This is a genomic window from Amycolatopsis solani, from assembly GCF_033441515.1.
GTDB lineage: Bacteria > Actinomycetota > Actinomycetes > Mycobacteriales > Pseudonocardiaceae > Amycolatopsis > Amycolatopsis solani.
The window spans coordinates 1,874,726-2,097,054 of the sequence record NZ_JAWQJT010000002.1; the positions used below are offsets into that span (position 1 = coordinate 1,874,726).

223 protein-coding genes (1 of these 223 cut by a window edge) are annotated in these 222,329 nt (G+C 72.9%); 105 read left to right on the top strand and 118 right to left on the bottom strand.

Features of this window, described 5'->3' with window-relative positions; translation table 11 throughout:
- Positions 1-11: 11 nt before the first annotated feature.
- Positions 12-191, top strand: coding sequence for a hypothetical protein (locus SD460_RS29130; protein WP_290060874.1), 180 nt, complete (start codon positions 12-14; stop codon positions 189-191).
- A 3-nt stretch (positions 192-194) separates the two neighbouring features.
- Here the strand turns inward: SD460_RS29130 and SD460_RS29135 are convergent, their stop codons facing one another.
- Both SD460_RS29135 and SD460_RS29140 read right to left on the bottom strand, forming a co-directional pair.
- Positions 195-1,307: an FUSC family protein gene (locus tag SD460_RS29135; protein ID WP_290060879.1), complete on the bottom strand. Its 1,113-nt coding sequence runs from the start codon at positions 1,305-1,307 to the stop codon at positions 195-197.
- 272 nt (positions 1,308-1,579) lie between these two features.
- The gene (locus SD460_RS29140) at positions 1,580-2,917 is read right to left on the bottom strand and encodes an aldehyde dehydrogenase family protein (protein ID WP_290060876.1); all 1,338 of its coding nucleotides are present in this window, start codon (positions 2,915-2,917) and stop codon (positions 1,580-1,582) included.
- 89 nt (positions 2,918-3,006) lie between these two features.
- On the opposite strand from SD460_RS29140, the gene SD460_RS29145 reads away from it, so the two are divergent.
- The 8 genes from SD460_RS29145 to SD460_RS29180 all read left to right on the top strand — a co-directional run bounded on the left by SD460_RS29145 (position 3,007) and on the right by SD460_RS29180 (position 8,135).
- Entirely contained in the window at positions 3,007-4,479 is a 1,473-nt protein-coding gene (locus SD460_RS29145; RefSeq protein WP_290060878.1) for an HAD-IIIA family hydrolase, read from the top strand.
- The gene (locus SD460_RS29150; RefSeq protein ID WP_318307011.1) at positions 4,476-5,498 is read left to right on the top strand and encodes a glycosyltransferase family 9 protein; all 1,023 of its coding nucleotides are present in this window, start codon (positions 4,476-4,478) and stop codon (positions 5,496-5,498) included. Before SD460_RS29145 ends, SD460_RS29150 begins: the two co-directional genes overlap by 4 nt.
- Before the next feature lie 59 nt (positions 5,499-5,557).
- Entirely contained in the window at positions 5,558-5,713 is a 156-nt protein-coding gene (locus SD460_RS29155; RefSeq protein WP_290061827.1) for a hypothetical protein, read from the top strand.
- A 59-nt stretch (positions 5,714-5,772) separates the two neighbouring features.
- Entirely contained in the window at positions 5,773-6,603 is an 831-nt protein-coding gene (locus tag SD460_RS29160; protein WP_318307012.1) for an SDR family oxidoreductase, read from the top strand.
- A gap of 149 nt (positions 6,604-6,752) precedes the next feature.
- Positions 6,753-7,184 carry a DUF4383 domain-containing protein gene (locus tag SD460_RS29165; RefSeq protein ID WP_290061825.1) on the top strand — a complete coding sequence of 144 codons (432 nt, stop codon included), beginning with the start codon at positions 6,753-6,755 and terminating at the stop codon, positions 7,182-7,184.
- A gap of 11 nt (positions 7,185-7,195) precedes the next feature.
- Positions 7,196-7,363 (top strand): hypothetical protein, encoded by a 168-nt coding sequence (locus SD460_RS29170; RefSeq protein WP_290061824.1) that lies wholly within the window; start codon positions 7,196-7,198, stop codon positions 7,361-7,363.
- Positions 7,360-7,782 (top strand): hypothetical protein, encoded by a 423-nt coding sequence (locus SD460_RS29175; protein WP_290061823.1) that lies wholly within the window; start codon positions 7,360-7,362, stop codon positions 7,780-7,782. The genes SD460_RS29170 and SD460_RS29175 overlap by 4 nt, the downstream gene beginning before the upstream one ends.
- Entirely contained in the window at positions 7,779-8,135 is a 357-nt protein-coding gene (locus tag SD460_RS29180) for a VOC family protein (protein ID WP_438860699.1), read from the top strand. Before SD460_RS29175 ends, SD460_RS29180 begins: the two co-directional genes overlap by 4 nt.
- A 1-nt stretch (position 8,136) precedes the next feature.
- Here the strand turns inward: SD460_RS29180 and SD460_RS29185 are convergent, their stop codons facing one another.
- Positions 8,137-8,559, bottom strand: a complete 423-nt coding sequence (locus tag SD460_RS29185; RefSeq protein ID WP_290061822.1) for a DUF6292 family protein — start codon at positions 8,557-8,559, stop codon at positions 8,137-8,139.
- Between the two features lie 90 nt (positions 8,560-8,649).
- Positions 8,650-9,300: a phosphoribosyltransferase gene (locus SD460_RS29190; protein WP_290061821.1), complete on the bottom strand. Its 651-nt coding sequence runs from the start codon at positions 9,298-9,300 to the stop codon at positions 8,650-8,652.
- Between the two features lie 326 nt (positions 9,301-9,626).
- On the opposite strand from SD460_RS29190, the gene SD460_RS29195 reads away from it, so the two are divergent.
- Entirely contained in the window at positions 9,627-11,066 is a 1,440-nt protein-coding gene (locus SD460_RS29195; protein ID WP_290061820.1) for a glycoside hydrolase family 76 protein, read from the top strand.
- Positions 11,067-11,148: 82 nt separating this feature from the next.
- Here the strand turns inward: SD460_RS29195 and htpG are convergent, their stop codons facing one another.
- On the bottom strand, positions 11,149-13,053 hold the full coding sequence (gene htpG, locus SD460_RS29200; protein WP_290061819.1) for a molecular chaperone HtpG: 1,905 nt from the start codon (positions 13,051-13,053) through the stop codon (positions 11,149-11,151).
- Between the two features lie 140 nt (positions 13,054-13,193).
- On the opposite strand from htpG, the gene SD460_RS29205 reads away from it, so the two are divergent.
- The 5 genes from SD460_RS29205 (at position 13,194) to SD460_RS29225 (ending at position 19,884) form a co-directional block, all read left to right on the top strand.
- Positions 13,194-14,132, top strand: a complete 939-nt coding sequence (locus SD460_RS29205; protein ID WP_290061818.1) for a CE1 family esterase — start codon at positions 13,194-13,196, stop codon at positions 14,130-14,132.
- Positions 14,133-14,195: 63 nt separating this feature from the next.
- Entirely contained in the window at positions 14,196-14,657 is a 462-nt protein-coding gene (locus tag SD460_RS29210; protein ID WP_290061817.1) for an HNH endonuclease, read from the top strand.
- Positions 14,658-15,132: 475 nt separating this feature from the next.
- Positions 15,133-16,473, top strand: a complete 1,341-nt coding sequence (locus SD460_RS29215; protein WP_290057806.1) for a protein kinase domain-containing protein — start codon at positions 15,133-15,135, stop codon at positions 16,471-16,473.
- A 139-nt stretch (positions 16,474-16,612) separates the two neighbouring features.
- Entirely contained in the window at positions 16,613-18,727 is a 2,115-nt protein-coding gene (locus SD460_RS29220) for a hypothetical protein (protein WP_290057795.1), read from the top strand.
- Positions 18,728-18,741: 14 nt separating this feature from the next.
- Positions 18,742-19,884 carry a S53 family peptidase gene (locus tag SD460_RS29225; RefSeq protein ID WP_290057794.1) on the top strand — a complete coding sequence of 381 codons (1,143 nt, stop codon included), beginning with the start codon at positions 18,742-18,744 and terminating at the stop codon, positions 19,882-19,884.
- A gap of 143 nt (positions 19,885-20,027) precedes the next feature.
- Here the strand turns inward: SD460_RS29225 and SD460_RS29230 are convergent, their stop codons facing one another.
- The 5 genes from SD460_RS29230 to SD460_RS29250 all read right to left on the bottom strand — a co-directional run bounded on the left by SD460_RS29230 (position 20,028) and on the right by SD460_RS29250 (position 24,444).
- Entirely contained in the window at positions 20,028-20,666 is a 639-nt protein-coding gene (locus tag SD460_RS29230; RefSeq protein ID WP_318307013.1) for a response regulator transcription factor, read from the bottom strand.
- Between the two features lie 2 nt (positions 20,667-20,668).
- Positions 20,669-21,058, bottom strand: a complete 390-nt coding sequence (locus SD460_RS29235; RefSeq protein WP_290057790.1) for a hypothetical protein — start codon at positions 21,056-21,058, stop codon at positions 20,669-20,671.
- A gap of 29 nt (positions 21,059-21,087) precedes the next feature.
- Positions 21,088-22,296 (bottom strand): cytochrome P450, encoded by a 1,209-nt coding sequence (locus SD460_RS29240; protein WP_290057788.1) that lies wholly within the window; start codon positions 22,294-22,296, stop codon positions 21,088-21,090.
- Positions 22,297-22,440: 144 nt separating this feature from the next.
- A complete protein-coding gene (locus SD460_RS29245) occupies positions 22,441-23,832 on the bottom strand; it encodes an aspartate aminotransferase family protein (RefSeq protein ID WP_290057787.1) in 1,392 nt (463 codons plus the stop codon).
- Between the two features lie 111 nt (positions 23,833-23,943).
- A complete protein-coding gene (locus SD460_RS29250) occupies positions 23,944-24,444 on the bottom strand; it encodes an Lrp/AsnC family transcriptional regulator (RefSeq protein ID WP_290057785.1) in 501 nt (166 codons plus the stop codon).
- A 167-nt stretch (positions 24,445-24,611) separates the two neighbouring features.
- Between SD460_RS29250 and SD460_RS29255 the strand changes: the two genes are divergently transcribed.
- Positions 24,612-25,979, top strand: coding sequence for an APC family permease (locus SD460_RS29255; RefSeq protein WP_290057783.1), 1,368 nt, complete (start codon positions 24,612-24,614; stop codon positions 25,977-25,979).
- Here the strand turns inward: SD460_RS29255 and SD460_RS29260 are convergent.
- Positions 25,976-26,539 carry a copper resistance CopC family protein gene (locus SD460_RS29260; RefSeq protein ID WP_290057782.1) on the bottom strand — a complete coding sequence of 188 codons (564 nt, stop codon included), beginning with the start codon at positions 26,537-26,539 and terminating at the stop codon, positions 25,976-25,978. The two genes, SD460_RS29255 and SD460_RS29260, sit on opposite strands and share 4 nt — an antisense overlap.
- A gap of 125 nt (positions 26,540-26,664) precedes the next feature.
- Here SD460_RS29260 and SD460_RS29265 point away from each other — a divergent pair, with 125 nt between their 5' ends.
- The 5 genes from SD460_RS29265 to SD460_RS29285 are packed head-to-tail and all read left to right on the top strand — an operon-like array spanning position 26,665 to position 29,869.
- On the top strand, positions 26,665-27,129 hold the full coding sequence (locus tag SD460_RS29265; protein WP_290057781.1) for a hypothetical protein: 465 nt from the start codon (positions 26,665-26,667) through the stop codon (positions 27,127-27,129).
- On the top strand, positions 27,122-28,255 hold the full coding sequence (locus SD460_RS29270) for a PPE domain-containing protein (protein WP_318307014.1): 1,134 nt from the start codon (positions 27,122-27,124) through the stop codon (positions 28,253-28,255). Before SD460_RS29265 ends, SD460_RS29270 begins: the two co-directional genes overlap by 8 nt.
- Positions 28,252-28,536 carry a DUF6317 family protein gene (locus SD460_RS29275; RefSeq protein ID WP_318307015.1) on the top strand — a complete coding sequence of 95 codons (285 nt, stop codon included), beginning with the start codon at positions 28,252-28,254 and terminating at the stop codon, positions 28,534-28,536. Before SD460_RS29270 ends, SD460_RS29275 begins: the two co-directional genes overlap by 4 nt.
- A 47-nt stretch (positions 28,537-28,583) precedes the next feature.
- Entirely contained in the window at positions 28,584-29,276 is a 693-nt protein-coding gene (locus tag SD460_RS29280) for a hypothetical protein (protein ID WP_290061121.1), read from the top strand.
- On the top strand, positions 29,273-29,869 hold the full coding sequence (locus SD460_RS29285; protein ID WP_290061122.1) for a hypothetical protein: 597 nt from the start codon (positions 29,273-29,275) through the stop codon (positions 29,867-29,869). The genes SD460_RS29280 and SD460_RS29285 overlap by 4 nt, the downstream gene beginning before the upstream one ends.
- Here the strand turns inward: SD460_RS29285 and SD460_RS29290 are convergent.
- Positions 29,781-30,575 carry a helix-turn-helix transcriptional regulator gene (locus tag SD460_RS29290; RefSeq protein ID WP_290061124.1) on the bottom strand — a complete coding sequence of 265 codons (795 nt, stop codon included), beginning with the start codon at positions 30,573-30,575 and terminating at the stop codon, positions 29,781-29,783. The genes SD460_RS29285 and SD460_RS29290 overlap by 89 nt on opposite strands.
- 48 nt (positions 30,576-30,623) lie before the next feature.
- Here SD460_RS29290 and SD460_RS29295 point away from each other — a divergent pair, with 48 nt between their 5' ends.
- Positions 30,624-31,397 carry an ESX secretion-associated protein EspG gene (locus SD460_RS29295; protein WP_290061126.1) on the top strand — a complete coding sequence of 258 codons (774 nt, stop codon included), beginning with the start codon at positions 30,624-30,626 and terminating at the stop codon, positions 31,395-31,397.
- 108 nt (positions 31,398-31,505) lie between these two features.
- On the opposite strand, the gene SD460_RS29300 is transcribed toward SD460_RS29295, so the two are convergent.
- From SD460_RS29300 to SD460_RS29315, 4 genes are read right to left on the bottom strand one after another with little or no spacing between them, the layout of a single operon-like run.
- A complete protein-coding gene (locus SD460_RS29300; RefSeq protein ID WP_290061128.1) occupies positions 31,506-32,042 on the bottom strand; it encodes a hypothetical protein in 537 nt (178 codons plus the stop codon).
- Positions 32,039-32,293 (bottom strand): YbaB/EbfC family DNA-binding protein, encoded by a 255-nt coding sequence (locus tag SD460_RS29305; RefSeq protein ID WP_247024084.1) that lies wholly within the window; start codon positions 32,291-32,293, stop codon positions 32,039-32,041. The genes SD460_RS29300 and SD460_RS29305 overlap by 4 nt, the downstream gene beginning before the upstream one ends.
- Positions 32,290-33,288, bottom strand: coding sequence for a CHAP domain-containing protein (locus SD460_RS29310; protein WP_290061132.1), 999 nt, complete (start codon positions 33,286-33,288; stop codon positions 32,290-32,292). The genes SD460_RS29305 and SD460_RS29310 overlap by 4 nt, the downstream gene beginning before the upstream one ends.
- Before the next feature lies 1 nt (position 33,289).
- Positions 33,290-34,015 (bottom strand): transglycosylase SLT domain-containing protein, encoded by a 726-nt coding sequence (locus SD460_RS29315; protein ID WP_290061134.1) that lies wholly within the window; start codon positions 34,013-34,015, stop codon positions 33,290-33,292.
- Positions 34,016-34,154: 139 nt separating this feature from the next.
- Between SD460_RS29315 and SD460_RS29320 the strand changes: the two genes are divergently transcribed.
- The 7 genes from SD460_RS29320 to SD460_RS29350 all read left to right on the top strand — a co-directional run bounded on the left by SD460_RS29320 (position 34,155) and on the right by SD460_RS29350 (position 38,647).
- Positions 34,155-34,649 carry a L,D-transpeptidase gene (locus SD460_RS29320; protein ID WP_290061136.1) on the top strand — a complete coding sequence of 165 codons (495 nt, stop codon included), beginning with the start codon at positions 34,155-34,157 and terminating at the stop codon, positions 34,647-34,649.
- Between the two features lie 12 nt (positions 34,650-34,661).
- Positions 34,662-35,426 carry a putative protein N(5)-glutamine methyltransferase gene (locus SD460_RS29325; RefSeq protein WP_318307016.1) on the top strand — a complete coding sequence of 255 codons (765 nt, stop codon included), beginning with the start codon at positions 34,662-34,664 and terminating at the stop codon, positions 35,424-35,426.
- A gap of 35 nt (positions 35,427-35,461) precedes the next feature.
- A complete protein-coding gene (locus tag SD460_RS29330) occupies positions 35,462-35,938 on the top strand; it encodes an RNA polymerase sigma factor (protein ID WP_290061140.1) in 477 nt (158 codons plus the stop codon).
- Positions 35,935-36,528 (top strand): methylated-DNA--[protein]-cysteine S-methyltransferase, encoded by a 594-nt coding sequence (locus SD460_RS29335; protein ID WP_290061141.1) that lies wholly within the window; start codon positions 35,935-35,937, stop codon positions 36,526-36,528. Before SD460_RS29330 ends, SD460_RS29335 begins: the two co-directional genes overlap by 4 nt.
- Positions 36,529-36,571: 43 nt before the next feature.
- Positions 36,572-37,285 (top strand): 2OG-Fe(II) oxygenase, encoded by a 714-nt coding sequence (locus tag SD460_RS29340; protein WP_290061142.1) that lies wholly within the window; start codon positions 36,572-36,574, stop codon positions 37,283-37,285.
- A 496-nt stretch (positions 37,286-37,781) separates the two neighbouring features.
- Positions 37,782-38,162: a hypothetical protein gene (locus SD460_RS29345; RefSeq protein ID WP_290061143.1), complete on the top strand. Its 381-nt coding sequence runs from the start codon at positions 37,782-37,784 to the stop codon at positions 38,160-38,162.
- On the top strand, positions 38,159-38,647 hold the full coding sequence (locus tag SD460_RS29350) for a methylated-DNA--[protein]-cysteine S-methyltransferase (protein ID WP_290061144.1): 489 nt from the start codon (positions 38,159-38,161) through the stop codon (positions 38,645-38,647). The genes SD460_RS29345 and SD460_RS29350 overlap by 4 nt, the downstream gene beginning before the upstream one ends.
- Position 38,648: 1 nt before the next feature.
- Here SD460_RS29350 and SD460_RS29355 read toward each other — a convergent pair whose 3' ends face one another.
- Entirely contained in the window at positions 38,649-39,251 is a 603-nt protein-coding gene (locus SD460_RS29355; protein WP_290061145.1) for a LysE/ArgO family amino acid transporter, read from the bottom strand.
- Positions 39,252-39,320: 69 nt separating this feature from the next.
- On the opposite strand from SD460_RS29355, the gene SD460_RS29360 reads away from it, so the two are divergent.
- The 6 genes from SD460_RS29360 to SD460_RS29385 all read left to right on the top strand — a co-directional run bounded on the left by SD460_RS29360 (position 39,321) and on the right by SD460_RS29385 (position 48,570).
- Complete coding sequence (locus tag SD460_RS29360) at positions 39,321-40,196, top strand: LysR family transcriptional regulator ArgP (protein ID WP_438860692.1); 876 nt, start codon at positions 39,321-39,323, stop codon at positions 40,194-40,196.
- Positions 40,197-40,343: 147 nt separating this feature from the next.
- Positions 40,344-41,477 carry a hypothetical protein gene (locus SD460_RS29365; protein ID WP_318307017.1) on the top strand — a complete coding sequence of 378 codons (1,134 nt, stop codon included), beginning with the start codon at positions 40,344-40,346 and terminating at the stop codon, positions 41,475-41,477.
- 4 nt (positions 41,478-41,481) lie between these two features.
- On the top strand, positions 41,482-41,967 hold the full coding sequence (locus tag SD460_RS29370) for a hypothetical protein (RefSeq protein WP_290062045.1): 486 nt from the start codon (positions 41,482-41,484) through the stop codon (positions 41,965-41,967).
- 52 nt (positions 41,968-42,019) lie between these two features.
- On the top strand, positions 42,020-42,712 hold the full coding sequence (locus SD460_RS29375) for a hypothetical protein (RefSeq protein ID WP_290062046.1): 693 nt from the start codon (positions 42,020-42,022) through the stop codon (positions 42,710-42,712).
- A gap of 22 nt (positions 42,713-42,734) precedes the next feature.
- A complete protein-coding gene (locus SD460_RS29380; RefSeq protein WP_290062048.1) occupies positions 42,735-43,169 on the top strand; it encodes a hypothetical protein in 435 nt (144 codons plus the stop codon).
- 70 nt (positions 43,170-43,239) lie between these two features.
- Complete coding sequence (locus SD460_RS29385; protein ID WP_318307018.1) at positions 43,240-48,570, top strand: S8 family serine peptidase; 5,331 nt, start codon at positions 43,240-43,242, stop codon at positions 48,568-48,570.
- Between the two features lie 124 nt (positions 48,571-48,694).
- On the opposite strand, the gene SD460_RS29390 is transcribed toward SD460_RS29385, so the two are convergent.
- Both SD460_RS29390 and SD460_RS29395 read right to left on the bottom strand, forming a co-directional pair.
- Positions 48,695-51,229 carry a helix-turn-helix transcriptional regulator gene (locus tag SD460_RS29390; protein ID WP_318307019.1) on the bottom strand — a complete coding sequence of 845 codons (2,535 nt, stop codon included), beginning with the start codon at positions 51,227-51,229 and terminating at the stop codon, positions 48,695-48,697.
- Positions 51,230-51,436: 207 nt separating this feature from the next.
- Positions 51,437-52,066, bottom strand: coding sequence for a TetR/AcrR family transcriptional regulator (locus tag SD460_RS29395; protein ID WP_290054829.1), 630 nt, complete (start codon positions 52,064-52,066; stop codon positions 51,437-51,439).
- Positions 52,067-52,131: 65 nt separating this feature from the next.
- On the opposite strand from SD460_RS29395, the gene SD460_RS29400 reads away from it, so the two are divergent.
- Together SD460_RS29400 and pip are read left to right on the top strand one after the other, a co-directional pair.
- On the top strand, positions 52,132-53,646 hold the full coding sequence (locus SD460_RS29400; RefSeq protein WP_318307020.1) for an FAD-dependent monooxygenase: 1,515 nt from the start codon (positions 52,132-52,134) through the stop codon (positions 53,644-53,646).
- Positions 53,647-53,695: 49 nt separating this feature from the next.
- Positions 53,696-54,619 carry a prolyl aminopeptidase gene (gene pip / locus SD460_RS29405; protein WP_290054835.1) on the top strand — a complete coding sequence of 308 codons (924 nt, stop codon included), beginning with the start codon at positions 53,696-53,698 and terminating at the stop codon, positions 54,617-54,619.
- 4 nt (positions 54,620-54,623) lie between these two features.
- Here pip and SD460_RS29410 read toward each other — a convergent pair whose 3' ends face one another.
- From SD460_RS29410 to SD460_RS29420, 3 genes are read right to left on the bottom strand one after another with little or no spacing between them, the layout of a single operon-like run.
- Positions 54,624-54,995 carry an RDD family protein gene (locus tag SD460_RS29410; RefSeq protein ID WP_290054838.1) on the bottom strand — a complete coding sequence of 124 codons (372 nt, stop codon included), beginning with the start codon at positions 54,993-54,995 and terminating at the stop codon, positions 54,624-54,626.
- 34 nt (positions 54,996-55,029) lie between these two features.
- Positions 55,030-56,055, bottom strand: a complete 1,026-nt coding sequence (dmpG, locus tag SD460_RS29415; protein WP_290054841.1) for a 4-hydroxy-2-oxovalerate aldolase — start codon at positions 56,053-56,055, stop codon at positions 55,030-55,032.
- Positions 56,052-56,951 (bottom strand): acetaldehyde dehydrogenase (acetylating), encoded by a 900-nt coding sequence (locus SD460_RS29420; protein WP_290054844.1) that lies wholly within the window; start codon positions 56,949-56,951, stop codon positions 56,052-56,054. Before SD460_RS29420 ends, dmpG begins: the two co-directional genes overlap by 4 nt.
- Positions 56,952-57,078: 127 nt before the next feature.
- Between SD460_RS29420 and SD460_RS29425 the strand changes: the two genes are divergently transcribed.
- Positions 57,079-57,294 (top strand): hypothetical protein, encoded by a 216-nt coding sequence (locus tag SD460_RS29425; RefSeq protein WP_290054848.1) that lies wholly within the window; start codon positions 57,079-57,081, stop codon positions 57,292-57,294.
- A 1-nt stretch (position 57,295) separates the two neighbouring features.
- Here SD460_RS29425 and SD460_RS29430 read toward each other — a convergent pair whose 3' ends face one another.
- Together SD460_RS29430 and SD460_RS29435 are read right to left on the bottom strand one after the other, a co-directional pair.
- Positions 57,296-57,550, bottom strand: a complete 255-nt coding sequence (locus SD460_RS29430) for a hypothetical protein (protein ID WP_290054851.1) — start codon at positions 57,548-57,550, stop codon at positions 57,296-57,298.
- A 9-nt stretch (positions 57,551-57,559) separates the two neighbouring features.
- Positions 57,560-58,159: a helix-turn-helix domain-containing protein gene (locus SD460_RS29435; RefSeq protein WP_290054854.1), complete on the bottom strand. Its 600-nt coding sequence runs from the start codon at positions 58,157-58,159 to the stop codon at positions 57,560-57,562.
- An 18-nt stretch (positions 58,160-58,177) separates the two neighbouring features.
- Here SD460_RS29435 and SD460_RS29440 point away from each other — a divergent pair, with 18 nt between their 5' ends.
- Entirely contained in the window at positions 58,178-58,666 is a 489-nt protein-coding gene (locus SD460_RS29440) for a GNAT family N-acetyltransferase (protein ID WP_290054855.1), read from the top strand.
- On the opposite strand, the gene SD460_RS29445 is transcribed toward SD460_RS29440, so the two are convergent.
- Positions 58,663-59,247, bottom strand: coding sequence for a helix-turn-helix domain-containing protein (locus SD460_RS29445; RefSeq protein ID WP_290054857.1), 585 nt, complete (start codon positions 59,245-59,247; stop codon positions 58,663-58,665). The genes SD460_RS29440 and SD460_RS29445 overlap by 4 nt on opposite strands.
- A 77-nt stretch (positions 59,248-59,324) precedes the next feature.
- Between SD460_RS29445 and SD460_RS29450 the strand changes: the two genes are divergently transcribed.
- The 3 genes from SD460_RS29450 (at position 59,325) to SD460_RS29460 (ending at position 61,504) form a co-directional block, all read left to right on the top strand.
- Positions 59,325-60,263 (top strand): NAD(P)/FAD-dependent oxidoreductase, encoded by a 939-nt coding sequence (locus tag SD460_RS29450; protein ID WP_290054860.1) that lies wholly within the window; start codon positions 59,325-59,327, stop codon positions 60,261-60,263.
- 32 nt (positions 60,264-60,295) lie between these two features.
- Positions 60,296-60,751: a group II truncated hemoglobin gene (locus tag SD460_RS29455; protein WP_290054863.1), complete on the top strand. Its 456-nt coding sequence runs from the start codon at positions 60,296-60,298 to the stop codon at positions 60,749-60,751.
- A gap of 162 nt (positions 60,752-60,913) precedes the next feature.
- Entirely contained in the window at positions 60,914-61,504 is a 591-nt protein-coding gene (locus SD460_RS29460) for a TIGR03086 family metal-binding protein (protein ID WP_290054865.1), read from the top strand.
- Here the strand turns inward: SD460_RS29460 and SD460_RS29465 are convergent.
- Positions 61,452-62,351: an NAD-dependent protein deacetylase gene (locus SD460_RS29465; protein ID WP_318307021.1), complete on the bottom strand. Its 900-nt coding sequence runs from the start codon at positions 62,349-62,351 to the stop codon at positions 61,452-61,454. The two genes, SD460_RS29460 and SD460_RS29465, sit on opposite strands and share 53 nt — an antisense overlap.
- Complete coding sequence (locus SD460_RS29470) at positions 62,351-63,253, bottom strand: bifunctional helix-turn-helix transcriptional regulator/GNAT family N-acetyltransferase (RefSeq protein ID WP_318307022.1); 903 nt, start codon at positions 63,251-63,253, stop codon at positions 62,351-62,353. The genes SD460_RS29465 and SD460_RS29470 overlap by 1 nt, the downstream gene beginning before the upstream one ends.
- Before the next feature lie 83 nt (positions 63,254-63,336).
- Here SD460_RS29470 and SD460_RS29475 point away from each other — a divergent pair, with 83 nt between their 5' ends.
- Positions 63,337-64,791, top strand: coding sequence for a serine/threonine-protein kinase (locus SD460_RS29475; protein ID WP_318307023.1), 1,455 nt, complete (start codon positions 63,337-63,339; stop codon positions 64,789-64,791).
- Here the strand turns inward: SD460_RS29475 and SD460_RS29480 are convergent.
- The gene (locus SD460_RS29480; RefSeq protein WP_290054874.1) at positions 64,781-65,698 is read right to left on the bottom strand and encodes a DUF3800 domain-containing protein; all 918 of its coding nucleotides are present in this window, start codon (positions 65,696-65,698) and stop codon (positions 64,781-64,783) included. The genes SD460_RS29475 and SD460_RS29480 overlap by 11 nt on opposite strands.
- Positions 65,699-65,833: 135 nt before the next feature.
- On the opposite strand from SD460_RS29480, the gene SD460_RS29485 reads away from it, so the two are divergent.
- Positions 65,834-67,885 carry a hypothetical protein gene (locus tag SD460_RS29485; RefSeq protein ID WP_290054877.1) on the top strand — a complete coding sequence of 684 codons (2,052 nt, stop codon included), beginning with the start codon at positions 65,834-65,836 and terminating at the stop codon, positions 67,883-67,885.
- On the opposite strand, the gene SD460_RS29490 is transcribed toward SD460_RS29485, so the two are convergent.
- From SD460_RS29490 to SD460_RS29500, 3 genes are read right to left on the bottom strand one after another with little or no spacing between them, the layout of a single operon-like run.
- Positions 67,882-68,310: a Rieske (2Fe-2S) protein gene (locus SD460_RS29490; protein ID WP_290054880.1), complete on the bottom strand. Its 429-nt coding sequence runs from the start codon at positions 68,308-68,310 to the stop codon at positions 67,882-67,884. The two genes, SD460_RS29485 and SD460_RS29490, sit on opposite strands and share 4 nt — an antisense overlap.
- Positions 68,311-68,323: 13 nt before the next feature.
- On the bottom strand, positions 68,324-68,866 hold the full coding sequence (locus SD460_RS29495; protein ID WP_318307024.1) for a DUF6529 family protein: 543 nt from the start codon (positions 68,864-68,866) through the stop codon (positions 68,324-68,326).
- Complete coding sequence (locus tag SD460_RS29500; protein WP_318307025.1) at positions 68,866-69,555, bottom strand: hypothetical protein; 690 nt, start codon at positions 69,553-69,555, stop codon at positions 68,866-68,868. The genes SD460_RS29495 and SD460_RS29500 overlap by 1 nt, the downstream gene beginning before the upstream one ends.
- A 133-nt stretch (positions 69,556-69,688) precedes the next feature.
- Between SD460_RS29500 and SD460_RS29505 the strand changes: the two genes are divergently transcribed.
- Positions 69,689-70,711, top strand: coding sequence for an alpha/beta hydrolase (locus SD460_RS29505; protein ID WP_318307026.1), 1,023 nt, complete (start codon positions 69,689-69,691; stop codon positions 70,709-70,711).
- Positions 70,708-71,562, top strand: a complete 855-nt coding sequence (locus SD460_RS29510; RefSeq protein WP_318307027.1) for an alpha/beta fold hydrolase — start codon at positions 70,708-70,710, stop codon at positions 71,560-71,562. The genes SD460_RS29505 and SD460_RS29510 overlap by 4 nt, the downstream gene beginning before the upstream one ends.
- Here the strand turns inward: SD460_RS29510 and SD460_RS29515 are convergent.
- The 8 genes from SD460_RS29515 to SD460_RS29550 form a co-directional block, all read right to left on the bottom strand.
- Positions 71,520-71,861 carry a DoxX family protein gene (locus tag SD460_RS29515; RefSeq protein ID WP_318307028.1) on the bottom strand — a complete coding sequence of 114 codons (342 nt, stop codon included), beginning with the start codon at positions 71,859-71,861 and terminating at the stop codon, positions 71,520-71,522. The genes SD460_RS29510 and SD460_RS29515 overlap by 43 nt on opposite strands.
- Positions 71,862-72,279: 418 nt before the next feature.
- Positions 72,280-72,705: a GyrI-like domain-containing protein gene (locus SD460_RS29520; RefSeq protein ID WP_290059010.1), complete on the bottom strand. Its 426-nt coding sequence runs from the start codon at positions 72,703-72,705 to the stop codon at positions 72,280-72,282.
- 40 nt (positions 72,706-72,745) lie between these two features.
- Positions 72,746-73,720, bottom strand: a complete 975-nt coding sequence (gene ligD, locus SD460_RS29525) for a non-homologous end-joining DNA ligase (RefSeq protein WP_290059011.1) — start codon at positions 73,718-73,720, stop codon at positions 72,746-72,748.
- A 49-nt stretch (positions 73,721-73,769) separates the two neighbouring features.
- Positions 73,770-74,189, bottom strand: coding sequence for a DUF6292 family protein (locus SD460_RS29530; protein ID WP_290059017.1), 420 nt, complete (start codon positions 74,187-74,189; stop codon positions 73,770-73,772).
- Positions 74,190-74,253: 64 nt separating this feature from the next.
- The gene (locus SD460_RS29535; RefSeq protein WP_290059012.1) at positions 74,254-74,658 is read right to left on the bottom strand and encodes an STAS domain-containing protein; all 405 of its coding nucleotides are present in this window, start codon (positions 74,656-74,658) and stop codon (positions 74,254-74,256) included.
- Positions 74,659-74,899: 241 nt separating this feature from the next.
- Positions 74,900-75,820 carry a non-homologous end-joining DNA ligase gene (ligD, locus tag SD460_RS29540; RefSeq protein WP_290059013.1) on the bottom strand — a complete coding sequence of 307 codons (921 nt, stop codon included), beginning with the start codon at positions 75,818-75,820 and terminating at the stop codon, positions 74,900-74,902.
- Positions 75,821-75,851: 31 nt separating this feature from the next.
- On the bottom strand, positions 75,852-76,250 hold the full coding sequence (locus tag SD460_RS29545; RefSeq protein WP_290059014.1) for an STAS domain-containing protein: 399 nt from the start codon (positions 76,248-76,250) through the stop codon (positions 75,852-75,854).
- A 51-nt stretch (positions 76,251-76,301) separates the two neighbouring features.
- On the bottom strand, positions 76,302-77,114 hold the full coding sequence (locus tag SD460_RS29550; RefSeq protein ID WP_318307029.1) for an ANTAR domain-containing protein: 813 nt from the start codon (positions 77,112-77,114) through the stop codon (positions 76,302-76,304).
- A gap of 178 nt (positions 77,115-77,292) precedes the next feature.
- Between SD460_RS29550 and SD460_RS29555 the strand changes: the two genes are divergently transcribed.
- On the top strand, positions 77,293-78,135 hold the full coding sequence (locus tag SD460_RS29555) for a PfkB family carbohydrate kinase (protein ID WP_318307030.1): 843 nt from the start codon (positions 77,293-77,295) through the stop codon (positions 78,133-78,135).
- Positions 78,136-78,212: 77 nt separating this feature from the next.
- Here the strand turns inward: SD460_RS29555 and ligD (SD460_RS29560) are convergent, their stop codons facing one another.
- The 5 genes from ligD (SD460_RS29560) to SD460_RS29580 all read right to left on the bottom strand — a co-directional run bounded on the left by ligD (SD460_RS29560) (position 78,213) and on the right by SD460_RS29580 (position 82,450).
- Entirely contained in the window at positions 78,213-79,784 is a 1,572-nt protein-coding gene (gene ligD, locus SD460_RS29560; RefSeq protein ID WP_318307031.1) for a non-homologous end-joining DNA ligase, read from the bottom strand.
- A 28-nt stretch (positions 79,785-79,812) separates the two neighbouring features.
- On the bottom strand, positions 79,813-80,364 hold the full coding sequence (locus SD460_RS29565; RefSeq protein WP_290062863.1) for a hemerythrin domain-containing protein: 552 nt from the start codon (positions 80,362-80,364) through the stop codon (positions 79,813-79,815).
- Between the two features lie 50 nt (positions 80,365-80,414).
- Positions 80,415-80,600: a hypothetical protein gene (locus SD460_RS29570; RefSeq protein ID WP_290062864.1), complete on the bottom strand. Its 186-nt coding sequence runs from the start codon at positions 80,598-80,600 to the stop codon at positions 80,415-80,417.
- Positions 80,600-80,788, bottom strand: a complete 189-nt coding sequence (locus tag SD460_RS29575; protein ID WP_290062866.1) for a hypothetical protein — start codon at positions 80,786-80,788, stop codon at positions 80,600-80,602. The genes SD460_RS29570 and SD460_RS29575 overlap by 1 nt, the downstream gene beginning before the upstream one ends.
- Before the next feature lie 102 nt (positions 80,789-80,890).
- The gene (locus SD460_RS29580) at positions 80,891-82,450 is read right to left on the bottom strand and encodes a glycoside hydrolase family 13 protein (protein WP_318307032.1); all 1,560 of its coding nucleotides are present in this window, start codon (positions 82,448-82,450) and stop codon (positions 80,891-80,893) included.
- A gap of 40 nt (positions 82,451-82,490) precedes the next feature.
- On the opposite strand from SD460_RS29580, the gene SD460_RS29585 reads away from it, so the two are divergent.
- Positions 82,491-83,297: a class I SAM-dependent methyltransferase gene (locus SD460_RS29585; protein ID WP_290063135.1), complete on the top strand. Its 807-nt coding sequence runs from the start codon at positions 82,491-82,493 to the stop codon at positions 83,295-83,297.
- Here SD460_RS29585 and SD460_RS29590 read toward each other — a convergent pair.
- The 7 genes from SD460_RS29590 to SD460_RS29620 all read right to left on the bottom strand — a co-directional run bounded on the left by SD460_RS29590 (position 83,281) and on the right by SD460_RS29620 (position 90,867).
- Positions 83,281-83,658 carry a hypothetical protein gene (locus SD460_RS29590; RefSeq protein WP_290063137.1) on the bottom strand — a complete coding sequence of 126 codons (378 nt, stop codon included), beginning with the start codon at positions 83,656-83,658 and terminating at the stop codon, positions 83,281-83,283. The two genes, SD460_RS29585 and SD460_RS29590, sit on opposite strands and share 17 nt — an antisense overlap.
- Before the next feature lie 9 nt (positions 83,659-83,667).
- On the bottom strand, positions 83,668-86,757 hold the full coding sequence (locus tag SD460_RS29595) for a WXG100 family type VII secretion target (RefSeq protein ID WP_318307033.1): 3,090 nt from the start codon (positions 86,755-86,757) through the stop codon (positions 83,668-83,670).
- Entirely contained in the window at positions 86,757-87,074 is a 318-nt protein-coding gene (locus tag SD460_RS29600; protein ID WP_290061627.1) for a hypothetical protein, read from the bottom strand. Before SD460_RS29600 ends, SD460_RS29595 begins: the two co-directional genes overlap by 1 nt.
- Entirely contained in the window at positions 87,071-87,334 is a 264-nt protein-coding gene (locus tag SD460_RS29605) for an acyl carrier protein (protein WP_290061628.1), read from the bottom strand. Before SD460_RS29605 ends, SD460_RS29600 begins: the two co-directional genes overlap by 4 nt.
- On the bottom strand, positions 87,327-88,967 hold the full coding sequence (locus SD460_RS29610) for a fatty acyl-AMP ligase (RefSeq protein ID WP_318307034.1): 1,641 nt from the start codon (positions 88,965-88,967) through the stop codon (positions 87,327-87,329). Before SD460_RS29610 ends, SD460_RS29605 begins: the two co-directional genes overlap by 8 nt.
- 68 nt (positions 88,968-89,035) lie before the next feature.
- Positions 89,036-90,427 carry an MFS transporter gene (locus tag SD460_RS29615; RefSeq protein ID WP_290061630.1) on the bottom strand — a complete coding sequence of 464 codons (1,392 nt, stop codon included), beginning with the start codon at positions 90,425-90,427 and terminating at the stop codon, positions 89,036-89,038.
- Positions 90,424-90,867, bottom strand: a complete 444-nt coding sequence (locus SD460_RS29620; protein ID WP_290061631.1) for a MarR family winged helix-turn-helix transcriptional regulator — start codon at positions 90,865-90,867, stop codon at positions 90,424-90,426. The genes SD460_RS29615 and SD460_RS29620 overlap by 4 nt, the downstream gene beginning before the upstream one ends.
- Before the next feature lie 80 nt (positions 90,868-90,947).
- Between SD460_RS29620 and SD460_RS29625 the strand changes: the two genes are divergently transcribed.
- Positions 90,948-91,427 (top strand): DUF2087 domain-containing protein, encoded by a 480-nt coding sequence (locus SD460_RS29625; protein WP_318307035.1) that lies wholly within the window; start codon positions 90,948-90,950, stop codon positions 91,425-91,427.
- Here the strand turns inward: SD460_RS29625 and SD460_RS29630 are convergent.
- Together SD460_RS29630 and SD460_RS29635 are read right to left on the bottom strand one after the other, a co-directional pair.
- Entirely contained in the window at positions 91,391-92,344 is a 954-nt protein-coding gene (locus SD460_RS29630) for a sigma-70 family RNA polymerase sigma factor (protein WP_290061633.1), read from the bottom strand. The genes SD460_RS29625 and SD460_RS29630 overlap by 37 nt on opposite strands.
- Positions 92,345-92,391: 47 nt before the next feature.
- Positions 92,392-92,907, bottom strand: coding sequence for a bifunctional nuclease family protein (locus SD460_RS29635; RefSeq protein WP_318307036.1), 516 nt, complete (start codon positions 92,905-92,907; stop codon positions 92,392-92,394).
- 160 nt (positions 92,908-93,067) lie between these two features.
- On the opposite strand from SD460_RS29635, the gene SD460_RS29640 reads away from it, so the two are divergent.
- On the top strand, positions 93,068-93,541 hold the full coding sequence (locus tag SD460_RS29640; RefSeq protein WP_290061635.1) for an SRPBCC family protein: 474 nt from the start codon (positions 93,068-93,070) through the stop codon (positions 93,539-93,541).
- 81 nt (positions 93,542-93,622) lie between these two features.
- Positions 93,623-95,023 (top strand): MFS transporter, encoded by a 1,401-nt coding sequence (locus SD460_RS29645; RefSeq protein WP_318307037.1) that lies wholly within the window; start codon positions 93,623-93,625, stop codon positions 95,021-95,023.
- 15 nt (positions 95,024-95,038) lie between these two features.
- On the opposite strand, the gene pdxR is transcribed toward SD460_RS29645, so the two are convergent.
- The gene (pdxR, locus tag SD460_RS29650; RefSeq protein ID WP_290061754.1) at positions 95,039-96,439 is read right to left on the bottom strand and encodes a MocR-like pyridoxine biosynthesis transcription factor PdxR; all 1,401 of its coding nucleotides are present in this window, start codon (positions 96,437-96,439) and stop codon (positions 95,039-95,041) included.
- 80 nt (positions 96,440-96,519) lie between these two features.
- On the opposite strand from pdxR, the gene SD460_RS29655 reads away from it, so the two are divergent.
- Entirely contained in the window at positions 96,520-97,731 is a 1,212-nt protein-coding gene (locus SD460_RS29655; RefSeq protein WP_290061753.1) for an MFS transporter, read from the top strand.
- Here the strand turns inward: SD460_RS29655 and SD460_RS29660 are convergent.
- Positions 97,706-99,169, bottom strand: a complete 1,464-nt coding sequence (locus tag SD460_RS29660; RefSeq protein ID WP_290061752.1) for an AAA-type ATPase lid domain-containing protein — start codon at positions 99,167-99,169, stop codon at positions 97,706-97,708. The genes SD460_RS29655 and SD460_RS29660 overlap by 26 nt on opposite strands.
- Before the next feature lie 163 nt (positions 99,170-99,332).
- Between SD460_RS29660 and SD460_RS29665 the strand changes: the two genes are divergently transcribed.
- From SD460_RS29665 to SD460_RS29675, 3 genes are read left to right on the top strand one after another with little or no spacing between them, the layout of a single operon-like run.
- Entirely contained in the window at positions 99,333-100,346 is a 1,014-nt protein-coding gene (locus SD460_RS29665) for an amidohydrolase family protein (RefSeq protein WP_290061751.1), read from the top strand.
- Between the two features lies 1 nt (position 100,347).
- Positions 100,348-101,022 (top strand): iron-sulfur cluster assembly protein, encoded by a 675-nt coding sequence (locus SD460_RS29670; RefSeq protein ID WP_290061750.1) that lies wholly within the window; start codon positions 100,348-100,350, stop codon positions 101,020-101,022.
- Positions 101,019-102,044 carry an NAD(P)-dependent alcohol dehydrogenase gene (locus SD460_RS29675; protein ID WP_290061749.1) on the top strand — a complete coding sequence of 342 codons (1,026 nt, stop codon included), beginning with the start codon at positions 101,019-101,021 and terminating at the stop codon, positions 102,042-102,044. The genes SD460_RS29670 and SD460_RS29675 overlap by 4 nt, the downstream gene beginning before the upstream one ends.
- Positions 102,045-102,096: 52 nt before the next feature.
- Here the strand turns inward: SD460_RS29675 and SD460_RS29680 are convergent, their stop codons facing one another.
- From SD460_RS29680 to SD460_RS29690, 3 genes are all read right to left on the bottom strand, one after another.
- Positions 102,097-102,885 carry a hypothetical protein gene (locus tag SD460_RS29680; RefSeq protein ID WP_438860697.1) on the bottom strand — a complete coding sequence of 263 codons (789 nt, stop codon included), beginning with the start codon at positions 102,883-102,885 and terminating at the stop codon, positions 102,097-102,099.
- Positions 102,886-102,972: 87 nt separating this feature from the next.
- The gene (locus tag SD460_RS29685) at positions 102,973-104,490 is read right to left on the bottom strand and encodes a CehA/McbA family metallohydrolase (protein WP_318307038.1); all 1,518 of its coding nucleotides are present in this window, start codon (positions 104,488-104,490) and stop codon (positions 102,973-102,975) included.
- Between the two features lie 100 nt (positions 104,491-104,590).
- On the bottom strand, positions 104,591-104,917 hold the full coding sequence (locus SD460_RS29690; protein WP_290061747.1) for a hypothetical protein: 327 nt from the start codon (positions 104,915-104,917) through the stop codon (positions 104,591-104,593).
- A 488-nt stretch (positions 104,918-105,405) separates the two neighbouring features.
- Between SD460_RS29690 and SD460_RS29695 the strand changes: the two genes are divergently transcribed.
- Positions 105,406-105,645 (top strand): hypothetical protein, encoded by a 240-nt coding sequence (locus SD460_RS29695; protein WP_290057933.1) that lies wholly within the window; start codon positions 105,406-105,408, stop codon positions 105,643-105,645.
- A gap of 275 nt (positions 105,646-105,920) precedes the next feature.
- Complete coding sequence (locus SD460_RS29700; RefSeq protein ID WP_318307039.1) at positions 105,921-111,392, top strand: ATP-binding protein; 5,472 nt, start codon at positions 105,921-105,923, stop codon at positions 111,390-111,392.
- A gap of 74 nt (positions 111,393-111,466) precedes the next feature.
- Here SD460_RS29700 and SD460_RS29705 read toward each other — a convergent pair whose 3' ends face one another.
- Positions 111,467-112,207, bottom strand: coding sequence for a dihydrofolate reductase family protein (locus tag SD460_RS29705; RefSeq protein WP_290057936.1), 741 nt, complete (start codon positions 112,205-112,207; stop codon positions 111,467-111,469).
- Positions 112,204-113,073 carry a dihydropteroate synthase gene (folP, locus tag SD460_RS29710; protein WP_290057931.1) on the bottom strand — a complete coding sequence of 290 codons (870 nt, stop codon included), beginning with the start codon at positions 113,071-113,073 and terminating at the stop codon, positions 112,204-112,206. The genes SD460_RS29705 and folP overlap by 4 nt, the downstream gene beginning before the upstream one ends.
- 182 nt (positions 113,074-113,255) lie before the next feature.
- On the opposite strand from folP, the gene SD460_RS29715 reads away from it, so the two are divergent.
- Positions 113,256-114,575: a M14 family zinc carboxypeptidase gene (locus SD460_RS29715; protein WP_290057930.1), complete on the top strand. Its 1,320-nt coding sequence runs from the start codon at positions 113,256-113,258 to the stop codon at positions 114,573-114,575.
- A 1-nt stretch (position 114,576) separates the two neighbouring features.
- Here the strand turns inward: SD460_RS29715 and SD460_RS29720 are convergent, their stop codons facing one another.
- Complete coding sequence (locus tag SD460_RS29720) at positions 114,577-115,608, bottom strand: class I SAM-dependent methyltransferase (RefSeq protein ID WP_290057929.1); 1,032 nt, start codon at positions 115,606-115,608, stop codon at positions 114,577-114,579.
- A gap of 128 nt (positions 115,609-115,736) precedes the next feature.
- Positions 115,737-116,732, bottom strand: coding sequence for a PadR family transcriptional regulator (locus SD460_RS29725; RefSeq protein WP_290057928.1), 996 nt, complete (start codon positions 116,730-116,732; stop codon positions 115,737-115,739).
- Positions 116,733-116,945: 213 nt separating this feature from the next.
- Here SD460_RS29725 and SD460_RS29730 point away from each other — a divergent pair, with 213 nt between their 5' ends.
- The gene (locus tag SD460_RS29730) at positions 116,946-118,439 is read left to right on the top strand and encodes a sialidase family protein (protein ID WP_290057927.1); all 1,494 of its coding nucleotides are present in this window, start codon (positions 116,946-116,948) and stop codon (positions 118,437-118,439) included.
- A 50-nt stretch (positions 118,440-118,489) separates the two neighbouring features.
- On the opposite strand, the gene SD460_RS29735 is transcribed toward SD460_RS29730, so the two are convergent.
- Positions 118,490-119,095 (bottom strand): MmpS family transport accessory protein, encoded by a 606-nt coding sequence (locus SD460_RS29735; RefSeq protein WP_290057926.1) that lies wholly within the window; start codon positions 119,093-119,095, stop codon positions 118,490-118,492.
- Positions 119,096-119,267: 172 nt separating this feature from the next.
- Between SD460_RS29735 and SD460_RS29740 the strand changes: the two genes are divergently transcribed.
- From SD460_RS29740 to SD460_RS29750, 3 genes are read left to right on the top strand one after another with little or no spacing between them, the layout of a single operon-like run.
- Positions 119,268-120,473 (top strand): sensor histidine kinase, encoded by a 1,206-nt coding sequence (locus SD460_RS29740; RefSeq protein WP_290057925.1) that lies wholly within the window; start codon positions 119,268-119,270, stop codon positions 120,471-120,473.
- Positions 120,474-120,482: 9 nt separating this feature from the next.
- On the top strand, positions 120,483-121,142 hold the full coding sequence (locus SD460_RS29745; RefSeq protein WP_290057924.1) for a response regulator transcription factor: 660 nt from the start codon (positions 120,483-120,485) through the stop codon (positions 121,140-121,142).
- A gap of 43 nt (positions 121,143-121,185) precedes the next feature.
- A complete protein-coding gene (locus SD460_RS29750) occupies positions 121,186-121,758 on the top strand; it encodes an STAS domain-containing protein (protein WP_318307040.1) in 573 nt (190 codons plus the stop codon).
- Here the strand turns inward: SD460_RS29750 and SD460_RS29755 are convergent.
- The 3 genes from SD460_RS29755 to SD460_RS29765 form a co-directional block, all read right to left on the bottom strand.
- Complete coding sequence (locus SD460_RS29755; RefSeq protein ID WP_369077414.1) at positions 121,709-123,004, bottom strand: MFS transporter; 1,296 nt, start codon at positions 123,002-123,004, stop codon at positions 121,709-121,711. The genes SD460_RS29750 and SD460_RS29755 overlap by 50 nt on opposite strands.
- Before the next feature lie 77 nt (positions 123,005-123,081).
- Positions 123,082-123,588 carry a flavodoxin domain-containing protein gene (locus SD460_RS29760; protein ID WP_318307041.1) on the bottom strand — a complete coding sequence of 169 codons (507 nt, stop codon included), beginning with the start codon at positions 123,586-123,588 and terminating at the stop codon, positions 123,082-123,084.
- A 105-nt stretch (positions 123,589-123,693) separates the two neighbouring features.
- A complete protein-coding gene (locus tag SD460_RS29765; protein ID WP_290057934.1) occupies positions 123,694-124,839 on the bottom strand; it encodes a nitric oxide synthase oxygenase in 1,146 nt (381 codons plus the stop codon).
- Positions 124,840-125,277: 438 nt separating this feature from the next.
- On the opposite strand from SD460_RS29765, the gene SD460_RS29770 reads away from it, so the two are divergent.
- Together SD460_RS29770 and SD460_RS29775 are read left to right on the top strand one after the other, a co-directional pair.
- Complete coding sequence (locus tag SD460_RS29770) at positions 125,278-126,288, top strand: CobW family GTP-binding protein (protein WP_290057921.1); 1,011 nt, start codon at positions 125,278-125,280, stop codon at positions 126,286-126,288.
- 59 nt (positions 126,289-126,347) lie between these two features.
- Positions 126,348-126,608, top strand: coding sequence for a hypothetical protein (locus SD460_RS29775; RefSeq protein WP_290057920.1), 261 nt, complete (start codon positions 126,348-126,350; stop codon positions 126,606-126,608).
- On the opposite strand, the gene SD460_RS29780 is transcribed toward SD460_RS29775, so the two are convergent.
- Genes SD460_RS29780 through SD460_RS29790 form a run of 3 tightly spaced genes read right to left on the bottom strand, consistent with a single transcriptional unit; the run spans position 126,605 to position 129,134 of the window.
- Positions 126,605-127,051: a GNAT family N-acetyltransferase gene (locus SD460_RS29780; RefSeq protein ID WP_290057919.1), complete on the bottom strand. Its 447-nt coding sequence runs from the start codon at positions 127,049-127,051 to the stop codon at positions 126,605-126,607. The two genes, SD460_RS29775 and SD460_RS29780, sit on opposite strands and share 4 nt — an antisense overlap.
- 2 nt (positions 127,052-127,053) lie before the next feature.
- On the bottom strand, positions 127,054-128,058 hold the full coding sequence (ligD, locus tag SD460_RS29785) for a non-homologous end-joining DNA ligase (RefSeq protein ID WP_290057918.1): 1,005 nt from the start codon (positions 128,056-128,058) through the stop codon (positions 127,054-127,056).
- A complete protein-coding gene (locus SD460_RS29790) occupies positions 128,055-129,134 on the bottom strand; it encodes an ATP-dependent DNA ligase (RefSeq protein WP_290057917.1) in 1,080 nt (359 codons plus the stop codon). The genes ligD (SD460_RS29785) and SD460_RS29790 overlap by 4 nt, the downstream gene beginning before the upstream one ends.
- Positions 129,135-129,188: 54 nt before the next feature.
- Between SD460_RS29790 and SD460_RS29795 the strand changes: the two genes are divergently transcribed.
- Together SD460_RS29795 and SD460_RS29800 are read left to right on the top strand one after the other, a co-directional pair.
- Positions 129,189-129,695, top strand: a complete 507-nt coding sequence (locus SD460_RS29795) for a DinB family protein (RefSeq protein WP_290057916.1) — start codon at positions 129,189-129,191, stop codon at positions 129,693-129,695.
- Positions 129,695-130,618, top strand: a complete 924-nt coding sequence (locus SD460_RS29800; RefSeq protein WP_318307042.1) for a squalene cyclase — start codon at positions 129,695-129,697, stop codon at positions 130,616-130,618. Before SD460_RS29795 ends, SD460_RS29800 begins: the two co-directional genes overlap by 1 nt.
- Here SD460_RS29800 and SD460_RS29805 read toward each other — a convergent pair.
- Positions 130,615-131,781: a DUF1015 family protein gene (locus tag SD460_RS29805; protein WP_318307043.1), complete on the bottom strand. Its 1,167-nt coding sequence runs from the start codon at positions 131,779-131,781 to the stop codon at positions 130,615-130,617. The genes SD460_RS29800 and SD460_RS29805 overlap by 4 nt on opposite strands.
- Positions 131,782-131,906: 125 nt before the next feature.
- On the opposite strand from SD460_RS29805, the gene SD460_RS29810 reads away from it, so the two are divergent.
- The gene (locus SD460_RS29810) at positions 131,907-133,421 is read left to right on the top strand and encodes an MDR family MFS transporter (protein ID WP_318307219.1); all 1,515 of its coding nucleotides are present in this window, start codon (positions 131,907-131,909) and stop codon (positions 133,419-133,421) included.
- Here the strand turns inward: SD460_RS29810 and SD460_RS29815 are convergent.
- The 3 genes from SD460_RS29815 to SD460_RS29825 are packed head-to-tail and all read right to left on the bottom strand — an operon-like array spanning position 133,418 to position 135,358.
- The gene (locus SD460_RS29815; protein WP_290059883.1) at positions 133,418-133,957 is read right to left on the bottom strand and encodes a TetR/AcrR family transcriptional regulator; all 540 of its coding nucleotides are present in this window, start codon (positions 133,955-133,957) and stop codon (positions 133,418-133,420) included. The two genes, SD460_RS29810 and SD460_RS29815, sit on opposite strands and share 4 nt — an antisense overlap.
- 28 nt (positions 133,958-133,985) lie before the next feature.
- Positions 133,986-134,867, bottom strand: a complete 882-nt coding sequence (locus tag SD460_RS29820; RefSeq protein WP_290059884.1) for a TIGR03854 family LLM class F420-dependent oxidoreductase — start codon at positions 134,865-134,867, stop codon at positions 133,986-133,988.
- 53 nt (positions 134,868-134,920) lie between these two features.
- Positions 134,921-135,358 (bottom strand): MarR family winged helix-turn-helix transcriptional regulator, encoded by a 438-nt coding sequence (locus SD460_RS29825; RefSeq protein WP_290059885.1) that lies wholly within the window; start codon positions 135,356-135,358, stop codon positions 134,921-134,923.
- A gap of 85 nt (positions 135,359-135,443) precedes the next feature.
- Between SD460_RS29825 and SD460_RS29830 the strand changes: the two genes are divergently transcribed.
- Both SD460_RS29830 and SD460_RS29835 read left to right on the top strand, forming a co-directional pair.
- Complete coding sequence (locus SD460_RS29830; RefSeq protein WP_290059900.1) at positions 135,444-135,821, top strand: DUF5313 domain-containing protein; 378 nt, start codon at positions 135,444-135,446, stop codon at positions 135,819-135,821.
- 16 nt (positions 135,822-135,837) lie between these two features.
- The gene (locus tag SD460_RS29835) at positions 135,838-136,776 is read left to right on the top strand and encodes an RluA family pseudouridine synthase (protein ID WP_290059886.1); all 939 of its coding nucleotides are present in this window, start codon (positions 135,838-135,840) and stop codon (positions 136,774-136,776) included.
- A gap of 21 nt (positions 136,777-136,797) precedes the next feature.
- Here SD460_RS29835 and SD460_RS29840 read toward each other — a convergent pair whose 3' ends face one another.
- Positions 136,798-137,376, bottom strand: coding sequence for a hypothetical protein (locus SD460_RS29840; protein WP_290059901.1), 579 nt, complete (start codon positions 137,374-137,376; stop codon positions 136,798-136,800).
- Between the two features lie 173 nt (positions 137,377-137,549).
- Between SD460_RS29840 and SD460_RS29845 the strand changes: the two genes are divergently transcribed.
- Together SD460_RS29845 and SD460_RS29850 are read left to right on the top strand one after the other, a co-directional pair.
- Positions 137,550-138,125, top strand: coding sequence for a dihydrofolate reductase family protein (locus SD460_RS29845; protein WP_290059887.1), 576 nt, complete (start codon positions 137,550-137,552; stop codon positions 138,123-138,125).
- A gap of 66 nt (positions 138,126-138,191) precedes the next feature.
- Positions 138,192-138,818 (top strand): alpha-ketoglutarate-dependent dioxygenase AlkB, encoded by a 627-nt coding sequence (locus SD460_RS29850; RefSeq protein ID WP_290059888.1) that lies wholly within the window; start codon positions 138,192-138,194, stop codon positions 138,816-138,818.
- A gap of 1 nt (position 138,819) precedes the next feature.
- Here the strand turns inward: SD460_RS29850 and SD460_RS29855 are convergent, their stop codons facing one another.
- Together SD460_RS29855 and SD460_RS29860 are read right to left on the bottom strand one after the other, a co-directional pair.
- Positions 138,820-140,097, bottom strand: coding sequence for a cytochrome P450 (locus SD460_RS29855; RefSeq protein ID WP_290059889.1), 1,278 nt, complete (start codon positions 140,095-140,097; stop codon positions 138,820-138,822).
- Between the two features lie 53 nt (positions 140,098-140,150).
- On the bottom strand, positions 140,151-141,812 hold the full coding sequence (locus SD460_RS29860; RefSeq protein WP_290059890.1) for a peptide-N4-asparagine amidase: 1,662 nt from the start codon (positions 141,810-141,812) through the stop codon (positions 140,151-140,153).
- Between the two features lie 132 nt (positions 141,813-141,944).
- Between SD460_RS29860 and SD460_RS29865 the strand changes: the two genes are divergently transcribed.
- Positions 141,945-142,940: a LacI family DNA-binding transcriptional regulator gene (locus tag SD460_RS29865; RefSeq protein WP_290059891.1), complete on the top strand. Its 996-nt coding sequence runs from the start codon at positions 141,945-141,947 to the stop codon at positions 142,938-142,940.
- Positions 142,941-143,035: 95 nt separating this feature from the next.
- Here SD460_RS29865 and SD460_RS29870 read toward each other — a convergent pair whose 3' ends face one another.
- Positions 143,036-143,281, bottom strand: coding sequence for an ATP synthase subunit C-like protein (locus SD460_RS29870; RefSeq protein WP_290059892.1), 246 nt, complete (start codon positions 143,279-143,281; stop codon positions 143,036-143,038).
- 108 nt (positions 143,282-143,389) lie between these two features.
- Positions 143,390-144,454, bottom strand: a complete 1,065-nt coding sequence (locus SD460_RS29875) for a serine hydrolase domain-containing protein (protein ID WP_290059893.1) — start codon at positions 144,452-144,454, stop codon at positions 143,390-143,392.
- Between the two features lie 250 nt (positions 144,455-144,704).
- On the opposite strand from SD460_RS29875, the gene SD460_RS29880 reads away from it, so the two are divergent.
- Positions 144,705-145,766: a hypothetical protein gene (locus SD460_RS29880; protein WP_290059894.1), complete on the top strand. Its 1,062-nt coding sequence runs from the start codon at positions 144,705-144,707 to the stop codon at positions 145,764-145,766.
- A 39-nt stretch (positions 145,767-145,805) separates the two neighbouring features.
- Here the strand turns inward: SD460_RS29880 and SD460_RS29885 are convergent, their stop codons facing one another.
- Positions 145,806-146,387, bottom strand: coding sequence for a TetR/AcrR family transcriptional regulator (locus tag SD460_RS29885; RefSeq protein WP_290059896.1), 582 nt, complete (start codon positions 146,385-146,387; stop codon positions 145,806-145,808).
- Between the two features lie 87 nt (positions 146,388-146,474).
- Here SD460_RS29885 and SD460_RS29890 point away from each other — a divergent pair, with 87 nt between their 5' ends.
- The 5 genes from SD460_RS29890 to SD460_RS29910 all read left to right on the top strand — a co-directional run bounded on the left by SD460_RS29890 (position 146,475) and on the right by SD460_RS29910 (position 152,290).
- Entirely contained in the window at positions 146,475-148,043 is a 1,569-nt protein-coding gene (locus tag SD460_RS29890) for an MDR family MFS transporter (RefSeq protein ID WP_290059897.1), read from the top strand.
- 11 nt (positions 148,044-148,054) lie between these two features.
- Complete coding sequence (locus SD460_RS29895; RefSeq protein WP_318307044.1) at positions 148,055-148,540, top strand: universal stress protein; 486 nt, start codon at positions 148,055-148,057, stop codon at positions 148,538-148,540.
- Between the two features lie 84 nt (positions 148,541-148,624).
- On the top strand, positions 148,625-149,713 hold the full coding sequence (locus tag SD460_RS29900; protein ID WP_318307045.1) for an ANTAR domain-containing protein: 1,089 nt from the start codon (positions 148,625-148,627) through the stop codon (positions 149,711-149,713).
- Between the two features lie 67 nt (positions 149,714-149,780).
- Entirely contained in the window at positions 149,781-151,040 is a 1,260-nt protein-coding gene (locus tag SD460_RS29905; RefSeq protein ID WP_318307046.1) for a cation:proton antiporter domain-containing protein, read from the top strand.
- Positions 151,041-151,081: 41 nt separating this feature from the next.
- On the top strand, positions 151,082-152,290 hold the full coding sequence (locus tag SD460_RS29910; protein WP_290061727.1) for an MFS transporter: 1,209 nt from the start codon (positions 151,082-151,084) through the stop codon (positions 152,288-152,290).
- Here SD460_RS29910 and SD460_RS29915 read toward each other — a convergent pair.
- The 4 genes from SD460_RS29915 to SD460_RS29930 all read right to left on the bottom strand — a co-directional run bounded on the left by SD460_RS29915 (position 152,287) and on the right by SD460_RS29930 (position 158,253).
- A complete protein-coding gene (locus SD460_RS29915; protein ID WP_290061729.1) occupies positions 152,287-153,024 on the bottom strand; it encodes a hypothetical protein in 738 nt (245 codons plus the stop codon). The genes SD460_RS29910 and SD460_RS29915 overlap by 4 nt on opposite strands.
- A gap of 107 nt (positions 153,025-153,131) precedes the next feature.
- Positions 153,132-154,022 (bottom strand): ROK family protein, encoded by an 891-nt coding sequence (locus SD460_RS29920; RefSeq protein WP_290061731.1) that lies wholly within the window; start codon positions 154,020-154,022, stop codon positions 153,132-153,134.
- Positions 154,019-156,829 (bottom strand): glycosyl hydrolase 2 galactose-binding domain-containing protein, encoded by a 2,811-nt coding sequence (locus tag SD460_RS29925; protein WP_290061733.1) that lies wholly within the window; start codon positions 156,827-156,829, stop codon positions 154,019-154,021. Before SD460_RS29925 ends, SD460_RS29920 begins: the two co-directional genes overlap by 4 nt.
- Positions 156,826-158,253 carry an APC family permease gene (locus tag SD460_RS29930; RefSeq protein WP_290061735.1) on the bottom strand — a complete coding sequence of 476 codons (1,428 nt, stop codon included), beginning with the start codon at positions 158,251-158,253 and terminating at the stop codon, positions 156,826-156,828. Before SD460_RS29930 ends, SD460_RS29925 begins: the two co-directional genes overlap by 4 nt.
- Before the next feature lie 138 nt (positions 158,254-158,391).
- On the opposite strand from SD460_RS29930, the gene SD460_RS29935 reads away from it, so the two are divergent.
- Positions 158,392-159,579, top strand: a complete 1,188-nt coding sequence (locus tag SD460_RS29935) for an ROK family transcriptional regulator (protein ID WP_318307220.1) — start codon at positions 158,392-158,394, stop codon at positions 159,577-159,579.
- Between the two features lie 75 nt (positions 159,580-159,654).
- Here SD460_RS29935 and SD460_RS29940 read toward each other — a convergent pair whose 3' ends face one another.
- Positions 159,655-159,885, bottom strand: a complete 231-nt coding sequence (locus SD460_RS29940; RefSeq protein WP_290062640.1) for a hypothetical protein — start codon at positions 159,883-159,885, stop codon at positions 159,655-159,657.
- Between the two features lie 111 nt (positions 159,886-159,996).
- Here SD460_RS29940 and SD460_RS29945 point away from each other — a divergent pair, with 111 nt between their 5' ends.
- The 3 genes from SD460_RS29945 (at position 159,997) to SD460_RS29955 (ending at position 162,735) form a co-directional block, all read left to right on the top strand.
- Positions 159,997-161,472: an MFS transporter gene (locus SD460_RS29945; protein ID WP_290062638.1), complete on the top strand. Its 1,476-nt coding sequence runs from the start codon at positions 159,997-159,999 to the stop codon at positions 161,470-161,472.
- A gap of 2 nt (positions 161,473-161,474) precedes the next feature.
- The gene (locus tag SD460_RS29950; RefSeq protein ID WP_290062637.1) at positions 161,475-162,032 is read left to right on the top strand and encodes a TetR/AcrR family transcriptional regulator; all 558 of its coding nucleotides are present in this window, start codon (positions 161,475-161,477) and stop codon (positions 162,030-162,032) included.
- 148 nt (positions 162,033-162,180) lie between these two features.
- The gene (locus SD460_RS29955) at positions 162,181-162,735 is read left to right on the top strand and encodes a snapalysin family zinc-dependent metalloprotease (protein ID WP_290062635.1); all 555 of its coding nucleotides are present in this window, start codon (positions 162,181-162,183) and stop codon (positions 162,733-162,735) included.
- A gap of 22 nt (positions 162,736-162,757) precedes the next feature.
- Here SD460_RS29955 and mftD read toward each other — a convergent pair whose 3' ends face one another.
- The 7 genes from mftD to mftA all read right to left on the bottom strand — a co-directional run bounded on the left by mftD (position 162,758) and on the right by mftA (position 168,757).
- The gene (gene mftD, locus SD460_RS29960; RefSeq protein ID WP_318307047.1) at positions 162,758-163,951 is read right to left on the bottom strand and encodes a pre-mycofactocin synthase MftD; all 1,194 of its coding nucleotides are present in this window, start codon (positions 163,949-163,951) and stop codon (positions 162,758-162,760) included.
- Entirely contained in the window at positions 163,948-165,357 is a 1,410-nt protein-coding gene (mftF, locus tag SD460_RS29965) for a mycofactocin biosynthesis glycosyltransferase MftF (RefSeq protein WP_318307048.1), read from the bottom strand. Before mftF ends, mftD begins: the two co-directional genes overlap by 4 nt.
- Positions 165,354-166,139, bottom strand: coding sequence for a mycofactocin-coupled SDR family oxidoreductase (locus tag SD460_RS29970; RefSeq protein ID WP_290053686.1), 786 nt, complete (start codon positions 166,137-166,139; stop codon positions 165,354-165,356). The genes mftF and SD460_RS29970 overlap by 4 nt, the downstream gene beginning before the upstream one ends.
- Before the next feature lie 420 nt (positions 166,140-166,559).
- Positions 166,560-167,243, bottom strand: a complete 684-nt coding sequence (mftE, locus tag SD460_RS29975) for a mycofactocin biosynthesis peptidyl-dipeptidase MftE (RefSeq protein WP_290053688.1) — start codon at positions 167,241-167,243, stop codon at positions 166,560-166,562.
- Positions 167,243-168,385, bottom strand: coding sequence for a mycofactocin radical SAM maturase (gene mftC / locus SD460_RS29980; protein WP_290053691.1), 1,143 nt, complete (start codon positions 168,383-168,385; stop codon positions 167,243-167,245). The genes mftE and mftC overlap by 1 nt, the downstream gene beginning before the upstream one ends.
- Positions 168,385-168,666 carry a mycofactocin biosynthesis chaperone MftB gene (mftB, locus tag SD460_RS29985; RefSeq protein ID WP_290053695.1) on the bottom strand — a complete coding sequence of 94 codons (282 nt, stop codon included), beginning with the start codon at positions 168,664-168,666 and terminating at the stop codon, positions 168,385-168,387. Before mftB ends, mftC begins: the two co-directional genes overlap by 1 nt.
- Positions 168,656-168,757, bottom strand: coding sequence for a mycofactocin precursor MftA (mftA, locus tag SD460_RS29990; protein WP_125307730.1), 102 nt, complete (start codon positions 168,755-168,757; stop codon positions 168,656-168,658). Before mftA ends, mftB begins: the two co-directional genes overlap by 11 nt.
- 108 nt (positions 168,758-168,865) lie before the next feature.
- Between mftA and mftR the strand changes: the two genes are divergently transcribed.
- Positions 168,866-169,486, top strand: coding sequence for a mycofactocin system transcriptional regulator MftR (gene mftR / locus SD460_RS29995; protein WP_290053700.1), 621 nt, complete (start codon positions 168,866-168,868; stop codon positions 169,484-169,486).
- A gap of 180 nt (positions 169,487-169,666) precedes the next feature.
- A complete protein-coding gene (locus tag SD460_RS30000) occupies positions 169,667-169,825 on the top strand; it encodes a hypothetical protein (RefSeq protein WP_290053703.1) in 159 nt (52 codons plus the stop codon).
- A gap of 8 nt (positions 169,826-169,833) precedes the next feature.
- Here the strand turns inward: SD460_RS30000 and SD460_RS30005 are convergent, their stop codons facing one another.
- The gene (locus SD460_RS30005) at positions 169,834-171,495 is read right to left on the bottom strand and encodes an SIR2 family protein (protein WP_290053704.1); all 1,662 of its coding nucleotides are present in this window, start codon (positions 171,493-171,495) and stop codon (positions 169,834-169,836) included.
- 118 nt (positions 171,496-171,613) lie between these two features.
- The gene (locus tag SD460_RS30010) at positions 171,614-172,996 is read right to left on the bottom strand and encodes an APC family permease (RefSeq protein ID WP_318307049.1); all 1,383 of its coding nucleotides are present in this window, start codon (positions 172,994-172,996) and stop codon (positions 171,614-171,616) included.
- A gap of 119 nt (positions 172,997-173,115) precedes the next feature.
- Here SD460_RS30010 and SD460_RS30015 point away from each other — a divergent pair, with 119 nt between their 5' ends.
- The 3 genes from SD460_RS30015 to SD460_RS30025 all read left to right on the top strand — a co-directional run bounded on the left by SD460_RS30015 (position 173,116) and on the right by SD460_RS30025 (position 175,947).
- Positions 173,116-173,718, top strand: coding sequence for a TetR/AcrR family transcriptional regulator (locus SD460_RS30015; protein WP_290053708.1), 603 nt, complete (start codon positions 173,116-173,118; stop codon positions 173,716-173,718).
- On the top strand, positions 173,715-174,782 hold the full coding sequence (locus SD460_RS30020; protein ID WP_318307050.1) for a DmpA family aminopeptidase: 1,068 nt from the start codon (positions 173,715-173,717) through the stop codon (positions 174,780-174,782). Before SD460_RS30015 ends, SD460_RS30020 begins: the two co-directional genes overlap by 4 nt.
- Positions 174,783-174,843: 61 nt before the next feature.
- Positions 174,844-175,947, top strand: a complete 1,104-nt coding sequence (locus tag SD460_RS30025; protein ID WP_318307051.1) for an alpha/beta hydrolase family protein — start codon at positions 174,844-174,846, stop codon at positions 175,945-175,947.
- Here the strand turns inward: SD460_RS30025 and SD460_RS30030 are convergent, their stop codons facing one another.
- Genes SD460_RS30030 through SD460_RS30050 form a run of 5 tightly spaced genes read right to left on the bottom strand, consistent with a single transcriptional unit; the run spans position 175,948 to position 182,571 of the window.
- Positions 175,948-177,627, bottom strand: a complete 1,680-nt coding sequence (locus SD460_RS30030) for a carbohydrate-binding protein (protein ID WP_318307052.1) — start codon at positions 177,625-177,627, stop codon at positions 175,948-175,950.
- Positions 177,628-177,651: 24 nt separating this feature from the next.
- Positions 177,652-179,532, bottom strand: coding sequence for a glycoside hydrolase family 127 protein (locus tag SD460_RS30035; RefSeq protein ID WP_318307053.1), 1,881 nt, complete (start codon positions 179,530-179,532; stop codon positions 177,652-177,654).
- A 29-nt stretch (positions 179,533-179,561) separates the two neighbouring features.
- Positions 179,562-180,359 (bottom strand): carbohydrate ABC transporter permease, encoded by a 798-nt coding sequence (locus SD460_RS30040; protein WP_290053718.1) that lies wholly within the window; start codon positions 180,357-180,359, stop codon positions 179,562-179,564.
- Positions 180,356-181,282: a carbohydrate ABC transporter permease gene (locus tag SD460_RS30045; protein WP_318307054.1), complete on the bottom strand. Its 927-nt coding sequence runs from the start codon at positions 181,280-181,282 to the stop codon at positions 180,356-180,358. Before SD460_RS30045 ends, SD460_RS30040 begins: the two co-directional genes overlap by 4 nt.
- Positions 181,283-181,284: 2 nt before the next feature.
- A complete protein-coding gene (locus tag SD460_RS30050) occupies positions 181,285-182,571 on the bottom strand; it encodes an ABC transporter substrate-binding protein (protein ID WP_290053723.1) in 1,287 nt (428 codons plus the stop codon).
- 169 nt (positions 182,572-182,740) lie between these two features.
- On the opposite strand from SD460_RS30050, the gene SD460_RS30055 reads away from it, so the two are divergent.
- Positions 182,741-183,772 carry a LacI family DNA-binding transcriptional regulator gene (locus SD460_RS30055; protein WP_290053727.1) on the top strand — a complete coding sequence of 344 codons (1,032 nt, stop codon included), beginning with the start codon at positions 182,741-182,743 and terminating at the stop codon, positions 183,770-183,772.
- Positions 183,773-183,802: 30 nt separating this feature from the next.
- On the opposite strand, the gene SD460_RS30060 is transcribed toward SD460_RS30055, so the two are convergent.
- Positions 183,803-184,411 (bottom strand): TetR/AcrR family transcriptional regulator, encoded by a 609-nt coding sequence (locus SD460_RS30060; RefSeq protein WP_290053730.1) that lies wholly within the window; start codon positions 184,409-184,411, stop codon positions 183,803-183,805.
- A 54-nt stretch (positions 184,412-184,465) separates the two neighbouring features.
- Between SD460_RS30060 and SD460_RS30065 the strand changes: the two genes are divergently transcribed.
- The 8 genes from SD460_RS30065 (at position 184,466) to SD460_RS30100 (ending at position 192,190) form a co-directional block, all read left to right on the top strand.
- Positions 184,466-185,116: a class II aldolase/adducin family protein gene (locus SD460_RS30065; RefSeq protein WP_290053733.1), complete on the top strand. Its 651-nt coding sequence runs from the start codon at positions 184,466-184,468 to the stop codon at positions 185,114-185,116.
- Positions 185,113-186,048, top strand: coding sequence for a carbohydrate kinase family protein (locus tag SD460_RS30070; protein ID WP_290053734.1), 936 nt, complete (start codon positions 185,113-185,115; stop codon positions 186,046-186,048). The genes SD460_RS30065 and SD460_RS30070 overlap by 4 nt, the downstream gene beginning before the upstream one ends.
- Positions 186,049-186,121: 73 nt before the next feature.
- Entirely contained in the window at positions 186,122-187,129 is a 1,008-nt protein-coding gene (locus SD460_RS30075) for an Lrp/AsnC family transcriptional regulator (protein ID WP_438860578.1), read from the top strand.
- Positions 187,126-188,013 (top strand): polysaccharide deacetylase family protein, encoded by an 888-nt coding sequence (locus SD460_RS30080; RefSeq protein WP_290053739.1) that lies wholly within the window; start codon positions 187,126-187,128, stop codon positions 188,011-188,013. Before SD460_RS30075 ends, SD460_RS30080 begins: the two co-directional genes overlap by 4 nt.
- The gene (locus tag SD460_RS30085) at positions 188,010-189,293 is read left to right on the top strand and encodes an MFS transporter (protein WP_290053742.1); all 1,284 of its coding nucleotides are present in this window, start codon (positions 188,010-188,012) and stop codon (positions 189,291-189,293) included. The genes SD460_RS30080 and SD460_RS30085 overlap by 4 nt, the downstream gene beginning before the upstream one ends.
- The gene (locus SD460_RS30090; RefSeq protein WP_318307055.1) at positions 189,293-190,072 is read left to right on the top strand and encodes an SDR family NAD(P)-dependent oxidoreductase; all 780 of its coding nucleotides are present in this window, start codon (positions 189,293-189,295) and stop codon (positions 190,070-190,072) included. The genes SD460_RS30085 and SD460_RS30090 overlap by 1 nt, the downstream gene beginning before the upstream one ends.
- Positions 190,065-191,051 (top strand): ketopantoate reductase family protein, encoded by a 987-nt coding sequence (locus SD460_RS30095; RefSeq protein WP_290053748.1) that lies wholly within the window; start codon positions 190,065-190,067, stop codon positions 191,049-191,051. Before SD460_RS30090 ends, SD460_RS30095 begins: the two co-directional genes overlap by 8 nt.
- Positions 191,048-192,190, top strand: a complete 1,143-nt coding sequence (locus SD460_RS30100) for a M20 family metallopeptidase (RefSeq protein ID WP_318307056.1) — start codon at positions 191,048-191,050, stop codon at positions 192,188-192,190. Before SD460_RS30095 ends, SD460_RS30100 begins: the two co-directional genes overlap by 4 nt.
- Positions 192,191-192,299: 109 nt before the next feature.
- On the opposite strand, the gene SD460_RS30105 is transcribed toward SD460_RS30100, so the two are convergent.
- Both SD460_RS30105 and SD460_RS30110 read right to left on the bottom strand, forming a co-directional pair.
- Positions 192,300-193,757, bottom strand: a complete 1,458-nt coding sequence (locus SD460_RS30105) for an FAD-dependent oxidoreductase (RefSeq protein WP_290053752.1) — start codon at positions 193,755-193,757, stop codon at positions 192,300-192,302.
- A gap of 1 nt (position 193,758) precedes the next feature.
- Positions 193,759-194,661, bottom strand: a complete 903-nt coding sequence (locus SD460_RS30110) for an AurF N-oxygenase family protein (RefSeq protein ID WP_290053754.1) — start codon at positions 194,659-194,661, stop codon at positions 193,759-193,761.
- 106 nt (positions 194,662-194,767) lie between these two features.
- On the opposite strand from SD460_RS30110, the gene SD460_RS30115 reads away from it, so the two are divergent.
- A complete protein-coding gene (locus SD460_RS30115) occupies positions 194,768-196,297 on the top strand; it encodes an adenylate/guanylate cyclase domain-containing protein (protein WP_318307057.1) in 1,530 nt (509 codons plus the stop codon).
- On the opposite strand, the gene SD460_RS30120 is transcribed toward SD460_RS30115, so the two are convergent.
- Positions 196,294-197,307: a zinc-dependent alcohol dehydrogenase gene (locus tag SD460_RS30120; RefSeq protein WP_318307058.1), complete on the bottom strand. Its 1,014-nt coding sequence runs from the start codon at positions 197,305-197,307 to the stop codon at positions 196,294-196,296. The genes SD460_RS30115 and SD460_RS30120 overlap by 4 nt on opposite strands.
- Before the next feature lie 151 nt (positions 197,308-197,458).
- Between SD460_RS30120 and SD460_RS30125 the strand changes: the two genes are divergently transcribed.
- Positions 197,459-199,396: a DNA/RNA non-specific endonuclease gene (locus SD460_RS30125; RefSeq protein ID WP_318307059.1), complete on the top strand. Its 1,938-nt coding sequence runs from the start codon at positions 197,459-197,461 to the stop codon at positions 199,394-199,396.
- On the opposite strand, the gene SD460_RS30130 is transcribed toward SD460_RS30125, so the two are convergent.
- Positions 199,385-200,035, bottom strand: coding sequence for a GntR family transcriptional regulator (locus SD460_RS30130; RefSeq protein WP_290053778.1), 651 nt, complete (start codon positions 200,033-200,035; stop codon positions 199,385-199,387). The genes SD460_RS30125 and SD460_RS30130 overlap by 12 nt on opposite strands.
- Positions 200,036-200,057: 22 nt before the next feature.
- Between SD460_RS30130 and SD460_RS30135 the strand changes: the two genes are divergently transcribed.
- A complete protein-coding gene (locus SD460_RS30135) occupies positions 200,058-200,474 on the top strand; it encodes a VOC family protein (RefSeq protein WP_290053780.1) in 417 nt (138 codons plus the stop codon).
- On the opposite strand, the gene SD460_RS30140 is transcribed toward SD460_RS30135, so the two are convergent.
- Together SD460_RS30140 and SD460_RS30145 are read right to left on the bottom strand one after the other, a co-directional pair.
- Entirely contained in the window at positions 200,454-201,455 is a 1,002-nt protein-coding gene (locus SD460_RS30140) for a TerC/Alx family metal homeostasis membrane protein (protein WP_318307060.1), read from the bottom strand. The two genes, SD460_RS30135 and SD460_RS30140, sit on opposite strands and share 21 nt — an antisense overlap.
- 95 nt (positions 201,456-201,550) lie before the next feature.
- On the bottom strand, positions 201,551-202,237 hold the full coding sequence (locus SD460_RS30145) for a TetR/AcrR family transcriptional regulator (protein WP_290053782.1): 687 nt from the start codon (positions 202,235-202,237) through the stop codon (positions 201,551-201,553).
- An 84-nt stretch (positions 202,238-202,321) separates the two neighbouring features.
- Between SD460_RS30145 and SD460_RS30150 the strand changes: the two genes are divergently transcribed.
- The 3 genes from SD460_RS30150 to SD460_RS30160 all read left to right on the top strand — a co-directional run bounded on the left by SD460_RS30150 (position 202,322) and on the right by SD460_RS30160 (position 206,334).
- Positions 202,322-203,068 (top strand): sigma-70 family RNA polymerase sigma factor, encoded by a 747-nt coding sequence (locus tag SD460_RS30150; RefSeq protein WP_290053784.1) that lies wholly within the window; start codon positions 202,322-202,324, stop codon positions 203,066-203,068.
- Positions 203,069-203,253: 185 nt separating this feature from the next.
- Positions 203,254-204,429 (top strand): GAF domain-containing protein, encoded by a 1,176-nt coding sequence (locus tag SD460_RS30155; RefSeq protein ID WP_290053786.1) that lies wholly within the window; start codon positions 203,254-203,256, stop codon positions 204,427-204,429.
- Between the two features lie 90 nt (positions 204,430-204,519).
- A complete protein-coding gene (locus SD460_RS30160) occupies positions 204,520-206,334 on the top strand; it encodes a flavin-containing monooxygenase (protein ID WP_318307061.1) in 1,815 nt (604 codons plus the stop codon).
- A gap of 48 nt (positions 206,335-206,382) precedes the next feature.
- On the opposite strand, the gene SD460_RS30165 is transcribed toward SD460_RS30160, so the two are convergent.
- From SD460_RS30165 to SD460_RS30185, 5 genes are read right to left on the bottom strand one after another with little or no spacing between them, the layout of a single operon-like run.
- Positions 206,383-207,417 carry an acyl-CoA dehydrogenase family protein gene (locus tag SD460_RS30165; protein ID WP_290053789.1) on the bottom strand — a complete coding sequence of 345 codons (1,035 nt, stop codon included), beginning with the start codon at positions 207,415-207,417 and terminating at the stop codon, positions 206,383-206,385.
- On the bottom strand, positions 207,414-208,328 hold the full coding sequence (locus SD460_RS30170; RefSeq protein WP_290053791.1) for an acyl-CoA dehydrogenase family protein: 915 nt from the start codon (positions 208,326-208,328) through the stop codon (positions 207,414-207,416). The genes SD460_RS30165 and SD460_RS30170 overlap by 4 nt, the downstream gene beginning before the upstream one ends.
- Positions 208,325-209,455: an acyl-CoA dehydrogenase family protein gene (locus SD460_RS30175; RefSeq protein WP_290053793.1), complete on the bottom strand. Its 1,131-nt coding sequence runs from the start codon at positions 209,453-209,455 to the stop codon at positions 208,325-208,327. Before SD460_RS30175 ends, SD460_RS30170 begins: the two co-directional genes overlap by 4 nt.
- A complete protein-coding gene (locus tag SD460_RS30180) occupies positions 209,455-210,300 on the bottom strand; it encodes an enoyl-CoA hydratase (protein ID WP_290053795.1) in 846 nt (281 codons plus the stop codon). The genes SD460_RS30175 and SD460_RS30180 overlap by 1 nt, the downstream gene beginning before the upstream one ends.
- Positions 210,297-211,826, bottom strand: coding sequence for a FadD3 family acyl-CoA ligase (locus tag SD460_RS30185; protein ID WP_318307062.1), 1,530 nt, complete (start codon positions 211,824-211,826; stop codon positions 210,297-210,299). Before SD460_RS30185 ends, SD460_RS30180 begins: the two co-directional genes overlap by 4 nt.
- A gap of 82 nt (positions 211,827-211,908) precedes the next feature.
- On the opposite strand from SD460_RS30185, the gene SD460_RS30190 reads away from it, so the two are divergent.
- From SD460_RS30190 to SD460_RS30200, 3 genes are read left to right on the top strand one after another with little or no spacing between them, the layout of a single operon-like run.
- Positions 211,909-213,054, top strand: coding sequence for an acyl-CoA dehydrogenase family protein (locus SD460_RS30190; RefSeq protein WP_290053799.1), 1,146 nt, complete (start codon positions 211,909-211,911; stop codon positions 213,052-213,054).
- Positions 213,051-213,812 (top strand): SDR family oxidoreductase, encoded by a 762-nt coding sequence (locus SD460_RS30195; RefSeq protein ID WP_290053801.1) that lies wholly within the window; start codon positions 213,051-213,053, stop codon positions 213,810-213,812. Before SD460_RS30190 ends, SD460_RS30195 begins: the two co-directional genes overlap by 4 nt.
- An 8-nt stretch (positions 213,813-213,820) precedes the next feature.
- Positions 213,821-214,975 (top strand): acetyl-CoA C-acetyltransferase, encoded by a 1,155-nt coding sequence (locus SD460_RS30200; RefSeq protein ID WP_318307063.1) that lies wholly within the window; start codon positions 213,821-213,823, stop codon positions 214,973-214,975.
- A 43-nt stretch (positions 214,976-215,018) separates the two neighbouring features.
- Here the strand turns inward: SD460_RS30200 and fgd are convergent, their stop codons facing one another.
- The 8 genes from fgd to SD460_RS30240 all read right to left on the bottom strand — a co-directional run.
- Positions 215,019-216,023 (bottom strand): glucose-6-phosphate dehydrogenase (coenzyme-F420), encoded by a 1,005-nt coding sequence (gene fgd / locus SD460_RS30205; RefSeq protein WP_318307221.1) that lies wholly within the window; start codon positions 216,021-216,023, stop codon positions 215,019-215,021.
- Between the two features lie 2 nt (positions 216,024-216,025).
- Positions 216,026-217,081, bottom strand: coding sequence for an NAD(P)H-dependent flavin oxidoreductase (locus SD460_RS30210; protein WP_290053806.1), 1,056 nt, complete (start codon positions 217,079-217,081; stop codon positions 216,026-216,028).
- On the bottom strand, positions 217,078-217,809 hold the full coding sequence (locus SD460_RS30215) for a CoA-transferase subunit beta (RefSeq protein WP_290053807.1): 732 nt from the start codon (positions 217,807-217,809) through the stop codon (positions 217,078-217,080). The genes SD460_RS30210 and SD460_RS30215 overlap by 4 nt, the downstream gene beginning before the upstream one ends.
- Entirely contained in the window at positions 217,806-218,669 is an 864-nt protein-coding gene (locus SD460_RS30220; RefSeq protein ID WP_290053809.1) for a CoA transferase subunit A, read from the bottom strand. Before SD460_RS30220 ends, SD460_RS30215 begins: the two co-directional genes overlap by 4 nt.
- On the bottom strand, positions 218,659-219,399 hold the full coding sequence (locus SD460_RS30225) for an enoyl-CoA hydratase family protein (RefSeq protein WP_290053811.1): 741 nt from the start codon (positions 219,397-219,399) through the stop codon (positions 218,659-218,661). Before SD460_RS30225 ends, SD460_RS30220 begins: the two co-directional genes overlap by 11 nt.
- Positions 219,399-220,277 (bottom strand): SDR family oxidoreductase, encoded by an 879-nt coding sequence (locus SD460_RS30230; protein ID WP_290053813.1) that lies wholly within the window; start codon positions 220,275-220,277, stop codon positions 219,399-219,401. Before SD460_RS30230 ends, SD460_RS30225 begins: the two co-directional genes overlap by 1 nt.
- Positions 220,274-221,041 carry an SDR family oxidoreductase gene (locus SD460_RS30235; RefSeq protein ID WP_290053814.1) on the bottom strand — a complete coding sequence of 256 codons (768 nt, stop codon included), beginning with the start codon at positions 221,039-221,041 and terminating at the stop codon, positions 220,274-220,276. Before SD460_RS30235 ends, SD460_RS30230 begins: the two co-directional genes overlap by 4 nt.
- A 125-nt stretch (positions 221,042-221,166) precedes the next feature.
- Positions 221,167-222,329 carry the 3' portion of a PucR family transcriptional regulator gene (locus SD460_RS30240; RefSeq protein WP_318307064.1) on the bottom strand. It continues 31 nt past the right edge of the window, so only the last 1,163 of its 1,194 coding nucleotides appear in the window; the start codon falls outside the window, past its right edge; it ends in the stop codon at positions 221,167-221,169.

Sequence of the window (222,329 nt, forward strand, 5' to 3'; positions counted from 1 at the left end):
GGGGGCGTCCCATGCCGAACCGAGTGCTGATCAGCCGAGACAGCAAGCCCATCCCGTGCGAGGAGTGCGGTCTGCCCGCCTTGCACGTCGCCCGGCTGGTGTCGGGCGAGGGGGAGCTGCTCGGCCAGACGATGGTGTGCACCGCGTGCCGCCGTCACCGTTCGGAGGCCGACGCGATCGCGGTGCACTGAGGATCAGCGGTCTTCGAGCTTCTCCAGCAGCAGGCGCGCGGGGAGGGTCATCGCGCCGAGCCCCAGCCGGGCCGGCACCCCGTCGTCCTCGGCGGTGACCAGGCGCTGTTCGAGTTCGTGCAGCAGCGCCCGGCACCGGTCGAGTTCGACGGGCTCCCCGACCGCGGCGACGGCTTGGACGGCCCCGGCGAGGCAGTGCATGAGGTCCGCGAGCGCGTCCCGCGCATCCGGCCACGGGTAGGCGAACGGGTGCTCCTGGCGAGCCGACGTCGTCCGCACGGCGGCGACGAGCTGGGACAGCGGCGGCCAGACGGTGAGGAGCGTCTGCAGGGGACGCTCGTGCCGCGCCCCGGAGCTCGGGCGGTCCCGGCGCAGGTTGAGCCGCCGCCCCTCCCGCGTCAGCCCCGCGGCGGCTTCGGCGGCCAGCACCTGGCTGCGCGTGTCGTTCGCCTGGGCGAGCAGGGCGTCGCCGCCTTCGGGTTCGTCGTGGCGGACGAGGTCGGACGCCGACTCCAGCAGTTCCGCCAGCGCCGTCGCCAGCCGGCCGGCGGCGGTGACGAGCCGTTCGCCGTGCAGCGGCGGGAAGATCAGGGTGTTGACGGCGACCCCGATGGCGGCCCCGAGCGCGGTTTCGAGCAGGCGGTCGCCGAGCAACACCGGTTCGGTGGCGGTGCCGTAGGAGACCACGAGCATGCCGGTCACCCCGACCCACACCCCGGCATCCCCGAACCGCCGCCAGCTCCCGGCGAGCAACCCGGCGAACACGACCACGGCGAGCGCGACGGCCTGCCACGGGATGAAGTGCCCCGCGACGGCGGCGAGCAGCACGCCGGTGGCCACCGAGCCGACCTGCTGCACCCACCCCCGCAACGACCGGTAGACGGTCGCCTCGACGAGGAAGACGGCGGCGTAGGGCGCGAGAAACGGCTGCGGCAGGCGAAGCACGAGGGTGGCGAGCAGCCAGGCTCCGGTGGCGGCGAGGGTGGCTTTGGCGCTCTGGACCAGAACCCGCCGCTCGTGCCCGGGCACGCGAAAGGCCCGCGCGAGCCAGCCGAGCGGCGTGCGGTCGCAGTCGTCGTCGGGCGAGGGCCCGCTGTTCCCGAGCGCGACGGTGATCCGCCGCTTGAACGGGAACCGCCGCCCGTCGGCCGGGCTGGCTCCGGAGGCGGGGTCGCGGCTCGCGGATCGTCCGCGGCGCTGGGGGTCGGCCGCCGGACCGCAGGCGGCGCGCTGACCCGGGCGATTTGGATCCGCCGCGGACCGGGCGCCACCGCCCACCGCCGAACCCGCGCCATCCCGCGCAGCCGCCGCCGAGCCGCCGCTCGTGATCTCGCCTGATCGGTCCGCCCCCTCCTGGCCCGCCCGGGATTGCTTGCCCTGCCGGTCGGTCATCCCGGCGGCGCCACGTGCACCAGCTTCGTCTGGGTCAGCTCGTCGAGCAGCTCCGGCCCGTAGCCGTACCCGTTCCCACTCCGGCCGCGGGGTTGCGCCGCGCCGCCGGGGGCGCCGCCGAAGACGTTGTTGACCTTCACCGTTCCCGCCGGGAGCTCGCGCCACGCGCGCTGGGCGTTGGCCATCGACGCGGTCAGGACCGTCGCCGCCAGGCCGTAATCGCCCTTCGCCGCCTCGGTCAGGCCGTGCTCGAAGCTCGGCACCACCTGCACCGGCGCCACCGGGCCGAACGTCTCCTCCGTCATCACCCGCAGCTCCGAAGCACATTCGGCGAGCACCGTGGCCGGGTAGTGCGCGCCCGGTCCGTCCGGGACCGCTCCCCCGGTCAGCAGCCGGGCGCCCCGGGAAACCGCGTCGGACACGTGCGCATGGACGTGGTCACGGTGCCGCCGGTCCACCAGCGGCGCCAGCGTCCGGGACTCGGCTTCCTTCACCAGCGCGTCCAGGAACTCCGAAGCCACCGCCTCGTGCACGTAAATCCGTTCCACCGCAACGCAGATCTGCCCCGAGTTGGCGAACGCCCCCAGCGCCGCCTGCCCCGCCGCCCACACCGGGTCGACGTCCGAGTCGATCACCAGCGGGTCGTTGCCGCCGTTCTCCAGCAGCGTCTTCGCGCCCGTCGCCGCCGCGCTCGCCGCGATCGAGCGGCCGGTCGCCGTGCTGCCGACGTGGGCCAGGACGTCGACGTCGTCGCGCATCGCCAGGATCGCGCCCACTCCCCCGTCGCCGTGGACGGTCTGCAGCACGCCGCCCGGGAGCACGCCGGCGAGCAGCTCGCCGAGCAGCTGCCCGGTGTGCGGTGCGCGCTCGCTCGGCTTGTGCACCACCGTGTTCCCGGTGGCCAGCGCGGCGCCGAGCAGTCCGCACGCGACCGCGACCGGGTCGTTCCACGGCGTCAGCGCCACGACGACCCCGCGCGGCTCCGGCACCATCAGGTCCGTCGCGCCCGGGTCGCCCAGCAGGCTGCGGCCGCGGTGGACCGGCCCGAGCTCGGCGTACTGGTCCAGGGTGCCCGCCCCGGCGAGCACGCCTTCGCGGGCTTCCTCGCGCGGCCGCCCGGTTTCCGCTTCGTTCAGCTTCGCCAGCTCGTCCGCTTGGGCGCGCAAGCGCTCCGCGGCCGTGTGCAGCAACGCGCCGCGCTCGGCGGCCGGCGTCCGCGCCCAGGCGGGCAGGGTCTCGTTCGCCAGCCCCAGCGCGGCGTCGATCTCGTCTTCGCCCGCGGCCGGCACGCTGCCGACCACGCTGCCGTCGGCCGGGTTCCGGATCTCGATCATCCGCACCTCCTCCGTGTCCCCGGCCGGTTACCCGCGGGCGGGCGATCGACACGCCGTTTGACGCACCACCCGGCGGGTAGCCCGCAGCGGTGACACTCGACTACTCCGTGGTGATCCCCACGACGGGCCGGGAGACACTCCGGCCGTTGCTGGAAACCCTGCTCGGCGGCGAAGGACCGCGCCCGGCGGAGATCCTCGTCGTCGACGACCGCCCCGGCGGGTCCGAGCTCGACCTGCCCGGCGGCGTCCGCGTGCTCCGCTCCGGCGGGCGCGGCCCGGCGGCGGCCCGCAACCTGGGCTGGCGCACCGCGAAGAGCGAGTGGATCGCCTTCGTCGACGACGACGTCGTGCTCGCCCCGGACTGGCCCCGGCAGCTCGCCGCGGACCTGCTGCCGCTGCCGCCGGAAGTCGCCGCCTCCCAGGGCCGGATCACCGTGCCGCTGCCGGCGGACCGCCGTCCCGCCGACGACGAGCGCGGCACCGCGGGCCTCGAGCACGCCCGGTGGATCACCGCCGACATGGCGTACCGCCGCGCCGCGCTGGCCGAGGCCGGCGGCTTCGACGAACGCTTCCCGCGCGCCTTCCGCGAAGACTCCGACCTGGCTTTGCGCGTCTCCGAAGCCGGGCACCGGATCGGCCGGGGCGAACGGCTGACCACGCACCCGGCTCGCCGCGCCGGGTTCCTCTACAGCCTCAAGTCCCAGCGCGGCAACGCCGACAACGCGGTGATGCGCCACAAGCACGGCGCGCTGTGGCGCCAGCGCACCGGCGCCGGGCCCGGCCGGCTGGGACGGCACGCACTGTCCACTGTGGCCGGACTCGCCGCCATCGTGCTACCCCTGGTGCGGCAGCGGAGAAAGGCCGTCCTCGCCGCCGCGCTCTGGGCGGGACTGACCGCCGAGTTCGCCACCCGCCGGATCCTGCCGGGCCCGCGCACCCCCGGCGAAATCGCGCGCATGGTCGTCACCAGCGCGCTGATCCCGCCCGCCGCCTGCTACCACCGCCTACGCGGGGAGCTCGCGGCGCGGCGGCCCCGGCCGCCGGTCGCCGTCCTGTTCGACCGCGACGACACGCTGATCGTCGACGTCCCCTACCTCGACGACCCGGCGGGGGTCCGCCCGGTCCCCGGCGCCGTCGACCTGGTGCGGAGACTGCGGGAAAACGGGATCCCGGTGGGGATCGTGAGCAACCAGTCGGGAGTCGCGAAAGGACTGATCACCCCGGACCGGCTCGCGGCGGTGAATGCCCGCGTCGAAGAGCTGTTCGGCCCCTTCGGCACCTGGCAGGTCTGCGTCCACGACGACGGCGACGGCTGCGACTGCCGCAAGCCCCGCCCCGGGATGGTGCTGCGCGCCGCCGGCGAACTGGGCGTCGACCCCGCGTCCTGCGTGGTCATCGGCGACACCGGGGCCGACGTCGAGGCCGCGCTCGCCGCGGGTGCCCGCGCGGTGCTGGTGCCCACCGCCCGCACGCTCGGCCCCGAGATCGACCGGGCGCGCCGGGACGCCGCCGTGGCCCGCGACCTGGCCGAGGCGCTGCGGGTGGCCGGGGTCGCCGGATGACCCGGGTGCTCGTCGCCCGCCAGGACAACCTCGGGGACGTCCTGCTCGCCGGGCCCTGCGTCCGCGCGGTGGCCGCGCACGCGTCGCACGTGACGCTGCTGACCGGTCCGCACGGCCGCGCCGCCGGCGAGCTCCTGCCGGGCGTCGACGACGTGCTCACGTGGCGGGCGCCGTGGATCGACCCCGAGCCACCGCCGGTGACCGCGGCGGACACCGGCGCGTTCGTCGAGCTGGCTCGCGCCGGGCGCTTCGACCGGGCGCTGGTCCTGACGTCGTTCCACCAGTCGCCGCTGCCGCTGGCCCTGCTGCTGCGGCAGGCGGGCGTGCCGTGGATCGGCGCCGTTTCCGAGGACTACCCGGGCAGCCTCCTCGACCTGCGCCACCGCGTCGACGGCGACCCGCCGGAGCCGGAGCGCATGCTGTCGCTGGCCGAAGCGGCGGGTTTCCCGCTGCCCCCGGACGATCACGGCGCCCTGGCCTTGCGGCGCCCGCTGCCGGACACCACCCGGCTCACCGGCGGCGGCCCGTACGTCGTGGTGCACCCGGCCGCGTCCGTGCCCGCCCGCCAGCCGTCCGCGGCGTGGAGCAGGCGGCTGGTGCGCGCCTTGGTCGACGACGGCCACCGCGTGCTCGTGACGGGCGCGCCCGCCGAGCGCGAGCTGACCCGCGGCGTGGCCGGCACGTCGGCGGTGGACCTCGGCGGCCGGACGACGCTGCCGGAACTGGCCGCGGTGCTGTCCGGCGCGCGGGTCGTGGTCGCGCCCAACACCGGCCCCGCCCACCTCGCCGCGGCCGCGGGCACGCCGGTGGTGTCGTTGTTCGCGCCGGTGGTCCCGTCCGCGCGGTGGGCGCCCTACGGGGTGCCGACGGTGCTGCTCGGCGACCAGCACGCATCGTGCCGGGACACCCGGGCGCGGGTTTGCCCCGTGCCCGGCCACCCCTGTCTCGAGACGATCGATCCCGCCGACGTCTGCCGCGCGGTGACGGCACTGGTCCAGCCCGGCGCCCAGGTGGGATGACCGGGTTCCCATGTCCCCATCGGACGGCGACGGGCACCAGGAAGAACCGGGCTCGAGACGTGGTTCCACGTCCCGTCGGAAGCCACGGCGACGAGCAAACCGCCGCCCCGCTGGAAGATGTGGTTGGTGCGGCGCTCTTCCCGCTCGTCCTGCTGACGACGATGACCTACGTCGTAATGCCGGTGGTGACCCGCCTGCTGCGGCGCCGGCTGTGACGACGGGCGTTTACCTCCCGGACGAAGTGGTAGCCGCCCGGTAACACAGAGAAAAGGAGATGCCCGTGCCCACTCCGGCCCCCTTGCCCGCCGAAGCCGCTTCGCCGCGGAGTGCCGTCGTGTCCGGCGCCGACTCCGGTATCGGCCGCGCGGTGGCGGTGGCCCTCGCCGGCGGTGGCCTCGACGTCGGCATCACCTACCACTCCGACGCCGACGGCGCCGAAGAAACGGCCGCGGAGGTCCGTTCGCGCGGCGTGGCCGCCCACGTCCGGAAGCTCGACCTGACCGAGCTCCCCGGGGCCGCCGACGTCGTCGACGCCTTCGCGGACGACCTCGGCGGCATCGACGTCCTGGTCAACTGCGCCGGGACCGGCGGCAGCCAGCGTGCGGTGGACCTGGACTACCGGAAGTGGCGCCAAGTCCTCGACGTCGACCTGGACGGCGTGTTCCTCCTTTCGCAGCGCGCGGCGCGGCACATGATCGACGCCGGGCACGGCGGGCGGATCATCACCATCACCAGCGTCCACGAGCACGTGCCCCGCGTCGGCGCCGCGCCCTACTGCGCCGCCAAGGCCGGGGCGGGCGCGCTGACCCAGGTCCTCGCGCTGGAGCTGGCCGAGCACGGCATCACCGTGAACTCGGTGGCCCCCGGCGAGATCTCGACGCCGATGACCGGGCAGGCCGACGCCGACCCGCGGGAGCAGGACCGGCCCGGCATCCCGCTCGGCCGCCCCGGGCACGCCGCCGAGGTGGCCGCCGCGGTCGCGTTCCTGGCCACCCCGGCGGCCGGGTACATCACCGGCACCTCGCTGGTCGTCGACGGCGGCCTGCTCCTGATGGGTGCCCAGCTCGGCACCGCGTACCGCGAGCACGACTGGCGTTCCCCCTAGACCAGGGGCCCGCGTCCTGGCTGCAGGGACCGGCGCGGGTCCCGGCGCGGGCCGGACGGCCTCCCCACGATGGCCGTCCGGCCCCTTCCCTTCCGCCGTTTGCCACCCCCGCCGACGGGTATCCGCTCCCGGAGGGAAGGAGAAACCCCATGTCGTCCACCGAAACCCGCTCCCGGGCGGCCTGGCTCCGCCCGGTCGTGGCCGGGGTGGGACTGGTCTACCTGGTGCTGGGCGTCGCGGGGTTCCTGACCCCGGAGACCGCGGAGGTCGGGCACGAGACGACCCGGGCGGTGTGGATCTTCAGCGTGACCCCGCTGCTCAACCTCGTCCACACGGCGGTCGGCGTGCTCGGGCTGCTCGCCGCGACCCGGCGCACCGGTTCGCTCATCTACTGCTGGGTCCTGTTCGTGGGCTTCGCCGGCATGACGGCGTACGGCGTCCTGGCCACCGCGTTCAGCACCCCCGAAGACCCGATCAACCTGAACTGGGCGGACAACGTGCTGCACGGGCTCACCGCGCTCGCCGCGCTGGCGCTCGGCATCTTCGCCGCCCGCGCCGTCAACCGGAAGCACACCGCGTGAAGGAGGTTCCCATGCACCGCGAAAGCGACCAGCATTCGCCGCGCGAGGACGACGAGCTGAAGGCCGAGCTGCGCGGGACCCTGCAGGGCAACGGCCCGTCCCGCGCCGAGGAATGGCGCGACCCCGAAAACGCCCCCGACGACGACACCGACCTCCCGCCGGCCGGCGGCGGCTCATGACCGCCGGGGTGACGGCGGCGGAGACGCCCACCGTCGTGGTGCACCACCGGCTGCACGCGGACTTCGCCGTCCCGTTCCCGTTGCTGCACCGCCTGCTGGGCCCGCGCAGCGGCTTGGAACTCGACGCCGGCGGCCTGCGCGTCCGGTTCGGTCCGTGGCTGGTCGAAACCCCGCTGGCCAACCTCGCCGGCGCCGAGGCCACCGGCCCGTTCAGCCCCCTGCGCGCGCTCGGCGTCCGGCTGTCCCTCGCCGACCGCGGCCTGACGTTCGGCACCACCACCCGGGGCGGCGTCTGCCTCCGCTTCCGGGAACCGGTCCCCGGCATCGACCCGTGGGGCAAGCTCCGCCACCCGGGCCTGACGGTGACGGTCGCCGAGCCCGAGCTGGTGGCCGCGACGATCAACCGGATCGTGTCGTGACCCGCCTGCTCGCCGTCGCCGTCGACTGCCACAAGCCCGACCTGCTCGCCGAGTTCTGGGCGGCGGCCCTCGGGCACGGCGAAGTCCGCACGTGGACCGATTCCCACGGCCTGACCTACCGGCAGCTGGACCTCGGCGACGGGCCCGCGCTGCTCTTCCAGGAAGTACCGGAGGACAAGTCCGGCAAGAACCGGCTGCACCTCGACCTCGCGCCGGAGCAGCTGGACCAGCGGGCGGAGGTGGAACGCCTGGTGCTGCTGGGAGCGAAGGTCCTCGACGACCCGCCGGACGACCCGTGGATCGTGCTCGCCGACCCGGAGGGCAACGAGTTCTGCGTCCTCCCGCCCCGCTGACTCAGGCCTGGCCGACCGGATCGGCGGAGTAGGCGGCCAAGCGGTCCTCGAACCCGTCCGGGGCGCCCGGGGTCCGGAAGCCCGGCGGGTCGGGTTGTCCCGGGTAGTCCTCGCCGTACATGTCCCGCACGAACGCCACGACCTCGTCCGGCGACGGCAGGACGTCCACCCCCAGGTAGGCGAGGGCGATGACTTCGTCGCCCGACGGCGATTCGACCGCCGCCGACCAGCCGTCGCGCTCGTCCCACAGCAGCGCCGCCTCGTGGTCCGGGAAGCGGTCGAGGCGCTGGTCGAGGGCCAGGTAGCCCCCGGCGGGCACGGCGACGTCGCAGAACCAGGCGGGCACGTCCAGCTTGGCCGCCACGGCCAGCAGGTACTGCCGCAGCCCGCGCGCCGCCACGCCGAGCCCGTCCCGTTCGATCATCGCGCCTGCCCATCCCCGATCGGTGCCCCTGCCGGGTGTTACCCCGTCACCCACTCGGTCAACCCGACCTGCCCCGGGCGGAGCAGTGCGTCACCGGTCGAGCAGATCCAGCACGTCTTCGTCCCCGATCTGGTGGAAATCCGCGTACCACTGACCGACGGCGCGGAAGCTCGGCGGTTCGGCGACGCAGACGACGTCGTCGGCTTCGCCCAGCAACCGCGCGGCCGCTTCGGGGGCGGCCACCGGGGCGGCGAACACCACCGTCCGCGGCTCCGCCGCGCGTAGTTCGCGCAGGGCCGCTGTCGCGGTGACGCCGGTCGCCAGCCCGTCGTCGACCACGATGACGTCCCGGCCGGGGAGACGCACCGGCGGCCGGCCGGCGCGGTAGCGCTCGAGCCGGCGGCGCGCTTCCGCCCGCTCCCGGTCTTCCGCCCGCACCATCCGGGCGGCGGTCAGCTCGAGCGTGCGGAGGATGGCCTCGTCGTAGTACGCGGGGCCGTCCGGCGTCACCGCGCCGACCCCGTATTCACGCCGCCCCGGCGCGCCGATCTTGCGCGCCACCACGACGTCCAGTTCGGCGCCGAGCCGCCGGGCGACCACGGCGGCCACCGGGACGCCGCCGCGGGCGAGTCCCAGGACGAGCGGGTCCACCCAGCTCCGGCCGCGGAGCTCGGCGGCCAGCCGCCGGCCGCCGTCGTCGCGGTCGGCGAACACCCGCGCCGCGCCGTCCCGGGTGACCATGGGTGCTCCCTCCGCGTCCGCCGCCGCTCGGGGTAAGTCTGCGCCTCTTCACCGGCTTCCCGCGCGCCCGGGCTCAGGTGTTCGCGCGCGAAGCCGGGACCGAGCAGCTCGACAGTCCACAAAGGACGTCAGGGTGGACGGCCCGGGTGCGGCCCCGCCGGGACCGAGCACCACCTCCGCGGGCGGGCGCCGCCGGGTGCCTGCTCCCGCCGAGTTCCCGCCGCTCGTGAATTCTTGTCCGGAAGCCTGTCCGGCAAAGGACTGGACCAACGATCTTTCCCTGCTACAAAGGAAAAGGCATCGCCCTTCAGCGCGGAAGGTGACCGATGAACTTCCTGGTTCCCCTGCTCAGCATCGTCCTGACCACTACACCGGCACCCACCCCCTCGCCGTCGCCGGTCGCCCCGCTGGCGGCGATCTGCGACAAGTACTGCGACGCCCGGGATCCCGCCCTCTCCCCCGGCGATCGCGAAGGCGCTTCGGCGAGCATCGGCGGGCGCCGGCTCTCGCTGCACCTCGACGACGCCGACGACATGGGCTGGGCGGCGATCACCGGCGGTGCGGCCGGCGACCACGTCTGGCTGGACCGCTCGTTCGACGCCGGCCGCTCGTGGGCGTCGGGCAGCAAACTCGGCGACACCGCGACGCCGTCGGGCTCGACCGGCTGGCGGACCCTGATGTACAACGCCGACGACTGGGCGAACAAGGGTGTCGGCCTGCTGCGCGCCTGCGGTCAGCCCGCCGGCTCGGGCAGCGTCGCCTGCACCGGCTGGGCGCGCCCGACGTGGAATGCGTGGGACCGCCGCACCGCGGCCGCCACCGCGCTGATGGAGCGGTACAACCTCGGCACCGGCCTGTTCGACACGACCGGCTGGTGGAACTCGGCGAACGCGCTGACCGCGATCATCGACAACGCCCGGATCAGCGGCATGGGCAGCTACCGGTACGCGATCGACGCGACGTACACGAAGAACCTCGCGGCGCAGGGCGGCCAGTTCCGCAACGACTACCTGGACGACACCGGGTGGTGGGGCCTGGCGTGGGTGGACGCCTACGACCTGACCGGCGACGGCAAGTACCTGAACACCGCCCGAGCCGACGCGGACCACATGTACGCCTATTGGGACGGCGTCTGCGGCGGCGGGGTCTGGTGGAGCACCGACCGCACCTACAAGAACGCGATCCCGAATTCGCTGTACATCCAGCTGAACGCGGCGCTGCACAACCGGATCCCGGGCGACACGGTGTACCTGGCGCGCGCCCGCGCGGGGTGGGCGTGGTTCGCGGGCACCGGGATGATCAACGGCTCGAACCTGGTCAACGACGGCCTGAACTCGGCCTGCGCGAACAACGGCCAGCCGACCTGGACGTACAACCAGGGCGTGCCGCTGGCGGCGCTGACGGAGCTGTACCGCGCGACCGGGGACGCGGCCCTGATGACCAAGGCCCGGACGATGGCCAACGCGTCGACGTCGAGCGGTTCCCTCAACCCGGGCGGCATCCTGCGCGACCCGGGCGAGGCGGCGGGTGGCGGTGGCGCGGACGGCCCGACGTTCAAGGGCGTCTACGTCCGCGACCTGGCGGTGCTGAACGCGGCCCTCTCGGACCACCCGTACACGGGTTACCTGCAGCGCCAGGCGAATTCGGCGTACGCCAACGACCGAAACAGCGCGGAAGCGTACGGACTGCTGTGGGCGGGCCCGTTCGACCAGGCCGACGCCGCCCGCCAGCAGACCGCGCTGGACCTGATGAACGCGGCCCCCTGACCCGTGCCCCCGCCGGTCGTGAGTGGTAAGTCGGGTTAGAACCCGACTTATCACTCACGACCCGCGAGCACAGGTCCGGCGGTCAGAGCGTCTTCTCCAGGCGGCCGGCGAGCAGCTTGATGAAGCGCGACGGGTCGGCCAGCTCGCCGCCCTCCGCGAGCAGGGCCATGCCGTAGAGCAGCTCGGCCGTCTCGGCCAGCCCCTCGTCCTCCGGCCGCGCCGCGTGCGCTTCGCGCAGGCCGGTGACCAGGCCGTGCTCCGGGTTCAGCTCGAGGATGCGCTTGATCGGCGGCAGTTCCTGACCCATCGCGCGGTACATCTTCTCCAGCGTCGGCGTCAGGTCGTGGGTGTCCCCGACGATGCAGGCCGGCGACGTCGTCAGCCGCGACGAAAGCCGGACCTCCTTGACGTCCTCGCCCAGCGCCGTACCCATCCACGACAGCAGGCCCTCGAAGTCCTTGTTCTGCTGCTCGCGGGCGACCTCGGTGGCCTTCTTGTCCTCGTCCGACTCCAGGTCGACCTGCCCCTTGGCGATCGACTGGAACTGCTTGCCGTCGAAGCCCGGCACCGCGTCGACCCACATCTCGTCGATCGGGTCGGTCAGCACCAGCACCTCGAAGCCCTTGGCCCGGAAGGCCTCCATGTGCGGCGAGTTCTCGATGGCCGAGCGCGACTCGCCGGTCATGAAGTAGATGTGTTCCTGGCCGTCCTTCATCCGCTCGACGTACTCGCGCAGCGAGGTCGGCTTCTCGGCGTCGTGCGTCGAGGCGAACGACGAGATCTCGAGGATGGCTTCGCGGTTCTCGAAGTCGTCGAGCAGGCCTTCCTTGACCGCCCGGCCGAACTCGCGCCAGAACGTCGCGTACTTCTCGGCGTCGGCGGTCATCATCGTCTTGACCGTCGAGAGCACCTTCTTCACCAGGCGGCGGCGGATCAGCTGGATCTGCCGGTCCTGCTGGAGGATCTCGCGCGAGACGTTGAGCGAGAGGTCCTGCGCGTCGACGACCCCCTTGACGAACCGCAGGTACTCGGGGACGAGCGACTCGCAGTCGTCCATGATGAAGACGCGCTTCACGTACAGCTGCACGCCGCGCTTGCGCTCGCGCAGGAACAGGTCCATCGGCGCGTGCGAGGGCAGGAACAGCAGCGCCTGGTACTCGAAGGTGCCCTCGGCCTGCAGCCGGATGGTCTCCAGCGGGTCCTGCCAGTCGTGGCTGACGTGCTGGTAGAACTCGTGGTACTCGTCCTCGGTGACCTCGCTGGACGAGCGCGCCCACAGCGCCTTCATCGAGTTGACGGTCTCGGCCTTCGGCTCTTCACCCTCGGCGGCCTCGCCGGTCATCCGGATCGGCCAGGTGATGAAGTCCGAGTACTTCTTCACGATCTCCCGGATCTTCGCCGGGGACGTGTAGTCGTAGAGGTGGTCCTCGGCGTCCTCGGGCTTGAGGTGCAGCGTGACCGCGGTGCCCTGGGGCGCGTCCTCGACCTCCTGGATCGTGTACGTACCCTCGCCGGTCGACTCCCAGCGCACGCCCTCGGTGGTGCCCGCCTTGCGCGTCACCAGCGTGACCTGGTCCGCGACCATGAAGCTGGCGTAGAACCCGACGCCGAACTGGCCGATCAGGTCCTGCGACGCGGCCGCGTCCTTCGCTTCCTTCAGCTTGGTCAGGAAGTCGGCGGTGCCCGACTTGGCGATCGTGCCGATGAGGGCGACGACCTCCTCCCGGGTCATGCCGATGCCGTTGTCGCGCACCGTCAGCGTCCGCGCGGCCGGGTCCGTCTCGAGCGCGATGTGCAGGTCGGACGTGTCCGCTTCGAGGTCTTTGTCGCGGTAGGACTCCAGCCGCAGCTTGTCCAGTGCGTCGGAGGCGTTGGACACGAGCTCGCGGAGGAAGGTGTCCTTGTTCGAGTAGATCGAATGGATCATCAGCTGGAGCAGCTGACGCGCTTCCGACTGGAACTCGAGCGTCTCGATCGGGGTGCTCACTTCCGGTCCTTTCCGGTTTCTCGGCCGCAGGGTGGGTCGATCCTACCGATGCACGCCGCGCACTTTATGAACGCAATGTAGGAGGGCCCGCGACCTGGTGTGATGCTGGCCACGCCCCGCTGCCGATCAAGGAGGATCGAGTGCCCGGACGCCTTCCCCGGTGGACCGCCGCGTTCGCCGCGGCCTGTGCCCTGACCACCGCCTTCGCCGCCCCCGCCGCCGCGGCGGGCGTCGCCGACCACCCCGTCCACACCACCGGCTGCGGGCGCGCCCCGGACCTCCCGGCCGGCGCCACGACGACCCGGCACGTCGTCTCGGGCGGCTTGGACCGCGAGTACACCGTCCACCTGCCCGCCCGCTACAACCCGCACCGCGCGTACCCGCTCGTGCTGTCGTTCCACGGCCACAAGCGGACGTCGCAGTACCAGGAGGAGCTGTCCGGGTTCTCGGCGCTGGACGTGATCTCGGTGTACCCCCAGGGCCTGATCGGCACGGACGGCGAGTCGGCGTGGACCGGCGCGCCCTACTCGGCCGCCGCCGACGACGTCCTCTTCACCAGCGACCTGCTGAACTCGCTGCAGCGCACGCTGTGCGTCGACCCGGGCCGCATCTACGCGGCGGGCAAGTCCAACGGCGGCGGGTTCGTCGGGGTGCTGGCCTGCCGCCTGGCCGGCCGGATCGCGGCGTTCGCCCCGGTGTCGGGCGCGTTCTACCCGCAGGGCGGCGCGTGCGACCCGAGCCGCCCGGTGCCGGTGCTGGACTTCCACGGCACCGCCGACACGACCATCCCGTACGACGGCAACCCGGCGAAGGGCCTGCCGGCCATCCCGGACTGGCTGGCCGCGTGGTCCACAAGGGACGGTTGCCGGCCGGCGCCGGTGTCGTGGACGCCGGTTTCCGGGGTCGTGGCCCAGAAGTGGCTCGGCTGCGACCGCCGTGGCGCGCTCGAGCACTACCGTGTCGAAGGCGCCGGCCACGTCTGGCCGAGCACCCGGCCGAACAACGATTCGGCGACGCCGACGGTGATCGACGCGACCCCGGTCATCTGGCGGTTCTTCCGCGCGCATCCCCTGTGGTGAAACGCGATTGACGCACCTCTTTCCCCTCGGCGACGATTTCCGCCGAGGAGAAAGAGGTGCAAGGTGAAGGTGCTCGTCCTGAACGCCGGTTACGAACCGCTCCAGACGGTTTCGGTGCCGCACGCGATCCGCATGCTCGTGCGGCACGTCGCCGAGATCCACGAAGCCGAAGACGGTCTCGCGTACGGGTTGTTCCCGCGCCCGAAGATCGTGCGGTTGCTGAGGTACGTGGTGATGAAGTGGCGATATACGCAGCCGCCCCGGTGGAGCCGCCGCGGCGTGCTGACCCGCGACGGCCACCGCTGCGCGTACTGCGGCGCCCGCGCCACGACGATCGACCACGTGACCCCGCTCAGCCGCGGCGGCGAGCGCACGTCGTGGCTGAACACGGTCGCCGCGTGCGGCGGCACGGCCCGAAGCTGCAACGCGCGGAAGGCGGACAAGCTGCCGGCGGAGGCGGGCATGAAGCTGAGGTTCACGCCGTACGTCCCGGCGTGGGACCAGCTGCACCGCCTAGGCGCGTGACCCGCTCCCTGAAGGGGACTTTCACGGCATGTCATGCGGTGAAAGTCCCCTTCAGGGCGTCAGATGCCGGCAACGTCCCCTTCACGCGCGCCGGCTGGAGGGGTGCCGCGGCCCGCTGGGGCAGCTGCGGTGCGGCGGACCACCGGCACGCTGCAGACGGCCGCGGTGCGGCGGGCCGCTGGCGTGCAGCGGCCGCCGGAAAGCTGCGGGCCGCCGGGCTGTCGCGGGCCGCCCGGGGGCGCCGCGGCTGGATTGCGATGGCCGCGACGGAATCCGGCTGCCGCAGCAGGCCTCGGGTGGCCGGCAGGGGCGCCACGACCGGCTCCGCGCGACCCACTCCGCCGCGACCGGTCTGCCGGTGCCGTGGTGGCCGTGTGAGCCGGGCCTGCCCGTCGGCACTCCCGCCGCCAGGTCGTTAAGCTCGAACCGATCGTCCCCCGGATCCGTGTGTTCCGGGGAAGGCCGGGAGGTCGTCGTGACCGACGCAGGAGAGCTGATCGCCGGGCGCTACCGGCTGGCCGAACGGATCGGCCAGGGCGCCATGGGTGTCGTCTGGCGGGCGCGTGACGAGCGGCTCGACCGGGTCGTCGCGGTCAAGCAGCTGGACTACGACACCGCCATCGGGCAGGCCGCCGGGGAGCAGGCGGCCGAGCGCGCGCTGCGGGAAGCCCGGCTCACCGCGCGCCTGCGGCACCCGCACGCCGTCACCGTGCACGACGTCGTCGAGCAGGGCGGTGAGCCGTACCTCGTGATGGAGTACCTGCCGTCGCGGAGCCTGGCCGAAATCCTGCTCGACCGCGAGTCCCTGCCCGCCGGAGAAGTGGCGCGCATCGGCAGGCAAACCGCGTCCGCGCTCGCCGCCGCGCACGCCGAGGGGATCGTGCACCGGGACGTCACGCCCGGCAACGTCCTCATCGGCGAGGACGGCGTCGCCAAGATCGCCGACTTCGGCATCTCCCGGGCGACCGGCGAAGGCACCGTGACCGGCGGCGGGTTCATCGCGGGTACCCCGGCTTACTTGTCCCCCGAAGTCGCCAACGGCCGCGAAGCGGGTTTCCCGGCCGACGTCTTCTCGCTCGGCTCGACGCTTTACCGCGCGCTCGAAGGCACCCCGCCGTTCGGCACCGACGACAACCCGATCGCCCTGCTCCTGCGCGTCGCCCGCGAGGACGTCACGCCGCCCCGGCACGACGGCCCGCTCGCCGAGGTCCTCACCCGCCTGCTCCAGCGCGATCCGGACGCGCGCCCGTCGATGGCCGAAGTCCAGCAGCTCTTCGAGGCGGTCACCGAAAACCGGCCGCTGCCGCCCCCGCGTCCCCGGCCCCGCACGGGGACACGTCTGCTGCGCGTCCGCCGTCCCCGCCGCCGGCTCGTCCTGGCCGCCGCGGCCGGCGCCGTCCTGCTGGCCGCGGGCGTGCTCATCGGCACAGCATTGGTGCCCGACGCGACCCCGGTGGTCGCCGCCCCGGTCACGTCCGCGCCGCCGCCCACCCCGACGACCGCCGCCGACCTGGGCTGCGCGGCCCGCTACGAGGTGACGAACTCCTGGCCCGGCGGTTACCAGGTGCAGGTGACGGTGCGCAACGACCACGACGAGAACCTCTCCGGCTGGAGCGTCCGCTGGTCCCTGCCGGGCGGCCACCGCATCACGGGCCTGTGGAACGGCGACTACACCGTGGACGGCCCGACGGTCACGGTCGACAACGCGGCCTGGAACGCGAAGCTCGACGCCGGCGGCAGCACGACGTTCGGCTTCATCGCGCTGACCCCGAGCGGCAGCGCCGACCGCCCGGCCGTCACCTGCCGGACGCTCTGACGAGCCGGGCCGGCCGAGCTCAGCCTGACCGTGCGTTGTTGATCCGATCGGGGTAATTGGAGAAGTTCGGGAACCCGGCTCAACTCCCCCGGCGTCTGGCCCGTCGGTAGTGGTGATCAACCACCACAGGGAGGTGCCAGTGCGAAGAAATCTTTCGGTGCTCGCGGTTCTGCTCGCGGGCCTGGTGGGGCTCGCCCCGCCGGCCGTCGCGGCCACGCCGTCGGACACCGTCACGCTGATCACCGGTGACCGGGTCGCGGTCCGGACCACGCCGGACGGCCGGTCGCTGTTCGACGTGCGCCCGGCGGCGGCCAAGGGCATGGCGCGGGCGCTCGTGCACCTGCGGCTCGGCGACCGGGACTTCGAGGTCCCCGGCACCGCGCTCCCCTACCTGGGACGCGGCCTCGACCTGAGCCTGTTCGACCTGCAAGCGCTGCGTGCCGGTGCGCCGCTGCCGGCCGACCCGGCTACGTTCGGGACAGCGCTGGCCAAGCAGTTCAAGGAGGACAACGCACGCGGGCAGTTCGGCGGCGCCGGGCTCTTCGCCGCGGGCAGGACGTTCGCGCTCGCCGGGGCCCGGCCGGCCGCGCGGCCGCGGTCGGTGATGCGCACGGTTTCGGTCGACGCGAACGACATCGGCGGGAAGCCCGCCGACACCGGCGTCGCGTTCCTGTACAACACCGACGACGGCAACCTGCTCGACCCGAACGAAAGCCTCAACTACTTCGCCGGGGGAACGGCGAAGTTCAGCGTGCCGGACGGGAACTACAGCGCGCTCGGCGTGTTCTGGACCGCCGACGCCGACGGCAACCCGACCGAGGTGCGGTTCAGCGCGCAGCCGGATTTCGCGGTGAAGGCGGACACGGCCGTCCGCGTCGACGCCGCCCGCGCGACCAGCAAGCTGACCTGGGTGACCCCGCGGCCCGCGCTGCTCGACGACACCGGGTTCCTGTTCCGCCGGGCCGCGAAGACCGGGCCCGCGCTGGTCGTCGACTTCGACGCCGGGCCGGGCGTGCCGATTTCGGTGTCGCCGACGGCGATCCCGGTGCGCACCGGGGCGTTGCAGACGTACCCGTACAGCCGGCTCGTGTCGCCGCCCGGGCCGGGCACGCCGTACGAATACGTGCTACAGAAGGCCACCACCGGCCGGATTCCCCAGCAGCGGTACGTGATCACGGCGCAGGACATCGCCACCGTGGACTCGACCTACTTCAGCGAGTTCTCCTCGCTCGGGCTGCGGCAGCGCAGCGGGATGTTCTCCTTCGAGGACAGCGGCGGCCGGGTGTCGCACCCGATCCCGCTGCCGCGGAAGCAGACCGAGTACGTCTCGGCGGCGCCGGACCTGCGCTGGTTCGGCGGGTTCTCGAAGTACGTCCTGCCCGGCCCGTTCCCGGGGTGGGCCGGTGGCCAGTACGAGCCGTTCCACGCCTACCGCGGCGGCACGACGGTCACCGAGGACTGGAACCGGTTCCCGCTGCACCCGGCCGGCGGCGTCGCGTTGCTGCCGCTCGACGACGCGACCCTGCCGGAGCAACCGGCGGCGACGCGCGCCGGCGACCTGCTGCGGCTGGCGATCACGCCGTTCAGCGACAACCAGCCCGGCCACACCGGCTTCGGCTTCTACGGCGAGGCCCGGGACACCGTGACCGGGCACTACACCCTGACCCAGGACGGCGTGCCGCTCGCCGAGGGCAGCCCGGTGGGCGCGACCGAACTCGCGGTGGCGCAGGAGGTCGCGGCCGGGCCGTCGACGCTCGGGCTGACGATCGACGCGGGCCGCACCGGGCCGATGTACCACCAGAGCACCGCGACGCACACGGAATGGACGTGGCGCTCGCGGCACGTCGAGGGTGCGACGCTCCCGCCGGCGTTGTACTGCGCGCGCGGGCAATCCGGGCCCGACCGCGCGTGCGGCGTCGAACCGCTGCTGACGCTGGGGTACGCGGTCGGCGGGCTGCGGCCCGACGGGTCCGCAGTGGCCGGTCCGCAGCGCCTCGACCTGACGGTCGGGCACCTGCAGCAGAGCGCCGCGTCGCCGATCTCGGGCGCGACGGTGCAGTACTCGACCGACGGCACGACCTGGCACGACGCGGCGGTCACCGCCCGCGGCGGCGGGGTCTTCCACGCGGAGTTCCCGGCGGACACGGACTCCTACCGCGGCACCGACGTCTCGCTGCGCGTCACCGCGTCCGACACCGCGGGCGCGACGATCGCGGAGACGATCACCGCCGCCTACCACGCTTACCTGTCATGAGGAGACCGTCCACAGTGCACAGAAAATGGATCGGCGTGCTGGCCGCCGTGGTGGCGCTCGTTCCGGCCGCGCCGGCGGCCACCGCGGCACCGGTGTCCCGCGCGGCGTGCCCCGACCCGGGTCCAGGCCTGCTGCGCTGCCTGTCGACGTACACCCCGGGCGCGACAAGGGGTTTGACCGACGGCCCGATCGGCTGGGGTGCGGACGACCTGGCGTCGGCCTACCGCCTGCCGTCGACGGCGGGTCCGGAGACGGTCATCGGCATCTCGATCGCCTACGACGCCCCGAACCTGGAGGCGGACCTGGCCACCTACCGCGCGCAGTACGGCCTCCCGCCGTGCACGACGGCGAACGGCTGCTTCCGCAAGGTGAACCAGAAAGGCGCCCCGGCCCCGTTGCCCGCCACGAGCTTCGGCTGGGCCCTGGAGTCCACATTGGACGTCTCGATGGTCTCGGCGGCGTGCCCGTCGTGCCGCATCCTGGTCGTGGAGGGCGCGTCGCCCGGCTTCGCCGACCTGGCCGAGACGGAGGACACGGCGGTGCGCCTGGGCGCGAAGGTGGTGTCGAACAGCTACGGCGCCCGCGAAGGCGGCGCGCCCCTGGCGTACGCGAGCCACTACCAGCACCCGGGCGTGACGGTGGTGGCGTCTTCGGGCGACTCCGGCTTCACGGCGGCGAGCTACCCGGCGGTTCTGGCCTCGACGATCGCGGTCGGCGGCACGACGCTGGCCCGCGACCCGGAGTCCGCACGGGGCTGGGCGGAGTCGGCCTGGGAGTACGGCGGCAGCGGGTGTTCGGCGTACATCGCGAAGCCGTCGTGGCAGCGGGACACGCACTGCGGCAAGCGAACGGTCGCGGACCTCGCGGCGGTGGCGGACAGCGTGGCGGTGTACTACGCCGAGGTGGGCGGCTGGCTCCCGGTGAGCGGCACCAGCGCGTCGGCCCCGTTCGTGGCGGGCCTGATCGGCCGCTCGGGCCACCTCCCGGCACCGTCGGACTTGTACGCGCACGCGTCACAGTTCATCGACATCACGACGGGCCACAACGACCCGACGGGCGGCGGCAAGAAGTGCGGCGGCGACTACTTGTGCGTCGCGGGCCCGGGCTACGACGCCCCAACCGGCGTAGGCGTACCGAACGGCCTCAGCGGCTTCTGACCCGCCGCTCCCGGTCTCAAACGCCCCAATGTGGCGTTGGGTGCATCTGACGCACCGAACGCCACATTGGGTGCGTCCAACGCACCCAACGCCACATTGGGGCGCTGTCCGCTCAGCCCGTCCACCAGGTCGACCCGGCCGGCTCAGCCTGGACGGCACAGCCCTCGCTCGTAGGCCACCAGTCCGGCCTCCGTGCGGTGGGCGCAGCCCAGCTTCCGCACCACCCGCGCCACCGACTCGCGCACCGCCGGCTCCGTCAGGCCCAGCTTCTCCGCGATCTCCGCGTTCGTCAGCGCCGACCCGACCCCGATCAGGACCTCGCGCTCCCGCGTCGACAGCCGGTCCACCCTGGCCAGCCGCTCGTCTCGGGGGCCCGACAGCCGGGTCGCCGCCGAGATCCAGCGGCGGGAGGCGTCCGGGGAGAGGACCACGTGCCCGTCCGCCGCCAGGCGGACCACCTTCAGCAGCTCGTTCCGCCGCGCCGACCGCAGGACGAACCCCGCCGCTCCGTCGCGCAGGGCTCGCAGGATGCCCGCGTCGGAATCGAACGTCGCCAGCACCAGCACCGCCGGGCGGCGGGGTACCGGGCCGAGCGGGGCCAGGCGCAGGTCGAGCAGCACCAGGTCCGGCAGGCGACGGCGGAGAACCGCACGGGCGGCCGTCGCGTCGCCGACCGCGGCGAGCAGCTCGACGCCGTCCGCATCGGCGAGGATCGCGCCCAGCCGGTTCCGGACCGTCTCGTCCCGCTCGGCCACCAGGACCCGGACCGGCGGCGCGAGCACGCTCAGTCCTGCGGGCGGAGGCGGATCAGCGGCAGGTCGGTCTTCGCCGCGCCGACCAGGTCACGGCCGCCGGGGCCGCGCAGCCGCAGCTCGCGGAACCGCACCGAGGACAACTGCGCCGCTTCGATCGGGTAGACGTCGCCGTAGCGCTTGATCTTCTCCACCAGCTCCTTGCCGAGCAGCTCGACCAGCCCCGCGTGCCGGGTCGCGCCGCCGCCCAGCGGGACGTCCAGCTGCTTGCGCACCTCGGGGAAGCGCTGGTCCAGTTCGACGGCGAGCTGGTGGATCGTGACGTACGCGGGCCCGAAGTCGCCCGCCTCCGGTCCCGCCGGGATGTCCTTCAGCACCTTGATGAGCTTGTCGTCCATCCCGAGCTTGTCCCACAGGGTCACGCTTTTCCTCCTGCCGCGGCAGCCGTTGTCTACCAGAGGACCGGCACGCGGTCCACTCCCCCGGTGACACGGTTCGTCCGGACCCGCAGTTCATCGACGCCGACGGCCAGCCGCAGCCCCGGGAACCGGCGGAACAGCGAGCCGAACACCACGCGCAGCTCGGTGCGGGCGAGGCTCGCGCCGATGCAGAACCAGCCGCCGTAGGCGAAGGCCACGTGCGCGTTCGGCTTGCGGCCCGGGTCGAACGCGTCGGGGTCCGGGAACACGGTCTCGTCCCGGTTGGCCGCCGCGATCGCCAGGACGACGGCGTCGCCGCGGGCGATCCGCACGCCGCCGAGTTCGACGTCGTCGTGGGCGTACCGCAGGACGCCGAGCCCGCTCGGCGCGGACAGCCGCAGGATCTCTTCGACGACGCCGTGCGTGCGGCCCGCCGGGTCGGCGGCGAGCGCGTCGCGGCGGCCGAGGTCGGTGAGCAGGTAGAGCGCGCCGAGGTCGATCCGGTTGGACGTCGTCTCGTGGCCGGCGAACAGCAGGCCGGCGGCGAGCCGGGCGAGCTGGTCGTCGTCGAACGAGGGGTCAGCCGCCTGGGCGCGCACCATGTCCGAAACGACGTCCTGGCCGGGTTCGCGCCGCTTGGCCGCGGCGAGCCGCCCCATGTAGGCGGCGAACTCGTCGAGCGCGGCCTCGGCGCCGGTGCCGATGTCCATCCGGCCCATCCGCTCCGACAGCACCCGGAACGTGTCGCGGTCCTCGTACGGGACGCCGAGCAGTTCGCAGATCACCAGCACCGGCAGCGGGAAGGAAAGGTGCTCGTGCAGATCGACCGGCTCGTCGCCGTCGCGAGCCCGTTCCATGGCGTCGAAGCAGCCGTCGGCCAGTTCCTGGACGTGCCCGGCGAGCCGCCGGATCCGGTTGGCCGAGAAGGCGGGCACGAGCATCTTCCGCATCCGCGCGTGCTCGGTGTGCTCGGTTTCGTGGTCGCCCTGCGGCCGGCTGAGGATGGCGGCTTCCGACAACGCCGACGCTTCCTCGGGCGCGGGGTGCGAACGGCCGAAGCGCGGATCGGTGAAGACCGCGCGCACCTGCTCGAACCCGGTGACCAGCCAGGCCGGGTCGCCCGCCGGCGTGGTCACCTCGACCACCGGCCCCTGCCGCCGCAGCACCGCGAACAGCGGCGCGATCTCCAGGGCGTTCGGCCGTTCGAACGGCAGGCGCGGCGTGTCCGTGGTGGCGGTCATCGTGGTCCCTCCCGGGTGCGCGGCCGGCCGCGGGGGACGCGGGCGGCCGGTCACCGGCCCCTCCCCCGGCCCCCGCGATCCACGGTACTCAGGAACCGCGCTCCCAAGCGGAAAGCGCGATTTCCCGCCCTTTCGGGTCAATCCCTACAGCAACTTCCACGCCCGCGTCAGCGTGTCCCGCAGGATCTGCTCCATCTCGTCGAACTGCGCCTGATCACAGACCAGCGGCGGCGACAGCTGCACCACCGGCTCGGCCCGATCGTCGGCCCGGCAGTACAACCCGGCCTCGAACAACGCCTCCGACAGGAACCCCCGCAGCACCCGCTCCGACTCGGCCGCGCTGAACGTCTCCTTCGTCGCCTTGTCCTTCACCAGCTCGATCCCGTAGAAGAACCCCGCCCCGCGGACGTCCCCGACGATCGGCAGGTCGGTCAGCTTGTCCAAAGTGGACCGGAACGCCGATTCGCGCGACAGCACGTGTTCGTAGATCCCCTCGCGCTCCATCAGATCGAGGTTCGCCAGCGCCACCGCGCAGGAAACCGGGTGCCCGCCGTAGGTGGACCCGTGCATGAACGTCGTTTCCCCGCGGGTGAACGGCTCCATCAGCCGCTCCGAAGCCAGCACCGCGCCCAGCGGCGCGTACCCGGACGTCAGTCCCTTCGCGGTCGTGATGATGTCCGGCTGGTACCCGTACCGCTTCGCCGCGAAGTCGTACCCGACCCGCCCGAACGCGCAGATCACCTCGTCGGACACCAGCAGCACGTCGTGCTTGTCGCAGATCTCCCGCACCCGCGCGAAATACCCGGGCGGCGGCACGAAGCACCCGCCCGTGTTCTGCACCGGTTCGAGGAACACCGCCGCGACCGTGTCGGCCCCCTCGAACTCGATCGCCTCCTCGATGCGGTCCGCCGCCCAGCGCCCGTAGGCCTCGTAGTCGTCGGCGTGCTCGGGGGCGCGGTAGAAGTTCGTGTTCGGCACGCGCAGGCTGCTCGGCACGAGCGGCTCGAAGTCCGCCTTCGCACCGGGGATGCCGGTGATCGACAGCGCGCCCTGCGACGTCCCGTGGTAGGCCAGCGCACGGCTGATCACCTTGTGCTTGCCCGGTTTCCCGACGAGCTTGAAGTACTGCTTCGCCAGTTTCCACGCCGTCTCGACCGATTCCCCGCCGCTCACCGTGAAGAACACGCGGTTCAGGTCGCCGGGGGACGCCGAGGCCAGCCGGGTGGCCAGCTCGATCGCCGCCGGGTGGGCGTGGCCCCACAGCGGGAAGTACGCGAGCTGCTTCGTCTGCCGCGCGGCGGCTTCGGCCAGCTCCTCGCGGCCGTGGCCGACCTGGACCGCGAACAGGCCGGCGAGCCCGTCCAGGTAGCGCTTGCCGCGGGCGTCCCAGATGTACGGGCCTTCGCCGCGCACGATGACCGGGACGTCGGCCTCGTCGTAGGCCGAGTGGCGGGTGAAGTGCATCCAGAGGTTGCTGCGGGCGGCCTTGGCGAGGCTCGAAGCGTCGGCGGTGGCGCGGTCGGCGGTTGTGGTCATGCCTCGGTTATCGCACGCCCCGGACCACGATGGCAAGCGATTCAGTCGTCCAGCCGAACTTCGACAACTAATTCAAAAGTTCCACAGCGGACAGACCTTCGGATTCAGTCGTCACGCTCCGCGAGTTCCCCACTGGTAGGTCTGCTTCCGCAGCTTGAGGTAGACCATCGCCTCCGCGTGCCGGACGCCGGGCAGCGCGCGGATCCGCGTCGAGATCAGCTGCAGCAGGGCCTCGTCGTCCGCGCAGACCGCCTCGCACAGCAGGTCGTAGCGCCCGGCGCAGAGGATCACGTACGCGATCTCGTCCATTTCGGCCAGCGCGTCGCCGACCGGCTCGAGCGGGCCGTCCACGGTGATCGCGATCATCGCCTGCCGGAACAGCCCCACCTGCAACGGATCCGAGACGGCGACGATCTGGATGACGCCGGAATCCGACAGCCGCTGGACCCGCTGCCGGACCGCCGCTTCGGAAAGGCCGACCGCCTTCCCGATCGTCGCGTACGCCCGACGGCCGTCCTCCTGCAGCTGCGCGATGATCTGCCGGGAGATGTCGTCGAGCACCGGCGGCGCGGGCCGGCTGGGGGTTTCCTGGCTGCTCACGTCCCGGATCATCCCCGACCCGCCCGGCGCCGGGCAACCGGCACGCCGTCACGGCCCGTCACTAAATGCGAAGACGCTTCGCCGACCAGACGACGGATTTAGTCGTCGAAGTGGCGTTGACAACACCGAATCGGTGCTGTTCCATCCGTCGCACCTTGCCCCGGCCGGAGGGAACGCCCATGCCCCGCACTCCCGCCCCGCCCGACGTCAGCGCCGCCGTCAAAGCGAAGAAAACCCTCACCCGCTCCATCGGCGTCGGCGGCGGCACCCTGCTGACGCTCAGCTGCGTGACGCCGGCGTCCTCGCTGTTCGTCCTCGTGCCCCCGCTGTTCGCCGACCTCGGCACCGGCACCGCGCTCGCCATCGCCCTCGCGGTGCTGCTCTGCGTCGGGATCGCCTTCTGCTACTCCGAACTCGGCACGCTGGTGCCGAGCGCCGGCGGCGAGTACGCGATGGTCACGACGGTGGCGAACCGGTTCGCCGGCTGGCTGACCTTCATGCTGTCGTTCATCGTCATCCTGGTGGTGCCGCCGATCATCGCGATCGGCGTGGCCGACTACCTCGCCGCCGTCGCCGACGTCAGCCCCTCGGTCGCGGGCGCGGTCGTGATGCTCGCGTCGACTGTGATGGGCCTGCTGAACCTGCGGTCCAACGCCTGGATCACCGGCGTCTTCCTGGTCATCGAGATCGTCGCGATCTTCGCCGTGTCCCTGCTCGGCTTCACGCACACCACGCAGAGCCCGGCCGTGCTGCTGAAGCCGAGCCTCGGCACGAGCGGGATCGGGCTGATCGCCGTCGTCGCCGGGCTCGCCGTCGCGCTGTTCGTCGTGCAGGGCTTCAGCACCGCCGTCTACCTCGCCGAGGAGATGCGGGAACCGCGCCGGACCGTGGCCAGGACGGTGTTCTGGACGCTCGGCATCAGCGCCGTGGTCATCCTGGCCCCGGTCGTGGCGATCACCCTGGCCGTGCCGGACGCCGCCGCGCTCGCCGGGGTCGACCTCACCGCGCTGGTCACCGCCTGGAGCAGCTCGGCCGTCGGCGCCGCGATCAGCCTGTGCATCGCGGCGGCCATCGTCAACGCGGTGATCGTCATGGTCATCCAGAACTCGCGCGTGCTCTACGCCTCCGCGCGCGACCAGGCGTGGCCGACGCCGGTGAACCGCGCGATGAGCGTAGTGAGCGAGCGGTTCGGCGCGCCGTGGGTGGCGACCCTCGTGGTCGGGCTGTCCGAAGCGGTCCTCTGCTTCGTCCCGGTGGACACGCTCAGCGGCGTCACCGGGGTCGCCGTCGTCGCGCTCTACCTCAGCGTCGCGGCCGCCGCGCTGGGCGCCCGCCGGGCGGCGCACCGCAAACCGCACGTCTGGCGGATGCCGGCGTGGCCGGTGGTGCCGGTGCTCGCGGCCGGGGTGCTGGCCTACGTCCTGGTCGAGCAGAGCGCGCTCGACCTCGGCATCACCGCGGGCGTGCTGGTCGTGTCGGCGCTGTACTGGTGGGGCTACCTGCGCCGCCGTCCCGAGCGCTGGGTCGTGACCGTCCCGCAGGACTAGTCCTTCGGACGGCCCCGCAGCTGGCGGATGCCGACGACGATCACCGCGAGCAGGCCTGCCACCGCGACCAGCACCCACACCCAGGTGGGGATGCCGACGGAGTCGAGGGTGGCCGGCGCCGCGGACGTCGGCGCCGCCGGGCTCGAGGCCGCCGTCGGGCTCGACGCTGCCGCCGGCGCGGCGCTCGCCACCGGGGCGGTCAGGGTGAAGTGCACGTTCCCGGTGACGTTGTCGCCGTCCTTCGCGACCACCTTCCACGTCAGCGTGTAGGCCTGCGCGGGACCGGACGGCGTCACGGGCGCCGTCACGACTCCGCCGTCGACCGCCGGGGTACCGACTTTCCAGCTGACGCCGTCGCGGCCGACGACCTCGATCGCGTCCGGCGGCAGCGTGACCGGCTCGCCGAAGGTCAGCCGGACCTGCGCGGGGGCGGCGTCGAGCGCGGCGCCTTCGGCGGGCGAGCTGGACTCCAGCTCGGTGTGGGCCGACGCGGGCCCGGCGAGCACGACGAGGCCGGTGAGGGCGGCGAGAACGGCTCCGAAGACACGGCGCGGGATCATCCGGACATCCTGCCCTATCCGCCCGTGCAGTCTTCGTGTCCACCCGTGCAGCCGCGGCGGGCCTCCTTCTCTTCGCGGCCCGCATTGGTCAGGATGGACGCCTGGGTGGCGAAGGAGAGACGTCCATGGCGACAGTGCGGGACGAAGCCGACGCGCGGCACCAGCTGCGCTCGGAAGACCGGCTCACGGCGAACCGGCCGCGGGAGAAGGCGGCGGACGTCGCGAAACCCGAGGGCGGCGGCTCGGCCGCGCTGGTCGCGAGCGCCGACGTCATCGCGCTGGACTACGACGAGGTCGAGCGGGCCAAAGCGGCCATCGACGCGCGCTACCAGGCGCTTTCCGAACACCTCGGCGCCGCCGCCGAACTCGGCACCCCGCTGGCCGACGGGCACGGCCCGGTGGCGCACTGGATGCGCCGCTCGTTCCGCCTTCGCGGTGGCGACGACCCCGGCGGCGTGCAGGCCACACTGCGGTCCTACCTGACCGAGCTGGCCTCGTTGCGGCAAGCGCTCGACGACGTCGCCACGACCCACCGGCGCAACGACGACGAGGCCGCCACGGTCCTCCGGGCGGGGGATACCGATGCCTGAATTCCACTCCTCGCACCACGCGCCGACCGCGCGCGAAAAGCGGAAGGCGCGGCGCGTCCGGCGGCAGAAAGAGGTCAACAGCCGCGAAGCGTCGTTCGGCAAGATCCACTGGGACAGCTACGACCACCGCGAAATGTGGAACATGGTCCAGGCGGCCGACCCGCCGAAGCTCGGCGAGCAGGCGCACCGGTGGGCCGAGCTGGCCAAGGGCGTCGACGCGGAGACCGGCGAGGTCCACAAGCTGGTGCAGAACCTGCTGCTGTCGTGGCGCGGACCGTCCGCCGTCCAGGCCGCGGACTCGATCGGCAAGCTGACGCACTGGGCGAGCACGGCGAGCGCGAACGCCCGCGAGATCGGCGACGGCCTCGACGCGTACACCTCGGCGATCGGCCAGGCGCGGCGGAACATGCCGGAACCGGTGCACTACTGGGCCGAGCAGTGGTTCCAGCAGGGGTACGCGGTCAAGCGGCTCGACGGGCCCGAAGGCGCATACATGCTGAACGACCTGCTCGACGACAAGCAGCCGACCAAGAAGCAGGCGGACGACGCGAAGGCCGAAGCCGTCCGGGTGATGGAACAGTACGAGAGCGCGAGCCACGACGTCCGCCACCGCCTCCCGACGTTCGACACCGCACCGCAGGTCAGCGCGAAGGGCGACGTGGTGCACCGCGTGCCGCTGACTCCGACGACCCCGGAGCGGGATCCCGGCGTCGACGACCCGCCCACCGATCCGCGCGTCCCCGGCTCCTCGTCCGGCTCGTCGCCCAACGACTCGACGTCGACGGCGTCCGCGCTGCCCGCGGCGCTCGGGGCCGGGCTGCCGGGCGGGCTGGACGGCGTGCCGGGAACGACGGGCGCGGCCGGCCCCGGCTTCTCCGGGCTCATCGGCGCCGGCACGCTCGGCGAAGGCACGCAGGCCGGCACCGGCCGCGTCCCCGGCACCGGGACGGCGGGTTTCGGCCCCGGCTCGGCGGGCGCGCGCGGCACGGCCGGCGGGTACGGCATGTACCCGCCGGGCCAGGGCGCGGGGCGCGAGGAGGACACCGAGCACCGCGACAAGTACGCGTCGGGGTACGACCTGCTCGACGACCTCCCGCCCGCCTACCCGCCGGTGTTCGGCGAATGACCGGCTTCCACGCCGACCCGGACGCCCTCGACGCCCTCGCGCGGCAGCTGGCGGACACGGCCGGGGAGTACGCGGCCGCGGTGCCGGAGTCCGACGTGGGCGACCTCGGACCGCCCGCGGTCTCCGGTGCCCTCGCCGCGCTCGCGAGCGAGTGGGCGGGCCGGATCCGGGTCGTGCACGACGAGTTCGCCGCGTCGGCGGACAGCGTCCGGGCCGCGGCGAAGGCCTACCGCACCACCGACGCGGCCGCCACCGACGAGCTGGGTCGCACCGATGGCTGACTTCCACGGCCTCGACGCGACCGCCACCGACCAGCCGGAGCGCGCCGATGGCTGACTTCCGCGGCCTCGGGTTCGACCCGGTGCCCGGCGACCCCGGCGCCGTCGCCGAAGCCGCCCGCCGGTGCGTCGCGGCCGCCACGCGCCTGCGGGAGGTCCGGGCGCCGGGCGAGATCCCCGAATGGGCCGGTCCGTCGGCACAGGCGCACGCCGAACGCGCCGGCCGGGCCGTGACCGGGCTCGCCGCCACGCCGGAAGCCATGGACGCGGCCGCCGGAGTGCTCGAAGGCTGGGCCGGGACCCTGGTCGCGCACCACCGCCGTGCCGAAGAGCTCGACGTCCGGGCCGGTGCCGCGCGCCGGGCCGTCGTCGACGCCGAGGACGACGTCGAGCGCGCCGCGACCGAAGCGCAGTTCTCGCCCGCCGGAGCGGGAAATCTCGCGGCCGCCCGCACGCGGCTCGCGCACCGGCGCCAGGACCTCGACCGCGTGCTCACCGAAGCCCGCGACCTCGAACGCCTCCACGCCACCGAAGCGAGCCGCGTCGCCGGCCGCCTCACCGCGCTCGGCGACGGCACGCCGCTACCGTCCGCACCCGATTTCCGGGGCCTGGCCACGCGGCTCGAGTCGTTCTCGGCCGCCGGGCGCGAGCTGGGCGTGACCGTCGCGCGCACCCCCGTCGCGCCGGTGACGCCGCCGCCGGGTGCCGTGTCCGCGTTCGCCGCCGCGCTGGGTGGCCGGTGAAACTGCCCGCCGTACCGGGGATCACCCCGGTGAACCTGGATTCGGTCGAGCGCACCACGGCCGAGCTGCACGCGCTCATGGCCCGCCTGCGCGGTCCGGACGCCGCGCGCGACCTCGGCCTCGAAGCGGCCGCCGTGCAGTCCGCGGAAATCGCCCACGAGCAGCGGGCCGGCCTGTTGGCGCTGGTCGAACACCGCGACGCGGACCCGGCGCTGCTGATCGCCGGCGTGGTCCCGGTGGACGGCCCGCTCGAAGAAGCCGCGGACCTGCGACACTTCGTCGCCGACACCACTCCCGGCCTGCGCGAGACGAGCACCGCGCGGACCGCCCGCGGCTACCCGGTGGTGATCGTCGAGCGGATCGGCCTGTCCGGCGCGCAGCTGCAGGCCGTCGTGCTCGACCCGGACCGCCCGCGCGCGGCGGTGTTCACCCTGCACTCCCCCGGCGGCCGGGGCTGGCTCGAGGTCGCCGGGCTGGCCGGGACGCTCGTCGCCGGCGTCGACCTCACCCCCGCAGCGCCCGCTCCCGGTATTCGCGCGGGGTCCGGCCGGTCGCCCGGCGGAACGTCCGCGAGAAGTGCGGGGCGCTGGTGAACCCGCAGTCCCGCGCGACTTCCGCGATCCCGCGGCCGGCCTTCGCCGGGTCCGCGAGCACCGCCTTCGCGCGCTCGATCCGCAGGCCCTTGAGCCGTTCGGAGACGCCTTGGCCGTCGTCGAACAGCTGGTACAGCCGCCGGCGCGAGATGTACAGCGCTTCGGCGATCCTGTCCGCGGTGAGCGACGGGTCGCCGAGGTGGGAGCGCATGTACTCCAGCGCCTCGCGCCGCCGGGCCGCGAGCGCGTCGACGCGGTCGAGCTCCACGCGCAGCGCGCTGCGCAACACCAGTTCGGCCAGGCCCAGCAGGTGGTGGGCCAGCCCGTGCGGGTCGAGCCGCGGCCCGGCCGCGAGGACGTGGGCCACCGCGCTCGCGAACAGGGCCCGCAGCGGCGCGTCCACCCCGACCGGCCGGAACATCAGCGGCCGCAGCTCGGCGAACGAGATCGACAGCTTCGCCGCCGCGACCGTCAGCATGACGACCCCGCGCTCCGACGGCAGCAGGTGCAGCGTCGCGTCGGCGAACGTCAGCTTCGCGCCGGACTCGGCGACCGCCCGCGGCACCGGGCAGCGGAGCAGCAGCTGGATGTGCTCGGGGGCACCGGCGGCGCCGCCGAGGATCGCCGCCCGCGCCGCCGCCGCGCCCGAAGCGCGGACGACGAGGTACCCGCTCGCGGGTACGTCCACCGGGTACGGCTCGGCCATCGGCACCATCGTGCCCGACGGCGGCCGCCCACGACGGGAAGGGGGACCATGGCGCGCCGCACCACGACGACGGCGGGGGTGATCCTGTCGCATCTCGAATTCGATCTCCTCTGGGAGGACCTGGGCCCGGGCGGGCCGCCACCGCACCCGTTCGACGTCGCCGCGCACGGCCGCACCCACGCCGAGCGCGACGACCTGGGCGTGCGCGTGTTCGCGGACCTCGCCGAAGCCGGCCTCACCGACGGCGACGACGTCGCCGGTGAGCTCGCGGACCTGTTCACGGTGCTGGGTTCACCGTCGCTGAGCGTCGACGCACTGGTGCTCGGCGAAGCACCCTGGCGGCTGCTGGCGGCGGCCCGCGACGCGGCGGGCGTGCTCGCCGTGCTCGACGAACGCGACCTGGTCCTCGAGCCGGTGCGCCCGGCCGGCCTGGTGCCCGCGGTCGTGCGGATGCTGGGCGAGCAGCCCCCGGGCCCGGGCGACCAGCTCCGCCTCCCGAGGGCGGTGTACACGGCGGCGATGGACGCGTACGCGAGCAACGGGTACGACGCGTTCGAGCGAGCACTGGGCGCCGCGGGCATCACCGGCCGCGCGGTCCGCCCGCTGGCGACACTGGCGACGTCGGAGCGCTACGCGGCGGGCCAGCTGGGCGCGACCGGCCCGGCGGGCCGTCCCCCGGTCCTGGCCTGGTTCGACACGGCGGCGGGCCGCTACGCGCTGACCCAGGAGAACGCGGGCGGCGACCCCTGGGTGATGGTGACCCCGGCGGACAGCACTTGGCTCACCGACCGCGTGACCCGAATGCTCACCACAACCACCTGACACCCCTCGCACCGCACAGGCCGAGCCGCCGACCAGACCAGGTGCGGCGCGGGTGGTCGTGAGTGTTAAGGCGGGTTCTAACCCTCCTTAACACTCACGACCCCCGGGTCACGTCGCCCAGGTGACCGGGGCGAAGGAGTCGTCGTCGGGTTCCCGGCGCGGCCGGATCGCCGGGCCCGCCGCGGCGACCGGCTCGTTCACGGGCGGCGCCCCGATCGTCGGCCCGGCCAAACCGGCCACGCGGTCAGCCACCGGCTCGTTCACGGGCGGCGCCCCGATCGTCGGCCCCGCCCAGCCGGCCACGCGATCAGCCACCGGCTCGTTCACCGGCGGCGCCCCGAACACCGGCCCCGCGGCCGGCTCTTCCGGCAGCAGGTCTCCGAGCAGCTCACGACCCTGCCGCAAAGCCTCCACCCCCGCCTCCGCCGCCAGCCGCCGGATCGCTCCCGCCAGCTCCCCCGGCGACCGGTTCAGCGCCCACCGCTCGAACCGCAGCTCCACCAGCGCGCCGTGCAGGTCCACCGCCAGCGCCACCCCGTCGTCCGCCGCCTCGGCGCGGATCGCCGCCAGCCGGGCGCCGTACCCCGGGCCCGGCTCCGCGAAGGCGTCCTCGATCAGCTCCACCGTCGTCCGTTCCCCGCTCACTGCGCCCGCCAGCTTTCCGGCGTCGTCGCTTCCGCCGCCTCACCCGCCGCGGGCAGGCCGAGCCCGTCCACGCTGTGCCACAACGAGGCCGTCGCGCGCGCCGAAGCGGCCGCCGTCAGCAGCAGGATGCGGCGGGCGAGCTCGTCCGGTTCCAGCCGCAGCGCCGCGGCCTCCAGGGTCAGCTCCTGCAGCGCCCCGCCGGGCGCGACCTCCACGGCGACCGTGCGGTCGGCGGCTTTTCCGGTGATCACGGGTGCACCCCTCCGTAGAACGTCGACGCCGAGAGCGTGTGCGTGTTCCGGCGGACGGCGTCCCCGGAATTGCCCTCGATCATCGTGACCTTGTTCCCCTCGACCTTTTCGACGATGCCGATGTGCGTGCTCGTCGACGTGTTCTGCGGCCCGGTGCCGAAGATCAGCACGTCCCCCGGCCGCGCGTCGTGCAGCGAGTTCTTGCCGTAGGCGTGCCCGTTGCGCTGTCCCCAATGGAAGACGTCGCCGCTGAACGGCAGGACCGGGATCTTCACGCCGGCCTTGCGCCACATCGCCGTGGCGAACGACGAGCACCACGCGGCGGTCGGCCCGTACGGGTTGCGGTTGCTGCCCGGCGGGTTCTCGCGCGTGCCGAGCTCCTTGCGCGCGGCGTGGACGATCTCCTTGCCCCGCCCGGAAACCCGGCTCGCGTGCGTCGCCTTGTCCACGACGCCGTCGTGGGTCAGGTCCTTCCGCAGCGCGTGGAGTTTCTTCGCCGCCGCCTCGAGTTCGGCGTGGACGTGCCGCAACGTCGAAGCGGACTGCCGCGTGTACTGCGGCGCCAGGTCGGCGACGTGCCCGACGGCCCGCATCAGCGCGGCCTGCGTCCCGGTGGCGACGCCGGCGTCGAGGACCTGCTTGGCCTTGGCGGTGTATTCGTCGACCAGCCGCTGCACGGCGATGTGCCCGCTGTCCACTGTGGACGCTACGTGCGCGACGATCTTCTCCGCGGCGGCGCCGGCCGCGCCGGTGACCTTCAGCTCCTTCGTCAGTTTCGCGCTGGTGTGGCGGAAACCGTCGGCGCCGTGGCCGTGCCACTCGCCGAGCACGGCAGTGCTTTCCTTGTGGTAGGCGTCGTGCTGGTCGTCCAGCGCGGTGGCCACCTGGTGCAGGGCGTACTCGGCGCGGACGGCGTCCTCGGCCTTGCCGGCGAGCTTGTTCCGGTGCGCGATGAGGTCCTTCGCGAAGGAATGCGCGAGTGCGGCGGTGTCCATGTCAGCTCCGTCGGACGTGGTCGTCGAGCGCGGCCGCGGTGGCCGTCTCGTGCTCGCGGTAGGTCTTGGCGGCCTTCTGCGCGGCCGAGGCCAGCCCGTCGGCGTGCGTGCCCACGCCCTTGACCTGCCGCTGCAGCGCCAGCCCGAAGCCGGCCAGCGCGCCGGCGAACCCCGAATCCTTGCCGATCCGGCCGAAGCTGTCCTCGGCGATGTCCCGGACGTCCCGCAGCTGCCCGGTGGCGCCGCCCAGCGCGTCGGCGACGTGCCGGGTCCGCCGCACGTAGCCGTGCAGCACGGCGTCGTCCACCTTCAGCGCCCCGCCGCCACCGCTCTGCGCGGGCGGCTTGCCGTGGTGCGCGGTGACGTCCTTCGCGGCCTTGCGCGCCGCGGCGAGGTGGTCCTTGTAGGCGCCGTTCGTGTACGTCGACCAGGGTGTGAAGTCGTGCCCGTCGTTCGAGATGCGGTTCGCGACGCGGGCGTTGGTGGCCGGGTCGAACAGCTGGTCGTTCGACTTCAGGTGGTACTCGTGGCGCCGCTCGGGCCCCAGCGCGCCCAGCATGTTGATCTGCCACAGGCCGTAGGAGTTGTCCGGCGGGGTGGCGTTGTGCGCGGTCGTCCGCCCGCCGGACTCGGCCAGCGCGACCGCCACCGCGGTGGTGAGGCCCTGCCCCCGGAACCCGGCCGCGTAGGCGTGCCGGGCGATCTGCTCGGCGCTCAGCTTGGTCATGGTTCGACCTTGACCGTCCGGGTACCCGCGCCGGTAGCCGCGCTGCACGCTGGGACAACCCGCGTGCACGCCCGGCGCAACCTTCGGGGCCGCTCAGCCGTACTGCTCCCCGGGAGGACCTTCGACGAGGGGATGGCGGATGCGCGGCACCGGGGTGCTGACCCTGCTGGGGTTGACGCTGGTCACGGCGGCTTGTTCGGCACCGCGCACGACCACGCCGAGCCCGATCGCGGAGCCGGTGCCGCTGGCCCGCACGACCACCCCCGCCACCACCACCGCGCCACCCGCGCGGGTCTGCGCCGTCACGACCGGCGCCTGCGTGAGCCTGGCGCAGCGGCTGGCCTGGCTGCTGCGCGACGGCCGGGTTGTGCGCGGCCCGGTCCCGGCCGGGTTCGGGCCACCCGATCAGGCGACTCCCGCCGGGGCGTTCCACGTCGTGTGGAAGGACCGCGAGCACCGCAGCAGCGTCTACGGCACCGACATGCCCAATTCGGTGTTCTTCGCGGCGGGCGGCATCGCCTTCCACGAGGGACCGCTCGACGCGCCTTCGCACGGCTGCGTCCACCTGACCGGCGCCGATTCGGCGGCGTTCTTCGACGGCCTGAACGTCGGGGACGCGGTGGAGGTCCGGTAGGCTCCGTCCCCGGTGGACACTTCATCCGTCATCTCCCGCTTGCGCGCCGCCGGCTGCGTGTTCGCCGAGGACGAGGCCGCGCTGCTCGTCGACGCCGCCGCGACGCCGGCCGAGCTCGAGTCCCTCGTCGCCCGCCGGGTCGCCGGGCTCCCGCTGGAGCACCTGCTCGGCTGGGCGGAGTTCCACGGCCTGCGCGTGCGCGTGCGGCCCGGGGTGTTCGTGCCGCGGCACCGCACCGAATTCCTCGTCGACGTCGCCGTTTCGCTCGCCCCGCCGGATCCGGTGGTGCTCGACCTGTGCTGCGGGTCCGGTGCGCTCGGCGCGGCGTTCACGGCGGCGGTGCGGCCGCGTGAGCTGCACGCGGCGGACGTCGAGCCCGCGGCCGTCGCCTGCGCCCGGGACAACCTGCCGGGCGCGCACGTCCACCAGGGCGATCTCTACGACGCCCTGCCGCCGTCGCTGCGCGGCCGGGTCGACGTCCTGCTGGCGAACGTGCCGTACGTGCCTTCGGACGCCGTCGCGACCATGCCGCCCGAGGCGCGCCTGCACGAACCGCGTGCCGCCCTCGACGGCGGGTCGGACGGACTCGATCTCGCCCGCCGGGTCGCCGCGGGCGCGCCGTCCTGGCTGGCACCGGGCGGGACCGTGCTGGTGGAATCGAGTGAGCGGCAGGCACCGGTGCTGGCGGGCGTGTTCACGGCGGCCGGGCTGACGCCGGAGGTGCACTCGGCCGACGAGCTGGGCGCGACCGTCGTCACCGGTACCCCGAAGGAGTGACCTCACGTTCCGGCCGCCCCGGACGTCTTCAAGGTGTGATCGTGAAACCGTTCGAGCAGATCGTGGCCGAGCACGGGCCGATGGTGCTCCGCGTCTGCCGGGCCGTCCTCGGCCCCGCCGACGCCGAGGACGCCTGGTCGGAGACCTTCCTGTCGGCGTTGAGGGCGTACCCGGAACTGCCGGCGGACGCGAACGTCCAGGCGTGGCTCGTCACGATCGCGCACCGCAAGGCCATCGACGTCACCCGCGCGCAAGCCCGCCGCCCACTGCCGGTCGGGGAAATCCCGGACCGGCCGGGCCGCGCGGAGACGTTCACCGGCGACCTGTGGGACGCGCTGGCGAGGTTGCCGGACAAGCAACGCCTCGCCGTCGCCTACCACTATCTGGCCGGGCTGCCGTACCGCGAAATCGCGGAGATCACCGGGGGCACCGCGGACGCCGCACGCCGCGCCGCCGCCGACGGCGTCAAGGCACTGCGCAGCACTTACCCCTTGGAAGGAGCGCACTCATGACGGACATCTTCTTCGCTGCTCCAGAGCTCTACCAGCTCGACCCGAACCCCCTGCACGCCCAGCTCGCCGCCGCCGCCGACCGCGAAGGCCTGCTGGACGTCGCCTACCGGACACTCGACACCCCGGTCGGCTCCCTGCTGCTCGCCGCGACGAAGCAGGGACTGGTCAAGGTGGCGTTCGACCGCCAAGACCACGACGCGGTGCTGGCCGAGCTGGCCTCGCTCATCAGCCCCCGGATCCTCCACGCCCCGGCCCGCCTCGACCCGGTCGTCCGCCAGCTCGACGAGTACTTCGCCGGCGGACGCCACTCCTTCGACGTCCCCCTCGACTTCCGGCTCGCCCGCGGATTCCGCCTGTCCGTGCTGGAGCACCTGCCGGAGATCACGTACGGCCACACAGAGAGCTACGCCCAGGTCGCCGCGGCGGCGGGCAGCCCGAAGGCCGTCCGCGCGGTCGGCACGGCATGCGCGCTGAACCCGCTGCCGCTGGTGGTGCCCTGCCACCGAGTCGTCCGCTCCGACGGCTCGTACGGCCAGTACGCCGGCGGCGAGGAGGCGAAGCGGCTGCTGCTCACGATGGAAGCAGCTTGAGGTTCCGATCTCACGTTTCGCTCCGCCGCAGCGTCTACCAGGTATGAGCACTTTCGAGAAACGCGTCGCCGCGGCCGACTGGGCCGCGGTGGCGGCGGAGGTCGACGACTACGGCTGCGCGCTCCTGCCCCAGCTGCTCACGCCGGCGGACTGCGCGCAGCTGGTGGCGTTGTGGGACGAACCATCGCACTTCCGGGCGACGGTGAACCTGCGCCGCCACCGCTTCGGGGACAACGGCGACTACCACTACTTCGCCGCGCCGTTCCCGGAGCCCGTCCAGCGGCTGCGGCAGGCGCTCTACCCGCGGCTGCTGCCGATCGCGCGGGACTGGTCCGCGCGGCTGGGCCGGGAGGCGGAGTGGCCGTCCACTTTGGACGAGTGGCTCGCGATCTGCCACGCGGCGGGCCAACGGCGCCCGACACCGATCCTGCTGCGCTACGAGACAGGCGGCTGGAACGCCCTGCACCGTGACCTCTACGGCGACAAGGTGTTCCCCCTCCAGGTGGTGATCAACCTGAACAACCCGGGCACCGACCACACCGGCGGCGAGTTCCTCTTGGTGGAGCAGCGCCCGCGAGCACAATCCCGCGGCACGGCAACGCTCATCCCGCAGGGCCACGGCCTGGTCTTCACCACCCGCGACCGCCCGGTCCGCTCCGCCCGCGGCTGGTCGGCAGCCCCAGTCCGCCACGGCGTATCAGCAGTCCGCACCGGCCGCCGCCACACCCTGGGCCTCGTCTTCCACGACGCGGCATGACACCCGAGGCCCCGCCATCCGGCCGGCCTCGCAACCCACGCCCCTAGCGCACCACCCCACGGCTGGCCCGCACCCACTTCCCGAAGCACCGCCACCCGGCCGGCCTCGCAACCCCGCGCCCCTGGCGCACCACCCCACAGCCGACCCACACCCACTTCCCGAGGCACCGCCACCCGGCCGGCCTCGCAACCCCGCGCCCCTGGCGCACCACCCCACAGCCGACCCACACCCACCTCCCGAGGCACCGCCACCCTCCGACCCCGCACCACAGCGCGACAACCCACGACCCGAGCACCCGGCCCGCCCCGCACCCCACTCCCGCGCGCCACCAACACCCGGCCCGCCCCGCACCACAGCGCGACAGCCCGCGAACCCAGGCACCGTCAAGCCACCGGCCCCACTCCCCAAGACACAGCACGACAACCGCGAACCCGGAGGCGCGCGTGAACCCCTCACCCCACCGTCAGCCCGCCGGCCCGGCACTCCTCACCACAGCATGACCGGCGCCGAACTCGAGGCGCTCGTGGCCCTGATCGGCCGCGCCCGCCACATCGTGGTCGGCACCGCCGCCGATCCGACTTCGCGCACCGACGGTGCCCGAATCGCCGCAACATGGGGCGGCCTCGTGCTCGCCACGGTGGCGTGGCCGGAAACGGCGGCGTCATGGCTGCGCCACGCCCGGCGCTTCGCCACCCCGGCCCCGGACCTCTGGGTGGTCAGCGCCACCCCGGCGGGCTGGGCCGGAATGGTGAAACGGCTCCAGCTCTCGACATCCTGGAGTCCACACCGGACAGTCACCACCTCCACGCTCGCGGACTTCGCGTTGCCCGGACTACGCGGCACCCGAGCAGACGGCACAACCTGGGAGAGCAGATGAAACACCTCGCACTGGATTCCCCCATCGGCACCCTGACCCTGGTCGGCACCGACGACGTCGTGACGGGCGTGTACTTCCCGAACCACTGGACCCGCCCGGACCGCACCGCCTTCGGAGAACGGGATGACACCGCCTTCCCGGACGCCGTCCACCAGCTGAAGGAGTACTTCGCCGGCCAGCGCACCGCGTTCGACGTCCCGACGCAGGCAGCCGGCCCCGCCTTCGACCGCGCGGTCTGGGCCGAGATCGCCAAAATCCCGTACGGCACCACGGCGACGTACGGCGACCTGGCCCAAGCCGTCGGCGGGCTCCCCCACGAGGTCGGCGCGGCCGTGGGCCGCAACCCGCTGAGCATCTTCGTCGCGTGCCACCGGGTCGTCGGCAAGAACGGCAAGCTGACCGGGTACGCGGGCGGCCTGAAACGGAAGGAGTTCCTGCTGGAACTGGAGCGCCCGCCGGCCACCGAACGCGGGCAGCTCTGGTGACCTAAACCCGGCTGAGCAGCATCGTCACGCCCAGCCCCGTCATCGTCACGGCGATCACGACGTCCAGCACGCGCCACGCGACGGGCTTGGCGAACACCCCGGCGAGCCGCTTGGCCCCGAACCCGAGCGCGCTGAACCAGACGGCGCTGGCGATCCCGGCCCCCACGCCGAACAGCCACCGTCCGTCTCCGTGGGCGACGGCGACCGAGCCGAGCAGCAGGACGGTGTCCAGGTAGACGTGCGGGTTGAGCCAGGTGAAGGCCACGCACGCCAGCACGGCCTTCCGCAGCGGCGTCGTGTCGTCTCCGACCGTCATGACCGACGGCCGGAACGCCCGCCGGGCCGCTAAGACGCCGTAGCCGAGCAGGAACGCCCCGCCGCCGACGGCGATGACCCCGATGGCGGTGGGCCACCGCTCCAGCACCGCCCCGATCCCGCTCACCCCGAGCCCGATCAGCACCAGATCGGAGACAGCGCAGATGACGACCAGCGGCGCCACCGCACCCCCGCGCAGCCCTTGCTGCAAGAGAAAGGCGTTCTGTGAACCGATCGCGACGATGAGGGACAGCCCGGTCCCGAACCCGGCCAGGAGAAGCGTGAACACGCAGTCACGGTACGGCCGTCCGGCTGGGTTACTCCAGCTAAAGATTCTTACGTAACATTAGCGCTCGTGATGTCCGATCTCCCACTCGACCAGGTCCGCACGCTGCTGGCCGTCGTGGACGAGCAAAGCTTCGACGCCGCGGCGGCGGTCCTGCACGTAACGCCCTCGGCGGTCAGCCAGCGCGTCAAAGCTCTCGAGCAGCGCACCGGCCGGGTGCTGCTCCTGCGCACCAAGCCGATCCAGCTGACGGCGTCGGGCCAGGTTCTGGTCCGGTTCGCGCGGTCACTGGCGCAGCTGGAGCAGGACGCGCTGTCCGAACTGGGCCTCGGCTCGTCGGTCCGCACCCTCTCGATCGCGGTCAACGCGGACTCCCTGGCCACCTGGTTCCTGCCGGCACTGGCCGAAGTCCCCGACGCCATCTGCTTCGACCTCCAACGAGAAGACCAGGACCACACCGCGGCCCTGCTCCGCGAAGGCCTTGTGATGGCCGCGGTAACGGCGTCGCCCCAACCGGTCCAGGGCTGCACGTCGGTGCGGCTGGGCCGCATGCGCTACCGGGCGATGGCGTCGCCGGCGTTCGTCGCCAAGTGGCTGTCGGCGGCTCCCCTGCCGTCGGCCCTCCCCACCGCGCCGGTGATCGTGTTCGACCGCAAGGACGACCTGCAGGACCGCTTCCTCCGCGGCCTGACGCGCCGCCGGAGCTTCACGCTGGTCTGCCACCACATCCCGGCTTCGGAATCCTTCGTGGACGCCGTCGCCGCGGGACTCGGCTGGGGCATGGTGCCGGAGATCCAAGCGGCCACGCGGGGTGCGGCGCTCGTGGACCTCGCTCCGGACCGGCCGCTCGACGTGCCGCTGCACTGGCAGCAGTGGAAGCTGGACTCCCCCGCACTGGCCGCGGTGGCCGGTGCGGTGGCCCGGGGCGCGCGGGCATCCCTTCGCTGACGGGGAGTGCTGAGCAATGCCTGAGTAGCGCCCGGCTCCCGCAGTTGAGTAGCGATTGCTCACGACGTGCGCGGCCGTGACGGCGATCCTGGATCGCACCGCCGAGACCGGCGGGTCACTGTGGTCCCACGGCGAGGGAGGCCAGTCATGGCATGGCGAGTCGCACGATCGCTCGAAGTCCTGCGGGCCCAGCTGAACACGATCGCGCCGGGCCGCGACCGCTCGAGCGACGGCGGGATCGGCGACGCCGCGCACGCTTCGCGCGACAGCGACCACAACCCCTGGTTCCACCTGCCCGGTGACCCGACCGGAATCGTCACCGCGCGGGACTTCACGCACGACCCGGCGGGCGGGCTCGACGGGCAGCGGCTCGCCGACACCCTCGAACAAGGGCGTGACCGGCGGATCAAGTACGTCATCTGGAACCGGCGGATCATGGCGGGGGACGCCGGCCCGTCGCCGTGGGAGTGGCGGACCTACCGCGGCGCCAACCCGCACACGAAACACCTGCACCTGTCCGTGCTCGCCGACGCGACCTGCGACGACACCACGGAATGGGCACTGGTCGGCCTGGCCAGGCCGAGCGCCGCCGAATGGGCCGAGTTCGCGAACACCCCGTTCGAATGGGTCACCGACGACGAGTCCGAGCCCTTCCTGTTCATCGAGGAGTTCCCGGACCAGGAAGACGTCGGGAAGTTCCTCGCCGGGCTGGGTGCGGGCGCCGCCACCGGCGCGGCCACGGGTGCCGCGGCCGGTCCGTGGGGAGCGCTGATCGGCGCCGGGATCGGCGCCGGCCTTTCGGCGATCTCCCAGGCGACCGCCCCGCAGCCACCGGCGCGCCCGCCCGCCCCGCCCCGGCCGCGGCCCCCGGCACCGGCGCCCGCACCCGCGCCGACGCCCGCACCCGCGCCCGCCGTGGTTTCCCCGCCCGCGCCGGGAGGCCGCCCCGCGCCGTTGCCTCGGCCGATCGCACCGGTTCCGACTGTCCGGCCCGGGGTCGTGCCACCGCAGGCACCGGCGCAAGACGGGACCGCGCTACAGCTGGCTCTGCTCCTGCCCGCGCTGGCGCAGCTCGTGCAGTCCATGGCGGCGCAGCCGGGAGCCGCACCGCCGGCCCCGGCGGTCGACCGGTCGGATCCGGCCACCGACGACGCGGCCTGGGAGGACTTCGCCGAGTACGAGACGTCCTACTACGGCCCGACCGGCGAGTACGGCGAATTCGACGAACGCCGGGCCGGGCCGCCACCCGAACTCGGCGACGAGCCGATCGAGGGGTGCTGAGCGGATGAACCCGGCGATGATGGCGCTGCTCACCAAGCAGCTGGCCGCGCAGAACGGCGGCGGTTCCGCCGAAACCGCCGGCGGTGACGGGCCGGCCATGGACCCGCTGATGTCGACCCTGCTCAGCCAGATGGCCGGCTCCGGCGGCGAAAGCGAGCAAGAGAAACGGGTCGAAGAACTCGAGAACCGGCTCGCCGCGGCCAAACGGCGGATCGGTTCGCTGCGAGCCGCGTTGAGCGTCTCCGAGGAAATGATCGAGTTCGTGGCAGAAACCCTCGGCGCCTGCCGGGAGTGCTGGGGCCTGAACCAGCTGTGCCGTCGGTGCCACGGTGCCGGTGGCCCCGGCTGGCGGCACCCGAGCACCGAAGAACTCCTGCTGTGGATCGAACCGGCGCTCGCCCGTTCCGGTCTTCGAGTGCTGCAGCGCACCACGCACGCGATCGAGGAAGGAGCGGATCCGGAGCGCATCGGTCAACACCGGGCGAGTTGAGTGAATTTCGGGCAGCGACGAGGAACGACCAACGGAGAACACGATGCCGGTCATGCACGAGAACGACGAAGACACCTTCGAATCCGATTGGGACGAGGCCTTCGACGAGTTGGAATCCGACGACGAAGGGCTCTACGACGACGAAGCCGCGCCCTCGGCGCAGTTCCGCGGCGGGTTCGCTCCGCTGCGGCGCAGCCCGCTCGGCCGCGTCACCACACCGACCGGCAGCGGGGTTTCCGCCGCCGTGCTCGCGACCCCGCAGGGGCAGGCGAGGATGCAGCTCTCGCAGAGCGTCGTCAGCAAGACCGACTTCGACTCGACGATCACCGCACTGCGCAACGGGCTCAACCGCAACACCGATCGGCTGAACACCGTCCAGCGGGACGTCGCCGGCCTCTCCAGCCGCGTCACCGCGGTCTTCAACGCCGATCAGCGCCAGCGCCGGGAACTGGCGAAACTGCGCGCCCAGACGACGAAGTGGCAGAAGGCGAACACGACGGCGATCACCAAGGCGCGCCGGGAATCGCAGAACACGACCATGCTGTTCGTGCTGCTGACCGTGCTCGGGCAGAGCAGTTCGGGCACCACCAACAACAACGCGTTGATCCTGCTCCCCCTCCTGCTGCTCGGTGGGCTGGGCGGAGACGGTGGCGGCAGTGGCGGCGGCGATGCCAACAACAACATGATGACCATGCTGATCCTCGTCCTCGTGCTGACCGGGAGCCTGGGCACCAAGACCGCCTAGACCCGACGGGGAGGAGACGATCATGTACAACGAATCGCTGATCCCGATCATCCTGCTGCTCTCCAGCGGCAAGGAGGTGCAGCGGCGCAGCCAGCAGGCGGTCCTGCTGAACACCATCCCGATCGCCTCGAACATGCGGGGCACGATCGGCGCGCTGGGCGCCGTCCAGCAGGCGAAGCAGTCGCTCGTCGACGAGGCGCAGGCGGTCAACGCGGCCGCGGACCTGCTCCTCGACGTCATCCAGGGCGGCGGCACGATCGACCTCGCCCGGCTGCAGGCCGACGCGGTGCTCCAGCGGATCGCTTCGCAGGAGATCGCGGACAAGCTGCAGGCGATAGTGGACTTGGCGACGTCGATGCCGGACGGCGGCAAGGCCGTCACCGAACGGGCCCGGCCCAACGGCGAGGAGTCCGCGAGCACCCGGAGGAAGGCCGTCGCCGCCGGTCCGGCGAAGTGACGGCGCACGGGCAACCGGGCCGTCCGGACGCGGCGATCCGCGTCCGGACGGCGATGGGAGGCGAGTCTTCGTGACCGGAACGCCGCAGTTCGATCCCGCGCTCAAAGCGCACCTGCTCGCCGGAGCCGGGACCGCGCCGGGCACGGAACTGGCCGTCATCGCGCGGCTGCACGACCGGGCCACCGCGGTCCAGGACCTGCGGGTGGTCGCCCGGTTCGGGGACGTCGTCACGGCCCGGGTGCCACTCGAGCGGCTGCTGGCCGTGCGGGCGGACCCGAACGTGGCCAGCCTGAAAGCGGGCCGCACGTACGCGCCGACGCTGGCCCGGTCCGTGCCGGCGCTCGGTGCGTCCCCGGAGCAGCTCCGCGTCGTCGGCCTGCCCGAGGGGATCGACGGCAGCGGCACGCTGCTCGGCGTCGTCGACTGGGGTGTCGACGCCGGGCACGCGAACTTCCGCGACGGCAACGGCGGCACCCGGCTGCTGCGGCTGTGGGACCAGCGGGGCGCGGAAACACCGTCCAGCCCGGCGCCGTTCGGCTACGGCCGGGTCTTCACCCGCGAACAGATCGACGCGGCGCTCGTCACCGGCGACGTCTACACCGCGCTCGGCTACGACCCCGCCGACGCCGACCCCACGCGCACCGGGACGCACGGCACCCACGTGCTCGACATCGCCGCCGGCAGCGGCCGCGCCCCGGGCGCGGCTCCCGGCGTGGCCCCCGGTGCCGACCTCGTTTTCGTGCACCTGAAGGCAGACGACACGCGGGTCGAGGACACCCTCGGGGACTCGGTCCGGATCCTGGAAGCCATCCGGTACGTCACCGACGTGGCCGACGAACTCGACCGGCCGGTGGTGATCGGGTGCTCGTTCGGGCGGACGGGCGGCCCGAAGGACCAGAGCCCGCTGGTCGTGCAAGGCATCGACGCGCTGCTCGCCGAGAAGCCCGGCCGCCAGGTCGTGGTCAGCGCCGGCAACTACTTCGACGCCCGGCTGCACGCGGCCGGCCGGATCCGCGCCGGCGACGTGCTCAGCCTGCCGTGGATCCTGCCGGAGCGCGGCCACGGCGTCGCCGAGATCGAGGTCTGGTACCCCGGCGAGGACCGGCTCGACGTCGAGCTGCTCGATCCGGCCGGCACCCGGGTCGCCGGCGCGGCACTGGGCGACGACGACGTCGCCACCGACGAGCGGGGCACGCTGGCCGCGCTGTTCCACCGGCGGTGGGACCCCAACAACGGCGACAACCTGATCAACGCGCTGGTGCAGCCGAGGGCCCCGGCGGGAACGTGGACGCTGCGCCTGCGCGGCGACCGCGTTTCCGACGGCGCGTGGCACGCCTGGATCGAGCGGGCGTCCGTGCGGGCGCAGTCACGGTTCCCCGGCGCGGTCGCCAACCCGGCCACCACGATCGGCACGATCGCCGGCGGCGAGCGCAGCATCGCGGTCGCGGCCCTCGACCTGGAGCGCGGCGCGCCCGCGGCGTTCAGCAGCGCCGGCCCGACCCGCGACGGCAGGCTCAAGCCCGACCTCGCCGCGCCCGGTTACGCGATCAAGGCGGCGAAGTCGAGTACGCGCACCGAAACCGGCCGGACGTCCGACGAGCTGACGGTCAAGAGCGGCACCAGCATGGCGACCCCGCACGTCGCGGGCACGATCGCGCTGATGAACCAGGCTGCGGCACCGCGGCGCCTGACGGCGGAGGAGACCCTGCGCATCCTGCGCCACACGGCCCTCCGCGACCCGGCGGCCAACCAGCCGGAGCTGCTGCGCTTCGGGTCGGGCCGCGTCAACGCGGCGGCCGCCTGCCGGGCCGCTGCCGCGCTGGCCCGAGGTGGGCGGCCGGCGGCGGAGTCCGAGGCTGCGGAGGCGACCTTCGCGCCCGACGAGAGCGTGGCGGAACCGGACGAGGCGGTGCGGCGCTCGAGACGGGGACGCCGGGCCCCTTCACGGCCGACGCGCCCGGGAACCGGCGGCGCAACAACACAACCCGCGCCGGCCACCACTCAACCGGGCGGGGCCACCAGTCCGCCGGGCGGGGCGACGCCGGCCATTCCACCGGGCGGCGCCACCACTCCGCCGGGCGGGGCCACGCCAGCCACTCCACCGGGCGCGGCCACACCTGACACTCCAGCGGGCGTGGGCGCGCCGACCCCGGCCCCACCGACCGCTTCCGCTCCGGCCACGCCGACCGGCGACTTGCCCGGCCTCCTGCCCTTGGACCCGCCACCCGCACCGACGACCCCGGCAATCGCGCCCCCACCACCCCCGGCGGCCGTGGCGGCGCCCCCCGCCGAACCCGCACCGCCGACCGCACCACCCGCCGGGCTGACGTCGCCGACCGCTCCCACCAGTCCCGCCGCCGGCGACTTGCCCGGTCTCGTGGCGCTCGAACCACCACCGGCGCCCCCTGCGGTCACGACCGCGCCACCAGCCCGCCCCACCGCACCGCCGCCGACCGCTGCCCCGGTCGCACCCGCCGGCGACTTGCCCGGCCTCCTACCGCTCGATCCCCCAGCCCCACCGACGACACCGGCGGTCGCAACCACGCCACCAGCCCAACCCACCGCACCACCGCCACCTGCCACCACCGCGGCAGCCGCACCACCGCCACCCGCCGCCACCACTGCGGCAGTCGCGCCCGGCGGTGACCTGCCCGGCCTCCTGCCCCTCGATCCCCCAGCCACAGCGGCGACCCCGACGCTCACGACCGCGCCGGCAGCCCAATCCGCCGCACCACCGCCGACCGCCGCCCCGGTCGCACCCGCCGGTGACCTGCCCGGCCTCCTACCCCTCGACCCCCCATCCCCGCCGACGACCCCGGCGGTCGTCACCGCCGCACCGCAAGCCCAGCCGGGTGCTGCCGGGGAGTTGGCCGGTCTCCCGGACCCCGCACCGCATGTGCCGAGCAAAGGACAGCCGCTCATGACGTCGTCACTGGTCGTCTCCGATGAGTTTGCCGAAGACACCCACGGGCGGGTTCCCGACTGGCCCGGTGCGACCCCCGACCAGCTCCGGTTCATGGCCGAGGTCTTCGCCCGGCACGTGGCGAACTCCGAACGGATCCGGCCCTACGTCGCCGATGTGCCCGCCTCCGAACTGTCCACTGTGGAAGGTGGGCACCAGCTCCGGACGGCCGCCGCCGCGGATGCGGTGGCCATGCTCGCCGCGGCGCGGGGGGAGCTCGGGGGGCGGAGCCGGGTCGGCGTGGTGTCCGGTTATCGGTCCGCGTCGCGGCAGTTCTCGCTGTGGCAGCAAGGCTTTCCGCGGTATTACCGGGAAACCGAAGACAGCCGCGCCGCGCTTCCCGGTGGGGTGCACGGGAGTGCCGCCGCCGACTCCCTCGCCAGGGAGATCGGGCGGTGGCTCGGCGCTCCCGGGCACAGCCTGCACAACGACGGCCGGGCGCTCGACCTCGGCGTCACCGAAGACGGCGTCCGGCTCAGCGCCCGCCGGGGCGACAACCCGCGCTGGCTGACTTCGCGCCTGTTCGCGTGGCTGTCGGCCAACGCCGCCCGGTTCCACTTCGAACAGGACCCCTCGATCACCGAGTACTGGCACTGGCGCCACACCGGGGCCACCGAGTCGTCCCCGGAAGAGAGCGTCGCGCTCCCGGCGGGCGAGCTCGTGCTGAACGACGTCGAACTGCTGCGTCCGCACCGCGGCACCCCGCCCGATCTGCTGATCCGGTGGAACGAACTGCCGGCCGGGACGCAGTCGGCCGACGTCGTCGTGCACTTCCACGGCTACTCCGGGCGGCGGTCCGCCATGGACATCGTCCGGGACAAGGCCCCGAACAGCGGGCTCGACTTCGCCGATCCCGACGGCGGCGCCGACGCGGCCCGCCGGACCCGGCCGACGATCGGCCTGCTGCCCCGGGGGAACCACTTCGGCGGACGCAGCGGGAACGGCTACGACTTCCCGCAGCTCATGGCGCCCGGGAAGCTGACCGAGCTGATTTCGCTGGCGCTGGCCGCGGTGGCCGAACGCGCCGGCTCGCCCGGGATCACCGCGGGACGGCTCATCCTCACCGCGCATTCGGGCGGGGGCACGGCGTTGACGCGGGTGCTGGCGCACACCGATCCGGACGAAATCCAGACCTTCGACGCGCTGTACGGCCCGGTCGGACCGCTCGTCAGCTGGGTCCGCCGCCGGATCGAGCTCGACCGCACCGACCCCGGCCGGCGGGGTTCGCTGCGGGTCTTCTTCCGGCGCCACGAAGGAACCGAACGCGGCAGCGTCACCGTCGCGGAAGCCCTGCGGACCGCGCTGGCCGGCTCGCCGGTGGCGTCGCGCTACCGGGTCGAGGCCACCACGCTCGCGCACGGCGCCATCCCCCGTGCCTACGGCTGGCGGATGCTGGCCGACCCCGGCGCCGACGTCCCGCACGTCGCCCGCGCGGACCAGGCGGGCGAGGCCGAGTGGTGGCCGTTCCCGCTGCCGGTGCCGCCGGCCGACCCGCTCGTCCCCGACATCGTCCGCGCGATCGCGCAGCACGAAACCGGCGAGCGGGCTGTGGAATCGTCGATGCACACGAGCGCCGGCGTCCGGGCCAGCATGGCCAGCCAGGTGCAGGCCACCACGCCCTGGGCGATCGACGCCCTCCTCGCGCTAGACGACGCGGCGCTGACCGGCTTCGGGCTGACCCGGCCGGAACTCACCTCGGCCCGGGACGTCGCGGCCGCGACGCGACGGCTGTGGGGACGGATCCACGCCAACGCACCGGGCGCCGACCCGGCCGCGTTCGCCGCCGACCCGGCCAACCAGCCGTTGCTCACCGCCACCGGCTTCGGCCTGACGGAGGTCACGACGATGTTCGACTTCCGGGAACTGCGCGCGGAAACCGGCACGGCGGTCGCGGTCCGGCTCGGGCAGCTGCAGGCGCTCGGCCAGGCTCAGCTGTTCGCCCGCGCGGACGCGGCGGACCGCCGGTTCGCGGGGGTGTCGGCCGCGGGCCAGCTGGCGGACGCGCAGCGCCGGGCGACGCTGGAACGCCGCGTCTCCGCGCGGGAGGGGGCGGCCGACGTCATGACGGCCTCGGCCCGGCCCGCGCGGCTCGGGATCCGCGAAACCGACCTGTTCGCCTACGCGCGCGGCAACTGGGGCGAGGACGGCGCGGCGTGGCAACGGCTCGCGGTGAGCAGGCAGCCGGCCGGTCCCCGGATCGAGGCCGCGGCGACCGCCGACCAGGGGCTCGAGCTCGGCCGCGCGCGGGTCCGCCGGATCGTCGACGCCTTCCGCGCCGACCCGGCCACCGCGTCGGCCACCGACGAACGCGTCTGCGCGCACGTCGCCTCCCGGCACAACCCCGGCGCCGGCGACCGGTACCGCGACGACGTGGTGGCGCACTTCCTCGCCCTGCGCGGAAGTACCGGACAGCGGTGCAGCAACCACGGCCGGCTCTGACCGCGCGGGGCGGCCCACCCCGCGCGGAACCGCCGAGCCGCGGGACAGCCACCACGACCGGCTCCAACCACCCCGCCGCGGCCCACCCCGCGCGCGGAACCGCGGCGCCGCAATCACCGCCGGCTCACCAGTGGACCCGGCCGGCGAGGGCGCCGGTCAGCTCGTCTCGGCCGGTGATGCCCAGCTTCAGGTAGATCCGGTGCAGGTGGTTGTCCACCGTCCGCACGGACAACGTCAACCGGTCCGCGATCGCCCGGCTCGGGCGTCCCTCGGCGGCGAGCAAAGCGATCTCGCGCTCCCGGGCCGTCAGCGGCGCGGCCGGTGCGGCGGCCGCCACCAGCCCCGGCGTACGGGCGCCCGCGCAGGACTGGGCCAGTGTCTGGCCGAGCGCGGCGGCCTTGACGGCGTCCCCGGTCCGCCCGCTCCGCCGGTGGATCGCGCTCGCCCGGACGGCGGCCTCGGCCGCATACAGGAGAAAACCCCGGTCCGCGAACCACTCGGAAGTCCGCTCCAGCCACCAAGCGTCCCCGACGACGACCGCGGCGGCGTGCTCGGCGAGCGTCGAAACCAGTGTGCCGTCGACCCCGTGGGTCAGCCGGGCCAGCCGGTCTTCCGCCCGCCCGAGCTCGCGTTGGGGCCCGCCCAGGCGGACGACGTCGTGCCAGGCCAGCATTTCGAAGCCGGCCGCCCCGGCCTCGGCCGCCTCCTCCGCGGCCGCCACGGCGGTGCGGCGCGCGGCCGGTAGGTCGCCGCGTGCGCAGGCGATCCAGGCGCGGGCGCGGCTGCGGGGGCCGACGGGGATCCCGGGCGGCAGCGACCGATCGGCCTCCTCGAGCGCCGCGGTCGCCCGGACCGTGTCCCCCAGCACCGCCGACGCCTCGGCGAGCCAGCCGAAGAGCTGCGGTTCCAGGTGCCACGTCCAGCCGGACGGGTGCGCGCGGACGAGGACCGCCGCTTCCCGGAGCAGCCCGGCCGCCGCGCTCGCCCGGCCGGCCAGGAGCTCCAGGTAGCCACTGGTCATCGCCCAGATCGCCTGCGCCTCGGCGGATCGCCGGTCGAGCGTGTGGCGGTAGCGGTCGGCCGCGATCCGCCGCGCGTCGGCGATCCGGCCGGCCAGCGCGTGCGCCAGCGCGGACCACGGCAGCAGCGTCTCGCCGGCGGGACCGGTGCCCGGCTGGGCCCGGCCCGCGAGCTCGCCGCGGCGGACGAAGTCGAGCGCCCGCTCCGAACGGCCGGACAGCGCGGCGGCGGCCGCGGCGGTCTCGGCCGCGGCCACGGCGACGACCGGGGCGGCCGAGCCCACGTGGGGCACCGCGAGTTCCAGCGCGGTGCCGACCCGCCAGTGGCGGAGCGCGGCTTCCGCGCGGGCGACCGACGGCAGGCCGGGGCCGCACCCCGCGAACTCGGCGTCCGCCACGGCGTCGCCCTGGCCGCGCCGCGCCCGGCACCGCAGGGCCAGCAGGGCGGCGAGGTCGCGCTCACCACCATGCCGCGCCGCCGTCCGCCAGCCGGTGAGCGCGGTTTCGACGTCGTCAGCGCGGCCGCGCAGGTAGGCGACGACGGCCTGGGCGAGCGCCGCGGCGAACCCGCCGCCCGATCGGGCGCCCGCGCCGGCGAGCCGTTCCGCCAGGTCGAGGTCCCCGGCCGCGGCCGCTTCCCAGGTGCCGGTGACGAACGCGCTCGCCGGGCACGACTGACCCGCCGCCAGCCGCCCGGCCGCCAGCCGGGCCCCGTCGCCGCGGCGGCGGGCGCCGATGCCCTCCAGCGCGTCGGCCAGCCGCCGGTGCACCTTCCGCGCGTGCAACGGCTGCACGGTATCCGCGAGCACCCGCGCGCACAGGGGATCGCGCAGCCGCAACCGGTGCCGCCGCTGCTCGACCTCGGCGTCGAGCAGCCCGGCCCCGTCCACCGCGGCGAGCGCGTCGGCGTCGAAGACCAGTTCGGCCAGGCCGGTCTCCCAGGGTTCGCACAGCGCCAGCCCCTGCGCCACCGACCTCGCTTCGGGATCGAGGTCGCGGAGCTTGGCGAGCTCCGGGGCGGACAGCCGCCACCCGGGCGTCCACCAGCGCTCCAGCCGCCACAGCCCGTGCTTCTCCCCCAGCGCGGCGCGATCGCCCATGTCTTCGACCAGGCGCCGCAGCAGCATCGGGTTGCCGCCGGAGAAACGCCACGACCAGTGCACCAGTGCCCCGTCGACCTGGCCGCCGAGCACCTCGGCCAGCAGTTCCGCGATTCCTTCGCACGACAACGGTTCCAACGTGAGCTGCGTGAAGCCGTCGGAAGCGTTCAGCGCGGCGAGCGGCGGCGGTCCCGGTTCTTCGCTGCTCGCCGTGCACAGCACGAACGCGGCGCCGCTCGTCGCCAGCCGCAGTGCCTCGGTGACGGCCGGGCCGTCCAGCAGGTGCACGTCGTCGAGGCACAGCACCGGACGGCCCGGCGCGGCGGCGACGTCCGGGATCGCGGCCGCGCCCCAGAGCGCCGCGGTGCCCTGCTTGACCGCACGGTGCATCGCCTCGGTGAGCAGCCGCGTCTTGCCCATCCCGGCGCACCCGGACACCACCACGCCGAACACGTCGCCGCGGTGCGCGGCATCCGCGATCCGCCGCAGCGGGCGGCGCCGGTCCGTCAATGGCCAGCCGCCGGCGTGCACCGGCGTCACCGGAATCATGGCTCAGGTGGCCAGGCCGGTCTGCCGTTCCTCATTTCGCGTCCCCTCCACGCCCATCGCGCGCCGGACTTCCGGGGCGCGGAACTCAGGAATACACCTGGGGAAACGGGACGGTGAAGGCGTTTCCCCCGGATGCGGCGGCGAGCTCGCCTTTACGGGCGAAGGACGACACGGTCGGGAAACACTTTTTCAGTCCGGCTAACGGGCGGCCGGGAAGTCGCCCACACCGCTCTCGACCAGGTCGAACGCCTCGTCGATGAACGCCACCTGCTCCCGCCGCACCAGTTCCGCGTCTTCGCCGCCGATGATCCGCTCCATCGCGTGCGAAAAGATCGTCGCGATCGCCGTCGTCAGCAATCCCGCCACCATCCGGGACCGGAAAGCATCCCCCGTTTCCGAGACGAACACTTCCGTGAACGCCGAAGCGATCTCCCGCTCCTGCTCGTACCACCGGGCCATCAGGGCCGGGCTCGACGTCAGGACCCACCAGAAGCCGGGGCCGCCGGCGATGGCGCCGGACAACGGGTGCCCCGCGGCCAGCAGCGAGTGCTGGTGCGCCCGCAGAGCCTCACACGGCGAAGTCCCCGCCGGCCGCGAAGTGATGACCGACTTCAGCTCGGCCAGGCGGTCGGCGTGCCGGTCGAGGAACAGGTCCTCCTTGCGCGGGAAGTAGTTGAACACCGTCATCTTCGAGACGCCCGCGGCCTCGGCGATCTCCGCCACGGTCACCTGGTCGAAGCCGCGCTGGATGAAGAGGCCGGTGGCCACGTTCGAGATGAGCAGCCGTGTCGCCTGCTTCTTGCGCTCGCGCAGTCCGTGATCCGCCATGAGCCGAGAGTATAGACCCGGCATAAAGTTTGACCCGGTAAAAGTTTTGCGGCATCATCGGAGCCATGAACAGGGATGTGGTGATCTCCGGGGGCGGACCGGTCGGCTTGATGCTGGCCTGCGAACTGCGGCTGGCGGGCGTGGACGTGCTCGTCGTCGAACGGCTGCCCGAGCCGGACCTGACGATCAAGGCCGGGTCGGTCAACCTGACGACCGCCGAAGCCTTCTACCGGCGGGGACTGCTGCCCGCCATGGACGAGAACGTGCGGCAGAACGCCGCACGCATCGAAGAGTTCCTCAAGTCGCGCGGTGGGGGCGGGCCGAAGCCGGCGATGCCCGTCGGGCACTTCGCGGGCATCATGGTCGCCTCGAACGGGGTCGACTTCGAGGATCCCGACTTCCGCGACGTCGGGCCGGCGGCCCGCGTGGTCGTGATCCAGCAGCAGGCCGTCGAGGCGATCCTCGCCGCGCGCGCCCTCGAGCTGGGGGCCGAGATCCGGCGGGGCGCGGAGCTGACCGGGTTCGAGGCCGACGACGACGGCGTCACGGTGCACCTCGGCGACGACCGGGTGCGCGCGAGCTGGCTGGTCGGCTGCGACGGGGGTCGCAGCCCGGTCCGGAAGCTGGCCGGGTTCGAGTTCCCCGGGACCGATCCCGCCGTCACCGGGCGGCAGGCGATGGCCGAGCTCAGCGGCGCCGACCAGCTGCCCGGGGGCTGGCAGCACGGCACCGGCGGGCTCTACGTCCACGGGCCGATGCCCGGGCGGATGCTCACCGTCGAGTTCGACGGACCGCCCGCGGACCGCGAAGCCCCGGTCACCGCGCAGGAGCTCGAGGACAGCTTCCGGCGGGTGTCCGGCGCCGACGTCCGGGTGCTGAAGGTGCACAGCGCGACGCGCTTCACCGACAACGCACGCCAGGCGAGCACCTACCGCCTCGGCCGCGTCCTGCTGGCCGGCGACGCCGCGCACGTCCACTCCCCCTTCGGCGGGCAGGGGCTGAACCTGGGCATCGGCGACGCCGTCAACCTCGGCTGGAAGCTCGCCGCGACCATCCGGGGCTGGGCGCCCGAGGGCCTGCTCGACACCTACACGACCGAGCGGCACCCGATCGGCGAGTGGGTACTGGAATGGACCCGGGCGCAGGTCGCGCTGATGCGCAGCGACGTCCGGACGAAGGCGCTGCGCCAGGTCGTCGGCGACCTGCTGCGCACCGACGACGGCGCGACCTTCCTGGCCAAGAAGCTTTCCGGCGTGCTGCACCGGTATCCGCTCGAAGGCGAGCACGACCTCACCGGCCGCGCCGCGCCGGACTTCGCCTTCGCCGACGGCAGCCGCCTCGGCGAGCACCTCCAGGACGGCAAGGCGCTCCTGCTCGACCTCGCCGACGACGCCGCGATGCGGCAGGCGGCCGCCGGCTGGGACGAGCGGGTGACCGTGCTGAGCGCGAAGTGCGAGAGCGACCCCACGCTGACCGGGGTGCTCGTCCGGCCGGACGGCTTCATCGCCTGGGCGAGCGAGGACGGCGGGACCGCCGGGCTGGACACCGCGCTGCGGCGGTGGTTCGGCGAACCTGCCTGACGCCGGGGGCGCGCCGGGACCGTCCCGGCGCGCCCGGGACAATGACGCGGTGTACCCGCCGATCGAGCCCCACGACCACGGCCTGCTCGACGTCGGCGACGGGCAGCGGATCCACTGGGAGACCTGCGGGAACCCGGACGGCAAGCCCGCGCTGGTGCTGCACGGCGGCCCCGGCCAAGGCTGTTCGCCGGGGATGCGGCGGGTGTTCGACCCCGCCCGCTACCGGGTCGTGCTGGTGGACCAGCGCGGGTGCGGCCGGAGCCTGCCGCACGCGAGCGACCCGGCCACGAGCCTGCGGGACAACACCACCGGCCACCTCGTCGCCGACCTCGAACGGCTGCGCGAGCACCTCGGCATCGAGCGCTGGCTGCTGACCGGGGGTTCGTGGGGCGCGACGCTCGCCCTGGTGTACGCCGAACGCTTCCCGCACCGGGTGTCGGAGATCGTGCTCAGCGCGATCAGCACCACGCGGCGCTCGGAGATCGACTGGCTCTACCGCGGGGCCGGCCGGTTCTTCCCCGAGGCGTGGCAACGCTTCCGCGACCGCGCCGGGGACGACGACATCGTGCGCGGCTACGCCCGGCTGATGACGGATCCCGGCGAGCGGGAACGCGCCGCTCTCGCGTGGCTCGAGTGGGAGCAAACGGTGCTGTCCCTCGAACCGGGCGCCGAAGTCCACAGTGGACCGATCGACGACGCCGCGCTCGCGTTCGTCCGGCTCACCACGCACTACTACGCGAACGCCGGCTGGCTCGAAGAAGGCGCCGTGATCCGCGACGCCGGGAAGCTGGCGGGCATCCCCGGCGTGCTGATCCACGGCCGTCTCGACCTCAGCTGCCCGGTCACGACGGCGTGGGAGCTCGCGCGGGCCTGGCCGGGCGCCGAACTGCTCGTCGACGACCGGTCCGGGCACCGCGCGAGCGAGACCAAGCGCGCCTGGAAGCAGGCGGCTTTGGACCGCTTCGCGCGTTAGCCGGTCACGTCGACACCGCCAGCACCGCCGTGAGCAGCCAGACCTTCGCGAGCTGCCCCAGCGTCGGCGGCCGGCCGGTGGCCTCGACCACGAACCGCAGGCCGCAGAGCAGACCGCCCAGCGTGGCGCCCCACCAGCGCCGCAGCAGTACGCGGTGGGTCAGCGAGATGACCGCGTAGACCGCCACCCCGGGCCAGAACGACAGGCCGAACCGCGTGGCGATCACGAGGGTCGTGGTGAGGTGCAGCGCCACGTCGGTCAGCAACGCGAGTACGCCGAGGACCGCTGGTGCCGACGGGTACGGCGCGCCCGCACGCAGGTCGCGGCGGCGCACGAGCTCGGGCAGGAGCGTCTCGTCCGGGGCTTCGGTCGTCACGGCTGTTCCACGCGCGAAGCCCGCGTCCGGTTGCCTACCCCTCCGCGGCCAGCTGCACCGCGACGTCGATGATCATGTCCTCCTGGCCGCCGACCAGTGCGAGTTCGCCGCAGCGGCGAAGGATCGCCTGGGCCGGGACGCCGTAGCGCTCCGCCGCGCGCTCGGCGTGCAGCAGGAAGCTCGAGTAGACCCCCGCCCAGCCCTGGACGATCGCGTTGCGGTCCATCTTCGGCCAGCGCTGCAGGTACGGCCGGACGACCTCCTCGGCCGCGTCCAGCAGGGCGCCGACGTCGAGGCCCGTGCCGATCCCCAGTCGGTCGAACACCGCCGCGAGGACCTCCGTCGGCGAATTGCCCGCGCCCGCGCCGAGGGCGCACAGCGAGCCGTCGATGTAGCGGACGCCGGCTTCGTGGGCCAGCACGGAGTTCGCGACGCCGAGCGAGAGGTTCTGGTGCCCGTGGTAGCCGACCCACGCCGTGTCGCCGACCTCCGCGACCAGCGCTTCGAACCGCGCCTTCGCTTCGTGCATCAGCAGCGCGCCCGCCGAGTCCGTCACGTACGCCGCCTGGCAGCCCGCGTCCACCATGATCCTGGCCTGCTTCGCCAGGTCCTCCGGCGGCGTCCGGTGCGCCATCATGAGGAAGCCCGCCGTCTCCATCCCGAGCTCGCGCGCCAGGCCGAAGTGCTGCGGCGAGACGTCGGCCTCGGTGCAGTGCGTTGCCACCCGCACCATTTCCGCGCCCGCGTCGAACGCGCGCTGGAGGTCCTCCGCCGTGCCGATGCCCGGCACGAGCAGCACGGCGATCTTCGCCTGCTTCGCCTCCTCGCGCGCCGCCGCGATCAGCTTCAGTTCGTCGACGGCGGAGAAGCCGTAGGTGAACGACGAGCCGCCGAGGCCGTCGCCGTGGGTCACCTCGATCACCTCGACGCCCGCGCGGTCCAATGCGCGTACGGTGTCGCGCACCTGCTGCTCGGTGAAGCGGTGGGCCATCGCGTGGCTGCCGTCGCGCAACGTCGTGTCGACGATCCGGACGTCGTGGCGCAGTTCCGGGCGGGTCATGCGGACACCTCCTGCTTCGCCTGCGCCATCAGCTCGCCGACCCGGGCCGCCGCGGCCGTCATGATGTCCAGGTTCCCGGCGTACTCGGGCAGGTAGTCGCCGTTGCCGCGGACCTCGAGGAAGATGCCGACCCGCGCGTTGCCGTCCCAGTCCTCGCGCGCGTCGTCGAACTGCGGATCCGCGCGCAGGGTGTAGCCGGGGACGTACTGCCCGACTTCGGTGACCATTTCGTGGATCGACGTGGTGATCGCGTCGCGTTCGGCGTCGGGGCCGATCGCGCAGAACACGGTGTCCCGCATGATCATCGGCGGCTCGACCGGGTTGAGGATGATGATCGCCTTCCCGCGCCCGGCCCCGCCGATCTCGGCGACCGCCTGCGACGTCGTGCGCGTGAACTCGTCGATGTTCGCCCGGGTGCCGGGACCCGCGCCGCGCGAGGCCACCGAGGCGACGATCTCCGCGTACGGCACCGGTGTCACCCGGGAAACGGCGTGCACCATCGGGATCGTGGCCTGGCCGCCGCAGGTGATCATCGAGACGTTCGGGGCGTCGAGGTGGGCACCGAGGTTCACCGGCGGGCACACCATCGGGCCGAGGTGCGCCGGGGTGAGGTCGATCGCCTGGATGCCCGCCGCCTCGTAGCGGGGCGCGTTCGCGGCGTGCGCCTTCGCCGACGTCGCCTCGAACACCAGCTCCGGCAACGGATCCTGGCGCAGCAGCCAGTCGACGCCGTCGGCCGACGCCGCGATCCCCTGCGCGCGAGCGCGTTCGAGGCCCTCGGACTCGACCACGCCGACCACGTACCCGACTTCGATCACTTCACTGCGTCGCAGCTTCGCCAGCAAATCGGTGCCGATGTTGCCGGGGCCGACGATCGCCGCCATCACGGGAGCCATGCCCCGACCGTCGCACCGGACTCGGCGGCCGGGACAGCCTCGCGTTCCGTCGAGCGGAACATCCGGGCCGGTTTGAGCATCCCCCGATCGGGGCAGCTCCGTGGGGAAGAGCGATCAAGGAGGTTCGATGGCCGAACGGCGTTGGCACTTCATCCCTTCCACCGCCCCGTTGTGCTGGCTGTACCTGGGCGCGGGCGCGATCCTGCTCCTGTCCAGCGTCCTCACGTTGACGGGCACCGAAACCCGCGCGCCCGTCCTGCCGGTGATCGCGGCGGTGGCGGCGGTCGCGTTGATCGTCCTGGCCGCGATCGGCCTGGCGAAGCCCCGCTTGCGCGGACGCTGACTCAGCGCGGGCGCCGCTTGGTGGTGGTGCGGCGCGGGGTCGTCGTCTTCTTCGTGGTCGCGGTCGGCGGGTGCGCTCGGGTCTGAGTCGACGTCGGCGGCGCCGTGGTCGTCACCGGCGACTCCGCCGTCGTGCTGGTCGGCGGGGTCGTCGTGGGGGTCGGCGGGATCAGCCGCCCGGTGCCCGATCCGCCGCCGGCGCACGCGGCGAGCAGCGCAACCGCACCCAAGACGACTCCGCAGCACCAGATCCGCACCACCGGACGTTAACAGCGCGGCGCGCGGGAAACCGGCGAACCGCGGTTTTCGCGCGACCGCATGATCAGCGCCGCGACGTGGTAGACGCACTCCTCGTCGCCGCGGTTCGCGTACGAGTGCGGTGCGTCGGCCGGGAAGTAGAGCGAGTCGCCCGCGCTCAGAACGTGGTCCGTCTCGCCGACGCCCAGGCACAGCACCCCCGATTCGACGGCGACGAACTCGTGGGACCCCGGGGCGTAGGCGGGGAACTCGCCCGCGTCGCAGTGCGGCGGCAGGGTCGTGCGGATCCATTCGAAGTTGACGCCGGGCACGACCGGCGTAAGCACCGTGCGGTGCCAGCCGCCCGGCTCGGCGATGTGCTCCTGCTCGGCGGCGCGGCGCACGATCACGCGGTCGGTTTCGAGGTCGGCCAGCAGGCGGGACAGCGACAGGCCGAGGCCGTCGGCGATCCGGGACAGCACGACGACCGTCGGCGTCTTCTCGCCGCGCTCGATGGCCGACAGCATGCTGACGCTGACTCCCGCCGCCCCGGCGAGCGCGCTCAGCGCGAGCCCGCGGTCGGCGCGGAGTTCGTGCAGGCGACGGCCGAGCACCACCGGGTCGATCATTCCTCTATAATAGCAAGCGTGTCCACTATAGAGGAAGCGACGGAGGCCGACGCCGAAGGCATCGCCGCGGTCTTCGCGCCGTACGCCACCGGCTCCGTCGTCACGTTCGAGACCACGCCACCCACCCCGGACCAGTGGCGGACGAAGATCCGCGAGCACGCGTGGCCGTTCCTCGTCCTCGCCGAAGGAGGCGAGGTCCTCGGCTACGCGCTCGCGGCGCCGTGGCGGCCGAAGCCGGCGTACCGGTACTCGGTGGAGACGACGATCTACCTCGCGCCGGGCGCCACCGGCCGCGGCCTCGGGCGACGGCTGCTCGGCGAACTGCTGAAGCGCTGCGGCGAAGCCGGGGCCCGGCAGGCGATCGCGGTGATCGTCGACTCCGGCAGCCCGGCCTCCCAGAACCTCCACCTCGCGGCCGGCTTCACCGACGCGGGCGTACTGCGGCGCGTCGGGTTCAAGCACGGCCGCTGGCTCGACACGCTCCTCATGCAGCGGGACCTGGGTTAACGGGACTTCGCCCGCAGGTGGAGCCGCTCCCCCTGCTTCCCGAACAGGCTGAGGATCTCCGCGGGCCGGTCGAGCGCGCCGAACCAGTGCGGCAGGCGCGTGTCGAACTCCGCCGCCTCGCCCGGGCCCAGGACCATGTCGCGGTCGGCCAGGACCAGCCGCAGCCGGCCCGACAGGACGTACAGCCACTCGTAGCCCTCGTGGACCTGGGGATCGGGCTCACCCGTCTCCGGTTCCAGGACCATCTTGAACGCCTGGGGCGCGCCGGGCTGACGGGTCAGCGGGAGGACGGTCATCGTCGCGCCGTTGTGGCGCGGGATGCGGCGGGCGGTGAGGCGGACGCGGGGATCCCCGACCTCCGGGGCGCCCACCAGCTCGTCGAGCGGGACCTGGTGGGCCTGCGCGATCGGCAGCAGCAGCTCCAGGCTCGGCTTCCGCTGCCCGGACTCCAGCCGGGACAGCGTGCTCTTCGAAATGCCCGTCGCCGCCGAGAGGTCGGCCAGCGTGACCCGCCGCTGCGTGCGGACCCGCTTGAGCCGGGGGCCGACTTCGGAGAGGGCCTGGGTGATCGCGTCCGTCATGCCTCCAGGAAACCCGCTCGTCCCGGAAACGGCAACATTAGTTGTCGGATTCGCGCGGCCGGGTTCATGGTGGCGGCATGACCGAAAACAGCTACGACGTCCTGGTGGTGGGCGGCGGTGCCGCCGGCCTGAACGCCGCCCTGATGCTGGGCCGCGCGCGGCGGCGGGTCGCCGTCGTCGACGCCCGGGAACCGCGCAACGCCCCGGCCGAACACATGCACGGCTTCCTTTCGCGGGACGGCCTGCCGCCGTCCGAACTGCTCGAAATCGGCCGCGGGGAGCTCGCCGGGTACGGCGTCGACCTCGTCGAAGACCGCGTGACCGGGCTCGAACCCGGCTTCACCGCCCGGCTCGCGAGCGGGCGGGAGCTGACCGCGCGGCGCGTCCTGGTCGCCACCGGCGTCCACGACGACCTGCCGGACCTGCCCGGGCTGCGGGAGAGCTGGGGCGCCGGCGCGGTGACCTGCCCCTACTGCCACGGCTACGAGGTGCGCGACGAGCCGCTCGGCGTGCTCGGCACCGAGCCGGCGAGCGTCGAGCACGCGCTGCTCGTCCGCCAGTGGTCACCCGACGTCGTCTACTTCGCCCACACCGCGCCACCGTCCGAAGCGGACCGCGAACGGCTCGACGCGCGCGGCATCCGCGTCGTCGAAGGCATCGTGACCGCGGTGCGGCGGGAAGCCGGGCGGCTCACCGGGATCGAGCTCGGCGACCGGTTCGTCCCGCGGACGGCGCTGTTCCTGCGCACCCGGACCGTCCCGCACGACGAGCTGTTGCGCGGACTCGGCTACGTCGAAGGCGCGATCGACCCCAGCGGGCAGACCAGCGTGCCCGGGGTGTGGGCGGCCGGGAACGTCGTCGACGCACGGGCGACCGTGGTCATCGCCGCGGCCCAGGGCGCGGCGGCCGCGGGAGCGCTCAACCACGACCTCGTCACCGAAGACGTCAAGCGGGCGGTCGAGGCCTACGGCGGCTTCTCCCCCACGGCCGAACGAGCCGCCGCCGGAGCGCGCTAGCTTCCGGGGGCGCGGCGTGCCAGTCTCGGCGGGTGCGCCCCTCGCTCTACGAATTCGCCGGCGGTGACCCCGCGTTCCTCGCACTGGCCGCCGCCCACCACGAGCGCTGCCTGGCCGACCCGGAGCTGAACCACCCGTTCTCGCACCCGGGGCAGCACCCGCAGCACGTCGAACGGCTGGCCGGCTACTGGGCCGAGGTCATGGGCGGGCCGCCACGGTTCTCCCGGGAGTGCGGCGACCACTCCGCGATGCTGCGGATGCACGCCGGCAACGGCGACATGAGCGACCTCGGCCGCCGGTTCGTGACCTGCTTCGTGGCGGCCGCGGACGACGCCGGCCTGCCCGCCGATCCCGAGTTCCGCGCCGCGCTGCGGGCGTACATGGAGTGGGCGGTGGCGGAGGTGCTGACCTACCCGGGCCCGCCCGCCGAGGTGCCCGGGGAGCTGCCGATGCCGCACTGGTCGTGGAACGGGTTGCAGTCGCTGTAACGCCTTGAGCGGCCGCCGCGTCTTGCAGGCGACGACCGGCTGTGGAGGTCCGTCGCCAGAGCCCGGTCCGGGCGGGTTCCCCCCACCTGCCCGGACCGGGCTCGTCCACGACGTCGAAAACCCGCCAGCGCCCCGCACGGCACCCGCACCAGACTGGCGGACATGCTCCTGGACCGGTTCCTGCTCGCCAGCAAGGGTTTCGAGCACCACCTCAGCGCGGTGCCGTCCGATGGCTGGGGCGCACCGACCCCGTGCACCGAGTGGGACGTGCGCGCGCTGGTCAACCACATGACCCGCGGCAACCTCAACTACGTCGGGCTCCTCGCCGGTGCGACCCGGGAGGAGTTCCTGGCCGCCCGCGACGCCGACGCGCTCGGGGACGACCCCGTCACGGCGTTCACCGAGTCGGTGCGGGTGTGCGCCGAAGCGTTCGCGACGCCCGGCGCGCTGGACCGGGTCGTCGACTACCCGCTGGGCGAGCTGACCGGACGGCGGGCGCTCGCGGTCCGCACGGCCGACAGCACCGTGCACACCTGGGACCTGGCTCGCGCCCTCGGCGCGGCCGACACCCTCGACCCCGGTCTCGTCAAGTGGGTCGACGAGGACTACGAAGCCATCTTCGCGGGCCTGGCGCTCAACTCGCGGGTGTTCGCGGACCCGCCTCCGGACGAGCCCGGCGCGTCCCGGCAGGACCGGGTGCTCAGGCGGTTCGGCCGCGATCCCCGCACCCCAGCCGGGCGGTCAGCTCGGTGAGCGCCGCGCCGAGCGGGCGGTCGACCCGCACCGACGCGTAGCGGTCGCCCCGGGTTTCGCCGCGGTTGACGATCACCACCGGCTTGCCCGCCTTCGCCGCGTGGCGGACGAACCGGAGGCCGGACATCACCGTCAGGGACGAGCCGAGCACCAGCAGCGCGTCGGCGTCGTCGACCAGCCGGAAGCACTCCTCGACGCGCGGGCGCGGGACGTTCTCGCCGAAGAACACGACGTCCGGTTTCAGCACCCCGGACGCACAGTCTTCGCACGGCACCGGCGTGAAGCGGCGCACGACGTCGTCGGGCAGGTCGACGTCGCCGTCCGGGTTGATGCGGGTGGCCGCGCCGTCGAACCCGGGGTTCGCCGCGCGCAGGCGGCGGTCCAGGTCCGCGCGCGGGCTCGTGCGGCGGCAGCCGAGGCAGATCACGCGGTCGAGGCTGCCGTGCAGCTCGATCGCGTCGGCCGTGCCCGCCGCCTGGTGCAGGCCGTCGACGTTCTGCGTGATGACGCCGTCGACGAACCCGCCTTCGCGCAGGGCGGTCACCGCGCGGTGCCCGTCGTTGGGGTCGGCGCGGGCGATCGTGCGCCAGCCGAGGTGGCTGCGCGCCCAGTACCGCTGCCGCCCATCGGCGCTGGTGACGAACTCGTCGTAGGTCATCGGCGTGTGCCGGCGCAGGCTGCCGGTCTCGCCGCGGTAGTCGGGGATCCCGGACTCGGTGGACAGCCCGGCGCCGCTCAGCACGGCGACGCGGCCGCGCGCGACGACGCCGGTGAGCTCGTCGAGGCTGGACGTCCGCGGCAGCGGCGCGTCCGCCGACGTCCAGGAGAGGGTGGGGCGGGTCCGCACTAGGCAAGGGTACGGGGAGCGGCGAGGTGCTTCTCGAACCAGTGATCGGCGTAGTGCTCGTCGTTGAACGCGGAGACCTCCCGGTAGCCGGCCGCGCGGTACAGCCCGATCGCCTCGGCGAGCGCGCGGTTCGTCTCCAGCCGCAGCGTCCGGACACCCTGCGAGGCGGCGTGGGCCTCCAGTTCGGCGAGCAGCCGGCGGCCCAGCCCGAGGCCGCGCGCCGACGGCGCCACCCACATCCGCTTGACCTCGGCGGGCCCGCCCCCGTGGAACTTCAGCGCACCGCACCCGACCGGCTCGCCGTGCAGCGTGGCGACGAGCAGCACCCCGGACGGCGGCGTCATCTCGGCGTCGGCCGCGGAGGTGCTGAGCTCCGGGTCGAAGCCGCCGTCGAACCGCCGGGCCAGCTCGCCGAAGTAGGCGCGCAGGCAGAGCCGGGCGGCGGGCCGCTCCGGCGGGCACGACGCGACCTCGACCGCCGACGCGGTCAGGAGCCGCTCGACCTCGGCCATGGCGGCGACGAGCCGGGCGCGCTGCCCGCCGGACAGCGGCCCGAGGATCGCCGCGGCGGCGTCGTCGGAGAGCTGGTCGAGGGTGGCGCGCTCGGTCCGCCCGGCCTCGGTCAGCCACGCGGTCCGCACCCGCCCGTCGGCGTCGCTGGGCTCGACGCGCACCAGGCCGTCCCGTTCGAGCCCGCGCAGCAGCCTGCTCAGGTAGCCGGAGTCGAGGTCGAGCCGTTCACGCAGCTCGCGCACGTCCAGGCCGGCCTCACCGATCTCCCACAGGACCCGGGCCTGACCGAGCGGCCGGTCACGGGCGAGGAAGCCGTCCTCGAGCGCGCCGATCCGCTGGGTGACCGTGCGGGTGAACCGCCGGACGCCGTCGATCAGGTCCCTTTCCATTCTCTGACCATAGTCAGCAATCTCGTCGGTGTAACGTCCTTGCCCGCGGGCGACGACTTCCCGGTGTCTGCGGAGGGATCAACGTGAGCTGGCAGTTCGGGCCCTACCGCGTGGAGTCGCTGATCGCGCGCGGCGGGATGGGCGAGGTGTACCGCGCCCACGACACCCGCCACGATCGTGTCGTCGCCCTCAAGCTGCTCGCCCCCGGGTTCGCCGCCGACCGGGAGTTCCAGGAGCGGTTCCGGCGGGAGGCGCACGCGGTGGCGCGGCTGCGGGAGCCGCACGTCATCCCGATCCACGCCTACGGGGAGCTCGACGGGCGGCTCTACCTCGACATGCGGCTGGTCGACGGCGACGACCTCGGCAGCAGGCTGGCCGCGGGCGGGGCGCCGCCGGTCGCCGATGCCGTCGACGTCGTCGGGCAGGTCGCGCGGGCGCTGGCCGCCGCGCACGCCGAAGGGCTGGTGCACCGGGACGTCAAGCCGTCGAACGTGCTCGTCGACGCGACCGGGTTCGCCTACCTCGTGGACTTCGGGATCGCCCGCGCGGCCGGGTCCGCCACCGGGCTCACCGCGACCGGCGGGGCTGTCGGCACCCTCGACTACATGGCGCCCGAGCGCTTCACCGACGCGCCCGCCGACCACCGCGTCGACGTCTACTCGCTGGCCTGCGTGCTCCACCAGTGCCTGACCGGCAGCAAGCCGTTCCCGGCGTCGACGGCCGCGTCGCTGATCGGCGCCCACCTGCACCAGCCGCCGCCCCGGCCGAGCGCGCTGCGGCCCGGCCTGCCCGCCGCGTTCGACGACGTGATCGCGCGGGGCATGGCGAAGGACCCGGCGGACCGGTTCGGCTCGGTCGCGGAACTGGCCGACGCCGCGCGGGCCGCGCTCGGCGGCACCAGCCCGGTCCGCGCGGCCGCTCCGCCGACGCGGCAGGCCACCCGGGTCTCGCCGATGCCGGAGCCGGTTCCCGAGCGGCCGCGGACGGCGAAGGCGCCCTGGGTGGTCGCCGCGGTGGCGTTGCTCGCCCTCGCGGGCGTGGCCGCCTGGTTCACGATCTTCAGCCCCTCCTCGCAGCACGAGCCGACGGCGGGCCCGGCCTCGGCTTCGCCGTCCACCACGGCGCCGTCCTCCCCGCCGCCGTCGCCCGCCGCGCCGGTCACGACCACGCAGGTGAGCGTCCGGACGTCCGTCGCCACCACGGTCGTCGCGGGCGGGGCGGACCTCGGGCTGGCGACCGCGATGAGCACGCCCGCGTGCGACGGGTCGTTCGTGGTGATCCTCGGCTCCGCCGTGACCCCGGCCCGCTACCGCGCCGACGTCCAGCGCTTCCTCGACGCGCACCCCGGCTCGAGCTACCTGCACGCGCCGAGCACCGGCTGCGGGTCGCTGCGGCAGCGGGTGAACGGCGCCGACGTGTACGCGGTCTACGCCGGGCCGTTCGCCACCAAGGAATCCGCGTGCGCCCGGCGCGGTGGCGACGCGTACGTGAAACGGCTCGACACCACGAGTTCGCCGGCGCAGGTGCTCAGCTGCTGAGCCCGTCCCAGACGGAGTTGGCGTCCACAAAGGACTTCAGCGGCCCGGTCAGCCGGGCGTCGCCGCGGCCGTTCAGCTCGTCGGAGGCGATGCGGCGGGCGACGCCGGCGAGGAAGTCGGCGATCTGGACCCGGGCGTCGGCGCGGGAGTCGACGAACCGGACGCCGGCCAGCCGGTGGCCGAGGGTGGCTTTGAGCTGCAGCACGCGCTCGGCGGTCAGGGCGAGCTGTTCGTCGTGGACCAGCGCGACCGGCGTGCCGTCCGCGCTCCAGTGGCGGATCGTGTGGAGCACCGCGGGCACCAGCGGGTCGAGCACCGGCACCAGGCCCGGGTCGCTCGCCAGCCGCGCGCGGTAGGCGGCCACGCGGTCGGCGCCGCCGCGGAAGAGGCCGAGGATTTCGCCGGCTTCGCCAGGGGTCGCGGCGAGGTCGCCGACCAGCGCGAAGAACCGCTCCGGCGACGTCGTCACGCCGCGCCGGGGGTTGAGCCGCAGCACGCTGGTGAACGCGGTCAGGAAGTACTTCCAGCGAGCGGCGCCGAACGCGGCGGGGCCCGCGCGGTGGAGGGTGGGGGCGAGCTCACCCGCGTCCGGCCCGGCCAGCAGCTCGACCGCGGCGCGCACGGCGAAGAGCTTCTTGTCGGTCAGGTGGACGTGGCCGTGGCCGTCGAGCGGGCCGCCGGGGTCGAGCAGCCACTCGAGCACCGCGCGGTGCTTGGCGCGCAGCAGGTGGTTGGCCTTGTATTCCTCGGCCGGGGAGCCGATGCGCGCGCGGATTTCGCGCACGCAGTCCGCGGCGGCGTCCGGGGTCAGCCACACCCCGGCGTGGGCGAAGACGTCGGTCTCGCCGCCGAGCAGGTTTTCGCCCTCCGAGCCCGACTCGTCGCAGGCGATCTCGACCGGGCTCACCCGCCCGATGGTGCCAGAGCGAGCCGCGCGCGGCGACCGCTTTGACCGCACCCCGGTCACGGTTGGGCCACGGCGGCTAACGACCACGCCAGGTCCGGTGACTCGCGAAGAACAGGGGTTCCCGGGGAGGCGCGGATGACCGAGAACAACCGCCCGGCCCGGCTCGCACTCACCGCGGCCGTGGTCGCGCTGCTGCTGAGCGGGACGGGAATCCTGGTGCGGCAGGGGTTTCCGGCGCGTCCGGGTGGGACGGTCGCGGGGATCGAGGTCACCGGAGTCCCGGCGGTGGTACGCCCGGCGCCGGAGCCGGCGGTGACGACACCACTGACCCGCCGAACGGGCAGCGGCGCGGACATCGGTTTCACCGGCGGCGTGGCCCGTCTCCGGATCGCGGCGGCGGCACCGCTGCCGGGCTTCGCGGCAGTGGTCATCACCACGGACGGAACCCGTCTCCTGCCCGCGGCTTACGACACGGCGACGCGGAGCATCGTGGCGGACCTGCCACGGCCGGGGCGGTTCTGGGGTGGGCTGCTCGATCTGGGTGCGCTGGGTCGTGACGTAGTGCCGGCCCCGGCGGCCCGGCCGGGGTGCGTCGGGCGGGCGGCGAGTTTTGGCGGTGTGACGGTCGTGGCGGGGCAGGTGGGCGGTGCCGGCGGCTCGACCGCCGGTGGCTCGACCGCCGGTGGCGGGGGTACTGGCGGCTCCGAACGGCCGGCCGGTTCCGGCAGCAAGACCGGCGGCCCCGGCCGCGGGGCCGGCTCCGGCGGGCTGGCCAACCTCGGTGGCCCAGACGGTCCCGGCAGTGCGACCGGCTCCGGCACCGAGGGCACGACCACCTCCGGCAACACAGCCAGCCCGGGCAGCACGGCCAACCTCGGTGGCACAGCCGGCTCGGGCAGCGCAGCCGAGGTCGGCAGCACGACCACCGGCACAGCGGGCGCGACTCCCTCCGGAAGCACAGCCGGTTCCGGCAATGCGGCGAGCTCCGGTGGCACAGCCGGCTCCGCCAGCGCAGCCAAGGTTGGCAACGCGACCACCGGCACAGCGGGCCCGACTCCCTCCGGCAGCGCAGCCGGCTCCGGCAATGCGGCGAGCTCCGGCAGTGCGGCCGGCTCCGGTGGCGCGGCTAGCTCCGGCAGCACGGCCAACCTCGGCGGTACAGCCGGCCCCGGCAACGCGGCCGGCTCCGGCAGCACGACCGTCGTCCCCGGGCACGCGGCCGACCCCAGCGGCGAAACCGCCAGCCCTGGGCAGGCTGATGCGCCGGTGTGGGTCTGCGTCACCGCGGGCTCCGGACGCGCCGGGGTTACCCTTACCTCGAACGCGCGCGTTCCCTACCGGGTCGCCGTGCCGTCGAACTGGGCGGACTCCGCCGCGCGGACCGGGGTCGCCGCGCCGCTGGATCTGCTCTGGCCGGGCGCCTCCGTGAGCTACGAAGTCCCGTTCGCCCGCCTGCCGGCGACGCTGCGTGGTCAGCCCGATCCCGGGCCCGCTCTCGGTGCGCTGCTGGCCGCCGCCGCTCATCGGGTGGCCGCGTTGTTCGGCTCGGCCGTCGGGTCCGGGCCGGCGCCGGGCGTGCTGACCTGCGCCGCCACCACCGCGGCCGCCCGGTACAGCGCCGATCGGGCCGCCGCCGATATGGCCGCCGATGTGTGGGCCGCGCTCGGAGCGTGTCACCTCGATGGCGGGGACACCGTGCGCTGGTTCCTCGCCGCCGGGATCGGGGCAGTTGCCGGCGCGCCCGCGGCGGGTCCCGCCTTCGAAGTCCCCGTCACCGCCGGGCGGGTGCAGCGGTTCACGCAGGTCCTCGAGTACCGGGCCAAGACCGGCGCGCCCGCGAGTGGGCGGTGCGGGGCCGTGTCCGCGGTTTCCGGGCGCCACGACGCCTACCGGTGCACCAGCGGCGGCACCACCTACGACCCGTGCTTCGCCACGACGGAGTCGCGGGTCGTCTGCCCGACCTCGGTGACCGGGGCCGTGCTGCTCACCTACGCCGGTGACCTGCCGTCGCCGCCGCAGGCTGGGGGCGGCGGGAAGCCCTTCCTGCTCGTGCTCGCGAACGGGCTGCAGTGCCTGGCCGTCGCGGGCGGTGGGTACTCCTGCACCGACGGCCGGACCCGTGACGTCGACACGTCCAGTCCGATGTGGACGGTTGACGGCGTCACCGTCGTGAAGGCCTACACCTAGGTCAGGGTGATCTTGCCGCCGGTGACCGTGACCGCCTTCTTCGGCAGGGGCTGGGAGGCCGGGCCGTTCGCGACCGAGCCGTCGGCGATCTTGAACTTGCTGCCGTGGCAGGGGCAGGAAATCGTGCCGTCCGCGACGGTGTCGACCGTGCAGCCCTGGTGGGTGCAGACGGCCGAGAAGGCCGCGAACGTCCCCGCCGCCGGCTGGGTCACCACCACCTGCTTGTCCGCGAACACTTTGCCACCGCCGACCGGGATGTCCGCGGCGGCGCCGAGTTCCGTGCCACCCGCCGCCGGGGGTGGCTGGGCCGCCGAGGGCGGAGCCTGGGTGCCGCCGTAGGTGCTGCAGCCGGCCACCAGCCCGGCGCCCAGGACCGTCAGGGCCGTCCGGCGCGCCAGCACCGGGTCCACGTCGTCGTCGCGCACTCGCGTCCTCCGCCTAGAAGGTCAAACCGGACTGGGTGAAGAACCACAGCGACGCGCTCAGCCAGAGCCCGACCAGCCCGGTGAAGACGAGCCCGCCGAGCACCGGCAGCGCCCACGCGGGCGCGCCGTCCTTGCGCAGCAGCAGCATCTTCGCGACGAACACGCCGTAGAAGAAGCAGCCCAGCAGGGAATGCAGCAGGACGCGCGTGTCGAACGACTGGAACCCCAGCGCGTACAGGCAGTGCAGCGCCACCGGGATCGACACGAGGAAGGCCGCCCGGCCCGACCAGCGGTGCACCGCGCCCATCCACGCGGGCGTCGCGCCGAGCTTGCCGTACAGCGAAAGCGCCGAGAGCAGCTGGACGACGGCGAGCACGACGACCACCGTCGCCAGCCACGCCTTCACCGACTGCGGGCTGGAGAACCCGGCGACGTTCACCGCGACGCCGGTCGGCGTGTGCAGGCTGCCGTAGACGCCGAGCACCACCGCGACGACGGCGCCGGCGAGCAGCGGGACCAGGAGCGCGACCGCGGTGCGGCGCCCGGCCGTGGTCATCAGAAGTCACCGGTCCCGGCCAGGCCGGTGACCGCCTCGGCGGTCACCGGGGCGCCGTCGACGGTCGCGGTGCCCGCGGCCGGGTCGAGCGCCGGGGCGGCCGTGGCGTCGTCACCCGTGGCGAGGACGGCGAGGACGCCGACCTGGCTGCCGTCGGGCAGCACGATCCAGCCCACCTTCGCCTGCTGCCCCTTCACCTTCGGCGTGGCCCGGTAGAGCCCGGCGGGCTTCTTCGCCACCGGCGCCGTGAACTGCCACGTCTTGCCGGACGCGGTCACCGTGCCGGTCACCGCGGTGGCGTCGAAACTGCCGGTCAGCGCGGTGTTCTTGGCGCCCTTCAGGTCCAGTTTCCCGCCGGTCGTCACGCCTTGCAGCCACGCCTCGACCTTCTTGCCGTCGCAGAGGTAGGCGATGGCGTGGCCGTCGCGCACCGACACCGCGACCGACGCGCCGCCGCCGGTCACGCGCCCGGCGTAGTCCGCCCGCGCGGGCGCGTCGGGCTTCGGCGCTTCCGACGTCGTCGTCGCGGCCGGCGCCGGCGCCGCCGTGGTGCTGCTCGCGGCGCCCGCCGCGTTCGCGGCTCCGGCGACCGGCGCGGCGCCGGTCCCCGTCGCCAGGTTGACGATCCCGATCCCGCCGGCGAGCGCGACGCCGGCGAGCAACGTGTACAACGGCCCCGGATGTTTCATGTTCTTCCCCGCATTCCCCTGACCCACCACCGTGCCCGTAACACGGAGGTCGGGGCGGAACGGCTCAACGCTACGCGCGGAAAAGAGGTATCGCTTAGCCCCCGCAACCGGGTGGTTCTGGTTGACTGGCGCCATGCTGCCCTGGGAAGGCGACCTCGCCGGCCGGCTCGACCGGCACACCGTGGAGTCCGAGCTGCTGCGGGGCAACCCGCTCGGCGACCCGCACGAACGGCCGCTGTGGGTGTACGTCCCGCCGGGCTACGACGACGGCGACGAGCGCTACCCGGCGGTGTACGTCATCCAGGGCTACACCGGGCACGTGGCGATGTGGGCCAACCGGACGCCGTTCCGGCAGACCTTCCTGGAGACCGCCGACGCGGTCTTCGCCGGCGGGGCCCCGGGCTGCGTGGTCGTGTACGTCGACGCGTGGACCGCCTACGGCGGCTCCCAGTTCGTCGATTCGCCCGGCACCGGCCGCTACCACTCGTACCTGTGCGACGAGATCGTGCCTTGGGTGGACGCGCACTACCGGACCCTGCCCGCCGCCGCGTCCCGCGCGATCGCCGGCAAGTCCTCGGGCGGGTTCGGCGCGATGATCACGCCGATGCTGCGCCCCGACCTGTTCGGCGCGCTCGCGACGCACGCGGGCGACTCGCTGTACGAGCTGAGTTACGTCCAGGACTTCGGCAAGGGGGCCCGCGCGCTGCGCGGCTACGACCAGGACATCCTGAAGTGGTGGGCGGACTTCCGCTCGCGCCCGTCGTTCACCAAGCCGGAGGACGCGACCCTGCTGCAGCTGCTCGGCGTCTCGGCGTGCTTCTCGGCCCGCGAGGACGGGACGCCCGAGCTGCCGTGCGACCCGCTGACCGGCGCCGTCCGGCCGGAGGTGTGGGAACGTTGGCTGGCCTGGGACCCGGTCCGGATGGTGCCGGAGCACGCGGCGGCGATCCGGGACTTGCGTGCGGTGTGGATCGACGCGGGCACCAGCGACGAGTACTACCTCGACCTCGGCGCCGAGGCCTTCCGCGCGGCGATCGCGGAGGCGGGCTTGCCCGACGAACGCGTGCACTTCGAGCTGTTCGACGCCGGCCACGCGGCGATCGACTACCGCTACCCGCTCTCGCTGGCGTGGCTCGCCGGGCGGCTGGCCCGGTGACCGCGTTCGCCGAACGCGACCTGACGCTGCCCGGCGGGCGCACCCTGCACGTCTACGACAGCGGTGGCCCGGGGCGGCTCACCGTCCTGTGGCACCACGGCACGCCCAACCTCGGGGCGCCGCCCGGGCCGCTGCTGCCGCTGGGCGAGGAGCTCGGGATCCGCTGGATCTCCTACGACCGGCCCGGTTACGGGAGCTCGACGCCGGTGCCGGAGCGGTCGGTCGGGACCGCCGGCGAGTACGCGACCGCGGTCGCCGACGCGCTCGGGGTCGGGCGCTTCGCCGTCCTGGGCCACTCCGGGGGCAGTTCCCACGCGCTCGCCTGCGCGGCGCTGCTGCCCGATCGCGTCGTCGCGGCCGCCGGGCTCGCCGCGGTGGCGCCGTTTTACGGGGAGAATTGGTTCGCGGGCATGGCCGATCCGGGTTCCCTGCGGGCCGCCACCGAAGGCCGGGCCGCCAAGGAACGGTACGAAGCGGCCGCGCGGTTCGACCCCGCGGTGTTCACCGACGCCGACTTCGCCGCGCTGAAGGGGTCGTGGTCGTGGCTCGACAGCGTCGTCCAGCCCGCGCTCGGAGCCGTCGGGCTGATCGACGACGACCTCGCCTACGTCGCGCCCTGGGGCGCCGACCCGGCGGCCATCGCCGTGCCCGTGCTGCTGGTGCACGGCGAGGACGACCGGATGGTCCCCGCCGCGCACAGCCGGTGGCTCGCCGCGCGGTGCCCCCGCGCCGAGCTCCGGCTCACCCCCGGCGACGGGCACATCTCCGTGCTGGACCACGCCGCCGCCGCACTCACCTGGCTCGCCGATCAGGCGAGCAGCGCCAGCGAAGCGACCACGGGCGCCAGGTAGATCAGCGGGAACGCCACGTGGGTGTACGACCGGGCGCGCAGCACGGTGACGACCGCGCCGGCGAAGTAGAGCACCAGGCCGATCGCCGCCGCGACGCCGATCGCCGGCACGAACAGCCCGACGACCAGGCCCACGGCGCCGGCCGCCTTGGCGGTGCCCAGCCACGGCCACCACGCCTCGGGCACGCCGTATTCGGTGATCGGCTCGACGACCCACTTCGCGCGGGTGAACACCGAAACCGCCGAGAACCCCACGAACGCCGCGGCGGCAAGGGTGACGATCAGGTAGGCAGTCGACATCGGAACTCCTCGGGGAGGTCGCGGGCACCGGGGTTCCGGCGCGCCATCACCCCCACGACTCCGCGGGGCGAGCCGATGTGACCGGGTATGACCGCGATCACAGCACCAGCCGGATCACCTCCGCTCCGCCGCTGATCAGGCCGGCCGGGCGGGACGGCGGGTGACCGGCACTCACGACTCGATGCGGTCGCGCCGACGGTAGAAATCGACCAGCGGCCGACTCCCCTCGCGACCGGCGGCGACCGGCCGGGCGGTACGGCGGGTGACCCGCGCTCCCGGCCAACCGCACCGACACCCAGTCACCGGACCGGCACCCATAACTCGACGCGGCCGCGCCGACGATCGAAATCGACCAGCGGCCGGCTCCCGCCGCGACCGGCGGCGACCGGCGGCCCGGCGAACCGCACCGACACCGCAGTCACCGGACCGGCACCCACAACTCGACGTGGTCGCGCCGGCGATAGAACTCCACCAGCGGCCGACCCCCGTCGACGTCATCGGCGGCGGCCTGCAACTCGGCCATCGCCTCGCCGATCCGCGCGTACATCCCCGGTGGATCGCCCGAGAGGTGGCCGCGCAGGTACCGGCTGCCCGGGAGCACCCCGGTCGCCAGGTCCAGCTCCGCCGGCCGGTCCGCGGCCAACACCGGCGTGCAGACGGTGTACGTGCCCGCCCGCTCGTCGACGCGTGCGTACATCTTGCGCCCGCGCAGGCCGACGAGCCGCTCGAACCGCGGCCAGAGCGCTTGGATCGACGGCAGGTCGTCCGCCGTCGTCCATTCCATGACCGCCACCTCCGCCCGGTCGATGCGGGTGGGGGGCGTGGTCAGTGCCGAAGGTGCCATGCCTCCGATGAAAGCACCCGGCACCGACAATTCCGGGCCGTCAGAAGATCCGCACCTCGTGCGGCACCCGATCGGGGCGCAGGCCGCGCCAGGAAGTGTGGCGCAGGCGCAAGTCCGGTGTCAGGCGCCGGTAGACGACCTCGCCGACCAGCGTCGGCTCGACCCACTGGGCGCCGCGGGCGCGGTCCCGGGGCACCTCGCCCGCGAAGGGGCTCCTCGCGCGGATGAGCGGCGCCAGGACGGCACGGAGATGGTCCAGCGCGTCGTCGGTGAACCCCGTGCCGACGTCACCGAGGTACACCAGCGCGCCTTCGCCGTCGTACGCGCCGAGCAAAAGTGCGCCGAGGGTGCCCGCGCGGCGGCCCGCGCCCGGGCGCCAGCCGCCGAGCACCACTTCGCGCGTCTGCGTCAACGCGCGCTTCGTCCACGACGGTGACCGCGTGCCCGGCAGGTAGGGCGCGTCCAGGCGCTTCGCGACGACGCCTTCGATGCCGTGCTGGGCCGCCGTCGCCAGCAGCTGGTCCGGCGTGATGTCGGCGCGGGTGTACCAGGGCGGCACCACCAGCCGGCCGTCCGCGGGGCGGACCAGCTCCGCGAGGAGCTCCCGCCGCTGCTCGTACGGGCGGTCCAGCAGCGACTCGTCCCCGACGCGCAGCAGGTCGAACGCGAAGTAGACGACCGGGACCTCGGCCCGCAGCTTCGGCGTCGGCTCGTGCATCGCGCGGCGCTGCATCAGCTCGAACTCCGGGCGGCCGGCCGCGTTCAGGGCGACCACCTCGCCGTCGAGCACCGCCGCGTGGCCGCCGAGCGCGGGCCCGAAGACGTCCCACAGCTCGGGGTAGCGGTGGGTGTGGTCGCTGCCGCTGCGGCTGGTGATCCGGGCTTCGCCACCGGCCGCGATCCGGGCGCAGCCGCGGAAGCCGTCCCACTTCCACTCGTAGCCGTGGCGGTCGTCGTCCGGGAGCGGCCCGTCGACGGCCAGCATCGGCGCCACCGCGTCCGGGACCGTCCCCATCGCCACCTCCCCCGCCGCCGTCCAGTGTGGAGGACGCGGCGGCGGCGTGTCACCGGGCCGGCAGCAGCGGCAGGAGCTCTTGGTGGCGGCCGGCCCGGCGCAGCACCGGCGACCCCGGCCGCTCCGGTTCCGGCGCGCCGGACCGCAGCGCGGTCAGGAAGCCCACGAGCACGCCCGGCGGCGGCAGGATGTCCTCGCCGCCGAGGTAGGCCAGCACGATCATCTCCTCCCCGCACGCCGCCTCGACCGCGACCGCCCAGCCGTGCACCTCGTCCCAGAGCAGGGCGACGTCGCGTTCGGGGAACCGGCGCAGCCGCCAGTCCACCGCCACGTAGGCCGACACCGGGACGTCCACGTCCACGGTGCAGGACTCGAGGCCGAAGCCGAGTGCCCTGGCCACCTCGCCCAGATACGCGCGCAGGCCGCGCTGGAACCAGAACTCGAGATCGGTGTCGGTCAGGCCGGGCACCCGTTTCCCTTCTCGTGCGCCGAAAAACCCGGCCGCGCACCCTGCGCGGCCGGTGGAGCGTGGCTCAGCCGAGCGCGGCCAGCGCGTCGTCCCGGTCGCGGAAGCACGCGAAGCCGGCGACGCCGGTCCCCCGCAGCACCCGCCACATCGACGGGGTGCACACCACCCACGCGACCGGGACGGCCGCCTCGTCGGCGCACCACTGCACGCGGTGCAGCGCGCGGAGACCGGCTCCGGAGCAGAACGTGACGGCGCCGAGGTCGACGACGAGCACCCCGCCCGCCGCCAGCGCGGTTTCCGCGCATTCGACAAAAATCGCCACGGTCGCCATATCGATGTCTCCTGCCACGGCGACGACGGTGCACCGGTCACCGGCGAACGTCGTGGTGACCGAAAACGGCTCGCACAACGCCCCGGGCGAACTGCGGCCGAAGGCTCGCGAAAGCCGCGGCGGTTTCTGGATCTTCATGACCGGCTCCGAGGCGGCTGATGCTGACGGCTTACGCGTAGACCGTACCCACTTCGTCCACTATGCCGCACAACACGATCCGCACGCCCGGTGCCGCCGTGCAGCGACACGCCCGTCTGCACGTGCACGAATCCACAGAGGACGATCAAGAGCGCCTGGTCGGGATCACGCTTGCGCAATTCGGCGCCACCGCGCGACGGGAACGGGACCGCCGCGGCCGCCGAATTGCGATTTCCGAAATTCAGCCGAACGCCGGAATGGAGACCCTCGTGCGGCCCAGATCCGCGAAAAGATCTCCGGTCTCGCCGACCCGCGCCAAGACTTCACCGGCGGTGAACCGGAGGTGCGAAACGTGCCGGCAGGCACGCACCTCGTCCCAGGTGACCGGCGTCGACACCGTCGGCTCGTCGCGCCCGCGCAGCGAGTACGGCGCCACCGTGGTCTTGAACGGGTTGTTCTGGCTCCAGTCGATGAAAACCTTGCCGGGACGCAGGTTCTTCGTCATCCGCGCCACGACGAGGTCCGGCGTCTCGCCGGCGAGCCGGTCCGCCAGCGCTTTCGCGTACCGCGACGGCGCGCCCGGGTCGTCGGTCCGCACTCCCGCGTAGACCTGCATGCCCTTGCTGCCGCTCGTCTTCGCCACCGGCGTGAACCCGTGTCCGGTGAGGACGTCGTGGAGGCGCTCGGCGACGCGGGAGCAGTCGACGACCGTCGCGCCGGGGCCGGGATCGAGGTCGAACACCAGCCGGTCCGGCGTGCTCCGCGCACCGTCCGGTTCGACCGTCCACTGGTGCACGTGCAGTTCGAGCGCGGCGAGGTTGGCCGCCCACACGAGCTCGGGCAGGTCGTTGATCAGCGGGTACGCGACGACCTCGGGGTCGCCGCCCCGGCCGCCGACGGTCAGGCGCGCGGTGCGGACCCACTCGGGGGCGTGCCGCGAGACGTCCTTCTCGAAGAACGACCCGCCGCCGACGCCGTCGGGGAAGCGCACGAACGTCATCGCCCGGTCGCGGATGTGCGGCAGCAGCAGGGGCGCGATCCGCGTGTAGTAGTCGAGCACCTCGCCCTTGGTGAAGCCGTCGCGCGGGTAGAGGACCTTCTCCAGGTTGGAGAGCGTCAGCTGCCGCTCGCCCACCCGCACCGTGATCCGGCTGCCCGCCACGCCACCACGGTACCGGCCGGTGGCCGCGAGGTCAGCCGGCCGCGCCGTGCAGCCCGCCGGTGGCCAGCAGCTCGCGCAGCGCGTCGGACAGGGACGCGAACATCGGGACGGCCGCCGCCAGCCCGGTGACGCGGAACAGCCGGGCGAGCGTGCGGCTGTTCGCCACGACGCAGAAGCCGCGTCCCTCGGTTTCGGCGCGCTCCGCGGCCGCCGCCAGCGCGCGGGCGCCGGCCAGGCCCACGAACGCCACGTGCGTCAGGTCCGCCACCACCGTTCCCGGTGGGGCCGAGCCCAGCTCGCGCTCGAGGATCGGCAACGTCAGAGCGTCGATCTCACCGGCGAAGGTCAGCACGAGGAGACCGGGGCGGTACGCCGTCCGGCGCGCCGTGAGCGGCGCGGACCGGGTCGGGACCGGCGGGGTGGGGGACACGGGTTCGGCAGGCCTTCCGCGCCGGGCGGGCCGGCGACGCGACGGGTGTGATCAAGGACGGGGTCTTGGTACCCAAAAGTCCGGACGGGAAACACCCGGTTTCGCGGTGAACGCCGACCAGAGCCGTTCGGCCGCGTGCCGGGCCGCCTCGCCCGGCCGGATCTCGGGCGTGCCCTCCGGCTGGGGTGCGGCCTCGCCGCCGACGTGCTCCACCAGGGCGACGGCCAGCTCGCGGACCTTGACGTTGAACTCCTGGCTCGCCCGGCGCAGCGTCTGCCAGGCCTCGTCGGGCGGGCAGCCCCGGACGGCCGTGAGCGCGCCCTTCGCCTGTTCGATGGCGGCGCGGGAGGCCAGCAGCTCCAGCACCTGGCCGGGATCGCCCGCGGTCGCCGTCTCGGCCACCACCAGGGTCATCTCGGTGAGCTTCTCGTAGCGCCGCAAGATCGCGAGCGAGCCTTCCCCGGGTGGCCGGTCGAGCGTCACCGACAGCACGAACACGCCGCTGTCGTCCCAGTACCCCGGGAGCGCGAGCGCGCCACGGACCGCCTCGTACCGGACGTCCGCGAACTCGGCGTCGCGGGTCAGGCCCGGCCAGCGCGGGTCGGCGAAGAGGTCGTCCGTCGTGACCGGCTCGCCGGTGTCCTCCGCGACGGCGATCGGGCCGCCGTGCGCCAGCTGCGCCGGCGCGAGCCGGTCGGCGAGGCCCGCGGTCGCCAGCACCTGCGGCGGGCGGTCGCCCTGACCGACGGTCAGTGCCGCGCCGAGGCACCCCGGCACCTCGCCCGCGACCCGTTCCAGCAGCGCCCGCAGCAGCTCGGTCAGCGGCTTCCAGCGGTCGGCCGCGCTCATCAACGTTCCGGTCACCGTCACCTCCACCCGTGGTCCGCTTCTTGATTTACCGCAAGACGCGCTCGCCCACATCCGGCGGCCGGGCGCACCGCCGACCGGGTGCACCCGAACGAGCGGTTTCCCGGCCGGCCGGGGGCGGGTAGCCGACCTGAAGACCCATGGAGGACACCATGACGGACCGGCGGTACGGGTGATGGTCAGCGAAGTCGTCGTTGTCGGGCAGCTCGCCCTCGACCGCCGGGAACTGCTCGGCGGGCAGGGCGCCAACCAGGCCCTCGCGCTGAGCCAGCTCGGGACGCCGGTGGCGGTGGTCGGCGTCGTCGGCCGCGACCACGCCGGCGATTCGCTGCTCGCGCAGGCCAGAGCCGGCCGCATCGGCACTTCGCACGTGGTCCGCCGTCCGGGCACGGAGACCGCGGTGCTCGGGCACGTCCCGGACGGGACGCTGCTCACCGAGGCCGACGTCCGCGCCGCGGCGGCGCCGATCTCGGCAGCTGCCTCCCTCATCGTGCAGCTGACGCAGCCCGCCGCGGCCGCGCTGACGGCGGCGCGGCTGGCGCACACCGCGGGCACCCGCGTGGTGCTGGACGGCGCCCCGCGGGACGAGGAGCTCACGCCGGACCTGCTCGCCCTCGCCGACGTCGTGCACGCGGACGGCCGCGACGCCGAACTGCTCGCCGGGCAGCCGGTGCCCGACGTCGCCGCGGCCGCACGAGCCGCCGCCGTCCTCCGGCGCCGCGGGCCGTCCCTGGTGGTGCTGGAGGTGGACGCGCGCGGGCACCTCTTCGCCGGCCCGGCCGGCACGTGGTTCGTACCGCACGTCGAGACCGACGTCGTCGACCCGGCCGGCGCCGGGGACGCGCTGGTCGCGGCCCTGACCGCGGCACTTACCCGCCGTCACCCGCTGGAGACGGCGGCGGGCCTGGCCGCCGCGGCAGCCGCGGCGACGAGCGGGCACGCGGGCGGGCGCCCCCACCTGTCCCGCCCCGACCTCGACCGGCTGCGGCCCCGGCGGCTGGAACCGGTCCACGCCTGACCCGATGCGCCGCCAAAGGTCTTGAATGAGTCATTCAGGTCACCGGAGGTCCTGAATGACTCATTCAAGACGTGCGCCTACAGGCCAGGCAGGTGCTGCCCGAGCCCGAGGAGCGCCGCGAAGGGGTCGCCGCGCTTGGCCAGCCGTGCCGGGACGTCCCGGATCGTCCACCGGTCCGGGGCCAGGTCCGGGTCGTCCAGCTCGTCCCACTCCAGCGGCACCGACACCGGCGCCCCCGGCCGCGGCCGTACGCTGTACGGCGCGACCAGCGTCTTGTTCGACACGTTCTGCGTGTAGTCGAGGCGGGCCCGGCCGCGGCGCTTGTCCTTCGTCCAGGCCCAGCTGACCAGGTCCGGGAGCACCCGCCCGATCGTCTTGGACACTGTTTCGGCCCACGCGCGCGTCTGCTCGTACGTGCAGTGCGGCGCGATCGGCACCCACACCTGGATCCCGCGCTGCCCGGTCACCTTCGGGCGCCCGGCCAGGCCGAAGTGCTCCAGCGCGGTGCGGTGCAGCCGCGCCAGCTCCACGACCTCGGCGAACGTCGTCTCCGGGCCGGGGTCGATGTCGAACAGCACCCACGTCGGGTGGTCGACGTCCGCCGCGCGTGAGGTCCAGGCGTGCAGCTCCAGCGCGCCGTAGTTCGCCAGCCACGCCAGGGTCGCGACGCTGTCCGCGACGACGTACCGCTGGCTCTCCCCCGGCTCGGCACGCTCGTTGTGCCAGGTCGTCAGCCACTCGGGCGCGTGCCGCGGGACTTCCTTCTGCCAGAAGCCCGGCTCGGTCACGCCCTGCGGGAAGCGCTGGGTGTTGAGCGGCCGGCCGGCCAGGTACGGCAGCATCGCCGGCCCGGCCGTCACGTAGTAGCGGATGAGCTCCCGCTTCGTCACCGGCTCGCCGTCCGCCGGGAAGAGGACCTTGTCCAGGTTCGTCAGTGCGAGCTCCCGGCCCGCGACCGACCACTTGCCCTTCGCGCCGAGCGCGTCGAGCGCGGCCAGTTCGCCGTCGGTCGCGCCCGGGAAGCCCACCGCTTCCGCCGCCTCGCCGGCCGGCCGGTCGCCGTGCCACAACGCGTCGGGGGCGGCCGCCACCTCGTCGTTGGTGCGGCCGCTCTTCACCGATCGCGGGTGGTCTTCGGCGTCCCAGCCGGCTCGCGCGTGCTCATCCTGCTTGTGCAGCAGGAACCACTGGTCCTTCTCCCCGCGGTTCGTGCGGACGAGGACGAACCGGCCGGCCAGCTTTTCGCCGTCGAGGTCGAAGTGCAGGGTGCCGTCTTCGATCGCCTTCGCCGGGTCGGCGTCGACCGGCCGCCATTCGCCGCGGTCCCAGACGATGACGTCCCCGCCGCCGTACTCGCCGTGCGGGATCACGCCTTCGAAGTCGGCGTACTCGATCGGGTGGTCTTCGACGTGCACGGCCAGCCGGCGGGCCTTCGGGTCCATGGTCGGCCCCTTGGGCACCGCCCAGCTGACCAGGACGCCGCCGAGCTCGAGCCGGAAGTCGTAGTGCAGCCGGCGCGCGCGGTGGCGCTGCACGACGAACCGGTGGCCGTCCGGCGCGGCCGGAGCCCCGCCGGACGGCTCCGCGGTGCGCTCGAAGTCGCGCATCTCCTGGTAACGCCGCAGTTTGCGGCCCGGGGCGGCAGCCATGCCCGGGGGTACCCCGTCGTCGCCGATGTCAGCCGAGCGCGCCGCGGATCAGGTCGCGGGCCCGGTCCATGATCGCCGCCGGCGGCCCGAGCACCAGGTTGGCCGTCGCGCTTTCCACGCCGGGGTGCGGCCGGGTCGGCCCCACCGCTTCGGCCAGCTTGGCGGTCGCCGCCATCGCGCGGAGCCGTTCCGGCGGCCGGTGCGCGCGCAGCAGCGGGAACTCCTCGCGTTCCTCGTGCTGGGCGTGCGCGAGCACGTCCTCGCGCAGCTGCACGAGCAGGGTGTCGAAGCCGTCGGCCTCGGGCCCCATCTTCTGCAGCGTCGTCAGCAGCTCCTTGGCGCGGTGCTCCTCCCCGAGCCGGGCGTCGACGACCGGCTCGGCCGCGGGCTCCAGGTCACGGATTTCGGGGTGCACCACCAGTTCTTCGGCCGTTTCGTGAACGGCGAGCAGCCGCACGAGGTCGTGGAACAGGTCCTGGCGCAGGTCGCCTTCGGCCGTTTCCAGCCCGGCGAACAGCTCGCGGATCTCCCGGTGCTGGCGCTGCAGCAACTCGATGACGTCTTCTTCGTGGTCCGGCACGGAAAGCCTCCTTCACTCGGTTGCGGCAGGTTTTCCCCGGAACCGGCCGGTTATTCGTGCCGGCGCGCCACCGTGAGCCACACCGCACCGGCGGCGGCGAGCGCGATCCCCGCCACCGCCCACCACGACCACCAGCCGAAGAACGCGACGACCAGCCCGACCGCCAGCAGCACTCCCCCGCCGACCGCGTCCGTCTCGCCGTTGCCTGCTCTCGAAAACCCGTCCGCGGCCGCCATCAGCCGGCCCGCCCGTCGACCGCGGCCACGACGAGGGCCGCGCAGCGCGTCAGCGGCAGGCCGCGCTCCCGCGCCATCGACGTCAGGGCCGCGTGCGCGGCCGTCCGGTTGAGCCCTTGGGCCGCGAGGACTTCCAGCGCCAGGCCGACGACGTCGGTGGCGGGCGGCGCGGGGGTGCGTACGGGCATGGCGGGACCTCCAGGGCGGCCGGGGTGCGACGGACGCGACCGGTTACCCCGCCGCGTCCGCTTTCACACCGCTCCAGCCTGCTCTTTCCGGGTGGTGCCCGGTCAACTCCCGGCGAGCCACACCGCGCCGTCGGTGGGTACGCGGCCGTCGTCGAGCGGTTCGCTCGCGAGCAGCACCCGAGCCCCGTCCGGCAGCTCGTACGGCTCGGCGGACAGGTTCACCACGCACCGGAAGCCGGGCTCGCGCGAGAAGGACAGCACGCCGTCGCGGGCGGGCAGCCACGTCATCGTCCCGTCGCCCAGCGCCGGGTGCTCGCGGCGCGCGGCCAGCGCGGCGCGGTACAGGCAGAGCATCGACCCCGGGTCGGCCGCCTGCGCCTCGGCGGTCAGCGTCCGCCAGTGCGCGGGCTGCGGCAGCCACGTCGGTGCGTCGCCGCCGGTGAAGCCGAACGGCGGCGCCGAGCCCGACCACGGCAGCGGCACGCGGCAACCGTCGCGGCCGCGGCGGGTGTGGCCGGAACGCTCCCACGTCGGGTCGGCGAGCACCTCCTCCGGCAGGTCCTCGATCTCCTCCAGCCCGAGCTCCTCGCCCTGGTAAAGGTAGGCGCCGCCGGGCAGCGCGAGCATGAGCAGCACCGCGGCCCGGGCCCGGCGCGGGCCGCCGAAGCGCGTCACGTGCCGGACGACGTCGTGGTTGGACAGCACCCACGTCGCGGGCGCGCCGACCGCGCCGAGTGCTTCGAGCGTCCGGTCGATCACCTCGCGCAGGGCACCGGCGTCCCAGTCGCAGCGGAGGAAGTCGAAGTTGAACGCGGTGTGCAGCTCGTCCGGGCGGACGTACCGCGCGAGGCGGTCCGGCCGGTCGACCCACGCCTCGGCGACGAACACCCGGTCCGGGCCGAACTCGCCGGCGACCTTCCGCCACGCGCGGTAGACGTCGTGGACGCCGTCGAGGTCCCAGTGCGGGTGCGCGCCGCGGTCCGGCGGCTGCACGATCCCCTCCTCGTCGTGGCCGAGGTCGGGGAACGCCGGGTCCTTGAGCAGGCCGTGGGCGACGTCGATGCGGACGCCGTCGACGCCGCGGGCGAACCAGAACCGCAGCAGGTCCTCGAATTCGGCCCGGACCCCGGGGTGGTCCCAGTTCAGGTCGGGCTGCTCCGGCGCGAACAGGTGCAGGTACCACTCGCCGTCGGCCACCCGGGTCCAGGCGGGCCCGCCGAAGACGGCGCGCCAGTCGGTCGGCGGCCGCTCGCCGCCGGGGCCGCGGCCCGGCCGGAAGTGGTAGCGCGCGCGTTCGGGCGAGCCGGGCCCGGCGGCCAGCGCGGCCCGGAACCAGCGGTGGTGGTCGGAGGTGTGGTTCGGCACGACGTCGATCAGCACCCGCAGCCCGAGCCGGTGCGCTTCGGCGACCAGTTCCGGCACGTCGTAGTCGCTGCCGAACAGCGGGTCGACCTCGCGGTGGTCTTCGACGTCGTACCCGCCGTCGACCATCGGCGAGCGGTACCACGGCGTGGTCCACACGGCGTCGATCCCCAGCTCGGCCAGGTACCCCAGCCGGGAACGCAGCCCGGCGAGATCGCCGGTGCCGTCGCCGTCCGAGTCGGCGAAGCTGCGTACGTAGACCTCGTAAACCACGGCGTCCCGCCACCAATTCGCGTCCATGACACCGAGTATCCGGGACCCGGTCGCCTACGCTCGGGACGTGACCTGGGAGTGGGACGCGACCCTGTACGCCGGCAGCGCGGCGCACTACGCGCGCGGCCGCCTCCCGTACCCGGCGGCGCTCGGCGCGGCGTTCGCCGCCGAGCTGGGGCTGGACGGCTCGGGGCGGCTGCTCGACGTCGGCTGCGGGCCGGGCTCGCTGACGTCGGTGCTGGCGCCGTACTTCGCCGAAGCGGTCGGGCTCGACGCGGACGCGGACATGCTCCGCGAAGCGGCCCGGCCCGGCACCGCGAACTGCCGCTGGGTGCACCGGCGGGCCGAGGAGCTGCCGGCCGGGCTCGGGGAGTTCCGGCTGGTGACGTTCGCCCAGTCGTTCCACTGGCTGGACCGGCCGCGGGTCGCGGCGGCGGTCCGCGGGATGCTGGCCCCCGGCGGCGTCCTCGCCCACGTCCACGCCGCGACGCACGGAGGCGCCGAAAGCTCCGTCCCGCGGGCGGCGATCGCCGAGCTGGTCCGCCGGTACCTCGGCCCGGTGCGGCGCGCGGGCCAGGGCTCCCTGCCCGGCGGCACTCCCGGCGGCGAAGCGGAGATCTACCGCGCCGCGGGGTTCGCCGGACCGCGGCGGTTCGAGGTCCCGGGCCCAGCGGTCACCCGCGGCGTGGACGAGGTCGTCGACGCCGTCTTCTCGCTGTCCTACTCGGCGCCCCACCTCTTCGGCGACCGCCGCACGGAGTTCGAGGCCGAGCTCCGGCGGTTGCTGTGGGCGGCGAGCCCGGACGGCACCTTCAGCGAACGGTTCCGCGAGCTCGCCGTCGACGTCTGGGCGCCGGTCACCAGGGGTTGTTGAAGTCCTCTTCCTCGTCGACGGCCGCCCGCGGACGACGAGCCGGGCGCGGCTCCTCCCGCCGCGGGGCCGGAGCCGCCGACGGCGCCGGGGGGAAGCCGCCCGGGCCGGGGTAGTCCTCCGCGTCGAACGCCGAGGCCGGCTCGGCGTGGGAGCGGTCGGTGCTCCAGCCGGACTTCGTCTTGCGCTGCGCCATCTCGCGGACGTGCTGGACGTACCGCTCGGCCGCCTGGACCTGCTTGGTCATGTACTCCTGCGAGCGGGCCTTGATCTCCTCGCCCTGCTGCTCGCGCAGGGCACGCCGATCGGCCTGTTCGCGGACGAGACCGTCCAGCTCGGCCTTCATCCCGGCAATCTCGCTCATGCGTCCTCCTTACCAGGTCCGGCGGGCGGACGGCGGGTCTTCGTCGTCGTTGAGGGAGCCGATGATCCGGCGGCCCGGCTCACCGAGGTTGTCGAAGACGGCGCCTTCGATCCGGTAGGCGGGCGACTTGCGTTCGGTGTCGCCCCCGCCGGCGCCCTGGCCGCCGCCCATGGCGCCCATGCCCGGCATGCCGGACATCGACGAACCGGGCGCGCCGGTCGCCCCGGCGGTCGCGGGTGCGAACGCGGCGGTGTGCTGCGGCTGCGCCGTCCCGGTGTGGGCGCCCCCGGACGTCGGCGTGTCGCCGAGCCCGGCACTGCCCCCGTCGAAGCCCGCGCCGGTGAGGCCGGCCCCGCCGTGGGAACCGCCGCCGAGGCCGGCCGGCGACGGGGCGCCGCCCCCGCCGCCGTGCGAACCGCCGCCGGCGCCGTCGTGCGAACCGCCGGCGCCGTCGTGCGGCTTGAGGTCCTCGAGGGTGCCACGGTGGGTGGGCAGGTCGTCGTCGAGCTTCTTCGACGGTGTGTCCCCGAGCGCGTCGGACGGCTTGTCGTCCTCGCCGAGGGTGTAGGTCGTCGGCTTGCCGGTGCCGTCGTCGACGGTGACGACCGTGGGGCCGTTCGCGCCGTCGGGCCGCTCGGCGGTGATCTTCAGGTCGCCGTCCTGGATGTGGATCTTGCCGTCCGGGCCGGGGCGGTAGCAGTCGTCGTCCGTCCCTTGTGGACCGTCGGCGGACTTGTCACCGGACCAGTCGAGCTTGAAGTCCTTCGGGTCGCCGGGCCCGTCGCCGACCTTGATGTCCATCTTGCCGTCGGCGTCCGGCTCGGTCATCTCGAAGGTCTTGTCGCCCTGCTTGACCTTGAGGACGTCGGGGTCGTCGTCCCCCTTGGCGTCGGGTTCGCCGTCGCCGTCCTTGTCGCCGGCGAGCAGGCTGTCGGGCTTGCCGTCGCCGTCCTTGTCGAGGCCGGTGTCGGGCTTGCCGTCGCCGTCGGTGTCCAGGCCGGCGCCCGGCTCGGTCTTGATCGGGTCGCCGTCGAGGCCCTTGAGCGCGTCGGCCGCCTTGTTCTTGGCGTCTTCCGCCGCCTTCTCGGCCGCCTCCTTGCCGTCCTCCGCGCCCGAACCCGAATCGCCGCTGCCGCCCGGGCCGGAACCGCCACCGAGGCCGCCGGCGCCCTCACCGGAGTCCGTCTCGATGCCGGGGCCGCTGAACTGCTTCAGTGCGTCCGCGGCCTTCTGCTTCGCCGCTTCGGCGGCTGCCGCCGCGGCGTCCTGGCCGCCCGCGGACGGCGAAGGCGTCGAGGACGGCGACGTGTCGTCCGACCCCGGGCCACCGCCGGCACCCGAGCCCGAACCGGAACCACCGCCGAGTCCCCCGCCGGCGCCGGAATCCGTCTGGATGCCCGGGCCGCTGAACTCCTTCAGCGCGTCCGCGGCCTTCTGCTTGGCTTCCTCCGCGGCCTGGGCCGCCTGCTGCTTGGCCGCTTCCGCCTGAGCTGCCCCGTCGTCCTGGCCGCCGCCCGAACCGGAGCCGCCGCCCGAGCCCGAGCCGCCGCCGACGGAACCACCGCCGCCGGAGGAGGAGTCGGGGATCGACGGCACCGGACCACCGCCGCCGCCGGACCCGCTGCCCGAGCCCCCGCCCGAACCGGAGCCGCCTCCCGCGCCGCTGGGCACGTCGGTCCCGGCACCCCCGACCGGAGCGCCGGACCCCGAGCCCGTCTCGGGGATGGGCGGCACCTGGCCACCGCCCCCGCCACCGGAGCCCGAACCGGACCCGCCGCCCGAACCACCAGAGCCCGAGCCCGAACCCGAGCCGAAGCCACCGCCCGAACCACCCGAGCCAGAACCAGAGCCCGAGCCCGAGCCGCTGCCCGATCCACCCGGGCCGCCGCCGGTGCCGCCGGTCGTGCCGGGGCCGCCGGGCATCGACACGCCCTCGAACTCGTTCTTGACCTTGCCCATCACCTTGTCGAGGGCGTCGTAGGCCTGGTCGACGAGGTCCTTGGTGTCCTTGCAGGTCTTCTCGAAGCCCTTGTACAGCCGGTCCCACATGTCGGGGTTGAACTGGTTCTGGATCCACTGCTTGGCCAGGTCCTGGCCGTGCTTCTTGATCTCGTCGCCGTCGCAGCAGCCCTGGTCGTTGAGGGTCTTGACCAGGTTGGTGCCGAAGTTGAGGTCCATCCAGCCCGCGATCTGGGCCAGGTCCTGCTCGTTGCCGTGCTCGCCGCTGGCGACCGCGACGACCTTCTGCGCCATCGTGTAGTCGGCCTTGCCGACCAGGTCGGTGTACATCCCGATGACGGCGTCGGCCTTGCCCTTGCACAGCTGGAACACCGTCGTGGCGGTGTTCTTCGTCGCTTCGCTCGCGTTGCCGAGCGTCTGCGACAGCTTGGCGGCCTTGGGCTGGATCTTGTCGTTGTAGGTGTCGGACGCCGCGTCCGCGCCCGCGCCGCTCCACGTCTGGTACAGGGTGCCCAGCTGGGAGCCGGTGTCCTGCACCGTCCGGTCCACCGTCTCGGACCCGCGCTTGAAGTGCGCGGCGTCGGCGACGAAGTCCGCGAAGCTGATCCCGCGCTGCTCGTCGAACGGCGTGCGGATGTCCTTGTCGAGGTCGAGCGCGCGGGTGTTGCCGCGGCAGTCGGCCGGGATCTTGGCCAGCAGCGAGCCGAACGTCTCGAACAGCTTGAGCGCGGGCGCGGCGGCGTCGAAGATCTCGTCGGACGTCTTCGTCCCGCTGGTGCTCCCGTCGTCACCGGCCGCGGGCGGCTGGCTGCCGTCGAGCTTCGCCTTGCCGTCGTCGACGGCCTTCTTCTCCTGGTCTTCGTTGTAGGAGTTCTGGTCGCCGCTCTGCTTGGCCTTGTCGAAGGCCTCGTCGACCGACTGCCCGGCGAACAGCGGGTTGGCGTTGTACGCGTTCGCGTACTTCTCCGCTTCCTGGCGCTTCTGCTTGATGTCGTCCGGTTCCTGGTCGGCCAGGAACGGCGGCGGCGGCGGGTTCTCCCGCAGCCAGCTGCTGATCAGCGCGCTCTTCTGCTGGGCGGGGACGCTCGGGTCGTCCAGCAGCGCCTTGACGTCGGACCACTTCTTCTTCTCGTCCGCCATCAGAGACCGCTCCCGGCGTTGGTGATCGCGCCGGACTGGTTGTCCTCGTTGGCGCTGTAGCTCGACCCGGCGGTGCCGAGGTTGGTGCCGAACGACGCCAGCGTGCTGCTGTAGCCGGAGACCGCGGCCCACAGCGCCTGCGCGCCCGCGGTGTACTTCGTCGCGTGGGTGCCGTGCGCCCGGCCGAACTTCTCCGCGGTCACCTGCGAAGTCTCCAGGTCCGGATTGTCCTCGAGCAGGTTTTCCGCCAGGTCACCGATCGTCTTCGAGGCCGTCGACAACGCCTCGGTCGTCGCGGTGTACCCCCCGCCGCTCATTTCAGCGTCTCTCCCTCAGTTCCGCCAGTTCCCAGGGCTTCCGCGAGCACGGCGGCCACCGAACCCACGTCGGTGAACCGATCGAGCTGCTCCAGGTCGATCGTCACGCCGTAGTAGACCTCCAGCGCCGCCAGCAGCTTGATCCGGCCTTTCGAGTCGATGCCCAGCTCCTCCAAAGGAGCGTCGGGCTCGACGAGGGCCGGGTCGAGCCGGAAGGTCTCGCTGACGACCTTCGTGACCTCGGCGCGGTGATCACCCACGGTCGCCACCATAACGTGCTTTCGCGGCCGACCGGGCGACCTTCCCGCTGGAGGTGCGCGGAAGTCCACCGGAAGGGACCAGATGCACCCTGCGGAGGGTGAGGGCGTGTTCGGCGGACACCGCCCGCAGCACCGCCCGGGTCACTTCCTTGACGTCCGCCTCGGCGCCGCGCGCCCACTCGGCGACCACCACCGCGCCCTCGCCGTCCTCGTCGGTCACGCCGAAGGCGGCGACGCGGTCGCGGCGGACGGCCGGGTGGGCCTCCCCGGCCGCGGCCTCGATGTCCTGCGGGTGGAAGTTGCGGCCGTCGACGACGATGAGGTCCTTGAGCCGCCCGGTGACGTAGAGGTCGCCGCGGTGCACGACGCCGAGGTCGCCGGTGCGCAGCCAGCCGTCCAGCCCCTCGAGGGTGCCGCCGAACGCGGCCGCGTCGCCGCGGCCCCAGTACCCGGTCGCGACGTTCGGGCCGTGGATCCAGATCTCGCCGACGGCGCCCTCGGGCTGCTCGTGTCCGTCGTGGACGATCCGCACCCGCTGCCCGACCGGCTGCCCGACGGACACGAGCTCCTGCCCGTCGACAGTTTCGACGGCTTGCCCCTGCGCGAGGGTCTCGCGGTCGAAAACGGCGCCGCGCGGCCCTTCCGGCCCGGCGCTCGCGACGTACACGGTGGCTTCGGCGAGCCCGTAGGACGGCCGGTAGGCCTCGCGCCGGAAGCCGTGCGGGCCGAAGACCTCGAGGAAGCGCTCTCCCGTGCGCGGGCGGACGGGTTCGGCGCCGTTGAGCGCGACCCGCACGTCCGAGAGGTCGAGGCCGTCTTCGGCGCCGGCTTCGGCCGCGAGGTCGTAGGCGAAGTTGGGGGCGGCGGTGAACACGGCGGGGTAGTCCGCCAGCTGGCGCAGCCACCGGGCCGGCCGGTGAACGAACTCCGCCGGCGCCATGAACACGGCCCGGCCGCCGGCGAAGACCGGCAGGCACAGCAGCTGGATCAGGCCCATGTCGTGGAAGAAGGGGATCCAGCCGGCGCAGGTCGTGCCTTCGTCGACGGCGTAGGCCCGGCTCCCCTGCCAGCAGGCGGCGACGATCGCCCGGTGCGGGATCACCGCGCCCGCCGGCTCCCGCGTCGACCCCGACGTGTACTGCAGGTACGCGGGTGTCTCCGGCGCCGCGAACACCGGATCGGCACCCGGCCCGCTCAGCTCGTCCACCACAACGACGTCGTCGTGCGCCGGCAGCCGTCCCGCCACCGCCGACGACGTCAGCCACACGCGCGCGCCGGAGTCGGCCAGCACCCCGGTGAGCCGCTCGGCCTGCGCGGCGTTCGACGGCACCATCAGCGGGACCGCGACGAGACCGGCGGCCAGCGCGCCGAAGAACGCGAGCGGGTAGGCGAGCTCTTGGCCCGCGAGGATCGCGACCCGGTCCCCCGGCTCGGCGGCCTGCCGCAGCTCACCGGCGACCACCCGGACCCGGGCGGCGAACTCGGCCCAGGTCAGCGTGTGCTCGGCGCCGTGGGTGTGGTCCTGGTGGGTGTACAGCGGCCGCGGGTCGTCCGCGCGGGCGAAGAGCCGCTCCACGATCGAGACGCGCAGCACGTCCTCGGGCACGGTCACCGGCGCGGTCGGACGGGGCACGCCGCGAAACCTACCGGGCGGCCCGGAAGGCGGCGAGCCCGGCCACCACGGTCGAGCAGCGGTCCGGGTCAAGCGTGGCCGTCTTCGTCCTCGGGCCGGGTGGTGCTCTTCGTCAGGGCACGGTCGAACAGGGTCAGCAGCAGGAACACGACGCCGATGCCGACGAGCAGCACCGCGAACCCGTGCAGGCCCGCGGTTTCGGCGGCGGGGCCGAAGAACGCGCCCTGCAGCGCGGAAGAGACGATCGCGCCGAGGTAGCCGAAGGTGCGCAGCAGCCCGGCGGACGCCGCGATGTCGTCGGGATTCGCCTGGCGGTACACGGAGTTCTGCAGCGCGAGGCTGTTCAGCCCCTGCGGCACCCCGGCCACGAGCGCGATCACGACGAGCAGCCAGACCGCGGCCGAGGCGTCCAGGGTCAGCAACAGCGCGCAGCCCGCCAGCTGGCCGAGCGCGGCGACGATCAGCTTGCCGCGCACGGCTTCCCGGCGGCCGCTGACGAGCGACACGACGATCGCCGTCGCGAACAGCGGCAGGGTCGCGAGCCCGGCTTGGGCCGCCGACAGGCCGCGGGCGTGTTCGAGCCATTGCGTGTAGCCGTAGAGGAAGCTGTACGCGATGACGTAGGCGAGCAGCGCGCGGCCGTACGTGCGCAGCAGCGGACCGTTGCGGCCGAGCAGCCGCAGGTCGATGAACGGGTGCGCGCAGGTCAGCTCGCGCGCGGCGAAGCCCGCGGCGCCCACGGCGGCGAGCACCGGCAGGTACCACTCCCCCGCCGCCGGGTGCATCAGGAACAGCAGCAGCGCGACGAGGGTGCCCGCGAATAGCGCCATCCCGGGGAAGTCGAGGTCGAACGCCCCCTTCGACGCGCGCTTCGGCGCCTTCGGGAAGCGGCGGGCACCGAGGACGAAGGCGGCCAGCGCGATCGGGACGTTGACGGCGAAGGTCGCCCGCCAGCCGCCGACGCCGATGAGCAGGCCGCCCAGCGCCGGGCCGATCACCGAGATCGTCTGGGTCGCGATCGCCAGCACGGTGAGCACGAACGCCGGGCTGTCGCGGCCGGTGCGGTCGCTCTCGTCCCGGATCAGCCGCATCGCCGCCGGGTAGCCCGCGCAGGTGCCGAAGCCGAGGACGACCCGGGCGGCGATCAGCACGCCGAGGTTCGGCGCCAGGGTGCCGAGCACGCCCGCCACCCCGACCAGCGCCGTCGCCGGGAGGAACAGCCGCCGCGGGCCGTAGCGGTCGATCAGCCGCCCGACGACCGGCTGGCCGACCGCGGTGGCCAGGTACAGCGCGGAGATCAGCCACGCCGTGGCCGACGCCGGCTGGCCGAACGCCACGCCGATGGGCACCAGCGCGACCGCGATGATCGTGGAGTTGACCGGGTTGAGCACCGCGCCCGAGATGAGCGGGGCCAGCAGCTTCCGGTCGAACCCGGCCCGCGCCCGTTCGCGCGTCGTCACGGTTCGACGACGCGGCCGAGGAGCGCGAGCGCCTCGGTGACCACGGCCAGTTCGTCCTCGGTGAGCCGCTGCGCGAGCTCCCGCGCCAGCCATTCCTGCCGCGAGGCGCGGGCTCCCCTGCCGTACGCGCGGCCTTCGGGCGTGAAGAAGATCAGCTGGCGGCGGCCGTCCTCGGGGTCGTCCTCGCGGCGGACCAGGCCGAGCTTCTCCAGCGCGGCCACGGTCGCGGCCATCGACTGCGGCCGCACCCGCTCCGCGCCGGCCAGCACGCTCGCCGTCGCCGGCTCCATCTTCGCCAGCCGCGCGAGCGCCGACGCCTGCGCGGAGGTCAGGTCCCCGACCGCCGTCGCGTCCATCATCTTCCGCCGCAGCCGCCCGACGAGCACGCGCAGGTCCTGCGCGGCCGTCACCGCGGCAGCGGGAATCGTTTTCGCCGCCATATCGACAGGGTAAACTGATCAGGCAACCCTGTCGAGTTTGCCCGAGGACGACGTCCGCGATTTCCGGTACCTTCCGGGCCATGGCCGCACCGGAAGCACTGGTCTCCGCTCTCTCGGACCCCGAACGGCTGCTGCTGTTCGCCCGCATCTGCGCCGCGCCCGACGGACTGCCGTCGGGCGAGGTCCCGGCCAAGCTCGTCCGACGACTGGCCGACGCCGGCCTGGTCGTGGTGGACGGCGACCGCTACCGGCCGGTGCCCGGCGTCTTCCGCGAAGCGCTCGTGAAGGGGCCCGCCGACCCGCTCGACGGGCTGTTCCGCCACGGCAGGCTCGTCACGATCCCGCACTCGGGGCGCCGGCGGCAGCTGCTGCTCGCCGCCCTCGCCGAGCGGTTCGAGCCCGGCCGCCTCTACACCGAACAGGACGTCCGCGAGAAGCTCGTGATGGTCCACGACGACCACGCGACCCTGCGCCGCTACCTGATCGACGAAGGCCTGCTGCAGCGCAGCAACGACGGCGGCGCCTACGGCCGCCCGTCGGAGGCGCGCGCCGCCGGCTGAGTCGCCGGGAGGTCGAACGCCGCCAGCACGGCGGGATCGGCGAAGACGACGTTGTGGGCCACGCCCGCTTTCGTCACGGTGAACACCTGCAGGGTGTGCAGCCGGTGGACCCCGGCGTCGTCCCGGCAGTACGCGGCCAGCGCGGGCTGGCCGTTGGCCGCCGTGCGCGTCATCCGCCAGTCCGGGCCGCGCATCGCGAAGAGCCGCTCGAGGAACCGGCCGTAGTCGTCGCGGCCGCGGAACCACAGCGGCACCGGCGGCATCTCCATCACGACGTCGTCGGCCAGCAGCCCGACCAGGCCGGCGACGTCGGCGCGTTCGAACGCCCGCACGTACCGGTCGAGGACCGCCTCGATCGCCGCGTCGCCCGGTTCGGCGACCTCTTCCACGGACAGTCCGCCGAGGCCGGCGCGAGCCCGCTGCAGCGCGCTGTTGACCGCCGCGGGCGTGGTGCCGAGGAAGCCCGCGACCTCCGCGGCGCTGAACTCCAGGACGTCCCGCAGGATCAGTACCGCGCGCTGCTTGGGCGGGAGCGTCTGCATCGCCGCCAGGAACGCCAGCCGGAGCGTGCCGCGGCCGGGGTCGTCGGAGCGCGCGTCCGGGAACGGCTGGAGCCAAGGGATGTCGAACGACGGCGTGAGCGGCGCGCCCGGGTCGTCGCTCGGGCGGCCGAGGCCGGAGGGCAGCGGGCGCCGCGCCCGGCCTTCCAGCGCGGTGAGGCACGCGTTGGTCGCGATGCGGTGGAGCCAGGTGCGCACCGAAGCCCGCGCCGGGTCGTAGCCCGCCCACGCTTTCCACGCGCGGACCAGGGTTTCCTGCACCAGGTCTTCGGCCTCGTGCACCGAGCCGAGCATGCGGTAGCAGTGCGCCAGCAGCTCACGGCGGTGCGGCTCGGCGGCCGCGGCGAAGTCCGGCATCGGCGTCCCTCCCGCCGGGGAATGTACCGGCGGCGGGCGCGGGTCGCCTACAGGTCGTCGAAGTCCTCGGGCTGCAGGCCGTCGAGTTCGGCGCGGAACCGCGCGACCTCGGCCTCGGTGTCCAGCACGTCGGCGGCCGGCCCTTCGGCCTCCTGCTCGACCTCGAGCTGCACCGACGCGACGTCGAGAACCTCTTCGGCGACGCGGATCGGCGCGCCCTGGCGCAGGCCGAGCGCGACCGCGTCGCTCGGGCGGGCCGACACGCGGGTACCGGAGGCGAGCACGAGGTCGGCGTAGAAGATCCCGTCGCGCACCTCGGTCAGCTCGACCGCCGCGACGCCCTGGCCGAACGCCGCGAGCACGTCGCCGAGCAGTTCGATCGTGCCGGGGCGCGGCTGCTCGATCTGTTCCCGCGCCCGCACCAGTGCTTCGGCCTCGCCGTAGCCGATCATGATGGCGAGCCAGCGGCGGGCGCCGTCGGGTTCGCGGAGCAACATGAGGGGCGCCTCCCCCGGCACCGGAACGGCCATCCCCACGACCTCGATCGGGATCACGCTGACCACCGCACCCTCCGTGTCACTACTCTTCAGCGCGCGAGGTACCCAGAATGTCGGAGTCGCAACCCGGTTCGGGACGGGACTTTTTTCACCGGCGGCTCTCCTGGGCTGCGGACAACGCGCGAATGCCTTGCCCGGGCGGCGGGAACGCTGTCACCGTCGTGGGGTGGAACCGACGATTTCGCGCAGCGTCACCGTCCCGGCCGGCGCCGGCACGGTGTGGTCGTGGGTCACCGACCTGCCGCGGATGGGCGAGCTGAGCCCGGAAAACGTCGGCGGCCGCTGGCTCGGCGCCGGCCCGGCGCTGGGCGCGCGGTTCCGCGGCCGCAACGAAAACGGCGCCCTGCAGTGGTGGACGCGGGTCCGGGTGGTCGCGTTCGAGCCGGAGCGCCGGTTCGCCTTCGACGTCCGGACGCCGTTCGGCTCGCGGGTTTCGCGCTGGGAGTACGTGCTGGCGCCGGCGCCGGGCGGCTGCGTGGTCACCGAGAACTGGTACCGGATCGGCAGCTGGATCGTGCGGAAGTTCATGGGCCCGCGGGTCACCGGCCGCGCCGACCGGCCCGGGTACAACGTCGAGTCGATCGAGTACACCCTCGCGGCGCTCAAGGCCCGGGCCGAGGAGCAGGCCGCGGCGGCGTGAGCTAGGTCGCTCCGAACAGGTCAGTCTCTTGTTTAAACTCACGTCTTCCGGCTAGGTTGCGTTTTCGAACCTAGGAGGGACATGACCGACACCGCGCCGAAGCCCGGCCTCGTGCTGCTGGTCGTCTCGACGGCGGCGTTCCTGGCTTCCCTCGACACGTTCATCGTCACCGTCGCCTTCCCCGGCATCCGGGCGGCGTTCCCCGGCGACGGCCTGGCGGCGCTGTCGTGGGTGCTCAACGGCTACACGGTGCTGTTCGCCGCCTGCCTCGCTCCGGCCGGGCGGCTGGCCGACCGCTACGGCCGGAAACGGCTGTTCCTGGCCGGTGTCGCGGTGTTCACGCTGGCCTCGGCCGCGTGCGCGGCGGCGCCGTCGATCCCGGTCCTCGTCCTCTTCCGCGCGGTGCAGGCCGTCGGCGCGGCGCTCGTCATGCCGACGTCGCTGGCGCTGCTGCTGACGGCGTTCCCGCCGCACCGGCGGCCGCTGGCGGTGGGCGTCTGGGCCTCGGTGGGCGCGGCGGCCGCGGCGCTCGGCCCGCCGGTCGGCGGCCTGCTCGTCGAGGCGTCCTGGCGCTGGGTGTTCCTGGTCAACCTGCCGATCTGCGCGGCGACGCTGCTCGCCGGCCCGCGAGTGCTGCGCGAGTCGCGCGACACCTCGACCGGCGTCCCGGACCTGCTCGGCGCGGCCGGCCTGCTGGTGGGCGTGGGTGCCCTCGCCTACGCGCTGGTTTCCGCCCCGGAGGACGGCTGGGGCTCGGCGGGTGTCCTGACGGCGTTCGCGGTGGCAGCCGTCGCGCTCGCCTGGGTCCCGCTGCGCTCCGCGCGCCACGCGGTCCCGGTGCTGGACCTGCCCGCGCTGCGCGTCCCGACCCTGTGGCTGGCGTGCGCGACAACGGGCGCGTTCGCGGCCGGGTTCGCCGCGATGCTGTTCGGCAACGTCCTTTTCCTGACGTCGATCTGGCACGACTCGATCCTGGTCGCCGGCCTGTCACTGGCCCCGGGCCCGCTGATGGTGATCCCGGTGTCGGTCCTCGGCGGCCGGTTCGTCCACCGCTTCGGCCCCGGCCCGGCGGTCGCCCTCGGCGGCGTCTCGTTCGGCGCGGGCGTGCTGATCTGGCTGCTGCGCATGGACGCGACCCCGGACTACGCGGCTTCGATGCTGCCGGGCCAGCTGCTGACGGGCATCGGGGTGGGCCTGATCCTGCCGAGCCTGTCGGGCGTGGTGGGCACGGTCCTGCCCCCGGAGCGCTGGGGCGCGGGATCGTCGATGGTGACGACGATGCGGCAGGTCGGCACGGTGCTCGGGACGGCGGTGCTGGTGGCGGTGTTCGCGGGCACCCCGGACCTGGCGGACTTCCGCCGCGGCTGGCTGGTGGTACTGGCCACGGCGGTGGCGACGTGCGCGGGCGGCCTCCTCATAGCGGCGCGGCGGCGCACGGACCACTACGTCGCGCAAATGGTCGTGAGTGTTGAGTCGGGTTAGAACCCGACTCAACACTCACGACCCCCACGCACGGTCGAGTGCCGCGAGGCCGTCGTCGATCCGCTCCGCCGGGATCGAGCCGTAGCCCAGCACCAGTCCGGGTTGCCCGAACCCGCCGCACAGGTCGCCCAGCGTCTGGATTGCCACGCCCGACGCCGACGCGCGGGCGGCGATCGGCTCCAGGTCGACGTCCGCCAGGGCGCACAGGTGGAGACCAGCGGCCGAGGGGACGACACGGAGGCGGTCCGCGAAGCGGCGGTCCAAAGTGGACACCAGCCGCTCGTGGCGGTCCGCGTACACCTTCGTCGCGCGGCGGAGGTGCCGGGCGAACAGGCCCTCGTCGATGAACCGGGCCAGTGCCGCCTGCGCGGGCAGGTCGCCGTGCCAGTCCGACAGCTGGCGGGCGTGCCGCAGCGCTTCGCGCAACGAAGGTGGTGCCACCAGGAAACCCAGGCGCAGCCGCGGGAGCAGCGTCTTCGAGAACGATCCCACGTACGCCACCCGCCCGCCGCGGTCCAGGCTCTGCAGCGGCTCCAGCGGCCGGTCCGAAAAGCGGAACTCGCTGTCGTAGTCGTCCTCCACGACGAGGGCGTCCGCCCGCGCGGCCCAGGCCAGCAGGGCCGTGCGCCGGGCCAGGGACATCGGGGTGCCGAGCGGGAACTGGTGCGACGGCGTCACGTACACCAGCTTCGTGCGCGGGGGCAGCGCCGCGACGTCGAGTCCTTCGCCGTCCACCGGGACGCCGACGACTTCGGCGCCGTGGGACGCGAAGAGCAGCTTCGCGAGCCGGTAGCCGGGTTCTTCGACGGCGACCCGGTCGCCCGGGGACAGCAGCACGCGGCACAGGAGGTCCAGTGCCTGCTGCGCGCCTTGCGTGACGAGGACGTCCTCCGCCTCCGCGCGCACCGAGCGGGAAACGCCGGCGTGCCGGGCGATCGCCGCGCGCAGGGCCGGGTGGCCGGCCGGGTCCGCGTAGTTCGCCACGCTGTCACGGAGTTCGCGGGCGAGGAAGCGCCGCCAGGTTTCGAGGGGGAACAACGCGGCGTCGGGGATGCCCACGCGGAAGTCGAACGACGGCGTCCCGGTGAAGGCGGCGACCGGGGGCGGCAGCCAGCGCCACACCGGCTTGGGCCGCGGACCCGCCGCCGACGGCGCCGGACGACGCCGGGGCGCCGGCAGTGAATCGGACACGTACGTCCCGGCGCCGACGCGGCCGGTGAGGAAGCCGTCGGCGGTCAGGCGGTCGTAGGCCACCACGACGGTGTTGCGCGAGACCGCCAGCCTCCGGGCCAGCTCGCGGGTCGGGGGCAGCCGCTCCCCCGGCCGCAGCCTGCCGTCGAGAACGGCGTCGCGCAGCCCGCGGTAGATCCGGACGCTCAGGTCGCCACGCCCGGCCAGGCTGACGTGGAAGTCCATCCGGCGACCCTACATTGGCCCAATCGGCCAGGCGATAATTGGATCTGGGATCGAGCCAAAGCGCGCTCTACCGTGATCCTATGACGAAGACCCCGGACCGCCTGCTCGCCGCCGCCCAGCTGGCCGGCTCGCTCGGCGACGGCGCGTTCCTGACCTGCTCGGTGCTGTTCTTCACCCGGATCGCCGGGCTGACCCCGGCGCAGGTCGGGCTCGGCCTCACCCTCGGCTGGGCGGTGGGTTCGGTCGCCGGCGTACCGCTCGGCCACCTCGCCGACCGGCACGGCGCCCGCGGCTCGGCCGTGCTCCTGGCCCTGGCCACGGGCGCGTCGATCCTCACGTTCCTGCTGGTCCGCTCGCCGGTGCTGTTCGTGCTCGCCGCCTGCCTCTACGGCAGCTGCCAGACCGGCCTGGCCGCCGCCCGCCAGGCGCTGCTGGCCGCGCTCGCCGACCCGGAACGCCGGACGCGCATCCGGGCGCGGCTGCAGTCCGCGGGCAACGCGGGGCTCGCCGTCGGCGCCGGTCTCGGCGGGCTCGCGCTGTCGGCCGACACGGCGGCGGCGTACCTGACGGTCTTCGTCCTCGACGCCGGGAGCTTCGCGGTCACCGCGGCGGTCCTCTTCGCGCTCCCCGCGGTTCCCCGGTCGGAGCCGCGCACCGGCGAGCCGAAGCTGGCCGTGCTGCGCGATCGCCCCTACGCGCTGGTGACGCTGCTCAACGCGATCCTGTTGCTGCGCATGCCGTTGCTGAGCGTCGCGATCCCGCTGTGGATCGTCGAGCGGACCGCCGCGCCCGGCTGGACGGTGTCCGCGCTGTTCGTGCTCAACACGGTCGTGGTCGTGCTGCTGCAGGTCCGGGTGGCCGGACGGCTGGCGAGCGTCGGCGCGGCGGCGCGGATGGTCCGCCGGTCCGGGGTGCTGCTGCTCGCCTCCTGCGTGGCCTTCGCGCTGTCGGCGTCCGGGACGTCGCCGTGGACCGCGTTCGCGGTGCTGGTCGTGGGCGCGCTGGTGCAGGTGCTCGGCGAGATGCTGCAGTCGGCGGGCTCGTGGGAGATCGGCTTCGCGCTCGCGCCGGCCGACCAGCAGGGCCAGTACCAGGGCTTCTTCGGCACCGGGGTGTCGGTGGCCCGCGCGCTCGGGCCGGTGCTGCTCTCCACCGTGGTGATCGGCTGGGGCCTGCCGGGCTGGCTGCTGCTGGGCGCGCTCTTCCTGGCCGCGGGCTGGGCGATGGGCCCGGCGGTCCGCTGGGCCCAGGCCACGCGCCGGCCGGTCAGGATTTCAGTTGCCGCGCGTTGAGCCCGTACTGCGCCAGCTTCCGGTAGAGCGTCGCCCGGCCCATGCCGAGCTTCTCCGCGGCCTGCACGACGGTCGCGCCCGGCTCGGCCAGGCAGCGGACGATCTCGTCGCGTTCGAGGGCCTGCAGCCGGCTCAGCCGGTGCCCGACGCCGGTGAACACCTCGGCGGGCAGCTGCGGGGTGTCGACCACCTGAGACCGTGACGCAGCTTCGCGCACAACGCGCCGAAGCTGCTTCGCGTTCTCCGGCCAGTCGTACGCGGTCAGCGCGCGAGCCGCCGCGGGGGTGAACGTGACGTCGCGGCCGCGGTCGCGCCGGGCGAAGTGGCGGGCCAGCGGGAGGACGTCGTCCGGGCGGAACCGCAGCGCCGGGACCTCGACGACCCGGTCGACCAGCGGGCCCAGCGCCGCGGGCACCGAAGCGGCGTCCTCGGCGGTGAGGACGAACGGCGGCAGCTCGTCGTGCCGGACCTCGGCGAAGAGCCGGGCCAGCTCCTCCGCCGCCCACGCGGGCAGCGCGTCCACGCCCGAGACGATCACGCAGGTGCCGTCCTTGGCCAGTTCGGGCGTCCACAGCGTCAGCCAGCCGTCGACGTCGTCGGGCGACGGCGGGCGCGCATTGAGGACGCGCTCGCGGGGCCGCAGCTCCCGCCTCGCCAGCGACGCCAGCGCCGTCTTGCCCGCGCCCGGTTCCCCCACGACGGCGACGACCCGGCCGCCGCTCAGCGCGGTCCTGGCCTCGGCGACCGCGGTGGTCCAGGCGGGTGAGAGCCGCGGCAGGTCACCGGGGTCGACGCGGTCGGCGTAGACGCGGAAGACCTCGCCCCGCGGGGTCGGGCGGGCGGTGCGGCCGGACGCGCGGGCCAGCATCAGCGCGGCGGTGTTCCCGGCCGCGGCCTGCGCCAGCGCGAGCAGCAGCTCGGAGGACTGCTCCGACCAGGTGGTCAGGTTGACGCTGCCGGCCAGGCCGCCGGTCAGCGGGTCCAGCACCGGCACCGCGGCGCAGGTGTAGCCGCGCAGGTCGGTGCAGTAGTGCTCGGCCGCCCGCACCAGCGACGGGGCCCGGTCGGCCAGCGCCAGGCCGAGCCCGTTGGTGCCCGCGTTGCTCTCCGCGAAGTAGAACCCGGGCGCGAGGTGCACCTTGTCGAGCGAGCGGTTGATGGTGGCGTCCGTGCACAGCCGGCTGAGCACCAAGCCTTCGCTGTCGGTGATCATCAGGCTGATCGGCTCGTTGGCCAGCGTCGCCTGCAGCCCCCGCAGCACCTCGGTGCCGCATTCGTAGAGCAGCGAACCGGTGTCCACCGCGCCGGAGAACAGCGGCACGACCTCGTCTTCGGGGACGCCGTAGCGCTCGCTGCGCTGCCAGGACGCCCGCAGCCGGGGCGCGATCGCGGCCTTCGCGTCGAAGGAGCGCGTGACGTGCACCTGCGGGTTCTCCACCTCGGCCTCCCGGGACGCGGCTCTGCGTCGGACTCCCCCAGGCTACGTCCTCCGCGCGCGGGCCACCGGGGGCCGCTGTCTCAAACTGAGACACGAGACGGGTCCCTGACCTGCGCCGACGTCCCTACCGTCCCAGCAACACACGACGACGTGGAGGGACCGGATGTACCGCAAGGACGACGAGACCTACTTCATCGTGGATGCCCACGTGGCCCTCTGGGACGCCCGCCCGGAGAACCAGCGGAACATCCACGGCAAGCAGTTCATCGACTGCTTCTACGACTACCACCGCAACCTCAGCCCCGAGTCCGAGGTCTGGCCCTACGAGGACTACCTGTACCAGGGCGGCGAACGGCTGATGCGCGACCTGTTCGAGAACGGCTACGTCGACCACGCGATCTTCCAGCCCGCCCACCTCGGCGCGTTCTACGAGAACGGCTTCGGGCAGACCGAGGAGGCCTTCGCGCTGACCCAGCAGCACCCGGGGAAGCTCACCTACAACCACTTCTTCGACCCTCGGTTCGAACAGGCCGGCATCGACCAGCTCCGCCGCGACGCCGAACGGTTCGGCCTCAAGGGCGTCAAGCTCTACACCGCCGAGTGGCAAGGGGATTCGCGCGGGTACAAGCTCGACGACAAGTGGACGTACAAGTACTTCGAGGCCTGCCAGGAACTGGGCATCAAGAACATCCACGTCCACAAGGGACCGACGATCCGGCCCCTCGACCGCGACGCCTTCGACGTCGCCGACGTCGACCACGCGGCGACCGACTTCACCGACCTCAACTTCGTCGTCGAGCACTGCGGCCTGCCGCGGCTGGAGGACTTCTGCTGGATCGCGACGCAGGAGCCGAACGTCCACGCCGGACTCGCGGTGGCGATCCCGTTCATCCACACGCGGCCCAAGTACTTCGCGCAGATCATCGGCGAGCTGCTGTACTGGCTGGACGAAGACCGCATCCAGTTCTCCAGCGACTACGCGCTCTGGACGCCGAAGTGGCTGATCGAGCGGTTCGTCGACTTCCAGATCCCGGAGGACCTGCCGGAGTACGCGCCGCTGACGGTCGAGCAGAAGAAGAAGATCCTCGGGCTCAACGCGGCGGCGATGTACGACATCCCGGTGCCGGCGGAGCTGCAGCTCGCGCCGGTCGAGCCGCAGGCCGTTTCGGTGGCCTGAGGTGGACGCCCACACCGCGCTGGACGCGGTTCTCGACCCCGAACTCGACGAGCCCATCACCGACCTCGGCTTCGTCAAGTCCCTCGACGTCGACGGCGGGCGGGTGACCGTCCACTTGCGACTGCCGACGTCGTTCTGCGCGCCGAACTTCGCCTACCTCATGGCGTCGGACGCGAAGGACGTGCTGACCGCGCTGCCGTGGACGTCGGAAGTCATTGTGGAGCTGGACGACCACCACGACTCGGACCTCATCAACCGGGGGCTCGCGGCGGACGCCGGCTACCGCGGCACGTTCGGCCACGAGGCCGACGAGGACCTCGAGGAGCTGCGGCTGACGTTCCGCCGCAAGGCGCACCAGGCGGCGATGGAACGCGCGCTGACCGTGCTGCTGCGCGCGGACGAGCACGTCGACCTGCACGGCGTCACCCTCGCGGACCTGCCCGAGGTGCCCGCGTCCGCCGCGTTGCTGCGGCGTCGCGCGGCGCTCGGGCTGCCGGCCGAACCGTCGTCGCCCGTGCTGGTCGACCACGACGGAACTCCGTTCCCCCGCGAGGAAATCCCGCTGCGGCTGCGGTTCGCCCGGTCGGTCCGCATCTCCATCGAAGGCAATTCGCACTTCTGCCGCGGGCTGCTCCGCACCCGCTACCCCGAGTCCACTGTGGAGGTACCAGCGTGAAAGCCGTCCAGGTCGTCGGGTACGACGAACCACTGCGGATGACCGACGTCCCCGAACCGGAGGTCACCGACCCGTACGACGTCGTCGTGCGGATCGGCGGCGCCGGCGTCTGCCGCACCGACCTGCACATCCTCGAAGGGCAGTGGCGGGAGAAGTCCGGCGTCACGCTGCCCTACACGATCGGCCACGAGAACGCGGGCTGGGTGCACGCGGTCGGCAGCGCGGTCACGAACGTCGCCGAGGGCGACAAGGTGATCGTGCACCCGCTCATCACGTGCGGGCTCTGCCGCGCCTGCCGCTTCGGCGACGACGTCCACTGCGCCCAGTCGCAGTTCCCGGGCATCGACACCGCGGGCGGCTACGCGGAGTACCTCAAGACGTCCGCGCGCAGCGTCGTGAAGATCGACGACGCCCTGGAGCCGGCCGACGTCGCGGCGCTGGCCGACGCCGGGCTGACCGCGTACCACGCGGCGGCGAAGGCGGCGCGGCGGCTGCGCCCGGGCGACAAGTGCGTCGTCATCGGCGCGGGCGGGCTCGGCCACATCGGGATCCAGGTGCTCAAGGCGATCTCGGCCGCCGAACTGATCGTCGTCGACCGCAACCCGGACGCGGTCAAGCTCGCGGTCTCGATCGGCGCCGACCACGGCGTCACCGCCGACGGCTCGCAGGTTTCCCAGGTCCTCGAGCTGACCGGCGGCTACGGCGCGGAGACCGTCATCGACTTCGTCGGCGAAGGCGGGGCGACCCGCGACGGGATCGCGATGCTGCGGCGGGCCGGCGACTACCACGTGGTCGGCTACGGCGAGAACATCGACGTCCCGACGATCGACGTGATCTCCACGGAGATCAACCTGATCGGCAACCTGGTGGGCTCGTACAACGACCTGTGCGAGCTGATGGTGCTGGCCGCGCAGGGCCGGGTGAAGCTGCACACGGCCCGCTACCGGCTGGAGGACTTCCAGTCGGCCGTCGACGACCTCACCGCCGGGCGCATCCGCGGCCGCGCGATCCTCGTCCCGTAACCCGCTGATCCGGAGTGCCCACTCCGGGTCACTTTCATAGGGAAAGTGACGGCTACTGGCTGGGCGGAGGGGCCGGGGCCTGGTGCAGGGAGAGGTCTTGGCCGGCGGCGGAGTCCGGAGCCCAGGCGCCGGACTCCGCCGTCCACGTCCGGCCGGCGAAGCTCACCTTGTCCACCCCCAGGTCCTGCGCGCGGGCGACCAGCCAGCTCGCGTACGTCCAGCCCTGCGCGGCCGGGTGGGCGCCGCTCAGCTGGGCCGTGCCCAGCTCCGCCGTGGCGGCGGCCGCCAGGTCGCCCGGGGCCGCGAGGGTCAGGTCGCGGCAGGTCAGCGCGGCCGGGAACTGGCCGTTGAACGCCGCGGCCATGGCGCGGGCCTGCGGTTCCCACTGGGCGTAGGCGTCCGGCACCCCCGAGCGCTGGATCTCCTGGGCGGCCTCGGTGATCGGCAGCGTCTCCCAGCCGGGCAGCTTCTCGAGCTTCTCGTAGAACGCCGTCGCGGCGTAGACAGGGTCGCGCAGCTGCGCCACCGTGCCCCAGCCCTGGCTGGGCCGCTGCTGGAACAGCCCGACCGAGTCGCGGTCACCGCCCTCGAGGTTGCGCAGCTTCGACTCCTGCAACGCCGTGGCCAGCGCGACCGTCGCCGCGTGCGCGGGCAGGCCCAGCTTCGTCCCGACGGCCGAGATCGTCGCCGCGTTGGCCATCTGCTCCGGCGTGAACGTGTAGCCGTTCTGCCCCGGCTGCGCCGCCGTGCAGCCCGGCGTCCGCACCGCGCTGCGCGTCAGCACCACCGCCACGACGACCCCCGCGGTCAGCACTACGACCGCCCCCAGGAAGATCGCCACCTTCAGGCCACACCCGCGCACCCTGCCTCGCCTTCACCCGTTCGCACCAGTCTGTCAAAACCAGGACGCGGCACGCCGGGTGGAGGTTCAGTGGGCGGCGCCGAGGAAGATCGGGTTCGACAGCGCGACCATCGCGTTCGGCTGGGTCGTGTTCGGACCGCCGGACGGGCGACGGACCTCGACACGCACCCACCGCGAGTAGCGCGGGTAGGTGGTCCAGGTGACCGTGGCCGCGCCGGCGTCGCCGACGGTCTCGGTGTGCTCCGGGCCGAGCTGGTCCAGGAATGTCACCGTGGTCCCCGGCACGCCGCCGACGACCGCGCGGACCGTCACCGGCTCCCCGGTGCCGAGCGGCAGCCGCTCGCCGATCCCGGCCGTGCGGCCGCCGCCGGAGACCGTGAAGTCCAGCTGGACCGCGGCCGACTCGGCCAGCCACGAGCGCCCGGCCTTCAGCCCGGCCAGGAGTTCCTCGCGGCGCAGCCGGTCGGCGAGCACGACCGTGTGCGGCAGCGCGACCCGCTGGTCCGGGTTGTGCGCGTCGGAATCGCCGATGGCCGGGATGAACCGGCCGCCGCGCAGCAGCCCGTCCCAGTGGATGACGCTCGCCTCGTCGTCCTGGGTCCACGGGCCGTTCCAGACCTCGACCAGGTCGGCGATCTCGTACGCGAACTCGTAGGTGCAGCCGAAGCAGTTGGCGAACGGGTGCGCCGCGGTGACCAGGCCGCCCGCGCGGTGCACCTGGTCGGTGAACCGGCGGAAGTCCCGCGGGTCGGCCGCGCGGTAGCGCCAGTCAATCCAGGTGCCGGCGGGCAGCCCGATGGCGGGCCAGTGCCCGGACCGCGTCGTCACCTCTTCGCCGTTGAGGATCAGCAGGTCGTCGGTGGCGTAGTTGCCCCAGACGAGCTGGGAGCTGGACGTGTTGTGGTCGGTCGAGACGATGAAGTCGAGGCCGGCCGCCCGCGCGTCGGCGACCAGCTGCTCCGGGGTGCGACGGCCGTCGGAGTGGACGGTGTGCAGATGGCCGTCGCCGCGGTACCAGGCGCGGCCGCGCTCCCGGGCGGGCGCGGCCTCCGGCGCGGGCTTCGGGACGAACGGCTCGGCGTCGGGCCCGAAGGTGAGCGTGATGTCGACCCGGTAGTTCAGCCCCTGCGGCGCGACGGTGTACGGGCCGAGGATGACGTGCCAGCGGCCCGGCCTGATCGGGCCGGCCAGGTAGCCGGGCGTGGCCTCGGACGCGCTGATCGAGAACCGGTCGCGGAAGCCGCCGGACCAGCCGCGGAAGCCGCGGGCGTTGCCCAGCTCGTGGCCCTCGGGCCCGAACATCCCGATGTCGCAGGCGTTCCCGCGGGTGCCGGCAGGCACCTGGGGCCGGTCGTAGGAGTAGACGACGTCGATCTGCCGCACCCCGCGCGGGACGTCGACGGGCAGGTAGTACCAGTCCGGGACGTCCGGCTTCAGGGTGCCGGTGACGGTCCGGGTCTGGCTGCCGGTGCCGCCCGGCTGGCCGGCGAACGCGACGCCGGGCAGCATCCCCACCGCCGCCCCGGCCGCCGCCACCCCGCCCGCGCGCAGCAGCACCCGGCGGCTCAAGTCCCCAGAACTCATGCGTACCTCCGCATCGAAAGACGTCCCGACGCTAGGCCGCGAACGCGAACGCGGACAAGAACCGGCGGTGAACTTTCGGCGCGTCGGCCCTCGCTTCCGGTCAGGACCTGACGCGCTTGGCGAGGATCTTCGCCAGCGCGACGACAGCGACGGCGGCGGCCAGCCCCAGCCGCGTGACGTCGACCGCGGGCACCCAGGTCACGCTGCCGCCGCGGACGACGAACGCACCGGCGGGCCGGGCGAACACCCCGAACCCGGCACCGTCCCGCACCCCCGCGACGCGGGCGTCCCCGCTGCCCCCGCCCCCGCCGCCGAACACGGCCGCGGCCGGGATGACCACGGCCCCGTCCCGTTCGACCGGTTCGCCGTAGACGAGTTTCGCGGAGAACAGGTCCCGCGCCGACGCGTCCAGCTGCCCGAGTTCCATCCCGCCATCCTGGCCGCACCCACGGGGCGGGCGCACCTCCCACCGGGCTGTCCACTGTGGCCGGTTCCGGCTGACCGGGTGGTGGCAGCGGGCGGGAAAGCTCCACGGAATCGGTGCAGCGCTGAAAAAATTGCGCTGAAGGTGTGGCGGACGGACGCATCCCGCCGCTTCCGCCGGATCAGGAGGTAGCTTGGCCGGAGGTCAGCGCAGGTCACAGCCCCGCCATCCCCCGCAGGCGAGCCGTCCACTGTGGACGGCGCGACGACACTGGGGCGGCCGAGACGGCACCGCGGCGAGGGGCGCCGCCGCGGTGCCGCCGCCGGAACGGGACGGGCCGGCACCCGGTCGGGGGGTGCCGGCCCGTCCGCTCGCCCGATGGGCCGAACGGGTCCGACGCCGATCCGACGTGTGAACCGCGTGTATCCGGGGCATTAACAACGGACACCTGTACCCACGGGGAGTTGTGCGCGCACCGAGGGGAGACCGCGATGACCTTCGACTTCGTCGGCCGCTGGCTGGGCCGGCATCGCGAACAACCGGGCGTCACGGTCGACCTCGCCTGTGGCGGCCGGGTCACGCTGCGCGAGATCGACGGGAAGCCGGTACTGGCGATCACCACCGCGCCGGGGCCGGACGGGCGGTGCGAAGTCGCCGCCGTCCCGTTGTCGGAGGCCGAACGCCGCGAGCTGGGCCAGGTGCTCGATCCGGCCGTCCTGCTGGCGTCCTGACCGGGGCCCCTACTTTCGCGGATCTGGATGTTTTCCGGGTCCGGCCCGCCGTAGGCTGCGCACCGTGCTTTGTGGCAGCCCTCGCGCGAAACGCGGTCCCGGCAGTGTGGCGCGGGTCGCTTTTTGTGGGGTTCCCACAACGCAGCCGTCTCGGCATGCGCCATGGCGGACATTGGTCTACCCCGCGGTAATCCAGCAGGGTGTAGACAGGTGCAGGCGACGCTCCAGAACGGGTGCGTCGCCTTCTGTGCGTGGGTACTTGGGAGGCTCAGCCGGTGTTCAGTCGTGTCGCCATCGTCAACCGCGGAGAGGCCGCGATGCGGCTCATCCACGCCGTCCGGGATCTGTCGGCGGAAACCGGGACGCGGATCGAGACGGTCGCCCTCTACACCGACGCGGATCGCACCGCCACGTTCGTCCGTGAGGCCGATCTGGCCTACGACCTGGGCCCGGCTTCGGCCCGGCCCTACCTCGACCTCGCCAAGCTCGAGCAGGCGCTCGTCGAGACGAAGGCCGACGCCGCATGGGTCGGCTGGGGCTTCGTCGCCGAAGACCCGGCCTTCGCGGAGCTGTGCGAGAAGGTCGGCGTCACCTTCGTCGGGCCGAGCGCGGACGCGATGCGCAAGCTCGGCGACAAGATCGGCGCGAAGCTGATCGCCGAAGAGGTCGGCGTGCCGGTCGCGCCGTGGAGCCGCGGCGAGGTCGCGACCCTCGAAGACGCGCTGGCGGCCGGCGACCGGATCGGCTACCCCCTGATGCTCAAGGCGACCGCCGGCGGCGGCGGGCGCGGCATCCGCATGGTGGCCTCCGGCGAAGACCTCGCCGACGCCTACGAGCGCACCAGCCAGGAAGCCCTGCGCGCGTTCGGCTCCGGCGTCGTGTTCCTGGAGCGCCTGGTCACCGGCGCCCGGCACGTCGAGGTCCAGGTGATCTCCGACGGCACGACGGCGTGGGCGCTCGGCGTCCGGGACTGCTCGGTGCAGCGGCGCAACCAGAAGATCATCGAGGAGTCCGCCTCCCCCGTCCTCGCGCCCGCGCAGACCGCCGAGCTGAAGACGTCGGCGGAGCGGCTCGCGGTGGCGGTCGGCTACCGCGGCGCGTGCACCGTCGAGTTCCTGTACCACCCGGGCGAGAAGCTGTTCGCCTTCCTCGAGGTCAACACCCGCCTGCAGGTCGAGCACCCGATCACCGAGATCACCACCGGCACCGACCTGGTCAAGCTGCAGCTGCACGTCGCCGGCGGCGGCAAGCTCGAAGGCGAGCAGCCCGCCGAGCTCGGCCACGCGATCGAAGCCCGCCTCAACGCCGAGGACCCCGATCGCGACTTCGCGCCCTCCCCCGGCCGCATCGCGCGGCTCGCGCTGCCCGCCGGCCCCGGCATCCGCGTCGACACCGGCGTCAGCGAAGGCGACACCATCCCGGCCGACTTCGACTCGATGATCGCCAAGATCATCGCCTACGGCCGCGACCGCGACGAGGCGCTCGGCCGCCTGCGCCGCGCCATGGCCGAGACCACCGTCATCATCGAGGGCGGCGCGACCAACAAGAGCTTCGTGCTCGACCTGCTGGCCCAGCCCGAGGTGATCGACGCCAGCGCCGACACCGGCTGGATCGACCGCGTCCGCGCCGAAGGCCGCCTGGTCACCCACCGGCACTCCGCGATCGCGCTCGCCGCGGCCGCCATCGAGGCCTACCAGGACGAGGAAGAGGTCACCGTCCAGCGGCTGCTGGCCACCGCGCACGGCGGGCGCCCGCAGGTGCAGCACGAAAGCGGCCGCCCGCTCGACCTCAAGCTCCGCGGCGTCGGCTACCGCGTCAGCGTGGCCCGCGCCGGGCGGAAGCGCTTCCGCGTCGGCATCTCGGCGGGCGCGTCCGACGTGCACCACGCCGAGGTCGAGATCGACCGCTTCGACGCCCACAGCGGCCAGATTCTGGTCAACGGGCGGCGCTTCCGCCTGGTGTCGGCCACGCACGGCCCGATCCACCTGGTCGAGGTCGACGGCGTCACCCACCGCATCAGCCGCGACGAGGGCGGCGTCGTCCGCTCGCCGGCGCCCGCGCTGGTCGTCGCGACCCCCCTATCCGTCGGCGACGAGGTCGAGGCCAACGCGCCGATCCTCGTGCTGGAGAGCATGAAGATGGAGACGGTGCTGCGCGCGCCGTTCCGCGCCCGCGTCCGCGAGTGCCCGGTGTCGGTCGGCAGCCAGGTCGAAACCGGCGCCCCGCTGATGCGCCTGGAACCGCTGGCCGACGGCGCCGAGGACGAAGCGGCCGAAGAGACCGAGACCGTCGAGATCGAGCTGCCGTCCGTGCCCGACGGCGTGTCCGCGGCCGAGCGCGTCGAACGCGGCCTGCAGGACCTGCGGAGCCTGCTGCTCGGCTTCGACGTCGACCCGGCCGAGCGCAAGCGGCTCGTCGCGGCGTACCTCGAGGCACGCACCGAGCTGGGCAACCGGCCGGTCGAAGGCGAGCTCGACCTGCTCACCGTCTTCGCCGACCTGTCCGAGCTGAGCCGCAACACCCCGGGCGGCGAGCTCGACACCGAGCCCAACGGCGCCGTGCACAGCTCGCGCGAGTTCTTCCACAGCTACCTGCAGAGCCTCGACGTCGAACGCGCCGGCGTCACCGAAGGCTTCCAGGCCCGGCTCCGCCAGGTGCTCGCGCACTACGGCGTCGCGGACCTCGACCGCACGCCGGAGCTGGAGGCCGCGGTCTTCCGGATCTTCCTGGCCCAGCAGCGGATGCCGGCCGATGTCGCGATCGTTTCGGAGCTGCTGCGGCAGTGGCTGACCGGCGCGCCGCCGGTGGAGTCGCTGAGCGAACGCGCCGGGCTCACCCTGGAGCACCTCGTCGAGGCCACGCAGGTGCGCTTCCCCGCGGTGTCCGACCTCGCCCGCGGCGTCGTGTTCCGCTGGTTCGCCCAGCCGCTGCTGCGCCGCAACCGCGCCGAGGTGTACGCCGCCGTCCGCACCGAACTGCGCTACCTCGACCAGAACCCGGACGCGCCGGACCGCGCCGACCGGATCCAGGCGATGATCACCGGCTCGCAGCCCCTCGTCCGGCTGGTCGGCCAGCGGATCGGGCGCCCGGGCCGCGACCACGCGCCGCTGCTGGAAGTGCTGACCCGCCGTTACTACGGCAACCGCAAGCTGTCCGGGGTCGCCGTGCGCGACGCCGGCGGCTCCCGGTGGCTGACCGCCGGGCTGGACACCGCCGACGGCGTGCTGCCGCTGGTCACCACGGCTGTCGACATCTCGGCCCTGCCCGAGGCGCTCGACGCGCTCGGCGAGGTCGCCACCGACGGCGTGGTCGCCGACCTGTACCTGCGCTGGGAGGACCAGCCGGACGCCGACGCGACCGCCGCCCGGCTCGGCGCGCTGCTGGCCGAGCACCCGGTGCCCGCGAGCGTGCGGCGGATCGTCGTCACCGTCGCCGGCACCGGCGGCGCGGTGATGCACCACCACTTCACCTTCGAGCGCGACGGCGAAACCTTCGCCGAGGACCGGCTGATCCGCGGCCTGCACCCGCAGATCGCCCAGCGCCTGCAGCTGCAGCGCCTGCGCGAGTTCGACCTCACGCGGCTGCCGTCGGCGGACGAGGAGATCTACCTCTTCAAGGCCGTGGCGAAGACCAACCCGGCCGACGAGCGGCTGATCGCGATGGGCCAGGTCCGCGACCTGACGCCGCTGCGCGAGGCCGACGGCCGCCTGGTCGCGCTGCCCGCGCTCGAGGACGCGGTCACCGCCTGCCTCGACGCGATCCGCAACATCCAGGCGCAGCGGCCGCAGAACAAGCGGTTCGACACCAACCGGATCATGATGTACGTCTGGCCGCCGACCGACCTCACCACCGACGAGCTCAACACGCTGGTCCAGCGCATCCTGCCGACGTCGGTGGGCGCCGGGCTGGAGGAGGTCCAGTTCCTCGCGCGGCGGCGCACGGAGGCGGGCAAGCTGACCGAGCTCGCCGTCCGGATCACCTTCGACCCCGGGCAGGGCGCGCGGCTGCACGTCGACCACCCGTCGACCGAGCCGGTGAAGCCGCACGACGAATACCGCCTGAAGGTCCTGCGCGCGGCGCGGCGCGGGACGGCGTACCCGTACGAGCTGACCGACCTGCTCGCCGGCCCCGGCGGCACCTTCACCGAGCACGACCTGGACGCCTCGGGCGAGCTGGTCCCGGTGGACCGGCCGAAGGGCAAGAACACCGCCGCGCTCGTGGCGGGCGTCGTCACGACCCCGACCGAGCGGCACCCCGAAGGCGTCACGCGGGTCGTGCTCCTCGGCGACCCGACGAAGTCGCTCGGGGCGCTGTCGGAGCCGGAGTGCTCGCGCGTCATCGCGGCACTCGACCTGGCCGAGCGGATGCGCGTGCCGCTGGAGTGGCTCGCGCTGTCCTCGGGCGCGCGGATCTCGATGTCCTCGGGCACCGAGAACATGGACTGGGTGGCCGCGGCGCTCAAGCGGATCGTCACGTTCACCCAGGACGGCGGCGAGATCAACATCGTGGTCAACGGCATCAACGTCGGCGCCCAGCCGTACTGGAACGCCGAAGCGACGATGCTCATGCACACCAAGGGCATCCTGGTGATGACGCCGGACTCCGCGATGGTGCTCACCGGCAAGCAGGCGCTGGACTTCTCCGGCGGCGTGTCGGCCGAGGACAACTTCGGCATCGGCGGCTACGACCGCGTGATGGGCCCCAACGGCCAGGCGCAGTACTGGGCGCCGAACCTGCCGGCCGCGCGCGAAGTCCTGATGGCGCACTACGAGCACACCTACATCGCGCCGGGCGAGGCCGGGCCGCGGAAGGTGGCCACGAGCGACCCGGTCGGCCGCGACGTCTCGGCGTTCCCGCACGCGATCGTCGGCAGCGACTTCACGACCGTCGGCGAGATCTTCTCGGCCGAGCACAACCCGGACCGCAAGAAGCCGTTCGACATCCGCACGGTGATGCGCGCGCTGTCCGACCAGGACCACCCGGTGCTGGAGCGCTGGGCGGGCATGGCGGACGCGGAGACCTCCGCGGTGCAGGACGTGCACATCGGCGGCCGCCCGGTCTGCCTGATCGGCATCGAGTCGCGCTCGGTGCCGCGCCGCGGCTTCCCGCCCACCGACGGCCCGGACACCTACACCGCGGGCACGCTGTTCCCGCGCTCGTCGAAGAAGACGGCACGGGCGATCAACGCCGCGTCGGGCAACCGGCCGCTGGTGGTGCTGGCGAACCTGTCCGGCTTCGACGGCTCGCCGGAGTCGCTGCGCAAGCTGCAGCTGGAGTACGGCGCGGAAATCGGCCGGGCCATCGTCAACTTCGAGGGCCCGATCGTGTTCACCGTGATTTCGCGGTACCACGGCGGCGCGTTCGTGGTGTTCTCCAAGACGCTCAACCCGAACATGACGGTGCTCGCCCTCGAGGGCTCGTTCGCGTCGGTGCTGGGCGGTGCCCCGGCGGCCGCGGTGGTGTTCGCCGGCGAGGTGAACAACCGCACCGCGAACGACCCGCGGGTGACCGAGCTGCAGGCCCAGGTCGCGGCGGCGGGTGGCGCGTCCCGCGCCGCGCTCAACGCCCAGCTGGCCGAGGTCCAGTCGTCGGTCCGCGCGGAGAAGGTCAGCGAGGTGGCCGCGGAGTTCGACCGCGTGCACAGCATCCAGCGGGCGGTCGAGGTCGGCTCGGTGGACGCGATCATCAGCGCGGCCGAGCTGCGGCCGCGGATCATCGAGGCCATCGAGCACGGCCTGAAGAGGTAAGCCCCGCCCCGGTCGTGAGTGTTTAGGACGGTTAGAACCGTCCTAAACACTCACGACCAGCCGCGGCAGACCGGCTACGGGACCAGGTAGCGGGTCAGCAGGCTGGCGCCGTCGGTCAGGACACTGGCCAGCTCCAGCGCCAGTGGGTCGAACGCGCCGCCGACCGCCGCCCGGTCCGCCGTGCCCGCCACGAGGAACGGCGCGACCGTCAGCCGGAACTCGTCGACCAGACCCGCCCCGGCCAAGGACGCGAAGAGCTTCGGCCCGCCTTCGCAGTCGATCCGCTTCAGGCCGCGTTCGGTCAGGGCCGCCACGGCGACGTCGAGCGCCACCGCGTCCTCCCCCGTGACGACCACCTCGGCCCCCGCGCGCCGCCACGCGGCACGCAAGTCCTTCGGCGCCCGCTCGCTGGTCAGGACGATCGTCGGCACCGCCGCCTTCGTCAGCACCGGCGCGTCCGGCGGCAGGCTCGCACCGGTCGTCACGATCGCGATCGGCGGGATCGGCTCCAGACCGTGGCGGCGGCGCCGGTCCGCGGTCTCCGGGCCCGGGTGGACCCCTTCGAACTCCTCGATCACCGCCGTCCCCGCCCCGAGCAGGACGACGTCGGCGAGGTCGCTGCCCAGCTTGAACACGACCCGGTCGGGCTCGGTGGACAGCGGGCGCGAGCGGCCGCCGACCGCGATCGCGCCGTCCGTGCTCGACACGAAGTTGACGACCAGCCACTTCGCGGCGTCGGGGAAGCGGTAGAGGGCTTCGAGGTCGCCGGTGTCGAGCTCGCGACCGGCTTCGAGCGGCCAGATCTGCCGGATCACAGCCACCGCACCGCGTTCTTCGGCGGGCGGTCGCCGAGGATGCTGGCGATCATCTCGACCGTGTGCCGCGTCTCGCGGACCTGGTGCGCCCGGAACATCGCGGCCCCCTGCGCCGCCGCGTGCGCGGTGGCCGCCAGCGTGCCGGTGACCCGGTCGTCCATGGCGACGTCGAGCGTCTCGCCCACCACTCCCTTGTTGGACAACGCCATCAGCACCGGCCAGCCGGTGGCCACCAGCTTGTCGACGTTCCGCAGGATCGTCAGCGACTGGTAGGTGTTCTTCGAGAAGTCGATGCAGGGGTCGATCATGATCCCCTCGCGCGGGACGCCCTTCGCGATCGCCCGCTCGGCCAGCTCGGTGGTGTCCTTCACGACCGCGGCGACGACGTCGTCGTACTGCGGTTTCACCGGGTCGGTGCGCGGGTCGAGCCCGTCGACGTGGGCGCAGATGTACCCGGCGCCGTACTCGGCCGCGACGTCGAGGATCTCCGGCTCGTAGGCGGCCCAGTTGTCGTTGATCAGGTCCGCGCCGACCCGGCAGACGGCGTCGGCGACCTCGGCGCGGTAGGTGTCGACGCTGATCACGACGTCCGGGAACGCCGCGCGGATCCACTCGACGGTCGGCACGACGCGGCTGATCTCCTCCGCGACGGTCACCTCCGGGCCGGGGCTCGCGGGCACGCCGCCGATGTCGATCACCGCGGCGCCGTTCTCGATCGCCTTGCCGACGGCCGCGCGCGCCCGGTCTTCCTCGTACGTCACCCCGTTGTCGTAGAACGAGTCCGGCGTCCGGTTGACGATGGCCATCACCATTGCGTGGTCGCTGGTGAGCCGTCTCCCCCGGAAGACGAGGTCGTGGATGGGCATGCGCACTCCGTTCGGGATCAGGTCCGGCTCCTCCCGAGCATAGTGAGGGCAGCCGCCCGGGGCGGGTTTCGCGACTTTCGGGGGTGTGCCGGGTTTGCCCGTCCCGACACACTGTGCGTGCCGGTGCGGTGACCAAGGGTTCCCGCCGGACCTCCATCCGTGCGGCGTGAGGAGATCCTCCGATGGCGTCAAGGTCCTTGTCCCGGCTCGCCCTCGCGGCGACCGGGGTCCTGCTCACCACCCTGCTCGGCGGCACCGCCACCGCGCAGCCGGCGGACACGCCGGTCTTCTGGCGCGTGCCGGCCACCGCCGCCCAGGCGCAGGCGCTGACCGAAGCCGGCTTCGACGTCGAAGAAGGCGACGCGGGCGCGGTCCACGTCGTCGGCGGCCAGGGCGTCGCGAACCAGCTGCGGGCGCGCGGTTTCCGGCCGTCGTTCTTCGACACCGTCTACAAAGAACTCCCGGCGCAGGGCAACGCGCTGGCGGCCGACACCTACTACGGCGGGTACCGGACGGTCACCGCGCACGAAAACCACCTCGCGCAGGTGGCTTCCGCGCACCCCGACCTGGCCACGAAGTACACGATCGGCCAGTCGTGGAAGAAGACGAAGGGCCAGGGCGGCCACGACATCCAGGCGCTTTGCCTGACCAAGAAGCAGACCGGCGACTGCACGCTGTCGACGACGTCGGCCAAGCCGAAGTTCTTCCTGATGGCCCAGATCCACGCGCGCGAGCTGTCCACCGGCGAGCTCGCCTGGCGCTGGATCGACTACCTCGCCGACGGCTACGCGACCGACGCCACCGCGAAGTCCATTTTGGACACCACCGAGGTCTGGGTGGTGCCGATCGCCAACCCCGACGGCGTCGACATCGTCGCCTCCGGCGGGAACTCGCCCAAGCTGCAGCGCAAGAACGCCGACAACTCCCGCGGCAGCTGCACGGGCACGAACATCGGCATCGACCTCAACCGCAACTCCACGTTCAAGTGGGGCGGCGACTCCAATTCGGCGTGCTCGGAGACCTACCAGGGCGTGAGCGCGGGGTCCGAGCCGGAGACGCAGGCGCTGGAGAAGCTGGCCCGCGCGATCTTCCCGGACCAGCGCGGCACCGGGAACAACGACCCCGCGCCGGCCACCGCCAAGGGTACGATGATCACGTTGCACAGCTACGGCAACGACATCATCATCCCGTGGGGCTTCACCCAGGCCACCTCGCCGAACGACGCGCAGTACCGCAAGCTCGGCGCGAAGTACGCGGCGTCCAACGGCTACCTCGTCGGCACCAACGAGGAGACCGTCGGCTACGACACGAGCGGCACCACCGACGACTTCACCTACGGCGAACTCGGCGTCGCCAGCGTGACGTTCGAGGTCGGCGGCTCGAGCGGCACCTGCGGTGGGTTCCTGCCCCGCTACACCTGCGTCGACAGCACGTTCTGGCCGAAGAACAAGGGCGCGCTGATCGCCGCCGCGAAGGCCGCGGCGGCGCCATATCAGCAGTAGGTCAGGGCCGGCAGGCGTAGACGCAGTTCTGCGGACGCGGGGACCCGAGCACTTCGACGTGCCGGAACCCCGCGTCCGCGAGCAGTTCCCGCGCTTTTTCGGTGCCCCACATGGCACCCAGCGCGGCGCCGCCTTCGGCCAGCGACGTCGTCGTGCAGTACATCAGGCTGATCGAGTAGCACAGCGCGGCGAGCGGGTGGCCGACGTTCCGGGCGACGTCGGCGGAGAAGTTCGTGTCCACCATGAAGAACAGCCCGTCGGGCGCCAGCGCGCCGCGGATCCGCCGCAGCACGACGTCCGGCCGGTCCTGGTCGTGGACGGCGTCGAAGGCGGTGATCACGTCGAATTCGCCGGCCAGCTCGGCGGCGTCCCCGACGGCGAACTCGGCGTTCGGCAGGTGCGCGGTGTTCTCCCGGGCCTGGCCGACGACGCCGGGGTTGATGTCGACGCCGGTGAACCGCGAGGCGGGGAACGCTTCCGCGGCGACGGCGATGGCGTTCCCGGTGCCGCAGCCGAGGTCGAGCACGCGGACCCCCGCGGCGAGCCGCTCGGTCAGGCCGGGGACCGCGCCGAAGAAGCCGTCGACGAGGTGTTCGCGGTAGATGTGCTTCCAGCTGTCGCCGGTTTTCGCGCCGAGCGCCTCGAGGTGCGGCCCGTACGCCGAGCGCGGGACGCCGCCGCCTTCGGCGAACGCGCGTTCCAGTTCGGGGAGGATGCCGGTGAAGGCGCTCAGGGTGAGCAGGGACGGCATCAGGTTCGACGCCGTTTCGCCGAGCAGGAACTTCGCGTGCGACGGCGGGAAGGCGTACTCGCCGTCGTCGTAGGTGAAGATGCCGCCGGTGACCATGGCACCGAGCCACTCGCGGACGTAACGCTCTTCGAGCCCGGCGCGAGCGGCCAGCCCGGCACTGGTGGCGGGCCCTCCGGCCGCGGCGGCGAAGAGGCCGGTGCGGTGGCCGACGCCGATCAGCATGGTGAGCGCGCTGCCGGTCATGACCGCCGTCAGGTGCGCGGCGAAGTCCGTTTCCTCCATGGGAGAGGAGCGTACCGGGCCAGGCCGAGCGTCCGGTGTGGACAGTCGGCTCCAGCGGGTGGCGGCGCGGGTGGTCGTGAGTGTTTAGTCGGGTTAGAACCCGACTAAACACTCACGACCCCCGGGCGTCAGGCTTCCTCGTCCTCCAGGCCCGCGTCGGCCAGCACCGCGTAGACCCGCCGGCGGGCGTCGGCGAGGATCTTCTTCACCTCGGCCACCTGGGCTTCGGTGCCGCTGTGTCCCACCTGGGCGGCCGCACCGGACAGCTCGCCCAGCGCATGCCACAGCGTGGCGAACCGGTCGGCGTTGGGCTCCTCCTCGGGCTCCCCCCACAGCGCGGCGAACTCCGCCTCCCGGCCGGCGACGTGCTCGCGCCCCTCATCGGTCAGCTCGGCGACCCGGCGGCCGGCCGTTTCGACGGTGTGGACCAGGCCTTCGTCCTCCAGCTGCTGCAGGATCGGGTAGACCGAGCCGGGACTGGGCCGCCACCGGTCGTGCGTGCGGCGGCGGATCTCCTGCATCAGCTGGTAGCCGTGCATCGGCTCCTCGGCCAGCAACGCCAGCACGGCCGGGCGCACCGGCCGGGGCGCGGGCCGCCCGCCGCGGAACTCGCGGACACGCTGCCACGCACCCCCACCGCCGCCCCAGCCACCCGGGCCGCCGAACGAGCCGGGGCCGCCGGGGAACCCGGGAAAGCCCGGCGGCTGCGGCGGCTGGGGCGGGTGCGGCGGGAACCCGCCTGGAGGGCCCCCGCGCGCCAGCTCCGGACCCCCGTCCCAGTCCTCGTGCTCCGGCACCCCGCGCAGGTCCGGGTGTTCGTACCCCGGCACACCGCGCCCGAAGTGCCCGCCGTGCGCCTCGGGTCCGTGGCCGGACGCGCCGCCCAGGTCCGGCTCGTGGCCCGGCACGCCGTGCGCGAAGTGCCCGCCGGGTCCGTGGCCGGGCCTGCCGTGCAGGTCGGACCCGTGCCCGAAGTGCCCGCCGTGCGCCCCGGTTCCGTGGCCACGCATCCCCGGCAGGCCCGGCTCGTGGCCGAAGCGCCCGCCGTGCAGGTCCGGCCCGTGCCCGAAGTGGCCGCCGCCGAATCCGGCGAAGATTCGGCCCGCTCCCGCTGTCCTGTCCATGCGCTCTCCTCGTGTAGTCGTATCGCCGACATTCACACGATATATCGCCGTTGGATCGGCGGCAACCCACCACGGCACCGCGACCGCGTTCACCAGGAATTTCCCTCCCGGCCATGAATAGTTCGTTATACGCCGGGATGTACGGGTCTTGTACGAACCGGGTCGACGCTGCCGCCGAGACGTACGACGCAAAACGAACCCGTAGGGAGAACCGTGAACCTCACCCGGATCGCCAGAGGCCTGCTGGCCGGGCTGCTGGGGTGCGCCGCCGTGGCCGTGCCGGCGGCCGTCGGCACGGCCACCGCGCAAGCCGATGTCAGCAGCACCCTGGTGTTCACCAAGAACACCGAAGGCCACGACTGCTACCGCATCCCCACCGTCGTCAAGGCGAACAACGGCGACCTGCTCGCCTTCGCCGAAGGCCGCAACGGCGGCGCGAGCGTCTGCAACGACCTCGGCGAAATCGACCTCGTCATGAAGCGCTCCAGCGACGGCGGCAAGACGTGGAGCGCGCTGCAGACGGTCATCAAGGCCAACGGCGACACCAAGGGCAACCCGGCGCCGATCGTCATCCCGGGCAGCAACCGGATCGTGCTGTTGTCCACCATGCAGTGCTACACCAACCCGGCTTGCGGCCGCGTCCCGCGCGTGTCGATCAGCGAGGACAACGGCAAGACGTGGGGCGCCCCGCGCGTGCTGACCACGGAACTCGGGTTCACGAGCGCGCCGGGCTGGCTCGCCACCGGGCCGTCGCACGGGATCGTGCTCACGCGCGGTGCGCACGCCGGGCGGCTCGTCGCCGGGGTCAGCTGGACCACCGGCGGCAAGGACACCGGCGCGCTGGTCTACAGCGACGACCAGGGCACCACGTGGCACCGCGGTGCGACCGACTCGCCCACCACGGCGATCAACCCGCAGGAGATCAGCGTCACCGAGCTGCTCGACGGCCGGGTCTACGCCGCCGCGCGCAACCAGGCCAACGACGGTGACAAGTGCCTGGCGAGCGGGACGCGCAACCGCGCCTTCGCGATCAGCTCGGACGGCGGCGCGAGCTTCAGCTCCAAGTTCGCCTTCGCCACCGACCTCGTCGCGCCGACCGTGCAGGGGTCGACGGCCCGGATGAGCGACACCGACGCCGGCGGCAAGTACAACCGGGTCGTGTTCGCCGCACCGTCCACTTGCGACCGTCGCAAGGAGCTGCGGGTGCACTCGTCCTTCGACGAGGGCGCGAACTGGACCGGCACCGCGGGCAGCCTGCTCGTGTGGGGCCAGGACGCGGCGTACTCCGACATGGTGCAGCTGTCCCAGACCTCGGTCGGCGTGCTGTTCGAGGCCGGGCCCGAGTTCCACGCGAACGACACGATCCGCTACGCCACGGTCACCGACACCGCGCTGGGCGCTCCGGCGTGCGGACTCGGTTACGGCGTCATCGATTCGGCGCCGCTCGCCACCGCCGGCACGGCGTTCCTGTCCTACAACGCCGCCACCGGCAAGAACTGCGTCAGCGCCATGAAGAGCGCCAACGCCGGGAAGGCCACCCAGACCTCGGCTTACCTGGAGGTCCAGGGCTCGGCACCGGCGACCGACTCGGGTGCGTTCTCCTACTTCGCCGGCCCGGTCACCGCGGCCGCGGCGGACAAGTGCGTGAAGTGGGGCGGCGCGGCCGACGGCCAGTCCTACACCAGCGGGTTCGAACACTGCGGCTGACGCGGCGGGAGGGGACCCGCACCCTGGCCGGGTCCCCTCCCCCGTGGCCGTCAGAAGCCCGAGCAGCTGGCGAGCGCGAACTCACCCGACGCGGTCGCCGTCTTGGCTTCCCGGCCGTCCACGACGACCTTGCAGGTCACCGTGCCGCCCGCTTCCCCGGTGCTGACGGTGAACGCGCCGATGACGATCCCGGTGGCCTCGACCGTTTTCGTCCACGGCACGGCCGCGCCGGTTTCGGTCTTGACCGAGCCCGCCTGGTCGAAGGTGCTGTAGTCGACGTCGGCGGTCTTCGCGTCCCCGGTCACCGAATAGACGATGGTGTGGTGCTGGGTCGCCTGCTCGTTCACGTCGCCGATCGCCTTGCCGAGCACGACCACCCACAGGATGCTCACGACGAGGCCGAGCACCGACACGACGATGCCGGCGATCGCGAGTCCCTTGTTGGTCGCTTTGCCCGCCCGCACCCTGGCGAGACCGACCGCGGACAGGACGAGGCCGAGCACCACCAGCGGCCAGGCGAGCACGCCGACGAACGGGATCGGCGAGAAGACCAGTCCGACCAGGCCGAGGACGAAGCCCGCCGTGCCGAGCCCGTTGCGGGGCGGAGCGGCCTGGGGAGCCGGGTACTGCTGCTGGATCGGGGTGTAGTCGCTCATCGGGGTCGTGTCCTTTCGCCTTCGCTTGACGGCGAGCAGGAAACCAGCGCCCCGGCCCGTGCCGCGTCGTCCGCGAGCCTCGACCCGGTACGACGAAAGTCGTCAACGCCCGCGCCCCCGAGGAGCCGAACAGCTGATGGACGCCTCCTTGCCACCTCGTAGGCTCACCGCCATGGGGTCCGTGCTTCGGGTGGTGTGCACCGTGCTCGCGGTCGCGGCGGGCGTGCTGAGCAGCACGATCTACGTCTCGCTGGCCAGCGCCCTGCCCGGTACGTCGGCCACTTCGACCACCGTGTTCGGCATGCTCGCCTGGTTGGCCGGGATCGGCGCGTCCGTGCTGCTGGTCTGGCGGCACCGGTGGCCGGTGCTCGTCACCGGGATCGCGCTCGTGCCACCGCTGCTGCTGCCCGGCGACTCGCTGGCCGCGCTGATCGCCCTCGCCGCGTTCACCGCCCACCACGTCGGGTGGCGGCGGTGGGGCGTGTCGGCGCTCGTGGTGGCGGCGACCGCGCTCGCGGTGTGGCGGGACGCGAGCCGCTTCACCGAGGTCACCATCGCCGGCGCCTGGATGTCGACGGAAACGACCGCGGCCAAGCTCGTCGGCGTGGTCCTGACCGCGGTCGTGTACACCGCGGTCCCGGTCACCGTCGGGGTGGTGCGGCACAGCCTGGCCGAGACCCGCCGCCGGATCGCCGAACAGGAAGCGCTGCGCGAGCAGATGGCGCGCCGCGAGGAACAGGCCCGCATCGCCCGCGAGATGCACGACGTCCTCGGGCACCGGCTGTCGCTGCTTTCGCTGCAGGCGGGCGCGCTCGAGGTCACCGCCACCACCGAACCGGACACCGCGGCGGCGGCGAAGACCGTGCGGACCACCGCCCGGCAGTCGCTCGACGACCTGCGCCAGGTGATCGGCGTGCTGCGCGGGCCCGGCTTCTCCGCACGGGCGGCCGGCGGTCCCGCCGAACCGCCGCAGCCGACGCTGGCCGACCTCCCCGGCCTGATCGCCGGCGCCCGGCAGGCCGGGCTCACCGCCACCGTGACCGTCCTGCTCGACCAGGCGGCCACCGCACCGGCCCCGCTCGGCACGGCCGCCTACCGGATCCTCCAGGAAGCGCTCACCAACGTGCTCCGGCACGCGCCGGGCGCGCCGGCGGAGGTGACCGTGCACGGCGGCCCCGGCCCCGGCCTGGTGCTCGAGGTCGTCAACGCGCTGCCACCGCACCCGGTGCCCTCGCCCGGTTCGGGCACCGGGCTCACCGGTGTCGGCGAGCGGATCGCCCTGCTGGGCGGCTCGTTCACCGCGGGCCCGGCCGGCGCGCGGATGTTCGCGCTGCGCGCGTGGCTGCCCTGGGCACCGGCCGCCGGCCCGGCGCCCTAGCATGGGCGGGTGAGCGTCCGCGTCCTGCTCGTCGACGACGACCCGCTGGTCCGCACCGGCCTGACCATGATCCTCGGCAGCGCGCCCGACATCACCGTCGTCGCGGAAGCGGGCGACGGCGACGAAGCGGTGCAGCAGGTCGCGCGGCACGCGCCGGACGTCGTCCTGATGGACATCCGGATGCGCCGCATGGACGGCCTCACGGCGACCGCGGCGGTGCTCGCCCAGCCGCGCCCGCCGCGGGTGCTGATCCTGACGACGTTCGACCTCGACGAGTACGTGTTCGAAGCGCTGGCGGCCGGCGCGAGCGGGTTCCTGCTCAAGGAAGGCTCGCCGCAGGAGATCATCGAGGGCGTCCGGGTGGTCGCGAACGGCGACGCGATGCTCTCGCCCCGCACGACGAAACAGCTGATCGGCCAGTTCGTCGCGACGCGCGTGAGCCCGCGCCGGGCGCTCGCCCAGGCGAAGCTCGGACTGCTCAGCGACCGCGAACGCCAGGTCGTCACGGCGGTCGCGCGGGGCAAGCCGAACGCGGAGATCGGGGCGGAGCTGTTCGTCAGCGAAGCCACCGTGAAAACGCACATCACGCGCACGTTCGCGAAGCTCGACGTCAGCAACCGGGTCCAGCTCACGATCTTCGCCTACGAGGCCGGACTGGTCACCCCGTGAACCCGGGTGTTGCACCGGAGCCCCGCGAAGCGATGTAACGAATATGGTCCGCCCCGATGACGAACAGCACCGCGCACTGGTCGCGGCGCTGCGGGAATGGGCCGACCGGGTCGACTCGGTGCCCTACCCCGCCAAGCTCGACATCGACGCGCTGCTGGACCGCTACTACGAAACCCGGCACGAACCACCGGAAGCCCCGGCCGCGGCGTCGCTGGTGCTCACCGCGACCGCCGACGCCACCGTCGTCGCCGTCACCGGGGAGGTCGACCTGGCCTGCGGGGACCGGTTGCACGGCCTGCTCGCCGAGGAGATCGCGCTGGGCCCCCGCGGTCTCGTCGTGGACCTGACCGGGGTGCGCCACTGCTCCGCCCGCGGCGTGGTGTTCCTGCACGAGGCGGCCGACCGCGCCGTGCGCGCCGGCGTCCCGTTCGCCCTCACCGGCTGTCCCCCGGTGGTGCTGCGGGCGATCGAGGCCCTGCGGCTGAGCCCGCCGCTGCCGCTGCACCGCACCGCGGCCGACGCGATCGAGTGGCTCGGGATCCTGGCCCGGCTGAGGGCGGACGGCGCTACTTCGCCCCCGCCGGGGCCGTGGCCACCGCCGCCTCGCCGAACCTGATCCCCTTGGCCTCCTTGCCGATCGCCGTCAGCACCGCCACCGCGATCAGGCCGGGCACCACCGTCCACACCAGGGCCGAGGAGTACCCGTGCGCCTCCGCGATGGCCTGCTGGATCGGCAGGTTCAGCGCGGCCAGCAGGTTGCCCAGCTGGTAGGTCACGCCCGGGTAGAACCCGCGGATGGCGTCCGGGGACATCTCGGTCAGGTGCGCGGGGATCACGCCCCACGCGCCCTGAACCATGATCTGCATCAGGAACGAGCCGAGCGCGAGCATCCCCGCGCCGTGGTCGAACGCGAAGATCGGGATCACCGGCAGGCCGAGCACCGCCGCCGTCACGATGGTGCGGCGGCGGCCCAGCCGTTCGGACAGCGTGCCGAACGTCAGGCCGCCGATGATGGCGCCGACGTTGTACAGCACGGCGATCCAGGTGCTCGTCGCCGCGCTGAGACCGGCGCCCCCGTTTTCGTGGGCCTTCAGGAAGCTCGGGTACACGTCCTGGGTGCCGTGGCTCATCCAGTTGAACGCCGTCATCAGCAGGATCAGGTAGCCGAAGCGGCGGATGACCTTCGGGTTCAGCAGGATGTCCTTGACCGACGTCCGCGTCACCCGCATCTTCTCCCGCGCGGTCTCCCAGACCTCGGATTCGCGCACGCGCGCCCGGATCAGCAGGCTGATCAGCGCCGGGAAGATGCTCAGCACGAAGATCCAGCGCCATTCGAGGTCGAGCAGCGAGTGGAACAGCAGGTACGCGAGCGCGGCGAGCAGGTAGCCGATCGAATAGCCGACCTGCAGCAGGCCCGAGAAGAACCCGCGGCGCGCCACCGGGATCTTCTCCATCGCCAGTGCCGCGCCGAGGCCCCACTCGCCGCCCATGCCGATGCCGTAGACGAAGCGCAGGACGAGCAGCACGGTGTAGTTCGGGGCGAACGCGCAGAGCAGGCCGGCCACCGAGTACAGCAGGACGTCGGCCATCAGCGGGATCCGCCGTCCGACGCGGTCGGCCCACAGGCCGAACAGCAGCGCGCCGACCGGGCGCATCACCAGCGTGGCCGTGGTGATGAACGCCAGCTGGGTCGCCGTCGCGCCGAACGACTTGTCCTTCGCGATGTCCGCGAGGACGAAGACGACGAGGAAGTAGTCGAAGGAGTCCATGCTCCAGCCGAGCAGCGCCGCGAGGAAGGCGTTGCGCTGATCGGATGTAAGCGCTTTCTTGGCCGGAGCCGGTTCCGCCTGGCGTTCCGTCACGTTTGCCCCGTCCCGTCGGTTTTTCACCGGTAGACCGCAGGCACGGTTTAGCATTGCCCGCGGTGCGCGGGCAAGGGTCAGAGCGCGACGCGGGTGCGGACCCGGCGGCCGACGTCCCGGGCCCAGGCCTTGATCCGGTCCCAGTCGCGGAAGTCGCCGGCGCGGGACCCGGACGCCAGCAGGCGCGGGATCAGGCCGTGCACGGTCGCCGGGTCGAGGCGCCCGCCGAAGGTCGCGGTGCGCTCCGCGTCGATGCGCGCGGCCAGCAGCGCCACGTTCGCCGGCAGGCTGACCTGCTGCCCGGCCGCGTTCGGGCCGCACGGCCCGCTGTGGAACAGCCAGACCGGGCGCTCCGCCAGCGCCCGGGCGTTGCGTTCCAGCAACCGGACCGCCTCCGGCCGCCACCGGTGGTAGTACAGCGCGCTGCCGATGACGACGGCGGCGTAGTCCTCGACCCCGGCGACGTCGGCGGCGTCGCGCACGTCCACGGTCAGGCCGCTCCCGCCGAGCTCCGCGGCGATCACCTCGGCGATCTGCCGGGTTCCGCCGTGGCGCCCGGCGTAGGCGACGAGGACTACGGACATGCCCCCATTGTCGGCCCTGGCGGACCGGCCCGCGCCGCAGGCCGGGCACGATCCGCCATACGGGCGCACTCACGTTGCTCTTCGTGGGCTCCCGGGCCCACTCGTTCACCCGCCGGTGCTCCCGGGCGGCAAGAACGCCGGGCGCTGCGCGGGGTCGGGCTCGTCGTAGTAGCGGTGGAACACCGCGGTCTGACCACCGGACACCGGCGGCACGATCCAGCTCCACTCGGCCGGGCACCGGCGCCCGGCCTGCTCTTCGCGTTCGAGGTGGGCCAGGAACCGCTGCGATTCGGTGTGGTGGTCGGCCATCGTCACGCCGGCGGTGTCGAACGAGTGCTGCACGGCCAGCGTCAGCTCGACCAGCGCCCGGTCGCGCCACAGCGTGCGCTCCGACGCCGTCGGCAGGCCCATCAGCTCGGCGACGACCGGCAGCAGGTCGTAGCGCTGTTCGTCGGCCAGGTTCCGGGCGCCGATTTCGGTGCCGAGGTACCAGCCGTTGAACGGCGCCGCGGGGTAGGTGACCCCGCCGATCTCCAGCGGCATGTCGCTGATCGCCGGGACGGCGTGCCAGCGGAGGCCGAGGCCGGCGAACCAGCGGTGGTCGGGGTGGGTGAGCGGGACCTCCAGCACGGCGTCCGGGGGCAGCGTGAACAGCCGCGGCTCGCCGGGGATCGCCTCGACCAGCAACGGGAGGACGTCGAAGGACCCCCGCCGTTCCGGCGGGCGCCAGCCGAGTCTTCGCACCCGTTCGGTGAACTCGGTGTACCGGGGGTCGCCGAGGACCGAGCCGTCGTCGAAGCGGTACCCGGCGTAGCGGATCAGCTGTTCGTTGTGGATGCGCGGCCCCGGCGCGTCCGGGGTGTCCGGCGCGAAGACGGTGATCGTCGGGCGGATCCGCCCGCCGCGAGTGGCTTGGCGCAGGTGGGCGACGCATTCGCCGGCGATCGCCGCGGGGTCGGTGACCCGCCGCCGGTCGCGAATGCGGAGGCTGCGCCAGTACAGCCTGCCGATGCAGCGGGCCGAGTTGCGCCAGGCGATGCGGGCGCCGAACGCCAGTTCGGCCGCGGTGTGGCGGTAGGTCCCCGTTTCGGCGATTTCCGCGCGGACCGCGGCGAGCCGCGTCTCGAACCGGTCACCCGCTTCGGCGGCGCCTTCGGCGAACATCCGGTCCAGGAATTCTTCCGCTTCGGCGGAATTGACGCTCTGTTCCTCCGAGACGCGCTGAGGGTAAAGCGGCAGCGGCGCCGTCACCCGCTCAGGTGTAACGGTCACCGCGTCTCCCCACTCTCCGGAATCGTGATCTGCATCCCGACGAAAAGGTTCACCGTTCCTCCGATGGTCGCCGACGACGAACCCGGCCTGGAGGTCCTGCCGCCCCCGGCACTCCGGCCAGGCGGGGGAGAGTACTCCACGATTCGCGTGGTGCACTCCCCCGATCGTGAATTCCACACCGGCCACCCCGGAATGCGACCCCGGCCAGGGGAAAGCCCGGGAAAATAACTGCTACCAAGGGTCATCCGGACATGGCACAGCGCATTCCCGTCATGAGATCACGGTGTCCGGCCCGGCTCTCGTGATCCTTTCCCGGAATGGGCCGTTCGGCTGTTCGAGGGCTTTCGCCGAACGGCCTTTCCGGGCCGCGCTCACCCGTGTATCAGCGCGCCCGCGCGCGACGTTAGAGTCGCGTGCGTGAGCCCGATTCCCGTGGTCCTCGTCGCCGGGTTCCTCGGCGCGGGCAAGACGACGCTGCTCAACCACCTGCTCGCCAACCGCGAGGGCGCCCGGGTCGGCGTCGTGGTCAACGACTTCGGCCGCGTGAACGTCGACGCGCTCGCGGTCGCCGGCCAGGTCGACACGATGGTTTCGCTCGGCAACGGCTGCCTGTGCTGCGCGGTCGACGCGAGCGGCCTCGACGCGATGCTCGGCCGGCTCTCCTCGGCCGAAGCGGGCATCGACGTCATCGTCGTCGAGGCCAGCGGCATCGCCGAGCCCCGCGACCTCATCCGGCTGATGATCGCCAGCGAGAACCCGGACATCCGCTACGGCGGCCTGGCCGAAGTCGTGGACGCGGCCGAGTTCGAAGCCGCCCGCGAGCGCCACCCCGAGATGGCCGACCACCTGCGCCTGGCCGACCTGGTGGTGCTGAACAAGGCCGACCGGGTGCCCGCCGAAGCGCTCGCCAAGCTCACCGCGGTCGTCGAGGAGCTGGCGCCGGGCCGCCCGCTGCTGGTCACCGAGCACGGCCGGGTCGACCCGCGCCTGTTCTTCGACCCCGAACCCCGCGGCGAGCGCGTGGGCCAGCTGTCGTTCGACGACCTGCGTGAGGACGAGCACGACCACTCCCGGCACTTGCACGCGAGCTACCAGACGGTCACGTTCACCGCCGAGACGCCGCTGGCGCCCCGCGCGTTCGTGGACTTCCTCGAGCGCCGCCCGGCCGGGCTCTACCGCATGAAGGGCCAGGCCGACTTCGGCATCGACTCACGCTTCCGGCTGCACACGGTCGGCGGCTTCGTGCAGCTGGCGCGTTCGCCGTGGCCCTCGCGGGAGCCGCACCGGACCGAGCTGGTGCTGATCGGCGCCGGCCTCGACACCGGCGCCGTCCTGGCCGAGCTGCGCGGTTGCGTGGCCCCCGACCCGTTGGTGGTCGACGAACGCGGCCTGCTGCACATCCTGCGTTACCTCCCCGATCAGGCCTGACACGCCGACGACCGGCAAATGCGCTCCCGGCGCGCCCGGGGCGGCGGACACTGTCGCCCATGACGACCACCGCGGTGAGCGCACCCCGCTGGTACCGGGTCGGCGTGCTGCCCGAAGACGTCCCCCTGGCCCACCTGATGACCCGCTCCGGCGACCTCCGCTACCGCCGCTCGGCCTGCGGCGAGCGGGAATCCCGCAGCTGGAAACCGGTCGACTTGACGACGGCCGAGGTCACGCCGTGCCCCGGCTGTGTCGCGACGCTGTCCGGCGCCCCCGCCGGCGAGGACCGCGGGCAGCTGTCGCTGGACCTCGAGGTCTAGCCGAGCGCCTTCTCGTAGCAGACCGACTCGGGGTCGCCCTCGTACGGCGGGAAGTTCGGCACCCGCCGGTATCCCGCGCGCTCGTACAGGCGCATGGCCGACGGCTGGCGCACGCCTGTCTCCAGGCGAAGGCGGAGCGCGCCTTGGCCGAGGGCCAGGCGCTCGGACTCGGCCACCAGTGCGCCCGGGACGCCGGTGCCGCGGACGTCCGGGGCGACGAACATGCGTTTCAGCTCGGACAGGCCCGGCTCGACCGGTTCGACCGCGCAGCAGCCGATCGCGCGGGGGCCGTCGCGGGCCAGCAGGAAGCGGCTGGCCGGGTCCAGGGGGCGGGGCCGGGCGTCCGGGGGCAGGTCGTGGACCACGATCAGCTCGGCCGTCATCGCCGTCATGAGGGCGAGCAGCAATCCGTCGTCGGCCGGGCACTCCGCGACGGTGGCCACCTTCACGCCTTCTTCGCCCGGCTCGGCGCCACCCGCGGCGGCTCGTTGGGCATCTTCGGGTAGACCGGCGGCCACGGGGCGTCCATCAGCCCGTTCGCCAGGTCCGCTTCGGACATCGCCAGCAGCGGCTCGATCGACTGCGGCCGCTCCCCCGCGCCGGCCCACGGGTCACCCCGCCCGGCCACCCGCGCGGGCACGGTGCTCAGCGTGAGCGTGTCGGGCTCCACGGTGTCCAGTTCGTCCCAGCCGATCGGCGTCGACACCTGGCCGCCGACCCGCGGCCGCACGCACCAGGTGCCGAACACGGTCTTGTGCGGCGCGTTCTGGTTGAAGTCGACGAACACGCGCGAGCCGCGTTCCTCCTTCCACCACTGCGCGGTGATCTTCTCCGGGTGACGGCGTTCCAGCGCCCGCGCCAGCGCGACCGCCGCGGCCCGCACCTGGAAGCCGTCCCAGCGCGGCTCGAGCAGCACGTACAGGTGCAGGCCCCGCGAACCGGACGTCTTCAGGTGGCCTTCGATGCCGTGCTCCGCCAGGAATTCCCGCGTCAGCACGGCAGCTTCGCGCAGTTCGTCGAAGCCGATGCCGGGCGAGGGGTCGAGGTCGACGCGCAGCTCGTCGGTGACCTCCGGCGTGTCCGCGCGGTACGGCCACACGTGGAACCCGAGGCAGCCGAGGTTCACCGCCCACAGGATGTGCGCGAGGTCCTTCGCCACCAGCGCGTCGCTCGTCGTGCCGTTCGGCGTCGAGACGACGGTGGTGCTCAGCCACGGCGGCGCGCCTTTGGGCACGCGTTTCTGGAACCAGTTCTTGCCGCCCGCGCCGTCCGGGTAGCGCTCCAGCAGCAGCGGTCGCCCGCCGAGCCGGGCCAGCAGCGGCCCCGAGATCGCCCGGTAGTACTCGACGAGGTCGAGCTTCGTCTCGCCGCGTTCCGGGAAGTACACCTTGTCCGGGCTGCTGATCTTGACCTCGACACCGTCGACGTCGAGCAGCACCGCTTCGCTCATCGCGCCTCCCCGAACAGCTCGGCGAGCTCGGCGGGCGGCGCCTCGTCGAGCTGGGCGTAGGTGCAGGACTCCGGGGTGCGGTCGGGCCGGAACCGGACCAGCCGCCCGCCGTGACGGAACCGGCCGCCCTGCAGGTGCTCGTAGCGGACCTCCGCCACCCATTCGGGCCGCAGCGGCTCCCAGGACAGGTCCTTCTGCGGTGCCCAGCGGCTGTTCGCGCCCGGTTGCCTGCCGGGCTCGGGTTCGTACTCGGCCCAGGACCGCCACGGGTGGTTCTCGAGCGCGTTCTCGCGCAGCGGCGCCAGCTCCTCGACCAGCTCGGCCCGCCGCACCTTCGTGAAGCTGCTCGCCACGCCGACGTGGTGCAGCACGCCTTCGCCGTCGAACAGCCCCAGCAGCAGCGAACCGACGCCGGCGCCGTCCTTGTGCCAGCGGAACCCGGTGACGACGCAGTCGGCCGTGCGCTCGTGCTTGACCTTGAGCATCACCCGCTTGTCCTGCTCGTACGGCAGGTCGGCGGGCTTGGCCATGACGCCGTCGAAGCCCGCGCCCTCGAACCGGGTGAACCAGTCCTCGGCCTGCGCGGGGTCGTCGCTGAGCGGGGTCAGGTGGACGCGCTGCAGCCCTTCGGCGTCGGTGCGCAGGATGCTTTCCAGCCGCTCGCGCCGCACGCGGAACGGCTCGCCGGTGAGGTCGGTGTCGCCGAGGGCGAGCAGGTCGAAGGCGACGAAGCTGGCCGGCGTCTCCTCGGCGAGCTTGCGCACGCGCGAAGCCGCCGGGTGCAGCCGCAGCTGCAGCGCCTCGAAGTCGAGCCCCTGCGGTGTGACCAGCACGATCTCGCCGTCCACCACGCACCGCGGCGGCAGCGCGGCGGCCAGCAGCTCGGCCAGCTCCGGGAAGTAGCGGGTCAGCGGGCGGTCGTTGCGCGAACCGAGCTCGATCTCGTCGCCGTCGCGGAACACGACGCAGCGGAAGCCGTCCCACTTGGGCTCGTAGAGCAGCCCCGGGTCACGAGGCACCTCGTGCACGGCTTTCGCGAGCATCGGCCGCACCGGCGGCATCACGGGCAAGTCCACCGCGCGAGCTTAAAACACGGGTACGACATTCCAGGGCGTGATACACACTGACTCGTGACCACCGAACGCCCAGAACCGCCCCTGACCGGGGGCGAGCGCGAAATGCTGCGCACGTTCCTCGACTTCCACCGCGCCACCCTCGCGATGAAGTGCGACGGACTGTCCGACGAGGACCTCCGCCGCGCCGCCAGCCCGCCGTCCACGCTCTCGCTGCTCGGCCTCGTCCGGCACATGGCCGAAGTGGAGCGCACCTGGTTCCGGCGGGTGATCAACGCCGAGGACGTCCCGCTGCGGTGGTCGGCCGAAGGCGATTTCCAGGCCGCCTACGACGCGAGTTCGTCGACGCGCGCGGAAGCGTTCGAGGCGTGGCAGGCCGAAGTGGAGCAGTCCCGCAAGATCGAAGAAGCGGCCGAGTCCCTCGACGTCACCGGGCACCAGGCCCGCTGGGGCGAGGACGTTTCGCTGCGGCTGGTGATGCTGCACATGATCCACGAGTACGCCCGCCACAACGGCCACGCGGACTTCATCCGGGAATCGATCGACGGCGTCACGGGGGCCTAGTGGACGTGCTCGCGTGGCTGCTCGACGCGGACCCGGCGTTGCGCTGGCAGGTCGAGCGGGACCTCGCGGGCGCACCACCGGCGGTCTGGGAGGCGACGCGGGCGCGAGTCGCGTCGGAAGGGTTCGGCGCACGGCTGCTGGCGGCGCAGGACCCGGACGGCCGCTGGGCGGGCGGCGCGTTCTTCCCGGCCGGCTTCCGCGGCGACGAGCCCCAGCCGTGGACGGCGACGACGTGGTCGTTGAACGCCCTGCGCGACTGGGGTCTCGACGCGGGAGTCCTGAGCGGCACGGCCGGGCTGCTGGCCGCGAACTGCCGCTGGGAGTACGACGACCTGCCGTACTGGGACGGCGAAGTCGACTGCTGCATCAACGCGTGGACCCTGGCCAACGGCGTGTGGCTCGGCGCGGACGTCGCCGGGATCGCCGAGTGGTTCACCACCCACCGCCTGCCGGACGGCGGCTGGAACTGCGAGTGGGTCGAGGGCTCGATGCGCTCGTCCGTCCACTCGACACTCAACGCCCTGAAAGGCTTGCTGGCGCACGAAAACGCGACGGGTGGAACCGAGGAGACCCGCGAGGCCCGCCGCGGCGGCGAGGAATACCTCCTGGAACGCGGGTTGTTCCGGCGGCGGTCGACGGGCGAGCCGCTCGGGCCGTGGGTAGGCGAGTTCGGCTACCCGATGCGCTGGCGCTACGACGTCCTCAACGCGGCTTCGTACTTCCGCGACGCGGACCGCCCGGACGAGCGCATGGCGGAGGCGATCGAGCTGATCCGCGCGGCCCGCCAGGCGGACGGAACGTGGCTGCAGCAGCGGACGGACGCCGGCCGGGTGTGGTTCGAAGTGGACGCTCCGGCCGGGGAGCCGTCGAAGTGGCTGACGTTCTTCGCGACCCGGGTCCTGAACTGGTGGGACGCCCGTTAGAGCTCCGCCAGCACCAGCCCGCTGCGCGGCTTCGGCGTGAAGTACGTGGCCTTCCGGGGCATCCGCCGCCCCGCCGCGTGGACCGCCAGGACGTCCGCGCGGCTCACCGGGGCCAGCAGGACCACCGCGTCGGCGTCCGGGGGTACCGGGCGGCCGTCGGGGAGCGGGTGCATGCACGGGCCGTCGGGGTCGATCCCCAGCGCGTCCGCGAAGAGGACGCGCTCGACGATCTCGTGGTCGATCACCGGTCCCGGGCCGGCGAAGCCCGTCCGCGGGAGCGGGACCCGCAGCACCGCCCCGCCCGCGTGCACCACCGCCTCGCCGGTGACCGGTACCGCGTGCTCGTCGTAGCGGACGTCCAGGCCCGCCGCGGACCAGCGGGACACCAGGTCCTCCGGGCCGAGGCCGATGCCGGTGAGCACGCGGTGGATCGCGCCGATGCGCAGGGCGGGGCCCGCGGTGACCAGGGCGAGCAGCCCGCCGTGGCCGGCCGCCGCGGCCGCGGCCACGCGGTGGTTGCCGTCGGCGACCAGGAGGTCGGCGGCGGTGACCGCGGCGAGCAGGCGGCGCTGCAGCGGCCCGGCGGGCACCACCCACAGGTCGTGGCGCCGCCCGCCCGCGTCCGCCGTCGACAGGTCGGGCAGGCCGAGCGCGCCGCACGCGCGGGCCACCTCCTCGGTCAGCGCGTCGCCGCCGGTGGCCGGGACGAGCAGCGCCGCGCTGGTCGCGCAGCCGAGCCCGGCGAGCACGGCGGCCCGCTCGGCCACGACGTCGGGGTAGACGTCCTCGGTGTGCCGGACCCGCGCGGTGCCGTCGTCCGTCACCGCGGCCGGGTCGACCAGGCAGAGCAGGCCCAGCGCGACGCCGTCCGGGCCTTCGATCCGGTACGGCGCGACGACCTCGCGCACCGGCCGGTACGACCGCTTGCGGAGCCGCTCGAGCACCGCGCGGGCGACCGGGACGGCGGCGGCCAGGTCGAGACCCCGCGCCAGCGCCGCGGGCGTGCGCGCGGGGTGCTGCACGGCCAGCAGGCTGTCCCCCGCCCCGGCCGCCGCGAGCGCGGCGACCACCCGGTCGGGTTCGGCGAACTCGTCGACGTCGGGCCCGGGGACCGCGTCGCGGACCACCCAGCCCCGCCCGATCGGCCGGATCCAGTCACTCATCCCTCCCATCTTGCGCGAAGAGCGCGAAGACGGAAATTCACTGGGGTGCGGTGCGTCCTGGTGGAATGCTTAGGGCTGCAAAGCAGTTGACTCCGGTCATGACCACCCCGAGGAGCAGCCCGCCGATGACGACACCCGCCGCCACCAGCGTGAAGGGGGTCGGCTTCCGGTCGGAACGCGGCCCGGTGCTGGTCGCCGTCATGCTCAGCACCGCGCTGGTCGCGCTGGACAGCACGATCATCGCGACCGCGGTGCCCTCGGTGGTCCGCGACCTCGGCGGGTTTTCGCAGTTCCCGTGGCTGTTCTCGATCTACCTGCTCACCCAGGCCGTCACGGTGCCGCTCTACGGCAAGTTCGCCGACGTCCTCGGCCGCCGCCCGGTGATGTTCTTCGGGATCGCGGCGTTCCTCGTCGGCTCGGTGCTGTGCGGGGCCGCGTGGAGCATGCCGGTGCTGATCGCCGCCCGCGCGGTGCAGGGCATCGGGGCGGGCGCGATCCAGCCGATGTCGATGACGATCATCGGCGACCTCTACACGGTGGAGGAACGCGCCAGGGTGCAGGGCTACGTCGCCAGCGTCTGGGGCATCGCGTCGGTGGTCGGCCCGACGCTCGGCGGCGTGTTCGCCGAGTACCTGGACTGGCGGTGGATCTTCTTCGTCAACCTGCCGCTCGGCGCGATCGCCGCGCTGATGCTGCACCGCAACTTCGCCGAGCGCGTCGAGCGCAAGCCGCACCGGGTCGACTACACCGGCGCGGCGCTGCTCACCGTCGGCTGCTCGCTGGTGATCCTGGGCCTGCTCGAAGGCGGCGTCGCGTGGGCGTGGGGGTCGCTGCCGAGCGTGGCGATCTTCGTCGTGGGCGCGGCCCTGCTGGTGTCGTTCGTGCTGGTCGAAAAGCGCGCGGCCGAGCCGGTGCTGCCGCTGTGGGTCTTCACCCGGCGGATCCTGGTGGGCGGCAACCTGGTCGCGGTCGTGGTCGGCGCGGTCCTGATGGGCCTGACGTCGTACCTCCCGACGTACGCGCAGGGCGTGCTGGGCGCGGGCGCGCTGGTGGCCGGGTTCGCGGTGGCGGCGCTCACCGTCGGCTGGCCCATCTCCGCGGCCCTGGCCGGCAAGATCTACCTCCGCATCGGCTTCCGCGACACGGCGCTGATCGGCAGCGTGTTCATCATCGCGGGCGGCGTGCTGGTGGCCACGCTCGGCGCGACGTCGTCGATCTGGGCGGCGGCGGTCGCGGCGTTCGTCCTCGGCCTCGGCCTCGGCCTGGCGGCGAGCCCGACGCTGGTGGCGATCCAGTCGGTGGTGGGCTGGGACCGCCGCGGCGTGGTGACGGCGACGAACCTGTTCAGCCGGTCACTGGGCAGCGCGGTCGGCGCGGCGGTGTTCGGCGCGATCGCCAACGCGACGCTGGCTTCGCGGTTCGAGAACCCGCCGGCCGAGGTGGCGGGCAAGCTGCCGCCGTCGGTGGACGCGACGAGCCTGGTGCTGGGCGGGCACGACGACTCCCCCGTGGCGACGTTCGTCCGAGGCGCGCTGAACGACGCGACGCACTACGTGTTCCTCGGCCTGCTGGCGGTGGCGGTGCTGTCGGTGGTGGCGCTGCTGCTGATGCCGCGCAAGACCGAGCAGCTCGAGTTCTAGGCGCGCCCGAGCAGCTCGAGGATCCCCTCGATCGCCTGCTCGAACGGCTCGGTGCGGTCCGCGGCCCTGGCGAGCACGTAGCCACCCTGCAGCGTCGCGACGATCGCCGCCGCGGTGGTCGCCGGGTCGAGGCCGCCGTCGTCCTCCGCCACGACTTCGGCGAGCCGAGTGCGCAGCCAGGCGAAGGTCTCTTCGACCGGCTCACGGAGGACGGGGGCGGCCATCACGTCCGGGTCCTGCGTCAGGCGGCCGACCGGGCAGCCCCGCAGGACGTCGCGCTCGCGGCGGAGGTAGGCCGCGATCCGCTCGAGCGGCGTGCCCGGCCCGGACAGCTGCGCTTCGGCGGCCGCGCGCATCTCCCCGGCGGTGCGGTCGATGGCCGCGCGCGCCAGCTCCTCCTTGCCGGAGAAGTGGTGGTACATGCTGCCCTGGCCGGCGTCGGCGAGCCGCTGGATGGTCTTCGGGCTGGTCCCGACGTACCCGCGCTCCCACAGCAGCGTGCGCGTGCTCTCGATGAGGCGTTCCCTCGTGTCCACGAGACCAGCGTACCTACCAGTAGGTACATCAGTTCTGCAGCGGCATGAGCTCCGCCCGGAAGTTCGCCAGGAACTCCTCGAAGTCGCCGTGGCCGGGCCGGATGACGAACTTCGACAACCCGGCCTCGATGTGCTGCTCCACCAGCCGGCGCGCCTCGGGCCAGCTCGTCGCCACCAGGTCGGTGACCGGCACACCGGGCTGCCGCTTCGCCGCCGCGGCGGCGAGCTCGTCCGGCAGCCCCTTGTCGGCCACGGCCAGGCTGAGGCCGAAGTGGTCGGCCTCGATCTCGCGCCCGGCCTCGGCCGCGGCTTCCTGGATCGCGATGCGGGCGTCGCGCGCCTGGGACGGCGTGTGGAAGCTGCCGAGCCAGCCGTCGGCGAGCCGGCCCGCGCGGCGCAGGGCCGCCGGCGCCGCTCCCCCGAGCCAGACGTCCAGCCGCTTGGCCGGGCGCGGCCCGAGGTGGACGCCCTCGACGCGGAAGAACTCGCCGTCGAAGGAGACGTCGTCCTCTTCGAGCAGCCGCCGCAGCAGGGTCAGCGACTCGTCGAACACCGCGGCCCGGCGCCCGGCGGGCACCGGGAAGAGGTCCTGCTCGGCGGCGCGGGCCGGGCGCAGCCCGAACACCGGCAGCACCCGCTTGGGCGCCAGGCCGGCCAGCGTGAGCAGCTGCTTCGCGACGAGCACCGGGTGCCGGCCGGGCAGGATCGCCACGCCGGTGCCGACCTTGAGCTTCTCGGTGGTCGCCAGCGCGTGCGTCATGCCGATCACGGGGTCGACTTCGGGCGAGTAGACGAGTTCCGACAGCCAGAGCGAGTCGATGCCCTCGGCTTCCAGCCGCCGCGCCAGCCCGGCGAACTCGCCGGGCCCCGTTCCCGCCGCCGGCGCGACGCCCAGCCTGATCTTCAGCACGGTTCCTCCCGGAGAGCTCTCCAAGGGCAACGCCCCGGGCGGCCGGGAATTCCTCAGGCCGTCGCCGCCATGACCCGGGTCAGCGCCGCGTGCAGTGCCTCCAGCTCCGGCAGGTCCATCCCGAGCGCCTCGACGACCCGGTACGGGATCTTTTCGGCCTCCGCCCGCAGCGCGCGCCCCTTCTCCGTCAGCTCGACGGTCAGCTGCCGCTCGTCCTCCCGGCTCCGCGCGCGCGTCACGTACCCCAGCGCCTCCAGGCGCTTCAGCAGCGGCGAGAGCGTCGCGGGTTCGTGGCGCAGTGACGCGCCCAGGTCCTTCACCGAACGCGGCGAGCGCTCCCACAGCGCGAGCAGCACCAGGTACTGCGGATGGGTCAGGCCGTGCGGCTCGAGCAGCGGCCGGTAGATCGCGATCACGCTGCGCGAAGCCACCGACAGCGCGAAACACACTTGCCGGTCCAGCTTCAGCGGGTCCTCGCCCAGGTCGATCATGTGCCAATCCTACGGTGTCGCGGGTCGCACTAATGATTAGTGCACTAAGCATTAGTGTACTATGGAACTCATGGAACGACCGAGTGTGCTCCGCTGGTTCGGCTACGCCGTGGGCGTGCGCCTCCCCTCGCGGTTCAACGACTGGGCTCTGCACGACGCGACGTCGAAGCACTGGCGGGCGCGGTACGTGCTGCAGCGGTCGGTCGGCATCCTGCCGCTGTGCGCGGTGTGGCTGCTGCTGCCCGGCTCGATCTGGCTGCGGCTCTCGCTGGTCCTCATGGCCGGGCTCGTCGCGTACTTCTACTCGTGCGCGTACATGGAGGAGAGCGTCGAACACCGGCTCGGCCGGCAGGGCTTCCCGCACAACACCGGGCGCCGCATCCGCGCCGAAGCCGCCGAGGCGAAGAACGCCGAAGCGACCGCCCGCTACCTCGCGCGCTACCGGCGGCCCTCGGAGGGTTAGTTAGAGTCAGCGGACGATGAGACGCAAGCTCCGCCCGCCGATCCCGCCGCGCCACGGGCTGGACCCCGCCCGGCTCAAGCTCCCCGCCGAGGGCGAGTGGCCGACCCTGCTGGCGCACCTCGTCGACCGGCTGCCCCGCGTGGCACCGGCCCGCATCGAGGAAATGCTGCGGGAAGAACGCATCCACGGCCTCGACGGCCCGCTCGGCGTGGACACGCCGTTCGAGCCCGGCTCGTTCATCTGGTTCCACCGCGACCTGCCGGACGAGGTGCCCGTGCCGTTCGAGATCGACGTCGTCTACCGCGACGAGCACCTGCTGGTCGTCGACAAGCCCCACTTCCTGGCGACCATCCCGCGCGGACAGCACATCCTGGAGACGGCGCTCGTGCGGCTGCGGCGCGACCTGGACCTCCCGCACCTGTCCCCCGCGCACCGGCTCGACCGGGTCACCGCCGGCCTGGTGATGTTCGTGATCACGCCGGAACTGCGCGGGAAGTACCAGACGCTGTTCCGCGACCGCCGGGTCCACAAGGAGTACGAGGCCATCGCCCCGTACGACCCGGCCCTGGACCTGCCGCGGACCGTCCGGAGCCGGATCGTCAAGGAGCGTGGGGTACTCGCCGCCCGCGAAGAGCCGGGCGAGCCGAACGCCGAGACGCACGTCGAACTGGCCGAGCACCGCGACGGGCTGGGCCGCTACCGGCTCCGGCCCTCGACCGGCCGGACGCACCAGCTGCGCGTGCACCTCAGCGGCCTCGGCGTCCCCATCCTCGGCGACGACTTCTACCCGCAACTGCGGGAAAAGCCGCTCGGCGACTTCACGAAACCGTTGCAGCTGCTGGCGAAGGTGCTCGCCTTCGACGACCCGGTCACCGGGACGCCCCGGCGGTTCACCAGCGGGCGACGGTTGTCCGCCTGGGACGACGCCGCCGCGTGGGCGGCGCCCCCGGCCTGACCCGGGAGCGCCGCCGGCGCGTCACTTGCGCCAGAACTTCACACCGCTCCACTGCACGGTGACCGGCCCCGCGCCGCTGGACGTGCGGTAGCTGCCGAACTTGTCGTAGTAGCTGCCGCCCGGGCTGGAGATCGTCTGCTTCAGCGAGCCGTTGAGGTACACCTTGTGCGAGCTGCCGACCTGGTTGACGGTGTTGACCCGCACCGACGTGCCGACCGTCGCGCCGCTGCCCAGCGTCGCCCCGCCCTCCACGGCGTACACCCGGCCACCTTTCTCGACGGCCAGCATGAAGTACGGCCCCGCGCTCGAGCCGTCTCGAAACGTCTGCTTGAGACTGATCCGGGAGCCGGTCATGCTGGTGATCTTGAACGAGCCTTCGAACTGGTGGGTGCCACCGGTGTAGGTGGTGTAGCGGCGTTCCGCGCGCTGGTCGCCGCTGCCGGTCGAGCAAGTCAGCTGGAAGGTGAGCCCGGAGATCCGGCCGCACCCCCGCTCCTGCTCGGAGTAGCCCGGCGAGTCCGGGGTCCACGGACCCGTCCCGACCTGGGCGTCCGCCGTGGGCGCGAGGATCGCGAGTCCTGCCGCGACCGCCACGAGCACGCCCGCACCGTGAATTCTGCGCACCGTCGACCTCCTGGATCATCCGAGGCGGCGGTGCTGTGACTGTACGAGCTCGCGCCGTCACGGACAAGAGTTTCCCGGGTGGTGTCGAATCCGGCCGTCCTCGTTCGACAGACTCGTGAAGGCAGTCACCAGCACTCCGAGGAGCACCCATGCGCACCCTGATCTCCACGTCGTTCGTCTCGCTCGACGGCGTCGTCGAAGCCCCCGGCGGCGAGTCCGGCTACCGCAACACGGGCTGGACGTTCAAGGACGTCGAGTTCGAGCCGGCCGCCTACGAGATCAAGGGCACCGAACAGGAGGAGGCCACCGCGCTCCTGCTGGGCCGCGTCAGCTACGAGGCGTTCGCGCCGGTCTGGCCGGGGATGACCGTGGAGTTCGCCGGCTACAACGCGATGCCGAAGTACGTCGTGTCGACCACGCTCCAGGACGCGGACCTGGTGGACAACTGGGGCGAGACCACGATCCTGCGCTCGCTGGACGACGTCGCCGCGCTCAAGGAGACCGAGGGCGGCCCCATCATCGTCAACGGCAGCGCCACCCTGAACCGTTCGCTGGCCGACGCCGGCCTGATCGACCGGCTCCACCTGCTGGTGTTCCCGGTGCTGCTCGGGGCGGGCAAGCGGCTGTTCAGCGAGACCGACAAGGACAAGCAGAACCTGAAGCTGATCGACAGCGCTTCGTACGGCAACGGTGTTCAGAAGCTGGTCTACGAGTTCGTCCGCTGAGCGGACACGGGTCCGGCCGAGGTTTCACGTAGAACATCTGTTCGAACGTGGTGTACGGTCGGACCCATGACGACCCCGGCACTGCAGGCATCGCTGTTCGGCGAATCCGGCCCCGTCACGCTGAACGCGCTCGCGCCGCGGCGGACCGAACTCGGCTCCGGCGCGTGGATCGACGTTCAGCCCGGCTGGCTCGACGGCGCCGACGAGGTGTTCACCGACCTCGTCACCGGCGTCCCGTGGCAGGCCGAGCGGCGGCGGATGTACGACCGGCTCGTCGACGTTCCCCGCCTGCTGTGCTTCTACCGCGAAGCGGCGCCGCTCCCCCACCCGGTGCTGGCCGAAGCCCGCGCCGCGCTGAGCGAGCACTACGCGGGCGAACTCCGCGAGCCGTTCCGCACCGCGGGCCTGTGCTACTACCGCGACGGCCGCGACAGCGTCGCCTGGCACGGCGACACGATCGGCCGCGGCAGCACGGAAGACACGATGGTGGCGATCATCTCGGTGGGCGCGGCCCGCCAGCTGGCCCTGCGCCCCCGCGGCGGCGGCGAGTCCCACCGCTACGCCCTCGGCCACGGCGACCTCATCGTGATGGGCGGCTCGTGCCAGCGCACGTGGGAACACGCGATCCCGAAGACGAGCCGCGCGGTCGGCCCGCGGATCAGCATCCAGTTCCGGCCGCGCGGGGTGCGCTGAGTCAGTCGACCAGGACCGGCAGTTCGTCCAGTCCGTACACAATGGACACCTTGCGGAACGAGAGGTCGTTCTCCGGCACGGCGAGCCGCAGGTTCGGGAACCGCTTGATCAGGGCCGGGTACGCCGTGCGCAGCTCCATGCGGGCCAGCTCCGCGCCGATGCAGCGGTGGATGCCGTAGCTGAACGCCAGGTGGGACGTCGGTTCGCGGGTGGCGTCGAAGTCCTCCATCCCCGCGCCCAGCTTCGGGTCGCGGTCCGCGGCCGACAGCGACACCAGCACGATGTCGCCTTCGGCGATGTGGACGCCGGCGATCTCCATGTCCTGCTTGGCGAAGCGCGGGAACGCCATCTGCACCACGGTCAGGTAGCGCAGCAGCTCCTCGACGAAGCGGTGCACGGACTCGTCGTCGCCGCGGACGGCTTCGAGGGCCTTCTCGTCGCGCAGCAGCACCAGCGCGCCGAGCGCCAGCATGCTCGCCGTCGTTTCGAGGCCGCCGGTGAGGACGCCGTCGGCGAGGCCGGCCAGCTCGCGGTCGTCGATCTCGTCGCCGTGTTCCTTGATCAGCATGCCGAGCAGGCCGTCGCCGGGCTGCTCGCGCTGCTTCTTCACGATGTCGAGCAGGTAGGTCAGCGACTCCGACATCGCGCCGAGCGACGCCCCCGCGCCGCCGAAGAGGTCGAAGCGGGCGGTGCTCAGCCGCTGGAACTCCGCGCGGTCCTCATAGGACACGCCGAGCAGTTCGCAGATGGTCAGCGACGGGATCGGCAGCGCGAACGCCTGCCACAGGTCGACCGGGCCGTCGGCCTTGGCCATCGCGTCGAGCTGCTCGGCGACGATCTCGTCGATCCGCGGGGCCAGCCTGCCGAGCCGCCGCATGGTGAACTCGGGCGTGAGCAGCTTCCGCAGCCGCGTGTGGACCGGCGGGTCCGCGAAGCCGAGCCCGCCCGGGTTCTGGTCCGCGGTCACCCCGGCGTTGCCGACGAGGTTGCCGAAGTCGCTGGAGAAGCCGGTGGCCTTGCCGAGGACGGCTTTCGCCTCGTCGTAACCCGTGACCAACCAGGCGTTCATCCCGAAGGGCAGGTCGAGCTTGCCGATCGGCGCCTCGGCCCGGCGCGCGGCCATGTCGGCGACCGGGTCGAGCCCGTCGCGCTTCAGCGGCAGCAGCGCCGACTCGGGCAGGAGCGACGACATCTTTTCGAGGTCGAAGCCCTTTTTCGACTGCCGGGCGAGGTACCGGCGGCCGACCCAGCCCAGTACCCGTGAGCGGAGACTCCCCATGCACCCGACAGTACCGCACTAGCCCGATCGGGTGAGCGACGGCGAGACCGGGCTCACCCCCGCGGCGGCACCTCCGTGTTCGCGGTGATCAGCCCGTGCTCGCTCGCGGCGTAGTGGAAGTACGGGCGGCCGAGGTCGTCCGAGCCGGCGAACGACGTCCGCGAGCGCCCGTCGGCTTCGGTGTTGACGCCGTTCGTGCGGGCCAGCACGCCGGAGGAGCTCAGCCACTCCCGCGACGCGCGCACCGGCCGCCAGCTCCGGCCGTCGCCGGTGAGGTCGCCGAGCACCTTCGTCATCTCGGCCGCGCCGGAGATCCGCAGGTTCTGGTCGTCGGTGACGTTCGCGGTGGCGTCGGTGGTGAGCGGGTAGGACCACGTGTGCCGGGCGGCGGACCGCACCTGTCCGTCCACTGTGGACACCGACGTCTGCTGTCCGGAGTCGGCCTGCACGACGTGCTGGGTGAAGCCGCCGCCAGTGACGTCGTCGCTGTTGCGGTAGTCGCGGGTGCGTTCGACGCGGGTGTACACGCGGCCGGCGGAGGTGTCGACGTAGCCCGCGGTCACGTCGTGGCGTTTCGCGGTCACGGTGACGTTGACGCCGCCGTCGATGTCCCGCACCGCCGTCTTCCGGTCCGGCGCCGCGGCGACGTCGTGCTGGGTCAGCGCGCCGGAAGTGCGGGCCGCGTTTTTGTCGGTGTAGAGCAGTAGCGTCGGGACGACGGTGAACTCGCCGCCGATGTCCGGGAAGGAGAAGGAGAAGTCGTGCGCACCCCCGTCCACGAGCCGGCCCGCGAACGGCGTCACGTCGTAGGTTTCGGCGTGCAGGCTGAAGGTGTCGATCGCCACGATCGGCCGCCACAGCTGCGGCACGATCCCGCCGGAGTAGATGTGCGGGAAGGTGAACGCGCTGCCGGCGGCCGTCCCGTCGATCGCGAAGTTCGCTTCGCGGTAGGGCCCCTTGCCGCACAGCCCGGCGGCCGGGTACTTCGCCGAGACCTCGTCGGGGACGTCGTCGAACCACTGCTCGTCGCAGGCGTGGCCTTCGAGGGTCACCTCGAGGTAGGCCCGGGTGATGTTGCGCGGCAGGTCTTTCGCGCTGAAGTGCACGGTGGGCGCGGCGGGCGTCGCGTCGGCGTGCCCGAACCCGGCGACGTGGTCGGCCGTCTGCGGCGCGGGGTGCTTCCGGTCGGCCTGGTAGTAGGTGAGCGTCACGGTCTGGGCGTAGACCCCGGTGTAGACCGGCGAGTTGTAGTTCTCGATGCCCCCGCGGAACGGCTGCGGCGTGCGCAACAACGCGGCGTAGGGCGTGAGGTCCTTGTCGAAGTGGTAGGTGATCGCACGCCGGCCCTCACCACTGGGCTCCTCGGTCGTCCCCCACCACACCTCGGTCCCGCCGATCCGCAGATCGCCGATCCGGTCGTACTGCCGCCCGCTCACGGTGACGGTCTGATCCATGACCACCTTCGCCCACGGCCCCGGACAGGCCTTGGGCGGCGCAAGCGTGCCTTCGTAGAACCGCGGCGTGCCATCGGCGGCGTTGGAGCGGAAGGCATCGGCGAGGGTGACGCTGCAGTGCGCGGTATCGGGCCGCGTCACCGCGGGCGCGGCGGTCACCGGATCATCGGTATCCCCTTCCACGACGGGCGAGGCCGAGGCGACACCCCCGGCGAGCACCCACGCCAGCACCAGCGACAGGACGATCGTGAAGATCCGCACCCGGACTCCTCCCAGTGGCAGGCACACCCGCCCGGCGAGCCTAGCCGCGCGATCATCCGACTATCGGCGGTAATCGACGTCTGAAACGTTTCAGATCGTGGTAGGCTCACGCCTTCTCAGCGAGGGGGTCCGGTGGTCGGCATCAAGGACGTCGCCAAGCGCGCCGGCGTCTCGATCGGCACGGTGTCCAATGTGGTCAACCGGCCGCACGTGGTCGCCACGGCCACGCGGAACCGGGTGCTGTCGGTGATCGAGGAGCTCGGGTACGTCCGGGACGAATCGGCGCGGCAGCTGCGGGCCGGGCGCAGCCGGATCATGGGGCTGCTCGTGCTCGACCTCGGGAACCCGTTCTTCGTCGACGTCGCCCGCGGGGCCGAGCAGGCCGCGCACGCCGAGGGCCTCAACATCATCACCTGCAACAGCGGCCAGCGCTCCGACCTCGAGGCGTCGTACCTGGCGATGTTCGCCGAGCAGCGGGTGCGCGGGGTGCTGCTGAGCCCGGTCGCGACGTCCGGGGAAGCCCTGCGCGCGTTCCGGCGCAGCGGCACGCCGTACGTCTTCGTGGACCGCAAGGCGCCCGCGTCGGAGGCCAGTTCGGTGGCGGTGGACGACATCGCGGGCGGCGCGCTCGCGGCCCGGCACCTGCTGGAGACCGGGCACCACCGGATCGCGTTCGTCAACGGCCCGGCGATCCTCGCCCAGTGCCGCGACCGCGAACAGGGCGTCCGCACGGCCCTCGCCGGTTCGACGGCGGAGCTGACCGTGCTGGAGGCCATCGGCCTGGACGTCGCCTCGGGCCGCGACGCGGGCGCGCGCCTGCTGGGCACGAGCCCCCGCCCGACGGCAGTCTTCTGCGCCAACGACCTGCTCGCCCTCGGCCTGCTGCAGGCGATGGTCGGCGCGGGTGTCCGCGTCCCGGAGGAGATGGCGATCGTCGGCTACGACGACATCGAGTTCGCCGGCGCGGCAGCGGTCCCGCTGACGTCGGTCCGCCAACCGGCCCGCCGCCTCGGCCGCACCGCGGCGGAACTGCTGCTGGCGGAGACGGCGGACACGACGGTGGAGCGCCAGGCGGTGGTCTTCACCCCGGAACTGGTCGTCCGCGAATCGACCCGCGTCCGCCGCTAGCGTTACGTCCGGCGGTCGCTGCTCGTCCAGACGAAAGCGCGCGGCCCGGGCAGCCACCCACGACATCGCGGTGACCACCCCGGCCGCGCTCGGGCTCACTTCGTGGACGCGATGAAGTACACGACGATGCCGATCAACGCGAGCACTTCGGAGAGCACGAACGTCGAATACCCGATCGTCTGCAGTTTCCCCCGGGCTTCCGGCTGCCGGGCGGTACCGTTGATGACGGCCGCGAAAATGAGGCCGACGCCGATTCCCGGGCCGATCGCGCCCAGTCCGTATCCGATGGCGGCCAGGCCGGGGTTGAGGTTGGTTGTCTGGGCCAGAACGAGGTCAGTCATGGCATTCCCCTTCACATCGAAAGACAGAAGAAATCGAAGGTGCGGGAATTCAAGAACCGAACGGTCCGGACACCACAAGGATAGCAGAAAACAGAATGGACGTCTTGATCAAGCCATGACCGCGTCGTAGGCCGCCATGACGAGGCCGAAACCGCGGGCGTACCCGTCCTCCCAGCGAACCTGGTTCATCACGTACGCGACCGCCATGCGCAGATCCGCGTCCACGAACACCACCGAACCGCCCCAGCCGCCCCACGAACAAGTGCGGCCTTCCACGCGGTAGCCGAGACCGTAGCGGATCGGGGCGCCGAGCACGCGGTCCACGCCCTGGTACTGCTCCTCGAAGACGCGTTCGCTGCCGGACGCCGAAAGCAGCCGGACGCCGCCGGCCACTCCCCCGCACGCCAGTGCCGACTGCAGGGTGGCGACGGAACGGGCGTTGCCGTAACCGTTGACCGCGGGCAGTTCCGCGCGCCGCCAAGCGGCAGGCCGGGAATCCGACACCCCGATCAGGAAACCCGGCGGTTTGTCGCCGAGGGGATCGGGGAGCAACGGCGCGACCCGGTCGTCGTGTTCGGCGCCCAGCCCGATGTGGAAGTCGGCGCCCACCGGACCGGCGATCTCCTCGGCGAAGAAGGTGCCGAGGCTGCGCCCGGTGACGCGGCGGACGACCTCGCCGATCAGGAACCCGAAGGTGACGGAGTGGTACCCGGCCGCGCTTCCCGGCTCCCACCGCGGAGCTTGCGCGGCCAGCCGGGCGGTCACGGCGGACCAGTCGTAGAGGTCTTCGACGGCGATCGGCCCCTCGAAGTCCGGCAGGCCCGCGGTGTGCCCGAGCAGGTGCCGCACGAGCACGGAACCCTTGCCGGCGGCGGCGAATTCGGGCCAGTACGCCGCGACCGGCGCGTCCAGGTCGAGTTCGCCGCGGTCGGCCAGCACCAGCGCGCACAGCGCCGTCATCGTCTTGGTGGTGGACCAGACGGTGGTGATGGTGTCGCGCTCCCACGGCGTGGTGCGCGCCGCGTCGAGGTGCCCGCCCCACAGGTCGACGACCGGCTCACCGTCCACGACGACGGCGACCGAGGCGCCCACGTCACCGTCGTCCAGCGAGGCGGCCAGCGCCTCACCGACCTTCTCGAAACCCCGGTCACAACTGCCCTGGATGTCTGCCACGGCGAGCAAGGTAGCCCGGCCGGGCCGGACCGCACGACTCATTTTCCGCGCGCCACCCGGCGAAAGATCACCGGAAATCCGAAAACGGGAAAACCGCAACCGCGCCGAAAGATCTGCTCGACCTTCCGGTCCAGCGCAATTCCACCGGTGGCACCACCGGGAATTGCGCTTACCCGTTCGGCCGAAAGCCGAAACACCGGAAGCGGGGTAACGTCGACCGCCGTTCCACCACTGAGGGGAAGGTCGAATCGTGCCGTACACCCGTTTCCGCTACATCGCCTACGAAGTACCGACCGCCACCCGGCGCCTCGACGTGCCCGGGCCGACGCTGGCCGGATTGCCGCCCGGCAAGCTGTGTGATCCGGTGCCGGACATCGCCGTGCCGAAGACGCTCGAAAGCACCGACTGGTTCATCCGGCTGCGAAGGCTGGCCGCGGTGGTCAACATCGCGCACGCGAACCTGGGCAATGACAGCGCCGACACGCTGAAGGTGTTCGTGGCGCCGGAGTTCTACCTCCGGCCCGCCGATCCCGGCACGGACCACACGTACCCGCAAGAGCAGTTTTCATCGCTCTGGAACGCGCTGGAGCAGATGTTCCGGACCGCACGGTTCAAGCACTGGCTGATCGTGCCGGGTTCGGTGCTGTGGCATTCGAAGATGATGGGCGAGAACAACCCGATCTACTACAACAGCGTGCTGTACCTGCGCGGCGGCGTCGACGGCGGCGAGGCCGGGCGCATCGAAAAGCAGCTGGCCTCGTCCATGGACGGGATTCCGACCCGGTTCGCGGTCGGGAACGTCACCGAACCCCTGCTGAAAAAGGCCTACACGGAAGCGGCTTTCGTGCGGACGCGCCTGTTCGAAATCGACGCGAACGCGACCTTCGGCCTCGAGATCTGCCTCGACCACCGCCTGAAGGTCCTCAAGCAGACCCTGGCCGACCGGCAGGGCGACGCCAACGACACGTGGAAGCGCGGCGGCCCCGCCCTGCACGTGCTGACCGCGGGCGGCATGCCGCTCAACGCGGAATCGGTCGCCGCCCGCCCCGGTGGCTACGTCCTGCGCAACGACGGCTACGCCGACCCGCCGGCTTCGGAGCTGCGCAAGGTGACCGGGTACCAGCTGCCGTCGAGCGTGCCGGGGCAGCCCTGGGAGGACAAGGCGGTCGCCACCCTCGAAGCCGATCCCGGCACCGCCGTCGAGGTCACCCTCCGCGGCGAGGCCGTGCTCGTGCCGCCCATCGCGGGCCCGGGCAAGTACGACATGCCGGTCCAGCGACTGCGGATCTACCCGCCGCTGCCCCTGCCCTGAGCGACGCCCGGCCTCCGGTCACCGGAGGCCGGGCCGTCTTCAGCCGAAGTGGACGCGGCCCAGCAGGTCGTCCACCAGCTCCGGCAGCGGGCGTTCGTCCGCGCTTTCCAGCCACAGCACGGCCCCGGTCCGCAACGCGGCGAGGAACGTCGCCGCCATCAGCCGGGCCGTCCCCTCGTCCAGCTCGGGACCCCGCGCCACCAGCACGGCCGCCAGGTCGCGCTCCAGGGTGATCTGGTCGCCCGCCTGCCGGGCCAGCAGCGACGGGTGCCGCCGCAGCAGGCGCAGCTGCGCGACCCACTCGCGGTCGGGCGTGCCCCCCGCGCGGTTCAGCTCACGGCTCGCCGCGCGCAACGCCGGCCAGGGCCCCTCGCCGGCCGGCCTGCCCTCGACCAGCGACACCAGCTCCCGGGTGCGCTCGCGGTCGGCGTGCAGGACCGCGTCCTCCTTGTTCGCGAAGTAGTTGGAGAACGTCCGGCGCGAGACGCCCACGGCGTCGGCGATGTCCTCGACCGTCACGCCGTCGAGCCCGCGCTCCATCGCCAGGCGCAGCGCGGCCTCGTGCAGCGACTGCCGCGTCGCCGCCTTCTTGCGGTCGCGCAGCGAGCCGGGGATGTCCATGCGGGCAGCCTAGCGACGGGATTAAGTTGCTCATTGTGCAAGTTTGCCCAATGAGCAATACTTGCCCGGATCGTGCGAAGGGATGCCATGAAGTCCGAAACCACCGACCCGTCCGGGGCGATGCGGCACCGCGAGGTGCTCGAATCGCTGTCCGGCCTGCTGCTGGCCCTGTTCGTGGCCATGATCAGCTCGACCGTCGTGTCGACGTCGCTGCCGCTGATCATCGGCTCGCTGAACGGCACCCAGGCGCAGTACACCTGGGTCGTCACGGCCACGCTGCTGGCGGCGACGGCCACCACCCCGATCTGGGGCAAGCTCGCCGACCTGTTCAACAAGAAGACGCTGGTCCAGGTCGCGATCGTGATCTTCGTGGCCGGCTCCACGATCAGCGGGTTCAGCCAGGACCCCGGGCAGCTGATCGCGGCGCGCGCGTTCCAGGGCATCGGCGTCGGCGGCCTGCAGGCGCTGGTCCAGGTGGTGATCGCGGCGATCATCCCGCCGCGCGAGCGCGGCCGGTACAACGGCTACCTCGGCGCCGTGATGGCGGTCGCCACGGTCGGCGGGCCGCTGCTGGGCGGCCTGATCGTGGACGTGCCGTGGCTGGGGTGGCGCTGGTGCTTCTTCGTCGGCGTCCCGATCGCGGTGCTCGCGTTCGCCGTGCTGCAGCGGACCCTGAAGCTGGAAACCGTGCGCCGCGACGACGTGAAGGTCGACTACCTCGGCGCCGGGCTGATCGCGGCCGGCGTCAGCGTGCTGCTGATCTGGGTCTCGTTCGTCGGCAACTCCTTCGACTGGCTCTCCTGGCAAACCGGCGTCATGGTCGCGGGCGGGCTCGTGCTGCTCGCGCTCGCCGTGCTGGTGGAGACGAAGGTGCGCGAACCCGTCGTGCCGCTGGAGATCGTCGTCCAGCGCACCCCTGCGCTGGCGATCATCGCGAGCCTCGCGGTCGGCATGGCGATGTTCGGCGGTGCGGTGTTCCTCGGCCAGTACTTCCAGATCGGCCGCGGCTACACGCCCACCCAAGCGGGCCTGCTGACCATGCCGCTGATGGCGGGCGTGCTCGTGTCCTCGACCGTCTCCGGACGGCTGATCAGCCGCACCGGCAAGATCAAGCCGTACATCGTGGCCGGCACGATCGTCCTGGTCCTCGGCTTCCTCGGGCTCGGCACGGTCGACCACGCCACCCCGCTGTGGATCGTCGGGATCGCGATGGCCGTGGTCGGCGCCGGCGTGGGCATGACCATGCAGAACCTCGTGCTGGCCGTGCAGAACGACGTCCCGCTGCGCGACCTCGGCGCGGCGAGCGCATCGGTGACGTTCTTCCGGTCCCTCGGCGGCACCATCGGCGTCTCGGTGCTCGGCGCCGTCCTCGCCAACCGCGTCTCCGCCGACCTGGCCGCCGCCCTGCACGTGCCGGCGGGCCAGGCGTCGACGGGCGGAGTCAGCGCGCTGAACCTCAAGGCGCTGCCACCGCAGGTCCAGACGGTCGTGCACACGGTGTACGGCGACGCGACCGCGCACATCTTCCTCATCTCGGCGGCCGTCGCGGTCGTCGGCGTGCTGGCGGCGCTGCTGCTGAAGCCGATCACCCTCCGTACGACGATCGACCTGGCGGAGCCGGCGGAACCGGCCGCGGCGGAACCGGCCAAGCGGTAAGGAAGACGACGATGAGCGGCGACGGGGCCGGCGCGTTCCAGTCCACGGTGGAGCACTTCGGCCCGCGCCGGGACCCGGCGGCGCGGGCCATCCTGGCCGGGGTGGACGGCTCCGACACGGCCATGCGGGCGGCGGCCTTCGCCTTCGGCATGGCCCGCCGCCAGGCCGGCAGGCTGATCGTCGCCTTCGTCGGCTGCCCCGCCCCGCTGCTGCCGCTGCGGCCGGCCGTCGCGGCCCTGATCGAGCACGAAACGATCACCCACCTGGCCGCGGAACTGCGCGGCCAGATGCGCGAAGCGGCGGACGAGCTGGGAGTACCGGTCACGTTCGTGACGGCGTTCGGCGACCCGTACGCGACGCTGCGCGACACCGCGGACCGGTGCCAGGCCGACACGGTGGTGGTCGGCGCCTCCCAGAAGGCGGGGCACCGGTTCGCGGGTTCGGTCGCGACGAAGCTCATCCGGGCGGGGCACTGGCCGGTCCTCGTAGTCCCCTGAGGACGGTTTGCCGACCCCACCCGCGCGGGTACTCCACCGGGAAGGCCAAAGACGGAGAACAGGAGTGCCGGCGAGAGGACCGTGATGCCGCACGACGACCCGCAGGTCAGCCTGCACACCGCCGAGTCGGCGCTCGTCCTGCGCTTGCGGGGCGAGTTCGCCGGCGCCGCGGGCGAGCGGTTCGCCCAAGAGCTCGCCGACGACACCGCGACGCTGCCGCCACCCCGGTTCCTCATCCTGGACCTGCGCGAAGTGTCCGCATTGTCGGCCGCCGGGGCGAGGCTGCTCGGGCTGTTCGCCGAACACCACCTCGAGCAGGGCGTCCACGCGGCCGCGGTGCTCGGCGGGAACCAGCCGGTGGGCCGGGTCGTGCGCGCCGTGATCCCCGGCGCGCTCTTGCCGATCCACGCGACGGTCGACGCCGCGCTCGCCACCCGGCCGGCGTCGGCCCGGCCCGGCGACGGGCTCGGGGAGCAGCTCGCCGCACTGACCCGCGTGCTGCTCGACGCCGCCACCGTCGAGCAGGCGCTGCGGCAGGTCGCGTCGGCCGCCGTCGTGGTCATCCCGCACTCCGAGCTGGTCAGCGTCACCGTGCGGGACCAGGCGGGCCGGTACTCCACCCCGTTCCAGACCGGTGCCGTCGCCGCCGAACTGGACCGCGCCCAGTACGAGGCCGGCCGCGGCCCCTGCGTCGACGCGGCGCGGCCCGACGGCCCGGGCTACACGCTCGCCCAGGACCTCTCCGGCACCACGCCGTGGCCGCAGTTCGCCGCCGCGGCCACCCGCCACGGGTTCGGCTCGGTGCTGTCCACCGCCCTGCAGCCGGCCGGCGAGCCGGCGGCGATCCGCGGCGCGCTGAACGTCTACAGCCACCGCGACGGCATCACCGAGGACGACCGCCACCGCGCGCTCCTGCTGGCCACGCACGGCTCGCTCGCGCTGGCCCGCAGCCAGGCGGCCGAAGTCGCCGAGCTCCGCGACGCCCACCTGCACCGCGCGATCGAATCCCGCGACGTCATCGGCCAGGCCAAGGGCATCCTGATGGCCCGCCAAGGCCTCACCGCCGAGCGGGCCTTCGAAGTGCTGCGCCGGACGTCCCAGGACCTCAACGTCAAGCTCGCCGACATCGCCACCACCCTGGTCGACCGGCACAGGAGGGTCCCGCCGCGGTGAGCCGGGCGACCCTCCACATCGGACGGTAGGCTCGGCCGCGACCTGCCGACGCGAGCCGTGGAGCCCGATGTTCATCCCCGCACTGCTGGTGCTCTCGGCCGCGTACCTGCTCCGCTCGCTCCTGGCGGCGCGGCTGGACCGCTGGAACATCGCGGCCCCGGTGCTCATGGTGGGGTGCGGGGCCGCGGCCGCCCTGACCGTGGCGCCGGACGCGCTGGTCGAGGTCTTCAACACCGAGATCGCCCAGCACGTCGCCGAGCTCATCCTCGCGATGCTGCTGTTCGTCGACGCCACCGAGGTCCGCGGCGGACGGCTGTGGGGCCGCTCCCCCGGCCTGGTCGCGCGCGTCCTGCTCATCGCCATGCCGCTGAGCATCGCGCTGGCGGTGCTGCTCGGGGCCGTGTTGCTGCCGGACCTGTCGTGGCCGCTGCTCCTGCTGATCGCGTGCATCGTGATCCCGAGCGACTTCGCCGCGGCCGAGCGCGTGGTCCGCGACCGCGCCCTGCCGGCGCCGGTGCGCGGGGTGCTCAACATCGAAAGCGGCTACAACGACGGGCTGGTCTCGCCGGTGTTCCTGTTCGCGCTGATCCTGGCGCGGACCGACAACGAGCAGAACACCCCGGAAGACGCGCTGGCCACGGCGCTGCCGTTCGCCATCAAGGCGATCATCATGGGTGCCGCCGTCGGCGCGCTGATCGGGCTCCTGCTGTTCCTGGCCGCCCGGGCGGGCTGGACGTCCGCCCACGGCCGCCGCGTCGCCGTCCTGACGGCGCCCCTGCTGGCCTACGCGGCGACCGTCGCCGTCGGCGGCAACGGGTTCGTGGCCTCGTTCGTGTGCGGCATCGCGTTCCGGTACGTCTTCCGCGGCAGCGCCGCCTCCTACATCCGCAAGGTGCCGGAGCGAGCCCGCGACATCCTGACCAGCCCCACGGCCGAACTGCAGCTGCTGGAGGAGGTCACCGGCCTGCTGACCATGGGCATGTGGTTCGTGGTCGGCGCGATCAGCGTGCTCGTCGTCCGGTTCGGGCTGAGCTGGCAGGTCGTCGTGTTCTGCCTCGCCGCACTCACGGTCCTGCGCATCGGGCCGGTGCTGCTGTCCCTGCTCCGGACGGACCTGTCCGGCCGCGACCGGTTCCTCGTCGGCGCGCTCGGCCCCCGCGGGACGACGTCGATCGTCTTCGGCCTGCTCGCGCTCAACGGCCTCGCCACGGGCGACGAAGACGTCGTGCTGACGATCACCGTGGTCTGCGTCCTGGGCAGCGTGGTCCTGCACGGGATCGGGTCGGCGCCGCTCATCGCCCGCTTCGGGGCGGGGCGTCGCAGTTAAATCACTTGGGTCACGAGCCCCGCTTCGGCAGGGTGGTGATCATGGCGAGCAGATGGGTCCGGTTGCAGGCCGTAGCGGTGTCCGGTTCGTCCGCCGAAGGCCTGATGCTGGCCGCGTTGCCGCTGCTCGCCGTGTCCGTCACGACCGACCCGCGCGCGATCTCGCTCGTCAACGTCGCCGGGCAGGCGCCGTGGCTGCTGCTGTCGCTGTTCGCCGGGGTGCTCATCGACCGCGTGCGGCGGACTGCCGTGCTCGCCTGGGCGTACGCCGTGCAGGTCGGGGCCGCGCTCGTGCTGGCGGCCGTCGCGTCGGCCGGGCTGCTGAGCTTGCCCGTGCTGCTCGTCGTCGCCTTCGTCGTCACCTCGGCGCAGGTGCTCGGCGACGGCGCCAGCGGGGCGCTCGTGCCCGAGCTGGTCGAGCCGGACCGCCTGGCCCACGCCAACGCGCGGCTGACGGTGATCGACCGGGGCGTGGTCCAGTTCGTCGTGCCCCCGCTGACGGGCTTCCTGGTCGTCGTCGGCGCCGGTGCGCCCGCGTGGCTGGCGGCGGCGTGCGCGCTGCTCGCGCTGCTGCTGACCCGGCGCATCCCGTCGACGGCCGTGGTCGCCGCACGCACCCACCCGCTGCGTGACCTGTCGGCCGGCCTCACCCACCTCGTGCGGACGCCGCTGCTGCGGTCGATCACGCTGAACGTGGCGCTGGGCTCGTTCGCCGCCAGCGCCGGCAACTCCATGTTCGTGCTGTACGCGACCCAGATCCTGCACGTCGACGCGGTCGGCTACGGCCTGCTGCTGGCCTGCCTCGCCGTCGGCTGGGTGGTGTCGTCGTTCGTGGTCCAGCGGATCGTCGACCGCCTCGGCTACGCCTGGTCGATGCGGCTGGCGCAGAGCCTGGGCGCGGTGGCCCCGCTGCTGCTGGCGGTGCTCCCGCCGTGGCCACCGCTGATCGGCGTGGTCCTCGTGTTCCTGACCTCGACGGTGCTGGTCTGGAACGTCTGTTCCCAGTCCAGCCGCCAGCGCTTCACCCCGGCCCCGCTCCTGGGCCGGGTGCTGACCAGCCACCGGGCACTGGCCTGGGGACTGACGCCGTTGGGCGCGCTGACGGGCGGACTGGTCGCGGCGCATTGGAGCCTGCGGGGCGTCTGGGTGGTGGCGGCCGCGGTGCAGGCGCTGAGCGCGGTCCTGGTGTGGATCCAGCTTTCGCCGGCGGCGTTCCGGCGGACCGAGGAATTGGCCGCAGCGGCGGCTTAGGCGGGTCGGCCGAGCAGCACCGACCACTGACCCCGAAGCCGGGCCGCGGCCGAGAACGCGGCGAGCGAGGCGAGGGCGAAGACGGCCGCGATCCCCAGGAAACTGCCCTGCCAGGCCAGTTCGGGGTACTTCGCGATCGGCGCACCGGCGAACCAGACGTCGAGGACCAGCTCGATGAAGACCACGAACGCGGTGGTCACCACCAGCACGATCATCGGCAGGTTCGCGATCCACACCCCGAGGTTGCCGATCCAGGCCGGCCGCGCGACCGTGAGGGCGAGCAGCACCAGCAGCAACGGCACGTAGATCGAGCTGAAGAAGCTGTAGCCCAGCCAGTCGATCCGGTAGAACAGCTCGTGCGGCGGCAAGCTGAACATGTTCTGCTTCGGACCCGTGAACTCGGCGGGTGCCTTGTAGTAGGCGTAGTAGAGGATGTTGCCCATCACGACGGCGGCGAAGGCCCACGCCGCTTCCAGGACGAGCACCAGCGCGGTCACCCCGAGCGCGGCACCCAGCCGCCCGCGCGGGGTGCGGGTGATCCGGTCGCCGATCTCCTTCGCCGCGCGAGCCGCCTTGATCGTCTTCTTGCCGAGGTCCAGCCAGGACGTGACGAATCCGTGCAGGAGGAACAGGGTCAGCACGATGCCGGGGAACAGCGACCACCCGAGCACCACCTCGGCCAGGTCGTCCGGTCCCATGAGGTACTGCTTGATGAACTCGTTGATCGCGTCCATGGTTCCCTCCGGGCAGTCCTGCCCGGGAAGGTCGCGGGAACTCCGGCCGCTGTTACGTGGCACCGGGTGGCGCGCCGGGTCGGGGCACCGGCGCGCCGCCCGGACGGTTACTCGCCCAATGCCAGCGCCACCGCGCCGAGCAGGGACGCGTCCTGGTCGAAGCGGGCCGAGACCAGCTCCGGCGGGAACGGGACCGCGTGGGCGAGGCGGTCCGCCAGTGCCGGGAGCAGGACGTCCGCCGAGCGGACCAGGCCGCCGCCGACCGCGATGCGCTGGGGGTCCAGGAAGATCGCCAGGTTGGCCACGTGCATCGACAGCTCGTCGAGTGCCGCCGTCACCAGTTCCTTGGCCTCGACGTTCTCCTTGGCCAGTGCGAACAGCTCCCCGGCGGTGACCGGGCGGCCGAGCAATTCGCTCGCCCGGCCGCCCAGCCCACGCCCACCGACGGCTTCTTCGAGCGGCGCCGCTCCGCTCGCGAAACCCTCGGTGTCCTGCGGCGAGAGCAGGTTGTACCCGATCTCGCCCGCAGCTCCGTTGGCGCCGGTCAGCACCCGGCCGCCGACCAGCACCGCCGCCGCGATGCCCGTACCCAGGGAGAGGAACACCGCCGGGTCGGCCCCGGCCAGCGCGCCCCAGCGCCATTCCGCCAGCGCCGCCGCCTTCGCGTCCGTGCCCACCGAGATCGGCGTGCCGGGGAACTCCGCCGCCACCAGCTCCGCCAGGTGCAGCTGCTCCCAGCCCGGCACGTTCGGCGCGAGCAGGATCTCCTCCGGCAGCACGATCCCCGGGCTGACGACGCCGATCGCGGCCGGCACCGCACCCGTGTCGGCCAGGAGCGAGCGCGCCCCGGCCAGCGCCCGCACCACCACCTGCTCGGCGCCCGCGTGCGCGTCGGTGTCCAGCCGGCGCGTGGCCAGCAGGGTGCCGTCGCGGTCGGCGATCCCCAGCGCCACCTTCGTGCCGCCGAAGTCGATGCCGAGAATCCGGTCCCCGCTCACCGGCCGCTCCCCCGCACCACGATCCGGCCCGTGTTCAGCCCGTCGACGCTGATCACCGGCGCCGCGCCCCGCAGGTCGGCCGCCTGGTACGTGACGGTCAGCGTCTGCGACTGGCCCGGCCACAGCGTGATGTCGTTGTCGTCCCAGGTCGCGTTCGCGAGCTGGTTGTCGCCCGCGGCCTCGCGGCCGTCCGGCGTCCCGCGGCGGACGTCGGCGCGCAGGAAGAAGGCCGCGCCCGGGTTCTTCGCCGTGTTGGTCACGGTCACCGTCGTGACGAGGTCACCGCCGCTCGAGCGCGTCGACGCCACCGCGCCGACCTGCGACTTCGGCAGGTTCTGCAGCGCCTGCAGGTCGCTGTACTGCGACAGCGTGGCCTGCGGGTTGCCCAGCGTCTTCGCCCAGTCGACGACGTCCTTTTGCGTGGACAGCCAGTAGACGTTCCGGTCGACGACCTTCCCGCCCTGCTTCACCTGCAGCTCGACGAAGTACACCTGCGCCTTCGCCGGCGCCTTCGTCTCGGCCGGCACCTTCGGCTTCAGCACACCGGTGCGCACGCCCTGCGAGGCCAGCGAAATCCCGGACGCCGTCTGGTCGTCGAGGACCTTGCCCGCGGTGTCGAGCACCCGGGCCTGCACCGACAGCCCGGACTGCGTGGCCGCGCCGAGGTTGTCGAGCGTGACAGATCCGTTGTCGTAGCCGTAGAGCGCGTGCAGCGGCTTGTTCGCCTTCTTGGCGCCGAAGAACGCGCCCGCCTGGTCGCCGTCGTCGTTGTAGAGCGACCACAGCAGCGTCGGCCAGCCCTTGTTCAGCTGCCAGTAGACGACACCGGTCGACGGGCTGTCCTTGTCCTTGGAGTGGTGCAGGAACGCCTCGAACTGCGAGCGCGTGTTCTCGTAGTTCGCGATCTGCGCGAGGTCCACATAGGACTTCAGCGAGCTCCACTTCCCGTACCGCTGCGCGATCGACTGGTCGAGGGTGTACAGCGTGCCGAACGCGTAGCCGCCGTGTCCCGGCTCGAAGTTCGCGTGGTACTGGTTGTACGCCGGGTCCTGCCAGAGCTTCGCCTGCTCGGCGGGCGAAAGGAATCGCTTGATCGAGTCCAGCGTCGGCACGGTGTGCCCGGCGCTCTGCTCGCTCGCGAAGCCCCACGCGCCACCGGCGTTGGTGCGGCTGTCATCGGAGGCGTCGAAGTGCGAGCCGTCGTACCAGTAGGACGGCGGAACCCAGTCGTACGGGCCTTCCTTCTCCCCGGACTGGCCCAGCGTCGGCGTGCTCTTGTACTCCGCCGAAGCGATCACCGGCACCTGGAAGTCGGCTTCCTCGAACGCCTTCAGCGTCTCGGACTCCTGGCGCGGCACCGGCTCGTTGTCGCTCCAGCCGTAGTTGAAGACGCTCGGGTGGCCGCGCTCCATCTGCGCGATGGTGTACGCCGAGTCGTGCATGATCCGGTAGTCGCGCTCGGTCAGCGTCGAGGCGTCTTCGGGCTGCCAGGCGTCACAGCAGAGGAAGCCGCCGATGACGAGCAGCCCGGCGCGGTCGGCCTGGTCGTAGAAGTCCTGCGGCATGTCGTGGCCCTCGAGCCGGACGCCGGACAGGCCCAGGTTCTTGATCAGCGCGATCTGGTGCGCGGTGTCGGCGGCGTCGTAGCGCAGGAACAGGTCCGGCGCGAACCCGCCGCCGCGGAAGACGAAGTCCTTGCCGTTGACCGAGAACTGCCGCGCGCCCTCCGGCAGCGCCGCAGACTTCCCGACCAGGCGCGAGGTCACCGTGCGGATGCCGAAGGTGCTCTTCGACGACGTCGAGAGCACGCCGTCCTGCGAGACCGCGGTGGTCAGCGTGTACAGCGGCTGGTCACCCATCGAGTACGGCCACCAGACCCGCGGGTGCGCGATCTTCACCGGCGCGAACGTCACGGTCCGCTTGGTGTTGGCGGGGATCGTCACGCGCTGCCCGACCACGATCGGCGCGCCCGAGGGCGGGGTGATCGTCGCGGCGACGTCGCCGGTCCGCGGCGCGGCGGTGTCGTTGGTGACGTCGACCTTCACCGTCAGCTTCGAGCTGGACAGGTCGGGTGCGTTGTCCTGCACCACGTGGGCGTTGTCGCCGGCGAGCGCGTCGGACACCTGCAGCGTCGGCGGGAACTGGATGCCGGTGTTGTTGTCCGGCGGGATCTGGCCCCAGTCGACCTGGTCGAGGGTGTACATCTTCAGCGGGTCGTTCGGGTAGACCTTGATCGCCAGGGTGTTCTTGCCCGGCTTCACCAGCTTCGTGACGTCGAAGGTGTGCCCGGCGAACGCGCCGCTGACGATGCCCTTGGTGGCGACGAGTTTCCCGTTCACCCAGACGTCGCCCTCGCCGACGATGCCCGGGATGGTCAGCTTCGCGTGCTGCCCGCCGCGGAGGTCCGGCGTGAAGTCGGTGCGGTACCACCACGGGTCGGAGAACGGCTTCGTGACGACGGGGCCGAGCTTGTCGACGTACCCGAAGCACTTGCGCAGGTTGTCGGAGTAGAAGACGTCCGGGCACTGGCCGTTCTGCACGAGCGCGGCGATCTCGGTGCCGGGCGCGCCGGCGTCGTCCGGCTTCACCGGCAGCCAGCCGCGGGTGGCGTACCCCGGCGTGGAGACCTTTTCCCCGCCGTCCTTGACCTTCGCGGTGGTCAGGACCTGCCAGCCCTGCGTGCCGATGGTGGTGAGCCCGTGCGGCTTCGAAAGCGCTTGCGTGTCCTGCGCGGCGGCGGGCCCCGCGACGGCGAGCACGCCGGGGACGAGCAGCAGCGCGGCCACCGCCGCGAGTTTCCGGGTCATGCCTGAGCCCCTTCCGCGTCGGCGGCGAACGCCTCTTTGATCTCCTTGGGCCCGAACGGCCAGGTGCGCTCGGCCTTGGCGTAGACTAGGTACGCGAGCGCGCCGAGGGCGATCCAGCCCAGCGACAGCCCGATCGACAGCGGCGTCGCGGAGACGTAGATGTAGACCCAGCCGACCAGCGCGAGCAGCGTCGGGACGGGGTAGAGCCACTGCCGGTACGGCCGCTTCAGCTCCGGCTGGCGGCGGCGCAGCGTCACGATGGCCACGACCTGCGCCAGCGACTGGATGATGACCAGGGTGGCGACGGCGGCGTTGATGACGTCGGTCAGCGTGAACAGCGAGCCGATGATCGTGATGGCGCCCATGGTGAGCACGCCCGCGGTCGGCAGGTTCAGCTTCGGGTGCAGCTTGCCGAACATCGGCAGGAACACCTTGTCGCGCGCGGCTTCGAACGGCACGCGCGAGCCGCCGAGCAGGCCGGCGAACACCGAGCCGATGGCCGCGACGACGATGAAGACGGTGACGATCTTCGCCGTCACGGTGCCCCACGCCTGTTCGAGCACGGTGGAGGCGACCGAGGTGGCGGTCTTGAGCTCTTCGAGCGGGACCGAGCCGAGCACGCCGACCTGCAGCAGGAAGTACAGGCTCATGATGCCGACGATCGAGAAGAGGATCGACCGCGGGAGCGTCCGGCCCGGGTCGCGCACCTCGCCGCCGAGGTAGGCGGTGGTGTTGTAGCCGAGGTAGTCGTAGATGGCGATGATCAGGCCGGCGCCGAGGCCGCCCCAGAAGGTGCCCGTGCCGGCCGAGCTGAACGCGCCCGGGGTGAAGGCGAACGCCTGCGCGCCGCTGAAGTGCGTGAACGCGGCGACGACGGTGGTGAGGACCGCGATCAGCATGACCACGAACAGCACCGTGGTCAGCTTGCCGATCTGGCCGATCTTGCGGAACAGCGCGGCGACGATGACGAGCGTGACGCCGACGCCGATGATCTTGCCCAGCGGCGTCGTCCCCGCGTCGTCGGTGACGCCGGGGATCAGGTAGCCGAGGTACTGGACGAGGCCGATGATGCCGGTCGACATGATCAGCGGGATGAACAGCACCGCGCTCCACACGAACAGGAACGGCATCAGCCGGCCGGTGCGGTACTGGAACGCTTCGCGCAGGTACAGGTAGGTGCCGCCGGCGCCCGGCATGGCGGCGCCGAGTTCGGCCCAGATGAGCCCGTCGGCCAGCGCGACGATCGCCCCGATGATCCAGCCGAACATCGCCTGCGGGCCGCCCATGGTGGCGACCATGGCGGGGATCGTGACGAACGGGCCGATACCGCACATCTGGGTCATGTTGATCGCGGTGGCCTGCAGGGGGCCGATCTTGCGCTCAAGGGCCGGCTGTGGCGCCCCTGAACGGGTGGGTGAACTCACGGCGTGCCTCCGGCTAGTAGTTAGTAAAGTTTCTTAACATAGAACGAGCGGAGTCGAAAGAGTTCCGTGGATAAACTTGCGGCAACACAGGAGGACTGAGTGGGGCAAAACGGGCCGCAGGTGGGAACCCCGGCGAACATGCGGGCGCTGAACCAGCGCCTGGTCCTGGACCGGCTGCGCGCGCACGGCGAGGCGACGCGGCCGCAGATCGCGGCGGACACCGGGCTTTCGAAGCCCACGGTGGGGCAGGCGCTGCTCGATCTGGAGCAGCACGGACTGGTCCGGACCACTGGCCGGAGCCTGGCCGGGCCGGGACGCGCGGCCGTCGTCTACCAGGCCGCGCCGGACGCCGGGCACGTCGTCGGCGTCGACATCGGGCGGCGCGCGATCCGGATCGCCGTGGCCGACCTCGAAGGCAGCATCGTCACCCGGCTGGACGAGCCCAACCGGTGCCGCTCGGCGAGCGCCTTGGTGCGCACGGTGAGCGAATTCGTCGAACGCGCGGTCGCCGCGGCCGGGCTGCGGCCGCACGAGGTCGTGTCGACGGTCGTCGGCACCCCCGGCGTTCCCGACCCGGCGACCGGGACGGTGCACCGCGCTCCCAACCTGCCCGGCTGGGAGCGGCGCGGGCTGCTGCACGAGCTCGTCTCCGCGCTCGCCGTCGCCGGCTCGGACGTGGTGGTGGAGAACGACGCGAACCTGTGCGCGGTCGGCGAGCACGCCCTCGGCGCGGCGCTCGGCGTCGACGTGCTGGTGTGCCTGACGGTCGGCACCGGCATCGGCATGGGGCTGCTGGTCGACGGCAAGCTGTTCCGCGGCGCGCACGGCGCGGCGGGCGAGATCGCGGACCTGCCGTACGGCCCCCTGCCCTCCGGCCCACCGCCCGCCGGCGCGGCCGCCCGCCGCCCCGGCCCGGTCGAAACGGCGGCCGCGGGCCAGGCCGTGGCCGACGCGGCCCGCGCGCTGGGCCTGACGAAGGCACGCACGGCGAAGGACGTGTTCCGGCTGGCCCGCGCGGGCGACGCACGGGCGCTCGCCGTGGTCGAGGAGGAAGCGGAGAAGCTGGCGTACGTGGTCTCCGCGGTGACGGCGGTCCTGGACCCGCGCCTGATCGTCCTGGGTGGCGGCATCGGCGGCAACGCGGACCTCCTGGCCGCCCCGATGCGCCGCGCACTGGCGGCGACGACCCCGGTGGTCCCGGAGATCGTGGCCGGTCAGCTCGGCGAGGACGCTGTCCTGGCGGGCGCGATCGCGACAGCACTGGGCACGGCCCGCGAGCTGGTTTTCGACCGCCGCGGCCTGCAGCGGGCGGCCACCGGCGCCTGAAACGCAAGGAATGAGTCATTCACTGCGTCCGACGTAGTGAATGATTCATTCCTTGCATCGGACCGGCTCCGACCGCTAGTCCGAGGGGCCGCGCAGGGTGAGGACCACCCGCAGGACGTACTCCACCGCCGTCGGGAAGGTCGCGCCGCGCAGTTCGCCGCGGTCGGCCAGGTTGCGGGAGGCGAACTCCAGCTCGCGCTCCGGTCCGCCCCGGCGGACGACCAGAGCCGCGATCTCCTCCAGGTCGAGGTCCGGGTGGTCCAGCCGGATCAGCGCGAACTCGATCATCAGCTCTTCGGCCGTCATGCCCGCTCCTCCCGACTCCTCCAGCGTAGCCACAACCCGCAATCGGCGACCGGCATTCCGTGGCCGAACTCACCCGCGTTACTGTACCGTCCAGACGGTATAGTAACTGTCATGACCACGATCGTGAGACCCCTCAGCCAGCGTCGCCGGTGGGCCGCGCTGGGCGTGCTCGTCGGCGCGGTGCTCCTGCTCGCGATCGACGGCACCGTGCTGTACCTCGCCGTGCCGTCGCTGACCCGCGAGCTCGCGCCGACGGCCACCGAAATCCTGTGGATCGGCGACGTCTACTCCCTCGCGCTGGCCGGCCTGCTCGTCACGGCGGGGAACCTCGCCGACCGCTTCGGCCGCAAGAAGGTGCTGCTCCTCGGCACGGCCGCGTTCGGCGCCGCCTCCGTCCTGGCCGCCTTCTCCCCCACCGCCGGCGTGCTCGTCGTCGCGCGGCTGCTGCTCGGGGTCGCGGGCGCGACGATCATGCCGTCGACGCTCTCGCTCATCCGCACCCTGTTCACCGACCCGCGCGAGCGCACCCGCGCCATCGCGATCTGGTCGGCGGGCTCCGGCGGCGGCATCGCGCTCGGCCCGCTCGTCGGCGGCACCCTGCTGGAGCACTACTGGTGGGGCTCGGTGTTCCTGATCAACGTGCCGGTCGTCGTCGTCTTCCTGATCGCCGGCGCGTTCCTGCTGCCGGAGTCGCGCGACCCGCACCCGGGCCGGTTCGACCTGCTCTCGGCCGCACTCTCGATGGTGGCGATCGTCCCGCTGGTCTACGCCGTCAAGCACGCGGTCAGCGAAGGCCTCGACGTCCAGGTGGCCGTGGCGGCCGTGCTCGGTGCCGCCGCCGGGGCGCTGTTCGTCCGCCGTCAGCGCCGCACCGCCGACCCGCTGATCGACGTGCGCCTGTTCCGCAACGGCGCCTTCAGCGGCGCGGTGCTCGCGAACTTCATCGCGGTCTTCGCGCTGATGGGGCTGCTGTTCTTCTTCTCGCAGTACCTGCAGCTGGTCCGCGGCTTCTCGCCGTTGCACGCCGGGCTCGCGGAGATGCCGGCGACGCTCGCCTCGATCGCCGTCGTGGCCGCGGTCAGCGTGGTCGTGCGGCGGCTCGGCCAGGGCCGCGCCGTCGCCGCCGGACTGGCCGTCGCCGCGCTCGGGCTGGCTTCGGTCGCGGTCGCCGAACAGGCGTCGCAGTACTGGTGGCTGGGCCTGACGCTGGTGCCGGTCGGCCTCGGCGTCGGACTGGCGCTGACGCTGACCGTCGACTCGGTGCTCTCGGCCGTCCCGCGCGACAAGGCGGGCTCGGCGTCGGCGATCTCCGAGACCGCCTACGAACTCGGTGCGGCGCTGGGCATCGCACTCCTCGGCTCGCTGGTCACCGTGGCGTACCGCGCTTTCCTGCCCGACGGCGCGCCCGGCGAGGTCCGCGAGTCGCTCGCCTCGGCGGCGTCCGCGCTCGACCCCGCGTCCGGCGCCGCCCAGGCGGCACGGGACGCTTTCACCGGCGCCATGCAGGTGACGTCGCTGGCGGCGGCCGCCGTCACCGCCGTCGCCGCGCTGATCGCCTGGCGTACCATTCCGTCCGGAAAGGACTGAGCATGCCTCGCAAAGCCGGGCGCAGCCCCGAAGAAACGCGCCGGGCGCTGCTCGACGCGGCCGCCACCGCCCTCCGCACGCGGGGGATCTCGGCGTCCCTCGACGACATCGCGCGGGAGGCCGGCGTGTCGAAAGGCGGGCTGCTGTACCACTTCCCGGCGAAGGACGCGCTGGTGCGCACGCTCGCCCAGGACATCCTCGACACCTTTCGCGCCGAGGTCCAGGCGGCGCTCGACCCGGCCGACACCGCGCCGGGCCGGCTCACCCGCGCCTACGTCCGGGCGTCGCTGGACACGTCCCACGACGAGGTCGCCGTCCGGGAGAACATCGCGCTGATCGCCCAGCTGATCTCGTTCCCGGAGATCGGCGCGATGGCGCGCGCGGACGCCGAGCGCTGGGACCGCGAGCTCCACGACGACGGCCTGCCCGCGGACGTCGTCACCCTCGTGGTCGCCGCGGCCGACGGGGCGAGCACCGCGCCGCTGTGGGGCGTCGGCATCGACGTCGAGGCGGCGCGGAAGCTGGAACGGCAGCTCCTGGACCTCACCCGGGACCACTGACCGAAAGCTTGTCAACCCGACGAAGGTGTTGGTAAATCACCATTCCCGGGCCCCTACGTTAGTCGGCTCCGGCGAAGGTGTCTTCCGGGTAAATTTTCGACAGCGCGCGCAATTCCGGCAAATCCCCGTCCCCACGAGGAGTTCTCCGATGTCGAGGAAGTTCGCCCTGGTCGGCGCAGCCGCGCTCGCCCTGACCATGACCCCGCTCGCCGCGGGGACCGCGTCGGCCGCCACCGAGCAGGAAGCCGCGGTCACCACGGTGTACTACAGCACCGCCAGCGCACCGTCGTTCCGCTCGGTGATCAACGCCGGTGCCGCCAACTGGAACAACAGCGTGACCAACGTCAGACTGGTCGAGCGCAACTCCGGCGCGAGCCTGCGCTACACCGAGGGCAACGACCCCCGCGGTTCCTACGCCTCGACCAACGGGCACGGCAGCGGCACCATCTTCATCGACTACACCCAGGCCCGCCAGTACAACCCTACCCGCATCGCGGCGCACGAGACCGGCCACGCCCTCGGGCTGCCGGACCACTACTCGGGCCCGTGCTCGGAGCTGATGTCGGGTGGCGGCCCCGGCCCGTCCTGCACCAACGCGGTGCCGAACTCGGCCGAGCGCAGCCGCGTGAACTCGCTGTGGGCCAACGGCCTGGTCGCGACGAACGCGTCCGAGCGGGTCTACGAAACCGTTTACGGCTACTGAAGTCGCTGAGCGTGGCCCGGGCTCACGAGCCCGGGCCACGCTCGTGCGCGGCGCCGAGTTCGGCCGCGAATCCCTCGGGCGCCAGCACGTCGTCCCTGGTCAGCTCGTGGACGCTCTTCTTGCCCAGCGCGAGCAGCGTCGAGTCGATCCCGGTGCGCAGGACGTCGAGGACGTTCTCCACCCCCGCCTGCCCGCCGGCGGCCAGGCCCCACAGGTACGCGCGGCCGATCAGGACCGCCTTCGCGCCCAGAGCCAGCGCTTTCACCACGTCGCTGCCGCGGCGGATACCGCCGTCCAGCAGGACTTCCACGTGCGAGCCGACCGCGTCCGCGATCGCGGGCAGGGCCCGGATCGTCGCCGGCGTGCCGTCGAGGTTGTTGCCGCCGTGGTTGGACACCGAGAGCGCGCTGACGCCGACGTCGACCGCGCGGCGGGCCTCGTCGACCCGGATCACGCCCTTGAGCAGGAACGGGCCGTCCCACTGCGCGCGCAGCCACGCCACGTCCTCCCACGACGGCGGCGTCGTCTGCATCCACTGGCCGTACGCGCCGAAGAACGTCGGCGCCGCTTCACCCGGTGACGCCATGTTCGGCACGCTCAGGTCGGGCAGCCGCCGCGTCTTGACGTAGTCGAGGAGCCAGCGCGGGCGGGTCAGCCCCTCCGGGGCGAACCGCAGCAGCTCACGCGGGGTCAGCCGCTCGGGGATGTGCGGGCTGCCCCAGTCGCGGCTGTGCGAAAACGACCAGTCGAGCGTGAGGATGATGCCGGCGGCCCCGGCGGCGCGGGCGCGGTCGAGGCGGCGGCGGATGTCGTCGCGCGTGCCGGTCCAGTAGACCTGGAAGTAGGTGTTCGGGTTCGCCGCGACCACCTCCTCGATCGGCTTGCTGCCGAAGGAGGACAGCCCGATCGACGTCCCGCGCGCGGCGGCGGCCCTGGCCACCGCGACCTCGCCGTCGGGGTGCACGGCCTGCACCCCGGTCGGGGAGATCAGCACCGGGAGGGCGACGTCCCGGCCGAGCACGTGCGTGCCCAGGTCGCGCTGCCCGTGGTGGCCCGCGGTGCGCGGCGCGAACCGCAGCTCGTCGAACGCGCCGACGTTGTCGGCCAGGGTGAGGCCCTTCTCCGAACCGGCGATCAGGGCGGAGTAGACCGACGGGGGCAGCCGTTTCTTCGCGCGGCGCTGGGCTTCGGCGACGGATTCGAACCAGGCGGTCATCGGGATCCCTTCGTGGTGAAGCGCAGCGGGCGGCGGACGAGCGCCGGGCGGACCGGCTCGAGGGTGCGGTGGGCCAGGCAGCCGGCCCAGACGCCGCTGCCGTAGGCGACGTCGTCGGCGATGGCGGCCGCGGTGTAGCGGACGGGATCGAGGGCGGGCCGGTGCTTCGCCCACGCGGTCAGCGGCGGGCCGAGCAGCAGGGACGCCACGGCGGCGCGGCGTTTCCACCCCCGCGGGACGAGCAGGGCGGCGAGCAGCGGCGCCGCGAACTGGGTGCCGTAGCGGCCGCAGCCGAGCCACGTCTGGTGGACGGCGTTGGCCATCGCGCGCACGACGCCGTCGGCCGGGACGTCGTGGGCGCGCAGGGTGCGGACCATGCCGCCCACCGCGCCGGCGAACCCGCCCGCGGCGAGCAGCGGGCGGCCGGCCAGCAGCGCGCCGACGGTGACGGCGGGCCACGGGTGCAGGCCCAGCGGCGCGAGCGCGCCCGGGTGCCGCTTCGCCAGCGGCGCGGCGGAGGTGCCGTAGCGGGCCCGCCTGCCCAGCAGGGCACGCCAGGTTTCCGGTTCGTGGTGGGCGACGGTGACGTCCGGGGCGTACCGGACCCGGAACCCGGCCGCGTGCAGCCGCCAGACCAGGTCGACGTCCTCGCCGACGCGCAGCGCGGGATCGAAGGCGCCGACCTCGGTGAGCGCGCTCCGGCGGACGACGAGCGCGGCGGTCGGCACGTACGACGTCCGGGTGCCCGGGGCGACCCGCGCGGGCCGGTCCCCGAGGTCGAGGCTGGACGCGGCCCGCGTGTACCGGCCCGCCGCGGTGTCCGGGGCGAGGGCGCGGATACGGGGCGCGACCGCGGCGACGAGCGGGTCGGCGAAGTGCGCGGCCAGCGGCTCCGGCCAGCCGGGCTCGGGCGCGCAGTCACTGTCCACAAAGGCCACCAGCTCGGTGGAAACGTGGTCCAGCGCGGTGTTCCGGGCGGCGCCGGGACCGCCGTTGACGTCCCGGCGCACGACTTCCGCCCCGTGCGCGACGGCCACCGCGGCGATGGCGGCCGGATCTTCGGAGCCGTCGTCGACGACGAGGACGGGGTGCCGGTCGCCGAGCCCGGCGAGGCAGCGGGCCAGCGGCCCGGCCCGGCCGAAGACCGGGACGACGACGGTGAGGTCCGCGGGGCCGTCCGGCTCGGGCGGGCGCGGGTGGGCGAGCCCGGCGTCGGTGAGGTGCCGCGCGAGCGCGCCGGTGGCCGCGGAGGTGACCGGGCCGTCGGCGAGGTCTTTCCAGGCGGCCTGCCCGGCGGCGCTCAGCCGCAATACGCGGGCCGGGGAGCCGCCGAAGAGGAGGTCGGCGGTGAGCTGCTTGGTGTCCTGGTCGAGTTCGATGCGGAACCCGGGCGGCAAGGGCGTCACAGGGCCAGCCCGCCGTCCACGGGCACGACGGCACCGGTCACGGCCCCGCTGTCCGGCCCGGCGAGGAACGCCAGCACGGCGGCGACCTCGTCGGGGTCGAGCAACCGGCGGACCGGCTGCTGCGCGGCGAAGGCGGCCGCGTCGGGCAGGGCGTAGAGGCGGGCGCTCTCGGCGAGGATGGGGGTGTCGGTCGAGCCGGGGCTGACGGCGTTGGCGGTCACGCCGGTGTCCCCCAGTTCGGCCCCGAGCGCGCGAACGAGCCCGGCCACCCCGGCTTTCGCGGCGCAGTAGGCGGCGAGCATCGGCAACCCGCGAGTAGCGGCGGCCGAAGCGACGGCGAGGAACCGCCCCGACCGGGGTTGCGGCCGCCGCAGCAGCGCGGGCACGGCGGCGCGGGCGAGGTGGACGACACCGTGGAGGTCGACCTCGAGCACGGCCCGTTCCTGGTCTTCCGGCACCTCCCACAGCGGCACGCCCCCGGCGATGACCCCGGCGGCGGCGATGGCGACGTCGAGCCCACCCCAGCGCCGTTCGGCTTCGGCGACGGCGGCGGCCATGGCCGAGGGGTCCCGGACGTCGGCAACGAAGGCGGCGGCGTTGTCCCCGGCTTCCTCGACGACGGCGGCGAGGTCGGCGGCGGTGCCCAGTGGGTAGGGCAGGGCAGGATCATCGGCGGCCAGGTCGACGGCGAGGACGGCGTGGTCTTGGCGCGCCAGGCGGAGAACGGTGGCGGCCCCGATCCCCCGCGCGGCCCCGGTGACGAGTGCGACTCGCGTGGTCATCCCGGCCACCGCGGGTGCCGCGAATGACTCATTCGCGGCGTGCGAGGTCCCCAATGACCCATTCGCGACCACCCCGGACCCTCCCGGCGCTCGGGGTGCCGCAGGTCCCCCGAGTGCCGCGAATGACCCATTCGCGACCCCGCCCACCCCAGCGCGGCGCCGGTGACCAGCGCAACGCGGCCAGTCATCGCAGCCACCGCGGGTGCCGCGAATGACTCATTCGCGGCGGGCGAGGTCCCCAATGAACCATCCGCGACCACCCCGCGCCCTCCCGGCGCACAAGGTGCCACAGGTCCCCCAAGTGCCGCGAATGACTCATTCGGGGCGTCCGAGGTCCCCAATGACTCATTCGCGACCTCGCCCGCCCCCGCACCGCAGCCGGCACCGCGCACACGCCCACTCCGGGCTTGCTCCGCGCCCTCATCCCCGCCTCCATTCGTCCACATGCGACACCAGCGCCGCCGTCAGCCCGGCCAGCAGGTCCGCGCCTTCTCCGGCCGTCGCCGGGGTCGGGTCGCCGAGCACCCCCGTCGACGTCACCGCCCGTACTCCGCCCTCGCGCAACAGCGGCAGCAACTCGCCGATCGGGCGCCGGTCCCCCGCCACCGCCCGGTCCATCCGGACGCTGCCCGGCCGCATCGCCAGCTGCAGCGCCGTCTCCGCCCGGCCTGCGTGCGGCTCTCCCGGCCACTGCGGCCGGAACACCGAAACGTCCCGGGACTCCGCCCGCAGCCGGGCCGCCGCGCGGGTGACCGGTCCGGTGTTGCCGCCGTGGGCGGACACGAACAGCAACCGCCCGAACGTCTCCGCCGCCGAGCGGCCCAGCTCCAGCAGCAGGAACTCCGTCGCCTCCTGGCCGATCGAGAGCGTCCCGGCGAAGTCCGCGTGCTCGCCGCTCGAGCCGTACGCCACCGCCGGGGCGACCAGGACTTCCGGGCGGGCCGCCGCCAGGCCGTCGCACAACGCGAGGGCGATGTCGGTGTCCGTCGTCAGCGGCAGGTGCGGGCCGTGCTGCTCGGTCGCGCCGAGCGGGACCGCCAGGATCGCTCCCGACGCCGCGCGGGCGGCGACGTCCGGCCAGGTCAGGTCGGCGAGACGCGCCATCAGTCCAGCGGGTTCTCGTCGCACGGACGGCGCATCCCGATGGTGACCGGTACCGGGCGCCGCCGGTGGGAGTGGTCCAGCGAGGGCTTCGGGACGCTCGTGACGCCCGCCAGCGCGAGTTCGCCGTGGCCGCGCACGCATTCCGGGTCCGGGCCGTCCAGCGGGAGGCCGGTGAAGAACTTCGCGGCCATGCAGCCGCCGCGGCAGGCGTCGAACGCCGAACACGACGTGCACGCGCCCGCGCTTTGCGGGCTGCGCAACGAGGTGAACAGCTCGGATTCGCGCCAGACGCGGGAAAACCCGCCTTCCGAACGGGTGTTGCCCGCCAGGAACGTGTCGTGGATGGCGAACGGGCACGCGTAGACGTCCCCGACCGGGTCGACCAGGCACACCACCCGCCCGGCGCCGCACAGGTTCAGGCCCGGCAGCCCGCCGCCGCCGTAGCCGGCGAGGTGGAAGAACGAGTCGCCGGTGAGGACGTTCTCACCCTTGGCCACGAGCCAGTCGTACAACGAGCGCTGCTGGGCGGCGGTCGGGTGCAGCTCGTCCCAGGTGTCGGCGCCGCGGCCGGACGGGCGCAGCCGCGTGATCCGCAGCTGGGCGCCGTAGCGGTCGGCGATCGCCTTGAACTCGTCGAGCTGGCCGACGTTGTGGCGGGTCATCACCACGGAGATCTTGAAGTTCTCGAAACCCGCTTCGGCCAGGTTCCGCATGGCGCGGATCGCGGTGGCGTAGGAGCCGGGCCCGCGGACGTGGTCGTTGACCTCGGCGGTGGCGCCGTCCAGGGAGATCTGGACGTCGACGTAGTCGCTCGCGGCGAGCCGGCGCGCCACCTCCGGGGTGATCTTGACGCCGTTGGTGGAGAACTTGACGCCGACGTGGTGCTCGGTGGCGTAGTCGACGAGCTCCCAGAAGTCCGGGCGGACGGTGGGCTCGCCGCCGCCGATGTTGACGTAGAAGACCTGCATGCGCTCGAACTCGTCGATCAGCGCCTTGCACTCCGCTGTGGACAGTTCGCGCGGGTCCCGCCGCCCGGAGGAGGAAAGGCAGTGCACGCAGGACAAGTTGCAGGCGTAGGTCAGTTCCCAGGTGAGGCAGATGGGCGCGTCGAGCCCGTACTGGAATTCGTCCACAAGGGACATCAGAGACTCCTCGGCTGGATCATCCGCGACTCGGCCAGCGCGGCCAGCGCGGCGCGGTAACGCGGCAGCTCGGGCGGGGCCACCCCGGCGACGGCGCAGGCGGCGCGGGCGCTGGCGTGCTCGTCGAGGGACCGGACGACGGCCAGCAGGGCCGGGCTCTTCAAGAAGGACAGGCGGCGGGTGCCGAAGTGGTACAGCAGCGCCCCGAACCGTTCCGGCCGGATCGCGACCCGGCTGTCGAGCCGCCAGGCCGCGTCCAGGTCGAACGGTTCAGTAGACACCGCACATCCCGTCGATCGAGACCTCCTCGACCAGCAGGTCTTCGGCGACCGGGGTCTCCTCGACGGGCTCTTCGGCGATCTTCTCGGTCATCGTGACTCCTTCGGCACGGAGACTTCTTTTCGGCACGCAGTGACGAATATCGAGCAGAGTAATGTCACGCAGTGTCGGAAACAACCCCGGAAAGGCGACGGCACCCGGATGACCCAACGCACCCCCGCGGCCCGCCGCGGCAGGCCACCCGGCACGAGCGCCCGCGAACTGGAGGTCATCGCGCTGCGCCTGTTCACCGAGCGAGGCTTCCACGAGACGACGGTCGACGAGATCGCCGCGACCGCGGGCGTCAGCCGCCGCACGTTCTTCCGCTACTACGACGCCAAGTCCGACGTCCTCTGGAACGAGTTCGACGCGGAGGTCACCGCGATCGCCGAGCACCTCGCCGCGGCCGACGCCGACCTGCCGGTCCTGGACGCGGTCCGCGAAGCGGTGCTCGCCGCCAACCACTACCGCGCCGAGGACGTCCCGGAACTGCGGATGCGCATGCACCTGCTCAGCTCGGTCCCGGAACTGGCGGCCAGCGCGACCCGCCACTACGACGCGTGGGAGCGGGCGGTCAGCGCGTACGTCGGCACCCGCACCGGCCGGCCGGCGGACGCGCTGTACCCCCTGGCGGTGGGCCGCGCGGTCCTGGCCACGTGCCGTGCGGCGTACGAGCGATGGTCGGCCCGCGCCGACGCGGACCTGACGGTGTACCTCGACGCGGCCCTGCGGGCGCTGGCGACCGGCTTCGCCGACCCGGCGGCCATCGAGCCCGGCTACTGAGGAGGCGTAACGGATTCACCGAGGTGAGCGACTCAGGAAATGATCGGTGGGCCCGGGCGGCGGTATCCCGGAGTCATCTGATCGGCGTAACGTGGAGAGCGGAGAGTGTCCTCCAAGCACTCCTCGAGGCCGCTGTGGCATCCTCCGCGCAGAGGTCGTCCGACGCGAAGGGTTGGCGCCATGAGTACAGACGCGGCGGCGCGTGAGCGGGAAACCCCCAGCGGACGTGGTGAGCCCGTGATCGGACAGTCCCCCAAGCGGAAAGTCGGCAACTCGGTCTACGTTTCCGTGCCCGGCCGGGTGCCGGTCATCAAGGCCAAGCGCGCCAAGAAGGACTGACTCCGCGCTCAGCTCGGGTGGATCGCGTACTGCGCCGCCTTGTTCAGGCTGTCCAGCAGCTGGTTCTTGGCCGCCGAATCCAGCTTGCTGATCAACGACAGGTCCCCGGACGCCACGCGCTCCCCGTTGGTCGTGATGACGAACGTCGAGTTGAGCGTGATGGCCCCCACCGTCAAGACGTCGGCGGGGGCTTCCCCGATCATCCGGTCACTGCCGATCCCGGACATGAGGATCGGGGCGGCGAAGATCCCCCGCCAGATCTGGGCGATCGGGGTCGGCGTGAGGTTCGTCGCCTGGACGTTGCCCGTGAAGACCGCTTGCGCGGCCGCGAACTCCGTTTCCCGGCTGATTTTCACGTGGTGGCGCAGGGACCAGTCTTCGCGGTGCGCGTACACCGACGTCCCGACGAGGTTGAGGATGTAGCGGTGCCGCGCCTCCTCGAGCTCCCGGCTGCGCAGCCACAAGAACAGGCCGAAGTTCTCGCCCGCGTCGCCGCCGAGCGGGTGGCGGTATTGCCGCGCGAGCTCCCGCAAGACCCGGAGCGGGCCGCCGGGGATTTCCAGCGCCCGGTGCAGTCGGGTCGTGAGTTCTTCGGCGGCTTGACCGGTGGGGATTTCCGCGCCTTTCCGGCAGCCGACGCCGGTGTAGCAGTCGTCCAGCGCCCGGGCGAGCCGACGGCGGTAGACGAGCGAGGCGTCGCTCTTCATGTCGGGCCGGTACCGCCGCGGCTGCACGACGGCGAGCGCGAGATCGGAGATGACCTGGTTCAACTGCGAGTAGGACTTCAGGAAGATCGGGCTGAGCCCCAACTTGTCCTCGAGGTAGCGAGCCGAGCTGATGGCGTAGCGAGCCGCTTCGGTCGTGGTGACGCCGTCGACACCTGGTGGCACGACCAGGGAGAAGCGCGGTGTCGACTTGTCCGCGGTCGCGTAGAGCGGGCCGACGAGGTTCGGGTCCGACATGCCCAGCCCGATGAAGATCGTGCAAGCATCCTCGAGCGCGTTCGAAATGACTTCCCGCACCTGCGCGCCGTGCTTCAGGAATTGTGACTCCGTGAGCACGATCGGCTGTTCCGGCTCGCCTCGCCGGCGGACCAGGCCGTGCAGGTGCAGCACGCCGATCCGGTCGAGGCGCCGGTCCCAGGCCTTCCACGCGGAACTGCCGCCCGGTTTGAGCGAGAACGATTTCACGTCCTCCTCGGGGAAGTACGAGCTCAACGCTCCTTCGAGGATCTCGTCGAAGTTCGTCGTCAGCAGCCGTGCTTTCTTCCGGGCGTACTTCCGGTTCGCGCAGACCAACCGCGCGATCGACTCCGCCAGCACTCCCGGTGTGGCGTCCGAATCGGAATAGAGAGCCTGCTGGATGATCTCGTGGTCCTCGAGATCATCACCGCCGTCCTTCAAGATCTGCAGCACGATCTCGGCTTTCCGCATCAGATCGGAACTGTCGCGCAGGGCGATCATCTTCGTGCTCGAGTTCCCGATCTCCCTCGTCATCCGGTCGATCAGTTCTCGCCAGGACGGCAGGCTGGAGTTCATCGACACGCCGGCACCGACGACGACGGTCAACGGTTTCGTGCGGGACCGGACGGTTTCGAACAGTTCGCGCAGGTAAGGCTGGGTATCGAAGCAGAAGATGTCGCCCCGGTCGAACGCGTCGGGGTCGAGCATTTTCGACGGAGCTCCCTCGCTCATGCGCAGCCTCGGTGGTCATTGTCGTCCGGATATCGCCTCCGCTAGGTCGTGCAACGCACTGGGCCTGTTACAGGATCCCGTGACGCGCGATTTGTCAGCTATTTGTCCGGGAATGGGGAGCGTCTCCCACCGGCTCGGCCAGCTCCCACCCGCCGCGGCGGCGCAGCACCAGCACGTAGTACGCCACCGCCAGCAGGACGATCCCCGCCGTCACGAGCAGGCTCGGCCGGCCGACCGCCGGGTCCAGGAGGTTCTGGTACACCACGAAAACCAGCACCGCCAGCGCCAGCACCGGGGCCACCGGGAACCACGGCATGCGGTACTGCGCGTGGGCCGTGGCGCCGGTGCGGCGGCCCACGATCGCGCCCAGGCACAGGGCCGCGTACACCACCACGATCGACGTGCTCGTCACGACCAGCAGCAGCTGCGGGTCCACGAAACACAGCGCCGCCGCCACGATGCCGGTGCCGGCCGTCGCCACCCACGGGGTGCCGAAGCGGGGGTGGACCGCCGCGAGGGCCCGGTTGACCGCGCCCGGCCAGGCGCGGTCGCGGCCGCTGCTGAAGACCAGGCGGGAGCTGATCAGGACGATCGCCAGGACCGCGTTCACGATCGCGAGCGCCACCGCCAGGCTGAGCACCGTGTCGAGCGTGCCGCCGCCGCGGGCGGTGATGAACGCCGACAGCATGTTCTCCGACCCGAACAGCGCCCCGAGGTCGGGCGCGCCCAGCAGGACCGCGGTCACCGGGACCAGCTCCGCGACCACCGTGATCGCCAGCGCCAGGAGGATCGCGCGGGCGATGCCGCGGGGCGCGTCCTGGGTCTCCTCGCCGAAGTACACCGCCGAGCCGTAGCCGTTGTAGGCGAACATCGCCACCGACGTCGCGATCGCGATGGCGCCGATCGTCGCCGGGCCGCCGCCGGCCGCCACCGGGTGGGCGAGCAGGTCGGTGAACGGGCGGGCCGGGTGGAGCAGCCCGAGTGCGCTGACCACCACCAGCGCCAGGATCTCGATCGCCAGGAAGACGCCGGTCACCCAGGCGTTCAGCTTGATGTCGAAGACGCCGACGACGGCGGCCAGCACGCACGTCACCGCGGCGGCCACCGGCCCGGGCAGGCCGGGGAACAGCACGCCCAGGTACGTCCCGACACCGAGCGCGATCACCGCGACGATGAGCACCTGCGTGATGATCATCAGGCCCAGCACGGCGAAGCCGGGCAGCCGGCCCAGCGTGCGGGCCACGATCGCGTACTCGCCGCCGGCCACCGGGAACGCCGACGCGAGTTCGGCGTAGACGAACGCCATGAACACGCCGACCACGGCCGCGGCCGCGAAGCTGTAGAAGGCTCCGGTCCCGGCGCCGGCGAGCACCCCCGGCGCGATGATGAACACCGACGACGCGGGACTGATCGCCGAGAGCGTGATGAGCAGGGTGCCGAGGGTGCGCAGGCCGCGGCGCAGGGCAGGGGTGGTCACGAGCGGGCCTCCAGTTCTCTGAAGCTCCTTCGAAAAACCGAGTGACCCCGGATCAAAGACCTTCAGGCCAGGTCCGTCAAGCACTTGATTTTTTCGAAGATCGTTCGAACAATGGGCGCATGGCACGACCGAGCAGGGCCCCCGAGCGGCGGGCCGAGCTGATCGCGGTGGCCCGCCGCGCCGTCGTCGAGCGCGGGGTCCTCAACCTGCGGCTGCGCGACGTCGCCGACGGCGCCGGCCTGTCCTCGGGCTCGGTGCTGTACTACTTCCCCACCCTGACCGACCTCCTGCGGGAGGTTCAGCGGGAAGCCGTCGAGCGCTTCTGCACCCAGCGCGAGGACGCCGCCCGGCACGGGACGCCGACGGGGCGACTGCTCGCCACGATCCGCAGCGGCCTGCCCACCGGGCCGTCCGACGAACTGTGCGTGCTGCTCTACGAACTCGGCACGATCGCCCGCCGCGACCCGGCCTACGCCGCCCGGCACGTCGCGCTGTACGAGCGCCAGGTGCGGATCTACACCGGGATCCTCGAAGCCGGCGCCGCGACCGGCGAATTCACGCTGACCGCCGAGCCGGTCGCGATCGCGCGGAACCTCGTCGCGCTCGAGGACGGCTACGGCCTGCACCTGACCCAAGCCGTGCCCAGCGTGGACCGGGCCACCGCCGAAGCGATGCTGCTTTCGTTCGCCCGCATGGCCTGCACCCGGGAGGACCTCTCATGACCCGGGCCCGCGACCTGGGCATCACGCTGCCCGGCCGGACCGGCACGCACAACGCGCTCACCGACGTCGCGGGCGTCGAGGTCGGCTACACGACGCTCGTCGAAGGCGACTCGGTGCGCACCGGCGTCACGGCGATCCTGCCCCGCGGCCGCGCGGACTTCGCCGTCCCGTGCGCGGCCGGGACGTTCTCCTTGAACGGCAACGGCGAAATGACCGGCACCGCGTGGCTGGCCGAGACCGGGTCGCTGGCCCTGCCGGTGCTGATCACCAACACCCACGCCGTCGGGCCGTGCCACCGCGGCGTGATCGACTGGGTGGTGCGCGAGCGGCCCGACGTCGCGGCCGAGTGGCTGCTGCCGGTGGTCGCCGAGACCTGGGACGGCTACCTCAACGACATCAACGCCCCGACGATCCACAGTGGACACGCGGTCGCGGCGCTCGACAGCGCCCGGGGCGGCGCGCTGGAAGAGGGTTCCGTCGGCGGCGGCACCGGGATGACCTGCTACGGCTTCAAAGGCGGCACCGGCACGGCGTCCCGGCTGGTGGCCCACGGCGCCGACGAGTACACGGTGGGCGTGCTGGTGCAGGCGAACTTCGGCAGCCGGCGCGAGCTCACGGTCGCCGGCGAGGCCGTCGGCCCGCTCCTCGCGGCGGACGACCCGATGGCCCGCTGGTCGCCGGCACCACCCGGCGCGGGCTCGGTGATCGTCGTGCTCGGCACGGACGCGCCCCTGCTGCCGGGTCAGTGCGCGGCGCTCGCCCGCCGCGTCCCGCTCGGCCTGGCCCGCACGGGCACGACCGGCTCCCACTTCTCGGGCGACCTCTTCCTCGCCTTCAGCACGGCGAACCCCGGCGCGCTGACGAGCGCTTTCCCGCGCACGGCGGAAGCCGAGTACGAGCACCTGCGGTTCGTGCCGTGGGGCCGGATCGACCCGTTCTTCGAGGCGGTCGTGCAGGCGGTCGAGGAGGCGGTGCTCAACGCGCTGGTGGCCAACCGGGAGATGACCGGCCACCTCGGGCACCGGGCGCCCGCGTTGCCGGCCGAGCACTGGGCGAATCCCTGACGGGGCCGGTCTCGGTGATCACCCCGATGTCCGACGGCGAAGCCGTCAATACGGTCGAGTCATGCGAAAAATCCTCGCCGCCGGACTCACCGGCGCCCTCCTCCTGACCACCGTCCCCGCCGCCGCGGCCGCCACCCCGCTCCGGCTGCCCGCGCCCACCGGACCGTACGCCGTCGGCACCACCGACCTGCACCTCGTCGACCACGCCCGGCCGGACCCGTGGGTCGCGGGCACGACGCGGGAGCTGATGGTCACCGTCCGGTACCCGGCGCGGCCCGGCGGCTCCCCGGCGCCCTACCTCACGCCGGGCGCCGCCGGGCCGGTCGCCGAGGAAGACGCGCGCCAGCTGAGCATCTCCGCGGACCGGCTCGGCTACACCTTCCCCACGCACGCCCGCGCCGGTGCTCCCGCGGCCGGCGGGAAGCGGCCCGTCGTGCTCTATTCGCCCGGCGCGAAGTACCCGCGTTCGGTCGGGACGGCCCTGCTGGAACAGCTCACCAGCGAGGGCTACGTGACGGTCGCGATCGACCACACCCACGAACCGGCGGCGGTGGAGTTCCCCGGCGGCCGCGTGGAACGGCGGGCCCTGCCGTCGGGCCCGGACGTCGGCAAGCAGCTCATCGCCACCCGGGTGGCCGACACGCGGTTCGTCCTCGACGCGCTGGAAACCGTGGCCCGGGGCGGGAACCCGGACGCGGAGCAGCGCGCGCTCCCGGTGGGGCTGTCCCCGGACCTCTCGCGGGCCGGCATGTTCGGCCACTCCGCCGGCGGGTTCACCACCGGCGAGACCATGGTGGCCGACCGGCGCCTCGCCGCGGGCGCCGACCTCGACGGCAGCATGGCCTACTCCCAGTCCGCCCGCGACTTCGGCCGGATCGCCACCGAGGGACTCGACCGGCCGTTCCTCCTGATGAGCGCGGGTGACCACAGCGCCGCGTCCGACGGTTCCTGGCAGGAATTCCTGAGCCACCAGCGCGGACCGGTCCGCGAAGTCCGCCTGCCCGACGGCGAGCACTTCAGCTTCACCGACTACCAGGTGCTCCTCCCCCAGCTCGGGCTCGACCCGGCGGCGATCGCGCCGTTCATCGGCACCACGGACCCCGCCCGCAGCCTGGCCACCCAGCGCGCGTGCCTGAGTGCCTTCTTCGCGCGCCACCTCCGCTAGTCAGGTGAGCTGCAGGTAGTCGAGTTCGGCGTAGCCGGTGCCGCCGGTGAACGACGGCGCTCCCTTCGCCAGCCGGATCACGTTGTAGCCCGCGTGCAGGTTCACCGACGTCGAGACGGTGCCGAACCGGCCCCAGCCGGCGGTCGGCGGGTAGCTCACCGCCGACCAGGCGCCGCCGTTGTACGCCAGCCCCTGGGTCGAAGTGGCCCCGGTGCCGTTGGCGTAGCCGATGGTCATCGTGTACACCCGCGCACCCGGCACGTTCACGACGAAGTCGAGGTAGCTGTCGGTGCGCGGGTCCCCGGCGTTGTCGATGCGGCCGACGTACCCGCCGTTGGACGCCGTGGCGCTCGACAGCCGCTGTGCGCGGAAGACCGACGCGTTCTCCGCCTCGTACCGCTGCTGGTAGGCGGGCACCCCGCTCGCCGGCTCGACCACCAGGTGGTACGCGCTCGTCGCGGACATGTTCGGCACCGGCACGGTGAGCTGTCCATTCGAGACGGTGTACGTCGACGTCGAAAGCACGGTGGGCGCGGGAACCGCGGTGAACCGGCCCGACGACGGCGTCGACTCCAGGGTGACGCGGACCGTGCCGCTCAGCCCGGTGACCCGCACCGAGTTGCTGCCCGCCTCGTCGCCGAACACGACGTCGACGCGCTGCCGGGTGGGGTCGTAGGCGGCGAAACCGTCCAATCCGGACTGGGCGGGCGGCGTGGTCGTCACCATCGAACCCGCCATGTCGCCGTACCACTTGTACAGCCACCACGTCCCGGTCGGCTGGGTGTTGTTCACGACCAGGCCGTTCACGGTCCCGTACTCGTACCAGAACGCCCGGTCGGCGCCCGCCACGCCGGCGCGTTCCAGTTTGGAAACGTAGTTCGCCACCCGCCCGGGCACGTCGACCTCGTCGGTCCAGGCGTACTCGTTGATGAAGATCGGCCGCGCGCCGATCCCCAGCGACGACTCCAGGGCGCGGTAGGCGGCGACGTCCGCGGCGATCGAAGCGCTGCTGTGGCCCAGCTCGTGCCAGACGACGACGTCCGGGACGGTGTTCGTGCTCTTCGCGGCGGTCAGGAAGGTCCGCATCCGGTCGGTGTTCCAGCTCGCGTAGCCGGGTCCGGCGACCGGGGTGACGGTGTCGCGGGTCCGGATCCGCTGGACCGTCCGCGCCCACCCGGCGGTGAAGTCACCGGCCGCGGCGGTGTTCCAGGTGCCGTCCGGTTCGTTCCAGATCTCCCACGCGGCCACGTTGCTCACCGACGTCGCGGCCAGCCGCCGCGAGACCATCGTGTCCACTTTGGCCAGCCAGTCGTCCCAGCTCACCCACTTGTAGGGGAAATCGGGGTAGCTGTCCGGCATCCGGATGACCTGGGCGGCGCCGACGCGGTCGGCCTGGGGCGCGATCTTCAGCGCGTCCCCGCCGGGCGGCTGGCCGTTGGGCTTCTGCCCGACGCCCGGCGGTGGCTGGGTGAGGGTGTTCAGCTTGAGCGGCAGCAGCGTCGAGTCGGCCGGCCGGCCGTTCTCGGCCAGCGCGTACAGGCCGCCCGCGGCGGCGTGGGTGACGGGCCGGAACGGCGCCGCGGCGTTGACGACGAGGGTGTGGCCGGCGGCTTGCGCCGGGGCCACCGCGAGCGCGGCCAGTACGACGACCGCCGCGGCGAGCACGGGAGTTCGGGACATCGGGCACCTCGATCCTTGACGGGGTCACCGGGCGACCGGGAGCCAGACCCGCATCGGGCCGGGTTCCCGGTTGCCCCACAGGAAATACGGGATGGCGGTCAGCTCGATCGGTTCGCCGTGCGGCTCCTCGGCCTCGGCGGGGTACAGCTCGTCCGACGCGGGTGTCTCGACCCGCCCGCGCGCCGCGAGGGTCACCGGCACGTCCGGCAGCCGCCCGGCGACCAGCGGCGCGCCGACGTCGAGCCGGACGTCCTCCAGGGTCACCCCGGCCGGCAGGTCGGCCTGCTCCAGGCAGTAGACGAGCGGGCCGCGCGTCACGGCGACGCAGCCGCGCACGGCGTCGATCCGGGGGTGCGGCCGCACCAGACGGGCGGGCATCGGGAGATCGAGGACCACCGTGGCTCCGGCCGTCCAGTCCCGGCGCACCGCGGCGTAGCCGTCGTGAACTTCCGCGGGCACGCCGTCGACCAGCGCCCCGGCCGCCCAGCCCGGGATCCGCAGGCTCAGCGTGAGCGCGGCGTCCGTGGTCACGGAGATCTCGACCCGGCCGTCCCACGGGTACCCGGTGCGCGTGACGACCCGGACTTCGGCACCGTCCACAGTGGTCTGGAGCGTGCCGTCGGCGTAGAGGTGCACCTGGAGCCCGCCCGGGTCGGTCGTGGCGACGTAGCCGGACAGCGACGCGACGAGCCGGGCGAGGTTGGGCGGGCAGCAGGCGCACGAATACCACGGGAGCCGGTGCGACGGTGCGTCCTCGTGCGAACCGTCGTGGCCGGTCCGCAGGTGCAGCGGGTTGGCGTAGAAGAAGTGCGTGCCGTCGAGCGCGGTCGAGCCCGCGATCGCGTTGTACAGCACGCGTTCCATCTCGTCGGCGTACTTGCCCTCACCGGTGGCCAGCAGCAGGCGCCAGTTCCAGTGGAAGCTCGCGATCGCCGCGCACGTCTCGCCGTACGCGCGGTCGGGCGGCAGCTCGTACGGGTCGCCGAACGCCTCGTCGCGATGGCGGGAGCCCTGGGCGCCGGTGAGGTAGGTCCTGGTGCCGAACGCGTCGGCCCAGAGCCGCCGGGCGGCGTCGAGCAGCTCGTCGTCGCGGGTCTCGACGGCGACATCCACGACCCCGGCGAGCAGGTACAGCTGGCGCACCACGTGCCCGGCGACCTCGCCGGCGGTCCGGACCGGCTCGTGGTCCTGCAGGTACCGCGAGCCGAACCGCCCGCCGTCGAGCAGGCCGTGGCCGCGCAGGTCGAGGAATCGTTTCGCCAGGTCGAGGTAGGGCCGGTGGCCGGTCACCCGGTACAGCTCGACCAGTGCCGTCTCGATCTCCGGGTGCCCGTCGACGTCGTCCACCCGCGAAAACCGCTCGACGATCAGGTCCGCGAACCGGCGGGCGACCGTGACCAGCTGTGCGCCCACCCCGGCCCGCGCGGCGGCGACGGCGGCCTGGATCAGGTGGCCCGCGCAGTACAGCTCGTGGCTCCAGTGCAGCTCCCGCCACCGCAGCTCCGGCTTCACGACGGTGAAGTACGAGTTGAGGTACCCGTCGTCCCCCTGCGCCTTGGCCACCAGCGCGGCGGTCGTCTCGAGGAACGCGCGCAGCTCGGCGTCGTCCGGGGTCCGCCCCAGCTGCCAGGCCGCGGCTTCCAGGGTCTTGTAGACGTCGCTGTCGGCGAACCACATGTTCCGGTGGTCGCCGTCGGCTTCGCCGGTGACCCGCCGGAAGTTGTCCAGCGCGCCCGCGGCTTCGAGCTGCTCGGCGCAGTGCGGCAGCGTCCGCGTCGCGGTGCGCTCCTGCCAGCCGCCGAGCAGGCTGCCTGGCGAAAAGGTGACGGCACCGAGGAAGAGCGGCCGCAGGGTGGCCGTCGCGGCGGACGTCGGGTGGACGGGGCCGAGGATGCGTTCGGTCATCGAGTGCTCCTGTCACGCCGTGGGATGGCTCAGCCCTTGAGGGCTCCCGAGGTGAAGCCGCGGACGTAGTACCGCTGCAGGACGAGGAAGACCGCCACGCACGGCAGGGCGGAGACCACCACTCCCGCCTGCAGGGCCCCGAAGTCGACCGAGCCGAGGCTGCCGGACTGGAGGTTGAACAGCGCGACCGGCAGGGTGAACTTCTCCCCGTCGGTGAGGAAGATCAGCGGCGCGACGAACTCGTTCCACGCCGCCAGGAACGAGAACAACGCGATGGTGACGATGCCGGGGAGCACCCCGCGCAGCAGCACCCGCCACAGCGCGCCGCCGACCGAGCAGCCGTCGATCAGCGCGGCCTCCTCGAGCTCGATCGGCAGCGCCTCGAAGGAGTTGCGCATCATGAACAGCCCGAACGGCAGCTGCAGCACGGCCAGCACCAGCCCGAGCCCGAGCAGCGAGTTCTGCAGGCCGAGCCACCCGAGCAGGAGGTACAGCGGCACCAGGATCGTCGTGTAGGGCACCATCAGGATGGCGAGGGTGACCAGGAAGAGCAGGTTGCGCCCGGGGAACGCGACGCGGGCCATCGCGTAGCCGCCGAGCGTGGTCGTCACGACGGTGACGCCCACCGCGACGAGGGCGACCACCGTCGTGTTGAGCAGGTAGGTGCCGAGGCCGCTGCCATAATCGGCGAGCCGCCGGTAGTTGCCGGTCCCGGAGTCGCCGGCCTGCCGCCCGGTGAGCGACGAGTGGAGCGTCCACAGCAGCGGCAGCAGGAACAGCACGGCCAGCGCCGCGCTCGTGACGTGCCGTCCCGCGCCCCGGATCACCGGCCCTCCCGGCGGATCAGGCGCAGCTGCGCGAAGTTCAGCACGATCAGCACGGCCAGCGTCGCCACCGAGACCGCCGCCGCCCGGCCGAGGTCCTGCGACAGGAACGCTTCGCGGTAGATGTCGATGACGACGGTGGCGGTGTCGTGCCGTCCGCCGGTCAGGATGAAGAACTGGTCGAACGCGAGCAGTGATCCGGTCAGCGACAGCACCATCGCGAGCGCGAGGGTCGGCCGCAGCAGCGGCAGCGTCACCCGCCACAGGATCTGCCGCCGGTTCGCGCCGTCGATGCGGGCGGCCTCGTACAGCTCCGGGTCGATGGACTGGAGGCCGGTCATCAGGATGAGCATGTAGAACCCGGCGAACCGCCAGGTGATCATCGCGACGGTCGAGCCGAGCGCGCTGCCTCCCGAGCCGAGCCAGTCCACCCGGCCGAGGCCGAGGAAGCCGAGGACCTGGTTGAGCGCCGAGGAGTCGGTGGTGAACAAGCCGTAGAACAGCAGGCTCGTCGACGCGAGACCGACCGCGCTCGGCAGGAAGAACACGGTGCGGACGAAGCCGCTGCCCGGCCGGTCGTGCTGGACCAGCAGCGCCAGCCCGAACGCGACCAGCCCGAGCACCACGGTGGTGACCGCGGTGTACTTCAGCGTGAACCCGACGGCACGCAGGAACAGCGGGTCGCTCAGCGCGGCGAAGTTCTCGACGCCGTTGGGCGCGGACGCGCCGACCAGCGGCCAGTGGTTGACCGACATCCACAGCATCAGCCCGAGCGGGACGACGAAGAAGACGGCGACCAGCACGGCCATCGGGGTCGCGTAGGCGATCCCCAGCCGCCGCCGTCCCCGGGCGATCGAGCCGCGGCGGCGGGGGTCCGGCGCCGGGGTGTCCGGCGCCGCGACCCGGGACGAGACCACCGACACCATCGTCAGCTGCCGCTGGCGAGCGACTCGGTGACGGCGGCGTTGTGCTGTTTCAGGGTCGCCCCGACGTCCCCGCTACCGAACACGGCGTCGAGCACCGTCGCCGTCCAGGGACCGGTGGTGTCGTTGAACGTCTTGCCGAAGTTGACCGAGATCGGCGTCCGGCCCTGGCTCGCGAGCCGGTTGAACACCCCGAGCCGCGGGTCCTGCCGGGCGTAGGTGTTGTCGGCGAGGTCGGCGCGGACGGTGATGTTCTTGCTCTTCGCGACGACGTCGACCTGGGCCTGGTCGGTCAGCGTCCAGGCGATGAAGTCCCACGCGGCCGCGGCGTGCGCGCTGGTGCTGCCGACGCCGAGCACGTCCCCGCCGACGAACGACGAGCTGCCACCCTTCAGCCCGGGGATCGGGGCGACACCGACCTGCAGGTCCGGCCCTTCCTTGATGCCTTGCAAAGCGGTGGCGCCCATCGGCTGGATGCCGATCTTCCCGTCGAGGAACGACTGCGTCCAGGTCGGGCCGGACTCGTTCTTCGCCGACGCCGGCACGAGCCCTTCGGTGTACATCCGCCGCAGCAGCGCGTAGACCTGCGCCGCCTGGGGGTTGTCGAGCGTGGCCGCCGTGCCCTGCTCGTTGAGCACCGTGCCGCCGGAGGCCCAGATCATCGGCCAGCTGGTGAACAGCTGGCAGCCCGGGCAGGCGCCGCCGAAGAAGTAGCCCTTGACGTCGCCGCCGAGCGCGGTCACCTTGCGGGCGGCCGCGACCACTTCGTCCATTGTGGACGGCGGTTTCGCCGGGTCGAGGCCGGCGCGGGTGAAGAGGACCTTGTTGTAGAACAACGCGGACAGGTCGATGTCGTGCGGCACCGCGTAGTGCTTGCCTTCGAAGGTCGCCGCCTTCACGTGCGCCGCGGCGAGGGTCCCCTTGAACGGCAGCTGGTTCACGCGCGCGGTGACGTCGAGGAACAGGCCCTTCGCCGCGTAGTTGGGCGCGTAGACGACATCGGCGGCCAGCAGGTCCGGCAGCTGCCGGGCGCCGGCGGCGGTGCCGACCTTCTGCTGGTAGGAGTCGGCCGGGAAGACCGTCAGCTTCACCTTGTTCCGGTGGCTCGCGTTGTAGGCGTCGATCAGCGTCTGGCTGAAGGTGGCCGTCGGCGAGCGGGTCCACATGGTGATCGTGGTGCCGTCGTCCACACTCGCGGTGTCCCCCGCCGCGGTGGTGGCCGGGCCGCTCTGGCAGGCCGCGAGCAGCAGCGCACCGGCGACGGCGGCGAGGAAACGGGCGTGCGAAGTCATCGACTCTCCTAACGGGAGGCCGTTGCTTGCGGGAGGCAATCGGGGAAATTTAGGAAACCGGTTGCCTAACCACGCTAGGCTCTGGCTCGCCGGCCCGTCAAGGCTTCGTCACTCCTAGTCGACGGCGTTACTTTTGGTCATCGCCGAGCCCCGGAGGTACTGTGCGACCATGCCCCCGCGGAAACTTTCGGAAACTCCCGGAAACCTCGCCAAGCCGGCCACGATCAGCGAGGTCGCACTGCTGGCCGGCGTCTCCGCCGGGACCGCGTCGAAGGCGCTGAACGGCCGGGGGTCGCTCCGCCCGGAGACGCGGCAGCGGGTGCTGGCCGCGGCCGGGCAGCTCGGCTTCCAGCCCAACCGCGCGGCCGTCACCCTGAACTCCGGCCGCACCTACACCGTCGGCATGATCACCACCGACACCATCGGCCGGTTCAGCATCCCGCTGCTGATGGGCGCGGAGGACGCGCTGGGCGCCGGCGAGATGTCGGTCTTCCTCTGCGACGCCCGCGACGACCCGATCCGCGAGCAGTACTACCTGCGCACGCTGCTGTCGCGCCGCGTCGACGGCATCATCGTCACCGGCCGCCGGACCCAGGCCCGCCCGCCGATCGGCGCGGCGCTGCCCGTCCCCGTCGTGTACGCGTTCATCAGCTCGACCGACCCGGCCGACTGCTCCGTCGTGCCCGACGAAGCCGGCGGCGCCCGCAAGGCCGTCGAGCACCTCCTGGCCACCGGACGCCGCCGCGTCGCCCACATCACCGGCCCCGAGCACCACCATTCGGCGACGGTCCGCGCCGCGGCCGCCACCGAGCGGCTCGCGGAAGCCGGCCTCGAGCCGGCCGGCACGCCGATGTTCGGCGAGTGGAGCGAAGCCTGGGGACGGCAGGCGGCCCGGATGCTGCTCGGCGCGAACGCGCCGTTCGACGCGGTGTTCTGCGGCAGCGACCAGATCGCCCGCGGCACCGCCGACGCGCTGCAGGCGGCCGGGCACCGCGTCCCCGCCGACGTCGCACTGGTCGGCTTCGACAACTGGGACGTGATGGCGGCGGCCTGCCAGCCACCGCTGACGAGCGTCGACATGGAACTGGAGACCCTCGGGCGCACCGCCGCCGAAATGCTCCTGGCGGCCATCAACGGCGAGCCCTCACCGGGGCGGCACACCCGCCCGTGCCGGCTGGTGGTCCGGGATTCGACCGCCTGAGGCACGGCCGCGGCGAGGAGTTCCTCGTCGCTACGGCCGGGGCAGCTGCCCGAGGTAAGCCCGCAGCATCGTCTTGACCGGGTCCAGGAGCTCGGGCGATCCGTCGCCCCGGAAGGCTTCCTGGAGCACGGCGTCCGCGGCGAGGAACGCCGTGCGGCACGCCACCGCCGCCGCATAGTCGTCGTGCAGCAAGCGCTGTGCGACCAGGATGCGGTGCACGCCGGTCGCCATCACGCGCTTGTGGGCGTGGTCGGCTTCCCGGGCGCCGTCGGTGAGGCCGCGGCCGAACCACAGGGCGCGGAACCCGGGCTCGGCGCGGTAGAGCCCGGCGAACGCGTCGACGAGCAGGCCGACCGGGTCGTCCCAGGTCTCCTGCTCCGCCCGCGCAGCGAACGCGTCCATCAGGTCTTCCAGCCGGGCGAGGTAGCCCTCGGCCAGCGCCTCGGTGATCGCCTCGCGGTCCGGCAGGTACTGGTAGAGCGCCCCGACCGAGACACCGGCCTCGGCGGCGACGCGGGTCGTCGTCAGCGCCTCGACGCCTTCTTCGGCGAGCAGGCGGTCGGCGGCCGCCAGCACCCGGGCCAGCTTTTCCCGCGAGCGCGCTTGGCGCGGTACCCGGCGCACCCGGCTCTCGGCCATCCGCTCCCCAAACCTGAACGTGACTTTGATTCGTATTTATCCTAGCCTCGGCGCATGGCAGACGCGAGTTCGATGCTCGACGAGGCACGGCGGTCGGTGGCGAGGGCCTGTCACGGGCTCGCGGGCGAAGGCCTGCTCATCGGCAGCGCGGGCAACGTGAGCGTCCGGGTGGGCGAGCACGTGGCGGTGACCGCGACCCGGGTCGTGCTGAGCCGGGCCACGGCGGCCGACGTCACGGTCGTCGACCTGGACGGCGAGGTGGTCGCCGGCGAGCGGGCCCCGACCTCGGAACTCGAGCTGCACCTCGGGATCTACCGGCGCTACGACGCGGGCGCGGTGGTGCACACCCACTCCCCGCAGGCCACGGCGGTGTCCCTGGTGCTCGACGAGCTGCCCTGCGTCCACTACCAGCAGCTGGCCCTCGGCGGCGCGATCCGGGTCGTGCCGTTCGCCGTCTTCGGGTCGCCGGAGCTGGCCGCGGGAACCCTCACGGCGCTCGACGGCAAGTCCGCGGCGCTGCTGGCCAACCACGGCGCGGTCGCCCACGGCCCGACCCTCGAAGCCGCGGTCGACAACGCGCTGCTGCTCGAATGGGCGTGCGGGCTGTACGTGCGGGCGGCGACGCTCGGCGCGCCCCGGGTCCTGGACCCCGCGCAGCAGGAAGCCGTCGTGACCGCGGCCGTCCGCCGGGGGTACGGCCGATGACACAGACGGTCGTGACGCTCGGGGCGCACGTGTTCGACGTGCAGGTCCGCCCGGTCGAGGCCATCCCGGACGGCCAGGGCGCGACCCTGGTGGAGCAGATCCGGTTCGGCCCGGCGGGCACCGCCGCGGGCACCGCGGTCACGCTGGCCAAGCTGGGCGCGACGGTCCGCACGGCGGGCGCGATCGGCACCGACCCGGTCGGCGACCTGCTGCTGGCGATGCTCGCCCGCCACGGCGTCGACACGTCCCTGGTGCTGCGCCGGGAAAGCGTGCAGACGTCGGCGTCGGTGCTGCCCATCCGAGCCGACGGCAGCCGGCCCGCCTTCCACGTCCCCGGCGCGAACCTGACGTACGAGCCGTCGGACGCCCCGGCACCGGACATCGCCCGCGCGACCCACCTGCACCTGGGCGGCCCGGAGCTGATGGGCGGGGAGAAGGCGGCGAAGATCCTCGCCCCGGCACGCGCGGCGGGCGTGGTGACGTCGGCCGACCTGCTCGCCCCCGGCGACCCCGGCGTGCTGGCGTGGCTCGCGCCCGCGTTGTCCTTTGTGGACTACCTGCTGCCGAACGAAGAACAGCTGCTGGGCTTGACGAACGCGGCCACCCTCGAAGCCGGTGCCCGTGCACTGCTCGACGCGGGCGTCGGCTGCGTAGCCGTCACCCGGGGTGCGCGCGGCGCGCTGGTGGTGACGGCCGGCGATACCCTCGCGGTACCGGCGTTCGACGTACCGGTGGTGGATACGACGGGCTGCGGCGACGCGTTCTCGGCGGGCTTCCTGCGAGGCCTGGGCCTCGGCCGATCCCTGCGCGACGCGGCGGTCCTGGGCAGCGCGGCGGCCGCACTGGTGGCCGGCGGTCTCGGCAGCGACCACGGCGACTTCGACCTCGCCGCGGCCGACACCTTCGCCGCGGACACCTCCACCCTCGCCTGAAGCGACCCCGGGTGACGAATTCCTGCATCGACACCCCTTGACTTGACGATTTCCCGCATTCAAGATGCCTCTCGTGCGGATCGAAGGCAAAGCACCCGAACTGGACCGGCGCATCGTCGCGGCCCTGCAGCTCAACGGCCGGGCGTCGTGGGGCGCCATCGCGCGGCACGTCGGGGCGAGCGAGTCCACCGTCCTGCGGCGGGCCGCGCAGCTCACCGACAGCGGGCGGCTCCGGGTGATCGGGGTCGTGGACGTGCTGCGGTGCGGCCTCGGCGTGCCGGTGCTCACGCGGCTGCGGTGCCGGCCCGGTACCGCCGCCCGCGTGGCCGAGGCGCTCGCCGCGCGGCCCGAGGTGCGGTACGCCACCGTGCTCGCCGGCAGCGCCGACTGCTCAGCCGAGTTCGTCCTGCCCTCCTATCGCGACATCGCGCGGCTGCAGGAAAACGGCTTCCCCGGCGAGGGGGACGTCCGCGGCGCCGAGACCTTCGCCGTGATGCGGACGTTCACCTCCAACCACGACTGGGATTCCGGCGAGCTGAGCCGTGAAGCCGTCGCCGAGCTGCGCGGCGGGGAGGTCCGGCCGTTCGAAGAGCAGCACTGGGAGCGCCCGCCCGAGCAGCTCGACGAGCTGGACCTCGCGATCTGCGCCGCGCTGGGCGAAGACGCGCGGGTCCCGTTCAAGGAAGTGTCCAAACTGGCCGGCACCAGCGAGTCCACCGTGGCCCGCCGCGTCGATTCGCTGGTGCGCCGCGGCTGCCTGCGGTTCCGGACGCTCGCCGAGCCGTCCATGTTCGGCTACGCCCTCGAATTCATGCTCTGGCTCTCGGTCGTCCCCGGCGAGCTCGACCGCGCCGGCCAGCAGCTCGCCGCGCACCCCGGCACCAAGTACCTCTCGGCCACCACCGGCCGGTTCAACCTCGTCGGCCAGATCGTGCTGCGGCACTACGGCGAGCTGTACCGGCACACCACCGACGTCGTCGGCGCGCTGCCCGGGCTCCGGGAAGCCGACGTGACCCTGCAGGTTTCGACGCTCAAGCGCGCGTGGGCCCCGACGCCCGCCGCCAAGCTGGAGGACGCATGACCGGACAACCGTGGCAGTGGGACGAAGCGACCTGGCGTGGGCACGTCGAGCACGTCCGCGCCGGGCGCCCGCTGCGCCCGGCCGCGTGGCCCGGCGGCGCGAAGGTGGCGGTGGCGCTGTCCTTCGACTCCGACCACGAGACACCCGCGCTGCGCGACGGCGAAGTCCTGCCCGGCAAGATGGCGCAGGGCGAGTACGGCGCCCGCGTCGGCGTCCCCCGCATCTTGAAGCTCCTGCAGCGGCACGACGCACCCGCGTCGTTCTTCGTGCCCGCCGTGTCGGCGCTGCTGCACGACGGCGAAGTGAAGTCCTATGTGGACGCCGGGCACGAAGTGGCGCTGCACGGCTGGATCCACGAACGCAACACCGCGCTCACCGAGACCGAGGAGCGCGACCTCGCCTTCCGCGCCGCCGACGTGCTGGAACGCCTGGCGGGCACCCGGCCGGTGGGCATCCGGACGCCGTCGTGGGACTTCTCCGCGCACACCCTCGCCATCACCCGCGAGCTCGGCCTGACCTACGACTCGTCGCTGATGGCCGACGACGACTGCTACGAACTCCTCGAACACGGTGAGCCCACCGGGATCGTCGAGCTGCCGGTCGAGTGGATCCGCGACGACGCACCGTACTTCATGATGGACCGGTTCGCGTCGCTGCGGCCCTACACCCCGCCGCGCGGGGTGCTCTCGATCTGGCGCGACGAGTTCGACGCCGCGTACGCCGAAGGCGGGATCTTCCAGCTCACCATGCACCCGCACATCATCGGGCACCGGTCCCGGATCGCGATCCTGGCCGAACTGCTCGACCACATCGGCGGCCACGACGGCGTCTGGTACGCCACGCACGCCCAGATCACCGAGCACGTCCTCCGGGAGCAAGCATGACCACTGTGGACACCGTCGTGAGCCACCGGCTGACGGCGCAGCAGCGCAAGGCGATCGTCGCCGGTGCCGTCGGCAACACCGTCGAGTGGGTCGACTGGGCCGTCTACGCGACCTTCGCCCCCGTCTTCGCCGGCCAGTTCTTCGCCGGGGGCAACGAAACCACCGCACTGCTGTCCACTTTGGCCGTGTTCGCCGTCGGGTTCGTCATGCGCCCGATCGGCGGCGCGGTGCTCGGCGCGTACGCCGACCGGAAGGGCCGCAAGAAGGGCCTGACGCTCACCATCTCGCTGATGGCCGGCGCGTCGATCGTCATCGCGCTGTGCCCGACGTACGCGCAGATCGGCGTGCTGGCCCCGATCGTGCTGCTGCTCGCCCGGCTCGTGCAGGGCTTCTCGGCGGGCGGCGAGTTCGGCTCGTCGTCGGCGTTCCTCATCGAATCCGCGGCGCCCGGGCGGCGCGCGTTCGCCGGTTCGTGGCAGCAGGTTTCGGTCGGCCTGGGTTCGCTGATCGCCGCCCTGATGGGCACGATCCTCAACTCGACGTTGCCGGAAAGCGCTCTCCACAGCTGGGGCTGGCGGCTCGCGTTCGGCATCGCCGGGCTGCTCGGCCTGGTCGGCTTGTGGCTGCGCGTCTCGGTGCACGAAACCGAGGCGTTCACGAAGATTTCCGCGAAGCCGCGGCGCAACCCGCTCGTCGCGATGCTCCGCGACCACCCGGGCGCGGCCCTGCGCGTGGCCGGCATCACCATCGCCGGCACGCTGATCTACTACGTGTGGGTTTCCTACATGCCGGCCTACGCCCACCTGAGCACCGGCATCCCGCTCAAGACGGCGCTGCTCGCCAACACCCTCGCCATGGTCGTGTTCATCGCGCTGCTGCCGTTCGGCGGCCTGCTGTCGGACCGGATCGGGCGCAAGACGACGATGACCGCGTTCGCCGCCGGGTTCGTGGTGTTCGCCTGGCCCGCGTTCCACTTCCTGGGCAACAGCTTCTGGAGCGTCTTCGCCGTCGAGCTGATCGGGCTGGTGCTGATCGTCGGCTACTCGGCGAACTGCGCGGTGATCATGGCCGAGCAGTTCCCGGCCGAGGTGCGCACCACCGGCATCGGCCTGCCCTACGCCCTCGCGGTGGCGATCTTCGGCGGCACCGCCCCGTACGTGACGACCTGGCTCACCGCGAACCACCTCGGCCACCTGGTGTGGGTCTACGTGGCCGTGGCCGCCCTCATCGGCGTCGCGGTCTACCTGACCATGCCGGAGACCAAGGGGAAGGAGCTGTAGTGCGGACCGTGCTCGTCACCGGCGCCGGCGGCGGGATCGGCGCGGCGATCGCCGCCCGGTTCGCGGCCGCGGGCGACCGGCTCGTCCTGGCCGACCTCCGCCCGGCGGAACTGTCCACAGTGGCCGCACGGCTGGGCACCGGCGTCGTCGAGCTCCCCGGCGACCTCGCGGACGCGGAGTTCGCCGAGGGACTCGTCGAGCGGGCCGGCCCGGTCGACGTCCTCGTCAACGCGGCCGGGATCTACCCCGCCACTCCCCTGCTGGAGATGACGGCGGCCACGTGGGACCGCGTGCAGGACGTCAACGTCCGCGCCGCGCTGCTCACCACCGTCGCGTTCGGCCGCGCGCACGCGAAGGCCGGTACGCCCGGCGCGGTCGTCAACATCTCCTCCGGCGCGGCGACCCGGGCGCGGCCCGGCGCCGCGCACTACGCGACGTCGAAGGCCGCGCTGGAGATGGCCACGAAGGCGTGCGCGGTGGAACTCGGCCCGCACGGCGTCCGCGTGAACGCCGTCAGCCCCGGGTTCGTCACCGTGGACAGCGAGGCCAACCCGGTCACCGAGGCCTACGCGGCCGCGGTGTCGGTGAACCCGCTCGGCCGCCGCGGCGAGCCGCGGGAAGTCGCCGACGCCGTGTTCTGGCTCGCCGGTCCCGAGGCGGCGTGGATCACCGGCGCGGTCCTGCGCGTCGACGGCGGGTCCACGGCGGGCGCGGCGGGCCTGCCCCTGCACTGGACCGGGGAAACCCCGGTGCAACATGGAAAGGAAGCGCATGTCTGACCGGCGCTCGTACACCGTCGTCGGCGGCGGCGCGATCGGCGGGACGCTCGCGTTCCACCTCGCGCGCGCGGGCCACCCGGTGTCCATCGTGGACACCGACCCGGCGCACGTGGCCGCGATCGACGTCCACGGCCTCACGCTGCGCCGCCCGGACGGCGACGAAACCGTCGAGCTGCCCGCGTCCGGGCCGGCGGACGCCCCGCCGGTCCTCGGCCGGGTCCTGCTGGCGGTCAAGGCCCAGGCCACCGCGGCCGCGCTGGACTGGCTGGCGCCGCGGCTGGCGGAAGACGGCTTCGTGGTGTCCCTGCAGAACGGGCTCAACGAGCCCCTGATCGCCTCCCGCGTCGGTCCGGATCGGACGGTCGGCGCGTTCGTGAACCTGTTCGCCGACGTCGTCGGGCCCGGCGTCGTGCGCGACGGCGGCCTCGGCGCGCTGGTCGTCGGCGAGCCCGACGGCCGGATCACGCCACGGGTCGAGGAGGTCGTGGCGGACCTGCAGGCGTGGGGCCCGGCGAAGGCGACCGCCAACGTCGAGGGCTACCTGTGGGCGAAGCTCGGGTTCGGCGCGATGCTCACGACGACCGCGCTCGCCGACGCGCCGATGGCCGACCTGATCGACCGGCACCGGCCGCTGATGCACGCGCTGACGGCCGAGGTCTTCGCCGCGGCCGGCGACCGCACGCTGGAGGCGTTCGACCAGTTCGACCCGGCGGCCTACCTGCCCGGCGCGACCGGCCGCGAGGAAGCGACCGACCGCCTGATCGCGTGGCTGCGGACCCAGCCGAAGGACCGCAGCGGCATCTGGCGGGACATCGCCGTGCGGCACCGGCCGGTCGAGGTCCACCACCACTACGCGCCCGTGCTCGCGGAAGCGCCGGTTCCGTTGCTGCGCGCGGTGCTCGCCCGGCTGCGGGACGTCGAAACCGGCGCCGTCGCGATGTCCGAAGACCACCTGACCGAACTGGAGCGAGCGCTGTGATCCGGGAACTGCACGAGTGGGTGCGCGCGCACCGCGACGACCTCGTCGCCGACATCGCCGCCTACGTCGGCATCGAGACGCCCAGTGACGACAAGTCCGCTTTGGACCGTGGACTGTCCTGGGTGGACGGCTGGCTGCGCGAGCGGCTCGGCCCTCCCGAGCACGTCCGGGACGTCGACGGCGGGCCGTACGGCGACGTCAAGGTCTACGACTTCGCCGGCACCGGCGAGCCGGTGCTGCTGCTCTGCCACTACGACACCGTGTGGCCGCTGGGCACGCTGGCGGAATGGCCGTTCACCGTGGACGGCGACCGCGCGACCGGGCCGGGGATCTTCGACATGAAGTCGGGCCTGGTGCACGCGGTGTGGGCGCTGCGCGCGCTCGACGCCGCCGGGCTCCCCCGCCCCGCCGTGCGGCTGGTCCTCAACGGCGACGAGGAGATCGGCAGCCCGGCGTCGCGGCCGGTGATCGAGGAGGCCGCCGCGGGCACCCGCGCCACGCTGGTGTTCGAGGCCAGCGCCGACGGCGCGGTGAAGACCGCGCGCAAGGGCGTCGGCATCTTCCGGGTCCGCGCGACGGGCGTCGAGGCGCACGCGGGCCTCGACCCGGCGAAGGGCGCGAGCGCGATCGACGAACTGGCGCGGGCGATCCTGACGCTGCACGGACTGTCCGATCCGGAAGCCGGCACGACGGTCAACGTCGGCGTGATCGAGGGCGGCACCCGCACCAACGTGATCGCGGGCGCGGCGTCCGGCGAGATCGACGTCCGCGTGTCGAGCGAGGCGGAGGCCGCGCGCGTCGACGCGGGCCTGGCGGCGCTCAAGGCCCACGACCCGCGGGCGTCGCTCACGATCGAAGGCGGCTGGAACCGGCCGGTGATGGAACGCTCGGCCGCCATCGCGCAGGTGTACGAGCTGGCGCGCGAAGAGGCGGCGGAGCTGGGCGTCACGCTGAGGGAGTGTTCGGTGGGCGGCGCGAGCGACGGCAACTTCGCGGCCGCACTGGGCCACCCGGTCCTCGACGGCTTCGGCGCGGTCGGCGACGGCGCGCACGCGCGCCACGAGCACATCAGCATCGAGGGCACACTGGAGCGCACCGCCCTCGCGGCGGCCGTCCTGCACCGCCTGGCCGCCGGGTAGCCGGCCGCGATGTCTTGAATGACTCATTCAGGTCCTCGGAGGTCCTGAATGAGTCATTCAAGACCTCGGCGAGCGAACCACCGCACCTCTGCCGGGGTGAAGGTCCCCGTCAGGCCCGGCCGAGCACCCTGGCCAGCCCGCGCCGAGGTGCCCGGCGCCGCAGCCGCCCGGCGACCGCGTCTTCCAGCAAGGCGCCGACCGTCTCGCGGGCGCATGCCTTGTTCGCCCCGATCCCGCCGGACGGCCCGCGCTTGATCCAGCCGGCCACGTACGTCCCCGGCGCGACCCGTCCCGAGTCGTTCGGCACCGTCCCGGAATCGACGTCGAACGGCAGCCCCGCCACCGGCGTCCCGCGGAACCCCGCCGCCCGGATCACCCGGCTCGCCAGGATCTCGACACCGCCGGACGTGCGCACGCCGCGGACCTCGGTGTCGCCGGTGAACGCGACCGGCGAAGAGTGGAACCGCAGCACGACCCGGCGGCCGTCGGGAGGCGGCGACGACCAGTCCACCGCCTCGCGCGGCAAGTCCCGCAGCAGCGCGGCTTTCCCTTCCCCGGCGTCGATCGCCGCGGCGATGCGCGGGTCGTGGTCGTCCACGACGAGGTCGCCGCGGGCCGCCAGGGCCAGCAGTTCCGAGCGCGTGTACGCGGCGTCCTCGGGCCCGCGCCGGGCCAGCACCACGACCTCACGCACCTTGCTCGACCGCAGCCGGGCCAGCGCCGGTGCGGCGAGCGAGGTGCCGGCGAGCGACGACGGATCGGCCGTCAGGATCCGGGCGATGTCGAGGGCCACGTTGCCGGTGCCCACCACGACCACGCGCTCGGCCGAGAGGTCGACGGCGCCCGGCCCGACGTCCGGGTGGCCGTTGTACCAGCCGACCACCGACGCGGCCGGGAGGCTGCCGGGCAGATCTTCACCGGGGATGCCGAGGCGGCGGGCTTCGGTGGCGCCGACCGCCCAGATCACCGCGTCGTGCCGCTCGGCCAGCTCCGGGCCGGCCTCGGCCCCGAGCCGCAGGCGCAGCCGCGGGTGGTCGTGGAAGCGCGCGAACGTCTCGCCGATCTTCTTCGTCGACGGGTGGTCGGGTGCGACGCCGTAGCGGATCAGCCCACCCGCCACCGGCAGCCGGTCGATCAGGGTGACCCGCGAATCGGTGTGCAGCAACAGGTCCTCGACCGCGTACATGCCGGCCGGGCCGGTGCCGACGACCGCGACGTCCAGCGGCGCGAAGTCGCTCGGGAGGATCCGGGCGAACGACGGCGGGGACCACCGGTGGAAGTTCGGGGCGGCGGTGGCCTCGGCCAGCACGTCCCGCCCCGCGTAGTACTCGGCGTTGAGCTCCGGGTAGACCGCGAGCGGCCCGGTCAGCGCGCCGGCCGGGAAGATCGCGTCCACCGGGCAGGCGTCGGCGCAGGCACCGCAGTCGATGCAGGTGTCCGGGTCGACGTAGAGCATGTCCGTCGTCCCGAAGTCCGGCTCGTCCGGCGTCGGGTGGATGCAGTTGACCGGGCAGACCGACACGCAGGAGGCGTCGGCGCAGCAGGTCTGCGTGATCGCGAACGCCATGTCAGATCAGGTTCGCGCGCTTGTAGAACCACAGCGACGGCTTGGTCAGCAGCCCGGCCGAGTGCAGGAACTCCATCAGCCCGGAGCAGCTCGAGCGCAGCATCGACTTGTGGTGCTCGTTCGCCTTGGCCTCGCGCCGCGCCCGCTTGCCGTCCAGCCCGGCGTTCTCGTAGACCTTGGCGTTCACCATGCTGGTGACGATGAAGTAGGACGCGACCGCGACGACGAAGCCGTTGATCTGGCGGCGCAGCCAGCCCGCGCCCTTGAGCCGCTCGCGGGTTTCCTCGCGGGCGAACTTCATGTGCCGCGACTCCTCGACCACGTGGATGTTGTTGATGGTCCGCACGAACGGGACCACCCGCTCGTCGCGCATCCAGTCGCGCTGCATGACGTCGAGGACCTCTTCGGCGACGAGGATCGCCGCGTAAGCGGCCTCCCCGGTCGCGGTGGCCTTGAAGACCCGGCCCAGCTCGACGACGAACCGGCGCGGCCGGTACGCGGGCGCCCGCAGTTTCGCGGCGCCGCGGGCGAACATGATCGAGTGGCGGCACTCGTCGGCGATTTCGGTCAGCGCCCACTGGAACGCCGGGTCGGTGGGGTCCTTGGCGTAGAAGTCGCGCAAGACCATCTGCTGGAGGATCATCTCGAACCAGATCCCGGTGCTCGCCACCGACGCCGCCTCGTGGCGGGTCAGCTCGCGCTGCTGCTCGGGAGTCATGTCCGCCCAGTAGGAGGTTCCGTAGAGCGTGCTCCACTCCGGGCTCGCGCCGTGGTAACCCGTGTCCAGCGGGGTTTCCCAGTCGACCTCCTTGACGGGGTCGTAGGAGAGCTGCTCCGACGAGTCGAGCAGGCGCCGCGCCACGGTCTCCCGGTCCGACACGCCCGCTTCGCCGATGCTCGTCATGGCCGACCTCCTCGTCAGGTGTTACCGAAGTTCACTGTTACCAACCGTAACACATACCGCCCCGCCCGCCAGTGGGCATCTGAGTGAACAGTTGTACACTCAGCGGGTGAAACCGCTGCCGTACGGCTCGGGGCTGCTCGGCCCGCTGGACCAGAACGTCACGGCGTTGCGACGGCGGGTCCAGCGCCTGCTCACGGCCGCCCTGATCGCCACCAACGTCATCGGCGCCCTGGTCGTGGTCGGGCTCGCGGCGCTGCTCATGCCCGCGCCCGGCATGTCGGGCGAGCTGGTGCGCGTGACGGCGATCGCGGTCCCGGTGTACGTCGTTTCCGCGGTCGTCGTCGGCACGCTGTGGGGCACCGGCGGAGCGCTGCGGACGCTGCGCTGGGCGGCCGAGGGACGCCGTCCCACCGACGCCGAACGCACCGCGAGCCTGCGCGTCCCGCTGCGGCTGACCGTGGTGCAGGCCGTGCTGTGGGGCGTCGCGACGCTGGTGTTCGGCGGGCTCGCGGCGCTCGTCCAGCCGTCGGTCGTGCTGACCGAGCTCCTGGTCGTCGCGTTCGCCGCCGTTGTCGTCTGCGCGATCGCCTACCTGTTCGGCGAGTTCGCGTTGCGGCCGTACGCGGCGCTGGCGCTGGCGGGCACGACGCCGCCGCGCCCGGTCACCGGCGGCGTCAACCTGCGGATGCTGCTGTTCTGGTGCCTGGGCACCGGGGTGCCGGTGGCCGGGCTGGTGGTCACCGCGGTGCTGGCCTGGGTCCGCGGCGACGTCTCGACCACCAAGCTGGCCGTGTCGGTGATCGCGCTCGGGCTGGTCGTGCTGTGCTTCGGCCTGCTGGTCACGGTGTTCACCGCCCGTGCGGTGGTGAACCCGATCACCTCGGTCCAGGACGCGCTGGGCCGCGTCCGGGCCGGCGACTTCGCCGTGGAAATCCCGGTCTACGACGGCACCGAGCTCGGCCTGCTGCAGGCAGGGTTCAACGGGATGGCGGCCGGGCTGGCCGAGCGCGAGCGGCTGCGCGACCTGTTCGGCAGGCACGTCGGGCACGAAGTCGCGGTCGAGGCCATGCGGACGGCCACCGAGCTGGGCGGCACGGTGCGGACGGTGTCGGTGCTGTTCGTCGACCTCGTCGGCTCGACGGCGCTGGCCGCGAGCCGCCCGCCCGAAGAGGTCGTCGACCTGCTCAACCGGTTCTTCGCGGTGGTGGTCGACGAGGTCGACCGGCACCACGGGCTGGTCAACAAGTTCGTCGGCGACGCCGCGCTCGCCGTCTTCGGGGCCCCGGCCCCGCTCGGTGACCACGCGACGTGCGCGCTCGCCGCCGGCCGCGCGATCGCCCGCCGCCTGGCCGCGGAGGTCCCGGACGGCCCGGCCGGCATCGGCGTGGCGACCGGCGACGCGGTCGCGGGCAACGTCGGCGACCCGCGCCGCTTCGAGTACACGGTGATCGGCGACCCGGTCAACGAAGCCGCCCGGCTGACCGAGCTGGCGAAGAACGCACCCGCCCGCCTCCTGGCCTCCTGGACGGCGGTCGAATCCGCCACGGAGACCGAAGCGGCCCAGTGGGTGGCGAAGGAGGAAGTGGTGCTGCGCGGCCGCTCCCGCCCCACGACGCTCGCCTCGCCGAGGTCTTAGCGGCGCGGGTCGATGTGGACCTTCGGGCCGGCGCCGCCGATCCGCTCCCCCGCCAGCACCGCGCCCACGCCGTCGAGGCCGACGGTCGCCCCCACCAGCGGGCGCGGGTCGACCGCTCCGCTCGCGTACGCCTCGATCGCCTCGGCCAGGCCGGGTGACGCCGACAGGACGCCCACGGCCGTGACGTCCTTGAACACCAGCGCACGCGTGTCCACCCGGCTGGGGCCGCCCGACAGGCCGATGCAGACGACGCGGCCGGCGGGCTCCACGAGGTCCACGGCGAGCGCGGGCGCGTCCGCCGCGCCGGTCGCGTCGACGACCGCGTCGAAGGGCAGGTCCGGCAGCGTGTCGCGGGTCCAGACGCCCGTGAAGCCGAGGCCGCGGGCGAAGTCCAGCGCGGCCACGCCCATGAGGTGCACCTCGGCACCCGCGGCCCGCAGGAACATCGCCGTCAGCAGCCCGATCGTCCCCGGCCCGAGCACCAGCACCCGGTCCCCGGGGCCGGCTTGCGCCGCCTTCGCCGCGCGCAGGGCGTTGCCGCCCGGTTCGACGAGCGCGCCCAGCACGGCGTCGACGCTGTCCGGCAACGCGTGCAGCGACCACGCCGGGACGGCGAGCCGCTCCGCCAGCGCCCCGGGCCGGCCACCGCGGATGCCGACTTCCTCTCGCTGCTCGCAGGTGTGCTGGTGGCCCCGGCGGCACCGGCGGCAGGTCCGGTCGCCGAGCATCGTGTCACCCATGACCCGGCGGCCGAGCCAGGCGGGGTCGACGCCGTCCCCGACCGCCGAGACCGTGCCCGCCCATTCGTGCCCGAGCCGCATCGGGTAGGCGGCGTGGCCGTCGTGCAGGTACGGCATTTCGCCGGTGAAGAACTCGACGTCGGTGCCGCAGACGCCGGCCCGTTCGACGTCGACGACGACCTCACCCGGCACCGCCACCGGCGAGGGCACCTCCCGCACGGAGTACTCCCGGGGCCCGGTGAGCACGAACGCCCGCATGATCGAAGACATGCTGCATGCTCGCACGCCGCCGCCGATCCTTTCGCGGGTGGTTATTTTCTCCATTTCCCGAAATGGAGAAAGAATGAATCGATGGAATTCGGGTAACGCATTCCGGGCGAATGCGACTAACGCGGTGATCGCGTTTCGTCCGGGAGGCACCGTGGACGTCAAGACCGAACGGCCGTCCGAGCAGCAGGAGGCCGCCGCCGCGCGGGCCGGGCGGCGCGCCGCCGAACGCCGGGCCAAGATCTCACTGCTCCGCACCCCCGGCGGGATCGCCAAGGCCGACGAGCCCGGCCGCGTGGCCACCCGGATCGACCGGCTCGCCCGCTACCACCCCGACGTGCGCCCGGTCAGCCCGGCGGCGATCGCGGCCGGGGACCCCGCGGCGATGGCGGCCGCGGGCGCGATCCTCGAACGGATCATCCTGACCGACGACACCCTCGGCGTCGGCTACCTCGAAGGCGGCGTCCGGGCCGCGTCGGCCGTGGGCCGGGTGAACATCCGCGACGAGCACGGCCGGCTCACCGGCTACGGGACCGGGTCGCTGGTGTCGCCGGAACTGCTGCTCACCAACCACCACGTGCTGCCCGACGCGGCGACGGCCGGGTTCAGCGTGATCGAATTCGACTACCAGGACGGCGCCGACGGCCTGCCCCGGCCGGTGCACGCGTTCCGGCTGGACCCCGGCCGGTTCTTCGCCGCCGACGAGGACCTCGACTTCGCGCTCGTGGCCGTGCACGCCTCGGCCGAAGAACTGAGCGGCTTCGGGTTCAACCGGCTGATCGGCACCGAGGGCAAGGCGATCGTCGGCGACTTCGTCACCATCGTCCAGCACCCGAAGGGCGAGAAGAAGAAGGTCGCGCTGCGGGAGAACCGCGTGGTCGATGTGCTGGAGCAGTTCCTGCACTACGAGACCGACACCGAACCCGGGTCGTCGGGCTCGCCGGTGTTCAACGACCAGTGGGAGGTCGTGGCGCTGCACCACGCGAGCGTCCCCACCGGCGACCACGCCGAGCTCGGCCGCTTCATCAACGAAGGCATCCGGGTCAGCAAGCTGCTGGCCTTCCTGCGCGGCAAGCAGTTCACCGCCGGCGAGCAGGCCCTCGTCGACCGGCTGTCCACCCGCGCCGAGCGCACGGCACCGGCGGCCGGCGACGGCGGGCCGCGGGTGCTCACCCTGACGATGCCGGTCGACATCCGGCTGCGCGCCGAACCGGCGGCCGCCGCACCGGAGACCGGCCGGATCGACCCGGACTACTCGAACCGGGAGGGCTACGACCCGGCTTTCCTCGGGCCCGAGGTGCCGCTGCCGGCGCTGCCCGAGGCCCTCGTGCCGCTGGCCGCGATCAACCGGCAGGCCACCGCCGAGCCGCGGTACGTCCTGCCGTACCACCACTTCAGCGTCGTCCTGCACAAGGAGCGGCGGCTCGCGCTGTTCACCGCGGTCAACATCGACGGGCGCGCCAGCCGGGCGTTGCGCCGCGAGGCCGACCACTGGTCGCTGGACCCGCGGGTCGAGGAGAGCGAACAGGTCGGCGAGGAGATCTACCGGGCCAACCCGCTCGACCGCGGCCACCTCGTCCGCCGCCTCGACCCGGCGTGGGGCGCGACGGAGGCGATCGCCCAGCTCGGCAACGACGACACGTTCCACTTCACGAACTGTTCGCCGCAGCACAAGGACTTCAACCAGAACAAGACCACGTGGGCCGGGCTCGAGGACTACGTGCTGAACAACGCGGCCAACCACGACCTCAAGGTCACCGTGCTCACCGGCCCGGTCCTCGCCGAGGACGACGACCGCTACCGCGGTGTCCAGTTGCCGCGTCAGTTCTGGAAAGTCGTCGCGATGGTGAAGGCCGGCGGCACCCTCTCGGCGACGGCGTACCTGCTGAGCCAGGAGGAACTGATCAAGGGCCTGGAGGCCGAGGGCGAGTTCAGCTACGGCGCGTACCGCACGTACCAGGTCCCGGTCCGCCGCATCGCCGACCTGACCGGACTGTCGTTCGGCGAGCTGCCGGACGCGGATCCCTTGGAGCGCCTGGAATCCACGGGCGAGGTGCGCGAGATCGGCGGACCGGACGACCTAGTGCTCTGAGCCGCGCAGCACCTCGGACGCGCGACGGCGGTGCACGGCGAACAGTTCCAGCGCCGCGTCCCGATCCCCCGCTCGCAGCGCCTCGGCGAGTTCGCGGTGCTCGGCGGGGATGCCCGCGAGGTAGCCCTCGGACTCGAGACCGATGCGCGTCAGCAGGAACAGGTGCACCTGCGAGCGGATCGCTTCCCACGCCTCGCGCAGGCGGCGGTGGCCCGCGGCGGCGTAGACCGCGTCGTGGAACGCGAGGTCGCAGCGGACCATCTCGTGCGCGTCGGCCGCCCGTTCCATGCGGCCGACGACGGCGTCGATCTCCGAAAGGTCGGGCGCGTGCTCGACCACCAGCGCGACGGCGAGCTGTTCGAGCGCCGCCCGCAGGCTGTCCAGCTCGGCGACGTCCCCGTCGGACAGCGCGGTGACCGTGGTCCCCCGGTGCCACTCGCCGCGCACGAGCCCCTCGCGCGCCAGCTTGAGCAGCGCCTCCCGCACCGGCCCGCGGCTGACGCCCAGCGCCCCGGCCAGCTCGACCTCGCGCAGCTGGCTGCCCGGCGCGTACCCGCCGTCGAAGATCGCGTCGCGGATGCGGTCGGCCACCTCGTCGGCCAGCCCGCGCCGGCGCGCGGGAGCCACTTGAGCGTTCATGTCTTAATGTTAACATTCAGACATGACGCTCCCCCGCTTCCACCTCGCCGTGCCCGTCGACGACCTCGCCGCCGCCCGCCGCTTCTACGGCGAAGTCCTCGGCCTCGAGCCGGGCCGCAGCGCGGCCACCTGGGTCGACTGGAACCTGCACGGCCACCAGTTCGTGACGCACCTGGCGCCGTCCCGGCCGGAGCGGGTCCACAACCCGGTCGACGGGCACGACGTGCCGGTGCCGCACTTCGGCCTGCTCCTCGCCGTCGAGGAGTTCCACGCCCTCGCCGAGCGGCTGCGCGCCGCCGGGACGCAGTTCGTGATCGAGCCCTACCTCCGGTTCGAGGGGCAGCCGGGCGAGCAGTGGACGATGTTCCTGCTCGACCCGGCCGGGAACGCGCTGGAGTTCAAGGCGTTCGCCGACGACTCACAGGTCTTCGCGGTCTGAGCCGCCGGACCCGCGCAGCGAACCCGGGTGCGCCTTCGCCCCGGGGTCGCGCCGGGTCTTGACCAGGCTGGCGACGGTCACCACGGCGAGGACGCCGATGATCACCGCGAGGCTGACCGGGGTGGCGATCTCCGGGACGCGCGCGTCGACGTCGACGTGCGCCCAGTGCAGGATCAGCTTCACCCCGATGAACGCGAGGATCACCGCGAGCCCGGCGGAGAGGTAGACGAGCCGGTCGAGCAGTCCCTTCACGAGGAAGTACAGCGCGCGCAGGCCCAGCAGCGCGAAGGCGTTGGCGGCGAAGACGATGAAGGGCTCGTCGGTCACGCCGAACACCGCCGGGATCGAATCCAGCGCGAACAGCAGGTCGACCCCGCCGATCGCGACCAGGACCACCACCAGCGGCGTGACGAGCCGCCGTCCCCCGGCCCGGGTGGTCAGCCGGCCGCCGTCGTAGGTCTCGGACACCGGCAGCAGGCGCCGCGCGGTGCGCACGACGAGGTTGTGCTCGATGTCGGGGTCGGCGTCGCGGTGCCGGAACAGCTGGACGCCGGTGAAGATCAGCAGCAGGCCGAACAGCAGGAACATGAAGGAGAACAACGCGAGCAGGGCCGCGCCGAGCGCGATGAAGAGCCCGCGCATCACCAGCGCGAGCACGATCCCGAACGTGAGCACCTTGTGCTGGTGCTCTTCTGGGACGGCGAACGTCGTCATGATGATCACGAAGACGAACAGGTTGTCGACCGACAGGCTCTTTTCGACGATGTAGCCGGCGAAGTACTCGGCGCCGAACTCACCGCCGTGGGCCAGCGCCAGCCAGACGCCGAACGCCACCGCGACGAGGATGTAGCCCACCGACCACGCGACGGCCTCGCCGAACCCGACCCGGTGCGGCCGGACCGCGGCAAGCACGAGGTCGACGGCCAGCAAGGCCAGGACGACGCCGATGGTGACGAGCCACGTGCCGGCGCCGATGCCCATCCGTTCCCCCGCTCCCGCGTGCTTGCCGCGATCGTAGGGGCAAGCGCGGGCCCCCGCACCCGGGCTCCACTGTGGACGATCAGCACTGTGGACAGTCAGCGCGGGGTCAGGTCGGCCGCGGCGAGCGGCGCGTCCGGGTCGAGCTCGACACCGCCCGCGCGCAGGGTGTCGTCGACGATCCCCCAGACCCAGCGCGCCAGCAGCGCGGCCAGCTCGGCGCGGCTGACCCCGCGGGGGTTCTCCAGCCAGCGCGAGGTGCTCGTCTCCACCAGGCCGACCAGCCCGAACGCGACGGCCTCGCAGACGCGGGTGTCCATCCCGAAGAGCCCGAGGTAGTGCTCCAAGACGACGGTGAGCTGGCGGGCGATGGCGGTCTTGCCGTCGGCGAAGACGTCGGGCTCGGCGTCCATGCCGTGCTTGGTCAGGTAGCGGTAGAGCGAGCCGTGCTCGGCGAGCCAGCGGGTGTGCGCGCCGATCGCCGTCCGGATCAGATCCATCGGCGTGCCGCCGGGGCTCCACAGCGGCGCGAATTCGGCGGTGATCAGCTCGGCCACCCGGCCCGCGATGGCGTGCTGGAGATCGGCGGCGCCGTCGAAGTGCCGGTAGAGCCGCGTGCGGGCCACGCCGGCTTCGTCGGCGATCTGCTCGGTGGACACCTCGGGCCCGTACCGCGTGATGGCGCGCAGCCCCGCCTCGACGAACTCGCCGCGACGGCGTTCCCGCTGCCCGGCCCACCGCACGGCCCGCCCATCCGGCGGCCGCGGTCTGTCCGTCGATGTCATCGGCAAGAAGTGTATCGACGCGGCGCTATCGCGTACACTGCCGTACCTCTTACTTTGGGTGCAGCGTGGTCACGGAGAGTACCAATGGGGACAGCAGACGAGGACCCGCCGGACGCGGAACTGCTCGCCGCCCTCCGCGCCGGCGACCTCGCCGCGGGCGGCACCCTGTTCCGCCGCCACGCGGGCCCGCTGCGCGGCATCGCGGGCGGCTGGGCGAACCAGCCCGCCGAGCGCGACGACCTGGTCGCCGAGGCGTTCACCCGCGTCCTGACGGTGGTCCGCGCGGGCGGCGGCCCGGTCGGCGACCTGCGGCCGTACCTCGTCGTGACGATGCGGAACCTGGTGTCCCGCTGGGGAAAGCAGGGCAGCCGCGTCGAGCTGTGCGAGACGGTCCCCGAGGCCTCCGCGACGGGCGGCGCCGACGAGCGGGCCCTGCACCGCTCGAACCAGAAGCTGGTGTGGACGGCGTACTGCACGCTCCCGGGCCGCTGGCGGACGGTGCTCTGGCGCACCGAAGCGGAGGGCGACACCCCGACGGAGGTCGCCCCCCTGCTCGGACTTTCACCCAACAGTGTGGCGGCGCTGGCGATGCGGGCGCGCGAGGGCCTACGGCAGGCGTACCTGCAGGTCCAGGTACCGGACGCGGAGGAGCCGATCTGCCGCGAGCCCCGCCGCCGCATGGGAGCGTGGGTCCGCGGAGCCCTGTCCGCCCGCCGCGCGACGGCGATCACCGAGCACATCGCGGGCTGCCGAGCCTGCCGGACGGTGGCGACGGGCCTGGACGAGGCCAACCGCGAACTCCCCACGACGGCGGCCCGCCTCACCGGCTGATCCCCACCCGCGCTCGCCCCGGGAGGTCTTGAATGACTCATTCAGGACCTCCCACGCCCTGAATGACTCATTCAAGACATCGGCACCGGGGTCCTGCATCCGCGCGGCCACCCCGGGGTTGCGTGAAGGTTGCCCCACCCCCCACCAGCCGGGTTACCGTGAGGCCACGGCCCCAGGAGGTGGCGGTGGACGAAGGCGTCTGCGCGGTCCGGCCCGGCATCGACGTGGCCGGGCACGCCCGGCTGCTCGCGGGCATCCACGACGCCGTCCTGGCCGGGAAACCCCCGAAAACCGCTCCGCGCCTGCTCGTAGAACGCTCTTGGCGCCGCGTCGCCGCCCAAGGGGTCGATCCCGATCGGCCGCCGGCGCCCGATCCCGTCGGCGTCGCCGAAGTCGAACGGCGGCGGAGCGGCTGCCGGCTGAACGAGGTGCTGCCCGAGCTGCGGGGCGCGCTGACCTCCGTCGCCGAAGACGCGCACCACCTCATGGTCGTCGCCGACGCCGACGGGGTCGTGCTCTGGCGGGAAGGCGCCAAAAGGGTGCGTCACCGAGCCGACTCGCTCGGCTTCACCGAAGGCGCCACCTGGTCGGAGCCCGCCATCGGGAGCAACGCGATCGGGACCGCGCTGGCCGAGGCCGCGCCGGTGCAGATGTTCGCCGCCGAGCACTTCGTGCGGTCGCACCACGCCTGGACCTGCACGGCCTACCCGGTGCACGATCCGCGGACCGGGGAGCTGCTCGGCATCGTCGACGTCAGCGGGCCGGCCGAGACCGTGCACCCGATGACCGTCGCGCTGGTCGGGACGTCCGTGCGGCTCGTCGAAGCCCTGCTGTGGCAGCGGCACGAGGCCCGGCTGCAAGGGCTCCGGCAGCTGTCCGGGCACGTGCTCGGCGGCGGGCCGGGGCTGGTCGTCGACGACCACGGCTGGGTCGCCGCCCAGAGCGGGGTCTCGGGGATCGACCGGGTCGCCGCGCCCAGCCCGGGCGTGCCGGTCGCCGTGCGCGGGATCGGGGCGTGCGAACCCGAGCCGGTGCCCGGGGGGTGGCTGCTGCGGCCGAGCCGCCGGGAACGGCTGCGGCTCACCCTCGAGTTCGGGCCGCCGCGCGCGATCGTCGAAGGGTCGGCGCGGTGGACGCACCCGCTCGGGCCGCGCCAGGCCGACCTGCTGCGGCTGATCGCGACCGCCGGTCCGGCCGGGGTGTCGGCCGCGCAGCTGTCGGAAACCGTCTACGGCGACCGCACGCACCTGGTGACCGTGCGCGCCGAGCTGTCGCGGCTGCGCAAGCTCGTCGGCGGCCTGCTGCTCGCCCGGCCGTACCGGATCGCGCCGGACGTCGACGTCGTGCTGATGCAACCTTAGGGCAACCCTTACGCGGACCCGGGCCGCCGGGGTTGGCTGCCCTCAGCGCGCCGCCGACGAAGACGGTGCCCGAGACGGGGAGGTCCGCTCATGACCCAGACCCTCGAACCGGCCGCCGCCGTCGGGGCCCGGCAGCGCGTCGAAGGCTGGCTCGCCGACTTCGAGGCCGCGCTCGCGGCCCGGGACGCGGACCGGGCCGCCACCCTCTTCGCGACGACGTCGTTCTGGCGCGATCTGGTCGCCTTCACCTGGAACCTCAAGACCGTCGAAAACCGCGACGGCGTCCGGGATCTGCTCCTCGCCACGATGGACACCACCGACGCGAGCGGCTTCCACGCCACCGAGGAGCCGACCGAAACCGACGGCGTCGTCGAGGCCTGGATCGGCTTCGAAACCGCGGCCGGCCGGGGCCGCGGGCACCTGCGGCTCACCGACGAGGGCGCGTTCACGCTGCTCACCACGCTGCACGAGCTGAAGGGCCACGAAGAGCCGATCGGCACCGCGCGGCCGAAGGGCGCCGAGCACGGCGTCCACCGCGACCGCGTCACCTGGTCCGAAGCCCGGCAGGCCGAACGAGAAGAACTGGGCACCACGCGGCAGCCGTACGTCGTCGTCATCGGCGGCGGCCAGGGCGGGATCGCGCTGGGCGCCCGGCTGCGCCAGCTCGGCGTGCCGCACGTGGTCGTCGACCGCTACGCCCGCCCCGGCGACCAGTGGCGCGGCCGTTACAAGTCGCTCTGCCTGCACGACCCCGTCTGGTACGACCACCTGCCCTACCTCGACTTCCCGCGCAACTGGCCGGTCTTCGCGCCCAAGGACAAGATCGCCGACTGGCTCGAGATGTACACGAAGGTCATGGAGGTGAACTACTGGTCGTCGACGACGTGCCGGAGCGCCTCCTACGACGAAGAAGCCGAGGAATGGACGGTCGTCCTCGACCGCGACGGCGAAGAAGTCGTCCTCAAGCCGAAGCAGCTGGTGCTCGCGACCGGCATGTCCGGCAAGCCGAACGTCCCGGAAGTGCCCGGCCAGGACCGCTTCCAGGGCGAGCAGCACCACAGCTCGCAGCACCCCGGCCCGGACGCCTACCGCGGCAAGAAGGCCGTGATCATCGGGTCCAACAACTCGGCGTTCGACATCTGCGGCGCGCTCTGGGAAGCCGGCGCCGACGTCACCATGGTCCAGCGCAGCTCCACGCACATCGTGAAGTCGGACTCCCTGATGGACCTCGGGCTCGGCGACCTGTACTCGGAACGCGCGCTGGCCGCCGGGATGACGACGCAGAAGGCGGACCTGACGTTCGCCTCGCTCCCCTACCGGATCATGCACACCTTCCAGCAGCCGGTGTACGCCGCGATCAAGGACCGCGACCAGGAGTTCTACGACCGCCTCGAAGGCGCAGGCTTCCGCCACGATTGGGGCGACGACGACTCCGGCCTGTTCATGAAGTACCTGCGCCGCGGCTCGGGCTACTACATCGACGTCGGCGCCGCGGACCTCGTGGCGAACGGCGACGTCAAGCTCGCGCACGGCCAGGTCACCGAACTGACGGAGAACTCCGTGAAGCTCGACGACGGCACCGAGCTGGAGGCGGACCTGGTCGTCTACGCCACGGGCTACGGCTCGATGAACGGCTGGGCCGCGGACCTGATCAGCCAGGAGGTCGCCGACAAGGTCGGCAAGGTGTGGGGCCTGGGCTCCGACACCACGAAGGACCCGGGGCCGTGGGAAGGCGAGCAGCGGAACATGTGGAAGCCGACCCGGCAGGAGGGGTTGTGGTTCCACGGCGGGAACCTGCACCAGTCCCGCCACTACTCGCTCTACCTCGCCCTGCAGCTCAAGGCCCGCGCCGAAGGCCTGCCGACGCCGGTCTACGGGCTGCAGGAAGTGCACCACCTCGCCTAGCGTCCGGGGCTCGTGAGTGTTTAGTCGGGTTAGAACCCGACTAAACACTCACGAGCGGTCGCGGAAGCCGAACAGGAGGGCGGTCCCGTGCGCGCGCTTGAAGTACAGGTGGGCGTCGTGTTCCCAGGTGATCGCGATGCCGCCGTGCAACTGGACCATCTCGGCGGCGGCGTGTGAAAACGCTTCGCCGCACACGAGTTTCGCGCCTGCGACCGCTTCGGCGTCACCGTCCACAATGGCCGCGAACAACGCCGACCGCGCGGCCTCGACGTGGACGTGGACGTCGGCCATCCGGTGCTTCAGTGCCTGGAACGACCCGATCGGGCGGCCGAACTGACGGCGTTGCTTCGTGTACTCCACCGTCAGTTCCAGTGCCCGGGCCGCCGCGCCGACCTGCTCGGCGGCCACCGCGATCACCGCCGTGTCGAGCACCTGCCGCAGCTGCCGCCCGAATCCGCCGGTGTCGAGGCGCCGGGCGGGCGTCGAAGCGAAGTCCACCACGGCCAGCCGCCGGGTCGGGTCGAGGGTCGTCACGCGCTCGCGGCGGACGCCCTCGAGCGGCACTTCGAACAGGCCGGCGCCGTCGGCCGTCGGGGCCACGGCGAGCAGGACGTCCGCGAGGTCGCCGTCCAGGACGTAGGCGGCGCGGCCGTCGAGGCCGGTCTCCGACGCGGTCAGCGCGAGCGCCCAGTCGTCATCGGCCCAGGCCAGCGCGGCGAGGGTGGTGCCCGCGGCGATGCCCGGGAGCAGCCGTTCGCAGGCTTCGTCGTTGCCGGCCCGCAGCAGGGCCTCGCCGCAGAGCACCGCCGAGCCCAGCAGCGGTGAAGGCGTCAGCGTCCGGCCGAGTTCCTGCTGGACCACGCAGACTTCGGCGAGTCCCGCGCCCGCGCCGCCGTAGTGCTCCGGGATGGCGAGGGCGGCGACGCCGATCTGTTCGCACAGCGTCGACCACAGCTTGTCGTCGTGGCCCAGCGGCGAAGCCATCGCGGCCCGGACCGCCTCGGGCCCCGACCGCCGGGTCAGCAGCGCCCGGACGGCGTCGCGCAGGGCGAGGGCCTCCTCGGTGTCCAGCGGGTCGGTCATCGCAGCACCCGCGCGCGGTGGAACGACCCGGTCCCCCACGCCCCGGCCAGCGCGCGGACTTTGGTGAGCCGCAGGCCGAGGTCGTGTTCGGCGGTGTAGCCGATCGCGCCGTGCACCTGCAGCGCGGTCCGCGCGGCCAGGTAGGCGGCGTCCCCGGCCATGACCTTGGCGGCCGAGACGTCCCGGGCGAACGTCCCCTCCGCGACCGCGGCGCCGTAGAGCAGTGGCCGCGCCAGTTCGAGCCCCGTGACGACGTCGGCGAGCAGGTGCTTGATCGCCTGGTACTCGCCGATGGCCCGGCCGTACTGGCTGCGCTGCTTCGCATAGGCGACGGAGGTGTCCAGGAGCCATTGGCCGGCCCCGAGCAGCTGGGCGGCCACCGCGAGCACGCCGGTGTCGAACGCGGGCGACTGCGCCTCGGTCGCGCCGGGGACCCGGAACAGCCGCCGAGCCGGGTCGATCGAGCGGACGAGCTCGGTCTCCGCGGCGCACTGGGCGCCGGTGAGGTCCAGCACCACGCCGGCGACGTCGGCGTCCAGCGCCAGGGGGACTTCCGGCGGGGCGACGACGGTGGCCAGCAGATCGCCCTCGGCGAGGGAGGTCAGCCGGTGGCCGGTCAGCAGCGCGGGCGCGACCGCCGCCGACTCGGCCAGCGGGCCCGGGACGGCGTGGTAGCCGAGCGCTTCGAAGGCGACCACCAGGTCGGCCGCGCCGGCGCCGAGGCCGCCGTCGGCCTCGGCCACGAGCAGGCCGAACACCCCGGCGTCGGCGAGCGCGCGCCAGAGCTTGAGGCCGCGGTCGTGCTCCCCCGCCGCCCACGCCCGGGCGGCGGCCGCGGTGTCCGCCCCGCCGAGCAGCTCGTGCAGGGTCGCGGAGAACTGCCGTTGTTCCGGCGAGAGCTGGAACCTCATCGGCGGGCCTCCCTCGGGAGCTTGAGCAGCCGCTCGGCGATGGTGTTCCGCTGGATCTGGTCGGTGCCGCCGTAGATCGGCCCGGCGAGGGAGAACAGGTAGCCGTTCACCCAGTCTTCGTCGGTTTCCCCGGCCGGGCCGAGCACGTCGAGCGCGGTCTCGTGCAGTGCCACGTCGAGGTGGGACCAGAAGAGCTTGTTCACACTGGACTCCGGCCCCAGCTCGCCACCTTCGGCGAGCCTGCTCACCGTCCCGAACGTGTAGAGCTGGTAGGCGCGGGCGCTGATCCACGCGTCGGCCACGCGGTCCTTTGTGGACTCCGGAGCGCCTTCGGCCCGCCACAGGTCGACGAGCCGGGAAGCGGCGGCGAGGAACCGGCCGGGACTGCGCAACGACAGGCCACGCTCGTTGTTGGCCGTCGTCATCGCGACCTTCCACCCCTGCCCGGCCTCGCCGATCACGTCGGCGTCGGGCACGAACACGTCGTCGAAGAAGATCTCCGCGAACCCCGGTTCGCCGTCCAGCTGCGGGATCGGCCGCACGGTGACGCCGTCGGCGCGCAGGTCGGCCATGAAGTACGTCAGCCCGTGGTGGCGCTGCGCCGAAGGATCGGTGCGGAACAACCCGAACGCCCGGTCGGCGAAGCTCGCCCGCGAACTCCACGTCTTCTGCCCGGACAGCAGCCAGCCACCGTCGGTGCGCACGGCGGTGCTGCGCAACGCGGCGATGTCACTGCCCGCTTCGGGTTCCGACCACGCCTGCGCCCAGACCTGCTCGCCGCGGGCCATCGGCGGGAGGATCCGGTCGCGCTGCTCCTGGGTGCCGTGGGCGAACAACGTCGGTCCCAGCATGAAGAGGCCGTTCTGGCTCACCCGGCCCGGCGCGCGGGCCGCGTAGTACTCCTCCTCGAACAGCAGCCATTGCAGCATCGAGGCGTCCCGGCCGTGGTACTCGGCCGGCCACGACACGACCGACCACCGCGCTTCGGCCAGCTCCGCCTCCCACTCCCGGTGCGCGGTGAACCCTTCCGCGGTGTCCATCGAGGGCAGCACCCGCACGTGCGAGGCCAGCCATTCCCGTGCCTCGTCGCGGAAGGCCGCCGAAGCCTCGTCGATGTCGAGGTCCATCAGCCCCCCTTGTTCGCGTCGCGCATCGACCGCGCCGACTGGCCGCCGAGCGAGTCTTCCGACGTCTCCGCGTTGTGGGCGTGGGCGAAGTGGTGCAGCCCGAACACCGAGTCCATTCCGGACCGCAGCCCCATCAGGTCCTCGGCCTGGTTGACCGCCTTCTTCGCCAGCGCCAGCCCGAACGACGGCATTCCGCTGATCTTCTCCGCCAGCGCCAGGGTGTGCTCTTCCAGCTCCGCGCGCGGCACGATCCGGGTGACCATGCCCCACTCCTTGGCCTGCTGCACGGTGAACCGCTCGCCGGTGAACAGCACTTCCTTCGCCGCGCGCGGGCCCAGCACCCACGGGTGCGCGAAGTACTCGACGCCGGGAATCCCCATGCGCACCACGGGATCGGCGAAGAACGCGTCGTCGGCGGCCACGATCAGGTCGCACACCCACGCCAGCATCAGGCCGCCGGCGATGCACGCGCCCTGGACGCTCGCGATCATCGGCTTCGGGATTTCCCGCCACCGGCGGCACATCCCGAGGTAGACCTCGGACTCGCGGGCGAACCGCTGGTCGCCGCCGGCCCGGTCGGTGTGGTCCCACCACATGACCGCGCGCCGGTCGAAGCTGACGTCGGCGTCGCGGCCCGGGCTGCCGATGTCGTGCCCGGCGGAGAAGTGCTTTCCCTCCCCCGCCAGCACGATCACCTTGACTTCGGGATCGTTGACCGCGGCCGTGAAGGCGTCGTCGAGCGCGTAGGTCATCGCGGAGTTCTGGGCGTTGCGGTAGTCCGGCCGGCTCATCGTGACGACCGCGACCGGTCCGCGCCGCTCGGTGCGGACCACCGGTTCACTCATGCGTTCTCCTCGGTCAGCAGCCGCTTCAGCACCTTGCCGGAAGCGTTGCGGGGCAGTGCGTCGACGAACTCGACGGACCGCGGGGTCTTGTAGTTGGCGAGCCGTTCGCGGCAGAACGCGACGACCGCCTCCTCGGTCAGCCCGGTGCCGACGACGAAGGCCTTGCCGACCTCGCCGAGCCGGTCGTCCGGAACGCCGACGACGGCGACGTCGCGGACGCCGTCCAGTTCGGTCAGCGCGTGCTCGACCTCGGCCGGGTAGACGTTGAAGCCGCCGCAGATGTACATGTCCTTGAGCCGGCCGGTGATCGTCAGGTTGCCCTCGTCGTCGAGCTCGCCGACGTCGCCGGTGTGCAGCCAGCCCGCTTCGTCGACGGCTTTCGCGGTGGCCTCGGGATCGTCGAGGTAGCCGAGCATGACGTTCGGGCCGCGGAGCACGATCTCGCCCGGCGAGCCCTGGATGGCCACTTCGAACCCGGCGGTCGCGCGGCCGGACGTCCGGGACACGAGCTCGGCGTCGTCGCCGGGGCGGCACATCGTCACCACGACGGCTTCGGTGAGGCCGTAGGCGGTGAGGACGACGTCGAAGCCCAGCTCGGCCCGCATCCGCCGGACCAGCGAGGCGGGGACCGTCGCCGCCCCGGTGACCGCCAGGCGCAGGGTCGGCAGGTCACCCCGGCGTTCCCGCAGCAGGGACTGGAAGATCGTCGGCGCGCCCGGGAGCACGGAGATCCGTTCGCGCTCGATCAGGTCGAGGGCCGCCCGGACGTCGAACACGGCCTGCGGGACGATCGTCGCGCCGGTCAGCAGCCCGACCAGGATCCCGGCCTTGTAACCGAAGCTGTGGAAGAACGGGTTGATCACCAGGTACCGGTCGTCGGCGGTGACCCGCCCGCAGTCCGCCCACGCGGCCGCGACGCCGACCGCCTGGCGGTGGGCCGAGAGCACGCCCTTCGAGCGGCCGCTGGTGCCCGAGGTGAACAGGATGTCGCTGACGTCGTCCGGCCGCACGGCGTCGGCCCGCGCTTCGGCGTCGGCCACGGGGACGCGCTCGGCGAGGCCGAGGAACTCGTCCCAGCCGAGCGTGCCGTCGACCGGCTGGTGCGGCTGCTCCAGCGGGACCCGGACGACGGTGCCGAGGTCCGGCAGCTCCGCGCCGGTCGCCCGGATCGCGGCGTGGCGATCGGCGCCGAGGAAGTCCGCGGCCACGACCAGCGCTTTCGCCCGGCCGCGGCCGAGCAGGTCCACGGTCTCGGCGGCGGTGAACCGGGTGTTGACCGGGATCAGCGTCGCGCCCGCGTAGAGCGCGCCCAGTGCGGTCAGGACCCAGTGGTGGGTGTTCGGCAGGGCGATCGCGACGCGGTCGCCGGGCTCGACGCCGCGGGCCGCGAAGGCGCGGGCGACCGTCTGAACACGTTCCAGAAGCTGGTCGAAGCCGAGCCGCAGGCCGCCGTCGACCAGCGCCTCCGCGGAGCCGAACTTGGCGGCGGCGTCCCGGACGACGGCCGGGATCGTGGTTGTGCCCACCACACCCTCCTCTGGACCGACAAACTAGAACGTGTTCTCATTACCCTAGGTGCCGGACCGGCCCGGCAGCAAGGAGGCGTGCGTGGAAGCGACGGGATTCCGCCGTGAAGTCGCCGGCTGGCTGGCCGCCAACCTGACCGGCGAGTTCGCCCGGCTGCGCGGCTTGGGCGGCCCCGGGCGCGAGCACGAGGAGTTCGAACTGCGGCTGGCCTGGGAGCGCCACCTCGCCGCGGCGGGCTGGACCGGCGTCGGCTGGCCCGTCGAGCACGGCGGCCGCGGGCTGTCGCTCGCCGACCAGGTCGCCTTCCACGAGGAGTACGCCGCCTTCGGCGCGCCCGCCCGGGTCAACCACATCGGCGAGCAGCTGCTCGGCCCGACGCTCATCGCGTTCGGCACGCCGGAGCAGCGGGCCCGGTTCCTGCCGAAGATCCTCGCCGTCGAGGAACTCTGGTGCCAGGGTTACTCCGAGCCCGGCGCCGGCTCCGACCTCGCCGCCGTCTCGACGTCGGCGGTCCTGCGCGACGGCGAATGGGTCGTCAACGGCCAGAAGATCTGGACGTCGCTGGCGCACGTGGCCGACTGGTGCTTCGTCGTCGCCCGCACCGAACCCGGCTCCCAGCGTCACCACGGCCTGTCCTACCTGCTGGTGCCGCTGCGCCAGGACGGCGTCACCGTGCGGCCGATCCAGCAGCTCACCGGCACGTCCGAGTTCAACGAGGTCTTCTTCGACGACGCCCGCACACCCGCCGGCCTCGTCGTCGGCGAGCCGGGCGAGGGGTGGAAGATCGCGATGGCCACGCTCGGTTTCGAACGCGGGGTGTCCACACTCGGCCAGCAGATCGGCTTCCGCCGCGAGCTCGACGACATCACCGCCGAAGCGAAGCGGACCGGCACCTACGACGACCCGCTCCTGCGCGCCGACCTCACCCGCGCCCGCATCGGCCTGCGCGTCCTGCGGGCCCACGCCCTGCGGACGCTGGGTCAGGCGGCCGGCCCCGAAGTCGCCGTCGGCAAGCTCCTGTGGGCGCAGTGGCACCGGGGCCTGGGCGAGCTGGCCATGCGTGCCCGCGGAGCGCGTTCGCTGACCTCGGCGACCGCCGAGCTGGACGAGTGGCAGCGGCTGTACCTGTTCACCCGCGCCGACACCATTTACGGCGGTTCGGACGAAATCGAACGGAACATCATCGCCGAGCGCGTCCTCGGCCTGCCCCGGGAGGCCCGCCCGTGATCCCCCCGTACCCACCCGGCCACGACCTGCTGTCCGGCAAGGTCGTCGTGGTCACCGCGGCCGCCGGCACCGGCATCGGCTCCGCCGTGGCCAAGCGCTGCCTGGAGGAAGGCGCGCAGGTCGTCATCAGCGACTGGCACGAGCGGCGCCTGAAGGAGAAGGCCGCGGAACTGGGCGAAGTGCACGCGATCGCGTGCGACGTCACGCAGGAAGAGCAGGTCCAGGCGCTCATCGACGGCGCCGCGGCGCACTACGGGCGCGTCGACGTCCTGATCAACAACGCCGGGCTCGGCGGCACGAAGTCCGTGCTGGAGATGACCGACGACGAGTGGTCCCGCGTTCTCGACATCACCCTTACCGGGACGTTCCGCTGCACGCGAGCGGCGCTGAAGCAGTTCGTCGCCCAGGGTGGCGGCGGCGCGATCGTCAACAACGCGTCGGTGATCGGCTGGCGCGCCCAGGCCGGGCAGGCCCACTACGCCGCCGCGAAAGCCGGGGTCATGGCGTTGACCCGCTGCTCCGCGCTGGACGCCGCCGAACACCACGTCCGGATCAACGCCGTCGCCCCCAGCCTCGCGATGCACCCGTTCCTCGCCAAGGTCACCAGCGACGAGCTCCTCGAAGACCTCACGAAACGCGAAGCCTTCGGCCGCGCGGCCGAGCCGTGGGAAGTCGCCAACGTCATGGTCTTCCTCGCCAGCGACTACGCCAGTTACCTGACCGGTGAAGTCATCTCCGTCAGCAGCCAGCACCCCTAGGAGCGCCCGTGCCCGAAGCCTTCCTCCTCGACGCGGTCCGCACCCCCGTCGGCCGGCGCGGCGGCGCCCTGTCCGCGTGGCACTCCGCCGACCTCGGCGCGCACGTCATCCAGGCGGTCGTCGACCGCGCGGGGGTCGACCCGGACCTCGTCGACGACGTCATCCTCGGCTGCACCGACACCCTCGGCCCGCAGTCGGGCAACATCGCGCGCACGGCGTGGCTGGCCGCGGGGTTCGGCGACCACGTACCCGGGGTGACCGTCGACCGGCAGTGCGGGTCGAGCCAGCAGGCCGTCCACTTCGCCGCGCAGGCCGTGCTGTCGGGGACGCAGGACCTGGTGCTGGCCGGCGGCGTGCAGAACATGAGCCACATCCCGATCAGCGCCGCCATGCTGGCCGGGCGCGAGTACGGCTTCGACGACCCGTTCTCGGGCTCGAAGGGCTGGCAGGAGCGCTACGGCAGCGCCGAGATCTCGCAGTTCCGCAGCGCGGACATGATCGCGTCGCACTGGGACATCAGCCGCGAAGCCATGGAGGAGTACGCCTACCGCAGCCACCAGCGGGCACTGGCGGCGATCGACTCCGGCCGGTTCGACGCGGAGATCGCCCCGGTCGACGGCTTCCGGCACGACGAGGGACCGCGCCGGGACACGTCGCTGGAGCGGATGCGCGGTCTGAAGCCGCTCGCTCCGGAGTCCCGCCTGACGGCGGCGGTGGCCAGCCAGATTTCGGACGGCGCGAGCGCGGCCCTGCTGGCGTCGGCGTCGTTCGTCGAGGAGCACGGCCTGACGCCGCGGGCCCGCATCCACCACCTGTCGGTGCGCGCCGCCGACCCGGTGTGGATGCTGACCGGCCCGATCCCGGCCACCGCTCACGCCCTGCGCCGCGCCGGGCTCACGATCGACGACATCGACCTGTTCGAGGTCAACGAGGCCTTCGCCAGCGTCGTCCTGGCCTGGCTGGACGAAACCGGCGCGGACCCCGGCCGGGTCAACGTGAACGGGGGCGGCATCGCCCTCGGCCACCCGATCGGGGCCACCGGCACCAAGCTCCTCGCCACGCTCCTGCACGAACTGGAGCGCCGCGGCGGCCGCTACGGCCTGCAGACGATGTGCGAAGGCGGCGGCACCGCCAACGTCACCATCATCGAACGCCTGTCGTGAGTGTTTAGTCGGGTTAGAACCCGACTAAACACTCACGAGCACCTCAGCCGAGCTCGCGCAGCTTGGGCAGGACGTCTTCGGAGAACTGGGTCAGGAACCGCTCCTGGTCGTGGCCCGGGCCGTGCACGACCAGGTGGTTCAGGCCCGCGTCGACGTACGGCTTGACCAGCGCCACGGCCTCGTCCGGGTCGGACGCGACGATCCACCGCTTGGCCACCTGCTCGATCGGCAGCTCGTCGGCCAGCCGCTCCATCTCGTCGGCCGACGAGATCGTGTGCTTCTGCTCCGCGGTCAGCGACAGCGGTGCCCAGAAGCGCGTGTTCTCCAGCGCCTGCTCCGGGTCGCGGTCGTAGGAGATCTTGATCTCGATCATCCGGTCGATGTCCTTGACCTCGCGCCCGGCGGCTTCCGCGCCCTCGGCCACCGCCGGCATCAGCTTCTCGGTGTAGAGGTCCATGCCCTTGCCCGAGGTGCAGATGAAGCCGTCACCCGCGCGGCCGGCGTACTTGGCCACCACCGGGCCGCCCGCGGCGATGTACACCGGCAGGGGCTGGTCCGGGCGGTCGTAGATCCGCGCGTCGACCAGCTTGTAGTACTCGCCGTCGTGCGAGACGTTGTCTTCGGTCCACAGCCGGCGCATCAGCGTGATCGCCTCGCGCAGCCGGGCGAACCGCTCCTTGAACTCCGGCCACTCCATGCCCGAGACGGCGATCTCGTTGAGCGCCTCGCCGGTGCCCACCCCGAGGATCACCCGGCCCTCCGACAGCAGCGACATCGACGCGAACGCCTGCGCGATCACCGCCGGGTTGTACCGGAACGTCGGGGTCAGCACGCTCGTGCCGATCTGCACCCGGTTCGTGCGCTCCGCCACCGCCGGGATGAACGCCAGCGCCCACGGCGCGTGCCCGCCTTCGTGCCGCCAGGGCAGGAAGTGGTCGGCCACCCAGACCGAGTCCAGGCCGACCTCCTCGGCGCGCACGGCGTACTCGACCAGGTCGCGCGCCCCGAACTGCTCCGGCGACGCCTTGTAACCGACCTTGAGCGCCACAGTCATCCTCCCGTTTCCCGGCCGAGGCGCCGCAGGATTTCACCCGCCTCGGCCACCGTGCCCTCGACGATCTCGCCCACCGTGGGCAGGTCGTGGATCATGCCCACCACCTGCCCCGACGCTAGCACCCCGGCGTCGGTCCGGCCCTCGACCAGCCCCGCACGCAGCAGCATGGGGGTGTTGGCCGCCATGACCAGCTGACTCCAGGTGAGATCGTTGCCGTGCTTCATCGCGAAGCCTTCTTTGACCATGGCAACCGGGGACAGTCCGGTGATATTCCGGAAGCGGAGTGCGTTTCGCGCGGCCTGCAGGAGTCCTTTGCCGCGCCCGGAGCGCTCGAGCCGCTCGACGAGGTCGGTGCGCAGCACCCGGTGCGGCAGGCCGTCGACGCGGCGGGTGACGACCGTGCCGGTGAGCCCCTGCCCGAGGTAGACGCGCTTGACCTCGTCGGGGACCGTGCTCTCCTCGCTGAGCAGGAACCGGGTGCCCATCGCGACGCCCGCGGCCCCGTAGGCCAGCGCGGCGGCGAGCCCGCGGCCGTCGAAGAAGCCGCCGGCCGCGATCACCGGGATGTCGACGGTGTCGAGCACGGACGGCAGCAGGAGCGTCGTGGCGACGCCGCCGGTGTGCCCGCCGCCTTCGCCGCCCTGGACGATGACGGCGTCCGCGCCCCAGCCGGCGACCTTCTCGGCGTGCCGCGCGGCGCCGACCGACGGGATCACCACGACGCCGTGGTCCCGCAGCTTCGCGATCATCTCCTTCCGGGGCGCCAGCGCGAACGACGCCACCTTCACCCCTTCGCGGATCAGCAGGTCCACCCGGTCGCCCGCGTCGGCGGCGTCGGCACGCAGGTTGACGCCGAACGGCTTCTCCGTGCGCTTCTTGACTTCGGCGATCGCGGCTTCGAGTTCGGGGTAGGTCATCGTCGCCGACGCGAGGATGCCGAGGGCCCCCGCCTCGGCGGTCGCCGAGACCAGCCGCGGGCCGGCGACCCAGCCCATGCCGGTCTGGACGATCGGGTGCTCGACACCCGTCAGCCGGGTCAGCTCGGTCTTCACGCCGGGACTTCCTTGTCGCGGAAGCTCTTCGGGTCGAGCACCTCGCGGATCAGCCGCAGCTCTTCGGCCGTCGGCTCGCGGCTGACTCCGGCGCCGGCGAAGTCGAGTTCGAACGTCGTCGCCGCGGCGACCTCGTCGCGGGTGACGCCCGGGTGCAGCGACACCGCCCGCATCGAGTGGTCCGGCGTGCCGAAGCCGAACACGCCGAGGTTGGTCACGACCTGGTGGACGTCGTGGTACTTCTCGGCGGACGGCCCCGCCTTGGCCGCGTTGTCGTAGCCGACGCCGGAGACGACGTCGACGGCGTCCACGAACACCCGGGTGGAGTGCTTGGGCACCCAGTAACTGGTGCGGTGGTTGACCGTGTTGCCGGGCGCGCCGCGCACGCCGAGCAGCTGCTTCTTGGGGTGCGCGTGGTCGCCGATGGCCGAGATGTTCTGGTTGCCGTACCGGTCGACCTGGTTCGCGCCCATCACGACGTGCCGCCGTCCGTGCGGGACAATCGTGTCGAGCATCTTGCGGAACGGCTGCCAGCCTTCGACTTCGCCGTCCGGGGTGACCAGGTACGCCTCGCCGTCGGACATCAGCAGGTCCGGCTCGAACGTCAGCCGCGCGAGTTTCGCGCCCAGCTGCGGGATCAGGCCCATCGGGCTGGCGACGATCTCGCCGTCACCGCGGAACAGCTCGGCCACCGCCACGACGGCGATCTCGGCCCGGGTCGCGTTCATGCCGCCTCCGCCTCGAACTTGTCCACTTCGGACAGATACGCGCGCTCGTCGCCGGAGAGGAACCGGTCCACGAACCCGGGCCACGCGTCGAGGTCCTTGGCGCAGCCGGCGTAGTGGCGCTGGAACCGCTCGTCCCGGCCGTAGTCCGGCACCGCCGTGGTGAAGTGCGCGCCCCGCGGCGCCTCGACGACGCCGTCCACGCTGCCGCGGTTGAGCAGCAGCGACTGCACCGGCCCGCCCGCCGTCAGCTCCGCCGTCTCGACGACCTTCTCCACCGACACGAACCGCTTCGCCGCCGCCAGGCAGAACAGGTCGTCGAAGTACGGGTCCGGCCCGAGGTACTGGGCGTTGCCGCGGGCGTCGGCGCGGTTGAGGTGCACCAGCGCGACATCGAGGTGCCGCGCCGGGACGGCGACGAGCTCCTCGGCGTCGGCGTAGGGCGAGCGCACGGTCCGCAGGTCCGGGTTCGCGCGCATCACCTCCGAGCCGAGCCCGGCCCGCATCGGCAGGAACGGGAGCCGTTGCGCGGCCGCGGAAAGCGCCGCGCCGAACATGCCTTCGTCGTACTCGGTGACCTCGACCGCGCCGGTTTCGCGGGCGCGGCCGAACCACGGGTCGAACGGGATCGAATCCAGCGTCACGAACCCGAACACGACCCGCTTGACCTTGCCCGCGGCGCACAGCAGGCCGACGTCGGGCCCGCCGTAGGAGACCACGGTGAGGTCACGGACCGGCGTGCGCAGGATCGCGCGGACCAGGGCCATCGGCTTGCGCCGCGAACCCCAGCCGCCGATGCCGATCGTCATGCCGTCTTCCAGTTCCGCCGCCACCTCGTCGGCGGTCATGCGCTTATCGGCCATTCAAGAACTCCTCGCGGGCCTCGTCGGACGCGCCGAGCAGGTTCAGCTCGAAGGTGAACCCCTGCTCGAACCGGTAGCTGCGGTGCACCTGCTGGGTGTCGATCCCGTTCAACGCCTCCTTGGCGGCCCGGATGACGCGCGGGTCCTTCTTGGCGATGTCCGCGGCGACGGCGAGGGCGGCGTCGTCGAGTTCGGCGCGCGGCACGACCTGGTACACCGAGCCGTGGGCGTGCAGCTCGGCGGCAGTGATGGTGCGGGCGGTGAAGTACAGCGTGCGCATCAGGTGCTGCGGCACCAGCCGGGCCAGGTGCGTCGCCGCGCCGAGCGCCCCGCGTTCCACTTCGGGGACACCGAAGGTGGCGTCGTCGGAGGCGAGGACGACGTCGGCGTTGCCGACCAGCCCGATCCCGCCACCGAGGCAGAAGCCGTGCACCGCCGCGACCACCGGTACCGCGCAGTCGTAGACCGCGCCGAAAGCGGCGTAGCAGCCCCGGTTCGCGCCCACCAGCGCGTCGTAGCCCGCGCTGCGCTGGATCTCCTTGATGTCCACGCCCGCGTTGAAGCCCCGCCCTTCGGCGCGCAGCACGACGACGTGCACGTCCGGGTCACGCCCGGCCCGCATGATCGCGTCGGCCAGGTCGAACCAGCCCTGCACGGGCAGCGCGTTGACCGGCGGGAAGTCGACGGTGACGATCTCGACGTGCGCGTCGCGCTTGGTCAGGATGCCCATCAGCTCGCTCCGTAGACGGGTTCGGGCGCGGGCGCGCGCTCGAGCAGATCGGCGACGACCGGGCCGAGTTCCGCCGGGTCCCAGCGGGCTCCCTTGTCCACGACCGGGCCGTGGCGCCAGCTCTGCGCGAGGGACACCTTGCCGCCCTCGACCTCGAACATCCGGCCGGTGACGTGCGAGGATTCCTCGCTGCCCAGCCAGACGACCAGCGGCGAGACGTTCTCCGGCGCCATCTCGTCGAAGCCGCTCTCGGGTCGGGCCATCGACGCGAACACGCCTTCGGTCATCTGCGTCCGCGCGGCCGGCGCGATCGCGTTCACGGTGACCCCGTACCGCGCCAGCTCGGCCGCCGCGACGACGGTCAGCCCGGCGATGCCCGCCTTCGCCGCGGAGTAGTTGCCCTGGCCGACGCTGCCCAGCAACCCGGCGCCCGAACTGGTGTTGATCACCCGCGCTCGCGGCGTCCGGCCTGCTTTGGCCTCGGCCCGCCAATGCTCGGCCGCGTGCCGCAACGGCGCGAAATGCCCCTTCAGGTGCACGCGGACCACCGCGTCCCACTCGTCCTCGCCCAGGTTGACCAGCATCCGGTCCCGGACGAACCCCGCGTTGTTGACCAGCACGTCGAGCCGCCCGAACTGCTCCAGCGCCGTGCCGATCAGGTCCCCGGCCCCGGTCCAGTCGGCGATGTCCGAGGTGTTCGCCACCGCCTTCCCGCCGAGGGCTTCGATCTCGCCGACGACCTCGGCGGCCGCGTCCCCGGCCACGTCGTTGACCACGACCGGCGCCCCCTCGGCGGCGAACGCGAGGGCGTGCGCGCGCCCGATCCCGCGTCCGGCCCCGGTCACCACGACCACCCGGTCCTGGCACAAGCCACTCACGAATCCTCCCGATGGTTGACGTCGGCCGCGGCGAGGAAGGCCGGGACCTCACCGCCGCCGTGCACCCGCAGGGTGGCGCCGGAGACGTAGGAAGCCAGCGGCGAAGCCAGGAACGCGGCGCACGCGCCGACCTCCCGCGGCTCGGCGAGCCGGCCCAGCGGCACGGTCTTCCCGACCGCTTCGACCGCGGCTTCGCTGCCGTAGTGCAGGTGCGACTGCTCGGTCCGCACCATCCCGACGGCCAGCGCGTTGACCCGTACCTTCGGCGCCCACTCGACCGCGAGGCTCTCGGTCAGGCTGCCGAGCCCGGCTTTCGCGGCACCGTAGGCCGCCGTCCCTGGCGAGGGACGCGTCCCGCTGACGCTGGAGATCATCACGATCGAGCCGCCACCGTCCTGGCGCTGCATCACGGCGTTCGCGTGCTGCGAGACCAGCAGCGGAGCCAGGAGGTTGAGCTGCACGACCTTCTCGTGCAACCGCGGTGACGCCTCCGCGGCCGAGACGTAGGGCGCGCCGCCGGCGTTGTTGACGACGACGTCGAGCCGCCCGTGCCGCTCGACGATCCCTTCGACGAGCGCGGCGACCTGCGTTTCGTCGCGGACGTCGCACCGGACGAACTCCGCGTCGGTGGGCGCCTCGCGCCGCGCGCAGGTGATCACGCGTGCTCCGTGCGCCAAGAACACGTTGCAGATACCCTGGCCCACACCGCGGACACCGCCGGTGACCAGCACCACGGCACCGGCCAGGCCCAGATCGGTCTTCACGTCACAAAACTAGAACACGTTCTCACTTGAGGCAAGGCGGGGCCCCGGCACCCTGAAGGGGACGTTGCTGTCATCTGACGCACTGAAGGGGACTTTGCTGTCATCAGATGCCGGCAAAGTCCCCTTCAGGGCACGCGCGACCGGAGCCCCGAAGCGCGCAACGCCACCTGCATCGCGAACCGCGCGTCCGCGTCCTCCAGCCGTTCCCCGAACGCCTGCTTGAGCTGCCGCACGCGGTACCGGACCGTCTGCGGGTGCACCGAGAGCTCGACGGCGATCTTCTCCGAGTTGCCCCCGTTTTCCAGCCAGGACAGCAGCGTCTCCCCCAGCCGTCGCCGGGTGCGGTCCGGGAACCGCGTCAGCGGGGCCAGTTCACGGTCCGCCAGCTGGTCGGCCAGCGGCACGTCGGACAGCAGCCAGAGCGTCGTCAGGTGCTCCGCGCACCACGTCACCGGCACGTCCGGGAGCGCGCCGCCGGCCACCAGGCGCAGGGCGGACCGGGCCCACCGCAGGGAGTGCGCCGCCGCCGCGAGGTCCGTCGCCGGGCCGACCGCCACGCGCGTGCCGAGGCGGGCCAGCGCGTCTGCTTCGACCGGGGCGGGCAGGAGCAGGTACGGCTGCGGTGGCTCGAGGTCGGTGAGCACCTCGGGGCCCCACGACGTGCTCACCGCCGTCTCCGCCGCGATCGCCGCCACCGACTCGGGCACCGGCCAGCCGGCCGCCGCCGCGAGCTCGGCGAGGGCCGGCTCCGGGACGGTGCCGGGCCCGACGAGGAGCCGCAGCAGCCGTCGCCGCAGGCCCGCCCGGGTGCCCTCGATGTCCGCGCGCGCTTCGCGATAGCCCTGCGCCGACATCCGGGCCAGCTCGTCCGCGTAGCCGAACAGCATCTCGGCCAGCCGCGCCATCGCCGCTGACGAGAGCCGGTGACGGCGGCCCAGCCGCATGATCCACCGCCAGCCCGCACGCGTACCGACGCGATACGCCGCCTGGAGGTCGTCGAGCGTCCGCCCTTCGCGCGCCTCGCCCGCGCCGAGCCGGTGGCACGTCTCGTAGAGCTCGTCGCGCGGCGCGAGCGGGTCCTCGACGAGGTCCACGAAGAGCGCGACCGCGCACTCGACGCCGTGCCGGGTGACGCGGCCGTAGGACCCGTCCCCCGGCCGGGCGTAGACCGGGACGGCCCGCCACACCTCCTGGACGATCCAGTCCACCAGCGCCGGCAGCGCCGGGCGCATGAGCGCCGCGAGCTCGCTCCGCCCGAGCACTCCTTCGCCGTCGTCCCGCCGAACCG

What these genes read in the sequence shown, in the direction of transcription:
- SD460_RS29130 (WP_290060874.1), top strand. Translation starts at nt 12, where the DNA reads ATGCCGAACCGAGTGCTGATCAGCCGAGACAGCAAGCCCATCCCGTGC.
- SD460_RS29140 (WP_290060876.1), bottom strand. Translation starts at nt 2,917, where the DNA reads ATGATCGAGATCCGGAACCCGGCCGACGGCAGCGTGGTCGGCAGCGTG.
- SD460_RS29150 (WP_318307011.1), top strand. Translation starts at nt 4,476, where the DNA reads ATGACCCGGGTGCTCGTCGCCCGCCAGGACAACCTCGGGGACGTCCTG.
- SD460_RS29160 (WP_318307012.1), top strand. Translation starts at nt 5,773, where the DNA reads ATGCCCGTGCCCACTCCGGCCCCCTTGCCCGCCGAAGCCGCTTCGCCG.
- SD460_RS29165 (WP_290061825.1), top strand. Translation starts at nt 6,753, where the DNA reads ATGTCGTCCACCGAAACCCGCTCCCGGGCGGCCTGGCTCCGCCCGGTC.
- SD460_RS29170 (WP_290061824.1), top strand. Translation starts at nt 7,196, where the DNA reads ATGCACCGCGAAAGCGACCAGCATTCGCCGCGCGAGGACGACGAGCTG.
- SD460_RS29175 (WP_290061823.1), top strand. Translation starts at nt 7,360, where the DNA reads ATGACCGCCGGGGTGACGGCGGCGGAGACGCCCACCGTCGTGGTGCAC.
- SD460_RS29185 (WP_290061822.1), bottom strand. Translation starts at nt 8,559, where the DNA reads ATGATCGAACGGGACGGGCTCGGCGTGGCGGCGCGCGGGCTGCGGCAG.
- SD460_RS29190 (WP_290061821.1), bottom strand. Translation starts at nt 9,300, where the DNA reads ATGGTCACCCGGGACGGCGCGGCGCGGGTGTTCGCCGACCGCGACGAC.
- SD460_RS29195 (WP_290061820.1), top strand. Translation starts at nt 9,627, where the DNA reads ATGAACTTCCTGGTTCCCCTGCTCAGCATCGTCCTGACCACTACACCG.
- SD460_RS29240 (WP_290057788.1), bottom strand. Translation starts at nt 22,296, where the DNA reads ATGACCGCCACCACGGACACGCCGCGCCTGCCGTTCGAACGGCCGAAC.
- SD460_RS29245 (WP_290057787.1), bottom strand. Translation starts at nt 23,832, where the DNA reads ATGACCACAACCGCCGACCGCGCCACCGCCGACGCTTCGAGCCTCGCC.
- SD460_RS29250 (WP_290057785.1), bottom strand. Translation starts at nt 24,444, where the DNA reads ATGATCCGGGACGTGAGCAGCCAGGAAACCCCCAGCCGGCCCGCGCCG.
- SD460_RS29255 (WP_290057783.1), top strand. Translation starts at nt 24,612, where the DNA reads ATGCCCCGCACTCCCGCCCCGCCCGACGTCAGCGCCGCCGTCAAAGCG.
- SD460_RS29260 (WP_290057782.1), bottom strand. Translation starts at nt 26,539, where the DNA reads ATGATCCCGCGCCGTGTCTTCGGAGCCGTTCTCGCCGCCCTCACCGGC.
- SD460_RS29265 (WP_290057781.1), top strand. Translation starts at nt 26,665, where the DNA reads ATGGCGACAGTGCGGGACGAAGCCGACGCGCGGCACCAGCTGCGCTCG.
- SD460_RS29270 (WP_318307014.1), top strand. Translation starts at nt 27,122, where the DNA reads ATGCCTGAATTCCACTCCTCGCACCACGCGCCGACCGCGCGCGAAAAG.
- SD460_RS29275 (WP_318307015.1), top strand. Translation starts at nt 28,252, where the DNA reads ATGACCGGCTTCCACGCCGACCCGGACGCCCTCGACGCCCTCGCGCGG.
- SD460_RS29280 (WP_290061121.1), top strand. Translation starts at nt 28,584, where the DNA reads ATGGCTGACTTCCGCGGCCTCGGGTTCGACCCGGTGCCCGGCGACCCC.
- SD460_RS29290 (WP_290061124.1), bottom strand. Translation starts at nt 30,575, where the DNA reads ATGGCCGAGCCGTACCCGGTGGACGTACCCGCGAGCGGGTACCTCGTC.
- SD460_RS29295 (WP_290061126.1), top strand. Translation starts at nt 30,624, where the DNA reads ATGGCGCGCCGCACCACGACGACGGCGGGGGTGATCCTGTCGCATCTC.
- SD460_RS29310 (WP_290061132.1), bottom strand. Translation starts at nt 33,288, where the DNA reads ATGGACACCGCCGCACTCGCGCATTCCTTCGCGAAGGACCTCATCGCG.
- SD460_RS29315 (WP_290061134.1), bottom strand. Translation starts at nt 34,015, where the DNA reads ATGACCAAGCTGAGCGCCGAGCAGATCGCCCGGCACGCCTACGCGGCC.
- SD460_RS29320 (WP_290061136.1), top strand. Translation starts at nt 34,155, where the DNA reads ATGCGCGGCACCGGGGTGCTGACCCTGCTGGGGTTGACGCTGGTCACG.
- SD460_RS29335 (WP_290061141.1), top strand. Translation starts at nt 35,935, where the DNA reads ATGACGGACATCTTCTTCGCTGCTCCAGAGCTCTACCAGCTCGACCCG.
- SD460_RS29340 (WP_290061142.1), top strand. Translation starts at nt 36,572, where the DNA reads ATGAGCACTTTCGAGAAACGCGTCGCCGCGGCCGACTGGGCCGCGGTG.
- SD460_RS29345 (WP_290061143.1), top strand. Translation starts at nt 37,782, where the DNA reads ATGACCGGCGCCGAACTCGAGGCGCTCGTGGCCCTGATCGGCCGCGCC.
- SD460_RS29350 (WP_290061144.1), top strand. Translation starts at nt 38,159, where the DNA reads ATGAAACACCTCGCACTGGATTCCCCCATCGGCACCCTGACCCTGGTC.
- SD460_RS29360 (WP_438860692.1), top strand. Translation starts at nt 39,321, where the DNA reads ATGTCCGATCTCCCACTCGACCAGGTCCGCACGCTGCTGGCCGTCGTG.
- SD460_RS29365 (WP_318307017.1), top strand. Translation starts at nt 40,344, where the DNA reads ATGGCATGGCGAGTCGCACGATCGCTCGAAGTCCTGCGGGCCCAGCTG.
- SD460_RS29370 (WP_290062045.1), top strand. Translation starts at nt 41,482, where the DNA reads ATGAACCCGGCGATGATGGCGCTGCTCACCAAGCAGCTGGCCGCGCAG.
- SD460_RS29375 (WP_290062046.1), top strand. Translation starts at nt 42,020, where the DNA reads ATGCACGAGAACGACGAAGACACCTTCGAATCCGATTGGGACGAGGCC.
- SD460_RS29380 (WP_290062048.1), top strand. Translation starts at nt 42,735, where the DNA reads ATGTACAACGAATCGCTGATCCCGATCATCCTGCTGCTCTCCAGCGGC.
- SD460_RS29395 (WP_290054829.1), bottom strand. Translation starts at nt 52,066, where the DNA reads ATGGCGGATCACGGACTGCGCGAGCGCAAGAAGCAGGCGACACGGCTG.
- SD460_RS29400 (WP_318307020.1), top strand. Translation starts at nt 52,132, where the DNA reads ATGAACAGGGATGTGGTGATCTCCGGGGGCGGACCGGTCGGCTTGATG.
- dmpG (WP_290054841.1), bottom strand. Translation starts at nt 56,055, where the DNA reads ATGACCCGCCCGGAACTGCGCCACGACGTCCGGATCGTCGACACGACG.
- SD460_RS29420 (WP_290054844.1), bottom strand. Translation starts at nt 56,951, where the DNA reads ATGGCTCCCGTGATGGCGGCGATCGTCGGCCCCGGCAACATCGGCACC.
- SD460_RS29425 (WP_290054848.1), top strand. Translation starts at nt 57,079, where the DNA reads ATGGCCGAACGGCGTTGGCACTTCATCCCTTCCACCGCCCCGTTGTGC.
- SD460_RS29435 (WP_290054854.1), bottom strand. Translation starts at nt 58,159, where the DNA reads ATGATCGACCCGGTGGTGCTCGGCCGTCGCCTGCACGAACTCCGCGCC.
- SD460_RS29445 (WP_290054857.1), bottom strand. Translation starts at nt 59,247, where the DNA reads ATGACGGACGCGATCACCCAGGCCCTCTCCGAAGTCGGCCCCCGGCTC.
- SD460_RS29450 (WP_290054860.1), top strand. Translation starts at nt 59,325, where the DNA reads ATGACCGAAAACAGCTACGACGTCCTGGTGGTGGGCGGCGGTGCCGCC.
- SD460_RS29460 (WP_290054865.1), top strand. Translation starts at nt 60,914, where the DNA reads ATGCTCCTGGACCGGTTCCTGCTCGCCAGCAAGGGTTTCGAGCACCAC.
- SD460_RS29470 (WP_318307022.1), bottom strand. Translation starts at nt 63,253, where the DNA reads ATGGAAAGGGACCTGATCGACGGCGTCCGGCGGTTCACCCGCACGGTC.
- SD460_RS29485 (WP_290054877.1), top strand. Translation starts at nt 65,834, where the DNA reads ATGACCGAGAACAACCGCCCGGCCCGGCTCGCACTCACCGCGGCCGTG.
- SD460_RS29495 (WP_318307024.1), bottom strand. Translation starts at nt 68,866, where the DNA reads ATGACCACGGCCGGGCGCCGCACCGCGGTCGCGCTCCTGGTCCCGCTG.
- SD460_RS29500 (WP_318307025.1), bottom strand. Translation starts at nt 69,555, where the DNA reads ATGAAACATCCGGGGCCGTTGTACACGTTGCTCGCCGGCGTCGCGCTC.
- SD460_RS29505 (WP_318307026.1), top strand. Translation starts at nt 69,689, where the DNA reads ATGCTGCCCTGGGAAGGCGACCTCGCCGGCCGGCTCGACCGGCACACC.
- SD460_RS29515 (WP_318307028.1), bottom strand. Translation starts at nt 71,861, where the DNA reads ATGTCGACTGCCTACCTGATCGTCACCCTTGCCGCCGCGGCGTTCGTG.
- SD460_RS29520 (WP_290059010.1), bottom strand. Translation starts at nt 72,705, where the DNA reads ATGGCACCTTCGGCACTGACCACGCCCCCCACCCGCATCGACCGGGCG.
- ligD (WP_290059011.1), bottom strand. Translation starts at nt 73,720, where the DNA reads ATGGGGACGGTCCCGGACGCGGTGGCGCCGATGCTGGCCGTCGACGGG.
- SD460_RS29535 (WP_290059012.1), bottom strand. Translation starts at nt 74,658, where the DNA reads ATGAAGATCCAGAAACCGCCGCGGCTTTCGCGAGCCTTCGGCCGCAGT.
- SD460_RS29555 (WP_318307030.1), top strand. Translation starts at nt 77,293, where the DNA reads ATGGTCAGCGAAGTCGTCGTTGTCGGGCAGCTCGCCCTCGACCGCCGG.
- ligD (WP_318307031.1), bottom strand. Translation starts at nt 79,784, where the DNA reads ATGGCTGCCGCCCCGGGCCGCAAACTGCGGCGTTACCAGGAGATGCGC.
- SD460_RS29570 (WP_290062864.1), bottom strand. Translation starts at nt 80,600, where the DNA reads ATGGCGGCCGCGGACGGGTTTTCGAGAGCAGGCAACGGCGAGACGGAC.
- SD460_RS29575 (WP_290062866.1), bottom strand. Translation starts at nt 80,788, where the DNA reads ATGCCCGTACGCACCCCCGCGCCGCCCGCCACCGACGTCGTCGGCCTG.
- SD460_RS29580 (WP_318307032.1), bottom strand. Translation starts at nt 82,450, where the DNA reads ATGGACGCGAATTGGTGGCGGGACGCCGTGGTTTACGAGGTCTACGTA.
- SD460_RS29590 (WP_290063137.1), bottom strand. Translation starts at nt 83,658, where the DNA reads ATGAGCGAGATTGCCGGGATGAAGGCCGAGCTGGACGGTCTCGTCCGC.
- SD460_RS29595 (WP_318307033.1), bottom strand. Translation starts at nt 86,757, where the DNA reads ATGGCGGACGAGAAGAAGAAGTGGTCCGACGTCAAGGCGCTGCTGGAC.
- SD460_RS29600 (WP_290061627.1), bottom strand. Translation starts at nt 87,074, where the DNA reads ATGAGCGGCGGGGGGTACACCGCGACGACCGAGGCGTTGTCGACGGCC.
- SD460_RS29620 (WP_290061631.1), bottom strand. Translation starts at nt 90,867, where the DNA reads ATGGCGGCGAAAACGATTCCCGCTGCCGCGGTGACGGCCGCGCAGGAC.
- SD460_RS29625 (WP_318307035.1), top strand. Translation starts at nt 90,948, where the DNA reads ATGGCCGCACCGGAAGCACTGGTCTCCGCTCTCTCGGACCCCGAACGG.
- SD460_RS29630 (WP_290061633.1), bottom strand. Translation starts at nt 92,344, where the DNA reads ATGCCGGACTTCGCCGCGGCCGCCGAGCCGCACCGCCGTGAGCTGCTG.
- SD460_RS29645 (WP_318307037.1), top strand. Translation starts at nt 93,623, where the DNA reads ATGACCGACACCGCGCCGAAGCCCGGCCTCGTGCTGCTGGTCGTCTCG.
- pdxR (WP_290061754.1), bottom strand. Translation starts at nt 96,439, where the DNA reads ATGGACTTCCACGTCAGCCTGGCCGGGCGTGGCGACCTGAGCGTCCGG.
- SD460_RS29655 (WP_290061753.1), top strand. Translation starts at nt 96,520, where the DNA reads ATGACGAAGACCCCGGACCGCCTGCTCGCCGCCGCCCAGCTGGCCGGC.
- SD460_RS29665 (WP_290061751.1), top strand. Translation starts at nt 99,333, where the DNA reads ATGTACCGCAAGGACGACGAGACCTACTTCATCGTGGATGCCCACGTG.
- SD460_RS29685 (WP_318307038.1), bottom strand. Translation starts at nt 104,490, where the DNA reads ATGAGTTCTGGGGACTTGAGCCGCCGGGTGCTGCTGCGCGCGGGCGGG.
- SD460_RS29690 (WP_290061747.1), bottom strand. Translation starts at nt 104,917, where the DNA reads ATGGAACTCGGGCAGCTGGACGCGTCGGCGCGGGACCTGTTCTCCGCG.
- SD460_RS29695 (WP_290057933.1), top strand. Translation starts at nt 105,406, where the DNA reads ATGACCTTCGACTTCGTCGGCCGCTGGCTGGGCCGGCATCGCGAACAA.
- folP (WP_290057931.1), bottom strand. Translation starts at nt 113,073, where the DNA reads ATGCCCATCCACGACCTCGTCTTCCGGGGGAGACGGCTCACCAGCGAC.
- SD460_RS29715 (WP_290057930.1), top strand. Translation starts at nt 113,256, where the DNA reads ATGGCGTCAAGGTCCTTGTCCCGGCTCGCCCTCGCGGCGACCGGGGTC.
- SD460_RS29720 (WP_290057929.1), bottom strand. Translation starts at nt 115,608, where the DNA reads ATGGAGGAAACGGACTTCGCCGCGCACCTGACGGCGGTCATGACCGGC.
- SD460_RS29725 (WP_290057928.1), bottom strand. Translation starts at nt 116,732, where the DNA reads ATGGACAGGACAGCGGGAGCGGGCCGAATCTTCGCCGGATTCGGCGGC.
- SD460_RS29735 (WP_290057926.1), bottom strand. Translation starts at nt 119,095, where the DNA reads ATGAGCGACTACACCCCGATCCAGCAGCAGTACCCGGCTCCCCAGGCC.
- SD460_RS29740 (WP_290057925.1), top strand. Translation starts at nt 119,268, where the DNA reads ATGGGGTCCGTGCTTCGGGTGGTGTGCACCGTGCTCGCGGTCGCGGCG.
- SD460_RS29750 (WP_318307040.1), top strand. Translation starts at nt 121,186, where the DNA reads ATGGTCCGCCCCGATGACGAACAGCACCGCGCACTGGTCGCGGCGCTG.
- SD460_RS29760 (WP_318307041.1), bottom strand. Translation starts at nt 123,588, where the DNA reads ATGTCCGTAGTCCTCGTCGCCTACGCCGGGCGCCACGGCGGAACCCGG.
- SD460_RS29775 (WP_290057920.1), top strand. Translation starts at nt 126,348, where the DNA reads ATGACGACCACCGCGGTGAGCGCACCCCGCTGGTACCGGGTCGGCGTG.
- ligD (WP_290057918.1), bottom strand. Translation starts at nt 128,058, where the DNA reads ATGAGCGAAGCGGTGCTGCTCGACGTCGACGGTGTCGAGGTCAAGATC.
- SD460_RS29805 (WP_318307043.1), bottom strand. Translation starts at nt 131,781, where the DNA reads ATGAGTGACTGGATCCGGCCGATCGGGCGGGGCTGGGTGGTCCGCGAC.
- SD460_RS29810 (WP_318307219.1), top strand. Translation starts at nt 131,907, where the DNA reads ATGACGACACCCGCCGCCACCAGCGTGAAGGGGGTCGGCTTCCGGTCG.
- SD460_RS29825 (WP_290059885.1), bottom strand. Translation starts at nt 135,358, where the DNA reads ATGATCGACCTGGGCGAGGACCCGCTGAAGCTGGACCGGCAAGTGTGT.
- SD460_RS29835 (WP_290059886.1), top strand. Translation starts at nt 135,838, where the DNA reads ATGAGACGCAAGCTCCGCCCGCCGATCCCGCCGCGCCACGGGCTGGAC.
- SD460_RS29845 (WP_290059887.1), top strand. Translation starts at nt 137,550, where the DNA reads ATGCGCACCCTGATCTCCACGTCGTTCGTCTCGCTCGACGGCGTCGTC.
- SD460_RS29850 (WP_290059888.1), top strand. Translation starts at nt 138,192, where the DNA reads ATGACGACCCCGGCACTGCAGGCATCGCTGTTCGGCGAATCCGGCCCC.
- SD460_RS29855 (WP_290059889.1), bottom strand. Translation starts at nt 140,097, where the DNA reads ATGGGGAGTCTCCGCTCACGGGTACTGGGCTGGGTCGGCCGCCGGTAC.
- SD460_RS29870 (WP_290059892.1), bottom strand. Translation starts at nt 143,281, where the DNA reads ATGACTGACCTCGTTCTGGCCCAGACAACCAACCTCAACCCCGGCCTG.
- SD460_RS29885 (WP_290059896.1), bottom strand. Translation starts at nt 146,387, where the DNA reads ATGGACATCCCCGGCTCGCTGCGCGACCGCAAGAAGGCGGCGACGCGG.
- SD460_RS29890 (WP_290059897.1), top strand. Translation starts at nt 146,475, where the DNA reads ATGAAGTCCGAAACCACCGACCCGTCCGGGGCGATGCGGCACCGCGAG.
- SD460_RS29895 (WP_318307044.1), top strand. Translation starts at nt 148,055, where the DNA reads ATGAGCGGCGACGGGGCCGGCGCGTTCCAGTCCACGGTGGAGCACTTC.
- SD460_RS29900 (WP_318307045.1), top strand. Translation starts at nt 148,625, where the DNA reads ATGCCGCACGACGACCCGCAGGTCAGCCTGCACACCGCCGAGTCGGCG.
- SD460_RS29905 (WP_318307046.1), top strand. Translation starts at nt 149,781, where the DNA reads ATGTTCATCCCCGCACTGCTGGTGCTCTCGGCCGCGTACCTGCTCCGC.
- SD460_RS29910 (WP_290061727.1), top strand. Translation starts at nt 151,082, where the DNA reads ATGGCGAGCAGATGGGTCCGGTTGCAGGCCGTAGCGGTGTCCGGTTCG.
- SD460_RS29915 (WP_290061729.1), bottom strand. Translation starts at nt 153,024, where the DNA reads ATGGACGCGATCAACGAGTTCATCAAGCAGTACCTCATGGGACCGGAC.
- SD460_RS29925 (WP_290061733.1), bottom strand. Translation starts at nt 156,829, where the DNA reads ATGACCCGGAAACTCGCGGCGGTGGCCGCGCTGCTGCTCGTCCCCGGC.
- SD460_RS29935 (WP_318307220.1), top strand. Translation starts at nt 158,392, where the DNA reads ATGCGGGCGCTGAACCAGCGCCTGGTCCTGGACCGGCTGCGCGCGCAC.
- SD460_RS29940 (WP_290062640.1), bottom strand. Translation starts at nt 159,885, where the DNA reads ATGACGGCCGAAGAGCTGATGATCGAGTTCGCGCTGATCCGGCTGGAC.
- SD460_RS29945 (WP_290062638.1), top strand. Translation starts at nt 159,997, where the DNA reads ATGACCACGATCGTGAGACCCCTCAGCCAGCGTCGCCGGTGGGCCGCG.
- SD460_RS29950 (WP_290062637.1), top strand. Translation starts at nt 161,475, where the DNA reads ATGCCTCGCAAAGCCGGGCGCAGCCCCGAAGAAACGCGCCGGGCGCTG.
- SD460_RS29955 (WP_290062635.1), top strand. Translation starts at nt 162,181, where the DNA reads ATGTCGAGGAAGTTCGCCCTGGTCGGCGCAGCCGCGCTCGCCCTGACC.
- mftD (WP_318307047.1), bottom strand. Translation starts at nt 163,951, where the DNA reads ATGACCGCCTGGTTCGAATCCGTCGCCGAAGCCCAGCGCCGCGCGAAG.
- SD460_RS29970 (WP_290053686.1), bottom strand. Translation starts at nt 166,139, where the DNA reads ATGACCACGCGAGTCGCACTCGTCACCGGGGCCGCGCGGGGGATCGGG.
- mftE (WP_290053688.1), bottom strand. Translation starts at nt 167,243, where the DNA reads ATGGCGCGTCTCGCCGACCTGACCTGGCCGGACGTCGCCGCCCGCGCG.
- mftC (WP_290053691.1), bottom strand. Translation starts at nt 168,385, where the DNA reads ATGTCCCTTGTGGACGAATTCCAGTACGGGCTCGACGCGCCCATCTGC.
- mftA (WP_125307730.1), bottom strand. Translation starts at nt 168,757, where the DNA reads ATGACCGAGAAGATCGCCGAAGAGCCCGTCGAGGAGACCCCGGTCGCC.
- mftR (WP_290053700.1), top strand. Translation starts at nt 168,866, where the DNA reads ATGACCCAACGCACCCCCGCGGCCCGCCGCGGCAGGCCACCCGGCACG.
- SD460_RS30000 (WP_290053703.1), top strand. Translation starts at nt 169,667, where the DNA reads ATGAGTACAGACGCGGCGGCGCGTGAGCGGGAAACCCCCAGCGGACGT.
- SD460_RS30005 (WP_290053704.1), bottom strand. Translation starts at nt 171,495, where the DNA reads ATGCTCGACCCCGACGCGTTCGACCGGGGCGACATCTTCTGCTTCGAT.
- SD460_RS30015 (WP_290053708.1), top strand. Translation starts at nt 173,116, where the DNA reads ATGGCACGACCGAGCAGGGCCCCCGAGCGGCGGGCCGAGCTGATCGCG.
- SD460_RS30020 (WP_318307050.1), top strand. Translation starts at nt 173,715, where the DNA reads ATGACCCGGGCCCGCGACCTGGGCATCACGCTGCCCGGCCGGACCGGC.
- SD460_RS30025 (WP_318307051.1), top strand. Translation starts at nt 174,844, where the DNA reads ATGCGAAAAATCCTCGCCGCCGGACTCACCGGCGCCCTCCTCCTGACC.
- SD460_RS30030 (WP_318307052.1), bottom strand. Translation starts at nt 177,627, where the DNA reads ATGTCCCGAACTCCCGTGCTCGCCGCGGCGGTCGTCGTACTGGCCGCG.
- SD460_RS30035 (WP_318307053.1), bottom strand. Translation starts at nt 179,532, where the DNA reads ATGACCGAACGCATCCTCGGCCCCGTCCACCCGACGTCCGCCGCGACG.
- SD460_RS30045 (WP_318307054.1), bottom strand. Translation starts at nt 181,282, where the DNA reads ATGGTGTCGGTGGTCTCGTCCCGGGTCGCGGCGCCGGACACCCCGGCG.
- SD460_RS30050 (WP_290053723.1), bottom strand. Translation starts at nt 182,571, where the DNA reads ATGACTTCGCACGCCCGTTTCCTCGCCGCCGTCGCCGGTGCGCTGCTG.
- SD460_RS30055 (WP_290053727.1), top strand. Translation starts at nt 182,741, where the DNA reads ATGCCCCCGCGGAAACTTTCGGAAACTCCCGGAAACCTCGCCAAGCCG.
- SD460_RS30060 (WP_290053730.1), bottom strand. Translation starts at nt 184,411, where the DNA reads ATGGCCGAGAGCCGGGTGCGCCGGGTACCGCGCCAAGCGCGCTCGCGG.
- SD460_RS30065 (WP_290053733.1), top strand. Translation starts at nt 184,466, where the DNA reads ATGGCAGACGCGAGTTCGATGCTCGACGAGGCACGGCGGTCGGTGGCG.
- SD460_RS30070 (WP_290053734.1), top strand. Translation starts at nt 185,113, where the DNA reads ATGACACAGACGGTCGTGACGCTCGGGGCGCACGTGTTCGACGTGCAG.
- SD460_RS30080 (WP_290053739.1), top strand. Translation starts at nt 187,126, where the DNA reads ATGACCGGACAACCGTGGCAGTGGGACGAAGCGACCTGGCGTGGGCAC.
- SD460_RS30085 (WP_290053742.1), top strand. Translation starts at nt 188,010, where the DNA reads ATGACCACTGTGGACACCGTCGTGAGCCACCGGCTGACGGCGCAGCAG.
- SD460_RS30095 (WP_290053748.1), top strand. Translation starts at nt 190,065, where the DNA reads ATGTCTGACCGGCGCTCGTACACCGTCGTCGGCGGCGGCGCGATCGGC.
- SD460_RS30105 (WP_290053752.1), bottom strand. Translation starts at nt 193,757, where the DNA reads ATGGCGTTCGCGATCACGCAGACCTGCTGCGCCGACGCCTCCTGCGTG.
- SD460_RS30110 (WP_290053754.1), bottom strand. Translation starts at nt 194,661, where the DNA reads ATGACGAGCATCGGCGAAGCGGGCGTGTCGGACCGGGAGACCGTGGCG.
- SD460_RS30120 (WP_318307058.1), bottom strand. Translation starts at nt 197,307, where the DNA reads ATGTCTTCGATCATGCGGGCGTTCGTGCTCACCGGGCCCCGGGAGTAC.
- SD460_RS30130 (WP_290053778.1), bottom strand. Translation starts at nt 200,035, where the DNA reads ATGAACGCTCAAGTGGCTCCCGCGCGCCGGCGCGGGCTGGCCGACGAG.
- SD460_RS30135 (WP_290053780.1), top strand. Translation starts at nt 200,058, where the DNA reads ATGACGCTCCCCCGCTTCCACCTCGCCGTGCCCGTCGACGACCTCGCC.
- SD460_RS30140 (WP_318307060.1), bottom strand. Translation starts at nt 201,455, where the DNA reads ATGGGCATCGGCGCCGGCACGTGGCTCGTCACCATCGGCGTCGTCCTG.
- SD460_RS30145 (WP_290053782.1), bottom strand. Translation starts at nt 202,237, where the DNA reads ATGACATCGACGGACAGACCGCGGCCGCCGGATGGGCGGGCCGTGCGG.
- SD460_RS30150 (WP_290053784.1), top strand. Translation starts at nt 202,322, where the DNA reads ATGGGGACAGCAGACGAGGACCCGCCGGACGCGGAACTGCTCGCCGCC.
- SD460_RS30160 (WP_318307061.1), top strand. Translation starts at nt 204,520, where the DNA reads ATGACCCAGACCCTCGAACCGGCCGCCGCCGTCGGGGCCCGGCAGCGC.
- SD460_RS30165 (WP_290053789.1), bottom strand. Translation starts at nt 207,417, where the DNA reads ATGACCGACCCGCTGGACACCGAGGAGGCCCTCGCCCTGCGCGACGCC.
- SD460_RS30170 (WP_290053791.1), bottom strand. Translation starts at nt 208,328, where the DNA reads ATGAGGTTCCAGCTCTCGCCGGAACAACGGCAGTTCTCCGCGACCCTG.
- SD460_RS30175 (WP_290053793.1), bottom strand. Translation starts at nt 209,455, where the DNA reads ATGGACCTCGACATCGACGAGGCTTCGGCGGCCTTCCGCGACGAGGCA.
- SD460_RS30180 (WP_290053795.1), bottom strand. Translation starts at nt 210,300, where the DNA reads ATGAGTGAACCGGTGGTCCGCACCGAGCGGCGCGGACCGGTCGCGGTC.
- SD460_RS30215 (WP_290053807.1), bottom strand. Translation starts at nt 217,809, where the DNA reads ATGAACGCGACCCGGGCCGAGATCGCCGTCGTGGCGGTGGCCGAGCTG.
- SD460_RS30220 (WP_290053809.1), bottom strand. Translation starts at nt 218,669, where the DNA reads ATGGCCGATAAGCGCATGACCGCCGACGAGGTGGCGGCGGAACTGGAA.
- SD460_RS30225 (WP_290053811.1), bottom strand. Translation starts at nt 219,399, where the DNA reads ATGGGCATCCTGACCAAGCGCGACGCGCACGTCGAGATCGTCACCGTC.